The following is a 224,621-nucleotide window of genomic DNA, read 5'->3' as shown; positions in this document are numbered from 1 at the left end:
ACGGCGTCGCGTACGCCGTCGACCGCCTCGGCGACGTCTACCTCGTCGGCCGCCTGCCGCTGGCCGCGGTGACGCCCGAGGAGATCGACCGCATCCTGGGCACGGTCCTGGAACATGCGGACGGCAGCTTCAACACCCTGCTGGAGATGGGCTTCGCGAGCGCGATCCGCAAGGAGTACGCGTGGCGCACGGCGCGCGGGGAGTCGACGAGGAACTTGGACGCGTTTGCGCGTTTGACGCGCGACGAGCCGACGTCTTAGCCGGACCCGCGGTGTCCTCAAGCGCCGGACGGGCTGAAATCAGCCCGTCCGGCGTTGGGGGAGAAGGGGCGGGGTTGGGGCTCCCCTTCCGCTCAGGCCGATGCCGCCTCGGCCTCTGACCGAGCCGCCTCGGGCGCCCCCGCCCCGCCGGACGGCCTCTCCGCAGGGAGGCCCCGCATCAGCAACCAGTACCCGGCAGCAGCCACCGTGCCAACCCCCGCACACCCCGCCCACAACATCGCCGCACCGAACTCGTCGATCACCGAACCACCCACCAGCGGAGCGACCAGCGCCGCCAGCGACCACGACAGCGTGTAAACCCCCTGATAGCGGCCGCGCCCCTGCGCAGGGGAGAGGCGGACCACCAGACCCATCTGCGTCGGCGAGTTGACGATCTCGGCCAGGGTCCAGACACAGATGGTCAGCGCGTACACGCCCAGCGAGCCCGCGAAGGCGGTGAGCCCGAAGCCGTAACCCGCCAGCAGCGCGGAGATCACCAGCAGCCGCTGGGGGTCGCGGTGCTCGATGAAGCGGGTCACCGGGATCTGCAGGGCGACGATGAGGACGCCGTTGACGGCGATGACCATGCCGTAGTCGGTGCTGGAGAAACCCGCCTTGCCCATGGCCACCGGCAGGGCCACCGAGTGCTGCATGAAGATCAGGGCCATCAGGAAGGACAGTCCGACCACGCTCATGAAGCGACGGTCGCGCAGCACGGTCCCCAGCCCGACCGCGGGCTCGCCGGCCGCCCCGTCCGCCCCCGGCGTGGGCGCAGGGCGGGTCTCGGGGAGCTTGAGGAAGACCAGGACGGCGCAGGCGAGCGTCAGTGCGGCCTCGCCGAGGAAGCCGATCAGATAGCTGTACTGGGCGATGACGCCGGCGGCGAGCGAGGAGAACGCGAAGCCCAGGTTGATGGCCCAGTAGTTGAGCGCGAAGGCCCGGACGCGGTCCTCGGGGGCCACGATGTCGGCCATCATCGCCTGCACGGCGGGGCGGGAGGCGTTGCCGGCCATGCCCACCAGGAAGGCGACGGCCGCGATGGCGGCGGGGTGCTGGACGAAGCCCAGCAGAGCCACGGTGACGGCGGTGGACACCTGGGCGATGAGCATCGTGGGGCGGCGCCCGAGCCGGTCGGTCATCACGCCGGCGCCGAGGGAGGAGACCACCTGACCGAGCCCGTGCAGCGCGGCGACGAGACCGGCGTACGAGGCGGAGTAGCCCCGCACGACCGTCAGGTAGAGGGCCAGGAAGGTCGCGACGAAGGCGCCCATCCGGTTGATCAGGGTCGAGGTCCACAGCCACCAGAACGCCCGGGGCAGCCCCGAGACGCTCTGCCTCGCGGCCCGCCTGACACTTGCTGTCGACATTCTGTGTCCCCCGGATGATGTAAGTGGTCCCTCAACCCTCCGCAACTTACTGAAGCTGGTCGTGTCCACGCCATTCAATTGACGAGGACCGTCAAACGTCCCGGGCGCGGGCCGCTCACGGGGTCGATTACGCTCAAGGGCATGGCCGACGCACCGTACAAGCTGATCCTCCTCCGCCACGGCGAGAGCGAGTGGAACGCAAAGAACCTGTTCACCGGCTGGGTGGACGTCAACCTGAACGAGAAGGGCGAGAAGGAGGCAGTCCGGGGCGGTGAGCTGCTCAAGGACGCCGGCCTGCTCCCGGACGTGGTCCACACCTCCCTGCAGAAGCGCGCGATCCGCACCGCGCAGCTCGCCCTGGAGGCCGCCGACCGCCACTGGATCCCCGTCCACCGCTCCTGGCGGCTGAACGAGCGCCACTACGGCGCGCTGCAGGGCAAGGACAAGGCCCAGACCCTGGCCGAGTTCGGCGAGGAGCAGTTCATGCTCTGGCGCCGCTCCTACGACACCCCGCCGCCGGCGCTCGAGGACGGCACCGAGTTCTCGCAGAGCGACGACCCGCGCTACGCCTCGATCCCGAGCGAGCTGCGCCCGCGCACCGAGTGCCTCAAGGACGTCGTCGTCCGCATGCTGCCGTACTGGTACGACGGCATCGTCCCGGACCTGCTCGCCGGCCGCACGGTCCTGGTCGCCGCGCACGGCAACAGCCTCCGCGCCCTGGTCAAGCACCTGGACGGCGTCTCCGACGCCGACATCGCGGGCCTGAACATCCCCACCGGCATCCCGCTCGCCTACGAGCTCGACGCCGACTTCCGCCCCGTCGTTCCGGGCGGCACCTACCTCGACCCGGAGGCCGCCAAGGCCGCCATCGAGGCCGTGAAGAACCAGGGCAAGAAGAAGTAAGCGCATACTGGGGGCAATGACAAAGCCAGCTGCCCCCAAGCGTCACTTGCCCACCAGCCCCTTCAAGGCCCCCGTCGAAGCTGCTCCCAAGCACTTCGCCGTGGGCGACCAGGTCACACACGACATGTACGGCCTCGGCCGTGTGGTCGGTGTCGAGGACGGAATCGCGGCGCTCGTGGATTTCGGCTCGGCGCAAATGCGGATCTCCAGCCCGTACGCCAAGATGGCCAAGCTGTAGAGGGAAACCTCTCAGCCGCACGGGTACATGAAAAGGGCCCCCGCCGGATGATCCGGCGGGGGCCCTTCCCGTGAGTGACGTGAGTGAGCGCTACGACCGAGTCAGCCGCAGCCTCCGCCGCACTGGCAGGAGCCGCCGCTCTGGCAACCGCAGCTGCATCCGGGTCCGCACTGACAGCCGCTCATATGGGTACCTCCTCGGAGGAAGGGTGGTCTGCCTGCACCCAGTCAAGGACCACCGCCCTCGGCCGTCAATGCCCTGACGCACATATGTATGGGCGCACAGGGGGCGTGTGGGAGCGCGTCCCGGCGGCTGCGCTACGGCGTCTCGGCGGACGCGCCCGGCCGGCCCTCCGCCTGGCCCAGCTCGTCGGCGTGCTCGCCGGTCACCAGGTAGACCACGCGCTTGGCGACCGAGACGGCATGGTCGGCGAACCGCTCGTAGTAGCGGCCCAGCAGCGTCACGTCGACGGCCGTCTCGATGCCGTGCTGCCAGCGGTCGTCCATCAGGTGCTGGAAGAGCGCGCGGTGCAGCAGGTCCATCGCGTCGTCGTCGTGCTCCAGCTGAAGCGCCAGGTCGACGTCCTTGGTGATGATCACCTCGGCCGCCTTGGCCATCAGCCGCTGCGCCAGCTGGCCCATCTCCAGCACCGTGGCGTGCAGGTCGCTCGGCACCGCCGACGCCGGGAAGCGCAGCCGGGCCAGCTTGGCGACGTGCTGGGCGAGGTCGCCCGAGCGCTCCAGGTCGGCGCTCATCCGCAGCGAGGTGACCACGATCCGCAGATCGGTGGCGACCGGCTGCTGCCGGGCCAGCAGCGCGATCGCCCGCGCCTCCAGGTCCCGCTGGAGATCGTCGACCTTGGCGTCGGCCGCGATCACGGACTCCGCCAGCTTGAGGTCCGCGTCCAGGATCGCCGTCGTGGCGCGCCCGATCGCGGAGCCGACGAGGCGGGCCATCTCGACCAGGCCTTCACCGATCGAATCCAGCTCCTCGTGATACGCGTCCCGCATTGACTGACCTTCTCTCGCCTTGATTGCTACCGGTGGGGGGCTCTTGAAGGGGCTCTCAAAAGGGTCCTCGGGCCGCCCACGATCCCACGTTCCGGCCGGAACACGACGGCCTGCGGCCTCCGGAGTGAACCACCGCCGACGCCAAGGTGAACTCTCGGCTACGTGTGTTCGAGGTGGCACCCATTTGGCTGTGGATGTGTCCTGGCACCCGCATAACCTGGAGACATGAACGTGGACGCGGCTGTCGCCGCAGCGGCAGCGATCGCCGGAGTCTGTACCGGAGTGATCGCCATGCTGGCGTTCCGCTGGAGCGAGCGCGACCAGGCCCGGCCCACCCGCAGCTCCCTGCACACCGACGCCGTCCTGCCGCCCGGCGTGGACACCGTCCTGTCCGTGCTGCGCTCCTCCGCGGTCGTCCTCGATGAGGGCGACGCCGTGGTCAAGGCCAGTTCCGCCGCGTACGCCCTCGGGCTGGTCCGCGGCGGCAAGCTCGCCGTCGAGCCCATGCTGCAGATGGCCCGCGACACCCGCCGCGACGGCGAGATACGCCAGGTCGAGCTCGACCTGCCGCGCCGCGGCACCGGGCGCGGCGACGCCCTCGCGGTTTCGGCCAGGGTCGCGCCGCTCGGCTCGCGGCTGGTGCTGCTGCTCGTCGAGGACCTCACCGAGGCCCGCCGCATCGAGGCCGTCCGCCGCGACTTCGTCGCCAACGTCAGCCACGAGCTCAAGACGCCCGTGGGCGCCCTCTCCCTGCTCTCCGAGGCCGTCATGGACGCCGCCGACGACCCCGAGGCGGTCACCCGCTTCGCGGGCCGGATGCAGATCGAGGCGACCCGGCTGACCAACCTGGTCCAGGAGCTCATCGACCTCTCCCGGGTGCAGAACGACGACCCGCTGGAGGACGCCGAGCCGGTCCGGGTCGACGAGCTCGTCGCCGAGGCCGTCGACCGCTGCCGCCACCAGGCCGGCACCAAGCAGATCACCATGGCCGTCGGCGGCACCGCCGACCTGCACGTCTGGGGCAACCGGGGCCAGCTCGCGGCCGCCCTCGGCAACCTCGTGGAGAACGCCGTCAACTACAGCGCCGCCCGCACCCGGGTCGGCATCGCCGCCCGGCGCGTCGCCGCCCCCGGCGGCGACCTCATCGAGGTCGCCGTCACCGACCAGGGCATCGGCATCTCCGAGCGGGACCGCGAGCGGGTCTTCGAGCGCTTCTACCGCGTCGACCCCGCCCGCTCCCGCGCCACCGGCGGCACCGGGCTCGGCCTGTCGATCGTCAAGCACGTCGTCGCCTCGCACGGCGGCGAGGTCACCGTCTGGAGCGCCGAAGGCCAGGGCTCCACGTTCACCCTCCGCCTCCCGGAGGCCGGAGCCGTCCGCGACCGCGAGCGGGAGCGCAAGCGCGACCGTGAGCTCGGCCGCCCGCTGCTCGGCCCGGAGGAGAGCGCCGGCGCCGAGCACGCCGCCGACGCCTCCGACGGCCCCCTTTCCACCCGGGAGGTCACCCCGTGACCCTCGTCGTGGCACGCGTCGCGCACGAGAGCGCGCTACGCCCGTCCCGCTACCCCACCGCGCCGTACCACCCAAAGACCCGACCGGAGGTCACCCCGTGACTCGAGTGCTCGTCGTCGAGGACGAAGAATCCTTCAGCGACGCGTTGTCCTACATGCTCCGCAAGGAAGGCTTCGAGGTCGCCATCGCGGCCACCGGGCCCGACGGGCTGGACGAGTTCGAGCGCAACGGCGCCGACCTGGTCCTGCTGGACCTGATGCTGCCGGGCCTGCCCGGCACCGAGGTCTGCCGGCAGCTGCGCGGGCGCTCCAACGTGCCCGTCATCATGGTCACGGCCAAGGACAGCGAGATCGACAAGGTGGTCGGCCTGGAGATAGGAGCCGACGACTACGTCACCAAGCCCTTCTCCTCCCGCGAGCTGGTCGCCCGCATCCGGGCCGTCCTGCGCCGCCGCGGCGAGCCGGAGGAGGTCACCCCGGCCGCGCTGGAGGCGGGCCCGGTGCGGATGGACGTCGACCGGCACGTGGTCACCGTCTCCGGCGCCAAGGTCGACCTTCCGCTCAAGGAGTTCGACCTGCTGGAGATGCTGCTGCGCAACGCGGGCCGGGTGCTCACCCGGATGCAGCTCATCGACCGCGTCTGGGGCGCCGACTACGTGGGCGACACCAAGACGCTGGACGTCCACGTCAAGCGCCTGCGCGCCAAGATCGAGCCCGACCCGGGCGCGCCGCGCTACCTGGTGACGGTGCGCGGGCTCGGCTACAAGTTCGAGCCGTAAACCTGCCCACCACCGCCCATACGGAAGGGGCCCGGAAGCCATTCGGCTTCCGGGCCCCTCCGCGTGGTGTCAGTGACCCGCGTGCTGCTGGCCGGCCTTGGCCGACTCGCTCGCCGCCGGGCGGCTCTGCTGGGCCGAGGGGCTCGCGGAGCCCGCGGGGGCGGCCGGGGCGCTCGGGCTGCCCTGCGGGGCGGCGGGGGAGGAGGCCGGGGCCGCCGGGGAGGCGGGAGCCGAGGGGCCCCACTCCGAGAAGTAGCTCGTCGCGGGGTAGACGAAGGCGGAGATCTTCACCTGGCCCGTGGAGCTGAAGTCGAAGACCAGCGGCTGCGAGTCGCCGTCCTTGAGGCCCTCGCGGCCCTTCGGCAGCACCGCGGAGGCGTTGTCCTTGCCGCCCAGGGTGAGCGAGCTGTGGGCCGGGACGACGATCTGCCCGCCGCCCTTGGCGGCCGAGAGCTTGACCGGGCTGTCCTTGCCGGGCAGCGAGATGCCGCGCAGCGTCTGGTCGGTGTTGCCGTTGTTGAAGAGCCTGCCCGTGATCACCGCCGGCCCGTTGGTCTTCTGGTCGGGCTGCGTGATCACGTTCACGTTCTGCAGCTTGATGTCGCCGACCGAGGTGGCGGCGTTGTCCGGCTTGACCTCCAGCGTCTGCGCACTGTTGCCCGCCGCACAGGCGGAGAGCGAGGCGATCGAGAGCACGAGGACGGAAGCGGCGAGAGCGCCGCGTCGAAGGCTGCTGCTCACGGCGGCGGCATCTCCTTGGACGAGGTACGAGGTACGTACGAGATAAGGGTCTGTGTCCGGCGGGCTTAGGTTACCGAGCCCCTGCACGCCCGCCGCACCCGACCCGCCCCATGGTCCACTCCGGCCCCGCCCCTGTGCGCGGCCGGATTTCGCCCACGGGTCCGTGCAGAAGCGATCGAGAAGCGGCGCGGCGCGTGCTCGGCGGATTATCCGCAATGAATGCGTGGGTGTCAGGGAAGGTGTTCCGGAATTGATCAAGTTCGCGTTGATCAATTCCGGATTACGAGCGGAAGGGGCCGCCGGGCCCCGAACGGAGTACCGGAAGTCCGCCGACCGGACCCCGGCAAAACGGGACGTTCGGCCGCTCGCGGAGCCGCTCGGGCGCGTGTAACGTGCGCGTTTCGCCCTGCCCGGACAACCGCTCCGACCTGCGAATACCCGCTTCCGGAAGCCTCCCGCAGCACGTTCCGGTTGCTGTTGTCAAGCCCCGAGATATGCCCTGACCTGCGGAAACGCCATTCAGAACATGCTGTGCCCGTGTTAGACTGGATAGCCACGGAAGGGGTACCTGTCACATGACGTTCAAGGTTGGCGACACCGTGGTCTATCCCCATCACGGGGCCGCGCTGATCGAGGCCATCGAAACTCGCCAGATCAAAGGCGTGGACAAGACCTACTTGGTGCTGAAGGTCGCCCAGGGTGACCTGACGGTTCGGGTGCCGGCGGACAATGCAGAGTTCGTCGGCGTTCGCGATGTGGTCGGCCAGGACGGGCTTGACCGGGTCTTCGAGGTGCTTCGCGCGCCGTATGCCGAAGAGCCGACGAACTGGTCCCGTCGCTACAAGGCAAATCTCGAGAAGCTCGCGTCGGGTGACGTGATCAAGGTCGCCGAGGTCGTCCGCGACCTGTGGCGCCGGGAGCGTGAGCGCGGCCTCTCCGCAGGTGAGAAGCGCATGCTCGCCAAGGCGCGGCAGATCCTGGTCAGCGAGCTCGCTCTCGCGGAGAACACCAACGAGGACAAGGCCGAGGCCCTGCTCGACGAGGTCCTCGCGTCCTGACGCCATACAGGTGCCGGATGTGGACAACCACGCGTAAAGAAGTGCCGCGGTGCCCGCGCGATGACGACAGTCATCCGCCGGGCGCTGCGGCATCTCTGCTCCGGTGCTGCTACGCCGTGCTCTGTGTGCCGGGCCCGGGCAGCCGGCCCGACCAGTCGTCACGGAAGGGGCTGGTCGGGGGCATCGCGCCCGGCACTTCGAGCTCTGCGAGCTGGGGGGTACCCCCAGGGCCATACCCAATTCGGCCGAGGAAGCAAACCTGAACGCCAACGCAATGTCTGATCGAGCCGCCGCGCCGGCCATTTCCGTCACTGCGGCCCCGGTGCGCTTCGCCGCGGTCATTCCCGCGGCGGGCCGCGGCGTCCGGCTCGGCCCCGGCGCCCCCAAGGCGCTGCGCGCGCTGAACGGCACGCCCATGCTCGTCCACGCGGTCCGGGCGATGGCCGCCTCGCGCGCCGTCTGCCTGGTCGTCGTCGTGGCCCCGCCGGACGGTGCCGCCGAGGTCCGCACCCTGCTCGACGCGCATCCGCTCGCCGACCGGGACAGCACCCGCACCGACGTCCTGGTCGTCCCCGGCGGTGCCACCCGCCAGGAGTCCGTGCACCTCGGCCTCAAGGCCCTGCCGGACGACATCACCGCCGTCCTCGTCCACGACGCGGCCCGCCCGCTCGTGCCCGTCGACACGGTCGACGCGGTGGCCGCCGCGGTCCGTGCGGGCGCCCCCGCCGTCGTGCCGGCGCTGCCGCTCACGGACACCGTCAAGCAGGTCGAGCCCCGTACGGGCGAGCCCGAGCCGGTCGTCGCGACGCCCGAGCGCTCGCTGCTGCGCGCCGTGCAGACCCCGCAGGGCTTCGACCGGGCGACGCTGGTGAAGGCGCACGAGACGGTCGCGCTCGACGGCGAGGGCGCCACCGACGACGCGGGCATGGTCGAGCGCCTCGGCGTCCCCGTCGTCGTGGTGCCCGGCCACGAGGAAGCGTTCAAGGTCACCCGGCCCCTGGACCTGGTCCTGGCCGAGGCCGTACTCGCCCGCAGGAGGGCCAACGATGGCTTCTGAGTCCACGGCACGCCCCGTGCTGCCCCTGGTGGGCGTCGGCACGGACGTGCACGCCTTCGAGGAGGGCCGCGAGCTGTGGTGCGCCGGCCTGCTCTGGGAGGACGCGAGCCACGGACTGGCCGGGCACTCCGACGGTGACGTGGCGGCGCACGCCGCGTGCGACGCCCTGTTCTCCGCGGCGGGCCTCGGCGACCTGGGCGCGCACTTCGGCACGGACCGGCCCGAGTGGTCCGGCGCGGCGGGCGTCACCCTGCTGGCCGAAGCCGCCCGGATCGTGCGCGCCGCCGGTTTCGAGATCGGCAACGTGGCCATTCAGGTGATCGGTGTGCGGCCGAAGATCGGCAAGCGGCGCGAAGAGGCCCAGAAGGCGCTCTCGGCCGCGGTGGGCGCCCCCGTGTCCGTGTCCGGCACCACGACCGACGGTCTGGGTCTGACGGGCCGCGCCGAGGGCCTGGCCGCCATCGCCACGGCGCTGGTGGTCCGTACGTCCGACGCCGGCTGATCCGCCCGACCCGGCCGTCGCGTCACCCCTGAGTGCCTCTCCGGGCCTTCTCGGGCCTGTCCCTGCCCGTGACCTCCCCTCGCGGGAATACGGTGCGCATGACGTCATGTCCGGTTTGCGTCGATCACCCCCTTGTGGTGGGTGGCGGCGCACACCGGGCGTCATCGCAGGGAAGGAACCGGAGCCGTGTCTGCCGAAATGTCGGACGACCTCAAGAAGTACATCGACGACAACCCCGTCTTCGCCACCGTGGCGACGGTCCAGCCCGACGGCAGCCCGCAGCTGTCGGTCACCTGGATCAAGCGCGAGGGCAATCAGCTGCTCGTCTCGACGACCGTCGGGCGCCGCAAGGAGAAGAACCTCCGCCGCGACCCGCGCGTCACGATCATGATCAACCCGCCCAATGCGCCGTACACCTACGCCGAGATCCGGGGCGCGGCCACGCTCTCCGTCGAGGGCGGCCAGGAGCTGATCAACGAGCTGTCGCGGAAGTACACCGGCAAGGACTACGCCGACTTCAATCCGGCGGCCGGGGAGGACGCGGAACGGGTCGTCGTCCGCGTCGCTCCCCGCCGGGTGGTCGGTTCGCTCTAGGGCGTACGGGCCGCCACGGCCCGCCCGGACCGCCGCGTCACGCGCCGTCGGACTGGGCGGCGCCGACGCGGTCGCGGTCGGATCCCGCGGGCTTGTCGTAGCCGCGCGGCTCCTTGAGCAGCGGCAGGCCCTCGCGCAGGCCCGCCGTGAGCGAGTTCTCGGAGGCGCTTCCGGCCCCGGCGCGCGCCGGTGGCACGGAATTGCGGCGCATCTCCTCCATGCCCTTCTTGAGGGCGTCGCGCATCCGTTTGCCGAGTGGTCTCTCGACGTAGCGGTGGAGGAGCCAGGCGGCGAAGAGCATCACGACCATCAGGCCGGCCACCAGCAGCGGCGCCGGGACCCGGGTACGCAGCCCGTGGATGATCGTCATCCCGATGTACTGGTGGAGCAGGTAGAGCGGGTAGGTGAGCGCGCCCGCCTTCGCCAGCCACGGCCACTGAATCCGGTTGAGCTTGCCCGTCGCGATCAGCGCCATGAGCACGAAGGCCAGGAAGACACCCAGGGTGGCGGGCCAGGTGGCGATCGTGCTGTTGGTGTTGTCGGCGACGCGCTTGGGTACGTGGTGCTCGGCCAGGAGCAGGGAGATGCCCACGATGCCCCACAGCAGTGCGGTGGGTTTGAAGCGGTGCATCAGGTAGAAGGCGATGCCCGCGATGAAGTACGGCGAGTACAGGGGCATGGCCCACATGTCGAGCAGCTTGTTGTCCACCTGGCCCGCACTGACGGCGGCGACCGTCCACAGCCCGCAGAAGAGCACGCACTTGCGGTAGGTGACGCCCGTGGCGACGACGATCGCGAAGAGGACGTAGAACTTCAGCTCGATGAAGAGCGTCCAGTAGACGCCGTCGACGTCCCAGACTCCGAGGCCCTGCTGGAGCATCGTGAGGTTGGTGAGGACGACGTCCCAGTTCTTCACGCTGCGGACCTGTGGCCACAGGGTGACGACACCGGCGGTCAGGAAGATCGCGACCCAGTAGGCCGGGTAGATGCGGCAGGCACGGGAGACCACGAAGTCGCCCAGCGAGCGTCCCCAGGTGCTCATGCAGATCACGAAGCCGCTGATCAGGAAGAAGACCTCGACGCCGAGGAATCCGTAGCGGGCGACCAGATGCGCGTTCGGGAAGACATTTGCCGGGTCCTGTCCCCAGCCGCCGCGGAGGGCGACGTAGTGGAAGACCACGACCATGAGGGCCGCCATGAGGCGGAGCCCGTCCAGTACATAGAGCCTGGGTGCCGACCGTTGAACGGCTGTTTGGGCGCCATCGAGATCATCTCGTCTGGCGAAACGCATGTCGTCCTCTCCATTGGGGTCGGTCGGCTCATCCTACGCGGGGCCATTGCGCTGGCATGCTGACACAAAATGCGGCCGAGTGGGCCGTGACGGTTCTCTCGCATGCTTTTCTGTCCCGGTTTTTCTGGCCCTGTCTCCGGCGCACCAGATCGCAGGTTATGCGCGTCTCAACCACACCGGATCTCCGTCACGGCGCGCCGCAGCCCCTGTTTCAGGCGTGCGGCCAGCGGACGTTCCACGCACCGGTGTACGAGCCATGCAGCGAGCAGCATTGCCGCCACCAGTGCCGGAAGCAGGACGTATCGCGGCACCCGGCCGTGCGACTGCTTGATGATCAACCAGCCGAGATGTTCGTGGAGCAGATAGAGCGGGTAGGTGAGCGCGCCCGCCTTTGCCAGCCACCGCCATCGCAGGCGGGACGTCCAGCCCAGCGCGACCGCCGCCACCGCCAGGAAGAAGACCAGCAGCAGTGCGAGCGTCGGCCACTGCGGTACGTGATGGCCCATATGGCCCTCCGCCCGCAGCTGCGCTTCCAGGAGATCGTGCTGGGCGGCCAGCAGGCACCCGCCGGTGATCAGCCAGAGCACCGTATTCGGGCGGAATCGGTACATCAGATAGAAAGCGATGCCCGCGATGAAATACCAGCAGTCGTGCGGCATCAGGATCTGGTCGAGCGTGCTGTTGTCCGCCGCTTTGGCGATCGTCGCGGCAAAGGCCCAGACCACACAGAATCCCACCGCCCGGCGGTAGGTCAGCCCCTTGTGGACGACGAGCGCGAAGAGCAGATAGAAACGCATCTCGATCCAGAGGGTCCAGTAGACCCCGTCCACCGGATCCACCCCCAGGGGGTCCTGGAGCATCGTCAGGTTGACGGCCACGTCCTTCAGCCGGGGCGCTTCGCCCATCGACGGCCACAGCCGGAGCGCGAACGCGACGGCGAGCACGGCGAACCAGTACGCCGGGTAGAGCCGGGTGACGCGCGACGCCGCGAATTCCTCCACGCTCTTGCCCCAGCAGCTCATGCAGATCACGAAGCCGCTGATCAGGAAGAAGAGCTGGACGCCGAGCCAGCCGTAGGAGGCGGGCAGGTAGGCCGTGGGGAAGAGGGAGCGGGAGGGCCGGTCCCAGGCGCCGCTGCCGAAGGCGATGTAGTGGTAGGCCACCACCATCAGTGCCGCGCAGAGCCGCAGGCCGTCCAGGGCGGCGAGTCTTCCGCCCGCGTCCCCGCCGCCGGACGCCCGGCGCGCCGTCGGGCCCGTCTGCTGCTCGGGGTGGTCCTGTACCGGCAGGGTGGAGTGCAACGCCCCTCCTGGGTTCCGCGGCCTGGTGCCGGGGAAACTACCAGAGGTAATGGTGTTTATCGCGCAAAAGGCAAATAGCGGTAAAAACGTGCCGTAACTCCCCGGACCCACACCCTCCGCCCCTGATTGCCCGGGGCACTCCTCCGGGGCCACTACCCTGGTTCCGTGACCATTCGCCTGTACGACACCAGCGCCCGGCAGATCCGTGACTTCTCCCCGCTCACTCCGGGCTGTGTCTCGATCTACCTGTGTGGCGCCACCGTGCAGGCCGCACCGCACATCGGGCACATCCGGTCGGGTCTGAACTTCGACATCATGCGCCGCTGGTTCGCCTACCGCGGCTACGACGTGACGTTCGTCCGCAATGTCACCGACATCGACGACAAGATCATCAAGAAGGCGGCCGACCAGGGCCGCCCCTGGTGGTCGATCGGCTTCGAGAACGAGCGGGCCTTCAACACCGGCTACGACGTCCTCGGCTGCCTGCCGCCCACCTACGAGCCGCGCGCCACCGGGCACGTACCCGAGATGATCGAGATGATGCGCGGTCTGATCGAGCGCGGCCACGCCTACGAGGCCGATGGCAACGTCTACTTCGACGTGCGCTCCTTCCCCGGCTATCTGGAGCTGTCCAACCAGGAGCTGGACAACCTCCTGCAGCCTTCGGGCGAGGGCGAGACCGGCAAGCGCGACCCGCGCGACTTCGCGATGTGGAAGGCCGCCAAGCCCGGCGAGCCGTCCTGGGAGACCCCGTGGGGCCGCGGCCGTCCCGGCTGGCACCTGGAGTGCTCGGCGATGGCCCACAAGTACTTGGGCGCCGCGTTCGACATCCACGGCGGCGGCCTGGACCTGATCTTCCCGCACCACGAGAACGAGATCGCCCAGGCCAAGGCCTTCGGCGACGACTTCGCCGCGTACTGGGTGCACAACGCCTGGGTGACCATGAGCGGCGAGAAGATGTCGAAGTCGCTGGGCAACTCCGTGCTCGTCTCCGAGATGGTCAAGCACTGGCGCCCCATCGTCCTGCGCTACTACCTGGGCACCCCGCACTACCGGTCGATGATCGAGTACAGCGAGGAGGCGCTGCGCGAGGCCGAGTCGGCCTTCGCGCGGATCGAGGGCTTCATCCAGCGCGTCGTGGAGAAGGCCGGGCCCGTCGAGCCGGCCGCCGAGGTGCCGCCGGCGTTCGCCGAGGCGATGGACGACGACCTGGGCGTCCCGCAGGCGCTGGCCGTGGTGCACACCACCGTCCGCCAGGGAAACTCCGCGCTGACCGCCGACGACAAGGAAACCGCCGTCGCCCGGCTGGCCGAGGTGCGCGCCATGCTCGGCGTGCTGGGCCTGGACCCGCTGGACGAGCAGTGGGACCGCGGCGGCAGCGGCCGCGGCGAGGACCTGCACGGTGTGGTGGACTCGCTGGTCAGGCTGGTCCTGGAGCAGCGCGAGGCGGCCCGCGGCCGCAAGGACTACGCCACCGCCGACGCCATCCGCGATCAGCTCCAGCACTCCGGCCTCGCGATCGAGGACACCCCGTCCGGCCCGCGTTGGTCCCTGTCCTGAGGGACACTTTTCGTACGTACGTCTACTGAGCCGCACCCCATGCGGTTCTGAGCAGTAAAAGAGATAGGTGACCCCATGGCCGGCAACAGCCAGCGCAGGAACCGCCGCACGTCCAACAAGAAGGGCGCGACGGTCGGCAGCGGCGGCCAGCGGCGCCGAGGCCTGGAGGGCAAGGGCCCGACCCCGCCCGCGTCCGCCCGCAAGGGACACAAGAAGAACCGCCTCGCCAACGCCCAGGCCAGGCGGACCGACACCCGCCGCCCGGCCCCCCGCCGCGGCGGTCCCAAGGGCACCAACGAGCTGGTCGTCGGCCGCAACTCGGTCGTCGAGGCGCTGCGCGAGGGCGTCCCCGCGAACACGCTCTTCGTCCAGCAGTTCCTGGACAACGACGAGCGCGTCCGCGAGGCGCTGCAGCTCGCCACGGAAAAGGGCCTCAACCTCATGGAGGCCCCCCGTCCCGAGCTCGACCGCATGACCAACGGCCTCAACCACCAGGGCCTGGTCCTGCAGGTTCCGCCGTACGACTACGCGCACCCCGAGGACCTGACCGCCGCCGCGGCCGACCTGGGTGAGGACGCCCTGATCGTCGCCCTCGACGGCATCACCGACCCGCGCAACCTCGGCGCGGTCGTCCGCTCCGTCTCCGCCTTCGGCGGTCACGGCGTGGTCGTGCCCGAGCGCCGCGCGGCCGGGATGACGGCCAGCGCCTGGAAGACCTCCGCCGGCACCGCCGCCCGTACGCCGGTCGCGCGTGCGACGAACATGACGCGGATGCTCGAGTCGTACCAGAAGGAAGGCCTCCTGGTCGTCGGCCTGGCCGCGGACGGCGACGTCGAGCTGCACGAACTGGAGGCCCTGGAGGGCCCGGTCGTCATCGTCGTCGGCAGCGAGGGCAAGGGTCTGTCCCGCCTGGTCGGCGAGACCTGTGACTACCGCGTCCGGATCCCGATGCCCGGTGGCGCCGAGTCGCTCAACGCCGGTGTCGCCGCGGGCGTGGTGCTCTACGAGGCGGCCCGCCGCCGCGCGTGACGGCCCGTCCCGAGGTGTTCGGCGCGGTGGCCGGGGAGATCGACTTCCCCCGGCCACCGCGCCGTTGTAGTTGATCTTGACGGGTCTCGGACACATCCGGGCGGTCCAAGCAGTGTCCTAACCTCCGGTCACTCGGTTAGATGAGTGTGGACACCAGAACACCCCGCACACCTATGGGGGGAAGCTCTTCGGGGTACGACGATCAGCCCGCGCTGAGTACGGTGAAGGTTCCGTCCGACCCGGCGCAGGTCTCCGTCAACCACCTGAGTTTCCGCGTGCAGCTCGCCCGGCCCCCGCGCACCGCCCGGCAGTTCGCCGGCGGCGTGGACACCGAGCGGATGCCCAGCGTCAAGAGTGCGGCCAAGCGCCGTGCCCCCGTGGTGTGGAGCGGGCGGACCGGGCCCGGCGACTCGGCATCCACCCAACTCCTGGAGGCCATCAGGGACTCGGCCACCGGGGCGGGGGACGCCGGAGCCACCCAGGTGCTGCCGCGCATCACGGCCGACGACGCCCCCACCACCGTCATCGGCCCCCGGGGCCCCGCCGACGGCCGGGCCGCCCCCACCGGGCTCCTGCACGGCGTGCGCCCGACCCACGGCGTGTACGACGAAGAGCCCTACGGCCACCCCGAGCACGACGCCCCCGACCCCGACGACGACGGCTTCGAAGACGGCTTCGACGAGGACGACGACCCCAGGCGCGCCCGGCACGGCGACTCCGTCCGCCACGCCTACTACCCCGGCCGCCGGATGAACCTCGGCGTCGTCCTGCTGCCGCTGCGTATCTTCCTCGGCCTGATCTCGGTCTACGCGGGCATGGGCAAGCTCTGCGACCCCGTCTATTTCGACGGCGGCAAGCGCGGCTCCATGGTCACCTGGCTGACCCAGCTCCACCCGTGGGCCGTCGCCTCCCCGCTGCGCCAGCTCGCCCTCAGCCACCCCGTCGGCTCCGGACTCACCGTGGCCTTCCTCCAGGTGGTCGTCGGCGTCCTCACCATCTTCGGGCTCTGGCAGCGGCTCGCCGCCGGCATGGGCGCGCTGCTCTCCGCCATCCTGCTGGTGACCGTCAGCTGGCAGAGCGCGCCCGTCTACGACGCGCCCGAGATCATCTACCTGGCCGCCTGGAGCCCCCTCGTCATCGCCGGAGCCCCCTTCTACTCCGTCGACGGACGGCTGGCGGGCGAGGCCTGGCGGCGGCTCGGCCCCCGCGCCGAGCTGTGGGACCTGCGGCGGCGCGTGCTGCGCCGCGGCACCGCGATGGCCACCGTGATCATCGGCCTGTCGCTGCTGGTGGGCTCGATGCTGGGCGGCGCGGTCCGCTCCTCGCGGGTCGCCCAGACGCCCGGCCCGGCCGCCCCGCCGGCCAACAGCCTGCCCGGCTCCCCGCTGCCGCAGCGGCCCTCCTCGTCCACACCGCGCGGCTCGCACGGTCCGGCCGTCGCGGGCACGCCCAAGCCGAGCGCCACGGCCAAGAAGACCCCGACCCCCGGCGCGACCCCGGCCGCGCCCGGCACCGTGCACTCCTCGGCGGGCAGCGCGGGCCAGCCCGGCACCACCCCCGGCAGCGGCCACTCCGCGGCCCAGACCCCGCACCGGGCCCCGGCCCCCGCCGCCCCGCAGCACAGCTCCTCGGGCGCCACGTCGACCGGCTCCGGCGAGGGCGGCTCCGGGGGCGACGGCTCGTCCGGCGGTTCCTCCGGCGGCTCGCGCGGCGGAGGCGCCCTCGGGGGGCTCCTCGGCTGAGCCGCACGTACGGCGGTGGCCCCGTATCCCTCGATGTGAGGGGTACGGGGCCACTGCTTTGCATCCTTGTTGCTACCGGGCGAGCTCCTTGGCCGCCTCGGTCAGGTCCTTGGCCGTGTCGATGGCCCGCCAGTACGCGCCGTGCGGCAGCGGGAAGCCGGCCAGGCGGCGCTCACGGGCCAGCCGCGGGAAGGTCGTCCGCTCGTGGTCGCCCCGGTCCGGCAGCAGCGCGGTGAAGCCGGGGGAGAAGACGTAGACGCCCGCGTTGATCAGATAGGGCGAGGGCGGCGACTCGATGAAGTCCAGGACGTGACCGAACTCGTCCGTCTCCACCGCGCCCCACGGGATGCGCGGCCGGGCCAGCGCCAGGGTGGCCGTGGCGTCGCGCTCGTGGTGGAAGGCCGCCATCTCGCGCAGCGAGAAGCGGGTCCAGATGTCGCCGTTCGTGGCGTACCAGGGCTCGTCGGGGCGGGGCAGCGAGGCGGCGGCGAACTTGAGGCCGCCGCCCCGGCCGAGCGGCTCCTTCTCCACCACGGTGGTCACCCGCAGCGGCAGATCGGCCGACACGAGCCAGTCCTGCAGGACTTCGGCCAGATGGCCGCACGAGACGACGGCGTCAGTGACGCCTTCGGCGGCGAGCCAGGCAAGCTGATGGCCGATGATCGGGATCCCCGTGCCGGGGATCTCGACCATCGGCTTGGGACGGTCGTCGGTGTACGGCCGCAGCCGCGAGCCCTGGCCGCCGGCCAGGATCACGGCTTGCGCGGGGTACGGGTAGGGGTGCGTGCCGGTCATGCCCCGCACGATATGCCGTGCCGCGAGCGGCGGTGCGGCCGGTGGCGCACCCGGGGCCGTACCCGGAGGTCTGCGTGGCGCCTCAGTGGTCCTGGACGACGCCGGAGGCGAAGGCGGTGTCGCAGACGGGCCGTGCGTAGGCCTGCGCCTGCTTGACCGAGTGGTACTTGGCGACCGCGGCACGGCCGAGCGCGCGGGCGATCTCGGCGCAGTGCTGCGCCAGCGAGGGGCGGCCGTTGGTCGCCACCTGGAGGTCGGTGAGCGCGACCCCGGGGTTCTTCTCCTGGAGCTCGCCGAGCAGGCGGTCGCGCAGCACCTCGTGCGGGGCGCGGGCCTTGGCTTGCGTGGAGGCGGTGTCGGACGACGCCGTGAGCACCTGCGACTCGGCGGTCGGCGCCGCCCAGGGGACGCGGGTGACCGCGAGAGTCCCCGAGAGCACAAGGACGACTGGGAGGACAAGGGCGAGGGTTCTGCCGATGCGGCGGGCGGCCTGGTTCATGCCGCAGATGGTAGCGAGGGGTAATGACGGGGCGACATTTAGTCACTCGGTCGAGGGACCCCACTGTCCAAAGGTGCGGATATGAAGTTGACGCATGAGCGTCGAAATGAGGGAGAGTGCCGGGGTATTTCTTAACCGTGCGGCCCCACGCCCTGTTGACGGGCGCGGGGCCGCACCGGCTTCGCTCCGACTCGCGGAGGCCGTGCGTCAGTCGCTCAGGCGCTCGCCGGAGGACGTCGAGAACACGTGCAGCTCGCCCGGCCGCGGCACGACGTGCAGCACCGAACCCTTGTCCGGGACGTTGCGCCCGCCCACGCGCACGACGAGGTCCTTCTGCTCGCCGCCGACCTCGGCGGTGCCGTAGACGTAGCCGTCGGCGCCGAGCTCCTCGACGACGTTCACGGTGACGGCCAGGCCCGCCGGCGCGTCCTTGGAGAGGGAGGCGGACTGGTCGCCGGTGCGCTCCACGACGTCGAAGTGCTCGGGCCGGACGCCGACGGTGACCGTCCGGTCGCCCTTGTCGGCCGCCGCGCCCAGCGCCTCGCGCGATACGGGCACCACGCTGTTGCCGAACTTCACACCGCCGTCGGTGATCGGCACCTCGACCAGGTTCATGGCCGGGGAGCCGATGAAGCCGGCGACGAAGAGGTTGGCGGGACGGTCGTACATATTGCGCGGCGAGTCGATCTGCTGGAGCAGGCCGTCCTTGAGCACGGCCACCCGGTCGCCCATGGTCATCGCCTCGACCTGGTCGTGGGTGACGTACACGGTGGTGATCCCGAGGCGGCGCTGCAGGCCGGCGATCTGGGTGCGGGTCTGGACGCGCAGCTTGGCGTCGAGGTTCGAGAGCGGTTCGTCCATCAGGAACACCTGGGGCTCGCGCACGATCGCGCGCCCCATCGCGACGCGCTGGCGCTGTCCGCCGGAGAGCGCCTTGGGCTTGCGCCCCAGGTACTCGGTGAGGTCGAGGATGCGGGCCGCGTCCTCGACCTTCTGCCGGATCTCGGCCTTCGGCACGCCCGCGATCTTCAGCGCGAAGCCCATGTTGTCGGCCACGGTCATGTGCGGGTACAGCGCGTAGTTCTGGAACACCATCGCGATGTCCCGGTCCTTGGGCGGCAGGTGCGTCACGTCCCGGTCGCCGATCCGGATCGATCCGCCGTTGACGTCCTCCAGCCCCGCCAGCATCCGCAGCGAGGTGGACTTGCCGCAGCCGGACGGCCCGACGAGGACGAGGAACTCCCCGTCTTCGATGGCGATGTCCAGCTGGTCGACGGCGGGCTTGTCGGCACCCGGGTAGATCCGGGTGGCCTTTTCATAGGTGACCGTGGCCATGGTGATGTGATCCCTTCACCGGCAGGAACGTGCCGGACGATCCGAGTAGAGGGAGTGGTCCAGTCCAATCGGGCTGGGTGAGGGTGACGCTACCGGGGCCCGAAGGCGTTGTCAGCAGGTGGCGGGTCACGAAGTGGGTGTGGGTAGACTGCGTTTCGCACGCCGCCTTAGCTCAGCTGGTAGAGCACCGCTCTTGTAAAGCGAAGGTCGTCGGTTCGAGTCCGACAGGCGGCTCTCCCAGGGCCCAGGTCAGCTATGCGCTGACCTGGGCCTTCTTCTCGTATCGGTGCCGAAGGTGGTGCCTGCCTTCGCGGACGACGTCCACAACGAATGAACCCGTCTCGGGCACCGCGTTGTGTTCGCCGGTGCTCATCGGCCCGTCTCCCTGCCTTGCGGCCGGCGAGTGCGGATGTCGATGCCATGCGCCGTCACCCACAACATGGGCCCGGGTCCGCTGCCGCTGTCGACCGGCCGCTCGTGGAGACGCGGTGGCACCGGCGTCCGGGGAGCCAAAGGCTGTGGCGTCGGCGATTGTGGCGCGCGGGCGGCGCGGCAAGTGTGGTGGGTGCGGCCTGAGGCCAGCGGCAGCTGGCCGACAGGCTGTGCACGCTGTCGGGGCTTTCAACGCTGACGCGCAACGAGGTGTCCCGTTGGGAGCGCGGGGGGCGGCGGCGGTCGGCGTATCGGTTGGGAAAGCGTGTCGAGCCTCGCAGACCGGGCCCACGGGTTGAGGCTCGCTGACGACGTCTTGGCCGGCAGTGACCTGCTCGCCCCGGCCATCCGTGAACTCGGCGCGGCTGTACGGCTTTTCCGCGAGAGCAGCCACTCTGGAGAGGTGGGACGAGCGTTGCTCGCCCAGATCGGCGAGATCGCGCAAATCGCCGGATGGATCGAGAGTGACGCAGGCCAGTACGGACGAGCGGAGCAGGCATACCGGCTCGGCATCTCCGCCGCACGCGAAACCGGGGACTCCACGCTTGTCGGCAACCTCGCGGGGAGCCTCGCTTACCAGTGGAGCAACACCGGACGCGAACGGGAAAGCGTTGCCCTCGCCAACGCTGCCCTTGCCGACGCGAACGAGCCCGAGCAGGCAGCGCAAGAGGCGCGTCGCATCCTGTCCGCCGGAGTGGCCAGCGAGCGTACAGCCGAGCGGTCGCGTGTCGTTTCGCGCCGCCTCAAGCCCTTCTCGGCCGTGCCGGAGGTGGACGGCCTGTTGAGCGATTATGGTCATGTACCAGCCTGCTGAGCCGCCAGGCAGCACACCTTGCCGGGCGCTGGCCGGACGGTGTGGACTGCCCGGATGACCAACCGGACCCTGTACCTGATCGCCGGCGCCGCCCCGCCCGCTCGTCGCGTCGACGTCGCCATCCGCGCCGCGCAGGCCGCCGACTGGGACGTCTGCCTGATCTTCACCCCATCGGCCTACCGGTGGGCCACCGAGGACGCAGACGGGGAGATCGACCGGCTCCGCGAGCTGACCGGTCACCCCATCCGCCACCAGTACAAGTTGCCGTCGCAAGAGGACGTGCTGCCCGCACCGGACGCGATGCTCGTCGCGCCGCTGACGGCCAACACCCTCAACAAGTGGGCGGCCGGAATCAGCGACACCCTTGCCCTGGGACTCATCACCGAGGGCATCGGCCTCGGACTCCCCACCGTCGCCCTGCCGCACTGGAACGATGCTCAGGCTCTGCACCCTGCGGTACCTCGCAGCGTCGAGACCCTGCGCGGCGCGGGCGTCACCGTCCTGCTCGGCGAAGGCGGATTCGCCCCTCACAAGCCGAAGCAGGGCAACCTCGGTGCGTACCCGTGGCAGGCCGCCATCGATGCCCTTCCTGCATAGCCGCGAAGCGACGGAACCGCAGGCCCCCTTCCGGGGCCTGCGGTTCCTTGTCGTTTTGCTCGGGTTCTAGCGGTGTGCGTGAGTGCTGTCCGCCGTCCGCTGCGGGCCGCCCTCGGTGAGGGGGGCGGGGGCCTCCCGCGGGGCGTCCTGGTGGCCCGGCCACCAGGCCTTGTGGCCCAGGAGCGAGGTGATCGTGGGCACCAGCAGCATCGCCATGACGAAGGCGGTGAGCAGGATGCCGAACGCCACCGCGAAGCCCATCTGCTGGAGCATCGAGTTCTCCGCGAGCATCAGCACGCCGAAGGTGCCGGCCAGGATGATCGCGGCGGAGGCGATGGTCGGCGCCGACTGCGAGACGGCCGTGCGGATCGCCTGCCGGGCGGAGACCCCCTTGCGGACCTCTTCGCGGAGCCGGGCGACCATCAGGATGTTGTAGTCGGTGCCGATGGCGACGACGAAGAGATAGACGATGACCGGCAGCATGAAGAGCAGGCCGTGCTTGTGCTGCATGTCCTGGAAGAGCCAGACCGTGGCGCCCAGGGTGGCGCCGAAGCCCAGGGCCACGGAGATCATCAGGTACAGCGGGGCGACCAGGCTGCGCAGGAGCAGGCCGAGGATGATCATGATGGCCAGCCCGGCGACCGGGAAGACGAGCTTGTAGTCGTGGGCGACGGCGTCCTCGATGTCGGCGAGGACGGCGGAGGTGCCGCCGACGACCGCCTCCGTGCCGGAGGGCGCGGCCTTGTGCGCGGCGTCGCGCAGATCGCCGCCCGCCAGCTCGATCGCCTTGTCCTCGGTGGGGCGGTACTTGAGGATGACGCTGTACTGGGCGACGGTGCCGTCGGGGTTGGCGACGGCGGGCGCGGTCTGGCCCACGCCGTCGATCTCCGCGAGCTTGGCGCGGAAGGCGTCGAGCTGCGCCTTGTCCAGACGGGCGCCGTCCTTCGACTTGAGGTAGACCATGGCCGGGTCGGACTGGCCCGCGGCGAAGCCGCGCTGCATGTCCTTCATGGCCTGGACGGACTCCAGCTTCTGCGGCAGCTGGCTGGTGGTGTCGAACTCCGACTTGAAGCCGAACGCGCCGACGGCCAGCACCGCGAGGACGGCCGCGGAGAGCACGCCGACGACGCCGGGGCGGCGCGAGACCAGGCCGCCGACGCCGTTCGCGAAACGATTCCGCGGCTGCTTCTGCCACGCCTTGGAGGGCCAGAACGCCTTGCGGCCGAGCAGCGAGAAGACGGCGGGCACCAGCGTGAGGGCGGCCACCAGGGTGACGGCCACGGAGATCGCGAGCGACGGGCCCATCGCCCGCATCATGCCCATGGTCGACAGCAGCAGGGCGAGGAAGGCGACGATCACGGCCCCGGCGGCCGAGGCGATGGTCTCGCCGATCCGCTCCACGGCGTTGACCAGGGCCTGCTTGGGCTCCTGGCCCTCTCGCAGGTGCTCGCGGTAGCGGAAGAGGAGGAAGAGGATGTAGTCCGTGCCGACGCCGAAGAGGACGACGATGAGGATGGCGCTGATGGAGGAGTCGGCCTTGAGCCCGCCCGCCGAGGCGGCGGTGCCGATCAGGCCGGTGGCGACCGTGAAGACGATGCCGATGATGATCACCGGCAGGATGGCGATCAGCGGGCTGCGGAAGATGATCAGCAACAAGACGATGATCAGCAGGAACGTCGCCGACATGATCATGGCGTCGGTGTTGCCGGAGGATTCCTTGCTGTCGAGGGTGGTGGCCGCCTGCCCCGTGATGCCCATCTTCAAATGGGTCTTCTCCAGCAGCGGCTTGGCGTCCTCGCGGAGCTGCTTGACCGAGTCGGGCAGCTTCTCGTCATAGGAGTTCTTGGTGGTGGCGATGATGTTGGCCAGGGCTATCTCGCCGTTGGGCGCGACAGCGCCGGGGACGACCTTGCCGACCTTGTCCCGGTGCTTGTCCTGCAGCCCGGTGGCGACCGTGGCGACATCGCGCCGGTCCTCGGGGGTGAGCTTGCCGCCGTCGGCGCGCTTGAAGACGGCTATGGCGGCGGGCTGTTCGGTCTTCGGGAAGGACTTTTCCTGGAGGTTTCCGGCCCGTACGGATTCGTAGTGAGAGGGAAGGAACTCCGTTTCGTCCGTGGTGGATTTCAGTCCCGGCGCTAAGAGCGCCAGGGCTACGGCCGCGATGATCCAGGCCGCGATCGTGAGCCAGGGTCGGTGGACGGCGAACCGCCCGACTCGTCGGAACATGGTGCTCCTTCAACAAGTGCGTTCGTCGCACGGGCGTACTGCACGGGCATGAACACGCTAGGGAACGGGTTCCCAGGGCACAACGGATTCAGTGGGGAATCAGGGGGAAATCGACCCTGGGGCAGGGAACGCCTCCTCCGGTGGGAGGAGGCGCTCTCACCCGTGGGGTAGAGACCGCTCTGCCGACCGCCTGCATGCGGATTACGCTGCCACCATGACCGATGTCGAGTTCTATGCCGCGCGCATGGAGCGCGCCGTCAGATCCGCGGTCCAGGAGGGGCTGGCGGGCCTGGTCGTCGCGCCCGGCCCGGACCTGGTGTGGCTGTGCGGATACGAGCCGCACGTCACCGAACGGCTGACGGCGCTGCTCCTGGCCCCCGGCCGCAAACCCCAGCTGATCGTGCCGCAGTTGGAGCGCCCGGATGCCGAAAAGGCGCCCGGTGCCGGCTCTTTGGCGATCACCGGCTGGGCCGACGGCGACGATCCGTACACGGCCGCCGCCAAGCTCCTTGAATTGCAGGGACGTTACGGCATCTCGGACAACACCTGGGCGCTGCACCTGCTGGCCCTCCAGCGGGCCGCGCCGGGCGCGACGTACGGCGCGCTGTCGGAGGTGCTGCCGATGCTGCGGGCGGTGAAGGACGCGTACGAGGTTGAGCGGCTCGCGGCGGCGGGGGCCGCGGCGGACGCCGCGTACGAGGCGGTCGTCGAGCTGCGCTTCGCGGGCCGGCGGGAGGTCGACGTGGCCGCCGACCTGGCCCGGCTGCTGCGCGAGAACGGCCACGAGCAGGTCGACTTCACGATCGTCGGCTCGGGCCCGAACGGCGCCAGCCCGCACCACGACTCGGGCGAGCGCGTCATCGAGGACGGCGACATGGTCGTCATGGACTTCGGCGGCCTGCGCGAGGGCTACGGCTCCGACACCACCCGCACGGTGCACGTCGGGCAGCCGACGGCGGAGGAGCGCAAGGTCCACGACGTGGTGCGCGAGGCCCAGCAGGCGGCTTTCGAAGCGGTCCGCCCGGGCGTCGCCTGCCAGGAGATCGACCGGGCCGCCCGCCAGGTGATCCGGCGGGCGGGCTTCGGCGAGTACTTCATCCACCGCACGGGCCACGGCATCGGCGTCACCACGCACGAGCCCCCGTACATGGTCGAGGGCGAGCACCTGCCCCTGGTGCCGGGCATGTGCTTCTCGATCGAGCCCGGCATCTACCTGCCGGGACGGTTCGGGGTGCGGATCGAGGACATCGTGGTGTGCACGGAGGGCGGGGGGCGGCGGCTGAACAACACGGAGCGGGAGTTGCGCGTGGTGGAGTAGGTTCCCGGGGCTGCGCATGATGCGCAGCCCCGCGGACGAACTCTCGGGCGGCGGAGGCCTTTTGGAGGTGCATAACCCGTAATTCCCGGATTTCTGCTGCACTCCTGTGCGCCCTGGTATGTACCTCGCTTGCACCTGTAAAGACGAATCGTCCCTGCCTACCGTGAGCGGCAAGGAACTACAGGAGACGAGGTCCGGCCATGGACACTGATCTTCGTGCTCTGTCCAGAGCGGCGCTGGCGGCGGAGGGCCGGCTGCGGCGCACGAGACGACTGCCGGTCTTCGACTGCCCGCCGGGCGGTACGGGAGCGCGGTACGCGCTGGCCGCGCCCGGCACCGTGACGCTGTACCTCGCGCGGCGTGGATCGCCCCGCCTCCGGGAGATCGCCGAGTCGCTCGTCCGGCGTACGGGGCGGGACGTGGAGATCGCGCGGGAGATCCGGGAGAGTCTCGAACTCCGCCCCCGGCTCTCCGTCCCGGAAGCCGTCGACCGCATGCTTGCGGAACCGGTTTTCGCGGAGCTTCGCTACGGCAGCAAACCGGTCGTCAACAATCTCTTCGTCCCCGAGGACACCGAGGTCGTGTCCGTCGTGTTCCCCTACAACGGGGGTCGCTTGGCGCGGGACGGATTCACCCTGACCGAGTACGTGATCGACACGTGCCCCACCGGACTGTCCGGGCTCCTCGTCCGCGCGGCGCCGCCGCTCACCCGTGCCGAGGCGGTGGCCCTGCAGTTGCTGCCGCCGAGCCAGCTCGAACTCAATGTGGGTTCCGCCGTGGTGGACGCCGAGAGCGACGACAATCTGGCGCTCACTTTGGTGACGCTGGCCGCTCTGGCCGCAGGTGTCGCGCTGGCCGCGGCGGCCGAGGTGGCGGTACCGGCAGCGGTCGTCGCCGAGGCCGCCGGGGTCGGCATCACCGATGTCGTCACCGCTCTGGGCGTCGAGGGCGCCGCGACGGCGGCGCTGGACGCCGCGGTCGGCGCTGCGGCGGCGAACATGGACGCGGCAACGGTCACGGCCGCGGCGGCCGCGGGCGATGCCGGTGTCGGTGCCGGTGATGCCGGTGTGGGCGCTGTCGGGGCCGGTGACGTGGGTGCCGGTGATGTCGGTGCCGGTGACGTGGGTGCCGGTGATGTCGGTGCGGGTGACGTGGGTGCCGGTGACGTCGGCGCGGGCGATGTGGGTGCTGGTGATGCGGGTGCCGGTGACGCCGGGGCGGGCGATGCAGGTGCTGGTGACGCGATCGCCGGAGATGTGGGTGCTGGTGACGTCGGCGATGCGGCAGTCGGCGACGCGGGCATCGGCGGCGATGTGGGTGCCGGTGACGCCGGGGCCGGCGATGTGGGCGCCGGTGACGCCGGGGCCGGTGATGCGGGTGCCGGTGACGCCGGGGCCGGTGATGCGGGTGCGGGCGATGCCGGTGCGGGCGATGCCGGAGCCGGCGACGCGGGTGACGCCGGTGCCGGAGATGCCGGAGACGCCGGTGGGGCCGGCTGTGAGGGCGAAGCCGGGTTCGCCCAGCGGCTGCTCGCCATCGCCCAGCACGAGGCCGAGCTCTCCGGGCTGATGGTCGAGCAGATCCTCACCCAGCACACCGACGACGTGCCGCGGCTGCGCGAGCTCGTCAACCAGCTCCGGCCCGCCCAGACCGCCGCGCAACTCCTGGCCTCCCGCCGGACCGCGCTGCGCGCCCGGCGCTGACCGGATGGCGGACGCGACATGACACTGCTGTGCCTGGTTGTGCTGACTGTCTGGTTCGGGCTGTCGTTGCTCGGCCAGCTGCCGGGCAACCAGGCCGGCCGGCTGCGCCGGCACGATCCCGCCTCGCTCATCCCCAACTGGAGCTTCTTCGCGCCCCGGCCGGTGACGTTCGACTACCACCTGCTCTACCGCGACGAGCTCTGGGATCTGACGATCACCGACTGGACGGAGATCCCCCTCGTCGAGCCCCGCGCCTGGTGGTGCTTCCTCTGGAACCCGCGGCGCCGCGCCAAGAAGGCCCTCTTCGACAGCTGCTCGATGCTGCTGCGGCTGCGCTCCACCCTGAGCGAGCACGAGGCGGGCGCCCTCGCCCTGCACCGCTCGGTGCCCTATCTGATGCTGCTCAACCACGTGTCCGGCCTCCCGCATCCGCACGCCAGGGGCACCCAGTTCGCGCTGCTGCGCACCTTCGGGCCCGAGTCGGCCCCCGCCCCGGTCGTGGTGTTCAGCTCCCAGTTCCACGCGGTGGAGGAGGCGCACGGTGATCCAGCAGCCGTTCCAGGTCCTGCGGCTGGTTGAGCAGATCGCCGCGGTGGGCGTGGTCGTCTCCGTCGCCGAGCTCCTCGCGGCCCGGGCGCAGCTGGCGCCCGCGGGCCTGCTCAACTACCCCGTCCCGAGGACCCGCAGCCGCCGCCTCGTGGCCGCGCCGTACGCCCCGGTGCTCGCCGCGGTCTTCGACTACCCGGCCGTCCTGTTCCTGCTGGGCATCCGGCTGGCCGCCGCGGCCGCCGTCGCGGTCGGCGCGCCCGCCGACGGGGCCGGGACGGCGCTGGTCGTGCTGCTCGCCGCGACCTCGGCCGCGATGAGCCTGCGCTCACCGTTCGGCAACGACGGCGCCGACCAGATGACCGTGCTCGTCTTCGGCTCCGCCGCCCTCGCCCGGCTCGCGGGGACGCCGCTCGCCGCGCAGGCGGCCCTGTGGTTCCTCGCCGCGCAGACGTGCCTCTCCTATCTGACCGCGGGGATCGCCAAGTCGTCCGCCCGCATGTGGCGCGACGGCACGGCGATCCGCGGGATCTTCCGCACCGTCGTCTACGGACACGCCCGCGCGGGAGCGTACGTCGCCCGCCACCCGGGGCTCGCGACGGCCGCGGGCTGGTCGGTGATCGTCACCGAGTGCGCCTTCGTCGCGGTGTTCGTGACCCCGAGCCCGTACGTCTACGTGATCCTCGCGGGCGGCCTCGGATTCCACCTGGCGTCCGCCGTGCTGATGGGGCTCAACACCTTCACCTGGGCGTTCGGCGCCACCTACCCGGCACTGATCTTCTGCGCGAGCCTCTCCGCGGGCGCCCTCTGGAGCTAGCCGGCGCCTCACGCCGTCCGCATCCGATGAGGGTCGTCATCGGTCCGGTGACCGGCCTGCGCCGCCGTGTGCTCGGGGGCGCGGCCGGTGATCAGTACGCCCGCGACCGCGGCGGCCAGCAGCATGATGCACGAGCCGCAGCCGATCGCCACGTGGTACCCGTGCACGATGCCCGTCTTGGTGACCGAGTCCCGCACCCCCGGTGTCACGCCGCCCGCCAGGGCCGCCGCCTTCAGGTGCGCGGCGATGTACGTGGCGCTGGCCGAGGTGGCGATCGTGTTGAGGAGCGCCGTGCCGATCGAACCGCCCACCTGCTGCGCGGTGTTGACCGTCGCCGAGGTGACGCCCGAGTCGCGCGGCGCCACACCCGCCGTCGCCGTGGCCATGACCGGCATGAAGATCAGGCCCATGCCCAGGCCGACGAGCAGCTCGGCGGGCAGCACATGGGAGGCGTAGGCGGCCTCCACCGGCAGGAAGACCAGCAGGAACAGCCCGGAAGCGGCCAGCAGCGCGCCCGGCACGATCAGCATCCGCGGCGGCAGGTGGTTCATCAGCCGGGCGGACAGCTGGGTGGCGCCGACGACGATGGCCGCCGTCATCGGCAGGAACGCCAGGCCCGTCTTGACCGGCGAATAGCCCAGCACCACCTGCAGGTAGTAGGTCATGAACAGGAACATGCCGAACATCGCGATGACCGCCAGCGCCATCGTCAGCACCGCGCCGCCCCGGTTGCGCTCGCGGATGATGTGCAGCGGCAGCAGCGGGTTCACGGCGCGCGACTGCCACCAGGCGAAGACCGCGAGCAGCGCCGCGCCGCCGCACAGCAGGGCCAGGACGCGGGTGTCGCTCCAGCCGCGCGGCTGGGCCTCGCTGCAGGCGTAGACGATGGCGACGAGCCCGCCGCAGCCCAGCACCGTGCCGGGGATGTCCAGCCGCGGCCGGTCGGCGCGCGAGGGCCGGTGGTCGTGGAGCATGACGGTGGCGCCGCCGAACGCGATGAGCGCGACGGGGATGTTCACATAGAGGCACCAGCGCCAGTTGAGGTACTCGGTGAGCAGCCCGCCGGCGATCAGGCCGATCGCCGAGCCGCCGCCCGCGATGGCGCCGTAGATCCCGAAGGCCTTGCTGCGCTCCTTCCCGTCGGCGAAGGTCGTGGTCAGCAGGGACAGCGCGGACGGGGCGAGGATCGCCGCGAAGACGCCCTGCAGGGCGCGGGCGGCGAAGAGCAGGGTGTCGGTGTGCGCCGCGCCGCCGAGCGCCGAGGCGCCCGCGAAGCCGATGAGCCCGGTCAGGAAGGTGCGCTTGCGCCCGACCAGGTCCGCGACGCGGCCCCCGAGCAGCAGCAGCCCGCCGAACGCGAGCGTATAGGCGGTGATCACCCACTGCCGGTTGGCGTCGGACATGTGCAGGTCGCGCTGGGCCGACGGAAGGGCGATGTTCACGATCGTGGCGTCGAGGACGACCATCAGCTGGGCGAGGGCGATGAACACCAGCCCCCACCAGCGGCGGGGGTCGGGGGGCGGCCCGGGTACGGGGGGTGTGTGGTCCGGGCTCTGGCTCGTCGGGCTCATCGGAACCTGCCTTCGCATCCGGCCGCGTGCGGAAAGCTCGCAACCCAGCGTAGGCCCGCCGGGGGACGGCCGCTTGTCGAGCGCCCGCCTGCCGGAGCACGCTCCGGGGCCGCGCGCTCCCTATGGCACCAGCACGACCTTGCCCATCGTCCGGCGCTCCTCCAGCGCCCGGTGCGCCGCGGCGGCCTGCGCGAGCGGGAAGCAGTGCACCACGGGTACGACCTTGCCCGCGGCGGCCTGTGCCAGGGACTCCTCCTCCAGGTGCCGCAGGCCGCGCAGCCCGCCGCCGAAGCGTTCCAGCATGGCGGGTCCGAGCACGTTGCGCGAGGTGAGGGAACGCTCGGCGAGCTCGGCGGGGGACAGCGCGAGCGGCCCGCCTTCACCGGAGGCCCAGCCGAACACCAGGTGTGTGCCGCCGGGCCCGAGCAGCCCGACCGCCGCCCGCGCGACCGCCCCGCCGACCCCGTCCAGGACGACGGTGGCGGTCCGCGACCACAGGGCGGTACGGGCGTACTCGTCCCACTCGGGCAGGGTGTAGTCGAAGGCGAGGTCGGCGCCCAGTGCGCGGACGTGGGCGGTCTTGGCGGGTCCGCCCGCCAGGCCGACGACGGTGGCCCCCGCGTTCTTGGCGTACTGCACGAGCAGCGAGCCGAGCCCTCCGGCGGCGGCCGTCACGACGACGACGTCGTCGGGGGAGAGCTCGGTGAAGCCGAGGATGCCGAGAGCGGTGCGGCCGGTGCCGATCATGGCGACGGCCCGCTCCTCGGCGAGCCCCTCGGGCAGGGCGTGCAGCCGGTCCGCGTCGGCGACGGCGAGCTCGGCGTAGCCCCCGGGGGCCGGGGCGGTGCCCAGGTGGGCGACGACGCGGCGGCCGAGCCAGGCGGGGTCGGTGCCCTCGCCGAGCGCGTCGACGGTGCCGGCGACCTCGCGGCCGGGAATCGCGGGCAGCTCGGGCAGGGCGTACGGGCCGTCCGCGCTGCCGGAGCGCTGCACGGTGTCGGCGACGTGCACGCCCGCGGCGGCCACGGCGATCCGGACCTGCCCCGGGCCGGGCGCGGGGTCTCCGGCCGGCCCGTGGACGAGGCTTTCCGCGGGGCCGAAGGTGTGCAGGCGTACGGCGTGCATGGCGGTCTCCAGGGATGCGGGGCGCGCCGGCGCGGAAACGGCCGGTGCCCCGCAGTCTTCGGCCTCAACCATGCTTGAGGTCAAGGCGCCGCTCTGGGTTCAGACCCTGGGGAAGCGGCTCTGCAGGTCCCAGACGACGGGGTTGTCGGCGAGGCCCTCGTGCATGTCCGACAGGTCCGCGATCAGGTCGTGCAGGAAGTCGCGGGCCTCGCGGCGCAGCGCGCGGTGGTTGAAGTTGAGCGGGGGTTCGTCCGGCGCCCAGTCGGCGGTGACGTCCACCCAGCCGAAGCGTCGCTCGAAGAGCATGCAGTCCGTGGACTCGGTGAAGTCCAGCTCGGCGAACTGGGTGTTCGCCGAGCGATTGCCGCGCGGGTCGCGGTCGATCTGCTCGATGATGTCGCACAGGGCCCAGGCGAAGTCGAGGACCGGCACCCATCCCCAGGCTGTGGACAGCTCGCGGTCCGACTTGACGTCGGCGAGGTAGACGTCGCCGCAGAAGAGGTCGTGCCGCAGTGTGTGGACGTCCGCGGTGCGGTAGTCCGTCTGCGGAGGGTCGGGGAAGCGGCGGGAGAGCGAGTAGCCGAGGTCGATCACGCCTTCGATGGTGTCATGCCCGGCGGGGGGAAGCGCGAGGCCCGCGCCTGACGGAAGGGGGCGCGGGCCTCGGTGGGGGGTGTTGCGGTTACGTCGTGCGGGTCACTTGACGTTGATCGCGGTCCAGGTGTCGCCGACCGCCTTGTACTCGGCGCTGGAGGAGCCGTAGAGGTCCGCGGTGGCCTTGAGGGTGGCGGCGCGGGCGGCCTTGTAGTTGGTGCTGGAGGTGAAGTACGTGGTCAGGGCCTTGTACCAGATCTTGGTGGCCTTGTCCCGGCCGATGCCCGCGAGCTTGGAGTTGTTGTAGGTCGGGCTGTTGTAGCTCACGCCGCCGATGGTCTTGCTGCCGCTGCCCTCGGAGAGCAGGTAGTAGAAGTGGTTGGCGGGGCCGGACGAGAAGTGCACGTCGACGTTGCCGAGCGAGGAGGACCAGTAGTCCTTGGAGCGGCCGTCCTTGCTGGGCTTGTCCATGTAGCGCAGCGGCGTGCCGTCGCCGTTGATGTCGATCTGCTCGCCGATGAGGTAGTCGCCCGGGTCGGCCGGGTTGTTGGCGTAGAACTCGGCGGCGGTGCCGAAGATGTCGGACGTCGCCTCGTTGAGGCCGCCGGACTCGCCGCTGTAGCGCAGGTTGGCGGTGGCGGCGGTGACGCCGTGGCTCATCTCGTGGGCGGCCACGTCGAGCGAGGTCAGCGGGTGCGAGTCGCCCTCGCCGTCGCCGTACGTCATGCAGAAGCAGTCGTCGTCCCAGAAGGCGTTGACGTAGCCGCTGCCGTAGTGGACGCGGGAGTACGCGGCCTGGCCGTCGCCCCGGATACCGGTGCGGCCGAGCACGTTCTTGTAGAAGTCCCAGGTCACCGCGGCACCGTAGTGCGCGTCGACGGCCGCGGACTGGCGGCCGCCGCCCCACACGTCGCTGTCGTTGGTGAAGAGCGCGCCCTGGCCGTCCGTGCCCTGGTTCAGGTCGTACGTCTTGTGGCCGCCGCGCGCGCCGTCGTTGAGCTCGTAGCCGGAGTCGTTCTGGGTGGTCGTGATGTCGACCTTGCCGCTGTACGTGCTGGTGCCGGTTCCGGACTCGATGGTCTCGTCCTGGAACAGCCTCTTGCCGGTGTTCGCGTCGGTGATGACGTGCAGCTTGCTCGGCGTGCCGTCCTTCTGGACGCCCGTCACCAGGGTGTCGTAGGCCAGGACGGGCTTGCCGTCGGCGGCCCAGATCACCTTGTGGGGGGCCTTGCCGTCGGTCTTGGTGGACTTCGCGTCCGCGGCGACGCCCAGCGCGCTCTTGCGGGCGGCGGACGGCGCGACGGAGGCAGAGGTGCTGGGCACGGCTATCTTGGCGTCGGTCGCCTTGTCGACGCTGCGCGCGCCGCTCTTCTTCTCGTGCACGATCAGGTCGCCGCCGAGGACCGGAAGGCCGTCGTACGTGCGCTCGTAACGGGTGTGCACCGTCCCGTCCGCGTCCTTGATGACGTCACGGACGACCAGCTTCTCCTTGCCGCCCAGGCCGATCTTCGCGGCGGTCGAGGAGGCGCCGCCCTGCGCGTTCTTGATCAGCGAGGCGCGCTGTCCGGCGGAGAGCGCGAGCGCCTGCCCGCCGTGGCCCTTGTCGCCCGAGGCGCTCGCGGAGCCGGTCTGCACGCCGACGACGACCATCGCGGCGGAGGCGACCAGGGCGGCGGCGCGCAGGGAGTTCTTACGGGCGGAGGTGGTGGCGATTCTCAACTCTGTCTCCTATGAGGGGGGTTGAGGCGGCCCTGGTGGGTGGAGCCGCCCGTGGTGCAGGAGTTCTGCAGGGGTTCTGCAGGAGTGAATTGAGGAGAGAGTGCCATCGATCCCCCGTCATTGACAGGGGCGCAACAAGGATTTGATCTGGCGTTTTCCGATGAGCGGTTGATTGGCTCCGCTATGCGGTGAGTTGAGCGGAATCGAAGACGTGTTCAACTGCTCGTGAATGAAGGGTGAACACCGGGCTCCGTAACAAATGGCGCGCACCAACGGGCATGGCCGGTGTAACCACGGGTTTACCAGGGCGCTGATGTGAGCGGCGTAAGCGGAGGTGTGAGGTTCCGGTGATGAAGGTCAGAACGTATGAGACGGAAGGGGAGGTTCCCGCGGAACTGTGCGTCCAGGCAGAGGAGTTGCGCGAACAGGCGTGGCCCGGACTCGCCGGTCCGCACGACCCGGCGCTGCGGCCCGTCCCCATGCTGCTCGTCACGCCGGAGGGCGTGGTGACGGCCGCGCTGGAGATCCTCACCAAGGACATCGTCCACCGGGGCCGTACCTACCGGGCCTCGGGGCTGAGCGCGGTCGCCACCGACGAGGCGCACCGCGGACGGGGGCACGGGCGGCGGCTCGTGGCCGCCGCCCGTACGGAAATCGCCGAACGCGGTGCGGATCTGGGGCTGTTCACCTGCGATCGCGAGCTGCGCGGCTTCTATGAAGGCGCGGGCTGGCAGGTGCTGGAGGGCACGGTCCTGGTCGGCGGCACGCCGCAGGAGCCCTTCCCGAGCGACCGGGAGGGATTCGACAAGGTGACTGTGGCGTCATTCTTCACGGACCGTGCGAAGCGTGACGCGGAGGCGTTCCGAGGATGCCGGATCGAGCTGTATCCGGGGGTAATCGACAGGCTGTGGTGAGGCGGGGCCTCACTGGAATCCCATATGGCGTGGCACGGCAAGGGCGGGCCCCGGTGCGGGACCCGCCCTGCGGCCTTCGGCGTCTACTGCTCGTCCGTGGGAGGGCGGTTGCCGAGCTGCTCGTTCAGCTTCTGCTGGGTGGTGTCGGTCTGGCTCTGGTATTTGTTCCCCGTCCTCGTGTCGAACGCGTCGCCGGCCTTTTCGACGCCTTGCCGGGCCTGGTCCTCGTGCCCCTTGAGCAGGCCCTTGAGCTTGTCGAGCATGGACATGGCTGACCTCCTTGGCGAACGCCTGACGCATTCAGGATCGCCGCATTCGCCGTGTGCCGCATCCCCGGCAAACCGGATATATGCGGGCACCCCGGGGGCGCATCAGGGGCACGTCAGGGGCGGCTCGGGGTGGTTCCCGATGCCCGGCCCGGCGCCCGGCGGACAGGATCTGATCATGATCGAAGAATCTCGGGGAGCCCGCCGCACCGTCGCCCGGACCGCCCTCACCGCCGCGCCGCTGTGCATGCTGGCGTACGGGCTGATCCGCCTCTCGGACCCGGAGCACGGGCCGGGCTTCGCCTGGGTCGCCGGCCACCTCGCGCTGGTGGCGGGCGTGCTCCTCTTCGGCGTGGTCTTCCTCGATCTGCACCGCCGTACGAAGCCGGCCGGGCGAGCGGGCCGGTGGAGCGCGGGTACGGCGACGGTCCTCGGCCTGGCGGGCACGCTGGCCGTCACCGCCCAGGCGGTCATCGACATCGTCGTCGCCCTCCGCTCGGCCGACCGCGCCGGCATGGACCGCCTCTTCGAACAGATCCAGAGCCATCCCGGCGTCACGCCCGCCGTCTACTCCGTCGGTCCTCTGCTCTTCTACGTCGGCCTGCTGTGGCTCGTCGGTCAGCTCTCGGTGCAGCACCGGGCGAGCTTCTGGTGTCCGCTGCTGATCGGGCTCGGCATCGTGACGATGGCGGCGAGCCTGGACTTCATCCCGGTGGGATCCGCGCTGTTCTTCGCCGCGTTCGTGGCGCTGGGGCGCGAGGGTGCGGTGCGGGCCGTGGCCGGCTCCCCGTCCGGGGCCTGAGGGTTACGGACCTTATGGGGTGCGGCTGTTGGCCCGTACTAGCGGGCTTCCGCATCGCCCAGCGACTCCAGCAGTCCCCGCAGCGCGCCCGCGAGCGCGTCCCGTTCGGGCCTCGTGAGTGCGCCGAGCAGGCGCTCCTCCGTCGCGAGGTGATCCGGCAGCGCGCGGTCGATGAGGGCGCGGCCCTCGTCCGTCAGGCCGACGACGACGCTGCGGCCGTCCGACTCGCTCGGCGCGCGCGTCACGAGGCCGCGGCCCTCCAGACGGTCGAGCCGCTGGGTGATGGCCCCGGACGTGACCATGGCCGACCGCATCAGCTCGGCGGGGGTCAGCAGATGCGGCGGATCGCTGCGGCGCAGGGTCGCCAGGACGTCGAAGGACGGCGCGTCCAGACCGTGGGCCGCGAACGTGCGCTTCTGTTCGGTGCTCACCAGCTGCTGCAGGCGCGAGAGGCGCCCGAGGATGGCCATGGGGGAGGCGTCCAGGTCAGGGCGCTGCCGGCCCCACTGTTCGAGTACGCGGTCGACGTGATCTGCCACGGCCTCAGCCTAGCAATGCCTTAGCGGTGAGATAGCTCACCAGGGCCGAGCCTTGCCGGGATAGCTTAGCGCTGAGCTACATTGGCTTAGTGCTAAGCAATCGATTCGGGATCGTGCTGGCGACCGCGCTGGCGCCGGCCATCTGGGGCACCACCTATCTCGTCACCACCGAGCTGCTGCCGCCGGGGCGTCCGCTGCTGGCGGCGGTGGTGCGGGCGTTGCCCGCGGGGCTCGTGCTGGTGGCGATCACGCGGCGGCTGCCGCGAGGCGTGTGGTGGTGGCGGGCCCTCGTGCTCGGGGCGCTCAACATCGGGGCGTTCTTCGCGCTGCTGTTCGTCGCCGCGTACCGGCTGCCGGGCGGCGTGGCGGCGACGATCGGCGCCGTGCAGCCGCTGCTGGCGGCCGGACTCTCCGCCGGGCTGCTCGGCGAGCGCCTCTCCCTCCGTACGGTGATCGCGGGGGCGGCGGGCGTGGCCGGGGTCAGCCTGCTCGTCCTGCGGGCCGGTGCGCGGCTGGACGGGCTCGGGGTCGCTGCGGCCGTGGGCGGCGCGGTGGTCATGGCGACCGGCGTGGTGCTCAGCAAGCGGTGGGCGGCGCCCGCGCCGCTGCTGGCGGTGACCGGCTGGCAACTCGTCGCAGGGGGAGTGCTGTTGCTGCCGGTCGCCCTGCTCGTGGAGGGGCCGCCCCCGGCGTCGCTGACGGGCGAGAACCTGGCCGGTTACGGCTATCTCGCGATCATCGGTTCGGCCTTCGCCTACGCGCTGTGGTTCCGGGGGATACGTGCCCTCTCCGCCACGGACGTCACTTTCCTCGGCCTGCTCAGCCCCCTGGTCGCCACCACCGCGGGCTGGCTCGTGCTCGGCCAGGAACTCACCCTCGCCCAGGCCGCGGGCGGGCTCGTCGTCCTCGCCGCACTGATCGTGGCGCAGACGCGCCGTCCACTCTCACCTGCCACTCGAAGGAGCTGAAATCCCATGCGCATCACCGTATTCGGCGCGACCGGAAACGTCGGAAGCCGCGTCGTCGCCGAGGCGCTGGCCCGGGGTCACGAGGTGACCGCCGTCGTGCGCGACCCGTCCCGTGCGGGTGGGCTGCCCGACGCCGTCCGCATACGCGTCGGCAATGCCGCGGACAGAGAGGACGTGGCCGCGCTGAGCGCCGGGCAGGACGTCGTGATCGGCGCGACGCGCCCCGCGGCGGGTAGCGAAGCCGAACTCGTCGCGGTGGCAGAGGCGTTGCTGGCCGGCGTCCGGGTGGGTGGGGTGCGGCTGCTGCTCGTAGGGGGCGCCGCCACCCTGACCGTCCCGGGCTCGGACGGCCGCCTGGTGATGGACGACCCGGCCTACGTCCCCGCCGCCTTGCGCCCCATCGCCCTGGCCTGCGCCGGACAGCTGGACGCCTGCCGCGCCGCCGATGCCGCCGTGCACTGGACGTACGTGAGCCCGCCCGCCCTCCTGGAGCCCGGCCGTCGTACGGGCGGCTACCGCCTCGGCGCCGACGAGCTGCTCATCGGCGCCGACGGCACGTCGGCGATCTCCATGGAGGACTTTGCTGTGGCCCTCCTGGACGAGGCCGAACGGCCGCGCCACGGACGGAAGCGGTTCACGGTCGGGTACTGAGGCTCGGTCGGCCGTGTCCGTTTGATCGCGCTCGGTCGTTCGCGTCCGCCCGTATGCGCTTGTCCGTACGGGCCCCGGTTCGATCGCGCCCGCCCGGTCGCGCCCGCCCGTACGCGCCCCCTCAGTCGAGTGAAGCGTGCGTGCGTCGCGTGGCCAGGATCAGCCCGCTGGAATAGGTGAGCTCCGCGCAGACCAATAACGGATCGCCGAAGATCCGTTCGCGCATCGCCGAGTTGCGGTCGCGCCAGGCCGGATCGTCGACGTTGTCGGGGGCCATGTCGTCGACGAGGAGCACGCCGCCCGGCCGCAGCGCTGCGACGATCTCGCTCAGGCCCTGGGTCTTTATGCCGGGGGCGTCGAGGAAGAGCAGGTCGAAGGAGCCGAGGCGGCCGAGGGCCTCCCGGGCGTCGCCCTCGACGAGGCGCACCCACCGCGGCCACCGCGCCCTCGCCACCGCCGCCGCCAGCTCGCCGTCCAGCTCGATGCTGACGACCTCCACGTCGTCGCGGGCGCCCACGCCGTGCGTGATCCACGCGAGGCCGACCCCCGCCCCCGTGCCGATCTCCAGTACCCGCCCGTGCGGCGGCACGGCCGCGGCGAGGACGGAGAGCAGGGCGCCGGCCTCCGGCCGCGAGGACTTCTCGAAGCCGAGCAGGCTCTCGCGTTCGTAGGCCGCACCGACGTCCGGGGGCAGTCGGACGGCACCCTTGGCGTCGGTGGACCGCCTCAACTGCTCCACTTCGGCCGCGGTGAGGGCGCGGTCGAAGGTCACGGTCACATAAGAAGTCTTGGAAGATGCATTTCCCGGGATATCCGTCGGGGGCATGGCGTGCCCTCCTCCCAGAGGTCTGTCGCACGACCCTATCCGACCCCGGTTCGCAGCGCACCGGGCGTGAGTTCGCTTAACTTGCCTTTCTCGCAAGGGATTACGGGGGCTGTGCCTCCCGGTATTCGGCTCCATTTTGTGTCGCTTTCACCGGGTCGGCAGGCCGCACCCGCTGTGCCTCTCACACACCATCCGGCGCACGAGCCCCTCCTGGCCCACGGCAACCGGTTGTTGCTCTTGAGCGAGCTGGCTTGTTTTCACACGGGGCCCACGGGCAGCAGCAATCGTGCATTGACCCGCCCGAATCCGGCTCGTACGTTGCCCGCGAGGATGGATTCCTCGCCCCATTCCCACCCGCTCCCCAAGCCCACATCCAGGGGAACATCGGATATCGCCAGAGACGAGGCAGTCATGCCCGATCAAGGAGCTTCGGAAGGCCGGCAGGTCACAAGAGTGACCCTTGAGTTCGACCGCGAGCTGTCGGAAGAGGAAATCAGGCAGTTGCAGGCCCAGCACGACGCCGTCAACGTACTGGTCGAGCCGCCGCTTCCGGACGACCACGACCACGACCACAACATAGAAAGCTAAGCAGCGCGCAGAGGAGTCGATCCCCTTGACCGAGCAGGCGGGCGCCGGCGGAGTATCGGCCTGGGACGTATCGGATTTCGATGCCGTTCTGTCGCAAGGCCGTCCATTCGGAGACAGCGCTTATGTGCGGGAACAGATGCACAGGGCGGTGAAGCGCCGTATGGCAAAGGCCGGTGCCCGCCTGTCCGCCGCCCGGCGGATCCTGGCCGCACTGGAGGGGGCCGACGAGGACACCGCATACCGGGTGCTCGGCGACCCCGTCGTCCGCTGCGCCGTGCAGCACGCCCTGGCGAGGATCACCATGGGCAGCGAACCTCCCCTCCCGATGGCGATCTGCCGTGACGTGCTGGAGGAGACGGCGCACCGGCTCGAAGCCGGGGAGGTCCGCGCCACCGGCCCCCACCTGGGCGACCCCGCCCGCACCCCCTGGGTGTGGGACCCGGGCCGCGCCGACGACGCCTTCGGACGGGCCCTTCGGCAGATCATGGAGCGCGAATTCGGCGGCGGACTGTGCACACCGACGCCCGACGAGATCGCCATGCTCCGCCAGGCGGCCCGCATCCTCGCCGAACTCCTGCCCGGTACCTCGCGCAGCGCCCTCAGCCACACCCACGTCGTCGGGCTCACCCCGGGCACCGGGGTCTGGGAGCGGAAGTCGTCCACGTCCCAGTACCGGACGACCGGAATCATCTTCCTGAACCGGAAACAGCTCACCAACCCCTGGTGGGTCGCGGAACACCTGCTGCACGAATCCCTGCACCAGAAGCTCTACGATTTCCGGCACGCGCATTCCCTGCTGGCCGCGGATCTCGACGGCGACCGTACGCCTGCACTCCGCACCGTGGTGTCGCTGTGGAATCCACCCGGCCGCACCGCGGCCAACCACTGGGACCCGCACCGGGTGTTCGCCGCTTTCCATGTGTACGTACACCTCGCGCTGTTCTCCGCGCTGGCCGAACAACGGGAACCCGGAATCCCTCCCGGCTGTATGACACCCAGCCGCACCGCACGCGAACGCGCGCACTATCTGGGCGAGCAGCTCCGCACCGCGTACGACCCGGAACTAGGGCCTGCAGGGCGGGCGATGGCGAAGTGGCTGAGCGCCGTTCTGACGGCCCTCGATCCCGCGCCGCCTCCACCGGGCGCCATTCTTCATCTGCTGATGCACCGCTATCTCCGGGAAGCGGAAAGGGTGCGGAAATCGCCGGCAGCGGCAGGCGTGGCCGAAGAGCTGGCCGGTCTCGCGGAATCCGAACTCGCCGCGGTGCGTGCCATTCTGGCCGTGATCGGCGACGACCGTACCGGCGACGACCGTCCGGGCATCACCGCCGCGGCCACGTTCGCCGACACCCGCCGGCGCATCGCCGAAGCGCTGCTGCGCCGCGCCCCCGACGGATACAGCCTCGACCCGCTCGCCCCCGGCGCGAAGCCGTCGCCCGACGAGATGGTGCGGGAGATGGTGGAGACGTCCAGCCGGGAGCTCGCCGCCATGGACGGCGTGGTGTGAGGGGCCGCGCTCCGCGCAGGGGCGGCCCCTCCCCCGTGAAAACCGTCAGACGTTGACGCCGAAGTCCTTGGCGATGCCCGCCAGGCCCGAGGCGTAGCCCTGGCCCACCGCGCGGAACTTCCACTCCGCGCCGTTGCGGTACAGCTCGCCGAAGACCATGGCCGTCTCCGTGGCCGCGTCCTCGCTGAGGTCGTAGCGGGCGATCTCGGCGCCGCCGGCCTGGTTGACGATGCGGATGTAGGCGTTGCGGACCTGGCCGAAGTTCTGGGCGCGGGTCGTGGCGTCGTAGATGGAGACCGGGAAGACGATCTTGTCGACGTCGGCCGGGAGGCCGGCGAGGTTGACCTTGATGGACTCGTCGTCGCCGTCGCCCTGACCGGTGGTGTTGTCGCCGGTGTGGACGATGGTCTGGTCCGGGGTGGCGGTGTTGTTGAAGAAGACGAAGTGGGAGTCGGAGTAGACCCGGCCGCCGGCGTTCACCGCGATGGCGCTCGCGTCGAGGTCGAAGTCCGTGCCGGTGGTGGTGCGGACGTCCCAGCCGAGGCCGACCGTGACGGCCGTCAGGCCCGGGGCCTCCTTGGTGAGGGAGACGTTGCCGCCCTTGGACAGGCTTACAGCCATGGGATATGTCCCTTTCTGCTACTACATCGACTCACGGCAGCGTCGCAGCCGCACACCCCTGATAACGCCATGTGGGGGATGCGGGGTTCCATCTCTCTTTACTTTCTTTGCCGGGACGCTGCTCTGCTGGGACAAAACGAGATGACGGTCCGGCGTGCGGCAGGGGAACATAGGACACATGTCCGGTCCATACGTCATCCGCGGCTCCGTCTCCCTCCCGGAGGCCGAGCTCATGTGGCGTTTCTCGCGGTCCTCCGGGCCGGGCGGACAGCACGTCAACACCAGCGACAGCCAGGTCGAGCTGCGCTTCGACCTCGGTGCGACGGATGCGCTGCCACCGGTGTGGAAGGAGCGGGCGCTGGAGCGGCTCGCGAGCAGGCTCGTGGACGGCGTCGTGTCCGTCCGGGCCTCCGAGCACCGCTCGCAGTGGCGCAATCGCGAGACCGCCGCCGTCCGCCTCGCCGCGCTGCTCGCGGAGGGGAGCGCGCCGCCGCCCAAGCAGCGCAGGGCCACGAAGATCCCGCGCGGCATCAACGAACGGCGGCTGCGCGAGAAGAAGGCCCGCGGCGAGACCAAGCGCGGCCGCACGGGGCGGGACTGGGGGTAGGGCGTTTTCGCCCGTCACCCCAACTGCCGGTACCGCCCCCGGAAGTACAGCAGCGGGCCGCCCTCGGCGGTCGGTGTGTGGGCCCGGAGCACCCGCGCGATGACGAGCGTGTGGTCGCCGGCCTGCACGCGCTGCTCCGTGCGGCACTCCAGCGTCGCCAGCGCGCCGCGGATCAGCGGGGCGCCGCTCGCCTCACCACGCTCGTGGGCGAGGTCCTCGAAGAGCAGCCGGTCGCTGATGCGGCCCTTCATGGCGAAACGTCCCGCCACGTGCCGCTGGCTGTCGGTGAGGAGGGAGGCCGCCCACAGGGGCTGGTGCTCCAGCAGGTCGTCCATGCGGGAGCCGTTGCGAACGCTCACCATCACCAGGGGCGGATCGAGGGAGACGGACAGGAAGGCCGTCGCCGTCATGCCGACGTCCTCGCCGCGCGGCCCGTCCTCGGGGTCGTGCGCGGTCACCAGCACCACGCCCGCGGCCAGGCGGGCGAGGGCGGCACGGAACTCGTCGGCGGTCACTCCCTCAGGATGGGCTATGCCGGTCTCGGTGGGCGAAGTCGTCTGCAGCACACCCAGCACGCTAGCCGTCCGCCGCGGCGGCGTGCATCGGGCTTGCGGACCAGGCGGGTCCCGGGGCCGCCCTAGGTCCCGTCCTAGGTCTGCCTTGCGGCCTTCGGATTTGCGTTCACGAAGCATACGTACGGCCTCGAACGCCAGTAGCGGGACACGATCACGCATTGTGACATGAGTCACAGACGGCAGTAATTGTTGACCCTGTGTACCGGGTGTTCAGCTCGCTGTGATTCAGTGGCCGGGGTAATCGGACGAACAAGAAGCCTGGAGTTGCTGTCGAGGTCTCGGGGGAGAGCGAGCTATGGAGACCGAGTCGGAGCCGTATGTCCGCCTGGCCACCTTGCGACAGGTGCACCAGGTGGTCGCGGAGCTGAACACCGCGCGCAGCCTCGCGGACACCCTGCAGACCGTCGCCGACGGCATCGTGGCCGGGCTCGGATACGAGCTGTCGGCCGTCAACCTCGTACGCCCCGACGGTGACCTCGTGGTGGCCGCGGTGGCCGGAAGCGCAAGCGCCGAGGCGCTGATGGCGGGCCGCGTCGGCTCCCGCGTCTCGTGGGAGCGGCGGCTGGCGATGGGCGACCACTGGGGCGATCTGCGCTTCATCCCGTACACCGAGGGATGGGTGCTCGACGACGACGACGTCCCGCAGTGGCACACCGCCGGACCCGCCCCGCGCTTCACCGACGAGTGGCATCCGATGGACCGCCTCTTCGCCCCGATGTACACGACGGGGCCCTCCGGCGGCGAGCTGCTCGGCGTCATCTCGGTGGACAAACCGCGCAATGGGCGCAGGCCCGGTCCGTGGGGCCGCGAGGCCCTCCAGATGTACGCCTCGCAGGCCGCGATTGCGATCAGTAACGCTCGGCTGAGAGCAAACATGCAGCGCGCACTGGTCCGCCTGGAGCGTGAGCAGCAGGCCCTGCGGGCCAGCGAGGAAAGCTTCAGGCAGGCCTTCGAGTACGCGCCGAGCGGCATGGCCATCGCCGAGCTCGGCGGCGACCAGCACGGCCGGCTGCACCGCACCAACGACGCCCTGTGCCGCCTGCTCGGCCGCTCCGCGTCCCAGATGCGCCGCTATTCCTTCTCCGACCTCGTCCACCCGGAGGACGTCACCACCCTGCTGCGCACGTCCGCCGAGGGCGGCCGGGCGGAGCTGCGGCTGGCCCGGCGCGACGGCACGTACGTCTGGGTGTCGCTGCGCAATTCCGTGGTCGCGGACGCGGCCGACGGGCCGCGCTTCCTGCTCACCCACGTCGAGGACATCGAAGAGCGCAAGCGGCACGAGCTGCAGCTCGCCCACCGCGCCAGCCACGACTCGCTGACCGGCCTGCCCAACAGCGCCGAGCTGCGCGCCCGCCTCAGCAGCCGGCTGTGCGGCCGCCCGCCCGGCAGCGAGACGCACGCCGCGGCGGCCGCGGGCCCGTACGGCTGTCTGGACGGCTTCGCCGAGGTCGAGAGCACCGCCTACGCCCACGGCCACGGGTACGGCTCCGACGCCGGGCCCGACTACGCCTCCGACTTCGCCCCGGACGACTTCTGCGCCGGGCACGAGGCCGGCTACGACCATCACCATGTGCACGCCATAGCGCCGGACGAGGGCGACGCCGCGGGCGACGACGGCATCAAGGGCCTGGCCGTCCTCCTCTGCGACCTCGACGGCTTCAAGTCGATCAACGACCGCTTCGGCCACCACACCGGCGACGCGGTCCTGATCGAGGTGGCCCGGCGGCTGAGCAGCGGCGTGCGCGACGGGGACACGGTGGCCAGGCTCGGTGGCGACGAGTTCGTGGTGCTCGCGGACGGGCTGGCCACGGCGGACGCCGAGGACCTGGCCGTACGGCTGCGTAACGCCATCATTCCGCCGATAAGGGTTGACGGGCGGGCGGTGCGGGTAGGGGCGAGTTTCGGCATCGGCTGGGCGGGCTGCGGAATGTCCGCGGACGAGGTGCTGCACTCCGCTGACCAGCGGATGTACGTGGAAAAACGGTCCCGCGCAAAGGCCGGTAGACGGGCCGGATGAGGGCCCGCCCATACTGGCCCTGAGGTCCGGACCACGGCGTGAAACCGCCCTCTCGGGGTAGGCTGCGCCGATGCGGCACCGCCGCCGACCGTGGTGGCCGCCCCGGCCTCGACAGCCGCGGTTTTGGCGCGTACGAGCGTGGGCGCCGATGGGCACACCATGTGGGGAGTGACAGGGGATGACGGCCGGTAATAACGGCACCGGGACGCCGGAGAACGACGACCCGTTCGGCTACCTGTACCGCTCGGAAGGCGGTGACGGGAGCACCTCGGGCGGCCAGCCGGCCACCCACCAGCCGGGCGTCCCCCGTACGTCGTACAACCAGGTCCGACCGGTCGGATCCCGCCAGTACGGCCAGCCCCCGGCGGCCTCCCGCCCCAACCCGCACTACGCGGCGCCGGAGACGCTGGCGGGCGGCGCACCGGGCCAGGGCGGCCCGCAGCAGCCGGGCGCGTACGCCCCGGCCGGCGGCCATGGCAGCCACGGCGGTTCGGAGCGGCCGAAGCGGCGCGGGCTGCTGATAGCGGCCATAGCCGTGGTGGCCGTGGTGGCGACGGGCATCGGCGTGGCCATGGTGACGAACGGCTCGTCGAACGACGGCAGCAAGACCTCTGCCTCGGGCGGCGACAACAAGAAGCCCGATTCCGGCGATTCGAAGAAGAAGGACGACTCGTCCAAGAAGGACTCCAAGGACGAGCCCCAGAACCCTTCGGCCAACGGCCAGCAGAAGCGCGACGCCGCATCCTTGAGGCTGAGCGGAGGCGCCACCACGGAGAAGACCGTGCAGGGCGCCGAGGCCGACGGCGGGACGTACATCACCGGCATGAACGCGCCGGGAGCCTCCGTCGAGTGGACGGTCGACGTGCAGACCGCGGGCCAGTACCGCCTCAACCTGCGCTACGGAGTTCCCGGCAAGGACGCCAACCTCACGGTGTGGGAGAACGGCAACAAGGACGAGCGGGCCATCCGCATGAGCAACTACGGTGCGAAGCCGGGCGACTGGGCAGGCGGCTGGTTCACCAGCTGGTCCAACGTGAAGCTCAACAAGGGCACCAACACGCTCAAGCTGTCCTGCGAGCCGGGCAACGCGTGCGAGGCACACCTCGACCAGGTCTGGCTCAGCGCGGGCTGACCGTCCGCAGGAATCCGGCCACGGTCTCCGACATCGCCTCGCGCGCCGGCGCGAGGTAGGTGCGGGGGTCGACCGTTGAGGGGTGGGCCTCCAGGAAGGCCCGGATCGTGCCGGTGAAGGCCGTGTTGAGGGCCGTGCCTACGTTGATCTTCGTCATTCCGGCGGCGATCGCCCGGCGGATCTCCGCGTCCGGGACGCCCGACGAGCCGTGCAGGACCAGCGGCACCGGCACGGCCTCGCGCAGCGCCGCGATGAGGGTGTGATCGAGGGCGGCCGTGCGTTCGGTCATGGCGTGGGAGCTACCCACGGCCACGGCCAGGGCGTCCACGCCCGTGTCGGCCACGTAGGCGACCGCCTCCGCCGGGTCGGTGCGGACGCCCGGGGTGTGCGCGTCCCCGGCCTTGCCGCCCACGCGGCCCAGTTCCGCTTCGACCCAGATGTCGCGTTCATGGCCCCAACGGGCGGCGTCCGCCGTGGCCTTGACGTTGTCCCCGTACGGCAGCTTCGACGCGTCGAACATCACCGAGCTGAAGTCGTGCGCGGCGGCGGAGTGCAGCAGGTCGACGCTCTCGACGTGGTCGAGGTGGAGCGAGAGCCGCGCGCTCGACGCGCGGGCCACGGCGGCCGCCGCGGCCGCGATGGGGGCCAGTCGGCCCCCATGGAACTTCACGGCGTTCTCGGAGATTTGCAGGACGGCCGGGGCGCCGGCCGCTTCGGCGCCGGCGGCGATGGCTTCGGCGTGCTCGACGGTGATGACGTTGAAGGCGGCTACGGCTCCGCCTGCGGTCATGAGGTCGTGGGTGCGGACGAGCGTCATCGGTGCGTCAACCCTCCGGGTGGGGTAAGGGGGTAGGGGGTGCCCCGTGCGTCTCCGGGCCCCATACCCGCCGCGGCGGCGCCTGGCTCACGCCTCCGTGATCCTCACGCGCGCCAGCGCGTCCTCGTACACGGCCGCGTCGAACTCGCCCGCCGCCGGCGCCCGGACCGTGGCCGCCGACAAGGCGACCGCGCGGGCCAGGCGGTCCGGCCAGGGCAGGCCCGTGGACCAGGCCGAGAGGAGGCCCGCCACCGCCGAGTCGCCCGCGCCCGTGGGGTTGCCGGTGAGGCGGTCCGGCGGGGTGGCGCGCCAGGTGCCGTCCGGGGTGACCGCCAGCATGCCGTCCGGCCCCAGCGAGGCCGCCACCGCGTGGGCACCCCGGCGGCGCGCGTCCAGCGTGGCCCGCAGCGGATCCGTGGAACCCGTCAGCGCGGCCAGCTCGGCGGCGTTCGGCTTCACCACGTCCGGCCGCGCCGCTATCCCGCGCCGCAGCGGCTCGCCGCTCGTATCGAGCAGCACCGGCACGTGCTGCGCCCGCGCCTGGCGCACCAGATGCGCGTACGCACCCACCGGCACCCCGGGCGGCAGGCTGCCGCACAGCGCGACGGCCCGCGCGTCCCGCAGCAGCCGGGTGTAGCGGTCGTCGAACGCCGTCCACTCCTCCGGACTGACGTCCGGGCCCGCCTCGTTGAGCTGCGTCGTGTCGCCCGACGCCTCGTCGACGACCGCGACCGTACGGCGCGTCGTACCGGTGATGGGCACGAGCGCGTCCGTCAACGGCCCGGTGCTCTCCGCGAGAAGACGCCGCAGCGTCTCGCCCGTGGGCCCGCCCACGAAGCCCGTGACGACCGTGTCGTGCCCCAGTGCGGCCAGCACGCGGGCGACGTTGACGCCCTTGCCTCCGGGCCGTTCCACCGCGCGCGCGACGCGGTGCGAGGTGTGCGGCCGCAGCCGCGGGACACGGTAGGTCAGATCGAGTGCGGCGTTGAGTGTGACCGTGAGGATCATCGGCGACTCTCTCCTCGACCGGTGCGCCTGGCGATTGGTGACGACTGCGCGAGCGATCATGCCAAAACAGCGGCGGCAGGCCCAGACCTCCGGACCTGCCGTCGCCGCACAACCACGAGAAGAACTACCGCACTTCGGGCCTAACCAACCATTCGCCCTTGCGCATGACGCCCGCCAGGTCGTACGAACCGTCGAGCACGACGAGGTCCGCGTCCTTGCCCTCCTCCAGCGAACCGACCCGGTCCGCCATGCCCAGCAGCCGCGCCGGGTTCGCCGACAGCGCCCGCACCGCGTCCTGGACCGGCAGCCCGTCGACCGTCACGGCCCGCTTGAAGGCCGTGTCGAGGGTGAGCGTCGAGCCCGCGATCGAACCGGCCGTCGGCCCGTCGGCGATCCGGGCCACCCCGTCCTTGACCTCGACCCGCATCGGGCCGAGCGGGTACATGCCGTCGTTCATGCCCGCCGCGCCCATCGCGTCCGTGATGAACGCGACCCGGTCCGCGCCCGCGCGGGCAAAGGCCAGCTGCAGGACGGACGGGTGCAGGTGCGTGCCGTCGTTGATGAGCTCGACGGTGACCCGCTCGTCCTCCAGCAGCGCCGCGATCGGGCCGGGCGCGCGGTGCAGCAGGGACGGCATCGCGTTGAAGAGGTGGGTGGCCACGGTCGCGCCCGCGTCGATGGCCTCCAGCGTGGCCTCGTACGTCGAGTCGGTGTGCCCGACGGCCGCGATCACGCCGTGCTCGGCGAGCAGCCGGACCGATTCCAGGCCGCCGGGGAGCTCCGGCGCCAGCGTCATCATGCGGGCCGCGCCGTGCGCCGCGTCGACGAGCTTGCGGACGTCCGCCGGGTCCGGGTCGCGCAGCAGCTCCGGCTGGTGCGCGCCGCAGCGGTGGGCGGAGATGAACGGGCCCTCGAAGTGGATGCCCGCCAGATCGCCCTGCTGGGTCAGCTCCGCGAGGACGGCCGCCTGCCGGGCGAGGTCGGCGAGGTCGCCGGTGACGGTGGAGGCCACCATCGTGGTCGTGCCGTGCGCGCGGTGCGTACGGATCGCGGTGAGCGCCTCCTCGGCCGTACCGGCGGAGAAGGACGCCCCGCCGCCGCCGTGCACGTGGACGTCCACGAAGCCGGGGACGATCCAGTGGCCGGTGAGGTCGAGCGTGGGCCTCTCCTGCGGAGCGCTCGCGGCGATGCGTCCGCCCTCGACCGTGACGCGGCCCCCTTCCACGACACCGGTCGGCAGCACCACGCGGGCGCCGGCGAGAACCGTTCGATCGACCATCAGACGGATACCTCCGTGGAGAGCTTGGCTTCGGGGGCGAGCAGGTCCCAGGCGAGCAGGCCGGCGCCCAGGCATCCGGCGGTGTCCCCGAGGGCCGCCGGGACGATGTGGGGGAGCTTCTGGAAGGTGATGCGCTCGGCGACCGCCGCCCGCAGCGGCGCGAAGAGGGTCTCGCCCGCTTCGGCGAGCCCGCCGCCGATGATCAGCGTGTGCGGGTCGAGCAGGGTGAGGCCGATGACGAGGCCGTCGGCGAGGGCGTCCACGGCGTGCTGCCACACGGCCTGCGCGCGTCGGTCGCCGGAGGCCACGGCCTTGGCGCAGTCGGCGGCGTCGGCGGCCGGATCGCCGGCGGCGCGCGCCCAGGCGCGGCCGACGGCCGAGGCGGAGGCGAGCGTCTCCAGGCAGCCGCGGCCGCCGCACCCGCAGTCGGGGGCGTCGGGGCCGCGGCGTACGGCGATGTGGCCGATCTCGCCCGCGTAGCCGTGGGCGCCCTCCTCGATGCGGCCGTTGATGCCGATTGCTCCCGCTATGCCGGTGCCGAGGGGGAGGAAGAGGAAGCGGTCGGCGCCGCGGCCCGCGCCGATGCGGCCTTCGGCGAGGCCGCCGGTGCGCACGTCGTGGCCCAGGGCGGTCGGCCTGCCGCCGAGGCGTTCGCTGATCAGGGTGCGCAGCGGGACGTCCCGCCAGCCGAGGTTGGCGGCGTAGACGGCGGTGCCGGTGGCGGCGTCGACGAGGCCGGGCACGGCGATGCCGGCGGCGGACGGGCTCTCGCCGAACCGGTGCTCGCCCAGGGCGCGCAGCTCGGCGGCCAGCTCGACGATGCCGGCCACGACGGCGTCCGGGCCGCGGTCGCGGCCGGTGGGCCGCCTGGTCTCGTACAGCAGGGTGTTGTCCGCCGCGACCAGGGCGGCCTTGATGGCGGTGCCGCCGACGTCGAGGGCGATGACGTGTTTCACGCCTGTAGTTTCGCGCGCCGGGGCACGAAAGGTCTAGTCCACTCGCCGGGGGCGGGGACTTGCCTGCCCGCGCGATCGCCACCCGCCCACCCGCTACCCGCCCGCCGGGCGACCCGACGGCACGAGCTCGGTGCCGGGCAATCGGGCGGGCGGGTGGGCGAAGCACCTCCGGGCACGCCCGATACGGGGCAACCGGGGCCCACCCCGAGCGCGGAGCGGCCTATCCGGCGAGGATCACGCTCCGGGTGAGGTTCCGCGGACGGTCCGGGTCCAGCCCCCGCGCCTGCGCCACGGCCACCGCCAGCCGCTGGGCGCGGACCAGGTCCGCCATCGGGTCGCGGGACTCCGCGCCCAGGAACGTGCCGCCCGCGTCCGTCACCGACTCGGCCAGACCCGCCGGAAGCGGGCCGAAGGCCCAGGTCACGCGGGACGGGGCGGCTATCGCGACCGGGCCGTGCCGGTACTCCATCGCCGGGTACGCCTCCGTCCACGCCCCCGCCGCCTCCCGCATCTTCAAGGCCGCCTCCTGGGCCAGGCCGTACGCCCAGCCGGTGCCCAGGAACGTCCACTGCTGCGCACCGAGCACCTCGGGGGGCAGCGGCCCGGCCACGGCCTCCTCCGCCTGCGCCGCGGCCTCGGCCACCGTCCGCACCCCCGCGGGCAGCGGCCCGTGGGCCTCCAGGCCCGCGCGCAGGAAGGCCAGTGCCGTCGTCGCGAAGCGCGTCTGCACCACCGACTCCTCGTCCGCCCAGTCCAGCACCGCCAGCCCGTCCGCCGCGTCCTTCACCGGCGTCCCGGGGTCGGCGGTGACGGCGAGCGTCGTGCCCGGCAGCGCGTCCAGCAGCCGCAGCACCTCCGTCGTCGTACCGGACCGGGTGATCGCCACGACGCGGTCGTAGCGCCCGTCCAGGCGGGCCGCCGGGAACTCCGACGACGCGAACGCATCCGTCTCGCCCTGCCCGGCGGCCTCCCGCAGCGCCGCGTACGCCTGGGCCATGAACCACGACGTACCGCAGCCGGTCACGGCCACCCGCTCACCGGGCAGCGGCAGCCCCGCCGCCCGGACGGCGGCCTCGGCGGCGCGCCGCCAGCAGGCCGGCTGGGTCGCCAGTTCGGAAGAGGTGAGAGAGGTGGGAGAGGTGGGAGAAGAGGACTGCTTCATGCGCTGCTGCTCCTAAGAAGAGAAGTGGCGAGAAGTGCCGCCGAGCGGTCGTCCCGTGCATAGCAGCCCCCTGTGACCTGGGGGAAGAGCGCTACGGCGATACCGAAGCGAGATCGCACAGACATAGACCGTAAGGTGGCGCGCGGGAGAGACTCACGGTCTCTCGCCTGGGAGGGACTCTCGGTCCCTTCGGTACGGGGCGACAGCGAACACGAACCACAAGGTGGGTAGCAGTAGTGCAGCGGCGGCGGTTCTTGGGTCTGACGGCGGCGGGTGCCGCCACGGCGGCGATGGCGCCGGCGCTGACGGCGTGCGGTAGCGCGACTCCCGGAGGCGCCAAGAAGCTGAAGCTGATCGCCGCCGACTACGGTGACAGTCCGGCCAACACCTCGAAGAAGTACTGGGACTCGCTCGTCAGCGAATTCGAGTCCAAGCACAGCAAGATCAAGGTCGACGTCGAGGTCTACAGCTGGACCGAGGTCGACAAGAAGGTCGCCGACCTGGTCGCCGCGGGCAAGGCCCCCGACATGGCGCAGATCGGCGCGTACGCCGACTTCGCCGCCGCGGGCAAGCTCTACAGCGCCGACCAGCTGCTCTCCATACCCACCCAGGCCGACTTCATCTCCTCGATCTCCAAGGCGGGCGAGGTGCACCGGGTGCAGTACGGCCTGCCGTTCGTCTCCAGCACCCGACTGCTCTTCTTCAACAAGACGCTCTTCGCCAAGGCCGGCATCCTCAAGGCCCCCGAGAGCTGGGACGAGCTGCAGTCGGCGGCCATCAAGCTCAAGGCCGCGGGCGTGAAGATTCCCTTCGGTCTGCCGCTGGGCCCCGAGGAGGCGCCGGCCGAGACCATGATGTGGATGCTCAGTGCGGGCGGCGGCTACACCGACAAGAACGGCGCGTACACGATCGCCTCGCCCGAGAACGTCAAGGCCTTCAAGTGGCTGCGTGACGAGCTCGTCGCCAAGGGCCTCACCGGCCCCGGCGACCCCGCCCGCACCAACCGGCAGGAAGTCTTCGCCGCGTTCTGCCGCGGCGAGGTCGGCATGCTCAACGGCCACCCGACGCTGATGCAGCAGGCCGAGGCCAAGAGCATCAAGTACGACACCGCGCCGCTGCCCGGCAGCACCGGCAAGTCCAAGGCGACCATGGGCGTCGCCGACTGGATGATGGCCTTCAAGCAGAACGGCAACCGCGACCAGATCGGCACCTTCCTCAACTACCTCTACCAGAAGGACAACGTGCTGGCCTTCACCGGCCAGTACGACCTGCTGCCGGTGACGACCTCCGCGTCGCGGGACATGGCCCAGCTGCGGGCGGACCAGAAGCTCTGGCCCTTCCTCGCCCAGCTGGAGAACGCCGAGTTCTACCCCGCAGACAAGACCTCCTGGGCGAAGGTCAGCAAGACGCTCAAGGAGAAGGTCGGCGGGGCCGTGCAGCCCAACAGCGACCCCGAGGGCATCCTCAGCGAGGTCCAGCGCGAGGCGGACGCCACGGAGATCGCGGACCCGCAGCGCTAGGTTGGGGTACATGGAGGAGGAGCAGGAAGGCCTGTCCGAGCGCGCCCGCGCCGTGCTCGCCCTGGAGCGGCAGTCGTGGTCCGGCCCCGGCGCCAAGGAGCGCGCCGTGCGCGAGCGGCTCGGCATCACGCCGACCCGCTACTACCAGCTCCTCAACGCCCTCCTCGACGACCCGCGCGCCCTCGCGCACGACCCCGTCACGGTCAACCGGCTGCGGCGGGTGCGGGAGGCGCGGCGGGCGCGCCGCTGAGCCGTGCCAACTGCCCACCCCGGCGGCGGGCGCACCGGTAGGGTCGGCCCATGGGCAGCCATCCGCTTCCGGAACCCGTGACATCCGCAGGCCGGGACGGCCTCGCCGCGCTGCTGGCGCGGCCCGCAGGGGCGATCGTCGCGCTCGACTTCGACGGCACCCTCGCCGAGATCGTGCCGGACCCCGAGCAGGCGCGGGCCCACCCCGGCACCGTGCCGGCCCTGGCCCGGCTCGCGCCGCACCTGGGCTCCGTCGCCGTGATCACCGGCCGCCCGGCCGGGGTCGCGGTGCGCTACGGCGGCTTCGCCGGGGTCAAGGGGCTTGAGCACCTCGTCGTCCTCGGCCACTACGGGGCCGAGCGGTGGGACGCGGTCAGCGGCACCGTCACCGCTCCCGCGCCGCATCCGGGCGTCGCCGCCGTCCAGGCGGAGCTTCCCGGCGTCCTGGACGAATCCGGCGCCTGGCAGGGCACATGGGTGGAGGACAAGGGCCGGGCCATCGGCGTGCACACCCGGCGTGCGGCGGATCCGCAGGCCGCGTACGACGCCCTGCGCGTGCCGCTGACGGAGCTCGCCGCGCGGCACGGCCTGATCGTCGAGCCGGGCCGCCTGGTCCTGGAGCTGCGTCCGCCGGGCATGGACAAGGGCGTCGCCCTGGCCGACTACGTCCGCGAGTCGGGCGCCTCCGCGGTCCTCTACGCCGGTGACGACCTCGGTGACCTGGCTGCCTTCGCCGCGGTGGAGAAGCTGCGGGCGGAGGGTGTGCCGGGGGTGCTCGTGTGCAGCGGCAGTCAGGAGGTCGCGGTGCTCGCGGAGCGGGCGGATGTCGTCGTGGACGGGCCGACGGGCGTCGTCGGGCTGCTGGAGGGGCTGGCGGACCGGCTGTCGAGCTGAGCGGCGCGCTTCCGCGCCGGGGCGTGCGCCGTGCGCTCTCCGCTGTGCGGGAAGCGGAACCGCTTCCACCCCGGTGCCTGCCCCGCGGCACCCGCCGGGTAGACATGACGCATGTCAATCGCCCCCCGCTGGAGCATACTTGCGGCGGCCGCCGCCACCGTCATAGCCGTCACCGCCACCGGGTGTTCCTCGGACTCCGGTGCCAAGAAGACCGAGTCCAAGGGCCAGTCCGGCGCCCCGGCCCCCTCGGGCGCCGCCCCTTCGGGGTCCGGTGCCATACCCGCGGGCCCGGGCCCGCAGCCGGCGTACACCGTGCAGAAGCAGCCCGATCCGGGCACCTGCCACTACCGCTACACGGCCGACAAGGAGCCCCTCCCCGACGCCAAGTGCTCGCCGGGGGCGACCAACCCCAAGGTCACCCAGGCCACCTTGAAGACCACCATCTGCCGCAGCGGCTACACCTCGGACATCCGGCCGCCCACGAACATCACCAGCCGGGAGAAGACCGCGAACGCGGCCTCCTACGGTTACAAGGGCGCGATGCGCGAGGCCGAGTACGACCACCTGATCAGCCTCCAGCTGGGCGGCGACCCCAATGACCCGCGCAACCTCTGGGTCGAGCCGCCGTCCCCCGGGCACAAGGCGGGCGCGGGCCCGAACAACCCGAAGGACGTCGTCGAGACGAAGCTCAAGAACGCGATCTGCTCGGGCAAGACGGACCTGGTCAAGGCCCAGCAGGCCATCGCGAAGGACTGGACGACGGCGCTGTCGTCCCTGGGCATCCAGGACTCGAAGGACTCGAAGGACAAGAAGGCCTCGAAGCAGGAACAGAAGGACTCGGACGACGAGTGAGGTCAGGGCCACCGTCTGCCCCACCGGCCCGTCCGTGAGATCACCATGGCTGCCCGGCGGTCAGCGGCCCGCCGGGCAGCGACGGACGGCGTGACGACGACCGGCAGCCCCGGCGGCCGCACGGCGGCGTAGCTGCTGAACCGCCGGGTCCCGCACCCGTCGCACTGGGCCTCGCCCCCGTTCCGCGTCCACCGGTGCGGACAGCCGGTCACCACGCGTTCTCTTTCGGCAGCAGGTGCGCGGTACGGAAGTGACTGCGTACGGCGATGGTGGTGTCCACGAGCATGGCCTGGTCGCCCACGGAGGCCGCCGCCCGGCGGTTGGCTTCGAGGGCGGCACACTCGGCGCACCCGACGGGCGAGGTGGAATCGGAGCCCCGGATCCCCGCGGCCTCCCGCTCCTCCCGCCCGGCCAGCCGCAACACCTCGGGCGGCACGTCCCACTCCCGCCCACCACCGGGCTGTCTCACCTGTACATGGGGCCCCAGGTGGCCCATGACTTGCACGAGCGTGGCGGTACGTGTGTCGATGACGAAGGCGCCGGGCCGGTATGTCATCGGGCCCGGTGGCCCGCTGTCGGCGTCGGGGTTCGGATGCGGCATGGCGGTGTCGTGCACGGTGTTCCCTTCGGGGGTTCTTGGAGCGGGCTGCCCCGGCACGGGCCATCGGCGGCCTACGCTCGGGTGGCATGGCTGAGGCATTCGTCAGAAGCGACGAGCACCCGGCGTGCGGCATTTGCCCCTCGCGCCGTCTTCCTCTCGGAGAGTTCGACGTGCAGGACCGTCCCTCGGACGACTGTCCGTTCGACCCGGCCGACGGCCATCGCTATACGCGGTCCGGGGTGCCCGTCTGTGTGCACCCGCACAAGGTCGGCATTCCTACGGGCCGGTACAAGAGCGACGGGGTGCCTCTGACGGGCGAGCTCGAATTGCCAGGTGATGTCGCGGAGCTTGAGTCGTATCTCCGCGGAGTGCTGCACAGCGCAGCGCCGGGAATGCTCGAATTGTTGATCGAGCAGGCCGCGACCGAGATTCCGCGCGCTTTCCCGGGCGTGGACGTCGTCACGACGCTGCGCCGCGCACTTGGCTAGGCGGCGGCCGTGGCGAAGCCGGGGGCGAACCTGCGCCCGCCTTCGAAGATGCCCAGCTGTCGGTACTTCTCGACAACGGCAGCACGCCGGGCGGCCGTCTCCTGCTTACCGAGCCAGAACCGCTCGTTCACCGGCCCCCACGCGGCCCGGTAGACCTGGTGCGTGTAATCCCCGTGGTCCCAACCACCGATTTCCTCGCGGTCGGTGGCATGCACGAAGAGGATGCCGGTCCGCTCCTGCACCCGGCTCAACACCGTGAACTGGGCGGCCAGCGCATGGATCATCTCGTCCACCGGAACGGGAACGGGGACTTCGGCGGCGTATTCGTCGCCGTCCGTCATCTCGAAGACGGCCGACTTGATGGCCATGGCCCGCAGGGCATCGGGGAAGAGGGGGACGGTGTCCTTCTCGACGTCGAAGCCGTCGACGAGTGCGTAGCCCGTGAAGCTCTGCCAGTCCTTGTCGTACTTGGCGCAGCCGGTGCGCAGACGCTCGAACTCCGGGTCGGCCTCGATGGCCGACAGGATCTCGCGGGCTCGCTCCGCCACCTTCTCGGGGGCGGGGCGGGCAAGGGTTGCGTTCACTGTTGCACTCTCCTCTCGGGTGCGGGTCGGGGCTCTGCCCTCGCTTTAGGTAACCCGACGGCTACGCACGGCGGTACCGTTGGCACGGCGGCAGGATTTAAGAGCTTTAAGAGCCGCGAGCGTGCGAGGAGTTGAGGGCCCATGGGCGCACCGGCACCGAACGTCGGCCTTGATCGGCTGTACCGCGAAACGAAGTGGACGCTGCGCCAGTTCGCCCAGGAGGTGAACCGCATCGGCACCGAGCGCGGAACGCCCCTCCGGTACCGGGAGCCATCCGTTCACCAGTGGCTCAAGGGCCATCTGCCGCGTCCGGAGGTGCAGCCAGTCGTCGTCGAAGCCCTCTCGCGCAGGTTGCAGCGGCCTGTCACCCACCGCGAGGCGGGCTTCTCCTCGCCAACCGACCAGTCGAACGCCAGTCCCGGTACGGTGGAGGGGCTTGTCGACCTCGGGAGGCAGGACATGGACCCGTCCCGGCGCAGTGTCATCGGGGCGAGCCTGTTCTCGGTCGCCTTGGCCGTGCCCAACTGGCCTGACGTGGTCGGGCGGATGGAAGCGGTGCAGACGGGGCGGACTCAGCGCATAGGAATGGCCGAGGTCGACATGGTCATTGCGATGACCGAGCGTGTCTCGGAACTCGACGACCTGTTCGGTGGCCGCCACGCCCGGCCCATGGCCGCGGCATTCCTCGTCAACACCGTGGCCCCGTACCTCAAGGCGGATGCGCCCGAGCCGGTGCGCAAGGCGATGATGTCGGCGGCCTCGGATCTCTGCTACCTGACCGGATATATGGCGGTTGACGAAGGCTTGCAGGGCTTGGCCCAGCAGTACTACCTCAAGGCTTTGCAGCTTGCCGGGGCATCGGAGGACCATCTGACGTACTGCACCACATTGCGGGGGATGAGCGTGCAAGCCGTCGATCTGGGGCACGGGCCCGAGGCGCTGCGCCTGGCTGATGCTGCCGCGGCCGCATCTCCGCAGGCCGGACCACGCATGCGCGCCTTCCTCGCCGGACAGCAGGCACATTCTGCTGCGCAAACAGGCGATCGCAACGTTGCCTTGCTGTACCTCAAGGAGGCAGAGGCTGCCATGGAGAAGGCGGAGTCGCGAGAGAAGGCGTTCGGGTCGTACGACCCTTCGTCCCTGCATTACCACATCAGTCAGGTGCGCCATGAGTTGGGCGACCTGCCGGGGGCAGTCGAAGCGATGAAGGAATCCGACAGGCTTTGCTACGACGTCTACCGCCGGACGCGAGTCAAAGAGCGAGCCATGCTCGGTGAATTCCAGATGCAAGTAGGGCACTTGGAAGCTGCATGTGCCACGTGGAATGAAGCCCTGGATGAGTACCCGTTGGTGCAGAGCGGGCGGGTCGACCAGCGTGTTCAAACCATGTTCGGCCTGCTCCGCCCCCACCTCAAAAACCCCGCCGCCCGCGCCCTCTACGAGCGCGCCCGCCTCGTCACCCCAGCCTCGCTCCTGGCGTAGCCGGAGGCCCCGCGGGGCGGAGAGCCGTCCCGCGGGGCCGTTGGGCGGGGGTGATCCCGGGCCTCAGCCCGTGGCGTCGAGCCGGAACGAGCGGTAAACGTCGACCGGCATGTTCGACAGTGGCTGAACCTGTGCGCCGCTCGGGATCGTGCAGTTGCGGTCCAGGAAGAGGACCGCCAGGTGCGTCGTGTTGTTCTCCGTCGAGTGCGCTGCCTCGTCGACGTGCGTGGTGACGCACGTGTCCGCCGGCGGGTTGTCGACTTCCTCCGCGCCGCGGTAGAACGTCTGGCTGAAACTGCAGAACCTGCTCGCCGGGCAGGCATCCGCGTGGGCGGAGGCGGTCATCGTCATCGTGCCGGTGACGGCCAGGACGGTCGCGGCGCCGATGACGGCGATGCGGGATCGTTTGGAGCGCATGGCCTTTCCTTTCCGTACTGCGGTGCCGGGATGACTGCCTTGGTGAGCGCCGTCACCCCGGGGTCTCGAAGTGTCTCCCCATGCGATGCATTTCAGCCAGATGCATGAAATGGGCGTGCGGGGGCTCGAAAAGGGCGCGCGATAGCGGCAGTACGCCTCGGTCGGGCTTGCGAACTCGTCGCTGAAACGGGGGCATTCAGCTCGCCGCAAGCGTAACGATCCAGCCCACGTGGGCAAATTTCCCGCTATGAAGAGAACCGCACTTTTCGCTCTGCCGGCCCTGATGGCCGCCGCCCTCGCCCTGCCCTCCACCGGGTCCGGTCACGCCGCCGCCCGCGACGTCCCGCCGCGCACCGACAAGTCTTGTGGCAACCCCGTCGGCCTGCCGGTCAGTGAGACCTTCACGCCGCAAAGGACCATCACGATGTACTCCCCGGCCTTCCACTCGCCCGACACCCGGACACTCAACGTCGACCTCGCCGGGGAGCTGGACGACCCCTCCGGCAGCCCCGCCCTCGGCTCCGTCGGCGTGCAGGTCTTCCAGTGCTGCGACGTGCGGGACTCGGAGATCATGCCGCAGGTCATCGGTTCGATCGGCCCGGCCGGCAGCCCTGCGCACAAGTCGGCTTCGACGTCGCTCGCCAACAAGTGCACGATCCCCACCAAGTTCAACAACGAGTACGTCTACTACCTCCGGCTCCGCGTCGCCGACAGCACCGACGCCGTGCGCCTGTCCTACTCGGCCACCTGAGATCATTCCCGGGTGATGCCAAGTACCACCCCCGCCCCACCCGTCACCTCCTTCACCGGGGCATTCGAGGCCCACCTCACCGTCCGCGCTGATGCGGTCCGCCTCGAAGCCCACGCCGCCGCGCACGGGCTGAAGTTCACCCACATCGTGCTGGAGCGCGGGCGCACCCCCAGCCAGCCGATGCTCACCCTGCACCGCCGCGGGCCCCTGCCCGCCGTGCGCGAGGCCGTCGAGGACGCCGCCCGCGCACTGCAAGACGCCGGGTTCGAGGTCGTACGGACGAAGATCGAGGCCGCGCCCTGGGTGGAGGGTGTACCGGACACCGACGAGGAGGCGGCCGTCCTCGGGCCCCGGTACTACTTCGAGCACCACATCAAGCTCCTGATCGCCCCGGGCGCAGCCCTCCCGCGGCTCGCCCCCGCCCACACCGCCCACCTGTCCCGCAACGCCCGCCGCATACGCACCGACGGCCGCACGGAACGGTTCGTCACCCAGCGCTGCCGGCTCGTCGGCCGCCGCACCGCGCAAGCGCGGCTGCTCGCGCTGACCGCGGACCTCGGCGCACACGAAATCATTTCCACGGAGCAGGAGTTCGTCATCCACGACAGCGACGAGTCGCTCGACGCCGGCTGGATCACCGAGGAGAGTGCGCGCGCATGACGACGACACCCTGGGAGCGCTTCGGCAACGGGCCGTGGAGCGAGGACACCATCGTGCCGCAGACCCCGCCCGACACCACGACGTGCGCGGACATGGGCCTGCCGCGGACGCTGCGGCCCGTACCCGGCGACGGCGTCGTGCAGCGGCCGGTGAGCGACCCGGCGGTCAAGCACCACACCCTCGGCATGCGGCTGAGCGAGCCGCAGTTCGCCGACGCCCGCACCGGCGAAGCCTGGTTCGCCGCCCGCCGGCACGCGCTGGACCTCGCCCTCGCCGCCGTCGCCGGCTCCGAGTGGGCCGAGCACCTGGTGCTGCGCGGCAGCATGCTGCTGAAGGCCTGGTTCGGCGAGGCGGCACGCGAACCGGGCGACCTGGACTTCGTCGTCGTGCCGCACACCTGGCAGCTGGACGACGAGCGCACCGACCCCCTGCTCGACGGCATCGCCCGCGCCGCCGAGGCACTCTCGCGCGAGGCCGGCAGCCCGGTCCGGATCGACGCGGCGGGCGCGGTGAGCGATGAGATATGGACGTACGACCGGGTGCCGGGCCGCCGCCTCGTACTGCCCTGGACCGCAGCGTCCGAGGGCGTGCCGCCGGGCACCGTCCAGCTGGACTTCGTCTTCAACGAGCAGCTGGCCGCGCCCGCCGTACGCACCGAAGTGCCCCGGCACGGCACCGGCGAGAGCGCCGTCCTCATGGCGGCGAGCCCCGCGCTCTCCCTCGTGTGGAAGATCCAGTGGCTGGTCTCGGACCACAACCCCGAGGCCAAGGACCTCTACGACGCGGTGCTCCTCGCGGAGAGCACCCCACTGCCCTTCGAACTGCTGCGGGACGTCCTCTACGCCGAGGGCCACGACGCCGACCTCCCGGGCATCCTCGCCGCGGCGGCCGACGCCGACTGGTTCGAATTCCGCAAGGACCGCCCCGGGCTGCCGGGCGAGGTGGAGCACAGCGCCCTGATACGCCTGGCCGTCGCCCTCGCGCCGTCCTACGCCCCGGCCGAGGAGGGGGCGTACGCGCAGCTGGCGGCCGCTTTCGAGGACGTGACGTCGTTCGTGCGGGACGAGCACGAGGCGGGCGGCATGGAAGCGGTCGAGGAGTGGTTCGCCAAGCGCAGCGTGCCCGCGCTGTGCGCGGTGGTCGCCGTACGGGAGCTGCTCGGGCGGGACAGGTGCACGCTGCGCGAGGCCGCCGAGGTGCTGCTGTCCTTCCGGGACCGCCGCTGGGGGCGGGACAAGGCGCAGTACGAGGCCGGCCGGGGCGGCCCGCGCGAGGTGGCGGCGCGGCTGGAGGCGGCGGACGCCGGGCGGTGAGGAACTAGCGCTCCAGCAGGGCCGCCAGCTGGTCGGTGAACCAGCGGGCGGGCGGCAGCGCCGTGGCCGCCGCGGCCAGGCGCTTGGAGCGCTCCGCGCGCTCGCCCGGCTCCATCAGCAGCGCCTCGTGCAGCGCGCGGGCGGTGGCTTCGACGTCGTACGGATTGACGATGATCGCGTCGTCGCCCAGCTCCGCCGCCGCCCCCGCCTCGCGGGAGAGGACCAGCGCGCAGCCGTGGTCGGAGACCACCGGCACCTCCTTGGCCACCAGGTTCATGCCGTCGCGGATGGGGTTGACCAGGGCCACGTCCGCCAGCCGGTACGCGGCGAGGGAGCGCGCGAAGTCGTCTTTGACGTGCAGGGAGACGGGCTGCCAGCCCTCCGTGCCGAACGCGGAGTTGATCTCCCGGGCGACGCGCTCGACCTCCGCCGTGTAGTCGCGGTAGACGGCGAGGTCCTGCCGCGAGGGGTAGGCGAAGGCGATGTGCACCACCTTGCCGCGCCACTGCGGGCGCTCCTCCAGCAGCCGCCGGTAGGCGCGCAGGCCGCGGACGATGTTCTTCGACAGCTCGGTGCGGTCGACGCGGACGATCGTTCTGCGGCCGGGGCCGACCTGCTCGCGCAGCGCCGTCATCCGCTCCTCGACGTCCGGCTGGTGCGCGCGCTCGCGCAGGAAGTCGGCGTCCGCGCCGAGGCCGTGGACGCCCAGCCGCGTGGTGCGCCCCTCGAAACGCACGGCCGTGGCGGTGCCGCCCTCGCGGACGACCTCCGCCCCCGAGAGCACGTTCTCGCAGCAGGCGGCGAACGCCTCCGCCCAGCGCTCGGTCAGGAAGCCCGCCCGGTCGCCGCCGAGGATGCCGCGCAGCACCTGCCCGGCCACGTCGTCCGGCAGCAGCCGGTAGTAGTCCGGCGGGGCCCAGGGGGTGTGTGAGAAGTGCCCGATGCGCAGGTCGGGGCGGAGGGCGCGCAGCAGCCCCGGCACCAGGGTCAGGTGGTAGTCCTGGACGAGCACGGCGGCGCCCGGCGCCGCCTCCTCGGCGATGGCCTCGGCGAAGGCGGTGTTGTACACCCAGTAGGCGGCCCACTGCTCGCGGAAGGCCGCGTCGAAGGAGGGCTCCAGCGGCGTCTGGTAGAGCATGTGGTGGACGAACCACAGCACGGAATTGGCGATGCCGTTGTACGCGGCGGCGAAGGTGGCGGCCGGCACGTCCAGCATCCGCACCTGGTGGCCGCCGGTGTCGCCCGGCTCCAGTCTTCGGCCCGCTGCGCGGGCCGCCGCGCGGTCGCCGTCGCTCAGCGCCGCGCAGACCCACACCGCTCCGGAGTCCCGCCCGATCGAGCTGAGCCCCGAGACGAGCCCGCCGCCGCCCCGCCCGGCCGTGAGCGAGCCGTCCTCGCGCAGCGTGTACGAGACGGGCCCCCGGTTGGACGCCATCACGATGGGGGCGGCGGCGACCGGGGCGGAGTGCACGTGCTCAGCGACCATGTCGCCAGCCTTGCCGCCCGGGGAACCGCTCAAACGTACGCACGGCCCGTCGGGTGGTGCGCGGGAACCCCCCGTACCGTCCCCGCGCACCACACCTGGCCGCCAGAGGAGCTCTGCCGGCCCGGCCGGCGCGTCCTCTCGCGTTCTCAGAGTGCGGGGGCGCCCCGCGTGATGTCGTCCTGTTTCGGCCTCGGCCGAAGCAGGGCCCGTCGGTAGGGTCGGCCACCGAGCGGAGGAGGGCACACCGCAGTGGGCTATCGCATTCACTTCACCGCCGCGGACCTGGCCCGTACGCGGATCGCACCGTCGCCGCAGCCGCTGCTGGAGACGAGCATCGCGGTGCGCGTGCTGCAGGAGACGACCGATTCCGTCGCCTTCGGCGCATGGCGGCAGCAGGTGCGCGCCCGGCTGCACCCCACCGCCCGGATGATCCTGGACCTCGTCCCGCCGCGGGGCTGGTCACCGAACTTCTTCCACCCGTCCTACTCCCCGCTCGGCGCCGAGGAAGCGCTGGAAGTGGTGCGGGCGACGCCCAAGAAGCTGATCGTCCAGGAGCTGGAGTTCATCGCCGGGCGGCAGCGGGTGCCCCGCTGGACGCAGCGCCTGCGCGACGACCCGCAGCTGCTCGGGCAGCTCTTCGACGGCCTCGGTCACGTCTACGCACAGGCCCTCTCGCCCTACTGGCCGCGGATCCGCACCTGTCTGGAGGCCGACCGGGCGCTGCGCGCACGCGAGTTCGCGCGCGGCGGCGTGGAGCGGGTGCTGGCGGGGCTGTCCCCGCGGTGCATCACCTGGCGGCCGCCCGTCCTCGACATCGTCACGGCGAGCGGCTTCGACGAGGACATGTACCTGGACGGCAGCGGGCTGCTCCTGGTCCCCTCCTGGTTCGGCTCCCGGTGTCCGGTGATCGAAGCCGAGGCGCTGCCGCAGCCGCTGGTGACGTACCCGGCCCACCGCGAGCCGGGCACCCTGCCGCTGGTCCCGTCCCCGCGGCCGGACGCGGATGCGGGCAGGGTGCCCGCGCCCCTGGTCGCCCTGCTCGGGCGCACCCGCGCCGCCGTGCTGCACGCCATCGCGGACAGCCCGGGGTGCCACACCACCGAGCTGGCCCGGCGCCTGGGCATCGCCCCGGCGAGCGCCAGCGAGCACGCGACCGTCCTGCGCGCGGCCGGGCTGGTCATCACCGCCCGGCACCGCAACACCGCCCTGCACACGGCCACTGCGGTCGGCGTCGCCCTCCTCAACTCCCCGCTGCCTGCCGGGTGAAGGCGGCTACGCCGCGCGCCGCTGCTCGTACTCGGGGATGCCGGCCATCGGCGGCCGCTCCTCGGTGTCCACCGGGTACGTCCGCGGGACGAACCCCTCCTCGGTGCGCTCGAACTGCGTGAGCGCCGGGCGCACCAGGTGCCCGCGGGCCAGCCGCAGCTGCGCGGTGCGGTAGATGGCGGCGGCCATCCGGCCCAGGGCCCGCCCGTCCTGGTGGCGGTGCTTGCGCTCGCCCACGTCGACCTGGGCCAGCGCGTCCAGGCCCACGGTGTGCAGCGCGTCCACCAGCAGGCCCAGCTCGACGCCGTACCCGACGGGGAACGGCAGCTGCTCCAGCAGCGAGCGCCGCGCCGCGTACTCGCCGCCCAACGGCTGGACGAAACCGGCCAGTTGCGGCCAGTGCAGATTGAGCAGCGGGCGGGCCACCAGCTCGGTGACGCGGCCGCCCTGGCCGGAGACCTCGCCGAGCGGACGGTCGTACATCCCCTTCACGAAGTGGACGTCGGGGTCGGTGAGCAGCGGGCCGACGATGCCGGAGACGAAGTCGGCGGAGAAGTCCCGCAGGTCGGAGTCGATGAAGCAGACCACGTCCCCGCTCGTCACCAGCAGCGACCGCCACAGCACCTCGCCCTTGCCGGGCAGTGCGGGCAGCCGCGGCAGGACGTCGTCGCGGTGGACGACGCGCGCCCCCGCGGCGGCCGCGACCTGCGCCGTGCGGTCGGTGGAGCCGGAGTCCAGCACCACCAGCTCGTCCACCAGCGGCACGGCCTCGGACATCAGCTCCCGGCGGATCGTGGTGACGATGTCCCCGACCGTCGCCTCCTCGTTCAGGGCCGGCAGCACGACGCTGACCGTGGTGCCGGTGCCGCTTTTGGCAGCGAGGAGCTGGTCGAGCGGACGGTCGGCTGCGGACCAGGACCGCCGGGCCAGCCAGCGTTCCACCTCTTCCAGCACGTGTACGACTCCTCGCGTCTCGCGTTGCGGACGGGCCCTCTCGGCGGGCCGTCCCTTCCGTTACAGTCTTGAACAACGCGGACGCCCGTCGTATGTCGGGGTCGTCCTGCGCACAAATGCCTGGGTCCGCCCAGCGCTATACCGCTCATCCAGAGGGGCAGAGGGACACGGCCCGTTGAAGCCCCGGCAACCCTCCAGCCGGTCTTGTTTCGTTCGAAGCGAGGCTCCCGGCGGGGAAGGTGCCAAATCCGTCTCGCGGCGAAGTGCGTCGCGAGGAAGATGAGGAGAAAGGGCCTCGCCTCCATGGCTGTAGAAGCCGTAGAAGCTGTTGAAAGCGCTACCACTTCCGTCTCTCTGGGCCCTGCCGTCGCGCTGTCCTGCCGCGAGTGCGGCGAGCGCTTCGAGCTGGGACCGATCTTCGCCTGCGCCTCCTGCTTCGGCCCGCTCGAAGTGGCGTACGAGCTGCCGGCCGGTGACCCGGAGGCGCTGCGGCGCCGCATCGAGGCCGGTCCGGCGAACATCTGGCGGTACGCGCCGCTGCTGCCCGTCCCCGCCGACGTCGCGGACAAGCCGAACCTCAACCCCGGCTTCACCAAGCTCGTCAAGGCCGACAACCTCGCCCGCGAGCTCGGCGTGACGGGCGGGCTGTACGTCAAGGACGACTCCGGCAACCCCACGCACTCCTTCAAGGACCGGGTCGTCGCCATCGCGGTCGAGGCGGCGCGCGCCTTCGGCTTCACGACCCTGTCCTGCTCCTCGACGGGCAACCTGGCGGGGGCCGTGGGCGCGGCGGCCGCCCGGGCCGGCTTCAAGTCCTGTGTGTTCATCCCGCACGACCTGGAGGCGGGCAAGGTCGTCATGGCCGCGGTCTACGGCGGCGAGCTGATCGGCATCGAGGGTACGTACGACGACGTCAACCGCTTCTGCAGCGAGCTGATCGGCGATCCGCTGGGGGAGGGATGGGGCTTCGTCAACGTCAACCTGCGCCCGTACTACGGCGAGGGCTCGAAGACGCTCGCGTACGAGATCTGTGAACAGCTGGGGTGGCGGCTGCCGGACCAGATCGTCATCCCGATCGCCTCGGGCTCGCAGCTGACGAAGATCGACAAGGGGCTCAAGGAGCTCGTCGCGCTGGGGCTCGTCGAGGACCGGCCGTACCGGATCTTCGGGGCGCAGGCCGAGGGGTGCTCGCCGGTGTCGCGGGCCTTCAAGGACGGGCACGACGTGGTGCGCCCGGTGAAGCCCGACACGATCGCCAAGTCCCTGGCCATCGGCAACCCGGCCGACGGGCCGTACGTGCTGGACATCGCGCGGCGCACGGGCGGGGCGGTGGAGGACGTGACGGACGAGCAGATCGTCGACGCGATCCGGCTGCTCGCCCGGACGGAGGGGATCTTCGCGGAGACGGCGGGCGGGGTGACCGTGGGCGTCACGAAGAAGCTGATCGAGGCCGGCCTCCTCGACCCGGCCCTGACGACGGTCGTCCTGAACACGGGCGACGGCCTCAAGACCCTCGACGCGGTGGCGGCGGGCCCGACGGCCACGATCAAGCCCTCCCTGGACGCCTTCCGCGCCCTGGCCTGACCGGCCGGACTTGCCGCGACCCGGCCCGCACCCGACCACGCACCCCGACCGAAGGTGACCCCCATGAGCGTGACAGTCCGCATCCCCACGATCCTTCGCACCTACACCGACGGCCGGGCCGAAGTCCCCGCTGAGGGGACGACCCTCTCCGAGGTCATCGCCGACCTCGACCGCAACCACGCCGGGATCGGCCCCCGCATCCTCGACGACGGCGGCAAGCTGCGCCGCTTCGTGAACGTCTACGTCAACGATGACGACGTCCGCTTCGAGGGCGGGCTGGACGCCCCCACTCCCGACGGCGCGGGGGTCTCGATCATCCCCGCCGTCGCGGGCGGCTGACCCTTCCGCAGGGTCTCTGCGTAATCGCCCGGAATCACCCCGTCCACAAAGCGGACGGGGTGATTCCGTCTGTTGAAGCGCGATACAGTTGGGGCGTTCCCCCTCCGGTGTCACCACCGAACGCATATGAGAACCCGTCAAGTTGTGCGCGAAACGTGTGCACGAATTGCCGGGTTGGTTGCGTTTTGCCCGGCCCGACTTGCCCGAGAAGCTGGGGAAATCGGTACGAATAGCCGATCGGCCGCGCCCGTAATTCTCGTCCGACTGACCTGTTGCAGACGGCATCCGTGCAGATACATTCAGCCGCGGTCGACGCGTTCCGGCGCACACCCCCAACCTGTCTGGGGGTGAGGTCTGACCCGGGTCCGCGAAGTGCGGTCCTGTGCAAGGGCCAGTAATAGGGGAGTTAGGCATGGCTCAGGGCACCGTCAAGTGGTTCAACGCGGAGAAGGGGTACGGCTTCATCGCGGTCGACGGTGGTGCGGATGTTTTCGTCCACTACAGCGCGATTCAGATGGACGGCTACCGCACCCTCGAGGAGGGGCAGCGAGTCGAGTTCGAGATCTCGCAGGGCCAGAAGGGCCCGCAGGCCGACATGGTGAAGCTGGCGGCCGGCTGACCGCGGCGCATCGACCATCGGCTCTCTCAGCACGCACGAGGGGCCCGCACCAGTACGGTGCGGGCCCCTCGTGCGTGCGCGGGCACCCGAGGTTCGGGTGTGTAGCCCCGTGAGAGCCGGGGCAGGGATGGGTCCGAGGCGCTTGCACTCGTAGGGGTCGAGTGCTAATCATTGGCTTAGCACTCTCCGAGTGAGAGTGACAGATTTGGACCGTCGGTGAGGTCCGCAGGCCAGGCGGGGCAAGGAACCGCAGGGCATGCAGGCCGTCCGTCGCGGGCGCCACACGGTCCGGAGCAGTCTCCACCCCGTCCTGGGAGGACCACTTCACATGGCCAAGATCATCGCGTTCGACGAGGAGGCACGGCGCGGTCTCGAGCGCGGGATGAACCAGCTCGCCGACGCCGTCAAGGTCACCCTCGGCCCCAAGGGCCGGAACGTCGTCCTCGAGAAGAAGTGGGGCGCCCCCACGATCACCAACGATGGTGTCTCCATCGCCAAGGAGATCGAGCTCGAGGACCCGTACGAGAAGATCGGCGCCGAGCTGGTCAAGGAGGTCGCGAAGAAGACGGACGACGTCGCCGGTGACGGCACGACGACCGCGACCGTCCTCGCCCAGGCGCTGGTCCGCGAGGGTCTGCGCAACGTGGCCGCCGGTGCCAACCCGATGGCCCTCAAGCGCGGCATCGAGAAGGCCGTCGAGGCCGTCTCCGCCGCCCTGCTCGAGCAGGCCAAGGACGTGGAGACCAAGGAGCAGATCGCTTCCACCGCCTCCATCTCCGCCGCCGACACCCAGATCGGCGAGCTCATCGCCGAGGCGATGGACAAGGTCGGCAAGGAAGGCGTCATCACGGTCGAGGAGTCCCAGACCTTCGGTCTGGAGCTGGAGCTCACCGAGGGCATGCGCTTCGACAAGGGCTACATCTCGGCGTACTTCGCCACCGACATGGAGCGTATGGAGGCGTCCCTGGACGACCCGTACATCCTGATCGTCAACTCGAAGATCGGCTCGGTCAAGGACCTGCTGCCGCTCCTCGAGAAGGTCATGCAGTCCGGCAAGCCGCTGCTGATCATCGCCGAGGACGTCGAGGGCGAGGCCCTGTCGACCCTGGTGGTCAACAAGATCCGCGGCACCTTCAAGTCCGTCGCCGTCAAGGCCCCGGGCTTCGGCGACCGCCGCAAGGCCATGCTGAACGACATCGCCATCCTCACCGGCGGCACGGTCATCTCCGAGGAGGTCGGCCTCAAGCTGGAGAACGCCGGTCTCGACCTGCTCGGCCGCGCCCGCAAGGTCGTCATCACCAAGGACGAGACGACGATCGTCGACGGTGCCGGTGACAGCGACCAGGTCCAGGGCCGCGTCAACCAGATCCGCGCCGAGATCGAGAACAGCGACTCCGACTACGACCGCGAGAAGCTGCAGGAGCGCCTGGCGAAGCTGGCCGGCGGCGTGGCCGTCATCAAGGCCGGTGCCGCGACCGAGGTCGAGCTCAAGGAGCGCAAGCACCGCATCGAGGACGCCGTTCGCAACGCGAAGGCGGCCGTCGAGGAGGGCATCGTCGCCGGTGGTGGCGTGGCCCTGCTGCAGGCCTCCCAGGTCTTCGAGAAGCTCGAGCTCGAGGGCGACGAGGCCACCGGTGCCAACGCCGTCAAGCTGGCCCTGGAGGCCCCGCTCAAGCAGATCGCCGTCAACGGTGGTCTCGAGGGCGGCGTCGTCGTGGAGAAGGTCCGCAACCTCACCGTGGGCCACGGCCTCAACGCCGCGACCGGCGAGTACGTCGACATGATCGCCGAGGGCATCATCGACCCGGCGAAGGTCACCCGCTCCGCCCTGCAGAACGCCGCCTCCATCGCGGCGCTGTTCCTCACCACCGAGGCCGTCATCGCCGACAAGCCGGAGAAGGCCGCCGCGGCCGCTCCGGGCGGCATGCCCGGCGGTGACATGGACTTCTGATCCATAGGCCCCTCCTCGCCGAAGGCGGGCGAGGAGGGAGGATCACTTGTCCTGAACGCTGTACGCCGAGGGCGGCATCCCCTGCACGGGGGGTGCCGCCCTCGGGCCGTTCAGCTCCGCCCGTTCGCCGCGCCCCAGACCGAAGAAGTAGGTGGCGGCGAACCCGGCCGCGTAACCCACCGTCAGGCCCCCCGCGTAGACGGTGGCCGCGTGGGCCAGGCCGTGGTTGCCCTTCAGCAGCGGGAAGAGGGCCCAGCCCGACGGGCCGATGGCCGTGCAGCCGACCTTCTCGCCGAGCTGGTTCAGCAGGCCCACGAAACCGCCGCCGAACGCGCCGCCGACGCACGCCGTGACGAACGGGCGGCCCAGCGGCAGCGACACCCCGTAGATCAGCGGCTCGCCGATGCCCAGCAGCCCGGCCGGCAGCGCCGAGCGGATCGTCGTGCGGACCGGGCCGTTGCGCCACAGCCGCACGTAGAGCGCCAGCGCCGCGCCCACCTGGCCCGCGCCCGCCATCGCCAGGATGGGCAGCAGGACGGTGTAGCCCTGCTGCTCGATCAGGGTCGTGTGGATCGGGATGAGCGCCTGGTGCAGGCCCAGCATCACCACCGGCAGGAACAGCCCGCCCAGCGCGAAGCCCGCCGCCGCGCCACCGCCCGTCAGCAGCCAGTCGGCGGCTTGGCCGATCGCCGCGGCGGCCCGGCCGGCCGCGAACATCAGCCCGTAGAGCGTCGCCAGCCCTGCCACCAGGACCGTCACCGTCGGGGTGACGAGCACGTCCAGGGCCTCGGGCACCCGGCGGCGGCACCACTTCTCCACCTGCACCGCCAGCAGCGCCGCGGCCAGCGCGCCCAGCACCCCGCCCTCGCCGGGCGCCAGCTTCTCGCCGAAGGCGTGCACCCTCTCGACGCCCCCGTAGACGATGACCGCCGCGACCGCGCCGCCCAGCACGGGCGTGCCGCCGAACTCCTTGGCCGTCTGGTAGCCGACGAACACCGAGATCAGGGACATGAAGCCGGAGGCGATCGCCGTGAGCGCCGGGGCGAGGGCGGGCAGCCAGTGCGCGTTGGCCAGCAGCCCGGCCAGGCCCGCCACGATGCCGCAGCCGATCAGGGCCGGGATCAACGGGACGAAGACGCGGGCGATCCGGCCCAGCAGCAGCTTGCCGGGCGTGGCGTTACGGGCCTTGCGCGCCGCCCGTAGCGCGGCACCGCGCTCGGCCAGGGGCGGCGCGCCCCCCGCTGCCCCCGCCGTCACGAGTCGTTGCAGCTCCGGGGCGACACGGGCGACCGTGCCCGGCCCGAGGACGATCTGGTACGCCCCGCCGTCCTCGACCACGCCCAGCACCGCGGGCAGCGCCCGCAGCGCCTCGTCCCGCACCAGGGCGCGGTCGCGCAGCTCCAGGCGCAGGCGGGTCATGCAGTGGGCGACGGTGAGGACGTTCCCGGCGCCGCCGAGGAGGGGGAGGAGCGCGGCGGCGGTGGCGCCGTGCTTGCTGTCGTGCGTGGACTCGCCGTGTGTGGGCAAGTCGTCTGAGGACATGTCGTCTGAGGACATGTTGTCTGTGGGCATGGGGACGTGCTGCCTTGCTGCCGTGTGCTTGCTTGGGTGTGGGGGCGTCAGCCTTGGGTGTGCGCCGCGTGAAGGGCCGCGCGCAGGTGGCCGTCCGCCTCCTTCAGGAGCCGTCCGGCCGTGGGCCCGTCCACCTCGCCGAGCAGGACGAGGATGGCGTCCTTCACCTCGCCGTCGGTCTCGGCCAGCGCCGCCTCGATGTCGGCGTCGGGGGCCCCGGTCGCCAGCGAGACGATGCGCCGCGAACGGGCGCGCAGCTTCTCGTTGGAGGCGCGGACGTCGACCATCAGGTTTCCGTAGGTCTTGCCCAGCCGGATCATGGTGATGGTCGAGAGCATGTTGAGGACGAGCTTCTGGGCGGTGCCCGCCTTGAGCCGGGTGGAGCCGGTGAGCAGTTCCGGCCCGACGACGACCTCGATCGCGTGTTCGGCGGCCGTGCCCAGCTCCGAACCGGCGTTGCAGGACAGCCCGATGGTCAGCGCCCCGGCGCCGCGCGCGTGCCGGACGGCCCCGATGGCGTAGGGGGTGCGGCCGGAGGCGGAGATGCCGACGACCGTGTCGTCGGGCCCGACGCGCAGCGCGTCGAGGTCGGCGGCGGCCAGCTTCTCGCTGTCCTCGGCGCCCTCGACCGCCGTCACCAGGGCCCGGCTGCCTCCCGCTATCAGGCCGACGACCTGGGTCGGGTCGGTGTTGAAGGTCGGCGGGCACTCGCTGGCGTCCAGCACGCCCAGCCGCCCGGCAGTCCCCGCCCCCGCGTAGACGAGCCGTCCGCCGCGGGCCATCCGGGTGGCGGTCGCGTCGATGGCGGCCGCGATCTCGGGCAGCCGCTCGGCGACGGCGGTGGCGACCGTCGCGTCGCCCGCGTTCATGATCTTCGCGATGTCCTGGGTCGGGAGCTGGTCGATGTCGGCGAGCTCCGGGCGGAACGCCTCGGTGGTCAGCGTCGCCAGCTGGGCGCGGAGGGCGGCGAGGGCGGCGGTCGAGGTCATGGGCTGTGGCTCACTTCTCGGGTCTGTGGCTCACTGCTTGGGGAGGAGGGTCAGCGGTGCGGCGGGCGGGGGTCGTGGCGGTGGGCGAGGGCCTCGTAGGACGCGGACAGGGCGGGCGCCGCCTGGTCGTACGTGCGTTGTGCGACGCCGATGAACAGGCAGTCCACCACGAGGAGCTGGCTGGTGCGGCTCGACATGGCCGCAGGCCGCAGCTCGCTCTCCCGGGCGGAGGACGTGGTGAGGATGTGATCGGCGTACTGGGCGATCTCGCCCTGCGGGCGGCCGGTGACCGCGACGGTGGTCGCGCCGTGCTCGAAGGCGACCCGCAGCGGTTCGATGACGTCGGTGGTCCGGCCGGAGTGGGTGATGGCGATCGCCACGTCGCCGGAGCGCAGTTGGACGGCGTTGGTGACGGCCAGATGGGGGTCGGTGGGGGCGTGCGCGATCAGGCCGATGCGCAGCAGCTTCTGGACCAGGTCCTGGCCGACGAGGTGGGAGGCGCCGATGCCGTAGACGTCGATGCGGCGGGCGGTGGCGAGGGCGGCGACGGCCGACTCCAGCTGGGCGGTGTCGAGCCCGGCGGCGGTGTCCGCGAGGCACTGGGCCTCTTCCTGGGCGAGCTTGGCGACGACGCCGGCCAGCGGGTCGTCGACGGCGATGTCGGCGGTGACGGCGGGGGCGCGCCCGGCGGCCTGTTCGGCGGCGAGGGTGGCGAGTGCGAGCCGCAGATCGCGGTAGCCGGGGTAGCCGAGGACGCGGGCGGTGCGCACGACGGTGGCCTCGCTGGTGCCGGTGCGTTCGGCGAGGCCGGTGACGGTGAGGGCGGCGGAGCCGGCCGGGTCGCCCGCGACGGTTTCGGCGACGCGCTGCATCGAGCGGGTCATGGAGGGGGCCAGCGTGCGGACCTTGGCGGCCAGTGCGGCGGGCGGTGGCGGCTTGGCGGAGCCGGTGGTGCTCGCGGTGCTTGCAGTGCTCGCGGGGCCGAAAGTTTCCTTCGGTTCGCTGCTGTCGCTGCTCACTTTGTGAAAGGTATTTTCGGCCTGGTGTGCCGTCAACCCTCGCCCGGTGTGCCGTCGGCCCTCGGCGAGTCCGACAATGGGGCACATGGAGCTCGAACAGGCACTGCACGCGGCGCGGGCGCTGGTCCTCGCCGATCTGGTCGCGGGGGACGTGGCGGAGGCCGATGTGGTCTCGCTCGTCGAGGACGCGGTCGCCCACCGGCGGTGGTGGGTCGAGCAGTGGCCCGAGGGCGCCGGGTTCCTGCCCGGTCTGATCGCCCAGGACGTGCAGGACGCGCTGCTGGAGCGGCACGGCCGCTGGCCGTTGTGCCCGGTCTGTACGGACTCCGGAGACCCGCACGCACTGGAGGTCGAGCCGGAGCTGGGGCCGGATCCGCACTGGGCGTGCACCAAGCAGGCGGTGCTGGTGGCGCCGGTGGGGTCGTTGGGTTCGGCGCTGGGCGGCTGAGGGCTCTTGGGTGGCTTTGGGGCGGCGCGCCGGTGTGCAGGGGGCGCGCCGCCGGCCGGGTGTCAGCGTACGGAGGACTCGGGCGCCGTCTCGTGCGCCGTGGACGACGCGCCGGCCGAGGCCGCCACGATCCGGGAGGCTTCCGCACCGCGGTGCAGCCGGGAGGCGACGGCGGTGGTGCCCACCGCCAGGGTCGCGAGCCCCGCGGCCAGCCAGGCGACGGCCGGGTAGCCCCAGCCGGCACCGATCACGAGGCCGCCGAGCCACGGGCCCACGGTGTTGCCGATGTTGAAGGCGGCGGTGGTGGTGGCGCCCGCCAGCGTCGGTGCCGCGCCCGCGACGTTGAACATCCGGGCGTTGAGGGCCGGCGAGGTGGCGAAGGCGGCCACGCCCAGCAGCACCGCCATGGCGATGGCCGCGGCCGCGCTGTGCGCGGTCAGTGCGAGCAGGGCCAGCGCGGCGGCCGAGGCGCCGATGCCGCCGTACATCGTGCCGAAGAGGTGCGCGTCCGCGATCCGGCCGCCGATGGCGGTGCCGATCAGCGCGCCCACGCCGAAGAGCGCGAGCACGGTGGGCACCCAGCTCTCCTTGAGGCCCGCGGTCTCGGTGAGCAGCGGGGCGAGGTAGGAGAAGAGGCAGAAGACGGCGGCGGCGTTGAGGGCGGTGGTGGCGAGGGCCAGCCACACCTGCCGGTCGCGGTAGATCGCGAGCTCCTTGCGCAGCCGCGGCGCGTCCTCGCCAGTGGGCGGCTGCGTGGCCGGTACGAGCGCGACGACGCCCGCGAGGCCCACCGCGGACAGCGCGGCCACCGCCCAGAACGCCGAGCGCCAGCCCGCGTGCTGGCCCAGGAGGGCACCGGCGGGCACGCCCGCGATGTTGGCGATCGACAGCCCGCCGAGCATCACGGCCATGGCCTTGGCCCGCGCGGTCACCGGCACCAGCGACACGGCCACGGCCGCGCCCACCGCCCAGAACCCGGCGCACGCCAGCGCGCTCACCACCCGCGAGGCGAACAGCACCCCGTACGAGGGCGCCAGCGCCCCCGCCACCTGCCCGAGCCCGAAGACGGCGAGCAGGGCGATCAGCGTCGTGCGGCGCGGCAGCCGCAGCGTCGCGGCGGCGAGCAGGGGCGCACCGACGACCATCCCGATCGCGAAGGCGGACACCAGCAGTCCGGCCTGGGGGATGGAGACGTCCATGTCGCGGGCCAGGGGCTGGAGCAGCCCGGACAGCATGAACTCCGAGGTTCCGAGGGCGAAGACCGACAGACCGAGTACGTAGACGGCAACGGGCATGCGGGGCGGGCTGGTATGCGGCATACCTCTTGCCAGCATGATCGTCGTCGGGGGTATTCCCCCCTGCTCGGCCCGCGTCTCAGAGTGTGAGCAGGTCCAGCTCGGTGGCGAGGTTGAAGCGGGCGGTGCGCTCCCAGCGCTCGTAGGCGGCCGGGGTGCGGAACAGCCGGGGCTGCGCGAGGAGTTGGCGCAGGACGTCGGCGCGTCCCTCGCGGAAGGCGTCGTGGGGGACGAAGCCGTACTCCTGGCGGACGGCGGCGGCGTAGGCCGCGTACTGCTGGGGCGGGCTGCCCAGGATCGCGAGGTCGGCGTCGCACAGCACCTCGCCGTCGCGGTCGCCGGGGGCGGGCTCGTGGGTGACGGTGAGGCGGACGAGGCGGGCGGTCTCGGCGGTGCGGGCGGGGTCGATGCCCAGCTCGGGCAGGGCGCGCTCGGCGAGATGGGCGGAGCGCTCCTCGTTCTCGGAGCGGTCGGGGCGGTAGACGGCGTCGTGGAACCAGGCGGCGAGGCGGACGGTGTCGATGTCGTCGGCGTGCGCCGCCAGCTCGTCGAGGTGCCCGAGGACGGCGGCGAGGTGATCGACCGTGTGGTACCGGCGCTGTGGCTCCGACCAGCGGGCGAGCAGGTCGTCGGCGTACGGACCGGGATCGGGCTCCCGGACCGTGCGCATCCGCTCGACGGTCTCCCGCCAGGCGGCGCGCAGTGCAGGTCCGGACGGGTGCTCGGGCGTGGCTGCCATGGGTCAATTGTGGGGTACGGCTTTCTCTCCGGGTTTCTCCCCAGGCGGCGGGACTCGGGCGCCGGGTGCCAGGGCGCGGACGAGGAGCGTGCCGGTCTTCCAGACCTCGGGCGGGGTGATCTCGTTCGCCAGGGGGTAGCGGAAGCCGTGCTGCTTCAGTCGGTCGGCCCACATCTCGGGGGTGTAGTCCCAGCGCTTGACGACGAGGGGGTTGGGGTCGTCGGCCTGGTTGATGTAGGACGCCTGGCAGCCGTAGCAGCCTTCGACCGGGGGCCGCTGGGAGAAGGCGAGCACGCCGCCGGGCTTGAGGACCTGGCGGATGGCGGGGAGCATCTGGTTTGGGTCGGTGAACCAGATGGCGCCGAAGACGGAGTACACGGCGTCGAAGCGCTCGGTGGTCTCGCTCATGAAGTCGAGCGCGCCGCGCTGGTGCAGTTCCAGGCCCGGCAGGTCGCCCCAGCGCTCGCGGGCGGCGTTGAGCTGGACGGGGGAGACGTCGACGCCGACGGCGCGGTGCCCGAGGGTGGCGACGTGGGCGAGGTTCCCCCCTGTGCCGCACCCGAGCTCCAGGACAGACGCCTTATCGGCCTCGCCCAGAACCTCGATTCCGGGGCCGTGGTCGGGGTACTGGGTCCAGTTGAACCAGGTGGTCTCGCCCTTGGCGTTCTTCTCCCGCCGGCCGCCGGGCTTCCTGCGGGCGTAGGTGTCCCACGCCGTCGTGTCGGTCACGTGCTCCTCCGTCGTAATTCATGGGCGCGGCCAGCCGCACCACGCGGGTACGGCCGGCCTGGATGCCTGTGCGCTGATCAACCGGTCTTGGCGGCGTTGTGCTTCGGGCTGTTGTGGCAGTTCGCGTGACACTGCGAGCAGTCGGCGATGTCCAGCTCCGGCCAGAACTCCAGGTCGACGGCGTACCCGGCCGCCTGGATGGCGTCCACGGTCCGGGCACGCAGCACCTTGCCACCGCCGTGCGCCTCGCGGTCCAGGTAGCCGGGCTGGTGGTGGACGAACTTCCCGAACGTCTCCTGGCAGAAGTCGGCGTACGCCTTGGTCCGCAGGACGAACGCGTGCCAGAAGTCGTCCACCAGCGGGGACGGGCTCAGAGGCTTCTCACTGGCAGCGCTGGCGGCCACAAATGCCAGCATCTGGCCGACGCCCCGGCGGGCCATGCCCGCCGGGATGTGGTCGTACTTGGCCCGCACGTCGGCGGCGATGGTCTCCCGCAGCTCCGCACTGACCAGGGTTCCCGCGTCGATCGCGGGCCGTGCCTCAACGATGGTCACGTCTTACCTCCTCGGAAGGGTGGTGCTCGAACCTGAGCCCTCTCCAGTCACTCGACCTGGGAATGGCTGAGGACGCCGATCGGAGCGGGGGGGGGGCTAGGCAGGCCGCAGAGAGCGGGCCGATATCGCCCGCGACGCCTGGCACTCGGGCGCACAGCGGGGGCACTCACACGGCGGGTAGCGGACCGGGTTCTCCAGGATGATCACGGGGTCGCCCGCCCGTACCGCCCGTGTCGGTCCGTACGTTCGCCCGTTGTCGCGGCTGACCCGCAGAGTCATCAGCGGGGCTTTGACCGGCGTCGGCTCTCTGCTGCTTGCCATGCCGACAGGCTAGGAAGTCGGGCCGTCCGGCCCCAACAAAGTTCTATGAAGTTCCACGCGAGTTACCCGAGCGCGTCAACGGCGGCGGTGATGAGTGTCCGGGCCTTGGCGCCGTACACCGCCAGCTCTGCCATCTCTCCGAACGCCTTGAGGTACTGCCCCACCTCGGACGGCGCCGTCACGTTCACCTGTGCCGTGAGCAATTCGACTTGCGCCATTTCCGCGTCGTAGATGCTGAATGTCTCGATCATCCACATCCGGCGAGAGACGGAGAACGGGATCACGCCCAGGGAGACCGACGGATACGCCATCACGGACAGCAGGTATCCAAGCTGGCCCGCCATCGTCTCGGCGTCGCCGACGCGATGCCGCAGGACCGACTCCTCCATCAGCAACGCGAAACGGTGGTTACCCTCGCGAACGACGTGTGACCGAGTCAGCCGCGCTTCCACGGCCTCAGCCACGTCATTGGGCGTGCCGTGAAAATCGGTGATAGCGCTCAGCAGGGCTGTGGCATAGGCGTGGGTTTGGAGAACGCCAGGCACGACGTTGGAGCAGTAGACGCGGAAGACCCGGGTGCGCTCGAATAGCGGCACGTAGGATTCTTGGAGTCTGCGCAGGCCAGTGCGCTGAACCCGCCTCCACTCCACGTACATGTTGTCAGCGGAGCGGGAGGCGGCGATCAGGTCGGCAGCGGCGTCATCGACGCCGCATGCAGCGCACCATGCGCGAATGTCGGCGTCGGATGGCGGCGTGACGGCGTTCTCCAGGCGCGAGGCTTTGGAGGGGTACCAACCGGCTCGGCTAGCAACCTCCTTGGCTGTCAGGCCGGCGTCGCGCCGGATCTCCCGGAGGCGGTCACCAACAGCCTTCCGCGCCGCCGCGATGCTGCTTGATGGGGGTGTAGGCATGATCTGGCTGTGCCACTCAGACCCGGTACTCCTCGTGGGGCGTCGCCCGGTTCCACACAGCATCGAACGCCGTGGCGCACAGCTTCGCCACGGCAGGCCGCTCATCCAGTTCAGGTCCGGCCGAGCCGCCATCTCCGGTGAAGTGGTTCCACATGATGATTTCGCTGTCGAACAGCCAGAAGTCATTGCCGGGCAGGGTGAGGTCTGACGCCTTCCGGCGGGGAAGCCAACGGACCAACTCCCCCGCCGCAATGTTCTGATACGTGCAGCCGTGCTCGTACTTGATGTAGTCGCTTACCGGCTCCGAGACGACCCGGGCACGACGGAACACGACTCCGCGCGCGACGGCCTCGCGCACCATGGCGTGAAAGTCGTTCCACCATGTATCGGGCTCCGGAGACGGTCGCCATCCCGAACGCCACGCTTCGAATTCGGCGGCCTCTTCACCGATGCCATACGAATCGCGCATCTCAAGGTGGACCGCCGAGTACCGGGTCTTCGCCAGTAGATCAGCGAACGCCAAGTCGGTCTGCGACATCACAAGCCTCCCTGATGGCGGGCACCATGCGGATGGGCAGCCTCACCACCGCTTCACTGTCCGGAATGGGGCCCGACTGCAGGCACTGGGCCAGCAGCGCTTCCCCCGCCTTCCAGCCCTGGACGACGATCTCCTGTGCCTCGTCATCAACCCAGGCCGTGGGGCACTGAGTCCCGTTGGTGTTCGGGTCCTTCGCGATGAACAGTAGCGCCATGACAGCCTCCGTCGGTCTGCCGGTTCTACAGACGTCTATGAGGCTCGCCGTCTACGCGTGCCGCGTCAAGGGGGCGATGGGCTAAGGAAGTTGAAACGCCAAAGGCCCCAGCGCCTGCCACGGCGGGCAGACGGGGGGCCAGGGGGTGGGGCACCTGAGCCCCGACGGTGCCGAAATGGCGGTGGGACAGCTGGAAGATCACGACCGCGTCGCACTCACCAGCGCGAACAGTCTCCATGAGCGCGTCATAGCCGGGGTAAACGATGTTGGGGTCATAGCCGCTCAGGCCCACGTCCCCGCAGTGCCTGGTGTGCACCCGGCCAGGCCGTGTGCCGTGAACGCCTCGCAGGACTTACGCTGTGTTATTGGACTAGACCTCTTGTCGTCCTCGCGACGCCACGACGGGACGGCTGTAAGAGATTGCACGCACGTTGTTCAGCGTTACGTGTGTAACCAGAGAGGAAAGGTGTCACGTGGGTAACGGTGCGATCTTGGAGGTAATCGCGCTCGATGTCGAGGACGCGGTGGCCGCGCAGGCCGGAGGGGCGGATCGGCTCGAACTGGTCAGCGACATGGGCGCCGACGGGCTCACCCCCGCCCTGGAGACGTTCGCGGCCGTACGGGCCGCCGTCGGGATACCGGTGCGGGTGATGTTGCGTGCCGAGGACGGCTTCGCCGCCGGGGGTGCGGGGGCGCTGGAGGCGCTCTGCGAGACCGCGCGGGCGCTGCGGGCGGAGGGGGCGCGGGAGTTCGTCCTGGGCTTTCTCGGTGACGACGGCCGGGCGGATCTGGCCGCGGTGGCCGCGCTCGCGGACGCGATGGGTCCGCAGGCCCGGTGGACGTTCCACCGGGCCCTGGACCGGGCCGCGGACCGGGATGCGGTGCGCAAGCAGCTGGCGGACCAGCCGGGGCTGGACACGTACCTGACCGCCGGGTCGGCGTCCGGGGTCGACGAGGGGCTGCCGACGTTGCTGGCGGAGGCGGGGCGCGGGGACGAGCCCGGCTACGAGCCGCGGATCCTGGTGGGCGGCGGGCTGCGGCTCAAGCACGTGCCCGTGCTGCGAGGCGCCGGGATCTCCGCCTTTCACGTCGGCGGTGCGGTGCGGCCCGGCGGCTGGGACGCGCCCGTGTCGGCTCAGGCGGTGCGGGTCTGGCGTTCGGCGGTGGACGGGGCGTAGGCCCCTCCCTCGTTAGCCGTGGCGCTGCGGGTCGTGACCGCCGCCAGCCCCACCGTCGCCAGGGCCAGGACCGCCGACGCCCAGGGGAACGCCCGCTCGCCCAGGACCGTGATGAAGAGGCTGCCCGCCCCGCCCGCCGCCGCCATGCCCAGGTACAGCGCGCTGCTGTTGAGGGAGAGCAGCAGCGGCGCGCTCGCCGGGGCCAGGGAGGCCATGCGGTGCGGGAGGGCCACCGCCACGGCCCAGCCCGCGAGCGGGGTCGCCACCGCGTACGCCAGCGCGCCCGGCATCGTCCGGCCCAGCCAGGGCAGCAGCGCGAAGCACACCACCGTCGCCGCGCTCCCGCTGAGCAGGACGGTCCGTACGCCGAAGCGGTCCACGGCGCGCCCGCCGGTCCAGCTGCCCGCGACCGAGGCCAGGCCGGTGACCAGCATGACCATGGAGAGCCGCGACGCGTCGCCGCCCGTCGCGCGGTGCACCGCCGTCGCGAGGTAGATGTAGACGGAGTTGAAGGTCAGGAAGAAGGCGAACGTCGTGGCCGCCGCCCACACCACCCGGCGGTCGCGCAGCGGGGCGAGTCGCTCGCGCAGCCCGGGGGCGCCGCCGGTCGCGGGCGGTTCGCGCAGCAGGGCCGCGAGCCCGGCGAAGGCGACCGTGCCCAGCGCCACGACGAGCCACATGGTCAGCCGCCAGTCGCTGCGCCCGAGGTAGGTGCCGAGCGGCACGCCGAGCGCGGTGGCCACGGTCATGCCGCCGAGCACGGTCGCCAGCGCCCGGCCGCGCTGCTGCGGCGGTACGAGCGAGGTGGCGACGGCGCTGGCGGTCGGCGAGTAGAGCGCGGCGCCCGCCGCGGCCAGCACCCGGGTGGCCAGCAGCAGCGCGAACGTGGGGGCGAGGGCGCTGAGCAGGTTGCCCGCCGTGAAGAGCGCCAGCGCCGTGAGCAGCAGGCGGCGGCGCGGCCAGCGGGCGGTCGCGGTGGCGAGCACGGGCGCCAGGAGCGCGTAAGAGAGCGCGAAGACGGTGACCATCTGCCCGGCCGCCGAGACCGAGACGTCCAGGTCGTGGGCGACGAGGCCCAGGATGCCGGCGGTGACCATCGCGTCGGTGCCGATGGCGAACGTGCCCAGGGCGAGCAGGAGCAGGCGTAGACGCACGGTGGGACCCCCGGATGGCAGTAAAGTTTGATGTACGCCAAACAATATGGATTGTTTGATGGATGTCAAACCATTTGCAAGCCGTCTGGAGGGGGTGTGTCATGACCGCGACCACCGAAGGGGAGCTGCTGCCGCAGCCCGCCGCCGCGGAGATCGAGCTGGTGAAGGTGCTGCACGCCCTCGGCGACCCCGTGCGGCTGCAGCTTTTCCAGGTATACGCGGCCGGCGGCGAGTACGACTGCTCGTCCGAACGGCTGGGCGTCATGCACTTGCACAAGTCGACGGTGTCGCACCACATGAAGGTGATGCGGGAAGCCGGCATCACCTCGACGCGGGCGGCCGGCCGGGTCCGCTACGTGCAACTGCGGCGCGCCGACCTCGACGCCCGCTTCCCCGGGCTCGTGGCGGCGCTGCTCGCCGCTCGCGAGTGACGCCCTAGAGCTGGTTCAACTCCGCCGGAAGCGGCGCCGCGTGCACCACCGTCAGCCCCGACACGGCCCGCGTCAGCGCGACGTACAGCCGCCGCAGCCCCGTGCGCCCGTCCGGCTCGCCCGCCACCACCGCCGCGGGTTCGTCCAGCACCACGTAGTCGTACTCCAGGCCCTTCGCCAGCGTGGCCGGCACCAGCGTCAGCCGGGACTGCGCGCTCGTCTCCGCGCCGGGCGCAAGATGGGCGAGCCCGGCCGCCTCCAGCGCCTCCGCCAGCACCGGGATCCGGTCGTCCGCCGCGATCAGGCCGATCGACCCCTCGCGGCCCAGCGCCTCGCGGCACGCCTCGACCACCGCCGCGTCCAGCGCGTCCGGCGCCACCTCCCGCACCGAGAAGTCGCCCGGCGACTCCCGCATCGACGTCGCCTCCGACAGGCCGGGCGCGATCGACGGCAGCAGCCGCGACGCGTACGCGATCACCGTGCGCGGCACGCGGAAGCCCTGCGTCAGCTCCTCGACCGCCGCCTCCGGCTTGCCCAGATGGGTCAGCGCCTCCGGCCAGCTCGCGGTCGCCCACGGCGTCGTGCCCTGCGCCAGGTCGCCCAGGACCGTCGCCGAACCCGTCGTGCAGCGGCGGCCCACCGCCCGGTACTGCATGGGCGACAGGTCCTGCGCCTCGTCCAGCACCACATGCCCCAGCGACTGCGTACGGGCCACCAGGTCCATGGCCTCGTCGATCAACACCGCGTCCGCCGCGGACCACTTGGCCGCCTTCACGCTGCGGGCGGGCTTCGCCCACAGGATCTCCTGCTGCTCCTCCTCGCTCAGCAGCCCGGCCGCGTGCTCCGCCAGGAACTGCGCGTCCGCCAGCAGCCGCAGCACCAGCTTGGCCGGCTCCACCGCCGGCCAGATCTCCTTGACCGCGGCCTTCACCGCCGCGTTGCGCGCCACCGCGTCCTGCACCCGGTCGTCCGGGGCCTCGCCCGCCTGCTCCATGCGGACGAGCACGGCGTGCGCGATGCGCTGCGGCAGCGCATCGCGGGCGGCGCCGTAGCGGATGTCGCGACCGAGCAGCTCGCGCACGATCTCCTCGACCTCGTACGCCGGGACGCGCCAGCGCCGCGAGCCGCGCACGACCACCACCGGCTCGACGGGCATCCGCACCCCCGCCCGCACCGCCCGCCGCAGCACCTCCGCCATCCGCGCGTCGCCCTTGATGCGGGCCGCGGCCGCGCCGTCCGCACCGCGCACCTCGACATGCGCCACCAGGTCGTCGACCGTGGCCTGCGCCACGTTCAACTCGCCCAGCGCGGGCAGCACTTGCTCGATGTAGTGCAGGAAGGACCGGTTCGGGCCGATCACCAGCGTGCCGGTGCGGGCCAGCCGCTCGCGGTGCGCGTACAGCAGATACGCCACCCGGTGCAGGCCCACCGCCGTCTTCCCCGTGCCCGGCGCACCCTGCACGCACACCGTGCCGCCGATCCCGGCGCGCACGATCTCGTCCTGCTCCGGCTGGATCGTCGCCACGATGTCCCGCATCGGGCCCACGCGCGGGCGCTCGATCTCCGTCTGCAGCAGCCTGCTGGCCTGCGCCTCGGCGGCGGTGTCGGTCAGGTCCTCGTCCTCGTAGGCGGTCAGATCCCCGCCCGTGTAGCCGAAGCGACGGCGCATCCGCACGTCCATCGGCTCCTTCTTCGACGCCCGGTAGAACGGCTGCGAGACGGGCGCCCGCCAGTCGATCACCATCGGGTCGCCCACCGCGTCGTGCACGTGCCGGCGCCCGATGTAGAACTGCTCGCCCTCAGCGCCCTCCGACCGCTCCACGCCCGGCGCGTGCAGATAATCCAGCCGGCCGAAGAAGAGCGGGGCGTGCGCGAGATCGGCGAGAGCGGTGATCCGCTCGTCGATCTGCCGCTGCAGAACGGCGGCGTTGACCCAGTTCGCGGTGACGTCCTTGATGTCGAGCGCCTCGACATCGGCCCGCATGGCCCGCAGCGCGGCGCGCGACGAGGCGAGATGGGTCCGCTCGCGCTCAAGGGGGTCGTTCGCGTTCGTCGCGGGCGCGTTCGTTACGTGCGGGGGCACGGCAAAACCTCCTGGCCTTCGGCGGAATGAGCGAGGAGCCGCCCGGTTTCCGTCCGGACGGCGGCGCTCCCTGGAAAGCGAGGCGGGAGGCGGGGGAAAGGAGAATTCTAGTCAGCGGCACCAGGGCGCGCGAATGATTTTCCGCGCGCCCCGGGCGGACGTCAGGGTTGCCGTCAGTCTCCCGTAGGGGACGCCATGATCCTCGGGTCGTAGGCGTACGCGCCCGCGTTTACACCGGCAGGCCGATGTCCGGACGGAATCCCGCCGCCACCATGGAAGACATGACCACGGCATCCGTCACCCCCGACCAGACCCCCTCCTTCTCCCTGGCGAGCGCCCTCCGCGCCGTCAAGGCTTTCACGGGCGCGGCCGTCAGCGTCGTCCTGCTGGGGCAGTACGCCGACGAGCGTCGGGCCTGATCCCCCCGCAGCGGCTCAGCCCGCCTCGTCCCCCGCCAGCAGCGAGTCCGCGTCCACGATCCGGTACGCGTACCCCTGCTCCGCCAGGAAGCGCTGGCGATGGGCCGCGAAGTCCTGGTCGACCGTGTCGCGGGCCACGACCGAGTAGAAGCGGGCCTCGTGGCCGTCGGCCTTCGGGCGCAGCACCCGGCCCAGGCGCTGGGCCTCCTCCTGGCGCGAGCCGAAGGTGCCCGACACCTGGATGGCGACCGTGGCCTCCGGCAGGTCGATGGAGAAGTTCGCGACCTTCGAGACCACCAGGACGCTCAGCTCGCCCGCCCGGAAGGCGTCGAAGAGCTTCTCGCGCTGGGCGTTGGTCGTCTCGCCCTTGATGACCGGCGCGCCCAGGTGCTCGCCCAGCTCGTCGAGCTGGTCGATGTACTGGCCGATGACGAGCGTCTGCTCGCCGCGGTGCTTGCGCACCAGCGCCTCCGTGACCTTCCGCTTGGTCGCGGTCGTGGCGCAGAAGCGGTACTTCTCCTCCGTCTCGGCGGTCGCGTACGCCAGCCGCTCGCCGTCGGTGAGGTTGACGCGGACCTCGACGCAGTCGGCGGGCGCGATGTAGCCCTGCGCCTCGATCTCCTTCCACGGCGCGTCGAAGCGCTTGGGGCCGATGAGGGAGAAGACGTCCGACTCGCGGCCGTCCTCGCGCACCAGCGTCGCGGTCAGGCCGAGGCGGCGCCGGGCCTGCAGGTCGGCGGTGAACTTGAAGACCGGCGCGGGCAGCAGGTGCACCTCGTCGTAGAGGACCAGGCCCCAGTCCCGGGAGTCGAAGAGCTCCAGGTGCGGGTAGACGCCCTTCCGCTTGGTCGTCAGCACCTGGTAGGTGGCGATGGTGACCGGGCGGATCTCCTTGCGCGTCCCGCTGTACTCGCCGATCTCGTCCTCGGTGAGCGAGGTCCGCTTGACCAGCTCGTGCTTCCACTGCCGGGCCGAGACCGTGTTGGTCACCAGGATCAGCGTCGTCGCCTTGGCCATGGCCATCGCGCCCGCGCCGACGAGCGTCTTGCCCGCGCCGCACGGCAGGACGACCACGCCCGAGCCGCCGTGCCAGAAGCCCTCCACCGCCTGCCGCTGGTAGGGCCGCAGCGCCCAGCCGTCCTCGTCCAGCTCGATGGGGTGCGCCTCGCCGTCGACGTAACCGGCCAGGTCCTCCGCCGGCCAGCCCAGCTTGAGCAGCGTCTGCTTGATCTGGCCGCGCTCGGAGGGGTGGACGGCGACCGTGTCGGGGTCGATCCGCGCCCCCACCAGCGGCTGGACCTTCTTCGAGCGGAGGATCTCCTCCAGCACCGGCCGGTCGCTGCTCTCCAGCACCAGCCCGTGCACGGGGTGCTTGAGCAGCCGCAGCCGCCCGTAGCGCGCCATGGTCTCGGCGATGTCGACGAGCAGCGCGTGCGGCACGGGGTAGCGGGAGTGGGTGACGAGCGCGTCGACCACCTGCTCGGCGTCGTGCCCGGCGGCCCTCGCGTTCCACAGACCGAGCGGCGTCACCCGGTAGGTGTGGATGTGCTCGGGGGCCCGCTCCAGCTCGGCGAAGGACGCGATGGCACGCCGGCACGCATCGGCCTGCTCGTGGTCGACCTCGAGCAGGAGCGTTTTGTCCGACTGGACGATGAGGGGTCCGTTCACGCCCGTCCTTTCGCAGTCCGTGTTCGCCTTGGTCGCGAAATCGCCTTACTCGCGAAATACACGAGTCTACTTCCCCGGGGCACGGACGTGCGGAGAGCGCGGAGTGCCCCTCCCGACGCCGGTCAGGCCGACTCGTCCGCCAGCTCCGCCACGCCCGTGATGCGGTGCAGGGGATAGGTGCGCACTTCGTCGGCCGTGTGGTCGTAGGCCGTCACGAAGCCGCCCTCCACCCGGATCGGGGCGATGACGCGCTGGCTGGCGGCGCCGTCGGCGTTGACGTAGCCGATCCAGACGGCCGCGCCCGTCAGGACGGCCGCCTGGACGGTGGCGAGGGTGTCGGCCGAGGTGGTGCGCGGCAGGCCGCTCGCGCTGGTGGCCGGCTGTTCGGCGGGCGGTTTGCGCTCGGCGGTGGCGGCCAGGTCGCCGGCCCGGATGGCGCGTACGGCCGCGCCCAGCAGCGTCGAGTCCGGGATGGGCGGGCCCTCCGGCACGGGCGCGGGGGCTGTGCGCTGCGGGGTGCGGCGGACGTCGGCGCGGGTGACGAGGACGTCGCCCTCGGCGGATTCGGCGGCCGGCGCGTAGCCCATCGCGCGCAGGGTCTCCAGCAGGATGTCGGGCGCGGCCTGCGCGGCGAGCACCGTGCCCGCGAGGCGGCGCAGCCGCAGCGGCGCCGAGCGGCGGTCGGCGAGGATCTCGGCCAGCACCGCCTCGTCGTCGCAGCGCAGGTACGAGGAGGCGGCGCCCACCCGCAGATGGCCGTGGCGGCGGGCCACGTCGTCGACGAGGTAGGCCAGCGGCTGCGGCACGGGGGTACGGGAGTGCGCGGTGAGGAAGGCGGTCAGATCGGCGGCGGTCTGCCCGGCGTCCAGGGCGCGGCGCACGGACTCGGGGGTGAAGCGGTAGACGGTCGCGCCGCCCTTGGACTCGACGTCGGCGAGGACGGCGAGGGTCTGCGCGAGCGGGCGGTGCAGCGGCCCGGGGGCGACGGCGGTCAGGTCGGCCTGGAGCAGGACGTGGTCCAGCGGCTGGGGCAGCAGGGGCGCGAGCAGGGCCGCGGCTTCGGCGGGGCCGGCGAGCAGCGCGCGGCCGTGTGCGCAGAGGGCGCCGCGGCTGGTGACGCCCAGCTGCTCGGCATCCTCCAGCGCCCACCGTGCGAGGCGGGTGCGCAGGTCGTCGCCGGTGGTGCGGGGCGGGCGCTCCCAGTGCAGGCGGGCGAGGAGGGTGTCGGCGGAGACCGAGGCGCCGGGCGGGAGCTCGGCGAGCAGGTCAAGGACGCGCCGGCGGACCTCGGGGGCGGGCGAACGGTCCAGGCCGGGGCCCAGGGCGGCGAGGGTGCGGCCCTTGGCGTCCCTGTCGCCGACGAGGCCGGGGGTGCGGGTGGTGGCGAGCCAGGCGGTGGCCAGGTGGGTCCAGCGCCGCTCGGCGGGCAGCCGGAGCCACTCGTCGTAGGCGGGGGTGGGGGCGTAACGCTCGTCGACGTCGCCGTCGGAGGCGAGCAGCCCGGCCGCGTAGGCGAGCTCGGTCCAGAAGGCGGCGCCGGCCTCGGTGGTGTCGAGGGCGGCGGCGGTGCGCTTGAGGTCCCGCACGCTCAGGCCGCCCGCGCGCAGGACGAGGGGGCCCGCGGTCTCCCACTCGGCGAGCAGGTCCTCCACGGTCGACAGGGCGATGTGGGCCTGCCCGCCGGCCGTGGCGTCGACCAGGCGGGCGGAGTGCTCGGCGAGGGGCGCGAGTTCGGGGGCGAGGGGCTCGGGCGTGCGGTGTGCGCGCCCGGCACGCAGGTGCAGGGCGGCCTCGCGGGGGAGGACGACGCCGCCGGGGCCGGTGGACAGCAGCAGTCCGCGGTCGAGCAGCCAGCGCAGGTGGGGGGCGGGGTCGGCGGTGACCGTGCCGTAGGGCGGGCCCCACAGCAGCCGGTCGAGGACGCCGACGGCCTCGGACGGTGCGCCTTCGAGCAGCGCCGCCATGCGCGTGCGGTCCTCGAACAGGGCGGTGAGCGAGGCGACGGCCGAGACGGGGTCGTGGGTGCCCGGCAGCCCGGCGGTGGTGATGATCTGCTGGAGCCGGCCGGGCGACATTCCGGTGGTCGCCTCGGCGACGGTGGGGCCCAGTCCGGTGGGGGAGGGGTGGGCCGCGCTCGGCGCCAGGAGCTCGCGGACGGTGCGCACCAGCCGCAGCCGGTCCTCGGCGCCCCACACCAGGGCCTGCCCGCGCAGGGTGGCCACGGCCCGCGGCAGCTGGGCGGCGACAGCGGGGTCGTCCGGCTGGTCGCCGGTCATCAGGGCGGCGAGCGTCCCGTACGGGCACGGGTCGGGGGCGACGGCCAGGGCCTCGGCGGTCTGCAGGGCGAACCGGTCGAGGCGGTCCAGGGCGCGCGCGACGGAGGCCCGGGTCGCGGCCCGGGTGGCGAGCTGGGTGAGGTCGCCGGGCACCGGATTGAGGAGGTCCGGCCGGGCGTGCAGCAGCCCGGCGAGGTCCTCGTCGGGACGCGTGCGCAGCTCTTCGGCGAGCGTGCGGGGGCCTGTACCGGTGCCGCCTGTCTCCCGCGAAGTGGTCATTCTGTTTACGGTACCGGGTCCGCGCGGCGCGCCTCGGGCGTCGCTGCCGCCGCGCACCGGGTCGGGGCGTGCTCACTGTCCGCGGGGCGCGGAACCGGTACGGTCGTGGGGTACGGCGGCTGGTGTGGGCTTGGGGGCATCGGTGGGGATCGAGAGCGATCAGCTTGTTTACGACTATTTGAGCAAGGTCGGCGACCTGGCCCAGAGACAGTCGCTCACCTCCGGCGACCGGATGCGGCTGGTGTCCCGGCTGCGGGCGGAGATCGAGCGGCGCAGGGCGGCCGAGGGGGCGGACACCCCCGCGGCGGTGCAGCGCATCCTGGACGGGCTGGGCACCCCTTCCGAGGCCGTGGCCGACGGCGGGGCTGCGGCCGGCGCCTTCGACGCGGGCCGGGTGCCGGAGCAGCGCCGGGGCGGCGCGGCCGCCGGGCCGCCGGCCGCGGGCGGTGCCTCGCCGCCGCACATGGCGCCGGAGGAGGAGCTGATGCCGGCCGCGGGCGGTGCGCCCGACTGGTGGCGGATGGCGCCGGGGCCGATGGGCGGCGGGGACGCGGTGCACGGCTTCGTCGGGGGCATCGAGATCCCCGACATGCTCAGGCCGCCGCGGGCCTCCGGCGAGGTGGAGAGGACGAGGGTGCTGCCCGGCGAGGTGGTGGAGGCCGCCGCGGACGACGGCGACGCGGAGGACGGGGGCGGCCGGCGCCGCTTCGGCCTGCTGCGGCCGCCCCGCCCGATCGTGGCGGAGGAGCGGCCCGCGGCCATTCCGATGAGCCCGCTGCTGGTGCTGGTCGCCGCGCTGCTGGTGGCCGGTGCGGTGCTCGGCAACTGGATCGTCCTCGCGGGCGGCTGGGCGCTGGCCTACGTCACGCGCCGGCTGACCCAGGCCGAGTCCAAGTGGGCGGTCATGGGGGTGCCGGGGCTCGCGGTGGCCGGCGGGGTGGTGTGGCTGTGGGGGCGCGTCGACGGGCGCTGGGGCGATCCGATACCGCAGGGCGAGCTGGGCGCCGCGATGGCGGGGGCGCTGCCGGTCGTCATACGGGTCGCGGCCGTCGGCTCGGCCCTCTACGTCCTGTGGCGCGCCCGGCGCCCGGGCTGAGACCCGGGCCACAGTCCCGGGAACCACGGCCCCCGGAAGCGGCGCACCGGGAGAATGACCGTATGACCTTCACCGTCGGATTCGACCTCGACCTCACCCTCGTCGACTCCCGGCCGGGGATCCGCGCGGCGTACGAGTGGCTGGCCGCGGCCACCGGCCGCCGCATCGACATCGACCTCGTCGTCAGCCGCCTGGGCCCGCCGCTCGTGCAGGAGTTGCGCAACTGGTTCCCCGAGGACGAGGTCGAGGAGGCGAACTCGCGCTACCTCGCGGCCTACCCGGCGCACGCCATCACGCCCTCGCCCGCCATGCCGGGCGCCCGTGAGGCGGTGGCCGCCGTGCGCGAACAGGGCGGCAGGGCCGTGGTGGTGACGGCCAAGTACGAGCGGAATGCCCAGCTCCATCTGGACCACCTGGGCATCAAGGCCGATGAACTGGTCGGCGGCCTATGGGCCGAGGGCAAGGCGGAGGCGCTGCGGGCGCATGGCGCGGGCGTCTACGTGGGCGACCACCTCGGGGACGTGCGCGGGGCGCGTGCGGCCGGCGCACTCGCCGTGGCGGTGCCCACCGGCCCGTACGGCGCGGAGGAACTGCGCGCGGCGGGCGCGGACGTGGTGCTGCCCGGCGGCCTCACGGACTTCCCGGCCTGGCTGCGGGGCTACAGGGCGGAGGCCGCCGAGTCCGCCCTGGCCTGACGGCGCTGGGCGGCGATCGAGCGGAGCACCCCGGCGGCCGCGATGAGGAACCCCACGCCCATCAGCATGCACACGAAGTACGCGGCCGACGGCAGTGGATCGGCGCCGAGGAACAGCGGGGCGACCGTAGCCAGCGTGGCCACCGCGCCGACGAGGAAGACGACGGCACCGGTCCTTACGAGGAGATCCCCGGCTCGGGGCGTTTCGCTACTCACCCGACCAGGGTAGTTCCCTATCCGGCGGGTCGGCGGCCGGACGGTCGTCACCGAGGCGGGCGGGCAGGGAAGCGCATCGGGTTCGGGACATCAAACGCGCAGAGGTACGGCCTGAGGGCGTCTTGTCACCGGGCCGCGGACCATTAGCCTTGGGGGCTAGCGGGTCTTGCGACCCGCTGTAGTGCTATCCAGAGCTGTTTTCTCTGTTGACTACAGATTCTTCAGTTTCTTTCAGTATTTTCCGACGAGACACGAGGACGAGGACAGACGTGCCTACCGGCAAGGTCAAGTGGTTCAACAGCGAGAAGGGCTTCGGCTTTCTCTCCCGCGACGACGGCGGAGACGTCTTCGTGCACTCCTCGGTGCTCCCGGACGGGGTCGACGCCCTCAAGCCCGGACAGCGGGTGGAGTTCGGCGTCGTGGCAGGCCAGCGCGGTGACCAGGCGCTCACGGTGACGCTGCTCGACCCCACCCCGTCGGTCGCGGCCGCCCAGCGCCGCAAGCCCGACGAGCTCGCCTCCATCGTCCAGGACCTCACCACGCTCCTGGAGAACGTCACGCAGCAGCTCGAGCGCGGCCGTTACCCCGACAAGGCCCACGGCGCCAAGATCGCGGGCATGCTGCGCGCGGTGGCCGACCAGCTCGACGTCTAGCCGAAGGCGAGCGCATCGGGGCCGAGGGGCGGTACGAGCCCCTCGGCCGCGGCGCGTGTCAGCAGGCCGCGCACCGCGGCATAGCCGGCCTCCCCGAGGTCGGCGGTGAATTCATTGACGTACAACCCGATGTGCTGGTTGGTGACCAGCGGGTCCATCTCCTGCGCGTGTTCGAGCACGTACGGGCGCGAGGCCGCCGGGTCGTCCCACGCCATCCGCACGGACGTGCGGGCGGCGTCGGCCAGCTGACGGAGCGTCTCCTCGCCCAGCGAGCGCTTGGCGATGATGGCGCCCAGCGGAATGGGCAGGCCGGTGGTGTGCTCCCAGTGCTCGCCCATGTCGGCGAGGCAGGTCAGGCCGTAGTCCTGGTAGGTGAACCGCGCCTCGTGGATCACCAGCCCCGCGTCCACCTTGCCGTCGCGCACCGCGGGCATGATCTCGTCGAACGGCAGGACGACGACCTCACCGACCCCGCCGGGCACCTCAGTGGCCGCCCACAGCCGGAACAGCAGATACGCGGTCGAGCGCTCGCTCGGCACCGCCACCGTCCTGCCCGTCAGATCCGTGCCGGCCTCCCGCGTGAGCACCAGCGGGCCGCAGCCGCGGCCCAGCGCGCCGCCGCAGGGCAGCAGCGCGTACTCGTCGAGGACCCAGGGCAGCACCGCGTAGGACACCTTCAGCACGTCGAACTCGCCGCGCTCGGCCATGCCGTTGGTGATGTCGATGTCGGCGAAGGTGACGTCGAGGGCGGGCGCGCCCGGCACCCGGCCGTGCGCCCAGGCGTCGAAGACGAAGGTGTCGTTGGGGCAGGGCGAATACGCGATCTTCAGCTTGCGCGACGCACTCATCGAAGCACCTCGGGAGACGGGAGGGTCAGGGCGGGAGGGAGCGCGCGGAAGGCGTCCGTCAGGGCGGCCAGGGCCTCGCCGATCCGCCAGGCGGCCCGGTCGCGCGGCCCGACGGCGTTGGAGACCGCGCGCAGCTCCAGCACCGGCACCCCGTGCGCCACGGCCGCCTCGGCCACCCCGAAGCCCTCCATGGCCTCGGCCAGCGCCCCGGGATGACGGGCCACCAGCTCGACGGCCCGCTCTGCCGAACCGGTGATGGTCGACACGGTCAGCACGACACCGCGCAGCGCCCCGGTCGCCCGGACCACCCGCCGTACGAGCTCCTCGGGCGCCCGGTGCGCCACCGTGCCGAAGCCCAGCTCGGTCACGGGCACGAAGCCGTCCGGCGTCTGCGCGCCCAGGTCGGCGGCGGTGATTTCGTCGGAGACGACCAGGCTGCCCAGCGGCGCGCCGGGGGCGAAGCCGCCCGCGATGCCCGCGGAGACCACCAGGTCGTAGGGTGCGCCGCCGAGCGCGGCCGCGGTGAGCGCGCCGGCCGTGCCCGCCGCGGCGGCGGCCGGACCGACGCCCGCGGCCAGCACGTCGAACACCACGCCGCCGTCCGGGTGCACGCGGTGCAGCTCCGCGCCTCCCGGCAGCGGCAGCTGCACAGGCAGAGGACCGGCGGCTGTCACGGCGTCACGCTCGGCCGGGACGGCGGTGACGACGAGGACGCGCATCGGCGAAGGCGTCAGGAGGTGCGCTCGAGGGTGAAGTTCCACACGCCGAGGGCCTTGCCGGTGCCGGCCTCGACGATGCTGACCTTGGTCTCCTTGGCGGCTGCGCCCTGCCCGCCGGAGAAGAAGGCGCTCGCCGGAATCGACCGGAACGTCTTCTTGTTCGGCTCGGCCTCGACGGCCTGGTCGTTGATGAAGAGGGTCCAGCCCTCGTCGGCGATCTTCGGGTCGACGCCGAAGCGGATCTTGTCCTCCATGGACGCCTTGACGGTCTTCCCGGAGCTCTCCTTGAGGCAGCCGAGCACCTTGTCGGAGGCGATGGCGTCGCCGTCGTTGTAGCAGGCGGCCTCGGAGGTCACCGTCTTCGACCCGACGGTCACGGTGGCCAGCGGCGTCGGCTTGTCGCAGGCGGAGAGGGCGACGAGCCCGAAGGTCACGGCACCGACGGCGGCAGCGGCGCGGCGGCGCTTGCCCCGGAAAATCGCAGCGGTCATGCGGGCAGGCTATCGGGCCCTCCGCATCAGGCCACGCGCGGGTGCGGCGAGCCGCGCCGAGCGGCCGTCAGCAGGCCCCGTACGGCAGTGGCGGCGCCCAGCGTGAGGAAGGCCGAGGCCACCGCCATCCCCACCACGCCGTTGAGCGGCAGCAGGATGCCGATCGCCCCGCCGACCACCCACGACATCTGCAGCAGTGTCTCCGAACGGGCGAATGCGGACGTCCGCACCTCCTCCGGCACGTCGCGCTGGATCAGCGAGTCCAGCGACTGCTTGCCCAGCGCCTGGGAGATCCCGGCGACGGCCGCGATGACGACCACCATCAGCGCGCTGTAGAGGACGGCACTGACGACCGCCGTCCCCAGCGTCACCGTCAGCACCAGCGCGATCGTCTTCTCCGGGCCGCGCGACCGCAGCAGCGCCCCTATGGCGGTGCCCAGCGCATTGCCCACGCCCGCCGCGACCGCCACCAGCCCCAGCGAGAACTCCGGACTCAGCCCGCCCAGCGGATGCACCCGCAACAGGAAGGCGAGGAAGAAGGTGAGGAAGCCCGAGAGCATCCGCAGCGCGCTGTTGGCCTGCAGGCCGTGCAGCACCGAGCGGCCCACCGTGCGCAGCCCCGGCGGCCTGGGGCGCTTGTTGCGGCGGTTGCGGTGGCGCTGCGTCGTCAGATGGTGCCGGTGCGGCCCGTCGGCCGCCAGCTTGGCCCGCGCCTCGCCCTTGGCGGAGTCCACCTTGTGCGGCAGGGACAGCGACAGGAATGTGCCGGACACGAAGACCGCGCACGCCCCGTACAGCGGATAGGCCGGGCCCAGCTGGTGCAGCCCCGCGCCCAGCGGGGCCGCCACCCCGGTGGCCAGCAGCCCGCCGAGCGTCACCCGGGAATTCGCCTTCACCAGCGAGATCCGCGGTGGCAGCAGCCGGGGCACCACGGCGGAACGCACCACTCCGTAGGCCTTCGACGCCACGAGCACGCCCAGCGCCGCCGGATACAGCTCCAGACCGCCGGTGGCCACCGCCCCCGACATCATCAGCGCCAGCAGCGCCCGGCTCAGCATCGCGGCCGCCATCGCCGCCCGGCGGCCGTGCGGCAGCCGGTCCAGCAGCGGCCCGATGACGGGGGCGAGCAGCGTGAAGGGGGCCATCGTGATCGCCAGGTACAGCGCCACCCGGCCGCGCGCCTGGTCGGTGGGGACGGAGAAGAAGACGGTGGAGGCCAGCGCGACCGTGATCAGCATGTCGCCCGCGGAATTCACGGCGTGCAGCTCGATCAGCTTGCCCAGGCCGGACTCGCCCGCGCCGTGCGCGTGCGTGGCCTTCCGGATGCCCCGGGCCGCCCCGGTGACAGGGCTGCGCAGTGCGCGGCCGACGCCCCGGGCCGTACGGCGGAGCGGGCCGCCCTCGGCTGACCGGATGGCTCCCACCACGCCATACTGCCCCAACTGGCACCGCACATGGCACTTTCGGTGCATCCGCGAGGCGGAGCCGTCAGCTCGGGCACGCGCCGGGCGGGGTGCCGTGCGCCGGGCGGGGGACGGCTCGCCGCAGCCCGGGTATCCCCGGGACGCCCGCGCGGGGTAGCGTGCGTAGCGCGCCACCGGCCGTCGCCTTGGCCGCGCCCTGGCTCTCGATCCCGCAGAATGGATGGTGACAGGTGCGCCCGAGGCCGTCGGGCGCGGACGTCGACGCGGTCCGTCGGTCCGCTCCGTCCGCAGCCCCGACCGTTCGGCTGGCGCACTCGTGAGACGGCGTGGAAGAGAGAATCGATTCTTGTGAGTGCTGCGATGCGAAGCCGTACCCCGGACCGCCTGTGCGCCGAGGCGGTCGAACTCGCCCGGGCGGCGGCCGAGGAGGCCGCGCTGCCGGGGCAGGTCGGCGAGCATGTCGAGGTCGCCGCCGACGGGGACCGCGTCGTCACCCACTACTTCCTCTGCCTGGACCCCGGCTACCGGGGCTGGCGCTGGGCCGTCACCGTCGCCCGCGCCTCCCGCGCCAAGCACGTCACCCTCGACGAGGCCGTGCTGCTGCCCGGCCCCGACGCCCTGCTCGCACCCGAATGGGTGCCCTGGAGCGAGCGCCTGCGCCCCGGTGACATGGGCCCCGGCGACCTGCTGCCCACCGAGTCCGACGACCTGCGCCTGGAGCCCGGCTTCACCGGCGAGGAGGAGCCCCCGCCGAACTCGGCCGTCTCCGAGGAGATGACCGAACTGGCCGAGGCGGAGGACGCCGACGTCTCGGCCGGCCCGCCCTCCGCGCAGCCCGTCGCCCCCGCGCGCGGCTCCATCTCCGCCCTCGCGGAGGAGCTGGGCATGCGGCGCGCCCGCGTCCTGTCCCGCTACGGCCTGCACAGCGCCGCCGACCGCTGGGACGAGTCGTACGGCGCCAAGACGCAGATGGCCCAGGCCGCCCCCGCCTCCTGCGTCAGCTGCGGCTTCCTGGCACCCATCGGAGGCTCCCTCGGCCAGGCGTTCGGCGTCTGCGCCAATGAGTTCAGCCCCGCCGACGGCCACGTCGTCTCCCTTTCCTACGGCTGCGGCGGCCACTCCGAAGCGGCCCGCATGCCGAAGCCGCCGCGTCCGGCGCCGCCGGTCATCGACGAGACGCTCGTCGAACCGATGCCGCTGCGCGACGAAGAGGGCGAAGACGAGGATTTGGGGCACGCGTAACCCCGGCCGCAAGGGACGGACAGGCTGATATTCGCCTGTTCGTCCCTTGCGGGCCACGCGCATCGGCGCGGACAGGGGCCCGCGGGCGAGGCCTTCGGGAACGGCAACCAGCACAGGGAGACGAGACAACGTGACCGCAATGGACCCGTTCGGCACCGCGCGGCTGCGTCGCGGCGTCCTGGACTCCTGGGTCGCCTCCCCCGCCCGGTTCCGGGAGGACGCCAACGCCGAAGAGGACCTCGCCCTCGGCGGCTACCGCGACCGCCTCGTCGTCGAACTCGCCCAGAACGCCTCCGACGCCGCCGCCCGCGCCGGCGTCCCCGGCCGCCTGCGCCTCACCCTGCACGCCCCGTACGCCGACGGCCCCGCCGTCCTCGCCGCCGCCAACACCGGTGCGCCCCTGGACGCCACCGGCGTCGAGTCGCTGTCCACCCTGCGCGCCTCCGCCAAGCGCGAGCAGCACGGCACGGTGGAAGCGGAATCCGTCGGCCGCTTCGGCGTCGGCTTCGCCGCCGTCCTCGCCGTCAGCGACGAACCCGCCCTCGTCGGCCGCACCGGCGGCGTGCGCTGGTCCCTCGCCGAGGCCCGCGCCATGGCCGCCGACGCGGCCCAGGGCAGCCCCGGCCTCGGCGGCGAGATCCGCCGCCGCGAAGGCCACGTCCCGCTGCTGCGCCTGCCGCTGCCCGCCGAGGGCGAGGCGCCCGAGGGCTACGACACCGTGGTCGTCCTCCCGCTGCGCGACGGCGCCGCCGAGGACCTGACCGCCCGGCTGCTCGCCGCGATCGACGACGCCCTGCTGCTCACCCTGCCCGGCCTCACCGAGATCGTCGTCGAGACGCCCGACGCCCCCGCCCGCACCCTGACACGTCGCCAGGACGGCCCGTACGTCCTCGTCGAGGACTCCGCCCGCGCCGCCGCCACCCGCTGGCGCGTCGAGCGCGCCTCGGGCGCGCTCGACCCCGCGCTCCTCGCCGACCGCCCCGTGGAGGAGCGGCTGCGCCCCTCCTGGTCCCTGACCTGGGCCGTACCGGTCGGCGACGGCGGTGCGCCGAAGAAGCCGCGCACTGCGCCCGTCCTGCACGCCCCCACGCCCACCGACGAGCCCCTCGGGTTGCCCGCGCTCCTGATCGCGTCCTTCCCCCTGGAGCCCACCCGCCGCCACACGGCCCCCGGCCCCCTCACGGACTTCCTGACCGAGCGCGCCGCCGAGGCCTACACGGCCCTGCTGCGCGACTGGCATCCCGTCTCCCCGGGCACCCTCGACCTCGTCCCGGCCCCCTTCGCCCAGAGCGCCCTGGACGCCGAGCTGCGGCGGCAGGTGCTGGAGCGGCTGCCGCGCGTGCCGTTCCTGCCGAGCGCGGCAGGGGCCGTCGAGGGCGGCGGCCAGGAGGGGGTGCCGGCCGGCGGCGGCATCGAGGGGATCCCCTGGACCGAGGGCCCCGACGCCTCCACCCAGACGCCCGGACCGGCCGCCCCCACGGGCTCCGCCGCCACCGGCGGCTGGGACGACGACCTCTTCGCCCGCGGCGGCACCGGCGGCGAGCCGCTGGCCCTGCGGCCGGTGGAGGCCGAGATCGCCGAGGGAGCGGGCGCGGAGACCGTCGCCGTCCTCAGCGAGCTCTTCCCCAGCCTGCTGCCCGCCGGACTGGAGCGCCGCCCCGAACTGCGCGCGCTCGGCGTCGCCCGCGTCCCCCTCGGCGAGGTCATCGACCGCCTCGCCGGGGTCGAGCGCGACCCCGCCTGGTGGTGGCGGCTCTACGACAGCCTCGCCGGCGTCGACCCCGACCGGCTGACCGGCCTGCCCGTGCCGCTCGCCGGAGGCACCGGGGGAGTGCGTACGGCCGTCGGCCCCCGGCAGGTGCTGCTGCCGCCCGCCGACGCCACCGGCTCCGAGCGGCTCTCCCGCCTCGGCCTGAAGGTCGCCCACCCCGACGCCGCCCACCCGCTGCTGGAGAAGCTCGGCGCCACCCCGGCCTCGCCCCGCGCGATCCTGACCACGCCTCAGATCCGGGCGGCCGTCGCCGCCTCGCTCGACGCCGAGGACGCCTGGTACGAGGACGGCGAGGGCATCGACGGCGACACGCTCGTCGAGGTCGTCCTCACCCTCGTCCGCGACGCGGGCCTCGCCCCCGGCGACGAGCCCTGGCTCGCCGCCCTGGCCCTGCCCGACGAGGACGGCGAGCCGGCCCCGGCCGGTGAGCTCGTCCTGCCCGGCAGCCCCTTCGAGAGCGTCATCCGTCCCGGTGAACTCGCCGCCTGCGACGCCGAACTGGCCGAGCGCTGGGGCGCGCAGCCGCTGACCGCCGTCGGCGTGCTCGCCGACTTCGCCCTCGTCCGCGCCACCGACGTCGTCCTCGACCCGGACGAACTGGAGCCGCGCGAGGGCGACTTCGCCGAGCCGGACGACGCCGGGCTGCTGGACGCGGTCGACGTCTGGTGCGAGGACGTCCTGGACCGGCTGCAATTGAGTCTGCGGCCGCGAAGCGGCCACGATGAGGGGTGGTGGTCGGGCGACGGGCGGGCTCCGGTGCCGCCGGTGGCCACCGAGATCGTGGCCGTCCGCGACCTCGATCTCGTCGACGACGACGCCTGGCCGCAGGCCCTGGCCCTGCTCTCCCGGCCGCCGCTGCGCGACGCGCTGACCGCGCCCGTCCGCGTGCTGCTGCCGGACGGCACGACCGAGTCCGTACGCCCGTACACCGCCTGGTGGCTGCGCGGGCACCCGGTCCTGGACGGCCGCCGCCCCGCGGGGCTGCGCGTCCGCGGCGGCGATCCGCTGCTGGAGGGCCTCTACGACGCGGCCGACGCGTCCGGGCTCGCGGACGAGCAGGTGCTGCGGGCGCTGGGCGTGCGCACTTCGTCGGCCGCCCTCCTCGACGAGCCGGGCGGCGCGGCCGAGCTCCTGGCCCGTCTGGCCGACCCCGACCGCCCGGTGCGGCCCGCGCAACTGCACGCGCTCTACGGGGCGTTGGCGGGCCTCGACCCGGACGAGGTGACGCTCCCCGACGAGCTGCGGGCCGTCGTGGACGGCGAGGTCCGCGTCGTGGACGCGGCCGACGCGCTGGTGGCGGACGCGCCGGACCTGCTGCCCCTGGCGGCAGGGCGCGCCCTGCTCCCGGTGCGCCCGGACCGGGCCGCCGAGCTGGCCGACCTGCTGCAGGTGCGACGCCTGAGCGAGGCCGTGCCGGCCGCCGTGGCGGCCGACGACGGCGAGCTGCGGCAGGTGCCGGACGGCGTCCGCGTCCTGCTGCCGCAGGCCCCGGCCACGTACGTCGAGCACGAGGAGCTGGTGATCGACGGCATCGAGCTGGACTGGCGCCTCGGCCCCGACGGCGTCCTGCACGCGGCGACGCTGGAGGGCGTGGCCGCGGGCCTGGCCTGGGCGGCGGGCGCCTGGCACCGCCGCTTCGAGGCCGCGGCGCTCCTGGAGGACCCCTCCCGCACGGAGGAGCTGGCGCGGGCCCGCTGGTTCGACTAGGCCTACCCTGGGAGTGCAGCGAAATGCTCCTATTTTGATTGGTTTCGGGAGGCTGCCATGACCAGGAAGGTCGCCGACTGCCGCAAGGCTCCGAGCGAATCGCACTGCTCGCTGACGATCGCCGGCGAGGAAGAGGAAGTCCTCAAGGCCGCGACCGAGCACGCGGTGTCCGTGCACAAGCACGAGGACACGCCCGAACTGCGGGAGATGATTCGCGGGCTGCTGGAGGACGAGAAGTCCTGAAATGCGGGCGCCGGACGGGCCGGGATGACGGTCGGCCCGTCCGGGCTCGTGCTGCTCAGGCCGCTTACGCAGGAAACTTCCGTCCCACCCACCGCCAGGCGAACTCCAGCACCACCCCGGCGACGACCGCGATGCCCACCGCCGCCCAAGGCAGCGTCGTCCCCACCAACTTGAGCGCGAAGAACTGCTGCAGCCACGGAATGGCCAGCACCACCAGAAACCCCGCCCCCATCGCCAGCACCAGCACCACCCGCCACCATGTATACGGCCGCGCAATGATCGCCAGCACCCAGATCGAGACGAGGAACAGCGTCAGCGTCGCCGCACTCGTCTGCGCCCCGAGCGCATCGGCCCCCGAGTAGTAGCCGCGGGCCAGGACGTACACGCCGAACGTCGCCAGCCCCGCGATCAACCCCGCCGGGAGGGCGTAGCGCATCACCCGCCGTACGAAGTGCGGCCGCGCCCGCTCCTTGTTCGGCGCCAGCGCCAGGAAGAAGGCCGGCACGCCGATCGTCAGCGTCGACAGCAGCGTCAGGTGCCGCGGCAGGAAGGGGTAGGGCACGCGCGTGCAGACGACGAGGATCGCCAGCAGCACCGAGTAGACCGTCTTCGTCAGGAACAGCGTGGCCACCCGCGTGATGTTGCCGATCACCCGGCGGCCCTCGGCGACCACGGACGGCAGCGAGGCGAAGCTGTTGTCGAGCAGCACAATCTGGGCGACGGCCCGCGTCGCCTCCGAGCCCGAGCCCATCGAGACGCCGATGTCGGCGTCCTTCAGGGCCAGCACGTCGTTGACCCCGTCGCCTGTCATCGCGACCGTGTGCCCGCGCGACTGCAGCGCCCCCACCATGTCCCGCTTCTGCTGCGGCGTGACCCGCCCGAAGACCGCCCCCCGGTCCAGCGCCTCGGCCATCTCCCCCCGCCCGGCGGGCAGCCGTCGCGCGTCCACCGGCGACTCGGCGCCGGTCAGGGCGAGCTTGGCGGCGACGGCGCCCACGGAGACCGCGTTGTCACCGGAGATGACCTTCGCGGAGACGTGCTGCTCGGCGAAGTAGCGCAGCGTGTCCGCCGCGTCGGTGCGCAGCCGCTGCTCCAGGACGACCAGCGCCGTCGGCCGTACGCCTTGGGTGACGCCAGGATCGCCGAGCTCGCGCTCGGTACGGGCCAGCAGCAGCACCCGCAGCCCCTGCGCGTTGAGGTCCTCGACCTCCCCGAGCGCCGTGTGGCCCTCCGGCAGCAGCACGTCGGGCGCGCCCAGCAGCCAGCTGCCGCTCTCCGCGTCGGGGCCGTCGAGCGAGGCGCCGCTGTACTTGCGGGCGGAGGAGAAGGGCAGCGTTTCGGTGCAGTGCCAGCCGCTGCCGTCGGGGTAGGCGTCGATGATGGCCTGCAGGCTGGCGTTGGGCCGGGGATCGGAGGCGCCGAGCGCGCCGAGCACCTGGCGCACGTACCCCTCGTCGGCGCGGGCGGCGGGCAGCAGCCGCAGCTCGGTGACGTCCATGCCGCCCTCGGTGAGGGTGCCGGTCTTGTCGAGACAGACGACGTCGACGCGGGCCAGGCCCTCGATGGCGGGCAGCTCCTGCACCAGGCACTGCTTGCGGCCCAGCCGGACGACGCCGATGGCGAAGGCGACGGACGTCAGCAGCACCAGGCCCTCGGGCACCATCGGCACGATCCCGGCGACCATCCGCCGGACCGCTTCCTTCCAGTCATGCCGCTGGACGACGAGCTGGCTGAGGATCAGGCCGATGGCGACCGGCACCATCATCCAGGTCACGTACTTGAGGATCTGGCTGATGCCCGTGCGCAGTTCGCTGTGGACGAGCGTGAAGCGGGACGCCTCCTCGGCCAGTTGGGCGGCGTACGCCTCGCGGCCCACCTTGGTGGCGGTGTAGGCGCCGCCGCCCGCGACGACGAAGGAGCCGGACATCACCGCGTCCCCCGGCTTCTTGAGCACCGGGTCGGCCTCACCGGTGAGCAGGGACTCGTCGATCTCCAGCCCGTCGGCCTCCCGCACCTCGCCGTCGACGACGCACTTCTCGCCGGGGCCGAGCTCGATGAGGTCGCCGAGGACGATCTCGCCCGTGCGTACGGAGGTGGGCGCGCCGTCGCGGCGGACGGTGGGCTTGGCCTCGCCGATGACGGCGAGGGAGTCGAGGGTCTTCTTGGCACGCAGTTCCTGGACGATGCCGATCGCGGTGTTGGCGACGATGACGAAGCCGAAGAGGCCGTCCTGGATCGGGCCGACGACCAGGATGATCAGGAAGAGGACGCCGATGATGGCGTTGAACCGGGTGAAGACGTTGGCCCGGACGATCTCGGTGATCGAGCGCGAGGACCGTACGGGCACGTCGTTGACCTCGCCGCGGGCCACGCGCGCGGCGACTTCCGTCGCGGTCAGGCCGGGGTGCGACACCGCCGGGACCGCCGGATCGCTCATGGATCCGACGGTACGTGGAGGTTGCCCGCTTCACCTTTCGACCGGGCGGAAGTGGCCGAATGGGGGCGCCGCTGGGGAGCTCCTAGCGGCCGGCGTCGCCGTCTTCGCGCGCCGCGGCCGCCTCGTGCCGCTTGATCGCGGCGTCGCGCTTGCGGACGTACCAGATGCCGATGAGACCGAGGCCCGCGCCGGCCAGGCAGGTCCACAGCCACCACAGGTGTCCGTGGTCCTCGAACCAGCCGTAGAACGGCAGCTGGACCAGGAAGAGGACGAACCACAGGATCGTGCCGCCGGTGATGGTGGCGACGACGGGGCCCTCCAGGGGCTCGGGCGCCTCGTGCTTGGGGGTCCACTTCGTCATGACCGCCAGCCTAGCCGGTGCGCCTGGGGCGGTGGAGCCCTTGTGGGGCTGGGGTCTACGCGCGGAGATAGCAATTCCGGGTTTGTTTATTCATACTGAATCGAACCGGATTTGATTGTCTGCTTTTGTTCGATCATCCAAGTTCGATCAAATGGCATTACATCGTGATCCATTAGCTGAATTCCCCCCGGCCTTCCCAGGCCCGTACGACTGAGGTCCCCGCATGCCCTCCTCGGCCACCGCTGCGGTCGACGCCCAGCAGCCGTCCCCCACGCCGCCGCCCGCCGCGAAGAACGCCCTCGACCGGTACTTCCGGATCACCGAGCGGGGCTCGTCCGTGGCCCGTGAACTGCGCGGCGGCCTGGCCACGTTCTTTGCGATGGCGTACATCATCGTGCTGAACCCGATCATCCTCGGCGCGGGTCAGGACAAGTTCCACCACCAGCTGGACAATGCCCAGCTGGTCACGGCCACCGCACTGATGGCCGGGCTCTCCACCATCCTCATGGGCGCCATCGGCAACGTCCCCATCGCCTGCGCCGCGGGCCTCGGCATTAACGCCGTCGTCTCGCTCCAGCTCGCGCCCAAGATGAGCTGGCCCGACGCGATGGGCATGGTCGTCCTGGCCGGTCTGGTGCTGATGGTGCTCGTCGCCTCCGGCCTGCGGCAGCGCGTGATGGACGCGATACCGGGCGGGCTGCGGCGCGCCATCGCGATCGGCATCGGTCTGTTCATCTCGCTGATCGGCCTCGTCGACTCCGGCTTCGTCAGCCGCAACCCGGACGCCGCGCACACCACCGTCCCCCTGGGCCTCGGCCAGGGCGGGCAGCTGCACGGCTGGCCGGTGCTCGTCTTCATCGTCGGCCTCGCGCTGACGTACGTCCTGGTCGTGCGGAAGACGTCCGGCGCGATCCTGATCGGCATCGTCGCGATGACCCTCGCCGCGATCGTGATCAACTCGCTCGTCAAGATCCCGGACGCCGGCTGGGGTCTGTCCGTCCCGTCCTGGCCGTCCAAGATCGTCGACACCCCCGACTTCGGCCTCATCGGCAAGATCAGCCTCTTCGGCGGCTTCCACGAGGTCGGCATCCTCACCGGCTGCCTGTTCGTCTTCACCGTGCTGCTGTCCGGCTTCTTCGACGCGATGGGCACGATCATCGGCGTCGGCGAGGAGGCCGGGCTGACGGACGAGAAGGGCCAGCTGCCCAACATGGGCAAGATCCTGATGATGGACGGCATCGCGGTGGCGGGCGGCGGCCTCGGCTCGGCATCCGCCAACACCTGCTTCGTCGAGTCCACGGCCGGCGTCGGCGAGGGCGCCCGCACGGGCCTGGCCAACCTGATGACCGGCGGCCTCTTCCTGCTCGCCCTGGTCTTCACCCCGCTGGCCACCGTGGTCCCCTCGCAGGCCGCGACCCCGGCGCTGCTGGTCGTCGGCTTCCTGATCATGGCGGCCAACGTCAAGGAGATCGACTGGAGCGACTTCACGATCGCGATCCCCGCGTTCCTGACGATCATCTCCATGCCGTTCACCTACTCGATCACGAACGGCATCGGCATCGGCATCCTGGCCTTCATCCTGCTGCGCGTGGCGGACAAGCGGGCCCGTGAGATCCCGTGGCTGCTGAACGTGGTCGGGGCGTGCTTCCTCGTCTACTTCATGCTGAACCCGATCGAGCAGTGGCTGGGCGTGAAGTAGCAGCGCGCGGCCCCTGCTTACGGCCCGGCGAGTCGGCGCGATCGCGCGTCGGCCGCCGGGCCGTTTTCGTCGCCTTCACCGGTGCCTCCGGTGTCTCCGGTGCCTCCGGTGCCAGGAGGTGCCGGCCGGCCGGGGGCTTGCGCCGGCTGCGGGAGAGCAGGCGCACGCCCGGCTTCTCCACGTACTCGTGCAGCAGGACTGCACCGATCAGCGAGACCGCGAAGACCAGGCCCATGTGCAGCGTCAGGGGGAGGACGACGTGGTGGGTGGTGAGGAAATGGTTGGCGCTGAAGATGGCTATTTCGTGCACCAGGTAGAAGGCGAAGGAAATCTCGCCGAGATACACGATGTACCGGTTCCTGAACGGTGAGGGCTCACCACCGACATCGGCGCGGGCAGCCGCGGCGACGGTGAGGGTGAACGGGATGACCGTGCAGGCGCTCCAGCGGAAGTTGAAGGGCATGACGTGGGTCAGGCCGAAAACGGTGACGAGGGACAGAGCGAGACTCGCGGTCAGGCCCGGTCCGCGCCAGGAACCGTTCTTCACCAGCAGCGCGAGAGCGATTCCGGCCACGAACTCGATCAGCCGTGCAGGCGGCAGCATGTAGAGCATGCACTTCGCGTCCCACCCGGTCGCCCATCCGACGGGTGCCGTGAACAGCGGGAAGAGGGTGACGCACACATTGGCCACGGTCACCGTTGCCCACAGGCCGCGGGTCGAAAGCCGCCGGACGAGTCTGATCGCGAAGGGGAACGTGAGGTAGAACAGGGCTTCGCAACTCAGCGACCAGGAGACGCCGTTGTAGCCGAACCACCACTTGGTCCGGTTCGGGACCCACGCCTGGGTCAGGCTCGGGTTTCCCAGCGCGATGGCCGGGTTCAGGGCCTTCCCCATCCATACGAGCGTGAGGGCGGCGACAGCGAAGGTCACCACGTGGCTCGGATAGATCCGGGCGAAACGGCGCCGCCAGAATCCGGTCGTCGTGTCACGGTCCCGGGCCGACCAGGCCGCGGTGCTGCCGGGGTTGTCGAGTGGAGGACGCCCGGAGCGATGAACGGAAGCAAGGGGATCTGGGAGCTCAACATCGGCGTAAACTCGAACAGGATTATCCACTTCCTCTTCAAGTGTGTAAAAGGTTAGTCACCGAAGTGAAGTTTTCCATCCAAGACGGATCTCCTCTTGAGGGTGTGCTCACCTGCGACGAGGCCGAGTTGGGCGCTCCCAACCACTTCCCTGGGCGGGTGTTCATCTCGTCGGATCACTCCTTCCAGCCTGGAGTTTCACTTGAGGTTCCTGGAAAGGAGCGGCGGGTTTCTTATGACCCTTCTTCCGGCTGGATCGCCATACGCCTGAAGGATGCCGTCGACGCCGAGTTCGTCCAGATCGCCAGTGGAATTGTCCTGGGCATTGACACTGGTGATCTGGTTTCGATCTGGCTTGATCCTGTTTTTGTGGAATGGCAGACGATGAGGCGGACAGGTAAGCGGTAGAGCCGATAGCGCTACTGAGGCTTGCTGGTTGGGGTGACGCGTAGTAACTTTTGTTGTATTTCTGGTAGATGCGGTATTCCGATGGGGGCGGCCTGACCGCTCGGCAGCGGGCTCGGCGGCAGCGGGTGCGGTTCGAGGCCGCCGAGATGTTTGAGCAGGGTGCGGCTCCGCCTGTGGTGGCCAAGCGGTTACGGGTGTCGCGGAAGTCCGCTTATGCCTGGCACGCCCTCTGGCGGGACGGCGGGGTGCAGGCTCTGCGGTCCAAGGGGCCCAGCGGGCCGCCCTCGCGGATGACGCCGCAGTGGCGGGCGTGACTGGACCAGGCGCTGGAACAGGGGCCCGCCGCGCATGGCTGGGTGGAGGACCAGCGCTGGACGCTGCCGCGGATCGCGTTACTGACCGCGCGGCGCTTCCGCGTGAGGTTCAGCGCGTCGCAGGTCTCCCGGATTCCTGCTGAAGGCGTGTGGGCCCACCTGAAGAAGTCACTGGCCAACCTGGCCGCCTGCACCACCCGACAACTCGCCTCCAAGGCCCGGACCCGGCTGAAGAAGATGCAATACAGGGCCGACCTCCTCGATGGCTTCATCGCTGAGACCGGGCTCATCCTGCCCCGCCCCGAGCGTCACCCCCAGCCAGCAAGTCTCCGTTGTTTGTGCCAGCCGTGAGTTTGCTCCGCCGTCAAGGCGTGATGTCCACGCATGGCGGTGGCAGCTGCGATCCTGTCAAGGCGCTACGCCATTCGGGGGATACCTGGGTCCTCCCTCTATCCCGGGCTCGCCGGTGATGCCTTAATAGCAATAGTGAGTCCGGAGGTCGCCCAACCCTCTCGGGGACTCATGATTTGCCGGTTTGGCCGGTAGCGGTCAGCGGCGTTTCCTGATGGGTGCTCCTTGGACGGCTGGTCAGTTGCCCGCCTATCAGCCACTGGCTGACTGGCAGTCAGCTCTTGGGGGCCCCGAAGTAATCCATGCAGACCTAGATCGCGAGGGCTCAATATGGGCGTGAGTTTTCACCCGAAAAGGCATCAACTGCTTTGAGTCGTGGCAAGTGGAAATCAACTCACGCTGCCGACTCCGCTGAATCCGACCGTCCCGGTATTGGTGAATCCCATCTCAAACCGGGCTCCACGGTCCCCTAGCACGCCCAAGTCACCGACTCGGGCGACAACTCCGCGGGATTCCAGGATCCCCCTGTTCTGCATCAGACCTGGATGCCGGATGCCCTCGGCGTCCGGCGCAGGCGACGATCCGGCATCCGGCGACCTCCGGTGCGGCGTCACCAGGGGCACGCGGTACGAGCGCCGACGCCCGAGTGCCCTCAGGCAGCTGTGGCGAGTGCCCATACCACGCTCGGTCGAAGCCTTCATGTTCATCCCGGCGTGCAGCAGATGGCACAGCTCACCCCATGCCAAGGCGCCGGTCGCAGCGGTGCGAGCGCGCCGCTTTCCCCCAGTTTCAGGGCGGCACCAGGGCTGCCCCGGAACCCATGGAAAGGAAATCCACGATGGCAACACCTGTGCCTCTGGGCACCGCCGCCACCTACGGGGTGCTCGCCAACACGGCGATCACCAACACCGGCCCCACCGTGGTCGCCGGCGACCTCGGAGTGAGCCCCGCCGGTGCGGTGACCGGCTTTCCTCCCGGAACGGTCACCGGAACCATCCACGTGAACGACGCCGCCGCGGCGCAGGCCCAGGCCGACCTGCTGACCGGGTACGCCAACGCACTCTCCCAACCGGTCACGGCCACTGTCGCGACGGAACTCGGGGGGACCACCCTGACCCCCGGCGTGTACAACTCCGCCTCCGGCACGTTCACCCTCAACGGGACACTGACCCTGAACGGTCAGGGCAATCCCAACGCCGTCTTCATCTTCAAGATGGCCACCACGCTCATCACGGGAGCCACCGGCAACGTCAACCTCATCAACCAGGCGCAGTCCGCCAACGTCTTCTGGCAGGTCGGCAGCTCCGCGACCCTCGGCGCCGGCTCCACCATCAGGGGCAGCATCCTCGCCTTCACCTCGATCACCGCCACCACGGGGGCCATCGTGGACGGCCGGCTGCTGGCTCTCGGCGCCGCCGTCACGCTGGACTCGAACGCGGTCACCGTGCCGCCCCTGTCCACTTGCTCGGTGGTGGTCCAGCCGGTGGCCGGGCCGGTGGTGGTCAGGCAGCCGACCCCCGTGTCCGCTCTGGTGACCTGCAACGGTCTGCCGGTCGTCGGTGGGTTGGTGACCTTCACCGGTGGTGCGGTCCCGGTAACCGCCGCCACCAACGCGGCCGGTGTCGCCACCGGACCGCTGACGTTCAACACCGCCGGGCCGGCCACCATCACTGCCATCGTCACCGCGGTCGGCAGCGGGTGCGCGTGCACCGGCGTCGCGTCCGCGCCCCTCACCATCCCCGTCACTCCGGCGACGGGCCCGCTGAGCGTGGCGCCCGCCTGCTGGCACGTCAACCTGCCCTTCCCGATTCCGAACGTGTTCGCGGCGACGTTGACGGCCACCCTCACGCCGGCGCAAGCGGGCGTCACGGTCAACTTCTCCGTCTTCGGCCTGCCGGTGGGATCCGCGGTGACCAACGCCAACGGCATCGCCACCCTCAACGCCAGCCTGTCCCTGCTGCAGATCAGCACCAGCAGCTACACGGCGGTCGCCACCGTCGACGGCGTCCTGGTCCATGCGACCGGCTCCCTGGTGCCCTGCTTCCCGCCGGTGTGACCGGCCTGCGCCCGATCGGCCGGCGCCGCATGACGGGTCCTGCTGCGGTACTCGTGCACCGAGCCGGTCACGCAGTGCAGCCCCTGGCCTGACGGCCTTCCGGTAGGCGGCCAGCCCCTCAAGAGCTGTCCCCCGTCGTGGAAGGACGGGGGACAGCCCGACTCGAACTTACCGGTGAGCCATTCGGCACCAGGCCCGTCGGCAGGACGGAGAAGGGGGCGGACAGCCCCGGGTGCCGGTGGTGCGTGGCCGGCTCACAGGTGAGGACCGGGGCCGACGTTTCCCTCCGGCAACGGCCCCGGGACAGCCGAGCGGCTCTCACAACCCCAAGGCCCCGCATGGAGCCGCCAGGTGGCCGGTCAGACCCATGTTTTAGCGTCATATGGGTGCCCGCCGAGCCCGCCCCGTATTGAGCCCAGCCGGAGAGTGGATGGTTTTCCATGAGCGTTGCCGCGTTCCTACTCGCCCTCGGCGCCACGTGTCGCCTCACCCGTCTCATCACCAAGGACGCACTGGCGGCGGGGTTCAGATCATGGGCCGGCGCTCACTTCGGTGACGACTCCCGAGCCGCTTACCTGGTCAGCTGCGGATGGTGCACAAGCATCTGGGTCGCAACCGCCGCAGCCTTGTCCGCCACCTGCTGGGGAGGCTCTCCATGGTTCCAGGCTCCGGCGACTGCCCTGACACTCTCCTACCTGGCGGGAGTCGCTTCACGGTGGCTGGACTGACCAGCGCCTCCTACCTGTCCGTTGCGCGGCACCTCCCGGGGAGACGCACGCGGACCGCGGAGCCCGGGGCTTCCGGCCCAACCCGGCAGTGAAGAATCGAAACGTGAAAGGACCGCAGCCATGCCATGCAATTGCGGCGGGGGAACCCCTCGGACCGTCATCGGCTACCAATTGAACCTGCCCGACGGCACAAGCCGTCAATATGTCACCTACCAGGAAGCCGAGGCCGCAAACCAACGAGCAGGCGGCACCGGATCGATCACCATCGTCATGCAGTGACGCCTGCCTGGTGGTCAGGGCTCCTCAGCACCGTGCCAGGATCCCCTCATCGAGGAGTTGCCGGCGGTGGCCTATCCGGAGACCTTGTTGCACAGTTCATGACCGGCGAACGCGTCACTGATGTCGAGGAATTTGGCGCGCACCGAAGTGGCGGCGGCTTTGAGTTCGCGGGTCATGCCGCCACGAGGGTCTGCCGGGCCCAGTCCGTGTCCACGTCGTAGAACGGGCAGCCCCGTAGCCGTACCGCGCGAAGCGTGACTCCCCGTACCGGTAGTCGGTGCTCGGCGGCAGCGGTGCCGGGTAGGACTGCATCACCAGACGGTAGTCGCCTGCTCGGTAGCCGGCCCCTGCCATGGCGGACTGGATTCCCTCCAGGGCCTGCCTCACCTTGTCTATACCCCGAGCGGATGACCTGGGCATCCGGCTCGTCGTAGAGGAGAGGCCCTAGCGGGTCGGGCGTGCGGTTGAAATCGCCCATGGCGGCCCAGTGGTCCCCGGCATCCGCCGAGATCTTGCGCACCAGGTTGGGGGCGTCGTTGCGCTGATTAGTCCGGCTCCCCCTGTTCTGGGCGTGGAGGGAGTAGAACCAGGCCCGTCCGTGAGCCTGATGCCGAGCGCGGGCTTGGCGGCGTTGTCCACCGGGTCGCCGAGTTCCACAGGCTGCGGCGGGATGACTTGTACGGCCCTGACCGAATCCGCCGATTGGTTGACGACGATGGCGAGGGATCTGTCCCTGCGCTTGGGCGTCTTCACCCGGTAGATGGCACAGGGGCTTGTTCTCGGTGGGGTGGAATCGGGCGGTCGGTAGTTCACCCAGCTGTAGCGCTGGATGGTGAAGCCGCCCGTCAGCTTCGTCTCCTGCCCCACCCAGGTTCTGTTTGCCGGTTGTGCATCGGGAGGGTCCGCATCGGGCACCTCTTGGAGGGCGAGGATCTCCACCTGTTTGGCCGCCGGAAAAACGCCCTGCATTCAGCGGTCCGGGGCGCCTCGCATATTGAACGTGCCGGCCCTGTGGATATTCACCTGGGCCCGTGCCGCAGTCGGCCACAAAGCCGCCTGGACCAGGCTTGCCACCAGGGTGAGGACCAGCAGCGCCACCGTGGGCGCCCGGCGAAGACCACCGCCATGCGCTCCACTGCCCTCTCCGGGAGCCCCGTGCTCCCACCGCGACCGAACCTAATGCGGCCCTGGTGCACCTGCACCGCGAGCAGAGCCAAAGGGACGCGGAGGGCGCCGTCCGTCGTCCGCGCGCCGACCCGCGGGACGGTCACTAGGCTCGGTGGAGTGAGACTGGGGCCGACGGAGGCCAAGGAGCGGTTCGAGGCGTCGCCGGTCGCAAGACTGGCGACGGCCGACGCGCACGGCGTACCGCACATCGTGCCGGTCACGTTCGCCGTGGATGGCGACGTCGTGTACTTCGCGGTCGACGCGAAGCCGAAGAGCACATGGGAGCTGCGCCGCTTGCGCAACATCGAGGAGAACCCGCGGGTCTCGCTCCTGACGGACCACTACGCGTCCGACTGGCGGCAGTTGTGGTGGGCAAGGGCGGATGGCCGGGCACGGGTCTGGCGCGAGCGCGAGCGGTGCGCCGGACCGGTCGGCCTGCTGCGGGCGAAGTACCCCCAGCACGAGGGGCGTCCACTGGACGGACCGGTGGTGGCGATCGAGGTGGACCGGTGGAGCGGGTGGGCTTGGGGCGGTGCGTGAGCTGTCCTTCGTCACCCAGGAACAGGCCACCGTCGTCAACCCGCAGGCCGTCGGGGGCGGCGACCACACCATGTTCGTCGCCGGCGACCACGCCGACGCCAAGAAGCAGGCCACCGAGCTGCTCAAGGAGTACGGCTGGACCGACATCCTCGACGTCGGCCCCTGGTGTGCGCCCGTGGCATGGAGATGTACGCCCACATGCACTCCGCCATCGGCTTCGGCCAGCAGTTCGGCGGCCACTTCGGCATCAAAGTCGTGCGCTGAGCCCTTTCCCGTTGTGGAAAGACGTAGCCCCTGACCTTGGGGTCACATGCTCGGCAGCATCGAACGCGGCGTGCAAGTCGATGTCGAAGGGGGCCTCGATGGCACTTGAGAAGCTTGCAAGCGACTGCAAGGAGGGGCCGTGCCCCACACTATGGCGCACGGAACACGGGCGCTACATCGTCCAAGGCTTCAAGGTTCTCAGTGCCGAGCGTTTGGCACAGCTCGACTTGCCCGAGAACGAAACCGCGGTTGAAGTGATGGCCGAACTGCTGGAGGGGTACTTCAATTCTCCTCGTGGGTGACGAGTTCAATCGGCTGTTCCAGACACTCGAATCATCGGCCTTCAAAATGGAGACGAAGGACCGCTACAACGTCGACGGTGAGCGGGAAGAGTTCGCCTCTTTCCTGGCTGGTGGCACCATGCCCGAGGCCTGGGAGGACAGCCAGTGGGTGCGTTCCATGGTCGACTTCGGCAAGGAGCTGCGCAGGTTCACATCCTGCGCTCGCCCCTGAGTGACTACCTTCGTTTCGAGCTCGGGTGGGGCTACGTCGGCAACGCCAAGGCCGGTGAGGACATCCGCATCATCGACCTGACCGATCAAACAGTCGAAGGGCTGCCAGATCACGACTTCTGGCTCTTCGACGACGCGGCGGTCTACCGGATGCACTACAACGGGGATGACGAGTTCCTCGGGGCCGAGCCGTTGAGTGAGGACGTGCTCCTGCAATATCGCGCCTACCGCGACACGGCCTGGAAGCATGCGACTCCGTACGCGGACTACTGGCAGCGACACGCTTGAGCGAGAGCCAACAGCGCGACCGCGTCCTCCACCCGTGGGGCCCACCCCGCGGGCGCCAGGCTGGCCTGCGTCTGCCATGCAGCGGCCGTCGGCTGCTGGCGCCCTCCACGGCCTTCGCGAGGAAATTACCTCGCCGTGCCTCCGGTGCAGCGTAGCTTCGATGGCATGGGTAGTGAGCACTTGGGCGATCGCGTACAGCGGTTGCGCAGAATGGCCGACCTCACGCAAGAGGGGCTGGCCGAACGTTCGGGTGTGTCTGTGGACGTCGTGCGGAAGCTGGAGCAGCGGCGTAAGCATTCGGCTCGGCTGCCGACGCTCCATGCGCTTGCCAAGGGGCTGGGCGTGGAGGTCACCACCCTGCTGGGGGATCCACCTGCCGTGCCTTCCACGGGTGAAGCAGAGCCTCCTGCGTTGGTGGCCGTGCGGCGCGCCATCATGCCGCCCTTGTTTGCTCCACCGTCTGAGCCCAGCGGTGCCGAGTCGCTGTCTCTGCCTTTACTGCGGAGCGAGATCGCTGCGGCCTGGACCCTCTACCACGCGGCGGATTTCGGCCGGGTCATGGAAGTGCTGCCCGGCATCATCGCGGACGCCCGGTTCGCCTCGGCCGTGGGCGACGAGGGCCAACGCGGGGCCGGGCAGGGAGCTTTGGCGAAGGCACTGCAATTGGGCGGTCACCTTGCCATCCGGCTGGGGAAGACCGATCTCGCGCTGTCGAGCCTTGAACGTGCGTTCGCCGCAGCCGAAGTCTCGATGGACCCGCTCCTGCCGCCGATGATCTGCAACTCCGTGGCGTGGGCGTACCAGCGTCAGAACCGGCTGGACGACGCGGGCAGTTTGGCGGTTCGCGCGGCCGACGGCGTCGAGCAGCGTCACATTCACAGTGCCGAGGGCGTGCGTGTATGGGGTGGCTTGCTGATGTCCGCTGCCACGAGCAGCGCACGCTCCGGCGACTATGAGACGGCGAACGCCATGATGCGCACGGCAGAGCAGGCCGCCGGTCGCCTTGCCACGATGCCACCGCCTGCGGACGGCAAGCTCCTGAGCATCTTCAGTAAGTCGTCCGTACGCATCGAGCGCGTGCGTCTCGCCGTTCAGCACGCTCGGCCGGAGGAAGCCCTCAGGCTTGCGAGGGGAATGCGGCTGAGCAGGGAAACCCCTCTGTCCTGGCGGACGTGGCTGCTGCTGGACGTGGCTCGCGCGTACGCCGACATCGGCGATGCCGAGGGCGCCACCAAGTCCCTTGCGAAGCTGCACCGCGTCGCACCGTCGTGGATGCGCCACCACACGTTGGCCGTCACCATCGTCCAAGACCTCTGGGCAGCGAAGTCACGTCCGCCCGGTCTGCGCAAGCTGGCCGAGTTCTTGGGCGTCGCGGGCTAGCGTCGCAGAAGTAGGACGTTCCGTCCCTGGGGCGGCGTGGTTGACCAGTCCAGCCTGTGGGTCATGGTGAGCAGTTCGCAGCGGCCTCGGCCGCCGTGTGGCCGTAAACGAGCCCGGTCAGCTGTCGGAGTCCTCGGCTACTGCCGTGCTACGAACGAGCCCATGCCAGGCGTGGTAACGATCAGACCCTCTTTGCGAAGTGCGGCGGTGACCTTGCGCACCGTGACTCGCGCTACGCCGAACTCCTGCTCCAGCCGCGTCTCGGAGATCAGGTGGTTGACCGGGTATTCGCCACTCGCGATGCGCTCCCGAAGCACGTCGGCGATCTGGGTCCACTTGGGACGGGTGGGGTCGTAGTCCATCACTTGCAGAACCGTACGTATTGACACCCAACCGAACATAGACGCTGAGGGTAGTATCCGGCTATAGACAGGTGTAGAGGGGTCACCTTACTGTGGCACTCACCACAAACCCCCGCGGCCGTGCTACCGGCCCGGGGGCATGGCCACCAGCCTCATAGGAGCTGATGACATGAAAGAGCGTATCGCCCGATTCCTCGCGTGGGCGAGAGTGCTTCTCGCAAAATCCGGCAGTCGCGGCAACGTCGCTAACGACACCTTCGCACCCGCCGTACTCTCCCTGCCCCACACCAGCGCCCTAGGCGCGTACGTCACCCCCGTGCTGGAGTGCACCTGTCCGCCGGTGGCCCAACTGCCGCACGTGGCCGGAACCTTTGTCGTCGACATGCAGCTCGACAAGCTGGGCCAGGTCATGGGTCACGTGGGCCCGCGCCTTCAACTTCGTCCACCGGCCGGCGGGCTGGAGTGGGAGGCGGTGCCCGAGGTCGTGCGGGCTGCTACCGGTGCCGAGCAGCTGAGGGCCAAAGTGAAGGTTGTGAACTCGCGGGGCAGGTGGGGTAAATGACCGACCCAGAGGTGGGTGCCGTCGTCGTCGACACCTTCAACAACGCCGTCGGTGCCGTCACCAAATCCGCGAACGGTCTGACCCGGCTCCAGTACCCCAACGGCTGCGCCTGGACCGCCTACACCTCCAACCTGCGGCCGCCCGTGACAGCCGAGCGGCGGCGGTTCGAGGCCGCTCAGCAGACGTGGGGAGGCGCCACGTTGGCCGATCGCGCGAAGGGAATGAAATGCGAACAGTGATCTGCAATGACGACTGCGACCACGACTGGGTCCAGTGGAGCGGCGCGACGCGCTGTCGTAAATGCGGCGCAACAGTGCAGTAGCGTCTTCTGCCCCGGGTGGCAGCCGTCCTCGGCTGCCACCCCCTCACGAGGGGGGACCGTGTCGGCCCGTACCGCATGGCCTGAGCTGCCCGGCGCTGTCCGGGCGGCTGTCGAAGAGCGCACCGGGGCGGTCATTGCCGCGGAGACGCTGCCGGACGGCCTCACCTGTGCGACCGCGCTCAGTCTCACCACCGCCACAGGCAGGACGTTCGTCAAGGGCGGCCCCGTGCATCGGGCTGCACAACAGTGGGAAGTGCTGGTCAATCCGTACGTGCGCGCCATAGGCCCCCGGTTGCTGTGGCAGGTCGTCGCTGACGGTTGGGACCTGCTGGGGTTCGAGTACGTTGACGGGCGGCACGCCGACCTATCGCCCGGGTCGCCCGATCTGCCGCTCGTCGCCGAGGCGTTGCGCACAGCGCACGACCGGCAGCCCCGGCCCACCCCTGCGGTGCCGCCGCTCGTCGAGCGCTGGTCGGCATTGCTCGCCCCTGGCGAAGCGGCCTTGCTCGGTGGCGACAGCCTCTTGCACACAGACACCAACCCGCACAACATCCTCATCGCCGACCGTCGCGCGCACCTCGTCGACTGGGCCATGCCCGCCCTCGGACCGGCCTGGGCCGATGTCGCCTACACGACCGTACGGCTGATGGAAGCCGACTGCCCGACTGGCCGGGCGCTCGCCTGGGCTGCCCGATTCCCCTGCTGGCGGGCGGCCGATGCGCAGGCCCTGCGGGCGTTCGTCGCGGCGAACTGCCGGCACTGGGACTCCCGGGTCGGCCCCGTCGCGGCCCGCCCGAGCAACGCCCGCTTCACGGCGCTGCTCGGCCTCATGCCGTAGGGCACGGAGGGGCCCGTCCCGCACAGACGCGGGCTGGGCGTCTCAACCGCACACGTCAGGCCCGCGAGGTGACCGCTCGGCCGAAGTGCCGGGCGAAGAAGCGGACCGCGCTGTCCGCCTCGAACCTGGGCAGCTCCTTGTGCTTGCCCGAGTTCACGTGCAGGGACTTCTCCTTCGAGGCGAAGGCGTCGAACAGCGCGAGACCCTCCTCGCGGGGGATGTGCTCGTCGTCCCACTGCATGTCGAACTCGATCGGGATGGTGATGTGCTTCGCCTTCTCGGCCAGGACATCGGGCCAGTGCTGGCCGAAGACAGCGGCCGTGATCCTGGGTTCGGCTGCCACGAACGGTATGCCGATCGCGGTGCCCATGTTGATGCCCCAGTAGCCGACTGGTCCGTCGGTGCCGATCTCCGGAAGCTCCTGGAGAGCGTCCAGGGTCGCCAGGTACTCGGGCACGGCCTGCTCTGCCAGGTGGGCGTTGTAGCGGACGACGATCGGGCCTTCCGGCTCGCCGGCCGCCCTCGCGCGGAACAGCTCGGCGATTTCCGCCTCGTCGTGCGCCGTGCGCGGCCGGTCGCCGTGACCGGGCGCGTCGATGACGGCGACGTGGAAGCCGCAGCCGTTCACGAGGAGGGCCGCGCGGCCGGCCATCGCCGGGTGCTTCTTGTGGTTGCCGCCGCCGTGGCCCATCAGGATCAGGGGCGCGCGTTCGGCGCCGGAAGCCGGCGACCAGAGGACTCCGGGGACGTCGCCCACGGTGAAGTCACGCTCGATCATGCCGTTCGACGACGACTCGGCGGTGAACTTAAGAGAATGCGATGAGTTCATGAGGTGTTGCCTTTCGGGAGTGCCTTGTTGTCGAGGCGCTCCCGGCGACACCTACGTCAATCGCCGGCCGTGACGGGCAGGGGGAGCACCCACGTCGATACTGCGTTCACGGGGCTCACCTCCTCGGGCGGTGTCACGGGCGACTGGAAGATATCAGCCCGGTGATCATCCCTTCAAGCCTTTTCCCTGCCACGCGATGCATCACAGCCGCCGGACGCGCAGCACGCCGGTCAGCATCGGGAGAGTGAACTCGCCGCGGGCGGTCTCCGCACTACTCGCGAGGAAAGCGCGGATCCGGCCCAGCGTGGCTTTCTGTTCCTGTTCTGGCATGACCAGCATCCCCGCGCGTGTCGCGATGGTCGCGACGAGAGAGTCGGCAGTGCGGCGCTGCCCGTGTGGGAACTCGGCCTGCTCCGGTGAGCCGAACCGGGCGGCCACGCCGGTCTTTGGAAGGTGCATGTCGGCCGTCTCGGCGCGCCAGCCGGCGGGTGTGTCACGCGGGCCGATGGCCGCGCTCCCGCTGACCCGTGCGAGCCCGGCAACCCACTCGACCCGGTCGTCCATGAGGTTCCACAGGCCGGCCAGGATGCCGCTTGGCGCGAGGACCCTGGCGATCTCGGGTCCCGCGACGGCCATGTCGAACCAATGCATGGCGTTGCCGGCCAGCACGGCATCGACGGAAGCGTCCGGCAGCGGTATCGCCTCGGCACTGCCCGGCAGGGCGCGGACAGCCGGCAGCGAGCGGCGCAGCTCGGTCAGCATCGCCGGGTCGGGCTCGACCGCGATGACGTCGGCACCCAGCGCGACCAGCGTGGCGGTCAGCTTGCCGGTGCCGGCACCGAGGTCGAGCACGCGCGGGCCGGGCGCGGTCTCAAGCGCCCAGCGCACCGCAGCCTGCGCGTAGTCCGGACGGTGCTCGGCGTACGCGACCGCCGCTGCGCCGAACGACGAGGCGTGAAGCAGATGTTCGTCCTCATCCACGCGGTTACCGTATCGGTGCTGTTGGCGGTCAGGTACCCCGCCTCACCACTTCTGCGACCGCCACCGGACACCGCTGGACCCGCCTTCATGCGGCGCTCGGGAGATTGGCGACCGCTCCGATAGCATGTTCGGGCTCACGACGATCGCCCTGGTCACCCGCCCTTCACCGGAAAACATGCTCCAGCGCGAGGGGTGATCTATTTAGCTGACATCCAACAAATTGGCCAAACAATTGATATCTATAGCACGGGTGTTTTCGCGAATAAATAGCAGAATAACGTTCGCCGCGTGGCGCCGACCACGGACGATATTGTGGGCCACAGTGAGTGTGGTGGCCCTCGGATTCCTCATCGCGCTGGAGATCGCCGCGCGTCACTACGGCCTGCCGGGGCCGATCACCAACCAGGCTAAAGAGGTGATATTCGCCCCCAAATCGGGCCCACTGCTCTACGCCAGCATGGGGCTGATGATGGTGGTGCTCACCTGGCGGGAACGGTTCATCGCCGCCGGCATCGCGGTCGGCATCGACGTCGCCTTCTTTCTGGTGCGATGGGCCGTCGGCGCCAAGATGATGTTCGGCAACGGCGCGTTGTGGGTGGTTCTGGGGTATGCGGTCATCGCCGTCACGCGCCGCACCGGCCGGGAACGCATCCTGCTGCTGAAGGGCGTCGGGCTGGGCCTGCTGCTGGTGGCCGGCCGCAAGACCGGCGACACCTGGCTGCTCATCACCTCGAAGACCCGCCCGGCGGTGCTCGACCAGTACGTGGCCACCGCCGATCACGCGCTGGGCAACCCGTCGTGGATCGTAGGCCGGATCGTCAAGGCCACCGGTCCGATCGGCGACCACGTTCTCGACTACGTCTACATCCAGCTCGCGGTGGCCGCGGTCCTCGTCTCGCTGTACCAGCTGCGCAATGTGGCGGCCGAGCGCCGCTTCCCGCGCCATCACCTGGTGCGCACCTTCCTGGTGATCGGCCTCCTCGGGCCGGGCATCTACATGATCTACCCGGTGGTCGGACCGATCTTCGCCTACGGCGCCGACGGCGGGCACTGGGCGGTGGCCGACCTGTGGCCCAACACGCCGACGCCGATCATTGCGCCGCACCACATGCCCTTCGACGCGACCACCCCGCGCAACTGCATGCCCAGCCTGCACACGGCGTGGGCCACCGCGATCTTCATTCACTCCCGAAAGGGCCCGCGAATTCTTCGATTCGGCGGCGCCTTCTGGCTGATTGCCACGCTCGGAGCGACGCTGGGATTCGGCTACCACTACGGCACGGACATCATCTCCGGCGTGGTGTTCACGCTCACGATCGAGGCGGCTTTGCGTTCGATCGAACGCGGCTGGGACCGGTCGGGAATTCAGCTGGTCGCTTACGGTGCAACGGTCTTCACCGCGTTCTTGCTGTCGTATCGCTATCTGCCGATGGAAATGGCCGAACAGCCGTGGGTGTTCGGGCCGCTGCTCATTCTGGCGATGATCTCGGTGATCTACCTCTACGTACGGACCACCAAGCTGTGGGAAGCGAAGGCGCCGAAGGTCGCACCGGCGCGGCAACCGGAACCGGAACCGCAGGCCGAGCTGGTCTGAATCATCCCTCCAGCACGTGCTCCCGACCCCAGACCCCCAGCGGCACCAGCGCGGCGTTGAGCGAGGTGCCCAGGGGCGTCAGGGAGTACTCGACGCGCGGTGGCACCTCCTCGTACACCTCGCGGTGGACGATGCCGTCCTGTTCCAGCTCGCGCAGGTGCGAGGTGAGGACCTTCTCCGTCACCCCCGGCACCAGCCTGCGGAGCTCGCCGAAGCGCGAGGACGGGTAGGCGTCCAGCGCCCAGAGGATCAGCACCTTCCACTTGCCGCCGATCACGTCCATCGCCGCGTCGATCCCGCAGACGTACGACCCCGGCCTCCGTCCAACAGGCATCGCTCCACCCCTCTGACCTGCTCACTCACCTTGAGGTAACCACCCACTTCAAGGTGCGTACTTGATCATCTTTGGTCCGCGAACCAGCCTAAACGGCATGACCGACAACAACACCCGCTCCCTCTCCCTCCTCGGCCTCGGCGCCATGGGCACCGCACTGGCCGCAGCCTGGCAGGACGCCGGGTACGCGCTGACCGTCTGGAACCGCACGCCCGGCCGGGCCACGGCGCTCGCCGACGTCGCCCCGGCGGCGGTCGCCGTGCCCACCGTCGCCGAAGCCGTCGCCGCGAGCCGGCTCGTCGTGGTCTGCCTCCTCGACGACGACTCCGTCGGCGAGGCCCTCGCCGACGCCGACCTGACCGGCAAGGATCTCGTCAACCTCACCACCAGCACCCCCGCACAGGCCCGCGCCCGCGCCGAGTGGGCCTGCGAGCGCGGGGCCCGCTACCTGGACGGCGGGATCATGGCCGTCCCGCCGATGATCGGTGCCGCGGGCTCCGGCGCGTACGTCTTCTACAGCGGCTCGCGCGGCCTCTTCGAGGCCCACCGCGACGCCCTGTCCGCACCGGCCGGGACCAATTACGTCGGTGAGGACGCCGGCTTCGCCGCCCTCCACGACGTCGCGCTGCTCAGCGCCATGTACGGGATGTTCTCCGGGGTCGCCCACGCCTTCGCGCTGATCCGCAAGGAGGAGATCGCACCCACGGACCTCGCCCCGCTCCTCACGTCCTGGCTCACCGCCATGGGGCAGTCCGTCGGCTCGATGGCCGGTCACCTGGAGGACGGCGACTACACGACGGGCGTCGTCTCCAACCTCGCCATGCAGGTCGCCGGGTCCGCGACGCTGCTGCGCACCGCGGAGGAGCAGGGCGTCAGCACCGAACTGCTGACGCCCTACCTGACCTTGATGAAGCAGCGCCTCGCCGCCGGGCACGCTGAAGAGGACACCACCGGGGTCACGGATCTGCTCCTGCGGTGACCCGCGCTTCAACAGGTCACCAGGCGAACGCCTCCGGCGACGGGCCCGGGCCCGGGAAGATCTCGTCCAGCGAGGTCAGCACCTCCTCGCTCAGCTCCAGCTTCACCGCCCGCAGCGCGCTCTCCAACTGCTCGGCCGTGCGCGGGCCGACGATCGGGCCGGTGACGCCGGGCCGGGTCAGCAGCCAGGCCAGCGCCGCCTCGCCGGGTTCGAGGCCGTGCTTGTCGAGCAGGTCCTCGTACGCCTGGACCTGCGCCCGGACCGCCGTGTTGGCCAGCGCATCCGCCGACCGGCCGCTGGCCCTGCGCCCGTCCCGGGCCTCCTTCTTGATGACGCCGCCGAGCAGACCGCCGTGCAGCGGCGACCACGGGATGACACCCAGCCCGTACTCCCGCGCGGCCGGGATCACCTCCATCTCCGCCCGCCGCTCCGCCAGGTTGTACAGGCACTGCTCGCTGACCAGGCCGAACGTCCCGCGGCGCGCGGCCAGCTCGTTCGCCTGCGCGATCTTGTAGCCGGGGAAGTTGGAGGAACCGGCGTAGAGGATCTTGCCCTGCTGTACGAGGACGTCGATGGCCTGCCAGATCTCCTCGAACGGCGTCCGCCGGTCGATGTGGTGGAACTGGTAGAGGTCGATGTGGTCGGTCTGCAGCCGCTTGAGGCTGCCCTCGACCGCGCGCCGGATGCTGAGCGCGGAGAGGCGGTCCTCGTTGGGCCAGGGCTGCTCGCCGTCGGGCTGCATCCCGCCGAAGACCTTGGTGCCGATGACGACCTTCTCGCGCCGCCCGCCGCCCTGGGCGAACCAGCTGCCGATGATCTTCTCGGTGCGGCCCTTGTTCTCGCCCCAGCCGTACACGTTGGCGGTGTCGAAGAAGTTCAGGCCCGCGTCCAGCGCGGCGTCCATGATGGCGTGGCTCGCGGCCTCGTCGGTCTGGGGACCGAAGTTCATGGTGCCGAGGACGAGCCTGCTGACCTTGAGTCCAGTGCGTCCGAGCTGCGTGTACTCCATGCCGCCTTAGCCAACGCCCTGGAGCGGGCTCGAAGCAAGGGTGACTCGCGCGGGGTCGCCGCGGGGTCACTTCACCGCGGCCACCACGGCGACGACGACGAGCAGCACGGCGAGCGCACCGGTCATGATCCGGTTTCTGGTCTTGGGGTCCACCCTACGAGCGTAACCGGAGCGGTCAGGGTGCCCGCCGGGTACCCAGTGGCCAGGCGGCCACCGTTTCGTAGCGGGGGCGCTCCCCGGCGATGCCGGAGGCGGGCAGGAGGCTGCGGACGAGCTCCAGGCGCTCGACCTGCCACCGGCGGCCCCGGAACTCGGCCAGCTCCTCCGCGTAGGGCTTGAGGTTCACGTGCCCGGCGGTGCGGGCGAGGGTGAGGTGGGGGCGGAAGGGCTTGGCGTCGTCCATCGGGACGCCGGCGCGGCGGGCGGCGGCGCGGGCCGAGCGGGCCAGGCCGCCCAGGGTCTCCAGGGAGCCGGTCGCCCCCACCCAAAGGATGCGGTCGCCGAACCGGCCGCCGGACGCGAACCGCAGCTCGTGGGCCGGGTGCCGGTGGGCGGCGCGGGAGAGGCGTTCGTCCAGCTCGGGGAGGAGGGCCTCGTCGGTCTCGCCGAGGAAGGCCAGGGTGAAGTGCCAGTTCGCGGGTTCGGTCCAGCGCAGCCGGCCGCGCCGCTCGGGCAGCGCGGCGCGCAATTGGGCGACCTCGGCCGCGAGTTCGTCGATGGCGGCCGAGGGCGGGATCACAGCCACGAACAGGCGCATACGACTAGTGTCCCGCGCATGGCAGGCAACGGCTTGGAGATCAGGAAGGGCGGGGCGGACGACGTCCCCGCGATACTCGCCATGCTCGACGGGGCGGTGGAGTGGCTGGTGGCGCACGGCCGCACCGGCCAGTGGGGCACCCTGCCGTGGTCGGCGCGGCCGAGGGCGGTGGCGCAGGTGGAGCGGATCGTCTCCGAGGGGACGCCGTGGATCGCGGAGATCGACGGCGTCCCCGCGGGGACGGTCACGCTGACGCCGTACTCCACGCCGCAGGTCGCCCCGGCGGACGAGCCCGAGGTGTACGTGCACCTGCTGGTCTCCGACCGCCGCTTCGCGGGGCGGGGCGTGGGGGCGGCGCTCCTCGCGCACGCGGTGCAGGAGACGCGGCGGCAGGGGATCGGGCTGCTGCGGGTCGACTGCTACGCGGGCAGCGAGGGGCGGCTGGTCGCCTTCTACGAGGGGCAGGGGTTCACCCGGACGGAGACCTTCCGGGCCGGTGAGGGCGGGGAGTGGCCGGGGCAGGTGCTGGCGCGGCGGGTGTGACGCCGCGCCGCGCACCTGGCCCTCAAGCGCTGGACGTGCTGACGCCGGACGTGCCGACTTCGGATGTACTCACGCTGGACGTGCCGACTTCGGCCCGTCCGGCGCCCGGGGCGGCCGTCGGGCGCGGTACGAACGTCACGTGCCGGTGCCCCCGCCTCAGGTCCACCCGGAGCCGCAGGCCCCCCGCGCGCACCAGCACGAGGCCGATGCACGCCGCCGCCAGCGCGGAGACCAGGCCTCCGGCGAGGAAGCCGAGCCTGGGCCCGTAGACGTCCGTCACCCAGCCGACGAGCGGGGCGCCCAGTGGGGTGCCGCCCATGAAGACCATCATGAACAGGCTCATCACCCGGCCGCGCAGGGCCGGGTCGGAGGCCAGCTGGAGGCTGGAGTTGGCGGTCACGTTGATCGTGAGGCCGCACATGCCGATCGGCACCAGCAGCAGCGCGAACACCCAGAACCCGGGCGCGAGCGCGGCCGCGATCTCCAGTACTCCGAACAGGACCGCGGCGCCGACCAGCAGCCTGGTCCGCGAGGTGCCCCGGCGTGCCGCGAGCAGCGCGCCGGCCAGCGAACCGGCGGCCATCAGGGTGTTGAGCAGGCCGTAGGTGCCGGCGTCGGCGTGGAAGACGTCGTTGACGAACGCCGTCAGCCAGATCGGGAAGTTGAAGCCGAAGGTGCCGATGAAGCCGACCAGGACGATCGGCCACAGCAGGTCCGGGCGCCCGGAGACGTAGCGCAGCCCCTCGCGGAGCTGGCCCTTGCCGCGCGGCGCGCGGTCGGCCTTGTGCAGCTCGGAGGTGCGCATCAGCAGCAGCCCGGCGATGGGCGCGGCGAAGGACAGCCCGTTCAGCAGGAACGCCCAGCCGCTGCCCATGGCGGTGATCAGCGCGCCGGCGACGGCGGGGCCGACCAGCCGGGCGGACTGGAAGTTGGCCGAGTTGAGGCTGACGGCGTTGCGCAGGTCGGCGGGGCCGACCATCTCCACGACGAACGCCTGCCGGACGGGGTTGTCGACGACCGTGACGACACCGAGCGCGAGCGCGGTGAGGTAGACGTGCCAGACCTGGACGTGCCCGGAGAGGGTGAGGGCGGCCAGGGCGAGACCGGTGACGCCCATGGCGCTCTGGGTGATCAGCAGTAGCCGCCGCTTGGGGTAGCGGTCGGCGATGACGCCGCCGTAGAGGCCGAGCAGCAGCATGGGCAGGAACTGCAGGGCCGTCGTGATGCCGACCGCCGCGGAGGAGCCGGTCAGGCCGAGGACGAGCCAGTCCTGGGCGATGCGCTGCATCCAGGTGCCGGTGTTGGAGACCACCTGGCCGGTGGCGAAGAGCCGGTAATTGCGGACCCGGAGCGAGCTGAACATGCCTCCCTTGTGCTTCACGTGCGGCAGGGAGGTGATGGGTGCGTCGTCGTGGCGGTTCGGTGCGGGTGCGGAGTCTGCTCCGTGTCCCGAACTCAAGGTGCTTCGCCTCCTTCTCGTATGCGGGGCTCCCGCCGGTGTGGCGGGACCTTTCGGGCGCACATCGATGCGTCATGGACGCGTCATGTTGCGCTTGGATGCGCTCTGTGAGCGCGGGCGCCGGGGGCGCTACAGGTGTGCGAGTTTTTCGAGTACGGGCGCGGCGGCGCGCAGCGTCGCCCACTCGTCCTCGTCCAGATTTCCGGCCAGCTCGGCGAGCCAGGCGTTGCGCTTGCGACGGCTCTCTTCGAGCATGGCCTCGGCCCGCTCGGTCTGCCGGACCACCTTCTGGCGGCGGTCCTCGGGGTGCGGCTCGAGCCGCACCAGTTCCTTGGCCTCCAGCAGCGCCACGATGCGCGTCATCGACGGCGGCTGCACGTGCTCCTTGCGCGCCAGCTCCCCGGGCGTGGCGGAACCGCACCGCGCCAGGGTGCCGAGCACCGACATCTCGGTGGGGCTGAGCGACTCGTCGACCCGCTGGTGCTTGAGCCTGCGGGACAGCCGCATGACACCGGACCGCAGAGCGTTCACGGCCGCGGTGTCGTCGGGGGTGCGGGACAGATCCGGCATGTTCATTAGATTAACTCATTACTTCGTCTAAAGAAAGTCCCGGGGCGGGGGCGCACGGGGGTGCACCTATGTGCACCCCCGTCCGGCAGTCACCTGCAATGGCAGCCGCCCCGTCGAGCGGCATCGTCGATGGCGGACCAGTTGACGATCGACGACCCGACGGGGGACGGCAGGCATGCGCAAGACCGACGGCACGGCGAAGGCGATAGCGGGGCAGGCGGGGCTGTTCCTGCTCGTCGCCTTTCTGGGGGCGGGGGCGCTGGGGGCCCTCCAGCCCTGGACGCGGATCCCCGGCGAGGTGATCGAGCTGACCCAGTTCGGCCCCGCCCTCGGCGTCCTCACCGTCGCTCTGGTGTGGCCCGCGCGGGTGCGGGCGGTGCTCGCGGGAGCCGTGCGGGGGTGCGGCGGACGGTCGGGGGCGTTGCTGCTCGTCACCGCGCCGCTGGTCATCGCGGCGGCCGCCACCGCCTACGGCCTCGCCACCGGCGACGCCCACGTCACCGCTCCGGGCGCACTGCACCACCCCTTCGTGCTGATCGTGGTGGCGCAGCTGATCGGTGCGTGCGGCGAGGAGATCGGCTGGCGCTGCTTCCTGCAGCCGCTGCTGCGCACCCGGTGGGGCCTGGTCCCCGCCTCGGCCGCGGTGGGGCTGGTGTGGGGCGTGTGGCACGTGCAGGTCTTTGCGCTGGCCCCGGCCTACGCGGCCGGCTTCCTGCTGTCGACCGTGTCGATGTCGGTCGTGCTGGGGGTGGCCCTGGAGCGGGTGCGCGGGTCCCGGCTGCTGCTCGCGGGCGGCTTCCACGCCCTGGTCAACCTCGGCATGCTGCTGCTCATGGACGAGGAGTCCGGCGCGGTGCTCCCCATGGTGCTGTTCGGGGCCGCCTGCCTGGCCGCGGCGGTGGTGTGGGTGTGGGCGGGGGTGCGCAGGGCTCCGGCTAGGATCGAGTCGATCTTGGAACACGTTCGGTGAGGCGGCGGGCAGCGATGGCATCGGCCTTCATCCGCGCCTGCGTGGCCGCCTGGCGGTGCCAGCTGGCGAGTCTGCTCGCCCTCGCGGTGACCGCCGTCGGCACGCTCGTGGTGCTTGCCCTGCTGTTGCTGCCCGTAGGCGTCGGCTTCCGGCTGCTGCCGCCCGCCGCCCGGTTGCTGCGCGCGGCGTCCGACCGGGCCCGCGGCCGGGCCGCCCGCTGGACGGACGTACGCATCAGCCCGCCGGAACCGCTGCCCGCGGGCCCGGCCCGGGCGGTCCTCGGCGACGAGGGGTTCTGGCGCGACCTGGGGTGGGCGTGGCTGGAGCCGGTCGTGGGCGGGCTGCTGGTCGCGGTGCCCCTCGTGTTCATCGAGTACGGGGTGTTCGGCGCGCTGGTGCAGCCGTTCGTCTGGCGGCTGCTCGGCGACACCAACTGGTACGCCTTCGTCCTCGTGCACAGCACCCCGACGATGCTCGCCGCACTGGCGCTGGGCCTTGCGTTCACGGCCGCGGGCGTGTGCGCCGCGCCCGCGGTGCTGCGGCTGCACTCCCGGTGGGGGCGGTGGCTGCTGTCCGCGCCGCGCAGCACCGAACTCGCGCGGCGCGTGGACCGGTTGGACCGCACCCGCACCCAGGCGATGGACACCCAGGCCGCCGAGCTGCGGCGCATCGAGCGCGATCTGCACGACGGTGCGCAGGCCCGGCTCGTCGCCCTGGGCATGACGCTGGAGCGCGCCGTCCGGCTGCTGGACAGCGACCCGCCGACCGCCCGTGAGCTGCTGCTGGACGTCCGCAGGACGTCCGCGCAGGCGCTGGAGGACCTGCGCGGCCTGGTCCGCGGCATCCACCCGCCCGTACTCGCCGACCGCGGGCTCGGCGACGCCGTACGGGCCCTGGCGCTCGACTGCTTCCTCGACGTCCATATCGAGGCCCGCCTGCCGGGCAGGCTCCCCTCGCCGGTCGAGTCGGCCGCCTACTTCGCGGTCAGCGAGATGCTGGCCAACGCGGTGAAGCACTCCGGCGCCCGCGAGGTGCACATCGCCCTTGAGTACGAGGGCGCACTGCTGCGGATCACGGTCACCGACAACGGGCGCGGCGGCGCCGACGTCTCGCGGGGGACCGGACTGACGGGCGTCCGGCGCCGGTTGGATACCTTCGACGGGACCCTCGCCCTGCACAGTCCGCCGGGCGGGCCGACCACCGTGACGATGGAGATTCCGTGCGCGTTGTCCTCGCCGAAGACCTCTTCCTGCTGAGGGACGGGCTGATACGCACCCTCGAGGAGCACGGCTGCGAGGTCGTCGCCGCGGTGGACAACGGCCCGGCCCTGCTGCGCGCGCTGCTGGACGAGGAGCCGGACGTGGCGGTCGTCGACGTGCGCCTGCCGCCGACCTTCACCGACGAGGGCCTCCAGGCGGCGCTGGAGGCCCGCCGCAAGCGGCCCGGCCTGCCCGTCCTCGTGCTCTCCCAGTACGTCGAGCAGCTCTACGCCAACGAACTGCTGGCCACCGGCGACGGCGCCGTCGGCTATCTGCTCAAGGACCGGGTCACCGACACCGCCCAGTTCGTCGACGCGGTGCGCCGGGTCGCCGCCGGGGGCACGGTGATGGACCCCCAGGTCATCGCCAGGCTGCTCTCGCGCGGCGAGGCCCGCGGCACCGTCGGCAGCCTGACGGCGCGCGAACGGGACGTGCTGGAGCTGATGGCCGAGGGCAGGTCGAACGCCGCCGTCGCCGCCACCCTGCACTTCAGCGAGAGCGCCGTGGCCAAACACACCGCGAGCATCTTCGCCAAGCTCGGCATCGCCCCGTCCGCGGACGACAACCGCCGGGTGCTGGCCGTCCTCGCCTACCTCAAGCGGTAGATCTACTTCGAGCGCCGCCCGTAGTGCGTGCCCGCGAAGCGCCGCAGGAAGCCGTCCGGGCCCGTGACCGTCACGTCGTAGCGCCCCGACAGCGTCGGCCAGGCGACCTTGTGCGCACCGCGCACGGTCACCTTCTGCCGCTTGCCGCCCGTGCCGTTGGGGGCGAGGGCGAACTCCGCGGCGCCCTTGGACGCGAGGTGCAGGGTCACGTGGTCGTGGCCCGCCTCGGCCGTCACCGCCGCGGCCGCCCCGCCCGCCTTGCCCTTGAAGCGGCGTACGAAGCCGTCCGCCCCGTGGACGGTGAAGTCGTACTCGCCGCCCGTCTTCGACGCCTCCCACACGTACTGCGCGCGGCCGCCCGGCGCGACCGTGAACGGCGTCCCCGCGAAGGGCAGCCGGACGTTCGGGAAGACCGTGAAGTGGAAGGCCGCGCTCCCGGCGTTGTGCATCGTGCACACCACCTTGCCCTTCGCCGCATCCACGGTCACCGTCGCCTCGGGCGCGTACGGCAGCGGGCGGAAGGGGCGGGTGCCCGGCTCCTGGACCGGGGTCGTCTGCTGGCCGGTGGCCGGCAGTTTGACCGCGGGCAGCTTGGCGCTCTGGTCGGCCTTGCGGACCAGTTCCTTGGTGTCGGGCAGGGAGGGCACCGAGTAGTCGGGGCGCGTGAAGTCGAAGCAGGAGGTCAGGTCGCCGCAGACGGCCCGCCGCCAGGCGCTGATGTTGGGCTCGCGCACGCCCGTCACCCGCTCCAGGAAGCGCAGCACCGAGGTGTGGTCGAAGACCTGGGAGTTCGTCCAGCCGCCGCGCGACCAGGGCGAGATCACCCACAGCGGCACCCGGCTGCCCAGCCCGATGGGCTGCCCGCCGACGAACTCGTCCGGCGTCCCGGCGGGCGGGAAGGGCGGCACGACGTGGTCGAAGTAGCCGTCGTTCTCGTCGTACATCACCAGGAAGACGGTGTGCTTCCAGACCTCGGGGTTGGAGAACAGCGACTGCAGCGCGGTGTTGACGTAGTCGGCGCCGTAGTCCGGGCTGGCCGAGGGGTGCTCGGAGAAGAGGTAGGGGGCCACCAGCCAGGAGACGGTGGGCAGGGTGCCGTCCTTGCAGTGCCGGTCGAAGGCCGACAGGTCGAACTTCGTCATCGCGTTGACGTAGCGCGGGTCGTCCTTGGCGAAGGCGTGGAACTGCCGGAAGTAGGACAGCGCGTTGTCGTCGTAGTCGCCGTAGCGGTCGTCCTTGCTGGGGTTGTGGTAGACGCGCCAGCTGATGCCCGCCTTCTCCAGGCGCTCGGCGTAGGTCGTCCAGTCGGCGACCGGGTTGTCGGTCACCACGCTGTTGTCCGTGAACGGGCCGGTCGTGCCGTCCGTGCCGGGGCCGGGCGTGCCCGTCCACAGGTAGAGGCGGTTGGGGTCGGTGGGGCCGGCCATGGAGCAGAAGTAGTGGTCGGCGAGGGTGAAGGCGTCGGCGAGCGCGTACTGGTAGGGGATGTCCTCGCGCGTGAAGTAGCCCATGCAGCGCTCGCCCTTGGCGGATACCCACTGGTTCATCGCGCCGTGGTTGATCGCCTCGTGCCCGGACTTCCAGTCGTGCGGCAGGCCGTCCGCGTTCTGCGCGTTGAAGCGCGTGGTGTCCATGCGGTACGGCAGGAGCCGGCCGCCGTCCTTGCGGGCCGGGTCGGGCTGGCGCAGGACGCTGCTGCCGTCGGGGAAGACCAGGCCCTGCCGGTCGTCGAAGCCGCGGACGCCGCGCAGGGCGCCGAAGTAGTGGTCGAAGCTGCGGTTCTCCTGCATGAGGATCACCACGTGCCGGACGTCGGCGAGCTTGCCGGCCGTGGGGGCGGCGGCCCCGGCGGAAGCGGCTGCCGCCTCGGCCGCGTGGGCCGCCGCCGGGGTGCCGACGGCCGCGGCGGCGGCCGCCGCTGCCGACGTGACTGCGAACGTACGACGCGTGATGGGGGACACCGGGCAACTCCTCGGGTCGGTGAGGCGGAAGTCGCCCGCACGCTAACGACGTGCCCTGAGCAAGGGAATGGACAGAAGGTGGATCCCAATGGACTGTCAGCTGTCCATCGCGCCGCGCCGGCCCCCCTCCAGCACCCCCTCCAGAATCCGCACCCACTCCTCCACCACGCGCCCGCGCCGCGCGCTGTCGTCCGTCAGCAGCGTGGCCAGCCCCAGCCCCCGCGCCATGTCCAGCAGCCCCTGCACCGTCTCCCGCACCCCCGGCACCGACTCGTCCGCGCCCAGCAGCTCCACGGCCATCCGGTGCGTCTCCCGGCCCACCCGCGCCTCCAGGGCCGTCACCCGCGCCCGCAGCTGCGTGCGGTCGTTCGACGCGGCCACCCACAGGTGCAAGGCGGCCCGGAACAGCGGCCCGGTGTAGAGCGCGACCAGCTCGCCGACGACCACGTGCCTGCGGGCCGGGCCCACGACGGGCGGGGCCGCCGCGACCAGCGCCCGCAGCGCCGCCGAGCGCTCCTCCGCCACGTACTCCACGGCCGCCGTGAACAGGTCCTCGCGGGTGGGGAAGTGGTGCTGGGCCGCGCCGCGGGACACCCCGGCCCGCTCGGCGACCAGGGAGACCGTCGAGCCCGCCCAGCCGTACTCGCCGAGGCAGCCGATGGCCGCCTCCAGCAGCCGCTGCCGGGTGGCACGGCTGCGGTCCTGCTTGGGGCCGGTCAGCGTACCCACGAGGGATCCCTCTTCTCCAGGAACGCCGTCATGCTCTCCCGGGCCTCCACCGAGGCGAACAGGCGCGCCGACTGCTCGACCAGCCCCTGCGCATCCCGGTCGAAGACGCGCAACACCTCGGCCGTGACCAGCCGTTTCGACTCGGCGAGCCCTTGCGGCGAGGCCCTGCGCAGCCCATCGAGCACGGGCCGCAGCAGCTCGTCGGGATCGCCTGCGGAGGTGATCAGGCCGATCCTGGCTGCCTCCGCCGCGTCGAACCGCTCGCCGGTCAGGAAGTAACGGGCCGCCGCCCGCTGGTCGATGCGCGGCAGCAGCGCCATGGAGATGACGGCCGGGGCGAGCCCCAGCCGCGCCTCGGTGAAGGCGAAGGACGCCTCGGGCCCGGCCACCGCGATGTCACAGGCCCCGAGCAGCCCCAGCCCGCCGGCCCGGACGTGCCCGTGCACCCGGGCCACCACCGGTTTGGGCAGCTCCAGGACCGTGCGCAGCAGCCGGGCCACCTCCTGCGGCCCGGTCGGTGCCGCCTCCGACAGGTCGGCGCCCGAGCAGAAGGCGTTGCCGGTGTGGGTGAGCACGACGGCGCGGGTCTCGGGGTGCGCCGCGGCCCGGGCGAGCCCCTCGTGCAGCTCGCCGACGAGCCGGGCGGAGAGGGCGTTGCGGTTGTGCGGGGAGTCCAGGGTGAGGGTGGTGACGCAGTTGTCGTACGAGCGGCGGACCGGCATGCCAAGTCTCCTTCGGGCCATGGGTTTCAGTAAGACTTGGGGTCAGTACGACTTGGGCAGGCCCAGCGTCTGGTGCGAGATGTAGTTGAGGATCATCTCCCGGCTGACGGGCGCGACCCGCGTCACCCGGGCCGCGGTGATCAGCGAAGCCAGCCCGTACTCGGTGGTGAGGCCGTTGCCGCCGAGGGTGTGCACGGCGCGGTCGACGGTCTGCACGGCGGCCTCCGCGGCCGCGTACTTGGCCATGTTGGCGGCCTCGCCCGCGGCGGCGTCGTCCCCCGCGTCGTAGAGGTGCGCGGCCTTGTACATCATCAGCCGGGCCAGCTCGGTCTCGATGTGCGACTGGGCGAGCGGGTGGGCGATGGCCTGGTGGGCGCCGATCGGCTCGTCCCACACCTGCCGGGTGCGGGCGTAGGCCACGGCCCGGCCGAGGGCGTGGCGGGCCATGCCGATCGCGAAGGCGGCGGTCATGATGCGCTCGGGGTTGAGCCCGGCGAACAGCTGGAGCAGCCCCGTGTCCTCGTCGCCGACGAGTGCGTCGGCGGGCAGCCGGACGTCGTCCAGCACCAGCTCGAACTGCTTCTCCGGGGAGGCGACTTCCATGGCGATGGGGCGCCGGGTGAAGCCGGGCGCGTCACGGCCGACGATGAACAGGCAGGGCTTGAGGCGGCCCGTCCGGGCGTCCTCGGTGCGGCCGACGACGAGGGTGGCGTCGGCGGTGTCCACGCCGGAGATGAAGACCTTGCGGCCGGTGAGGATCCAGTCGGAGCCGTCGCGGCGGGCGGTGGTGGTCAGCCGGTGGGAGTTCGACCCGGCGTCGGGCTCGGTGATGCCGAAGGCCATGCGGAGCCCGCCGGAGGCCAGGCCCGGCAGCCAGGCCCGCTTCTGGGCGTCGGTGCCGAAGCGGGCGATCACGGTGCCGCAGATGGCGGGCGAGACGACCAGCATCAGCAGCGGGCACCCGGCGGCGCCCAGCTCCTCCAGTACCAGGGCGAGTTCGGTGATGCCGCCGCCTCCGCCGCCGTACTCCTCGGGCAGGTTGACGCCCAGGTAGCCGAGCTTCCCGGCCTCCGCCCACAGCTCCTCGGCGTGCCCGCCCTCGCGCACGGCCGTGCCGAAGTAGTCGCGGCCGTAGCGGGCGGCGAGGGCCGCGACGGCGGTGCGCAGGGCGCGGAGTTCGCCGGATTCCACGAGTGTGCTGCTCATGCGGGTGTCTCCTCGGTCTCGGTGACGACGGCGAGCAGGGCTCCGACCTCGACCTGCCGACCGGGCGCGGCGTGCAGCGCGGTGAGGGTGCCGGAGGCCGGGGCGGTGATGCGGTGCTCCATCTTCATCGCCTCCAGCCACAGCAGCGGCTGCCCGGCCGTCACGGTCCGCCCCACGGCGAGCCCGTCCGCGACCCGTACGACCGTGCCGGGCATGGGTGCGAGAAGCGATCCGGGCTCCGCGCGGGCGGCGGGGTCGGGGAAGCGGGGGAGCGCGGTGAAGGCGTACGAGCCCGCGTGCGGGGTGTCCACGTGGACGCGGTCGCCGTACGCGGCCACGTGGAGGGTGCGCCGGATGCCGCCGTCTTCGAGGACGACACGGGTTCCGGTGGCTTCCAGGAGCCGTACGCCCGGGAAGGCGGGGGCCTCCAGGCCGGTGCGGGTGAGGCGGTAGTGGATCTCGTGCTCCGTGCCGTCGGGCTCGCTGCGGTAGGCCTTGGCCTGCGGCTGGGAGGGCACGTTGCGCCAGCCGCCGAAGGGGGAGCGGCCTTGGGCGTCGGCGAGCGCGGCGGCGAGGGCCGCCAGGGGCTGCTGCGCGGGGGGTGCGGTGAGCTCCGCGAGGTGGCGGCCGTAGAAGCCGGTGTCCATGCGGCCGGCGGTGAACTCCGGGTGGCGCAGGGTGCGTACGAGCAGGTCGCGGTTGGTGACGGGCCCGTGGACGCGGGCGCGCTCCAGCGCGTGGGCCAGCTTGCGGACGGCCTCCCGCCGGGTCGGGGCGTGGGCGATCACCTTGGCGAGGAGGGGGTCGTAGTGGACGGAGACGGTGTCGCCGTCGTCGATCCCGGAGTCGACGCGCAGGGCCGCGCCCGCGGGGCCGGGCTCGCAGACGTCCGGCACCCACAGCCTGTGGACCGTTCCCGGCCGGGGGGCGAAGCCTGCGGCCGGGTCCTCCGCGTACAGCCGGGCCTCCACCGCGTGGCCCGACGGTGCGGGCGGGGACGGGGGCAGGGCCTCGCCCTCCGCCACGCGCAGTTGCAGCGCCACCAGGTCCACCCCGTACACGCACTCCGTCACCGGGTGCTCCACCTGCAGCCGGGTGTTCATCTCCAGGAAGTACGGGCGCCCGTCGGCCGGGACGAGGAACTCGGCCGTCCCCGCGCCCGTGTAGCCCACCGCGCGCGCCGCGTCCGCCGCCCAGCCGTGCAGCCGCTCGCGCAGCGCGTCCGGCAGGCCGGGGGCGGGCGCCTCCTCGATCACCTTCTGGTGCCGGCGCTGCAGCGAGCAGTCGCGCGTGCCCAGTGTCCACACCGTGCCCCGGGTGTCCGCCAGCACCTGGACCTCCACGTGCCGGGCGCCTTCCGCATACGGCTCGACGAAGACCTCGTCGTCGCCGAAGGCCGCGGCCGCCTCGGCCCGCGCCGACGCCAACGCGTCGTCCAGCTGGGAGAGATCGCGCACCACCCGCATGCCGCGCCCGCCGCCCCCGCCCGCTGCCTTGACCAGCACCGGCAGGTCGGCTCCGGTCACCGCCGCCGGTTCCAGCGGTGTCTGCACCGGCACTCCGGCCGCCGACATGATCCGCTTGGCGCCGGTCTTCGAGGCCATGGCCTCGATCGCCTCCGGCGACGGCCCGATCCACACCAGCCCCGCCGCCCGCACCGCCCGCGCGAACTCCGCGTTCTCCGACAGGAACCCGTACCCGGGATGGACCGCGTCCGCCCCCGCCGCCAGCGCGGCGGCCACCACCAGCTCGCCGCGCAGATACGTCTCGGCCGCGGCCGAACCCGGCAGCCGCACCGCCGCGTCGGCCTCCCGCACGTGCCGTGCGCCGGCATCCGCGTCCGCGTACACGGCGACCGTCGCGATGCCCAGCTCCCGGCACGTCCGGAAGACCCGGCAGGCGATCTCGCCCCGGTTGGCGACCAGCACTGACCCGATCATCGGTCCCTCACATCCGGAAGACGCCGAAACCACCCCGCGCGCCCTCGAACGGCGCGCCGTGCACCGCCGACAGGCACAGCCCCAGCACGGTCCGCGTGTCCCGCGGATCGATGACCCCGTCGTCGTACAGCCGCCCCGACAGGAACAGCGGCAGCGACTCCGACTCGATCTGCCGCTCCACCATCGCGCGCAGCCCGGCGTCGGCCTCCTCGTCGTACGGCCGGCCCCTGGCCGCCGCCGAGGCGCGGGCGACGATCGACAGCACCCCGGCCAGCTGCTGTGGCCCCATGACGGCCGACTTCGCGCTCGGCCAGGAGAACAGGAACCGCGGGTCGAAGGCGCGCCCGCACATGCCGTAGTGCCCGGCTCCGTAGGAGGCGCCCATCAGCACCGACAGGTGCGGGACCCGCGAGTTCGACACCGCGTTGATCATCATGGCGCCGTGCTTGACGATGCCGCCCTGCTCGTAGGCGCGGCCGACCATGTAGCCGGTGGTGTTGTGCAGGAAGACCAGCGGAACGTCCCGCTGGTTGGCCAGCTGGATGAAGTGCGCCGCCTTCTGCGACTCCGCGCTGAAGAGCACGCCCTGCGCATTGGCGAGCACGCCCACCAGATAGCCGTGCAGCCGCGCCCAGCCGGTCACCAGGCTCGGCCCGTACAGGGGTTTGAACTCGTCGAAGTCCGAGCCGTCCACGATCCGGGCGACGACCTCGCGCGGGTCGAAGGGCGCCTTGAGGTCGCCGGCGACGATGCCCAGCAGCTCGTCCTCGTCGTACAGCGGCGGCACGGGCGGGGCCTCGGGCCCGCGGCGCGCCGTGCGGCCGCCCAGCCGGGCCACCACCCGCCGCGCCTGCCGCAGCGCGTCCGGCTCGTCCACGGCGAAGTGGTCGGCCAGGCCGGAGGTACGCGCGTGCATCTCGGCACCGCCCAGCGACTCGTCGTCGCTCTCCTCGCCGGTGGCCATCTTCACCAGCGGCGGCCCGCCCAGGAAGACCTTGGCCCGCCCCTTGACCATGATCACGTGGTCGGACATGCCGGGGATGTACGCGCCTCCGGCGGTCGAATTGCCGAAGACCACCGCGATGGTGGGGATGCCGGCCGCGGACAGCCGCGTCAGGTCCCTGAACAGCGCACCGCCGGGGATGAAGATCTCCTTCTGGCTCGGCAGGTCCGCACCCCCGGACTCGACGAGCGAGACGAGCGGCAGCCGGTTGGCGAGGGCTATCTCGTTGGCCCGCAGCGCCTTCTTGAGCGTCCAGGGGTTGCTGGCCCCGCCCCGCACCGTCGGGTCGCTGGCCGTCACCAGGCACTCGGTCCCCTCGATCAGGCCGATGCCGGTGACGAGGGACGCGCCGACCGTGTAGTCGCTGCCCCAGGCCGCCAGCGGCGAGAGCTCCAGGAAGGGCGTGTCGGGGTCCAGCAGCAGTTCGATGCGCTCCCGGGCGAGGAGCTTGCCGCGGGAGCGGTGCCGGGCGGTGTACTTCTCGCCGCCCCCGGCGACGGCCTTCGCGTGCTCGGCCTCCACGGCGGCGAGCTTCTCCAGCATGGCGGCCCGGTTGTCCGCGTAGGCGGCGGAGGACGGGTCGAGACCGGACGCCAGAACCGTCACAGCAGCACCTCCGGTATCTCCAGATGACGGGCCCGCAGCCACTCGCCCACGGCCTTGCCCTGCGGGTCGAAGCGGGCCTGGGAGGAGACTCCCTCGCCCAGCAGCCCGTCGACGACGAAGTTCAGCGCCCGCAGGTTCGGCAGCACGTGCCGCTGCACCGCGAAGCCGCCCGTCTCCGGCAGCAGTTTGCGGAACCGCTCGACGGTCAGCGCGTGCGCGAGCCACCGCCACGCCTCGTCGCTGCGCACCCACACGCCGACGTTGGCGCTGCCGCCCTTGTCGCCGCTGCGGGCCCCGGCGACCAGGCCGAGCGGGACGCGGCGCACGGGCCCGGCGGGCAGCGGCTCGGGCAGCTCCGGCTCGGGCAGCGGCTCCGCCACGGCCCGCAGGGGGCCCGGCAGCACGGGCACGCGGGTGCCGTCGGGCAGCACCGCCGCGTGCCGCACGGCCTCGGCGTCCACGTACGCCGCCTCGAAGACGCCGTACGGCACGCCCTTGCCCGGCGGCGCCGTGACGTGGAAGCCCGGATAGCTGGCCAGGGCCAGCTCGACGGCGGCGGTGACGACGGCCCGGCCGAGCTCCGGGTCGCGGTCGCGCACCACGAGGTGCAGCAGCGCGCTCGCCTCCTCCTGCACGGGCGCGTCGGGCCGGTCCGTACGGGCCAGCGTCCACTGCACCTGGGCCGGGCGGCGGGCCGGGTCGGTGAGGATGTCGTCGAGCTGGGCGCGCACCAGACGGGCCTTGGCGCCGATGTCGAGGCCGGTCAGCACGAAGACGATCTCGTAACGCCAGCCGCCGCCGCGGGTCAGCCCGACCTTGAGCGTGGGCGGCGGCGACTCGCCGCGCACCCCGCTGATCCGCACCCGGTCCGGGCCGTCATCGGTGAGCTGCACGGTGTCCAGCCGGGCCGTCACGTCCGGGCCCGGATAGCGGGCGCCCGCCGTCTCGTACAGCAGTTGCGCGGTGACCGTGGAGACGTTGACGGCGCCGCCCGTCCCCGGGTGCTTGGTGATGACGGCCGAGCCATCGGCGTGGATCTCGGCGAGCGGGAAGCCGGGGTGGCGCACGTCGTGCTCGCCGAAGAAGGCGTAGTTGCCGCCGGTGGCCTGGGTGCCGCACTCCAGGACGTGCCCGGCCACGACCGCGCCCGCCAGCGGGTCCAGGTCCTCGGCCGTCCAGCCGAAGTGCGCGGCGGCCGGGCCGGTGACGAGGGCCGCGTCGGTGACCCGGCCGGTCACCACGACGTCGGCACCCGCCCGCAGGCACTCGGCGATGCCCGCGCCGCCCAGATAGGCGTTGGCGGTCAGCACGCCCTTGCCCCAGTCGTGCTCGCGGCCGAGGTCGTCCCCGGTGACGTAGCCGATCCGTACGGGCACGCCGACGCGGTCCGCCAGCTCCGCGATGCGCGTCGCGAGGCCCGCCGGATTGAGGCCGCCCGCATTGGTGACGAGCTTGACCCCGCGGTCGGCCGCCAGGCCCAGCCCCTCCTCCAACTGGCCCAGAAACGTTCTTGCATAGCCCCCGGCCGGGTCCTTGAGCCGGTCGCGGCCGAGGATCAGCATCGTCAGCTCGGCCAGGTAGTCACCGGTGAGCACGTCCAGGGGGCCGCCCGTGAGCATCTCGCGGAGGGCGTCGAAGCGGTCGCCGTAGAAGCCGGAAGCGTTGCCGATCCTGAGCACGGGGGCGGGTGCGGGCATGGAACGGGAGGGTGACAGCGGTCGCGGAAACAATCAAGCGTGCTTGCATGCTTTTCGGCCGAGGGAATCCGCGAGGATTTCGGCGAGGTGGCGGCCCTGTCTGTCCGATAGGTTACGGATCTGTGTACGGCAGGAAAACCCGTCCGCGATCACCTCGGCATCCGGGGGCGCCTGCCGCAGGGCCGGCAGCAGCTGCTCCTCGGCGCAGGCGACGGAGACGGCGTAATGGCCGCGCTCGAAGCCGAAGTTCCCGGCGAGGCCGCAGCAGCCACCGCTCAACTCGCCGCTGAGACCGGCGCGTTCACGAAGTCGCCGCTCGGCGGCGTCGCCCAGGACGGCGTGCTGATGGCAGTGCGTCTGGCCGACGACGGGCCGGTCGACGCGGGGCGGCCGCCAGTCCGGGGCGAGCTCTTCGAGCGCCTGGGCGAAGGTACGCACGGAGGAGGCGAGTTGGCGAGCGCGAGGATCGTCCGGAAGCAGCTCCGGGAGGTCGGTGCGCAGGGAGGCGGTGCAGCTGGGTTCGAGGCCGATCACCGGGTGGCCCGCGGCCAGTGCGGGGGCGAGGACGTCCAGGGTGCGGCGCATGACCTTGCGGGCGCGGTGGAGCTGACCGGTGGAGACCCAGGTGAGGCCGCAGCAGACCGGCCGGGGCGGTACGAGGAGGCGGATGCCGGCGTCCTCCAGCACGGCGACGGCGGCCCGCCCCACGGACGGCGTCAGGTAGTTGGTGAACGTGTCCGGCCACAGGACGGCCACCCGATCCCCGGAGCTCGTTGCGGCGTCGTTCGCCGGGCGTCCGTCCCACCAGCGGGTGAAGGGCTGCGCCGCCAGTGACGGAAGAGGGCGTTCCGGGGCGATGCCCGCCAGTCGCTTCGCCACCGTGGCCAGTGGAGTGCGGGCCGCCGCATTGAGCGTGCCGGGCACCGCCGCCGCCCACCTCAGCCACAGCGGCAGCCACCCCATCGCATAGTGCGCCGCCGGCCGGACGCGCCCCGCGTAGTGGTGGTGGAGGAACTCGGCCTTGTACGTGGCCATGTCCACCCCCACCGGGCAGTCGCTGCGGCAGCCCTTGCACGCCAGGCACAGATCGAGCGCCCCGTGCACCTCCTCGGACCGCCAGCCGTCCGGCAGGACTTCGCCCGCCAGCATCTCGTGCAGCAGCCGCGCCCGGCCACGCGTGGAGTGCCGCTCCTCGCCGGTGACGCGGAAGGACGGGCACATCACGCCCGTACCCACCGCCGTCTCCCGGCACTTGGCGACGCCCACGCACCGCCGCACCGCCGCCGTGAAGTCGCCGCCGTCGCCCGGATAGCCGAAGGCCACCGGCACCGGGCGCCGCGGGAGCGGGGCGAAGCGCAGGTTCTCGTCCAGGCGGTACGGGCGCACCAGCATCCCCGGGTTCAGCCCGCCCGCCGGATCCCACACCGCCTTGGCCCGCTCGAACAGGCGCACCATCTCCGGCCCGTACATCCGCGGCAGCAGCTCGGCGCGCGCTTGGCCGTCGCCGTGCTCGCCGGAGAGCGAGCCGCCGTGCGCGACCACGAGGTCCGCCATCTCCCCGGAGAAGTCGCGGTAGCGGCGCACGCCCTCGTCCGTCAGAAGGTCCACGTCCAGCCGCACGTGCACACAGCCCTCGCCGAAGTGCCCGAAGGGCGCTCCCCGCAGCCCGTACCGGCCCAACAGGGCCCGGAATTCCCGCAGGTAGGCGCCCAGGCGGGCGGGCGGTACCGCGCAGTCCTCCCAGCCCGGCCAGGCCTCGCTGCCGTCCGGCAGCCGGGTGGCGGTGCCCGCCGCGTCGTCCCGCATCCGCCACAGGGCCCGCTGCCCGGCCGGGTCGGCGACGACGGTGTGGCCGCAGGCGCCGTCAGCGGCGGCGGCCCGGCACAGGTCCCGGGCCCGGGAGGCCGCCTCGGCGGCCGTCGCGCCGCCGGTCTCGGCGAACAGCCAGGCCCCGCCCGCGGGCAGCCCGGACGCCTGCCCCACCAGGTCCGCGGCCATCCCCTCGACCGTCAACGGGCCGCGCGGCAGCAGCAGATGGGCCGCATCGGCCGCCGCGCCCTCGTCCGGGTAGGCCAGGACGGCCAGCGCGCGGGCCGTGGGCACCGCCACCAGGCGGACGACCGCCTGCGTCAGCACGCCGAGGGTGCCCTCGCTCCCGGTGAAGGCCCGCGCCACGTCCGTGCCGCGCTCGGGCAGCAGCGCGTCCAGGGCGTAGCCGGAGATGCGGCGGGGGAGGACGGGGAAGCCGGTGCGCAGCATGGCCAAGTCGCCGTCGACCAGCGCGCGCAGACCGTCGGCGAGCGGGGCGGGGAGCGAGCCGAGACCGCGGCCGAGACGGGCCCGGTCGCCCCCGTAGGTGAGCACGTCCAGCTCGTGGACGTTGTCGGCGGTGGTGCCCCAGGCGACGGAGTGCGCGCCGCAGGCGTTGTTGCCGATCATTCCGCCGAGGGTGCACCGGCCGTGCGTGGAGGGGTCCGGGCCGAAGGTCAGGCCGTGCGGGGCCGCCTGCCGCCGCAGGTCGTCCAGGACGGCCCCGGGCTGGACGACGGCCGTCCGGGCGCCGGGATCGACGGCGAGGACGGCGTTCATGTGCCGGGTGAAGTCCAGCACCACCCCCTCGCCCGTCGCCTGCCCGGCGACCGACGTCCCGCCGCCCCGCGCCACCACCGGCACCTCGAACTCCCGGCAGACGGCGAGCGCGGCCGCGACGTCGTCGGCGTCGAACGGGGCCACGACGCCCAGCGGGACGCGCCGGTAGTTGGAGGCGTCCATGGTGACGAGCGCACGGCTTCCGGCGTCGAACGCCACCTTGCCCCGCACCGCGGCTCGCAGAGCCCTCTCCAGTCCCTCGCGCACGGCCATCAGGACCTAGCCAGGGGAGGCCCCGCTTTAGCGGGGTGGGGAATGGCTTCTCTGGACTGCTCTGACCTCAACTCGGGCCACGGGTCTGCACTGTTCACCTGTGCCGCCTCTCTGCCGCACTAGACCTGTCGCGTGTGTATAGGGATCGTGTGACGGTGGCCAGGAAGGTTCGCCGGTTCTCCGGCGGCGTGTACGACCTCGCGCTCCACGTGGTGTGGTGCCCGAAGTACCGCCGTCCAGTCCTCGATGGCCGGGTCGCCACACGCCTGGACGAGCTGATCCGGCAGAAGGCCGACGAGCGCGGGTGGGAGATCATCGCCCTTGAGGTGATGCCGGACCATGTGCACCTGTCCGTCAGGCACGACCCGAAGTCGTCGGCCTCGTATGTCGCGAACCAGTTCAAGGGCTTCACCTCCCGCGTGCTCCGCTCGGAGTTCCCGCACCTCAAGAGCCGCATGCCTACGCTGTGGTCGTCGTCGTACCTGGCGGTCTCGGCCGGCGCCGTGTCGGCGGCGACGGTGGAGAAGTACATCAACACGCAGTGGGAACGCCCCGGGAAGAAGGAGGAGGGCCGGTCTTGATACGGGCCTACAAGTTCCGCCTTCGCCCGACCGCCCGCCAGGAGCAGGCGCTTGGCGAGATGCTGGCCGATCACTGCTCGCTCTGCAACGGCGCGTTGCAGGAGCGCCGGGACGCCTGCGGCACAGCTCTGAGACCTCGGTCACCTACGGGCAGCAGTCCGCCCAGCTCAAGGAGATCCGCACCTTCGACCCCGAACGGCAAGGGCGCTGGTCGTTCTCCTCCCAGCAGGCGACCCTGCGCCGGTTGAACAAGGCGTTCGCCGCGTTCTTCCGCCGTGTGAAGGCTGGACCACGCCGGCGCACTCAACGTGCTCGGCAGGGCCGGGCTGGTCCTCTGCGACGGCGCTTAGCCACCGACGCAGGAAGCCCGCGACTTCAGTCGTGGGTGGAGTCACGGTGCAAGCAGTCGGCCGTTTCCCGCGCCTCCTGTTTTACGCATCCCGTCGAGTCTCATCGAATGGACCGGCGATCCGTCACCTTTGACGCACCCACTAGGCTGCGACCGTGGCTGATATCCAGATCCCCGCTGACATCAAGCCCGCCGACGGTCGCTTCGGCGCGGGCCCGTCCAAGGTGCGGACCGAGGCGCTCGCCGCCCTGGCCGCAACCGGAACCTCTCTCCTCGGCACGTCACACCGCCAAGCCCCGGTGAAGAACCTGGTCGGCAGCGTGCGCGAGGGCATCCGTGAGCTCTTCTCCCTCCCCGACGGCTACGAAGTGATCCTCGGCAACGGCGGCTCCACCGCCTTCTGGGACATCGCCACGCACGGCCTGATCGAGAAGAAGTCGCAGCACCTGTCCTTCGGCGAGTTCTCGTCGAAGTTCGCCAAGGCGGCGCGGCTCGCGCCCTGGCTGGAGGAGCCGAGCGTCATCTCCTCCGAGCCCGGCACCCACCCCGACCCCAAGGCCGAGGAGGGCGTCGACGTCTACGCCTTCACCCACAACGAGACCTCCACCGGCGTGGCCGCGCCGCTGCGGCGCGTGCCGGGGGCGGACGAGGGCGCCCTGGTGCTGGTCGACGCGACGTCGGGCGCGGGTGGTCTGCCCGTCGACATCGCCGAGACGGACGTCTACTACTTCGCCCCGCAGAAGTCCTTCGCCTCGGACGGCGGTCTGTGGCTCGCGGCCTTCTCCCCGGCGGCCCTGGAGCGCGCGGCCCGCATCCACGCCTCGGGCCGGCACATCCCCGAGTTCTTCTCGCTGCCGACCGCCATCGACAACTCGCTCAAGAACCAGACGTACAACACCCCGGCACTCAGCACGATCTTCCTGCTCGACCAGCAGCTGAAGTGGCTGAACGGCCAGGGCGGCCTGGACTGGGCGGTGCGCCGCACGGCGACGTCGGCGCGCACCCTCTACGGCTGGGCGGAGGCGTCCAAGCACGCCTCGCCGTTCGTCGTGGACCCGGCCAAGCGCTCGCAGGTCATCGGCACCATCGACTTCTCCGACAACGTGGACGCGGCGGCCGTCGCCAAGGCGCTGCGGGCCAACGGCATCGTCGACACCGAGCCGTACCGCAAGCTGGGCCGCAACCAGCTGCGCGTGGCGATGTTCCCGGCGATCGAGCCGTCGGACGTCGAGGCGCTGACGGCCTGCGTGGACTACGTCATCGAGCGGCTCTAGCCGCGTCTGGCCCTCAGCAGGCGGCGCAGGCCGAGGGCCAGGAGCGTGCCGACGGCCAGGGTGCCGGCCCCCAGGGCCAGGTTGCGGTTGCGGTCGGCGTCCGTCGTGCGCTCGTCGTCGGCCGGGCCGCTCCCCTTGGGGGAGCGGCCGCCGCTCTTGTCCTCCGCTGCGCTGTCGGGCAGCAGGTCGCCGCTGAGCGCCACGGGCGTGACGTGGCTGCGGGTGCCCTCGGAGCCGTACATCAGCGTCCGCCCGTCGGGTGTGAACGTCACCGACTCGCCCTGCCGTTGCAGCGGCACGGACGGGCGGCCGATCTCGGTGGGACGGCCGTCCTGCCAGCGGTAGGCGATGGCCTCGAAGTAGCCCCGGACCACGAGCCGGGTGCCGTCGGGGGAGAACGCGCCGTCCGTCGCCCAGACGTTGATGTCGGCGATGCGGCGGAAGGTGTTCACGCCGGACTCGGTGAGCTTCTCCGGTGCTTCGTAGAGGGCGCCCTTGCCCGACTTTTTCTTGCTGACGATGTACATCCGCCCCGTTTTGGGGTGCACCATCAGCGATTCGGCGTCGCGCGGCCCGTCGTCGTAGCGGACGGTGTAGCGCGTCGGGGTGAGCGTGACGTTCTCTTGCAGTTCCTTCGGCTCGGGGAAGCGGTAGATCCACACTTCGGGCCAGCGGCCTCCGAAGTTGTCGCCGATGTCCCCGAGGTAGAGGGAGCCGTCGGGGCCGAGCGAGATGGCCTCGGCGTCGCGGGCATCCACCCCGGCGAGCGTGATGGTGGTGACGGTGCGTCCGGTCCGGCTGTCCACGCCGTAGACGTACGGGCCGTCGCCGCTGTCGTTGTGCGTCCAGTAGAGGCCGGGGTGGGCGCGGCTGGCGGCGAGGCCGCTGGACTCCTTGATCCGCGCGTCCTCGATGGTGAAGTCGGGCGGAGTGCCGTCGCCGCCGCCGTCCGCCACGGCGGGCCAGGCCGCGGCGGGCACGGCCAGCACGGCGACGGCGAGGGCGCGAAGGAACGGGCGCATGGCCCAAGCCTGCCATCCGCCGCCGCGCGGGCGCGGACGGCAGGCCGGGCACGCCCCAGGGCTCAGCGGGTGATGTCCGCGAAGCCGTCGACCTCGCGCGGGTCGCGCGGGCCCGGCCCGATGTAGCGGGCCGAGGGGCGGACGAGGCGGCCGGTGCGCTTCTGCTCCAGGATGTGGGCGCTCCAGCCCGCCGTGCGGGCGCAAGTGAACATCGAGGTGAACATGTGCGCCGGGACCTCCGCGAAGTCCAGCACGATGGCGGCCCAGAACTCGACGTTCGTCGCCAGCACCCGGTCCGGGCGGCGGTTGTGCAGCTCCTCCAGGGCCGCCTTCTCCAGCGCCCGCGCGACCTCGAAGCGCGGCGCGGCCAGCTCCTCGGCCGTACGGCGCAGCACGCGGGCGCGCGGGTCCTCGGCGCGGTAGACGCGGTGGCCGAAGCCCATCAGGCGCTCGCCCTTGTCCAGGGCCTGCTTGACGTAGGCCACGGCGTCACCCGTGCGCTCGATCTCCTCGATCATGCCGAGGACGCGGGAGGGGGCGCCGCCGTGCAGCGGGCCGGACATCGCGCCGACCGCACCGGAGAGCGCGGCCGCGACGTCCGCGCCCGTAGAGGCGATGACGCGCGCGGTGAACGTGGAGGCGTTCATGCCGTGCTCGGCGGCCGAGGTCCAGTAGGCGTCGACGGCCTTGACGTGCTTGGGGTCCGGCTCTCCGCGCCAGCGCTTCATGAAGCGCTCGACGACGGTCTCCGCCTTGTCGATCTCGCGCTGCGGCACCATCGGCAGCCCCTGGCCGCGCGCCGACTGCGCCACGTACGACAGGGCCATCACGGCCGCCCGCGCCAGATCGTCGCGGGCCGTGGCCTCGTCGATGTCGAGGAGCGGTTTGAGGCCCCACACGGGCGCGAGCATCGCCAGCGCCGACTGGACGTCGACGCGGATGTCACCCGAGTGGACGGGGATGGGGAAGGGCTCGGCGGGCGGCAGCCCGGGGTTGAACGAGCCGTCAACCAGCAGGCCCCACACGTTCCCGAAGGACACGTGGCCCACCAAGTCCTCGATGTCGACCCCTCGGTAGCGGAGCGAGCCGCCTTCCTTGTCGGGTTCGGCGATCTCCGTTTCGAACGCGACGACTCCCTCGAGTCCGGGTACGAAGTCGGACATCAGGCGGCTCCTCATGATGTGTTCGACAAGCGACTGCTGACCGGACCGCGCCGGGGTCTCCGGCCGGCGGTCAAGGAGTGGTGTGCTGGGCGTGTGTGCTTCTGGTGGCGGCGCCCGGAGCGGTTACACGGCCGTGTCTGCGGCTCGCGGTCCGATCCGGTCATCCCGGTCATGCCCCGTGCGGCTGTGCTTCACCCGGTGGTTCACCCGCCCTCCACGGGAGGCCGGTTCCGGTAGGCCGGACACGATAGCCGGTGGGTTCCCGGGGCCACAGCCTTCACCTGGTGATTTTGGGGGCTCCAGGGGCCGTTGGGAAAGTGATGTCCGGCACACCGGCCGGGATCCGGGGGTGCGGCCAAGGGTGTGGCGGGTGTGGGCCGTACGGACGCTCCTGCGCGATACGCCCGGCGTCCTGCAAGATGTGCGCGTGTCCCACGCCGACGAACTCGACCCCGCCGCCATGCGCGCCCACTACCGCTCCGAGGGTCTCGCGGAGACGGATCTGGCCGCGAGCCCGTACGAACAGTTCGCGCGCTGGTTCCACCAGGCCGCGGCAACCGGAATGCACGAGCCCAACGCGATGGTCGTCTCCACGGCGGATGCCGCCGGACGGCCCAGTTCGCGGACGGTGCTGATGAAGGGCTTCGACCCGCGCGGCTTCGTCTTCTTCACCAACTACGGCTCCCGCAAGGCCAGGGACATCGCGGAGAACCCGCACGTCTCGCTGCTCTTCCCCTGGTATCCGCTGACCCGTCAGGTCGTCGTCACCGGTACGGCCGAGCGGGTGGACCCGGAGGAGACCGCCGCCTACTTCCGCTCCCGCCCCTACGGTTCGCAGATCGGCGCCTGGGCGAGCGAGCAGTCGACGGTGGTCGGCTCGCGCGCCGAGCTGGACGCGGCGTACGCCCTGATGGCCGCCCGCTATCCGCAGGACAAGCCCGTGCCGGTGCCGGCGCACTGGGGCGGCTTCCGGGTGACGGTGGAGACGGCGGAGTTCTGGCAGGGCCGGGAGAACCGGCTGCACGACCGGCTGCGGTACGTGCGCACCGACGACGGCGGCTGGCGGACCGTGCGGCTCTGCCCGTAGGGCCGCCCGGGACCCGTCAGCAACACGGCGGAGAACGCAGACGATCCGTGGGCCCGCTACCGGCCGCGCCTTGACGGCGCGCCGGTGCCGAGCGGACGACTCGGCGGCCCACGGATCGGGTGACTGCTTGGGATTGGCCGGCTTCCCCATGGCCGAACGGCCTCGGGACCCGGCGTTGCGCTGTAACGCGACGACGGGCGCTAGCCCGCAGTCACCTCACGCGTCCGGAAAGAAATCATGCTCCGAACCACCTCCCTTCTCGTGTGCCTCACAGCCTAGGAACCGGCTCCGGGCCACACAACCGTATTTCCGAGGGCACTGATTTCGCGGAAGACGGTGTGGTGCCCGCCGGGGTCGAGTTGAATGCCGCTCGTGCAGGACATGCAGGGCATGCGTGACACGCAGACGCGTCCAGCAGGGGGTACCCCGTGACCGCTCCACACCAGTCCGGCCCCGCCCGCCACGGGGCGGACCCGGACACAGACGACCACGACCTGCTCGCGGCCCTCCTCGACGGGATGGACGCCGCGCTGTGCGCCTTCGACGCCGACGGCACGGTCACCCACTGGAACCGCGAGGCCGAGCGGATACTCGGCTGGTCGGCGGAGGAGGCCGTGGGGCGGCGGGGCCTGGCCGGATGGGCGCTGCGCAAGGCGGACGCCGAGGAGGCCACCGAGCGGCTGCTGGGTGTGATGAAGGCGCCGGGCCGCCGCCAGGTGGACGAGTTCGCGCTGCTCACCAAGGACGGCGGGCGGATCCTCGTGCGCATGCAGTCCTCCGCCGTGCCCGGGGCGGACGGCGGGCCGTCGGGCGTGTACTGCGCGTTCAGCGAGGTGCACACCCAGATCGACCTGGAACGCTCGGTCGCGCTGAGCGAGGCGCTGTTCGGCGACGCGTCGTGGGGCGTGGTGCTCGTCGACGCGGACCTGCGCCCCGCCCTCGCCAACGCGCACGCCGCCCGCGCCCTGCGCAGCAGCCGTACGGCCGTGCTGGGGCGTCCCCTGGGCGACCTCCTCGAACAGGGTGCGGAGGAGCTGGAGGGCGCCCTGCAGCACGTCCTGGCGTCCGGGGCGCCGCCCGCGCCCACCGAGCTGTGGGTGACGGTGCGCGACCCCGGCGGCGGCCCCACGCCCGTGCCGGAGCGGCGCTGCTGGCGCAGCGGCTTCCTGCGGCTGGCGACGCCGCTGGTGGAGGAGCCGGTGCCGCTGGGGGTGGCGTGGCTGTTCCTGGACGTGACGAAGACGCGGCTGGTGGAGCAGGAGAGCGCACGGCTGCGGTTCAGGGGCAGTCAGCTGCACCGGGCGGGGCGGGCGGTGGCGGAGTGCGAGGACCCGATGGAGGCGGCGGCCCTCTACATGGAGTTCGCGCTCGCGGGGTTCGCCGACCACGCGCTGATCGACCTGCTGTCGAAGCCGGAGGCGGTCCCCGAGAGCCCGATCCGGCTGATCCGCGCCGCGGCGACGCCCGCCGGCGCCCCCGGCCAGGCCCCGGTGGCCCCCGCGGGCGGCCTCCCGGTCCCGTACGCGGACGGCCATCCAGCCCTGCAGGCGGTCGAGCGCTGCGGCTCGGTGCGCGCGGTCTCGGACCGTACGGACGGCTGGGCGGCGGTCCGCAAATGGCCGGAGGGCACCCGCCATGCCTTGGCCACGGCCCTGCGCAGCCGGGGCCGGACGGTGGGGGTGGTGACGTTCCTGCGGGGCCCGTCGCGGCGTCCGTTCGACCGGGCGGACGCGACCTACGCGGAGGACATCGCGACGCGCGTCGCCGCCGCGATCGACCTGGCGGCGGTGACGGGGTGAGGGTGGCTGGGGCGTAGTGCGGGGAGGGGCCGGTACTCAGTGCCGGAAGAAGATCCGGTCCCCGTACTCGTCCAGCACCCGCCCGTTCCACTCGTGCCCGCCGTCCACGTTGCCGGAGCGCAGCATCGGCGGGTCGATGCCCCTGGCGGCCAGCTCGCCGGCCGCCGTCGCGACGACGGCCTGAAGCAAGGCGCTGGTCACCACGGTGGAGGCGGGCCCGAAGGGCGCCGCGATGCCTTCGGCCGACAACTCCGCGTCGCCGACGGCGATCTTGCTGTCGATGACGATGTCGCAGTGGTCCTTCAGGAACGTCCCCGACGCGTGCCGCGACTTCGTCCGCTCCGCGTACGCCAGCGACGTGACACCGATGACCTTGAGGCCGAGGGCGCGTGCGTTCATCGCCATCTCCACGGGCAGGGAGTTCCGCCCGGACAGCGAGACCACGATCAGCGCGTCGCCCGGCTCCGCGGGGCTGGTGTCCAGGACCGCACCCGCGAGCCCGTTCACGCGCTCCAGCGCGCTGCCGAGCGTGGCCGGCATGACGTCGAGGCCCACCACGCCGGGCACGGCGAGCAGGTTGACCAGGGCGAGCCCGCCCGCGCGGTAGACGACGTCCTGCGCGGCCAGCGAGGAGTGCCCGGCGCCGAAGACGAAGAGGCGCCCGCCCTCCTGCACCGTGTCGGCGAGGACCGTTCCGGCGGCGGCGATGTGGCCGGCCTCCTCGTCGCGCACCTGCTGCAGCAGCCCGATGGCGGCGTCGAAGAACTGCCCGGACAGCTTGTTCTCGCTCATCGCTGCGGGCTCCTCGGGTCGGCGCGCGGGGCGCGGCGTCGGTCGGCGGTCCGGATCACGTTGCGGTCCGGACGGGGGCGCTGTCAATACGGCGGGGCGGCCGGTGGCGTACGCGGCACCGTTGTCGGTGCCATGCGTCAGAATTGAGTCCAGGGCCAGCGCACGACTTATCGAGGGGCACGCATGTCCGGACTGATCGACACCACGGAGATGTATCTCCGCACCATCCTTGAGCTGGAAGAGGAAGGTGTGGTCCCCATGCGCGCCCGCATCGCCGAGCGGCTGGACCAGAGCGGCCCGACCGTCAGCCAGACCGTGGCCCGCATGGAGCGCGACGGCCTGGTGTCCGTCGCCGGCGACCGGCACCTGGAGCTCACCGAGGAGGGCCGTCGGCTCGCCACGCGCGTGATGCGCAAGCACCGCCTGGCCGAATGCCTGCTGGTCGACGTGATCGGCCTGGAGTGGGAGCAGGTGCACGCGGAGGCCTGCCGCTGGGAGCATGTGATGAGCGAGGCGGTGGAGCGGCGCGTGCTGGAGCTGCTGCGCCACCCGACCGAGTCGCCCTACGGGAACCCGATTCCGGGCCTGGAGGAGCTGGGCGAGAAGGCCGAGGCCGACCCCTTCCTCAACGCCGGCATGGTCAGCCTGATGGATCTGGAGCCCGGCACCGAGGGCAAGACGGTCGTCGTGCGGCGCATCGGCGAGCCGATCCAGACGGACGCGCAGCTGATGTACACACTCCGCCGGGCCGGCGTCCAGCCCGGAGCTGTGGTGAGTGTGACGGAGTCGCCCGGTGGGGTGATGGTGGGCAGCAGTGGCGAGGCCGCCGAGCTGGCCTCCGACATCGCCTCGCACGTCTTCGTCGCAAAGCGCTGACCGGCGTCGACGCCGGTCCCCGGCCGACGGCGCCGGGTACGTATGCCCCCTTACGTAAACCTGCCGAGCCGCGGCGGAAACGGAGCGGGCGCGCCCCCGGCGTGTCACGCTGGCGCTGAACGCGGCCGACGCATATGCGCGCGGCGGACCGGCGGAGGGGGCTTCGGATGGCTTCAGCGCGCTCGGCGGGCAGCTGCCCGCACCGTGATCCGCGGGCTCGTGACCGTCCGCACGTCAAAGGGCCCCGGCGCCCTTGCGGGCAGCCGGGGCCCTGCCTCCCCGTGTTCCCCCGTGGCGACCCGGAGCCCCGAGCTCCCAGGGTTCGCCTCGCGGACCTTCTTCCCCGAGCGGTCCGCGCCCAGGTCGATTTCTCCCCTTGGCGCAGACGGTCAATCCTTGCGCCTGGTCACTCGAACGAGGGGTGTTGCGCGCGACAACGGTCCATTCGAATGGAAGTTCCATAAGGTGGGGCTGCTCGGGGGAGAAGAGGGGGTGCCAGGACTCATGGTGCGGCGTATCGAGGTGCACGGGAGCGGTGGGGTGCGACTGGCGGCCTGGGAGTTCGCCGAGCCGCCGAAGGCGGTCGGCGGCCGCGCCGAGGGCGAGCCGTCGGGCCGCCGCCCCGGCGGGGTGCTGCTTCTGCACGGCCTGCTGGGCCGCGCCGCGCACTGGGCCGACACCGCCCGCTGGCTCTCCCCGCGCTATCGCACGATCGCCCTCGACCAGCGCGGCCACGGCCGCAGCGACAAGCCCGTCGGCGGCCCGTACGCCCGCGAGGCCTATGTGGCCGATGCGGAGGCCGCCGTCGAGCAGCTCGGCCTCGCCCCCGTCACCCTGATCGGGCACGCCATGGGCGCGCTCACGGCCTGGCAGCTGGCCGCCCGCCGCCCCGACCTCGTCCGCGCCCTGGTCATCTGCGACATGCGGGCCTCCGCCCTGGGCGCGGCCACCCAGCGGGAGTGGAGCGAGTGGCTGCGGTCCTGGCCGGTGCCCTTCGCCACCCTCGCCGACGTCCGCCGGTGGTTCGGAGAGGACGATCCCACCCTGGAGCGGCCCGCCCCGGCCCGCGGGGATTTCTACGCCGAGGTGATGTCCGAGCGCGCCGACGGCTGGCGCCCGCTGTTCTTCCGCCGCCAGATGCTGCTGGCCCGCGAGGCCTACGCGCACGACGCGCACTGGGAGGAGCTGGCCCAGGTGGAGTGCCCCTCCCTCGTCGTCCGCGGCCTGGACGGCGCCCTGGGCCGCGCGGAGGCCCAGGAGATGGTCCGCGTCCTGCCCCGCGGGCGCTACGCCGAAGTGCCCGACGCGGGGCACCTGATCCACTACGACCAGCCGGCCGGCTGGCGCCGGGTCGCCGAGCCCTTTCTGGAGGCCGCAGTTCCGGCTTAGGGCGGCTCCCGGGCGTCACCGGAGATCCTGCCCGCAATTAATTCAACGACCGTTGACATAGTCCGGGCGCCGGGTGTGCACTGGAGGTACGCGGACATGCGTTCACCCACCGGCATTCACCGGGAGCTGTCATGACTCTTCCTACCGAACCCGGCGTCGATGTCCTGGTCGTCGGCGCCGGCCCCACCGGACTGCTGCTCGCCGGGGATCTGGCCGCCGCCGGTGTGCGCGTCGTCGTGCTGGAGCGGCGCGATCAGGAGTCCAACCTCACCCGGGCCTTCGCCGTGCACGCCCGCACCCTGGAGATGCTGGACGCCCGCGGGCTCGCCGAGAAGCTGATCGACACCGGCTCCTTCCTCCCCGGCATCCGCTTCTTCGGCCCCACCAAGGCCGACCTGACCCGGCTGCCCACCCGCTTCGCCGGCGTGCTGATGACACCGCAGTACGAGACCGAGCGGCTGCTGGAGGAGCGGGCCGTCAAGGCGGGCGCGGAGATCCGCCGCGGCGCCTGGGTGACCGGCCTGCGGCAGGACGCGGACGGCGTCGAGGTGGACGTGGAGAGCGCCGGGGCGGACGGCCCGGTCGCCGGCACGCTGCGCGCCCGCTACGCCGTCGGCGCGGACGGCGTCCGCAGCGCCGTGCGCCAGGCGCTCGGGATGCCCTTCCCCGGCAAGTCCGTCCTGCGGTCGGTGATGCTCGCCGACGTCCGGCTCGACGCCCGTCCCGGCGAGCTCCCCGCCTTCCGCGGCGTCGCCGAGGGCTTCGCCTTCATCGCCTCCTTCGGCGACGGCTGGTACCGCGTCATCGCCTGGCAGCGCGGCTGCGAGCTGCCCGCCGATGCCCCCGTCGACATGGACGACCTCAAGGCCGTCACCCGCGCCGCCTTCGGCACCGACTTCGGCATGCGCGACGCCCGTTGGACCTCGCGCTTCCACAGCGACGAGCGCCAAGTGCCGAGCTACCGCGACGGCCGCGTCTTCCTCGCGGGCGACGCCGCCCACGTCCACTCACCCGCCGGCGGCCTCGGCATGAACGCGGGCCTGCAGGACGCCGCCAACCTCGGCTGGAAGCTCGCCGCCGTCGTCAAGGGCCAGGCGGACGACGCCCTCCTCGACAGCTACCACGACGAACGCCACCCGGTCGGCGCGATGGTGCTGCGCGTCAGCGGCGCCCTGGTGCGCGCCGCGCTGGCCGACAGCCCCGTCAAGCGCGGCCTGCGCAACACCCTGGTGGCCGGGGCCTTCCTGGCCCCCTTCGCGCTGCGCCGCGGAGCCCTGTTCGTCTCCGGCATCGGCATCTCCTACCCGGCACCGCGCGGCTCCCACCCGCTCACCGGCCGCCGCGCCCCCGACCTGCCGCTGGCCGAGGACGGCGCCGGGCCCACCCGGCTGTACGAGGCGCTGCGCGCAGGCACGTATGTACGCGTCCTGCCGCGCGGCGCGAGCGCGCCCGGCGAGTTCGGGCGCTTCCCCGTCACCACCGTCACCCGCGCCGACGCCGGCGGCACGAGCCTGCTCGTGCGCCCCGACGGATACGTGGAGCAGGCCTCGGAGACGGTCTCCTTCTGAGCGCTATCCCTTGCTGACCGCGGCGAGGATCTCCGGCAGGAGCCGCGCCGCCCTCGGCGCGGCGATGCGCAACCCGGCCCAGGCCATCAGCAGGCCGTAGGTGGCGCCCAGCGGCAGCAGGCCCCACAACAGCCCACCCGAGTCCGGCCCGTACAGCCAGACCGAAAGGGCGATCAGCGGCGCGGAGAGCAGCGCCGCGGGGAGCACGCCGAGCATGCCGAGCCAGGCGATGCCGGCCTGGCCCGGTGCGACGTTCTTGAAGGCGCCCTCCTGGGGGATCGAGAACGGCATGTGCACCGAGGTGAGCGCGCCCACGGCCGTCAGCGACCCCGCCAGCGCCAGACCGAGGCCCAGCACCATCGGGAACGCCCGCCAGTTGCCCGTCACCGCGGCCGTGACGGTGACGACCAGGGCGAGGTAGGGCACCGAGATCAGGGCCAGGGTCAGGGCACGGCCGCGCAGTTCGGCGTAGGCGTCGCGCGGCGAGGTGATCGTCTGCATCACCATCCAGAAGGCCGAGCCGTCCTGTCCGAACAGGTTGAAGGACTGCATCCCGAGCATGGTGACGGCGAAGAAGGAGAAGTAGATGCTGCCGTTGCCCTGCGCCGCGTTGACCAGCGGCAGGATCAGGCCGAGCAGCAGCGACGACGCCCACCCCATCTTGATCTTCGGGTCGCGGACGGCGTAGCGCAGCGAGCGGTCCATGACGGCGCCGGTGCGCCCGGCGGGCAGCAGCCGTACGAGCCCGGTGCCCTCGCGGCGGGCCTTCTGCGGTTCGGCGGCAGCCACGGTGGAGCCGTCCGGCGAGGTCATCAGCTTGGTGAGGCCCCGCTGCCACCACCACAGCAGCGCGGCGAGCGCGGCGGCGCTCAGGGCGAGTTCGGCCGCGGCCAGGCCGTACGAGCCCTCGCTTGCGGCCCGTACCGCGTCCAGCGCCGAGCCCGGCGGCACCCAGCGCAGCACGTCCGCCACGGGCTCCAGGCGGGCCAGGCCGCCCGCCGAGCTGAGCTGCTGCAGGCCGAAGTTGAGGAACTGCATGCCCACGGCGATGACCAGGCCGCTGAGCACCGCCAGGTCGCGCCCCTTGCGGCTGGTCAGCAGCCGGACGTTGGCGGTGGCCACGGCACGGGCCAGTGCCAGGCAGAGCAGCAGCGACATCGCCACGGCCGGCACCCCGACGAGGGCGGCGGCGAGGCCGTGCGCGGTGGCGATCACCGAGCCGACGAGGATCACCAGCGTGAAGCAGGGCCCGATGCCGATCAGCGAGGCGGCCAGCAGGGCGACCACCAGCGGTCCGGGGCGCAGCGGCAGCATCACCAGCCGGGACGGGTCGAGGGTCTCGTCGCCGCCGGAGAAGAACAGCGGGACGAACGCCCAGCCGAAGGCGAGCAGCGCGGCGATCGCGACGGTCAGCGCGGCGGCGTGGTCGTGGCCGCGCAGGGCGATCAGGCCGAGCAGCTGCAGGGCGGCGAAGAGCGCGGTGAAGACGATGGAGGTGACCCACACGGCCTTGCGGCCGGAGGACTGCCGCAGACCGTTGCGCAGCAGGGAGAGTTTCAGCCGGACGAAGACCGGGGTGAGGGAGACGTTCTCCCGGGGGGCGGCCGTGGTGCTCATCGGGCGCCGCCGCCCAGCCAGTCGAGGTCGCCGCCCGCGGCGAGGTCCCGTACGCCGACGAGGCCGAGGAAGGCGTCCTGCAGGGTGGGCGCGTCGCCGCGGACCTCCGCGATGGGGCCGTGGGCGCGGATGCGGCCGGCGGCCATCACCGCGACCCAGGAGCACAGCGACTCCACCAGCTCCATCACGTGGCTGGAGAAGACCACCGTGGCGCCGGAGGCGGTGTAGCGCTCCAGGACCTTGCGGATCGACTGGGCCGAGACGGGGTCGACGCCTTCGAACGGCTCGTCGAGGAAGAGGACTTCGGGGTTGTGCAGCAGCGCGGCGGCGAGGCCGATCTTCTTGCGCATGCCGGTGGAGTAGTCGATGACGAGCTTGTGCTGGGCGCCCGCGAGGTCGAGCACGTCCAGGAGCTGGGTGGCGCGCTTGTCGACCTCGTCGGCCGGCAGTCCGCGCAGCCGGCCGGTGTAGCCGAGGAGTTCGCGCCCGGACAGGCGCTCGAACATCCTGAGCCCCTCGGGCAGCACGCCGATGCGGGCCTTGACGGCGGCAGGGTCCTGCCAGACGTCGTGCCCGCCGATCTCGACCCGGCCGGAGTCGGGCCGCAGCAGGCCCGTGACCATGGAGAGGGTGGTCGTCTTGCCCGCTCCGTTGGGACCGACGAGTCCGATGAACTGCCCCGCGGGTATCTCCAGATCGATGCCCGCGACGGCCACCTGCTCGCCGAACCGTTTCCACAGTCCCTCGATCCGCACGGCCGCGGCGGAGCTTGCGTCCCGTTCCACTGTCTTCCTCGATCCCCGTGAGTGGTGCGATGGGGACGGAAGCACCCCGCCCCCCGAAGCCACCCTAGAGGGGGCTCGAGGGAGCGGGTACGGGACGGGGCGCGTCAGCGGCCGCGCAGGATCGCGCTCTCCCGGCCGCAGGCGTAGGCGAGGGCGCTGACCAGCTCTTCCGCGTCGGGCAGCCAGCGGTTGGCGGCGGTGGGCTGGCGGGCCCACTGGACCGGGCCGCGGTTGCCGATGCGGGTGGGGGGCGCGACGACGTAGTCGCCCTCGCCGCGCGCGAGGAGGTCGAGGGTGGAGGGCGCCCAGCCCAGCTTGCGGATGTGGTCGGCGACCTTCAGCGCGCCGCCGGGCAGCACGAAGAACAGCATCCGGCGGAAGGGCGTGCAGGTGATCGGCCCCAGCTGGATCTCCATCCGCTCCATCCGGGCCAGCGCGAGGAAGCCGGCGGACTCGGGGACGTCCAGCGCATCGAAAGAACGACCGGTCGGCAGCAGGACGGACGCGCGGGGATGTTTGCCCCACAGCCGGCGCACGGCCACCGCGCTGCCGGTGGCCTGGGTGGCCCAGTCGGGCCGGGCCGGGTGGGCGCCGGGGGCCGGGCACGCGGGCTCGGCGCACGAGCAGCGCTCCCGTCCCTCCTCCGCCTCCAGCCACGTGCCTGCGAATACGTCCCAGTGCCGGTCCTCCGCATAGCGCACCGCGGCGTCGAGCAGCCGCTCGCCGCGTTGTTGGGGGATATGCGGGGCTCCTACTCCGATGGTCTCTTCCACGTTCATCACAACTCCCCTTGTCACCAGGGGTTACGGCTCTGGCGCAGGCTTGTCGCGAGGGGCCGCCACAGCACGCGGGGCGCACGGATGCATGTACGGGGGCGCAGGCGGGGGTTCGCCGCCGCGAAGGGGTAGCCACCTGTGCGGCGGGCGCTGAGCCAGGCCATTGCCGTTATGTGCGCCAATACCGGCAAGTCCTGCATTCTCCGGATTCAGGGGGGCAAAGATCACAGGAGAAGGCGTTCACAGCCGTTTCAGCCACTTGGCACTTCGCGATCCTCATCGCGAACGCATAGCAGTCTCAGGGGGTACAGCATGGCCGCACGGCCACTCGTGGCGCGGCAGCCGAACGAACGGCTGCAGGCGCTCATCCAGGAAGCCGGCTGCTCCAACGCCGGGTTGGCGCGCCGGGTCAACATGTGCGGCGCCGAGCACGGACTGGATCTGCGGTACGACAAGACGTCGGTGGCCCGCTGGCTGCGCGGCCAGCAGCCGCGCGGCCGCGCCCCGGCCGTCATCGCCGAGGCGCTCGGCCGCAAGCTGGGCCGTACGGTCACGATCGACGAGATCGGCATGGCCAACGGCAAGAACCTCGCCTCCGGCGTGGGGCTGCAGTTCTCGCCCACCGTGCTCGGCGCGATCGAGCAGGTGTGTGAGCTGTGGCGCAGCGACGTGGGGCGGCGCGACTTCCTCAGCGGCACGTCGGTGGCGTCCTCCGCGCTGGTCGAGCCGAGCCGCGACTGGCTGATCACCGCGGCCGATGCGCAGGTGGCGCGGAGCACGGGCGCCCGCGTCGGGGCCTCGGACGTGGAGGCGGTGCGGGCGACCACCGAGGCGCTCGTCGAGCTCGACCACAAGTACGGCAGCGGGCAGGTGCGGCCCGTGGTGGTCCACTACCTCAACAGCGTCGTCTCCGGCCTGCTGGCCGGCTCGTACCGGGAGGCCGTCGGGCGCGACCTCTTCGCGGCCGTCGCCCGGCTGACGGAGCTCGCGGGTTACATGGCCGTCGACACCGGGCAGCCCGGGCTCGCCCAGCGCTACTACATCCAGGCGCTGCGGCTCGCCCAGGCCGCGGGCGACCGGGGCTACGGCGGCTACGTACTGGCCGCCAGCATGAGCCACCTGGCCGCCTCCCTGGGCAACCCCCGGGAGATCGCCCAGCTGGCGAAGGCCGCGCAGGAAGGGGCGCGGGGGCACGTCACGCCACGGGCCGAGGCGATGTTCTACGCCGCCGAGGCGCGCGGGCACGCGCTGCTCGGGGACGCGCGGGCCTGCCAGGCCGTGGCGGCCAAGGCCGTCTCGCGGCTGGACGCCGCCGACAACGAGCCGGATTCGGGTGACGACCCGGTCTGGATCGGCCATTTCGACCGCGCGTACCTGTCCGACGAACTGGCGCACTGCCACCGCGACCTCGGCCAGGCCGAGCCCGCGCGACGGCACGCGGAGGACGCGCTCGCCTGCCACCCGGCGGGGCGGGTGCGGCGCCGCGCGATCGACATGCTGCTGCTGGCCACCGCCCATGTGCAGCAGCGCGAGGTGGAGGAGGCCTGCGCCACGGGCACCCGTGCCATGGAACTGCTGGGCACGCTGCGCTCGAACCGGGGCGCGGAGTACCTGGACGACTTCCGGCAGCGCCTGGAGCCGTACCGCGACGAGCCGGCGGTGCGGGAGTTCGGGACGAGGCTGGAGATGCAGGCCGCTTAGGGACGCACCCTAAGGGGCTCCGAGAGGTCCCGGGCCCGGGTGGACGCTGGTCGTCCGGGCCCGGTGACGGGGCGGACGGGTGGTACTTGGCCGATCACCCGTGCGACCCGGTAGCGTGAGCCGCCGGTCGCACAAGTCCCGTTACAGCCTGAGGAGTCCCGGTGACGCAGAGCGGACAGCGAAACGAGCCGCAGCCGCCCGGCCCCGGCTGGGGCCCCGCCACGAACAGCGTCCCGCTGCCCCCGGAGACCCCGCCCGGCCAGACGCCCGGGGCTCCGGTGCCGCCGCCGTCGTACGCGCCGACGGGCGGCGGGGGAGACATATCCATGGCGTCCATACCTGGCATACGTGACGTCGGGGATATTCCCGAAATGCCGGGACGTATGCCGGAATCCTCCTCTGAGGCCACGCAGTTGCTGCCGTCGCAGCCGGGCGGGGCGGGCGCGCCCGGCGTGGGTGCCGGCTCCGTGGTGCCCTATGCGCCGCCGACGCGTGGCGGCGCGGGCTCGGATGCGGAAGCCACCGCCTTCATGCCGCCGATGGGCGGCGCGGGCGGGACGTCGGGCGGCGCGTGGCCGCTGCCCGCAGGCGGCAGCTCCGGGGGAGCGGCCGGAAGCGACGCGGCCACGGCCTTCATGCCGCGTGGCGGTGCGGCGGGTTCGGATTCGGAAGCCACGGTGTTTGTGCAGCGTGGTGGGGCCGGTCCCGATGCGGAGGCCACGGCTTTCATGCCGCGTGGCGGTGCGGGCCCCGATGCCGAGGCCACGGCCTTCATGCCGCCCGTGAGCGGTAACGCCGGTGGGCCGGCGGCCGGTCGAGGTGCCGACTCCGAGGCGACGGCGTTTCTGCCGCACATGGGTGCAAACCAGGGCGTTGGAGCCGATGCCCAAGCGACCGCGTTCCTGCCTCCCATGAGCGGCGGTCCGGGCGCCGGTGCCGACTCCGAGGCCACCGCCTTTCTGCCGCACATGGGCGGCAGCGCAGGCCGTGACGCCGAAGCGACCGCCTTCATACCGCCCATGAGCGGCGGCACCGCCGAAGCCGCCACCGCCTTCATGTCGCCCGTCGGCGGAGGCGGCCTGCCCGCCGATGCGCCCGCACCGCCCGTCGGCCTCGGAACCGCCCCCTCCGGGGAGCGCCCGCCGCCCGCCGAGTTCGACACGCTGTTCCGGGCCGCCGAGCCCACCCAGCAGCTGCCGCCCGTGCCCGCGGGCCAGTCCGCCGTGCCCGGACCGCCGCCGGGCCGGCGCGGTCCGCAGCCGCCCGCGCCCGGATCCGTACCGCCGCCCTCCTCCGGGTTCGGGGCGCAGCCGCCCGCGCCCGGCGGCCACGGCGGCCCCGCGCGCCGCAAGAAGTCGCCCGCCGTGCTGATCGCGGCCGTGGTCGCGGGCTGCGCCGTCGCCGGCCTCGGCGCGGGCGCGCTGCTCAGCGGCGGGGGAGACGACACGAGCAGCCAGCAGCCCGCCGCGACGGGGAGCACCGCACCCAACGCCCCCAAGGGTGACGACGGGCAGCAGCCGGAGACGGCCAAGCCGGCCGACCCCGCCGAGGCGCAGGCCAAGGCCCTCGACGCGCTGCTCAAGGACAGCAACAACAGCCGCGACGCCGTCATCAAGGCGGTGGATGCCACCAGAAGCTGCAAGGACCTGGGCAAATCCGCCTCCGACCTGCGCGACGCCGCGGGCCAGCGCAACGGCCTGGTGTCCCGCCTCGACCAGACGGCCATCGACAAGCTCCCCGGCCACGACGACCTCAAGGCCCAGCTGACGAAAGCGTGGCAGTCGTCCGCTTCGGCGGACTCGCACTACGCGTCATGGGCGGACCAGGTCGGCGGCAAGCACGGCTGCATCAAGGGCCACGCCCGCCCCAGCCGCGACAGCGTGGCGGGCGACCAGGCCAGTGGCCAGGCCACCGATGCCAAGAAGAAGGCCGCGGACCTGTGGAGCCCGATCGCGAAGAAGTACGGGCTGACGGCGCACGACTGGACGCAGCTGTAACCCGCCGCGGCCGAGCGGACGGGCCCCGGGAGTCCCCCCGGATCCTGTGGGGCCCGTCCATGATCCACAGCCTGGCGCCCGGTGCGTAACCGGCCGGGAACACCCGGTGGACGCCTCCACAACACCCGGTGTCGCAGAGGTGAACCACGGGGGCCCGGCACGCCCCGCCGCACGGGAACGTACGATCGATTGCTGTGCAAGGTTCGGAGAAGTCTTCCCGTCGCGGCCGCCGCTCGACCACCATGGACGGCATGCCGCTCAATGACATGCCGTGGTGGCGCTGGCGTGCGAACGTGCGCTCCGCGCTGCACATGCTCTCGGACCCGGTCTTTCAGCGGGAGTGCTGGCTCGCGGGCCACGCCGGGTACGGAGATGTGACCGACGCCGTCTACCGGCTGGTCGAGGACACCTGGCTGGACAACTGGTCGGCCGAGAAATACGTCGGCACCGTCTTCCGCGACTCGGGCGAGGCCGCGCTCGTGGACGTCGCCGTGCTGCGCGTGCTGCGCATCATGCACCAGGTCGGGGCGGACGCGCCGGTCTCGGCGTATCTGGAGCACCACGGCTGGCCGGAGGCGGTGCGCGCCGCCCGCGAGGCGCACCTACGGATGGCCGTGAGCGACGGCGACGACCCGGACGCGCCGCCCCGCTCCCTCGACGTGCTGGCCGTGGCCACCCGCGTCTGAGCTGCGGGTTGAGGGGACAGGGCGGGCAAGGGCCCGCGGATGTGCGACGCTATTGGGCTATGAACGCCGCGCAGTCCCCGGCGACCGGGGCCACCGAACAGCCAGAGCAGTACGTCCTCACCCTCTCGTGCCCGGACAAGCAGGGCATCGTGCACGCGGTGTCCAGCTATCTCTTCATGACCGGCTGCAACATCGAGGACAGCCGGCAGTTCGGTGACCGCGACACGGGTCTGTTCTTCATGCGGGTGCACTTCAGTGCCGAGCCGCCGGTCACCGTCGAGAAGCTGCGGGCCAGCTTCGCGGCGATCGGGGACTCCTTCCACATGGACTGGCAGCTCCACCGGGCCGAAGAGAAGATGCGCATCGTGCTGATGGTGTCCAAGTTCGGGCACTGCCTCAACGACCTGCTGTTCCGCTCGCGGATCGGCGCGCTGCCGGTGGAGATCGCGGCGGTCGTCTCCAACCACACCGACTTCGCCGAGCTCGTCGGCTCGTACGGCGTCCCCTTCCACCACATTCCGGTGACCAAGGAGAACAAGGCGGAGTCCGAGGCCCGCCTGCTGGAGCTGGTGCAGGCCGAGAAGGTCGAGCTGGTCGTCCTCGCCCGCTACATGCAGGTGCTCTCCGACGACCTGTGCAAGGCGCTGTCCGGGCGGATCATCAACATCCACCACTCCTTCCTGCCGAGCTTCAAGGGCGCGAAGCCCTACCACCAGGCGCACGCCCGTGGTGTGAAGCTCATCGGTGCCACCGCGCACTATGTGACGGCCGACCTGGACGAGGGCCCGATCATCGAGCAGGAGGTCGAGCGGGTGGGCCACGAGGTCACCCCGGAGCAGCTGGTGGCCATCGGCCGCGACGTGGAGTGCCAGGCGCTGGCCCGCGCGGTGAAGTGGCACAGTGAGCACCGCGTCCTGCTGAACGGCACCCGCACGGTCGTCTTCGCGTAACACCCGCGGAGGTTCCCGGCCGGGCGGCGCGCAGCCGCCGCGGCCGGGAATCGTGCTTACTTTGCCGGGTTTCCGTACGGCTTCGTCAGGAACTCGACGGCCACCGTGCCGCCCGGGTCCATGACGTAGACGCCGCGGCCGCCGTCGTAGTGGTTGATGCCCAAGGTGGTCCGGCCCGGGTCCGCCCAGTGGGTCAGGGACCGCTCGGTGATGCGGGCGTACGTCGCGTCGAATTCGTCCTCCGTGATGAGGAAGGCGATGTGCGCGAGGTTGAGGGCGTCGGCGCCGATGATGTGGTCCGCGAAGTCGATGCCCACGCTGTTGGACGTGGAGAGCTGCGTGAAGGGGCCGAATTCGACGGGGGGTTCGGTGCCGAGGAGGTCGGCGACGAACCGCCCGGTCTCACGGCGGTCCTTGCAGTGGATGATGACGTGGTTCAGCTCGCTTGCCATGACTGTGCATCCTTCCGGTCGGTACGGCGGAGGTTGAGCGGTGCGGCACATGCGGTGCGGACAGAGGTCGGAGGGTCAGGACGTGGCGCGGCGGGTGGCCGGCAGGGCCAGGCCGCCCAGTGCGGCGAGGGCGGCGCAGACCGCGGCGAGCAGCAGCCCGCGCCCGTAACCGGCGGCCAGCGCGCCCGGCACGTCCTGGGCGTGCGCGGCCAGGCGGGCCGCCGTGGTGTGGGAGGCGACGGTGCCCAGGACGGCGAGGCCGAGCGCACCGCCCACCTGGCGTGAGGTGTTGACGAGGCCGGAGGCGAGCCCCGCCTCGTGCGGGGCGGTGCCGCTGGTCGCGGTCATCGTCGCGGGCATGGTGGCCAGGCCCGTGCCCAGGGTGGCCAGGACGAAGGGCGCCGCCACGTCGGTGGCGAAGCTGCCGCTCCCGCTGATCCGCGACAGCCACAGGAAGCCGACGGTGCTGAGCGCCATGCCGGTGACGAGCAGCGGGCGGGCGCCGGTGCGGCCGATGAGGCGGGTGGCGAGGCGGGCGCCCGCGATGATCGAGAGGGAGCCGGGCAGGAAGCACAGCCCGGCCTCGATGGCGCTGTAGCCGAGGGCCTGCTGGAAGTAGAGCGACAGCAGGAACCACATCGAGAACATCGCGGCGCCGATCGCCATCACGACCAGGTTGGCGGTCGCGAGCGTGCGGCGGCGCAGGATGCCCAGTGGTACGAGCGGGTGGGCCGACCGCGACTCGATGCGCGCGGTGGCCGCCAGCAGCACCACGGCCGCCGCGACGGGCACCCACACCGCGGGCGAGGTCCAGCCGTGCGTCTCGCCGGCGATGATCCCGTAGACGAGCGCGGTCAGCCCGGCGGTGACGGAGACGGCACCCGGCAGGTCCAGGCGGCGCAGCCCGCCCGGGCTGCCCGCGGCGGCTGGTACGTACACCAGCGCGGCGGCCAGCAGGACGGCGCCCAGGGGCACGTTGACGAACAGAACCCAGCGCCATCCGGCGTACTGCGTGAGCACGCCGCCGATGACGGCGCCTGCCGCGCCGCCTGCGGCCATGACCGCGCTCCAGGCGCCCATGGCCCGGGTGCGGGCGGCGGGTTCGGTGAACGTCCTCATGATCAGCGTGAGGGTGGCGGGGGCCAGGACCGCGCCGCCCACGCCCTGCACCGCGCGGGCGGCGATCAGCAGGGTGCCGCCGGTGGCGAGGCCGCCCGCGAGCGAGGCGAGGGTGAAGGCGGCGAGGCCGGTGAGGAAGGCCCGCTTGGTGCCGACGAGGTCGGCCAACCGGCCGCCGAGCAGCAGGAGTCCGGCGAAGCCGAGTGTGTAGGCATTGACGATCCACTGCTGGCCCACGCCGGAGAGGTGCAGCTCCTCGCGCATGGCCGGGAGGGCCACGTTCACGATCGACACATCGAGGATGACCATGAACTGCGCGGCGCACGCCAGGGCCAGGATCGCGGCGGTGGACCGGGGGCGGCGGGGGCCGGTGGTGGCCGCCCGTGCGCTCCCGGACCGCTGGGGTGATGCGGTGGCGTGCATGCGTGCGTCCCTCCCGGCCAAGGCGAAATTAGAAGTGCTCTAAAAATATAGCATCTCTAATTCTGTGTGGGGTGCCCGCTATCCTTGGGCGCATGACGCACCCTCCGGCCGAGACCGCCCCCGCTTCCCCGCCCGCCGTGTCCGGCCTGCGCGGACGCAAGCGCGAGCGCACCCGCCGCGCCATCTCCGACGCGGCTTTCCGGCTCTTCGCCGAGCAGGGCTTCGAGGCGGTCACGCTGAACCGGATCGCCGCGGCGGCCGATGTGGCACCGGCGACGGTCTTCACTCATTTCGCCTCGAAAGAGGACATCTTCTTCACTCGCCGCGAGGAGTTCAGCGCGGGTCTGCCGGGGGCCGTCGAGGGGAGGGCGACGGGCGCCGAGGTGATCGAAGGGGTGCGCAGGTTCTTCGCGGACGCCTGTGAGCTGGTCCTGGCCGAGGACACCATCGAGAACGGGCGGATCTTCTCCCGCGTCCTGCTGGCGAGCCCCGCCCTCATCCGCAGCTATCTGCCGCTGGCCCGGGAGCGCCGGCGCATGCTCGTCGAACTGCTCGTGGAGCAGGGCCGGGCGCATGCCGACCGCGCGGAGCTGGAGTTGTTCGCGACGCTGGCCATGGCCGCCGGGGACCACGCCTACGACGCGATGCACGCGACCCTGGCCCGCGACGAGCCGGTCGCGCAGGTGCGGGCCGCGGTCGCCGAGGCCCTCGACCGCGGCTTCACCCGGCTCGAACGCGCCTACGCCGGCTCGGACGTCCTGGACGCCGAGCCGGCGAAGGGCTCCTGATTCCTCCTGCGGGCCTACCGGATTCCCGCGGTGCTCACCGGACCTTCCAAGCCAGCTCGCCCGTCAGCTTCTTGGCCAGCTCCGGGTCGCGGACCGCGGACGTGCGGTCGGCGGCCTTGACCGTCACCGTGTGGGCGCGGCCGTCGGCCCGGACGCCCAGGGAGCGCGGGGTCAGCGACGTCTTGCCGCGCGCCGCGGTGACCTCGTGCCCGTCGACGTACCAGCGCACCGTCGTGCTCGCCGAGGCCGGCAGGACGGTGAGGCGCTCGCCGCGCCCGACCTTGGTGCCCGCGCTGCGCGTGCTGGACAGCACCTTCGCGTGCCGGTAGAAGCCCGCGATCATCGCCTCGCGGCCGGGTGAGTTGAACTCGCGGCCGAGCGACCGCATGATCGAGTTGTCGGTGGGACGGAAGAGCCCCTTGGGGTAGTAGCCACCGCCCTCGTACGTCCCCACCGTGCCGCCGTCGGGCGAGGTCTGCCCCAGCCAGCGGTACCACTTGGTGCGTCGGTCCGCCATCTGCGCGGCGCCCAGGGTGCTGATGTTGGAGGTCGCGGGCTCGGTGCCGGTGTACGTGCCGTACTCGGCGTACTCGTACTCGTCGGCCAGCTTGCCCAGCGAGTGGCCGGTCTCGTGGACGGCGATCTGGTCGGACTTCTCGTTGTCGGCGGAGGCGGTGGCGATGCCGTCGTAACCGACCTTCGACACCACGTCGTTGTAGCCGGCGCCGCCGTACTTGGTGGAGTTGGACAGCACCACGACCAGGTCGGCGGCGGGCGCCTTGGCCGCGTACGACTCGACCTTGGCGGTGTCCAGACACAGCAGCCGCTCGACGCCGTCGCAGAAGAAGCCCGAGCCGAGGGCGGTGTCCCTCTTCACGCTCTGGTCCGGGTCGCCGGACACGCCCGAGTCGTGGGAGACCGCGTCGACGGCCCAGACGTTGAAGAGGTTGCGGTACGAGGCGTAGGGCTCGACGGCCGTCATCTTCTTCCACTTGGCGCGCACGGCGGCGTGGAAGGCGTTCTGCTGGGAGGCGGTGTAGCCGTCGCCGACGAAGACGACGTCGAGCTTGTCGCCGACGCGGCCGTTGTTGACGACGGAGGTCACCTTGCCGTCGCCCTTGACCCAGGGGAGCAAGGGGTGCGCCGGTGTGTGCGGCGCCGGGACGGTGGTGTGGTGAGGGTGTCCGCCCGGCTCGGTGAAGTACTCCACCTGCTGGCCGGGTTGGGGGTGCGGTGCGGGGGCGGGGGCCGCCGTGGCGGCCGTGGTGCCGGCGGTCGCGGCGAGGGCGGCCAGCAGGGCCACGCCCGCCACGGCGGGTATTCGCGCGGCACGTATGCGTCTGTGCATGGGGGGTTCCTCCCGAAACCGAAACCCGCCACGCAAGCGGCGGGTTAAGTCGAGTTAAGGTGCGGCTCAACGTAGAGGTGCGGGAGGTGTCTGGCAATGCCCATGGCAACCGATGTGACGCGAGAGGACGTTCGGGGCCGCTGCCCAGGGGTGTGCACCCCAAGCTCGAAATGCGGCTCGAACTACGGGAATTCCCTTCGCACACGCGCCGGAGTCCCGTGCGCCACGGCCCCGTCGTGGGCATAAATGACACGGTCGGCACGGTGACATCCTCAGCTAATCACCCGACTCACGGCTGGAAACACGGCGTTACGTACCGAGGGGCGAAAGTGGCCGAGAACAGCACCCACGGCATACGGGCGGACGAGCCCGCGGACATCGGACGCCGCGTGCTGCGGCTGCGCACCGAACGGGGCCTCACCCAGAAACAGCTGGCCGAGCCCGCCTACACGGCCGCCTATGTCTCCACCCTCGAAGCGGGCCGGGTACGCCCCTCCGAGACCGCCCTGCGACATCTGGCCGGGCGCCTGGGCACCACCGTCGAGGAGCTCGCCACCGGCCGCCCCCCGCACCTGGCCACCGAGCTGCGGATGCGGCTGACCGACGCCCGGCGCACCCTGGCCACCGGCGAAGCCGAGGACGCGGCCGGGCTGTTCCGCGCCCTGCGCACGGAGGCCGCGGCTCTCGCCCTCCCCGGCGAGGAGGCCGCCGCCCTGCTCGGGCTGGGCGACTGCGCGCTGGAGACCGGCGACCTCACCGAGGCCCGCGACCGCTTCGCCGAGGCCGAGGCGCTCCTGTCCCACCAGCCGCTGCCGCGCCGCGTCCCCGCCCTGCGCGGCCGCGCCACCGCCCACCTGCTCGCGGGCGAACTGCGCTACTCCTGCTACCTGCTGGAGACCGCGCTCGACGAGCTGAACGCCTCCGGCATGCACGACCCCGACGCCCTCCTGCTGCTCTACACGGCCTCCATCGCGCCGTACATGGACATGGGCGCGCATGCGCGCGCCGCGCACGCCGCCGAACTCGCGCTGGCGCTCGCGCCCCAGGTCGACGACCCCGCGCTCGTCGCGAGCATGCACCGCGGCGTCGCGCGCACGCTGATCGCCGAGGGCCGGATCGCCGAGGCCGACGCCTCCCTGGCCAAGGCCCAGGAGCTCTACCAGCAGCTGCACATCCGCACCGAACTCGCCCACTGCCACTGGATGCGCGGCTACGTCCACGCCCAGGACGGCAATCTCAAAAAGGCCGAGAGCGAGCTGCGCACCGCCCGCGACATGCTCGCCTCCAAGCGCGCCGCCCTGTTCACCGTGCAGGTCGAGGTGGAGCTGGCCGATGTGCTGCGCCGCCGGGGCAAGGCCGCGGAGGCGGAGGAGCTGCTCCGGCCGCTGCTGGCGCCCACCGCGCTGGGCGCCGAGCGGGGCGCGGTGCACGCGGGCGGCGCGCACCGGCTGCTGGGGCTGATCGCCGAGGAGCGCGGCGACACCGACGCCGCCGAGGAGCACTACTGCGCCGCGCTGTCCCTGCTGGAGCGCACCGGCGCCGCCGGGGACCTCGCCGACCTGTGCCGGCTGCTGGGCGACCTGCTGCGGCGCACCGGACGCACGGAGGCGGCCCTGGACGCGTACCGCACGGGCCTGGGCCACCGCGCCGCGCCGGGGACGACGACGCTGGGGCCCGCGCCCACCGCGCCGCCGCTGTGGCCGCGCCCCTGAGCGGAGCCGCCCGTGGGCCGGTCCGGGGGACGCCGCCCGCCGACCGGCCCTCCCCTCGCCAGGGGCCGGTCAGCGGCTGTGCCGCGGGCCGGCACTCCTTCGGCTTGTACTCCTCGGGTGCCGGGCCGTACAGATACGGCGGCCCGCGCCGCGGGCGGAGACGGACAGGCCGCCGCCTGTGGGGGATGCGGCGGCCTGTCTCCTCGTACAGCCGCACCACGCCGCGTGGGCGGCGCGGAATCCGGGGGATGGACCCGCTCGGTGCAGCATGGACAGCACTTTGCCGGTCGGGGGGCGCGTGCGGTATCCACCCTGGGTCCCGGTCCGCCCCCGCCGGTCGGAGGGGAGGGCCCCCGCCTTCCGGTGGAGCACCGAGCTCCGCTTTTCTGCCTCCGGTGCGGCAGGCTGGGGGTGCCAGGGGGCCGTCCAGTGGCCCCCGGCGGAACGAGAAGAGGTAACCGGCGGTGATCCGTGTTGCGGTGGTGGACGACGAACAGCTCGTCCGGTCCGGGCTGCGGATGATCCTGGGCACGGCCCCGGACATCGAAGTGGTCGCGGACTGCGGTGGCGGGGAGGCCCTGGACACCGTGGGGCGGGCCGCGCCGGACGTCGTCCTCCTCGACATCCGCATGCCGGACACCGACGGGCTGACCGTCCTGCGCCACCTGCGCACCGCCGCGGATCCGCCCGCCGTCGCCATGCTCACCACCTTCGCCGTGGACGAGTACCTGGCCGCCGCGCTGCGCGCGGGCGCGGCGGGCTTCCTGCTCAAGGACACCGACCCGGAGCAGCTCGTACGGGCCGTGCGCACCCTCGCCGAGGGCGGCAGCGTCCTCGACCCGGGCGTCACCCGCGCGGTGATCGGCGGCTACCTCGCCGCCGAGGCCGAGACCACGGCGGCCGAGGCGGTACGGGCGCTCACCCCGCGCGAGCGCGAGGTGCTGGCCCTCCTCGGCGAGGGCCTGGCCAATCCGCAGATCGCCGAGCGGATGGGTCTGGCCCCCAGCACGGTCAAGGACCACGTCCGCGCCGTCCTGGGCAAGCTGGGCGGGCTCAACCGGGTGCAGGCCGCGATCCTCGCCGACCGTGCCGGGCTCGTGGCCGCGCGCCGCCCGGAGGGCGAGCAGTGAGCTTCTGGCGCGCCAGCCTGCCCGCCTGGGTGCCCGGCTGGGCGCCCGTCGTCGTACCCGCCCTGCTCGCGGTCGCGGACGCCCTGCTCGTCAACGGGCTCAAGCCCGGGCTCGCCCTGTGGGTGTCGCTGCTGGCCGCGGTGGTGCTGCTGTGGCGCAGGCGCTATCCGGCGGCGGTCTTCCTGGCCACCCTGCCCGGCATCTACATCGGCTACATCTGGCTCGCGCCCATGATCGCGCTGTACACGATTGCGGTCCGGCCGGTGAGCCGCGTCCGGCTGGCCATCGCCGGGCTGCTGCTGGCCACCGCGCACTTTCTGCCGTACCCCGTCTCGGACCTGGACCTGGACAGCCGGCGCCAGACGGCCCTCTACCTGGTCGACGCCCTCGTCACCGCGGCCACCCCCATCGCCCTGGGCCTGCTCACCCGCACCCGCCGCGAACTCGCCGAGCGGCTCGACGAGCTGACCCGCAGCCGCGCCCGCGAGGACCGGCTGCTGGCCGACCGGGTGCTCGCCACCGAACGCGCCCGGCTCGCCCGGGAGATGCACGACGTCGTCGCCCACCAGGTCAGCCTCATCAGCCTGCAGGCCGGTGCTGTGCAGATCAGTACGGAGGACCCCCGGGCGCGCAGCGGTGCCCGTACGATCCGCGAGCTGTCCGTGCGCACCCTGGACGAGCTGCGGCACATGGTCGGCATCCTGCGCGCGGCGGGCGCCGACACCGAGGAACTCACCCCGCAGCCGCGGCTGGCGGACCTGCCCCGGCTGATCGAACTGAACGCCCTCGACGTGACGTACGAGGACTCCTCGGACCCGGCGGCCGAGCGTTCCGAGGCCGTGGAGCGGGCCGCCTTCCGCACCGTGCAGGAGGCGCTGACCAACGTCCGCAAGCACGCGCCGGGCGCGAAGGTGCGGGTGACCGTCCGGGAGGAGGCCTCCGGGCTGCTCGTCGAGATCCGCAACGGGCCGGCGGACTCGGCCGTGCCGGCACCGGAGCTGCCCGGCGGCGGCCACGGTCTGGTCGGGCTGCGCGAACGTGCGCAGAGCCTCGGCGGGATACTCGAAGCGCATCCGGCGGAGGACGGCGGCTTCGTCGTACGGGCCGTCTTCCCGCGGGAGGAGAGACAGGGCGGCGGCTGAGGCCGGGCGCGCCTTCAGGCCGAGAGCGGCTTGGCGGGGTTCTCCCCGGTGGCGCTGGCCAGGTCGGGGTAGACCTCGAAGAGACGGCGCACGCCCAGCGCCGCCAGCACCCTGTTGACGTGCGAGCCCTCGACGGCGCCCTGCGCGGGGAGGATCAGCCGCAGCCGCCCCTGGCAGGAGCGCATCAGCCGGCGCGCGGCGATCAGCACCCCCACCCCGCTGGAGTCGCAGAACTGCACGTCCCCGAGGTCGAGGACCAGACTCCGCCTGCCGTCGGCGACAGCGTCGTGCACATGCTGCCGGACGGCCGGTGAGGTCACCAGATCCATCTCGCCGCAGACCTGGAGCACGGCCCAGTCCCCCTGCTCGCGCTCCAACACCTTCAACGTCACGCGCTCGAGCCCCTTCGCTCGGTCTTCACGTTCACTGGAATGGACCCTTCCGCGGTGTGGCTGCCTGGCGCTTCCCCCGTGGGACGCCTTACGAAACACCACTGGTCACGAGCACTTCACGGGCGTGAATCACCGCCTGGCATACGCCGACCGCTGTTGACCCTATGCCCAGCCCGAAGCCCCAATCCCCATAGATCCGGTCACACCCGCATAACACATAGGCACATTCGGGCAGGTGTGATCGGCGCCGATCGCGCCCCTCGACCGGATATCCACCCAAAGTGACCGGCGCAATACCATCCGCAGCGGTTGCGGCGCGGGTTGATCCCCGTTTCGCTACAAAGCGGGGGTGCGGTGTCGGACCCTGCGGTTACATTCGGCACCTGGCGTACAGCGGTTCATGGGCGTGGGCACTCAGTGGGGCACTCAAGGGGGCGGACCGGGATGACCAACGACGCACTGCGGTGGGACCTCAAGATGCAGCAGCGGCTCGCCCACGGCGAGGCCGCCGCCCTCGGCGAGCTCTACGACCGTTTCGCCTCCCTCGTGCACGGCCTCGCCCACCGCGTCCTCGGCGACGAGAGCGGTGCCGACCGCGTCACGCGCGAGGTCTTCGCCCATGTGTGGGAGCATCCAGGGGACTTCGACCCCAGGAACGGCTCGCTGCGCTCCCAGATCGCCTCCCTCGCCCACCGGCACGCCGTCAGCCGCCTGCGGCTCGCCGAGGACGACGGCGAGCGCTCCGCCGAGGAGGTCGAGGCCAAGGTCCGCGCGGCCAGCGCCGCGGCCCGCGCGGACTACATCGTCACCTCCATGCCCGCCCCGCTGCGCGCCGCCCTGGACCTCGCCTACTTCCGCCGTCTCGACTACCGGCAGGCCGCCGATCGCCTCGGCGTCACCGAGGACGAGGCCCGGCGGCGCCTGCGGCTCGGCTTACAACTGCTCTCCACGGCACATGACGGGCCGCGCGCGGTCTCCCCGCCGCAGCGGTACGGGGCGGTGCGATGAGCACGGCGTCCGCGATCACGTCCCATCCCGTCCTCAAGTCCCTGCTCGGCGCCTGGGCGCTGGCCGCGTGCTCCGCCGAGGAGACCGCCGCCGTCGAAGCGCACCTGACCGACTGCGCCGCGTGCGCCGAGGAGGCCGTCCGGCTGCGGGACGCGGTGGCGCTCCTGCACCCCGAGGACAGCCTCGACCTCGACCCCACCCTGCGCTCCCGCGTCCTCGCCGGCGCCCTGGGCCGCCGCCCCGCCCGGATTCCGGTGCCCGGCTGGGCCGCGCCCTACGAAGCCGAGGCCGCCCGCCTGGACGCCCTGCTGCGCGACATCGGCGAGACGGAGTGGCAGGCCCCGGTCCGCCTGGCCTGGTTCGACGGCCGCGACGCGGTCTCCCGCGAGGCCACGGTGGCCGGGGTGATCAGCCATCTGGCCGCGGTGGACGGCATCGTGGCCGATGCCCTGGGCCTGACGGGCGACGCCGGCACCGCCACCCCCGAGGAGCGCACGGAGACGGCCTGGGCGGCACAGTCCGGCGTTCGCGCGCCGGTGGTGCGGGCCGCCTGGCGCGACCAAGGGCACACGCTGATACGGACAGCGTCCTTCGAGGGCGGCCGGGCCGCCGATCTGGCCGTCGAGTACGGTCCGTTCAGCCTGCCGCTGCGCGATGCCTTCCTCGACCGGGCCTTCGAATGCTGGGTGCACGCCGAGGACATCGCCGAGGCCGTCGACTACCCCTACGAACCACCGTCCTCCAGCCATCTTCACCGCATGATCGACCTGGCGGCACGCATGCTGCCGCACACGATCGCGGCCCGCCGCCGCGCGGGCCTGGCCCCTCCCGCCCGAGGCCTGGTCCGGGCCGGCACCCCGGGCCGCGCCCTCCACCTGGAAATCGAGGGCCGCGGCGCGGGCCACTGGTACATCCCGCTGGACTCTCCGGGGGCGGTGGGCACCCCGGAGGAGGAAGTGGCGCATGTGGCCCTGGACGGCCTGGAGTTCTGCCGCCTGGCCGCGGGCCACATCCCGCCGGACGAAGCGGCAGCAGGCCAACTGGGCGACCGCGAGGCGGTCCAGGACGTCCTCTTCGCCACGGCATCGCTGTCGCGGCTGTGAGGGGGAGAGGGGCAGGGGGTGACGGCGGCCGGTGCGGCCGTGATCACGACGGTGAGCGCCATGCGCTCCGGCGGGCACCCCTACGGGAGGCCAGGGCCACATTCAGAGCCGCGGAACGGTCCGCGGCGCGCGGGTCCCGGTCGGCCGTGGCGACGGCCTGCGGCAGCCCCGGCGGCCGCAGCGCGCCGTACTGGGTGAAGCGCCGCGTCCCGCAGCAGTTGCAGTGGGATTCGCCCGTGGCGTGTGTCCAGCCGGACCGGTGCGCACACCGGGCTGCCGACCCCACGGCTGCGTAGACGGCATCTGCCGGGCCGCTGGTCACCACGACCTCCCGGAAAGCAGATGGGCATCGCGGAAGTGACTGCGCACGGCGATCGTGGCGTCCACCACGGCTTCCTCTTCGCCGGAGGCCACGGCCTCCCTCCGGGCTGCTTCCAGGTCGACGCACTCCGTGCATCCGGCGAGCGAGCCGGGCACGCTTGCCCCGGCCCCTTCCCGCTCCGTCCGGGACGCCAGCCGAAGCGAAGGGAAAGGCACTTCCCACTCCAGCCCGCCCCCTGACTGTCGCACCTGCACGCGGCTTCCCCTGTTGCCGATGACCTGGGCGATCCGGTTCTCCCGCGTGTCCACCACGTAAGCGCCGATTCTGTACGCCACTTGCTCCTCACCTTCCCCTGGGAGGTATCAGCCAGGGAAGGCCGTACCGCTTTTCATGAAAGGCGGCAAGATTTGGGGTTCAAGGGTGGGGCGCGTGCTGGTCGCATACCGTGTGAGGCGGTAGAGGGGGATCGTCGGCCGTGGGAGGATCTCGTGAGCGACAGTCAGTGGGTCAGCAGCTCCATGCCGTATCTGACGCCCAAGAGCGCCGGTGCCGCCGATGCCTGGAGCGCGGAGACGGCCGCGCTGGGGCGGCGGGGCACCCAGCGCATCGTCCACGCCGGTGAGGTGCCCGCACCGCCGGTCGTTGCCGGACTGCTCGGGGTGCCCGAGGGTGAGACGGTCGTCGTGCGCCGACGGCTGATGCTGCTCGACGGCCTGCCCAACGAGCTGACGGACACCTACTATCCTGCCGGGATCGCCTGCGGCACCCCCCTTGCCGGCACGGCCAAGATCCCCGGAGGGGCGATCACCCTGCTCGCCGAACTCGGATATGCGGGGGCGGCGGTTCGCGAGGACGTGACTGCTCGTATGCCGGACGAGGAGGAGAAGGAAGTGCTGTGCACCGCTCCGGACGAGCCGGTGCTGCAGCTGACGCGGCTCACGCTCGACCGGCGGGGGCGGCCGGTTCAGGTGGACGTGATGACCATGCCTGCGCACCGCCAACGGCTGCATTATGAAATGACGATCGGATGACTGTGCCCAGATTCGAAGCCGACGCCGTCGACCGGCGCTCGCTGCACGAGCGGATTGCCGCGGACCTGCGCGACGACATCATGAGCGGCAGTTTGGCGCCGGGCGCCAAGCTGCCATCCACCGTGCAGCTCAAGGCCCGGTTCGACGCCTCCAACGCGACGGTGCAGAAGGCGCTGCAACTGCTCAAGGACGAGCGTCTGGTCATCGGGCGCCCGGGAGCGTCCGTCACGGTGCGCGAGCGGCGTCGGCGGACCGTGCGACCTGCCGCCTCCTTGGCGCCGGCAGCGGCCGGTGAGCCGTACCGCTGGCTGTCCGAGTTGGGGGAACACGGCGGTGAGGCGCGCAGTGATCTGCTGGAGGTGTCCGAAGTGGTTCCCCCTGCGGACGTCGCCGCGGCCCTGAACCTCGCGGAGGACGGCACTGCCCTGCTCCGTTCACAGGTGCTCGCCCTGGACGGTGAGCCCGTGGAACTGGTCAAGTCGTACTACCCGTTGGAGATCGCCCGCGATACCGCGATGGCGGAGCCCCGCAAAATCGAGGGTGGCACCCCGAGGCTCCTCGCCGATCTGGGGTTCCCGCCTCGGCTGAGCGTCGACAAGATCTCCGCACAGGTTCCCACGCAGGAGCAGTACAGCGCCCTTCGGCTGCCCGGCAGTCTCCCGGTCCTCCGGACCCTGCGCGTCGTCTACAGCGACGACGAGCGGCCGGTCGAGGTCACCGTCATGGTCAAGGCGGGGCACCTGTACGAGCTTCAGTACGAGTTCGTCCCCGAATAGCGACCCGCCATCGGTCAGCGCACCAACTCCCGTTCCAGTGGCGTGCGGAAGCGTGGTGTGACGCGGACGTCGCCCAGCCAGGCCGACAGGCGTGCGGCCTCCGTTTCGATTGCTGCGGACGCTTCGCGGCCGGTGTCCTCCAGGAGGCGCCAGCCGATCTCGCCGTTCGCGTGCTGGGCCCAGCCGCCCACGATGCGGCCGTTCCACCAGACGGTCGGGCCGACGTTGCCCGCCCGGTCGAAGAGGAACGGGACGTGCTCGGGCGAGAGGTACCAGTCGCGGTCGCGCCAGCCCATGGCCGTCGGGTCCAGGCCGGGCAGCAGCGCCGCCCAGTCGCCTACGGGCGCGGGCCGGGCGTCGGCGTCCTCGTCGAGGGCGAAGCCCTCGCCGTGGGACAGGACGACCTTCCGCACGCCCACGTCCGCCAGCGCTGCACGCGTGTCGCGCAGCGTCCAGCCCGTCCACCACTTCAGGTCCGCCTCCGTCGCCGGGCCGTACGAGGCGAGCCAGCGGCGGGCCAGCTCCGCCTTGGCCTCCCGCACCGGGACCTCCGGCAGCGGGGGGACGAGCGCCCACGGGTAGAGGCTGCTCGTCCACGAGCCGCGCGGGCGGCTGCGGCGTACGTGCCCGTCGGAGGCGAGCAGCCGCAGCACCCGGCTGCCGACGCTCTGCCGGCCCTCGTACGGCTTGCCCGGCGACGCCACGATCTGCTCCTTGAGCGCCGGCACGTCCTTGGCCAGCTCGGCCGTGGTCGCCTCCCCGCGCACGGCGAGCGTCTCCAGCACCGCGCGCTCGGTCTCGGCGAGCCGCCGGGCGTCCCAGGGCCTGGCGGCGTCGACGCAGCCGAGCAGGCTCTTCAGCAGCGTCTTGCGCTCCCGCTCGGCGATCGCGCGGGCGGCCGCGGCATCCACATACGGGGCGAGGCCGGTGCTCACCGCGAAGATCGTGCGCCGCATCGAGAGCAGCTTCACCAGGGTCACGTCCTCGTACAGCCCCCGCTCCACCTCGGCCGGGGACGGCTCGGACAGCCGGGCGCAGGCCGACAGGTACACGGTCGCCGCGTCGCTGGCGTGCAGCCCGACGACGGCGTCGGCCACCTCCTCGACGGTGCCGGCGCGGCGACCGGGGGCCAGGAGGTGGCGGTGGCCGAGGCGCGCGCGGCGTTCGTCGTCGGTGATGCGGGGGAGGGGGATGAGGGCGCTCATGGAGCGAAAGCTACGGCGGGAGTAGGTCGGATTCTGTCCTAAGGGGACGTCCCGGAGGTGCAGTGCACACGAAAAGCGGGAGCCGGACGAAATTCGTCCGGCTCCCGCTGATGCTGTGCGCTCGGCAGGATTCGAACCTGCAACCTCTTGATCCGTAGTCAAGTGCTCTATCCGTTAAGCTACGAGCGCTCGGCCCCCCGGTGGTCTTCACTCACCGGTCGGCGTTGCTGGAGCAATGTTACACGACCTGTTCGAGTGTCTTTCGCACCCGGCCCACCGCGCTGGGATCGCGCCGCCGTCCCGCCGTGATCCGCCCGAGATGCGCAGGTCCCCGCCCCGTCGCACGCTGGATACGTGCTGCCCGGCCTCGACGGCCGACACCGGCCGTCGCCCCCGCCGGGCAGGGATCGTCGGCAGCGAATCGAGGAAATGCCATGACGCAGACAAATGAGTCTGGCCACTCCCCTGGGGCGGCAGTCGGAGTGACGATCTTCGCGGCCGTGATGCTGGTGGTCGCCGGAGTTCTCGACGTGCTGCAGGGCATCATGGCCATCGCCAAGAACAAGATATTCGTCGTCACCCCCAACTACGCCTTCCACTTCAGCGTGGCGGGCTGGGGATGGGTCCACCTCATCCTGGGGCTGCTGGCCGTCGTGGTGGGCCTCGGGCTGTTCACGGCGGCGACGTGGGCTCGTGTCAGCGGCATGGTGCTGGCGGGGCTGCTGATCATCGCGAGCTTCCTGTCCCTGCCGTACTACCCGTTCTGGTCGATCATCCTGATCGCTCTGTACACCTTCATCATCTGGGGACTGTGCCACGTCCGACGGGACTTCACCTGACGGGTGGCCACCAGGGCCGCCGCGGAGGCAGGAGGGACACGGGGGTGAAGCGTCCTGCACGACCTCCGCAGCGGCCGTGGCCGTGCGGCAAGATGGCTTCATGGGGACCTTCGCTGCACACGGCGGTCTGATCGCCGGCCGGTACCGGCTCGGACGGCGGATCGGGCGCGGCGGGATGGGCACCGTGTGGCGTGCCACCGACGAGCTGCTGGCGCGCGAGGTGGCCGTCAAGGAACTGCACGCGGGCGACCAGCAGTCGGCCCAGGAAGCACAGGCCCAGCACGACCGGATGCTGCGCGAGGCCCGCGCGGTGGCGCTGATCAAGCATCCCAACGTGATCACGCTGCACGACATCGTGGAGCAGGACGGCCGCCCCTGGATCGTGATGGAGCTGGTGGACGGGCGCTCGCTGTCCGACCTGCTGGCGGCGGACGGCCCGGTCCCCGTGCGGGAGGCGGCCCGGATCGGCCTGGCCATGCTGGGGGCGCTCGGGGCGGCCCACGCCTGCGGGGTGCTGCACCGGGACATCAAACCGCCGAACGTCCTGCTGGAGGCGGGCAGCGGGCGGGTGGTGCTGACGGACTTCGGGATCGCGCAGGTCTCCGGGGCCACCACGATCACGGAGGCGGGCGCGTTCGTCGGCTCGCCGGAGTACACCGCTCCGGAACGGATGTCGGGCGGGCCCGCGGGCCCGGAGTCCGATCTGTGGTCGCTGGGCGTGCTGTTGTGCACCTCGCTCAGTGGTGCGTCGCCCTTTCACCGCGACTCGCTCGGCGGCATCCTGCACGCCGTTGTTTACGACGAGATCCGGCCGCCGACCGCGGCCGGGCCGCTGCTGCCGGTCGTACGGGGCCTGCTGGAGCGGGACCCGGAGCGGCGGATGAGCGCGCAGGAGGCGGAGCGGCTGCTGCGCGGCTACCTGGAGTCGGGGCGGATGCCGGCGCCCGCCCCGTACACGCCCACCGCACCGAGCGTCCCGACGCCGGCCGCGCCCTCCGACGGCTCAGCCCGGCCGGCCGCCGCGCCCGCGCCGCCCGGCCGGGGCCGGATGGCCGTGATGGCCGCCCTCGCCGTCGTCACGCTCGCCGGGATGGGCGGTGCGGTCGCCGCCCTGATGCTCGACCGGGACACCACCGCCCCCGCCGACGACAAGCCCCCGCACTCCGCCACGGCCGGCCCGTCCCGCCCCTCCGAGCCGCCGACCAGCGCCTCCGTGACCGCGCCCGACGGCTACCACGCCGTGCAGGACCCGGCGGGCTTCGCCCTCGCCGTGCCCGACGGCTTCACCCGCTCCTTCGAACCGCCGCGCGTCTTCTACTACTCGCCCGGCAAGGAGTTCCGCATCGGCGTGCTCATCCAGGACCCCCAAGAGGGCGGTCCGATCGGCTCGATGCGCAGCTCCGCCGCCCTCGCCCCCGACCGCTACCCCGGCTACCGCCAGGGCAAGGTCGAGCGCACCGACCACCTCGGACACCGCGCGGCTTCCTGGGAGTTCGTCTGGGACGGCTTCAACGACGGTGACAACATGGGGCCGAGCGGCGCGCGGCACACGTACGACATCGCCTGGGACGAGGGGGACAAGATGTACGACGTGTGGGTGTCCGCCCCGGTCGGCAAAACCACCGAGGGCAAACGGCACTTCGACACCGCGCTGTCCACGTTCGTACGGACGAAGCCGGTCTCGTCGCCCTGAGGTGGGTCGAAGACGGATCGGAGATGGCCCACCTGTGACAGGAACAGGCCACATCGTGTTACCGACGGGTACCAAAAGCGGCCCGACCCGCATACGCTCACCCGCATGACCGACGCGCAGGACATCGCACCAGTCGCCCCAGTCCCCGACGGCAATCCGGTCGCCTCCACGGGCACCCGCACCGCTGCCGATGTGGTCACCCCGGCCCTCGTCGCCCGGCTGACCCGGGGCGTCACCGGCTCCGGCCGCACGGCGAGCCACGCCCCCTTCACGGGAGAGCTCCTTGCCGAGCTGCCCGAGGCCGCGCCCGAGGAGGTCGCCGCCGCCTTCGACCGGGCCCGCGAGGCGCAGCGCGCCTGGGCCGCCGTGCCCGTACGCACCCGCGCCGCGGTGCTGCTGCGCTTCCACGACCTCGTGCTGCGCCGCCAGTCCGAGGTGCTGGACCTGATCCAGCTGGAGACGGGCAAGACGCGGCTGCACGCGCACGAGGAGGTGCAGGCGGTCGCGGTCGCGGCCCGGCACTACGGCAGGGCGGCCGCGGCCTATCTGCGGCCCAAGAACCACCTCGGCGTGCTTCCGGTGCTCACCAAGGTCACCGAGATACGGCACCCGCGGGGCGTCGTCGGCCAGATCGCGCCCTGGAACTACCCACTTGAGCTGAGCGTCGGCGATGCGCTGCCGGCCTTCGCGGCGGGCAACGCGGTCGTGATGAAGCCCGACACGCAGACCGCGCTGACCGCGCTGTGGGCGCGCGCCCTGCTGATCGAGGCGGGGCTGCCGGCGGACGTGTGGCAAGTGGTGCTCGGCGAGGGGCCGGTGGTCGGTCCCGAGGTCGTGGCGCACGCCGATTACGTCTCCTTCACCGGCTCCACACGCACCGGCCGCGAGGTCGCCCGGGGCGCGGCGGATCGCCTGGTCGGCTGCTCGCTGGAGCTCGGCGGCAAGAACGCCATGCTCGTGCTCCGCGACGCCGACGTGGAGAAGGCGGCGGCCGGCGCCGTCCGCGGCTGCTTCTCCTCGGCGGGCCAGCTGTGCATCTCCATCGAGCGGCTCTACGTCCACTCGTCGGTGGCCGACGCCTTCGTGCGGAGCTTCGCCGCACGCACCAAGGCGCTGCGGCTCGGCACGGCCCTGGCCTACGGCGCCGACATGGGCTCGCTCGTCTCGCAGCGGCAGCTGGAGACCGTCACCCGGCATGTGGAGGAGGCCGTCGGCAAGGGCGCCAAGCTCGTGGCGGGCGGGCGCGCCCGGCCGGACGTCGGGCCGCTGTTCTACGAGCCGACGATCCTCGACGGCGTGCAGCCGCCCATGGCCGTCTGCACGGAGGAAACGTTTGGCCCGGTGGTGTCGCTCTACCGCTTCGACGACGAGGACGAGGTGGTCCGCGAGGCCAACGCCACCCCCTACGGCCTCAACGCCAGCGTGTGGACGACGGACACCCGGCGCGGCCGCGCCATCGCCGCCAGACTGCAAGCCGGCACGGTCAACGTCAACGAGGCCTATGCGGCCGCCTACGGCAGCGCGCGCTCGCCCATGGGCGGCATGGGCGACTCGGGGCTGGGCCGCCGCCACGGCTCCGAGGGCATCCTCAAGTACACCGAGGCCCAGACGGTGGCCGAGCAGCGGATCATGCCGATGGGCCCTGCGTTCGGGCTGGACGACGAGCGGTACGCGCAGCTGCTGACGAACGGGCTGCGGGCGCTGCGGGCGCTGCGCCTGCGCTGACGGGGACCTTTCGACGGAGGTCGACGGAGCTCGACGGAGGTACGTACAGGTGGCGAAGGACCGCACGTCCCCCGAGCCCGGGGAATCCCAGCAGTCCGGGGAATCCCCCGAGCCCCATGAGCCCGACGGATCCGGGGAGTTCGACTACGACGTCGTCGTGGTCGGCTCCGGATTCGGCGGCTCGGTCTCCGCGCTCCGGCTGGCCGAGAAGGGCTACCGCGTCGGCGTGCTGGAGGCGGGCCGCCGCTTCACCCCGGAGACCCTGCCGAAGAACTCCTGGGACCTGCGCAACTACCTCTGGGCGCCCGCCCTCGGTCTCTACGGCATTCAGCGCATCCACCTGCTCGGCCATGTGATGGTGCTCGCGGGCGCCGGGGTGGGCGGCGGCTCGCTCAACTACGCCAACACCCTCTACGTACCGCCGAAGGCGTTCTTCGACGACCCGCAGTGGGCCGGCATCACCGACTGGGAGGCGGAGCTGCGGCCGTACTACGACCAGGCGCGCCGCATGCTCGGCGTGCGGCTCAACCCCACGATGACCCCCTCCGACGTGCACCTGAAGGCGGCGGCCGAGCGGATGGGCGTCGGGGACACCTTCCGTCTCGCGCCCGTCGGCGTGTTCTTCGGGGACGGGCAGGACGGCGACGGGACGGTGCGGGCGCGGCCGGGCGGCGCGGCCGCCGACCCCTACTTCGGGGGCGCGGGGCCCGAGCGCAGGGCGTGCACCGAGTGCGGCGAGTGCATGACCGGCTGCCGGCACGGCGCGAAGAACACCCTCAACGAGAACTATCTGCACCTCGCCCAGCGGGCCGGTGCCGTCGTGCACCCGATGACCACGGTCGTCGCCGTCACCGAGCACCGCGACGGCGGCCACCGCATCGTCACCGTGCCCACCGACCGGCGGCGCGCGGCGAAGCCCCGGGTGCTGCGCGCGGAGCACGTGGTGATCGCCGCCGGCACGTACGGCACCCAGACGCTGCTGCACACCATGAAGGACAAGGGCCTGCTGCCCCGGATCTCCGACCGGCTCGGGGTGCTCACCCGCACGAACTCCGAGGCGCTGGTCGGCGCCCAGACCACCGACCGCCGCTACCGCAAGGCGCACGGCGAACGGCCCGACTTCACCAAGGGCGTGGCGATCACCTCGTCCGTCCACCCGGACGCCAACACGCATGTGGAGCCGGTGCGTTACGGCAAGGGCTCCAACGCGATGGGCGGCCTGTCGATCCTGCAGGTGCCGGTGGGCTCTCGCGCACCGCGGGTGGTGGCCTTCGCGGCCCGCTGCGCGCGGCACCCGGTGCTGCTGCTGCGCTCGCTGTCCAACCACCGGTGGTCCGAGCGCACGATCATCGGGCTGGTCATGCAGTCGCTGGACAACTCGCTGACGACGTACCGGCGTACGCGGGCACCGGGCAAGGGCCTGCTCACCGCCCGGCAGGGGCACGGCGCGCCCAACCCGGCGCAGATCCCGGCGGCGGCCGAGGCGGCCTCGCTCGTCGCGGAGGAGATCAACGGGTTTCCGGGCAGCAACGTCGGCGAGTTGATGGGCACCCCGCTCACCGCGCACTTCATCGGCGGCTGCCCGATCGGCGCGGATCCGTCGTCCGGCGTGATCGACCCGTACCACCGGCTGTACGGGCACCCGGGCATCTCGGTGGTCGACGGGGCGGCCGTCTCCGCCAACCTGGGCGTCAACCCGTCGCTGACGATCACGGCCCAGGCAGAGCGGGCGATGGCGCTGTGGCCCAACAAGGGCGCGGCCGACCCGCGCCCGGCGCAAGGGGGTGCGTACGAGCGCACGGCCCCGGTCGAGCCCCTGGCGCCCGTGGTGCCGGGGGGCGCCTTCGGGGCGCTGCGGCTGCCGTTGCTGCCGGTGCCGGTGGTGCCGCCGAGGGTGGAGGGGCCCGGGGCGTAAGGCGGCGCCCTTGCCTGTGCCGACGGACGGCGAAGGGCCCCGGGCCGACGCCGCGGGGGCGTGCGGGCGGCCACGGGGCCCTTGACTGCCGGCACCGAGGTCAGGGCAGGGTCGGTGCCGCGGAGCGGCGCCGGGGGGAGCGCCGCGGGCTGGGGGAGAGCTGAAGGTTCAACCAGTGGAGGTTCAACCAATGGCGGTGCGGTTCAAGGGACTTGGTGTTCCCTTTGCATCGTGCGGGATGAGCCGTGCCGGGCGCAACCGTTTCGAGCGGATACGGTCGGTTCCAGGCGTCCCCGGAACCGACCGCCCCGTCGGGGGCCGGGCTGCTGTCCCCTGCTGACCGGCCGCCTCACCACCGGAGTGAGGTCCCACGACGCGCGCGCTCGCGCGTCACACACTCCGGCGGATCCGTCCTGTCACTGCCGGGCGCCCAGGTGGACAGGGACGGAAATCCTCGCGGATCGCTGCGGGCCGCTCCTGGCTGGCGCGGACACCGACTCCAACGAAGCCGATCGGGAGCCGGTCACGCGCCGTACGGGTGACGGCCGGGGCCCGGTTTCCCGAACTCCGGTGCGGGGTTCAGACGCGGCCGCGGCACAGTTCCAGCAGGGTCATGGCCAGGGCCGTGCCGGGCTTGCCGAGCTGCTCGCTGTAGTGGCCGATGATCTCCATCTCGCGGGAGAGGTTCACCCGGCGCCCGCCGGAGGCGATGCGCTCGCGCTGGATCACGGCCGAGACGGCCATCCGTTCCTGGACGAGGCCGATGATCCTGCCGTCGAGATCGTCGATCCGCCCGCGGGCATCGGTGATCACGCCGGCCGCCTCGGGGGTACGGGCGCCGGTCTCCGCGACGGTCTGGGTGCTCATGTGTGTTTCTCCAAAGGGGACGCGGCCCCCGGGAGCGGCACGGCCCGGGAAAAACGACAGACGCCCCGGGCCTTGTCGGCCCGGGGCGCCTGGGAAGTCGCTTGTCAGTGGCTCAAGCAGCACGACCATGGCGCCGGACGGGCCCGGTGCCATAGGTAAAGACGAAGGTCAGGTGCTTGTGCATGGCGGACAGTATGGCCCCTCGGCGGGCCCGGGGCCAAGATGGATTCGGATGGTGAGACAAAAGCAAGCACCCACGCCCCGGTAGAATCGACAAATAGAGACCCCCCTCCCCCTCACCGCCGGAAGGCCGCTCCCGTGCCAGCAGCACCCCCCGCCGCCCCCGACGTCGTGCTCGTCGTCGACTTCGGTGCGCAATACGCTCAGCTCATCGCCCGCCGCGTCCGTGAGGCCCGGGTCTACAGCGAGATCGTGCCCAGCACGATGCCCGTCGCCGAGATGCTCGCCAAGAAGCCCAAGGCGATCATCCTCTCCGGCGGTCCGTCCTCGGTGTACGAGGAAGGCGCCCCGCGCCTGGACGACGCCCTCGGCCTCTTCCAGTCCGGCGTCCCCGTCTTCGGCATGTGCTACGGCTTCCAGCTGATGGCCACGACGCTCGGCGGCACCGTCGACAACTCGGGCGCCCGTGAGTACGGCCGTACGCCCCTGCACGTCTCCAAGTCCGGCTCCACGCTCTTCGAGGGCACGCCGGCCGAGCAGTCGGTGTGGATGTCGCACGGCGACGCCTGCTCGGCCGCGCCCGAGGGCTTCACCGTCACCGCCTCCACGGACGTGGTGCCGGTCGCCGCCTTCGAGAACGACGAGAAGAAGCTCTACGGCGTGCAGTACCACCCCGAGGTGCTGCACTCCACGCACGGCCAGCTGGTGATGGAGCACTTCCTCTACCGCGGCGCGGGCATCGAGCCGACCTGGACCACGGGCAACGTGATCGAGGAGCAGGTCGAGGCCATCCGCGAGCAGGTCGGCACCAAGCGCGCCATCTGCGGCCTGTCCGGCGGCGTGGACTCCGCCGTGGCCGCGGCGCTCGTGCAGAAGGCCATCGGCTCCCAGCTGACCTGCGTGTACGTCGACCACGGTCTGATGCGCAAGGGCGAGACCGAGCAGGTCGAGAAGGACTTCGTGGCCGCCACGGGCGTCCAGCTCAAGGTCGTGGACGCGCAGCAGCGCTTCCTGGACGCGCTCGCCGGGGTGTCCGACCCCGAGGAGAAGCGGAAGATCATCGGCCGGGAGTTCATCCGGGTCTTCGAGCAGGCGCAGGCCGAGATCGTCGCCGAGGGCGACGCGAGCGGCGAGCCCGTCGAGTTCCTCGTCCAGGGCACGCTCTACCCGGACATCGTCGAGTCCGGCGGCGGCACCGGCACCGCCAACATCAAGTCCCACCACAACGTGGGCGGCCTCCCCGAGGACCTGGAGTTCCGGCTCGTCGAGCCGCTGCGCCAGCTGTTCAAGGACGAGGTCCGCATGGTCGGCCAGGAGCTGGGCCTGCCGGAGGAGATCGTCCAGCGCCAGCCCTTCCCGGGCCCGGGCCTCGGCATCCGCATCGTCGGCGAGGTCACCAAGGAGCGCCTGGACCTGCTCCGTGAGGCCGACGCCATCGCCCGCGAGGAGCTGACCGCCGCCGGCCTCGACCGGGAGATCTGGCAGTGCCCGGTCGTCCTGCTGGCCGACGTCCGCAGCGTGGGCGTCCAGGGCGACGGCCGTACGTACGGCCACCCGATCGTCCTGCGCCCGGTCTCGTCCGAGGACGCGATGACGGCCGACTGGACGCGCATGCCGTACGACGTGCTGGCGCGCATCTCGACCCGCATCACGAACGAGGTGCGGGACGTCAACCGCGTCGTCCTGGACGTGACGAGCAAGCCGCCGGGGACGATCGAGTGGGAGTAATGCTCCTGTAAGCCCAGAAGGTCAACGCCACCGCCGTCGCTCATTCGTTTGAGCGGCGGCGGTGGCGTTTCTGCTTGCCGCAAGGGGCGTAGCCCTGGCCCCGTCCGGTACCCGGCGGTAGCTTCCGTCCGTAGCCACGGAGTAGCCACGGACGGATCATCCGGAGGAGCCCGCCATGCCGCAGCCCGAACCGCAGGCCACCGCCCCCCAGCCCATACCCGCCGATCAGCTTCACTTCGCCATGCCGCCCAAGTACGACTCCGTTGCGGACGAGCGGCGGCACCGTAAGGAGCGGCTCGCGGCCGCTCTGCGGCTCTTCGGGCGGTTCGGCTTCGAGGAAGGCGTCGCGGGGCACATCACCGCGCGTGACCCGGAGTTCACGGATCACTTCTGGGTCAATCCCTTCGGGATGTCGTTCAAGCACATCGCCGTCTCCGATCTGATCCTGGTCAACCACCAGGGCCAGGTCGCCGAAGGCCGCCACCACGTCAACCAGGCCGCCTTCGCGATCCACTCGCAGATCCACAAGGCCCGCCCCGACGTCGTGGCCGCCGCCCACAGCCACTCCACCTACGGGCGGGCTCTGTCCGCGCTCGGGGAGCTGCTGGAGCCGATCACGCAGGACGTCTGTGCCTTCTACGAGGACCACGCGCTCTTCGACGACTACACGGGCGTCGTCGTGGACGAGGAGGAGGGGCGGCGCATCGCGACCGCCCTCGGGCCGCACAAGGCGGTGATCCTGCGCAATCACGGGCTGCTGACCGTGGGGGACACGGTGGACGCGGCCGCGTGGTGGTTCATCACGATGGAGCGCTCCTGCCAGGTGCAGCTGACGGCGAAGGCCGCCGGCAAGCCCGTGCTCATCGACCCGGCCCATGCGGCGCACACCCGCGATCAGCTGGGCAACGACCTTGCGGCGTGGATCAACTACCAGCCGCTCTACCAGCAGATCGTCCGCAGCGAGCCGGAGCTGCTGGACTGAGGCGCTCGCGCGGGGCCGCCCCCACCGGTCGGCGGGGGTGGCTCGTTCTTCCGGGTGCCATAAGCGGATATATGCGCTGCCTAGGGTGGTGAGGAGCCGGGGCATGACCGCCCCGGCTCCGTCATGTCCCCCCGGTACCACCCCTCGGCAGGAGAACCATGCGCCGCACTTCCCGCAGCCTCGGGCTGTCCGCCGCCCTGGCCCTCGCCGGCCTGGCCGTCGCAGGATGCGGCGGGGGCGCCGAGGCCGAGGAACGGCCCGCGAAGTCCTCCCCCCGGCAGTCCGGCGCCGCTTCCGCCCGCCCCGCCCCCGTCACGGAGAAGGCCGCGCCGCCCGCCGAGACGCTGGACGGCGCGGCCCGGGTCGTACGCCCCGAGATCGCCCCGGAAGGCGGCGAGAGCGTCGGTGTGGGGCAGCCCATCGCCGAGTCCTTCGGCAAGGAGAACGTCAGCCACGGCTGCATCGGCATGTCCACGAGCGACGCCAAGTGGCTGTACGGACTGAGCCGCAAGGGCGACGTCGTGCAGGTCACCGGCGGTCCCGGGACCAAGCCCATGGACCGCTTCGGCAACGGCTACGGCGACTGGAACCTCAGCTGGGCCGAGTGGCTCGAGGGCAGCGCGCTGGGCGTCCGCACCGGCTGAGCCCCCGTCGGCTCCCGACGCCACGGACCGGAACCGAAGTTATCCACAGGCTTGAACGTCGATCGCCCGCCGCACGTATGGTCGGATGACGACGGCGAGCGAGAGGCGGCGGAGTCATGGCATTCACAGGTCGTGGACAACCGGTGGCGGCGGGCGGCGGCGGTCCGGACCGCGAGGCCGCCCTCACCAGGTACGCGCTGCTGCCGCTGCGGGTCTTCCTCGGAGTCACCTTCATCTACGCCGGGCTCGACAAGCTCACCGACTCCGCCTTCATGGCGGCCTCGGGGCCCGGGTCCCTGGGCGAGCTGATGCACTCGGTGCGCGACTCCGCCGCTATCCCGGGCCTGGTCGACCTGGCGCTCAAAAGCCCCACCGGCTTCGGCTACGCCCTGGCGGCAGGCGAGTTGGCGGTCGGCATCGGCACCCTCTTCGGCATCTTCGCCCGCCTCGCCGCGGCGGGCGGTGCGCTGATCTCGCTCAGCCTGTGGCTGACGGTGAGCTGGACCGCCACTCCGTACTACTACGGCAACGACCTGGCGTATCTGATGGCGTGGCTGCCGCTGATAGTCGCGGGCGCGCCCGTGTACTCGGTGGATGCGCTGTGGCCGGGCGGCCGCCGGCGCAGGCGCGGCCGGCGGGGCGCGCTGTTCACCTAGCGGCGCGCCCAGCCGTTCACCTAAAGGGCGCGCCCGCCCTCGCCCCGATCCGCCCGGCGGCGGCGCACGACGAGCGTGAGGGAGGAGGCCACACCGGCCACGCACAGGCCCCCGGCGAGGACGGGCAGCAGCAGATAGGCGGGGAAGTGCCACCAGCCGCGGGCGGCGGCCAGATAGGCCAGGCAGCCCCCCAGCAGCACCAGTCCGAGCACGAGCCTGCCGGGATCGAAGTCATGCCGCCGCACGGTCCACCTCCACCTGTCCGATGCCCACCTTGAGCCGGAGTTCCAGCGTGCCGCGCGAGGGATGGCTCGCGGGCGGCCGCAGCGTCACATGCCGCTGCCGGCCGGGCCTGACGCCGAAGTCGTCGCGCTCCTGACCGGGCAGCCGGATGTCACCGACGCCGACCTCGATGGTCAGTTCCGCCGTGACGTCCTCGGGCAGGACGACCTTGAGCTGCCCCGCGCCCACCTCCGCGGCGGCGGACACCGGCTGCGGGCCATGCTCGGGAGCCGGCTGCCCGGGGGCGGACTTGGGCCAGGGCAGGCCCGTCAGGTCGAGTTCGCCCACGCCGCTGCCCAGCTCGTATGTTCCGTGGCCTTCGGCCTCGGCCGCGCTCGCCGGGTGCCAGGTGATGCGGTGCCAGTCGGTGGTCACCGACTTGGGGAGCGCGGCGGCGCCGGTGAGCAGCGCGCCGGTGAGCACCGCGGCCATGACGGTGCCGCCGCCCGTACGGCCGTAGAGGGAGCTGATGGTGACGCCCAGTCCGAAGACGCCCAGCGCGCAGGCGAGACCGATCTCCAAGGAGGTGCCGAGTGGATGGTGATGCCACGTCAGGCCGGTGCCGGCGGCGAGGGCCGCCATGGCCAGCAGGAAGGTCCAGCCGCCCAGCGCCCTGCTCGCGCGGACGGGGCGGGCGCGCTCCATCGCCGCGGCCTTCTTGTCGTAGGGGCCGTAGTCCGGGCCCCACAGATAGCCGGTGGTGCCCGGGGTGGCGGAAGCGGCGGTCGTGGCCGTGTCGCGGAGCGGGTCGCGCCACCAGGAGGGCGTGCCCGGCGCGGGGGGCGCCTGGGTCTCCGGCGGGGCTTCCATGGTCTTCTGCGCCTTCTGGGGCTTGTGTGGCTTGTCCGCCGTGGGAGGTTCCTCCTCTTCCTCGGCCACGTGGCGCTGCTGCGACCAATAGGCGGCGCCGCTGAGCGCGATGGTCAGCATGAGGGCGAACGACATCACGCCGCTGTTGTTGAGCATGGACAGGAAGAGCCCGCAGCCCACGAGGGCGCACAGCACCGCGGTCAGCGCCGGGCCCTCGACCCGGCCCGACAGCAGCCGTCGGCCCTCGTTCTCCTCCTCGCCCTCCAGCGGGATCAGCAGCCAGGCGAAGCCGTACACGATCAGGCCCAGGCCGCCGGTGACGCCGAGGACGCCCAGCGACACGCGGAAGACGACGGGGTCGAGGTCGAAGCAGCGCCCGAGTCCGCCGCACACGCCGGCGATCATTTTGTGGTCGCGGCTGCGCCGTAGCGGCGGCCGTTTCGTGTGGTCGGCGGCGGGAGGTGCGTCGGTCATGCGGACATGGTGTCAACCGGAAGGCCGGAACGGCATCCGTGGTGACCCTGGCCGTTCCCTGAGATAACCCCTGAGACCCGGCCGGTTAGGGTGTCGCATCGAACAGACACGGGGTAACCGGAGGGGCGCGGTGGTTGAGGCAGAGCCGGAGGCGGGGCGGCTGGTCGCCGGACGGTACCGCCTGGCCGAGCGCATAGGCCGCGGTGGCATGGGCACGGTCTGGCGTGCCGAGGACGAGTTGCTGGCCCGTCAGGTGGCGGTCAAACGGCTGCACGTCCCCCTCGGCGCGCAGGAGGACGAGCTCGCCACCCTCTACGAGCGCACCCGCCGCGAGGCCCGCAGCGCGGCCCGGATCAATCACCCCAACGTCGTGGTCGTCCACGATGTGGTCGAGGATGGCGGCCTGCCGTGCATCGTGATGGAGTACGTGCCGTCGACGACGCTGGGCGACCTGCTCAAGCGCGGTCCCGTCACGCCCGCCGAGGCCGCCCGCATCGGCCGGGGGATGATTTCCGCGCTGCGCGCCGCGCATGCCGCAGGCGTGCTGCACCGTGACGTCAAGCCGGGCAACGTGCTGTTGGGCCACGGCGGGCGGGTCGTGCTCACGGACTTCGGCATCGCCCAGTCCACCGGCACCTCGACGCTGACCAAGACGGGCGAGATGGTCGGCTCCATCGACTACATCGCCCCCGAGCGGGTCAAGGGCGGCAAGCCCGGCCCGGCCTCCGATCTGTGGGCGCTGGGCGCCACGCTCTACCAGGCGGTGGAGGGCCGGCCGCCGTTCCGCCGGGACACGGCGGTCGAGACGGCGTACGCGATCGCCGTGGATCCGCTGGAACCACCAGCGCGCGCCGGCGAGCTGGCCCGCCTCATCGAGACCCTGCTGGCCAAGGACCCGGCCCTGCGGCCCCCGGCCGAGCTGGCCGAGCAGATCCTGCGCGAACCGGCCGCCGAGGCGGAAACCGCCTCTTACCGGCAGACGCCCCGTCAGCCGGCCCCTGAGCCCCGTCCGGAGCCCCGCCCGCACCCCGAGCCCCGCCCCGAAGCGCGGCCCGCCCCCCGCCCGGAAGCGCGGCCCGCCCCGCGGCCGGACGCGGTGACCGCCCCCGGCCCCGTCGCCCCGGAACGGGAGGCGCGCCCCCGGCAGTCCGCCGCTCCCGACGGCCGCCGCCGGACCCGGACGGTCTGGTGGGGCGCGGCGGCGGCCGTCGCCGCCGCAGGCCTCGCCGCGGGCGCGTACATCCTGTGGGGCGCGGACGGTGACGAGGAGCAGCAGGCCGCACCCGCCCCCCGGCAGGACGCCTCCCCCCACCCCACACCCACCCCCGACCACAGCGAGACCCCGGCGCAGCCCGCACCGGTGCCCAAGGGCTACCACCTGGTCAAGGAGGAGAAGCTCGGCGTCTCCTTCCCCGTGCCCGACGGCTGGACCCGCAAGCAGGACACCTCCGAGACCGAGGCCAACTACCTCGACCCCAGCGGCCTCGTGGGCATCCGGATCAACGTCCTGGACTTCGCCGGCCCCGACCATGTGCAGCACTGGAAGGACGTCGAGGAGCAGCTCAAGTCGGACCCGGACATGAAGGGCTACAAGCGGGGCCGGCTCCAGGGCACGACCTTCCGGGGCGAGCCCGCCGCGGTCTGGGAGTTCACCTGGAACGGCCGCGCCCGCGACTTCCGCGCCATCGACCTGGGCTTCGGCCGCGAGGGCGGCAACGAGTACGCCATCTACGTCTCGGGGCCCAAGGACGGCTGGGACCGCCACCGCAATGTCTTCGACGCCGTCCGCGACGGCTTCCGGCCCTCCGGCCATTGAACCCCTGTCAGGCGGAAACCCCGATCCCCGGGTCGGCTCAGGGACGACCCTGATGCCGCGCCGGCCGCCGCCGTGTGACGATCGGTTCATGACCACCGCTCCGCATCCCGACAGCCCGCCCCTGCGCAAGCTCTATCGCAGTGCCGACGGGCGGATGCTCGGCGGCGTGGCGCGCGGGCTCGCCGGGCACCTGGGGGTGCCCGTGTCCTGGGTGCGGCTGGTGTTCCTGGCGCTGCTGATGGCGCAGGGCATGGGCGCGCTGCTGTATGCGGTGTTCTGGTTCGTGGTGCCGCTGGGGGTCGGCGGTGTGGAGGCGCCGCGCGCCACCGCCGAGTTCACCGCCGACGGCCGCAGAAAGGTCTTCGCCCGCAAGCCCGACCGCGGGCAGGTCTTCGCGCTCGTGGCGCTCATCGTCAGCGCCGCCGTCTTCCTCGACCGCCTCCATCTCGGCCGTGCCAACGCCTACATCTGGCCGCTGCTGCTGATAGGCGCGGGCGTCGCCCTGGTCTGGCGGCAGGCCGACAACGCCCGCCGTGCGCACTGGATGGAGGTCAGCCGCCGCAAGCGCGTGCTGCCGCTCGCCCGTGGCGCCGCGGGCGTGCTCCTCGTCGGCGTCGGGGCGACCGGCATCGTCGTCCTGCAGGGGTCGGCCGAGCATCTCGGCACCGTCCTGCAGGCGTCGCTGGCGGTGCTGGTGGGCATCGCGCTGCTCGCCGGACCCACGGTCGTGCGGATGACGCAGGACCTCTCCGCGGAACGGACGATGCGCATCCGCGCCCAGGAGCGTGCCGAGGTCGCGGCGCACGTCCATGACTCCGTCCTGCACACGCTCACCCTCATCCAGCGCAACGCCGAGGACTCCCGCGAGGTCGCCCGCCTGGCTCGCGCTCAGGAGCGCGAGCTGCGCGCCTGGCTCTACAACCCCGAAGGCCGGGGCAAGGAGGAGGCCGAGGAGCCGGCCACGCTGGCCGAGGCGGTCAAGGCCGCCGCCGCGGAGGTCGAGGACTACCACGGGGTGCCCATCGAGGTCGTCGTGGTCGGCGACTGCCCGCTGGACGAACGGCTGAGCGCCCAGATGCAGGCCGCCCGTGAGGCCATGGTCAACGCGGCCAAGTACGGTGGCCAGGGCGGGGCTGTGCAGGTGTACGCCGAGGTCGAGGGGCGTACGGTCTTCGTCTCGGTCAGGGACCGGGGGCCCGGCTTCGACGTGGACGCGGTGCCGGAGGACCGGATGGGCGTCCGCGAGTCGATCATCGGCAGGATGCAGCGCAACGGCGGCTCGGCCCGGCTGCGTTCCGCACCGGACGGGGGGACCGAAGTGGAGCTGGAGATGGAGAGGGCGGAGAAGGCGTGATGACGAACGGCACGGACGGGACGAGCGGGATCGGCGGGACGGGCGGGGGAGAGGCCGGGTGCCATGTGCGGGTGGTGCTGGTGGACGACCACCGGATGTTCCGCACGGGCGTGCAGGCGGAGATCGGGGCCACCGACCGCACGGGCGTCGAGGTCGTCGGCGAGGCCGCCGACGTCGACCAGGCGATCACGGTCATCACCGCGACCCGCCCCGAGGTCGTCCTCCTGGACGTCCACCTGCCCGGCGGCGGCGGGGTCGAGGTGCTGCGCCGCAGCGCCGCCATGATGGCCGCCCAGGACGCCCCGGTCCGCTTCCTCGCGCTGTCGGTCTCCGACGCGGCCGAGGACGTCATCGGCGTCATCCGCGGCGGCGCCCGCGGCTACGTCACCAAGACGATCACCGGCACCGACCTGATCGACGCGATCTTCCGGGTCAAGGACGGTGACGCGGTCTTCTCGCCGCGGCTCGCGGGCTTCGTGCTGGACGCCTTCGCCTCGACCGACGCCCCGCCCGTCGACGAGGACCTCGACCGCCTCACCCAGCGTGAGCGCGAGGTGCTGCGGTTGATCGCGCGCGGCTACGCGTACAAGGAGATCGCCAAGCAGCTGTTCATCTCGGTCAAGACGGTCGAATCGCACGTCTCTGCGGTGCTTCGCAAGCTCCAGCTCTCCAACCGCCACGAGCTGACGAGGTGGGCGACCGCGCGCCGGCTGGTCTGACGGGCGGAACGGGACGGTCCGATGGGCAAAGTGCGGCACGAGCTCCCCCTGTGAACGCGCTGCGAAGTGCGGTGATTACACAGTGTAACCATGGAACCCGGCCGCGCGCCAGCCCCTCTAGACGGGCGTGAGTCTGACGGGAACGCCCTTCTTCCTGACCACCATCGTCCTGGTCGTGGTGGCCCTCGCCCTGCCGCTGACGCTGTGGGGCAGAGTCGGGGGCCCCAAGCTCGTACGGCACGTGGTGCGGTTCCTCATGCTGCTGTTCGCGCAGGTCACGGCGATAACGATGGTGTTCGTCATCGTGAACAACACCAACGGCCTCTTCGACACCTGGGGCGACCTGCTCGGCACCGGCAACCACGTCCGAGCGGCCGCCGACCTGGGGCCGGACGGCACCGGGGGCAAGGGCGTGGACGACGAGCCCAAGGTCGTCCAGAAGTTCAAGCCCGCCTCCGACAAGCGGATGGGGGCCGGCGTGCAGGAGACCGAGCTCAAGGGCCGAATATCCGGCGTGGAGGGCGAGGTCTACGTCTGGCTGCCGCCGCAGTACGACGACCCGGCGTACAAGGACAAGAAGTTCCCGGTGGCCGAGGTGCTGCCGGGCTTCCCCGGCTCGGCCAAGGCCTGGTTCGGCACCCTCGACGTGGCCGGCCAGCTCAAGCCGATGATGGAGAAGGGCGAGGTCGCGCCGTTCATCATCGTGGCCCCGCGCACCACGCTGCTGGGCGATGTCGACAGCGGCTGCGCCAACGTCCCCGGCAAGGTCAACGCCGACACCTGGCTCAGCGTCGACGTCCGCAAGATGGTCACCGACACCTTCCGGGCGGCCGACGGGCCGGACGGCTGGGCCGTGGCGGGCTACTCGGCCGGCGCCCACTGCGCCGCCAAGCTGGCCATCGCCCACCCCGACCGCTACCGGGCCGGGGTCAGCCTCTCCGGCTACAACGACCCGGTCGGCGAGCCGGCCTCCCTGACCGCCAAGACGCCCGAGCTGCGCGACGAGAACAACCCCTGGAAGATGCTCCAGCGCGCCAAGACCCCGCCGCGCGTCGCGCTCTTCCTCTCGGGCGCGGAGGCCGACGGCTACCAGGCCGGCATGGCGATCAAGCAGTCGGCCAAGCCGCCGACGACCGTGCAGGTGACCCTGGTCCCGGCCGGTGCCGGCGGCCACGGCACGGCGGTGTGGAAGCGGCAGGTGCCCGACGTCTTCCGCTGGCTGACCAAGCAGGTCAAGTACTGACTCCCGGCGGCCTCGCCGGAAGGCCGGAAGGCCGGAAGGCCGGAAGGTCAGACGGGCCGGGTCGCGCCCGCGAAGGGCATCTCGTCGATCGGCGCGATGCGCACCGGGGCCCCGGGGTGCGGGGCGTGGATCATCTGGCCGCCGCCGATGTAGAGGCCGACGTGGCTGATCCCCGAGTAGAAGAACACCAGGTCGCCGGGGGCGAGCTGGGAGCGGGCGATGCGGTGCCCGGCGTTGATCTGGGTGTAGGTGGTGCGCGGCAGCGAGACGCCCGCCGCCTGCCAGGCCGCCTGCGTCAGCCCCGAGCAGTCGAAGGCGGACGGGCCCGTCGCCCCCCACACGTACGGCTTGCCGATCGCGGAGTAGGCGAAGGCCACGGCCTGTGAGGCCCGGGCCGAGGGGGCGTCGGCCCCGGCGGGCGCGGCCTCGTCCGGGTGAACGGCGGAGAGCGCGGTCTTGGCCGCGCCGGTGACCCCGCCCGAGCCCGGGCTCCCGCCGGTGTCGTCGCCCGACTCGACCGCGGCCCGCTCCTCCTTGGGCAGTTGGTTCAGCAGGTCCTTGGCCTTGCCGAGCTTGGCCTCGATGTCGTGCTTGTGCTTGGCGAGCAGGTCCTGCTCGCTCTTGAGCTCGCCGAGCCGGGCGTCGGCAGTGGTCCGCACCTGCTGGACCCCGCGCAGCTCCTGGCGCACCCGGTCCAGCGCGGCCGCCTGCCGTGCGCCCACCCGGTCGGCCAGCGAGGCCCGTTCGAGGAAGCGGTCGGGGGAGGAGGAGAGCAGCAGCCGGACCTCGGTGGGGATGCCGCCGGTGCGGTACTGGGCGGTGGCGAAGGAGCCCAGGGCGTTGCGGGCGGCGTTGAGCCGCTCGGTCTTGCGGGCGGCCTCGTCCTGCAGACCGGTGAGCGCGGCGCGGGCCTGGTCGACCTTCTCCTTGACGCCGTCGTACTGCTCGGTGGCCACCTCCGCCTGCTGGTAGTAGCGCGCGACCTGGGCCCTGGCCTGGGTCGGGGTGAGGTCCGCGGCGGCGTGACCGGTGCCCTCCAGGGCGGTGGCGGTGGCCGCTCCGGCCAGCGCGAGGGTGGCCGCGGTCCGGACGGTGTTCCCGGCGAGCGTATGGGGCTTGGGCTTGCGGTGCGACGCCACGGTGGCCGTCACTTCCTTCCGGTCCGGCAAAACGGTGCCTGGCGGCGGCCCGCACGAAGGGGGGGAGAGCGCGGGCCGCCGCCGTCTGCAGGAGGACGCTAGGGGTCGGGAACACCCGGAAACGGCCATGACCGCTATTGCCCCGAATCTGCCGTTTGGCGACCGTCGGTGGCCGCCTGACCCGGGTGCGTAGTCAGGGATATGGGCATCCCCTGACCAAACCCGTGATCTTGTCCTACCGTGCGGCCGGGCGGTGCTAAAGGCCCGGCTATCGTCGGTGTCCATGGACGTACTGATTCACGCCGTGGTCGGCCTGCACATCCTCGGCATCGCCGCCCTGCTCGGCGGCTTCCTCACCCAGCTGAAAGTCATGGGCAAGGGCGAGGCGCGCATGGTCCCGGCCATGCTCCACGGCGCGCTGACCATGCTGGTCACCGGTGTCGCGCTGGTCGGCCTCAACCAGGCCGACGACCACACGGTCAACACCTTCAAGATCGGCGTGAAGCTGGCCCTGCTGATCGTCATCCTGGGCCTGGTCTATGTGAAGCGCGACGAGGAGAAGGTCGAAGCGGCCGCCCTCGGCACGGTGGGCGCGCTCACCGCGGCGAACGTTTTCATCGCCGTCCTGTGGGTCTGACCACTGTCCGGCCGAAGGGGGGACCGGCTGTCGGTGGGGCGGCCTAGACTCGGGAGGCGATGAGCAGCCTCTTTGACGACAGCTTCCTGGCGGATCTGGCCCCCTCCGACGAGGAGCACCCGCCCCCGCCCCCGGAGGACGTGACCCCGGAGCCCCTGCCGGACGACCTGTTCGGGGGCGCCTTCGACGCACCCGTCCCCAGGGATGCGTACTACCGCGACGGCGCGGTGCGTCCGGTCGTCGACATGTCGGCGCTGCTGGAGGGGATGAACGACCAGCAGCGCGCCGCCGTGGAGCACAACGGCTCGCCGCTGCTGATCGTCGCGGGCGCCGGCTCCGGCAAGACGCGCGTGCTCACCCACCGCATCGCCTATCTGCTGGGCGCCCGTCAGGTGCACCCGGGGCAGATCCTGGCGATCACCTTCACCAACAAGGCCGCGGGCGAGATGAAGGAGCGCGTCGAGCAGCTCGTCGGCCCGCGCGCCCACGCGATGTGGGTGATGACGTTCCACAGCGCGTGCGTGCGGATCCTGCGCCGCGAGAGCAAGAAGCTGGGCTTCACGTCCTCCTTCTCGATCTACGACGCGGCCGACTCCAAGCGCCTGATGGCCCTCGTCTGCCGGGATCTCGACCTCGACCCGAAGAAGTTCCCGCCGAAGTCCTTCAGCGCCAAGATCTCCAACCTCAAGAACGAGTTGATCGACGAGGAGGCGTTCGCCGCGCAGGCTGCGGACGGCTTCGAGAAGACGCTCGCCGAGGCGTACGTCATGTACCAGGCGCGGCTGCGCGAGGCCAACGCCCTGGACTTCGACGACATCATCATGACCACGGTCCACCTGCTGCAGGCCTTCCCGGACGTGGCCGAGCACTACCGCCGCCGCTTCCGGCACGTCCTGGTCGACGAGTACCAGGACACCAACCACGCGCAGTACACGCTGGTGCGCGAGCTGGTGGGCGCCGGCGAGGAGCAGGCCGAGCTGTGCGTCGTCGGTGACGCGGACCAGAGCATCTACGCCTTCCGCGGCGCCACCATCCGCAACATCCTCCAGTTCGAGGAGGACTACTCGGACGCGAAGACGATCCTGCTGGAGCAGAACTACCGCTCCACGCAGACGATCCTCAACGCCGCGAACGCGGTGATCGAGCGCAATCAGAACCGCCGCCCCAAGAACCTGTGGACCCAGGCCGGGGCCGGCGCCTCCATCACCGGCTACGTGGCCGACACCGAGCACGACGAGGCGCAGTTCGTCGCCGACGAGATCGACCGGCTGACGGACGCCGGGGACGCCAAGGCGGGCGACGTCGCCGTCTTCTACCGGACCAACGCCCAGTCCCGTGTCTTCGAAGAGATCTTCATCCGGGTCGGGCTGCCCTACAAGGTCGTCGGCGGCGTGCGCTTCTACGAGCGCAAGGAGGTCCGCGACGTCCTGGCCTACCTGCGGGTGCTGGCCAACCCCGAGGACACCGTCCCGCTGCGGCGCATCCTCAACGTGCCCAAGCGCGGCATCGGCGAGCGTGCCGAAGCCATGATCGACGCGCTCTCGCTGCGCGAGAAGATCAGCTTCTCGCAGGCGCTCAAGCGCGTGGACGAGGCGTACGGCATGGCGGCCCGCTCCGCCAACGCGGTCAAGCGCTTCAACGTCCTGCTGGAGGAGCTGCGCACCGTCGTCGAGTCGGGCGCCGGTCCCGCCACGATCCTGGAGGCGGTGCTGGAGCGCACCGGCTATCTGGCCGAGCTCCAGGCGTCCACCGACCCCCAGGACGAGACCCGCATCGAGAACCTCCAGGAGCTGGCGGCCGTCGCCCTGGAATTCGAGCAGGAGCGCACCGAGGAGGAGCCGGGCACGCTGGCCGACTTCCTGGAGAAGGTCGCGCTGGTCGCCGACTCGGACCAGATCCCCGACGAGGACACCGAGGGCAGCGGCGTGATCACGCTGATGACGCTGCACACGGCGAAGGGCCTGGAGTTCCCGGTCGTCTTCCTCACGGGCATGGAGGACGGCGTCTTCCCGCACATGCGCGCCCTCGGCCAGGCGAAGGAGCTGGAGGAGGAGCGGCGGCTCGCCTACGTGGGTATCACCCGCGCCCGCGAGCGGCTGTACCTGACCCGCGCGAGCATGCGCAGCGCATGGGGCCAGCCCTCCTACAACCCGGCGTCGCGCTTCCTGGAGGAGATCCCCGAGCAGTACGTGGCGTGGCGCCGCACCGGGCCCGCCACTCCGTCGGCGTCCTCGCTGGGCGCGGGGTCGGGCATCACGTCGGGCTTCTCGTCCTCGCGCGGTGGCGGCGGTGCCAAGGCGGGACCGAGCGGCTTTGCGACCCGGCGCGCCAAGGACCGGCCCGTGGTGGCGCTGACCGTCGGGGACAGGGTCACGCACGACTCGTTCGGGCTCGGCACGGTCGTCGCCGTCAAGGGCAGCGGTGACAATGCCGAGGCCACGGTCGACTTCGGCGAGGAGAAGCCGAAGCGGCTGCTGCTGCGGTACGCGCCGGTGGAGAAGCTGTAGCCGTACGCCGGCGGGGTTACGTCGGGTCGAGGTCGTGGCCGCGCAGCCACGGCAGCGGGTCGACGGCCGAGCCGTTGGGCCGTACCTCGAAGTGCAGGTGCGGCCCGGTGGAGTTGCCGGAGTTGCCGGAGTAGGCGATGACGTCCCCGGCCTTGACCGACCCGGACCGGATCTTGGTGCTGCTCAGGTGGCAGTACCAGGTCTCGGTGCCGTCGGGCGCCGTCACTATGGCCATGTTTCCGTAGGCCACGTTGTACTGCGTGCGGACGGTGCCGTCGGTGGCGGCCATGACGGGCGTGCCGTAGCTGACGGGGAAGTCGATGCCGGTGTGCACCGACATCCAGTTCACGCCCGCCTGCCCGAAGTAGGCGCTCAGCCCGTGCTGGGTGACGGGCAGGACGAACTTGGGCCGCTCGGCTTCCTTGCGCGCCGCCTCCTCCGCCTTGCGCTTGCGCTCTTCGTCCTGGCGGGCCTTGAGGTCGATGCGCTCCTGGGTGCGGCTGGCGCGGGTGGCGAAGTCGTCGGCGCCCCGGCTGAGCCCGGCGAGCTGGGTGTCCAGCTGGCTGTTGGCCGCCGAGAGCTTGACGGCCGTGTCGGGCGCGGCGGCTGCCGTGGTGTGCGGGGTGTCCTTCTGGCCGCCGGTGCCCACGGACGCGGCGGCGATACCGGCGACGCCCATCACGGCGACCGAGGGGATGGCGACGGTGAGCAGCGCCTTGCGGCGCGGGCGGTAACCGGTGCGGGCGGGCGCGCTCTTGCGACGGCTGCCGTGCCCGGCGGATCCGTGGTGGGCGGCGGGCTCTTCGCGGCCGGGGGAGCCGGAAGAACCGGGGGATTCAGCCTCCGGCATCTCGGGCACCGACATCATCTGGGTCTCGGCGTCGGCCACGGACGAACGCGGACCCGGAACGGCCGCGGAGAAGTCGACCATCACGGTGGGGGTGCGCTGGGCCTCGGCCTGCGGCTGCTGCTGCGGTTCCGCGGCGAACGCGGAGGCGTCCCAGGTCTGCGTCTGCTGGTTGTTGAAGTCGAACTGGCCGGAGGAGTCCCAGCCCGGGTACTGGACGGAGGTGTCCCACTGGCCCGAGTGGCCCGTGTCGTACGAGCCCGCCGTGGCCGCGCCCCAGGCCTCGCCCTGGGTGTGCCCCCAGCCGGAGGTGCCCCACTGGCCGGAATGCGGGTCGGCGCCGTATTGCTCGGTGCTGTATTGACCCGTGCCGTGTTGGCCCGTGTCGTATTGACCGGTGTCGTGGGCACCGATCCCATAGGTGCTGAAATCCCACGTTTGCGTATGGCCGGTGACGCCACCCCATTGGCCGGTGGTGTCCCCCTGCCAAACTCCGCTGGGGTGGTTGCCCCAGTCCGAGGTGGTCTGGGCGCCGGAAGCGTCGAATGCGGTGAAGGTGGCGGAAGTGTCCCAGCCGGAGCCATAGCCATGGCCGTAGCCGTCGCGCCCGGTCGTATGGGTCTGCGGGAAGCCCTGCTGCTCATACGACGGGTAGTGCCCATAAGCGGCATCGGCAGCGGGAACGGCGGCCGGGCCTGGACCCGCCGGCTGGTGACGGTCGTTCACCACCACGTCCATTTCACCTTGGGAGCAGGAGAATTAGCGGCGACTGTACCCGGCGGTATGCGGAACGACAATCTTCGTCACGTTTCACTGGGCCAAGCGCCGGGCATTTAGCCGCCTTTTGGTGGACTGAACCATCGTGGGTCGACTTGACGTTCGATATACGTTCGACTTGAAATCGGTCAGGCGACCGATGCCGCCCCCGGAGCGCCGGCCTCCGGCACCCGTGCGGTCAGGGCCTGCCGGATGCCCGCCGCCACCGCCCCGTGCACGGGCAGGGCGAGGTGGCCCACCCCGCTGACCCGCACGCTGCGCGCCACCAGGTCCGGGTGGTCGATCCGGGCCGTCTCCACGGGGCTCATCAGCAGATCCAGCTCGCTCCAGAAGCTGATGAAGTGCGTCGCGCAATCGGGGGCCGGTTCGGCCAGCTCCGCGATGACGTCGGAATCGGGGTGCATCTGCCGGGCCAGCGGATGCACGGTGGCCAGCACGGCGGTGAGGGTGCCGCCGTGCGGGGTGCCGAGGGTGACCAGGGTGCGCACGCGCGCATCGCCGCCCATGCGCTGGATGTAATAGCGCGCGACCAGCCCGCCCAGGCTGTGCCCGACCACATCCACCTGGGGCTGCCCCGTGCGCTCGCAGACCTCTTCCACATGCCGGCCGAGCGCGGCCGCCGCGATGCGGACGTCGCGGGTCAGCAGGGGGTAGTTGAGGCAGACCACCTGCCGCCAGCCGTTGCGCCGCAGCGACCGGCGCAGCAGGAAGAAGACCGAGCGGTTGTCGATGAAGCCGTGCAGGAGCAGGACGGGCGGCGGCCCGGCGGGGACGGGCACGGCCTCCGCCGCGGGCAGGGGCGGCGCCTGGCGCTCCCGGGCCAGGCCGGCGGGGTAGAGGAGCACGTGCGTGGCGAGGATCGCCAACTCCAGGACCGTGGCCCGCACGAGGGCGGCCGACGGGCGCACAAGCGAACAAGGGCGCAGGAGTTTACCGAGACAGGGCAGTGCCCCCATGGCCGACCGACCTCCCGAACGGCACCCGGAAGGCAGCTGCTCCCCCGTGTGCCCATGCGGGCAGCTGTGCGGTGCCTGGCGCACCGCTGCGGCTCCCCTTCACGGCCGCCCCGTGGCCCGAGAGACGGGGATACGGGAGCGGTGCGTAGCGAACGTGGTGTCCCACGTGTGATTTCCCCCTCGCTCTCCACCGCGAAACGGCCGGTTGCGGGATGCTGGAGATAACGTTCGTTCACTTTCCCGGCCCTGTGGGCCCGCGTACATGGAGGCAGTGATGGGAGTGACCGGTCCGATCCGCGTGGTGGTGGCCAAGCCGGGGCTCGACGGCCACGACCGCGGTGCCAAGGTCATCGCGCGGGCGCTGCGCGACGCCGGTATGGAGGTCATCTACACGGGCCTGCACCAGACGCCCGAGCAGATCGTGGACACCGCCATCCAGGAGGACGCCGACGCGATCGGGCTGTCCATCCTCTCCGGCGCGCACAACACGCTCTTCGCCAAGGTGATCGAGCTGCTGCAGGAGCGGGATGCGGCGGACATCAAGGTCTTCGGCGGCGGGATCATCCCGGAGGCGGACATCCCTCCGCTCAAGGAGCTCGGGGTCGCCGAGATCTTCACGCCGGGCGCGACGACGACGTCGATCGTGGAGTGGGTGAACGCGAACGTCCGCGAGGCGGCGGAAGCGTAGGGCAACGCTCCCGGTGAGCCGGGCGGATGCCCGCCCGGCTCACCCGGCCAGCTCCGCATGCATCGTGGCGCGCAGCCGCAGCGTGCCGACGAGGCGCTCGAAGGCCTCCGCCCAGTAGCCGGACGCATCCTCCGGCACTGCCAGCCGGTCCGCCTCGGACGGGTCGAGGCAGCGCTCCGCCAGGCCCATCACGCCGCTGAAGCTCCACGGATACCCGCCCGCGTCCCGCGCGGTGTCGAGCGCGTCGACCACGGCCCTGCCCAGTGGCTCCGCCCACGGCACCGCACACGTGCCCAGCAGCCGGAACGCCTCCGGCAGCCCGTGCACGGCGATGAACTCGGCTACCCACCCGGCCCGTTCGCCCGGCGGCAGGGCGGACAGCAGCTTCGCGGGGTCCTTCCAGGAGGCCACGTCCGGGGCGGGCGGCGAGGCCGCGGGGCCGAGCAGGGCCCGTGCCCACTCGGCGTCCCCCTGGCGGACGGCGGCCCGGCACCACGCGGCGTGCAGATCCGGCTGCCAGCCGTCGGCGACCGGCAGGGCCACCACCTCGGCCGCGCCCGCCACCCCGAACCGCGCCGGCCACCCGGCCAGCGGTGCCGCCTCGACGAGCTGGCCCAGCCACCACGAACGCTCGCCGCGCCCGGACGGCGGCTTGGCCACGATGCCGTCACGCTGCATGCCGCTGTCGCACTCGTGCGGCGCCTCGACGGTGATCCGCGGTCCGTCGCCGCTGGTGCGGTCGGGGGCCACACAGGCCCGGGCCCGCGCGGTCATCCTGGACGCCAGCGCGGAACCGGGCAGGCCCGTCAGCAGCCCGGCCGCGGCGGCCCGCACATTGCGGCTGCGGTCGGACAGCACCTGCTCCAGGAACGGCTCGTCGGAGAGCGAGAGCCGCTCGCCCAGCACGTCGAGGAACATCAGTCTGTCCTCCGCGCGCTCCTTCGCCCAGGTGCCGGCGAGCAGCTCCCGGGCCGCGTCCGGATCTCGCTGCCGCAGCGACACCAGCAACGCCGAGCGTTCGGCCAACAGCCCCTCCTGCCACACCCGGTCGTCTGCCCCGGGCTCGCCGCCGCTCGCGGACGGGGACGCGCGCAGCGCGTACTTCCACTGGGGGTTGAGCCGGGCCAGCCACAGCGCGCGGGGCCCCGCCAGGGCGAGGGCCGCGGGCCGTACGTCGCTGCGGGCCCGGGCCGCCTCCAGGAGCTCGGGCAGCAGCGCCGCCGGGGCGCGGTAGCCGCGGGCATTGGCGGCGGCCAGCCACTGGGGCAGCAGCTCGGTGAGATCGGGGGCGGAGCCGCGCCGCCCGCCGCCGGGCGCGGCCCGGTCCGCGAGCAGCAGTGCCAGCCGCCGCCTGGCCGCCTCGGGCAGGGCCGGCCGCCCGTCCTCGGGCGCGGCCGCGGGCCGGGCCCGCGCGGCCACCGGCAGCAGGGCCGCCCGCCGCTGCACGGTGTGCACCGCGGCCGCGTCCAGCAGCGCCCCCGCCGCATCCTGCCCCTCCCGCGGCCGGGTGGGCGGCGTGCGGCGCTCGGTGCCGAGCAGGGCGGCCCCGACGAGATCGTCCCAGGTGGTGGTCATGCTCTGCCCCTTCGTCGAGTGGTGCCCGGCCGTGCCGGGCGGGCGGGTGCGGCTCACAGCGCCACCGGCTGCGGACCCCAGGCCGTCAGTGGCGTGAACCCCCGGTGGCCGCACTCGCCGAAGACCGGCACCGGGCGGCCCCCGGACACCGCGGCGAGCCGCCACAGCCCCGCTCCGTCACCGCACCGCGGGTCGACTGCCAGCGCCGACTCGCCCTCCGCGTCGGCGACTTGCCACCCGGCACCGCCGCCCTCCTCGCCCGGCACCGGCACCGCGGCCGACAGCACCACCGGCCAGGCCTCCAGCCAGGGATCGTCGCGCAGTGCCTCGCCATAGGTGCGCAGGGCGGCTTCCGCCCCGCCGCCCGGCGGGGGAGCGGGGCTCGGCACCGGAGCCGCGTGCCGGGCGCCCAGCGCCGCCCGGAGCGGCCGCGCGGACGGGTGGAAGACCAGGTCGGCGTCTATCGACAGGCCTACTGGCAGCGAGAGTTCGGGTGCCCGGCCGACCGCGCCGTAAGAGAGGAGCAGGGCCATCCGGCCCGTCTCCCGGCCGTGGAGCCAGATGCGGCGGGTGACGAGCCGCCCGTCGTCCCCGTCGCGCTGGGCCAGGATCAGCCAGTGATCGCGCACCGGCGGGACGGAGGCGACGAGCGCCGCCGTGTCCGTTGTGACACCGACGCGGGCCCGCACCGTCGCCGCCAGCGGCTCGGGCAGCCGGTCGACGCGCAGGCAACCCTGGTTGAGGGTGTGCAGCAAGGCGCACTCCTCCAGCATCCGCGAGGCCCAGCCCGCCCCCGCGCCGGCCGTGGCCGCCAGCTCCCTGACCCGCGAGGCCAGCCCCGGAGCCTGGGCGTCGACCATGCGGGCCGCCGTCTCCTCCCACTGCCCGTACCCCGCACCCTCGGCGGAGGCGAGGCCGCCCCGCAGCAGGTCGGCGAGGCGCTGCTCCAACTCCGTGGCACCGGAGGCGATCCGCTGCGCCCGGCGCTCCGCCCGGCGGCGCGCCGCCTCCGCATCCCCGGCCGCGGCACCGGCCTCGCGGGCGGCGGGGCGCTCCTCGCGCTGCCGCCGCCGCTCCAGCCACTGCCCCGCCCACTCCGGCGGCGGCTCCTGCGAGCCGGGCACCGCCTCCTCGCCCTCGGTCCACAACAGCAGCAGCCCCAGCGCGTGTTTGCACGGGAATTTGCGGCTCGGGCACGAGCAGTGGAAGCCCGGCCCGCCCTGGCCGCCCAGGTCCACGACCGTCCGGTACGGCTTGCTGCCGCTGCCCTTGCACTCCCCCCAGACCGCGCCCGCGCCCCCGTCCGCACACGCCCCCGCGCCCGACCACGGGCCCGGCCCCGCGAGCTTGGCCCCCGCCTTGCGTGATGCGGCGTCAGGCGCCAGTGCCAGCACCTGTTCGGCCGTCCAGCGTTCCCCCTGGCAATTCATGTCCCCGACGGTAGGGCCGGCCACTGACAATCGCCCTGACCAGTGACTTTGTCCGTGCCGAGGTCGATTGTCAGTGGGGTGGTGCAGGGTTTTTCCCGTACCCGGAACCGCACGACGAGGGGGACTTGTGACCGTGCCCGGAATCTCTGCCGATGCCCTGCGACCGCATGCGGAGGACGCCTTCGCCGACGAGCTCAAAGCGCTCGCGGCGGCCGACGACCGCCCAAGGCCCGAGCGTTGGCGGCTCTCGCCGTGGGCCGTCGCCACCTACCTGCTCGGCGGCACACTGCCCGACGGCACGGTGATCACGCCCAAGTACGTCGGCCCGCGCCGGGTCGTCGAGGTCGCCGTCACCACGCTCGCCACCGACCGGGCCCTGCTCCTGCTCGGCGTGCCCGGCACCGCCAAGACCTGGGTGTCCGAGCACCTGGCCGCCGCCGTCAGCGGCGACTCCACCCTGCTCGTGCAGGGCACCGCGGGCACCGCCGAGGAGGCCATCCGCTACGGCTGGGACTACGCCCGGCTCCTCGCCCACGGCCCGAGCCGTGAAGCGCTCGTGCCCAGCCCCGTCATGCGGGCCATGGCCCAGGGCATGACGGCCCGCGTCGAGGAGCTCACCCGCATCCCTGCCGACGTCCAGGACACCCTGATCACCGTCCTGTCCGAGAAGACCCTGCCCATCCCCGAGCTGGGGGAGGAGGTCCAGGCCGTCCGCGGATTCAACCTGATCGCCACCGCCAACGACCGGGACCGCGGCGTCAACGAACTCTCCAGCGCCCTGCGCCGCCGCTTCAACACCGTCGTCCTGCCGCTGCCCGCAACGCCCGAGGACGAGGTGGACATCGTCGCCCGCCGCGTCGACCAGCTCGGCCGCTCCCTGGACCTGCCGGGCGTGCCCGACGGCACCGACGAGATCCGGCGCGTGGTCACCGTCTTCCGCGAGCTGCGCGACGGCGTCACCGCCGACGGCCGCACCAAGCTCAAGTCCCCCTCGGGGACGCTCTCGACGGCCGAGGCCATCTCCGTCGTCACCGGCGGCCTGGCGCTCGCCGCCCACTTCGGCGACGGCGTGCTGCGCGCGGGCGACGTGGCCGCCGGGATCCTCGGTGCGGTCGTCCGCGACCCGGTGGCCGACCGGCTCGTCTGGCAGGAGTACCTGGAGACGGTCGTCCGCGAGCGCGACGGCTGGAAGGACTTCTACCGCGCCTGCCGTGAGGTGTCCGTATGAGCAGGCCGGCCCTGCTGGGCGTGCGCCACCACGGGCCGGGCTCGGCACGGGCCGTGGTGTCCGCCCTCGGGCAGTGCGCCCCGAGCGCGGTCCTCATCGAGGGGCCGCCCGAGGCGGACGCGATCGTGCACCTCGCGGCCGACGAGGGCATGCGCCCGCCCGTCGCCCTCCTCGCCCATGCCGCCGACGACCCGGGCCGCGCCGCGTTCTGGCCCCTCGCCGCCTTCTCGCCGGAATGGGCCGCCATCCGCTGGGCCCTGGCGCACGACGTTCCGGTGCGCTTCATCGACCTGCCCGCGGCGCACTCGCTCGCCGCCGCCGGCGGACCGGGCGCGGAGACCGATGCGCCGGGGGGCGGCGCCTCGCACCCCGCCCCCCGGCTCGACCCGCTGGCCGCGCTCGCCGCGGCCGCCGGATACGACGACCCCGAGCGCTGGTGGGAGGACGCCGTCGAACACCGCCGCGGCGGCCCGGCCGACGGGGACGCGCTCGCGCCGTTCGCGGCCGTCGCCGACGCCATGGGCGAACTGCGCACCGGCTTCGCGGAGGTCGGCACCGACGGCCCGCTCGCCGACCGCGACGGAATCCGCGAAGCGTACATGCGGCTCAAACTCCGCGAGGCGCAGAAGGAGTTCGGCGATGCGGTCGCCGTCGTCTGCGGGGCCTGGCACGTGCCGGCCCTCGCCGCCAAGCGGACCGTCGCCGCCGACCGTCAGGTGCTCAAGGGCCTGCCCAAGGTCAAGGCCGAGATCAGCTGGGTGCCCTGGACCCACCGCAGGCTCTCCCGGCACAGCGGTTACGGCGCCGGGATCACCTCGCCCGGCTGGTACGGGCATCTCTTCCACGCCCCCGACCGGCCCGTCGAGCGCTGGCTGACCGACGTCGCCCGCCTGCTGCGCGAGGAGGACTTCCCCGTCTCCTCCGCCCACGTCATCGAGGCCGTCCGCCTCGCCGAGACCCTGGCCGCCATGCGCGGCCGCCCGCTGGCCGGGCTCGCCGAGACCGTCGACGCCGTCCGCGCCGTGATGTGCGACGGCTCCGACGTGCCGCTCGCCCTCGTACGGGACCGGCTCGTCGTCGGCGATGTCCTCGGCGAGGTCCCCGCATCCGCCCCGGCCACGCCGCTGCAGCGCGACCTCGCCCGGCTTCAGCGCACCCTGCGCCTCAAGCCCGAAGCCGCCTTCCGTGACTGCGAGTTCGACCTGCGCAAGGACACCGACGCCGCCCGCAGCAGGCTGCTGCACCGGCTGCGGCTGCTCGGCGTCGACTGGGGCGAGCCGATGCGCTCGCGCGGGGGGCTCGGCACCTTCCGGGAGAGCTGGCGGCTGTGCTGGGAGCCCGAGCTGGCGGTGCGGATCGCCGAAGCGGGTGCGTGGGGCACCACCGTGGAGGGCGCCGCCACCGCCAGGGCCGAGGCGCTGGCCCGCGAAGCCGATGCGCTCGCCGACATCACCGCCCTGGCCGAGCGCTGCCTGCTCGCCGGGCTCGACGGCGCCCTGCCCGCCGTCATGCGCGCCCTCGCCGACCGCGCCGCCCTGGACACCGATGTCGGCCACCTGGCCCGGGCCCTGCCCGCCCTGGTGCGCTCCGTGCGCTACGGCGACGTCCGCCGCACCGGCACCACTGCCCTCGCCGAGGTGGCGGCGGGCATCGCCGAGCGCATCTTCGTCGGCCTCCCGGCCGCCTGCGCGGGCCTCGACACCGACGCCGCCGCGGAGATGCGCGGCCACACGGACGCCGTGCATCAGGCCGTCAGCCTCCTGGCCGAAACCGAAACCGGCGACAGAGCCGGCGATGAAGCCGAAGCCAACACCACCCCCGGCATCCGGCAGCGCTGGTCCGCCGTCCTCCGCATCCTCGCCGGGCGGGACGGCCTCCCCGGTGGCATCCGTGGGCGCGCCGCACGGCTCCTGCTCGACGACGGGCGGCTGACCGACGACCGCGCCGCCCGGCTCATGGGCCTCGCCCTCTCGGCCGGCACTGCACCGGCCGATGCGGCCGCCTGGATCGAGGGGTTCGTCGGCAGCGGCGGCTCCGGCGGCATGCTGCTCGTCCACGACGAACGCCTGCTCACCCTCGTCGACACCTGGCTCACCGGCGTCCCGCCCGACGCCTTCACGGACGTACTGCCCCTGCTGCGCCGCACCTTCTCGGCCTTCGAGCCCGGCGTCCGCCGCACGCTGGGCGAGCTGGTCCGCCGCGGCGGGGCGAGCGCCACCGGCGCCGCGGCCCCGGGCGAGGCGCCCCTCGACGAGGAGCGCGCGGCGGCGGTGCTCCCGACGATGCGCCTGCTGCTGGGCATGGCGGAGACGGCGGAGACACACGGACACGCACAGGGGGCAGCATGACCACCTCGAACACCACCGCACCGACCACCCACGCCGAACCCGCCGCGGAGCGGTTGCGGCGCTGGCGGCTCGTCCTCGGCGGCGGGTCCGACGGCGGCGACGGCACCGGCTGTGCGCTCGGCGGCACCGACGCCGCCATGGACCGCACCCTGGAAGCGCTCTACGGCTCCGCGGCCGCCCACGGCGAGGCCCGCCCCCGCGGGGCCGGGCTCGGCGGGTCCGCGCCGCGGGTCGCCCGCTGGCTGGGCGACATCCGCACGTACTTCCCGGCATCCGTCGTTCAGGTGATGCAGCGCGACGCCATCGACCGGCTCGGCCTGGCCGCCATGCTCCTGGAGCCGGAGATGCTCGAAGCCGTCGAGGCCGACGTCCACCTCGTGGGCACCCTGATCTCCCTCAACCGGACGATGCCCGAGGCGTCCAAGGAGGCCGCCCGCACGGTCGTCCGCAAGGTCGTCCGGGACCTGGAGAAGCGCCTGACGAGCCGCACCCGCGCCACCCTCTCCGGCGCCCTCGACCGCTCCGCCCGCACCAGCCGCCCCCGCCACCACGACATCGACTGGAACCGCACCATTCGGGCCAACCTCAAGAACTACCTGCCCGAATACCGCACTGTCGTGCCCGAGCGGCTCGTCGGCTACGGGCGCGCCGCCCAGTCCGTGAAGAAGGAGGTCGTCCTCTGCATCGACCAGTCCGGCTCCATGGCCGCCTCCGTCGTCTACGCCTCCGTCTTCGGCGCCGTGCTCGCCTCGATGCGCGCCCTGGACACCCGCCTCGTGGTCTTCGACACCTCCGTCGTCGACCTCACCGACCAGCTGTCCGACCCCGTCGACGTGCTCTTCGGCACCCAGCTCGGCGGCGGCACGGACATCAACCGCGCCCTGGCCTACTGCCAGTCCCGCATCACCCGCCCGGCCGAGACCGTTGTGGTCCTCATCAGTGATCTCTACGAGGGCGGGATACGCAACGAGATGCTCAAGCGGGTCGCCGCCATGAAGGCCTCCGGCGTGCAGTTCGTCACGCTCCTGGCCTTGTCCGACGAGGGCGCCCCCGCCTACGACCGCGACCACGCGGCGGCCCTGGCCGCCCTGGGCGCGCCCGCCTTCGCCTGCACCCCCGACCTCTTCCCGGAGGTGATGGCCGCGGCGCTGGAGAAGTGCCCGCTGCCGATACCCGGGGCAACGGCCTGACCTGACGGACGAGGAAGCGCTGTGCTGCGCCCGCGGCCGGGCCCCTGTATACCCGTATGCGTACGGGCGCCGTAGCGATCTGTGAGGGTTATCACGGCCAGAGTGTGACCTGTGATTTAGGGAGCTCCGTCCCTCGGGGATAACCTGCGGGACGGACATGCCGCGTCAACGGTGAACGTGTGCCGCCCTCGTAAAAGATCGCGTCGTCACGCTGGCCTGCGGCACGCCCGCGCAGACACTGAACCGCGATATCCATGGAAAAGGGACGGACGCGCGTGGACCTGTTCGAGTACCAGGCGAGGGACCTCTTCGCCAAGCACGGTGTACCGGTGCTGGCCGGTGAAGTCATCGACACGCCTGAGGCGGCGCGCGAGGCCACTGAGCGGCTGGGCGGCAAGTCGGTCGTCAAGGCTCAGGTGAAGGTCGGCGGCCGCGGCAAGGCCGGCGGCGTGAAGCTGGCCGCCACCCCGGACGAGGCCGTCGCTCGCGCGACGGACATCCTCGGCATGGACATCAAGGGCCACACGGTCCACAAGGTCATGATCGCCGAGACCGCTCCGGAGATCGCCGAGGAGTACTACGTCTCGTACCTCCTCGACCGCACCAACCGCACCTTCCTTGCCATGGCGTCTGTCGCCGGCGGCATGGACATCGAGGAGGTCGCGGCCACGACCCCCGAGAAGCTCGCGAAGGTTCCGGTCGACGCCAACGACGGCGTCAGCATCGAGAAGGCCCGCGAGATCGTCGCCCAGGCGAAGTTCCCGGCCGAGGTCGCCGAGCAGGTCGCCGAGGTCATGGTGACCCTGTGGAAGACCTTCATCGCCGAGGACGCGCTCCTCGTCGAGGTCAACCCGCTCGCGAAGGTCGCCGACGGCCGCGTCATCGCGCTCGACGGCAAGGTCTCGCTCGACGCGAACGCCGACTTCCGCCAGCCGGAGCACGAGGCGCTCGAGGACAAGGACTCGGCCAACCCGCTCGAGGCGGCGGCCAAGGCCAAGGGCCTCAACTACGTCAAGCTCGACGGCCAGGTCGGCATCATCGGCAACGGCGCGGGTCTCGTCATGAGCACCCTGGACGTCGTCGCGTACGCCGGTGAGAAGCACGACGGCGTCAAGCCCGCCAACTTCCTCGACATCGGTGGCGGCGCCTCCGCCGAGGTGATGGCGGACGGCCTCGAGATCATCCTCGGCGACCCGGACGTCAAGTCCGTCTTCGTCAACGTCTTCGGCGGCATCACCGCGTGCGACGAGGTCGCCAAGGGCATCGTCCAGGCCCTGGAGCTGCTGAAGTCCAAGGGTGAGGACGTCAACAAGCCGCTGGTCGTGCGCCTCGACGGCAACAACGCGGAGCTGGGTCGCAAGATCCTTTCCGACGCCAACCACCCGCTCGTGCAGCGCGTGGACACCATGGACGGCGCGGCCGACAAGGCCGCCGAGCTGGCTGCGGCTAAGTAAGGGACGAGGACTCCACAACCATGGCTATCTTCCTCACCAAGGACAGCAAGGTCATCGTCCAGGGGATGACCGGCGCCACGGGCATGAAGCACACCAAGCTCATGCTGGCCGACGGCACCAACATCGTCGGCGGCGTGAACCCGCGCAAGGCCGGCACGAGCGTCGACTTCGACGGCACCGAGGTGCCCGTCTTCGGCTCCGTCGCCGAGGCGATGGAGAAGACCGGTGCCGACGTCACCGTCGTCTTCGTGCCGCCGGCCTTCGCCAAGGCCGCCGTCGTCGAGGCGATCGACGCCGAGATCGGCCTGGCTGTCGTGATCACCGAGGGTATCGCCGTCCACGACTCCGCCGCCTTCTGGGCGTACGCGGGCTCGAAGGGCAACAAGACCCGGATCATCGGCCCGAACTGCCCCGGTCTCATCACCCCGGGCCAGTCCAACGCCGGCATCATCCCGGGCGACATCACCAAGCCCGGCCGCATCGGTCTGGTGTCCAAGTCGGGCACGCTGACCTACCAGATGATGTACGAGCTCCGTGACATCGGCTTCTCCTCGGCCGTCGGCATCGGTGGCGACCCGGTCATCGGCACCACCCACATCGACGCGCTCGCCGCGTTCGAGGCCGACCCCGAGACCGACCTGATCGTCATGATCGGCGAGATCGGCGGCGACGCCGAGGAGCGGGCCGCGGACTTCATCAAGGCCAACGTCACCAAGCCGGTCGTCGGCTACGTGGCCGGTTTCACCGCGCCCGAGGGCAAGACGATGGGCCACGCCGGTGCGATCGTGTCCGGTTCGTCCGGCACCGCGCAGGCGAAGAAGGAGGCCCTGGAGGCCGCGGGCGTGAAGGTCGGCAAGACCCCGTCCGAGACCGCCCGCCTGGCGCGCGCCGCGCTGGCCGGCTGACGCCTTCCGCGCTGACGGGCGTGGGCCCGCACCCCTGCACGGGGTGCGGGCCCACGCCCATTTCCTGGCACATACGACACGACCGGCACATGCGACACGACGGGCATATGCCTGCTACCCGCCCTAAAGGCGTGTTATTGGCAGCATGGCCCCGTGACCCACTACGCCGACCACGGCTCGGTGTCGCCCTCGTCGTCGCCACTGCCGTCGCCCTCGCCCCAGCCGCCACTGTCGCCCCACCCGCCGTTCGACGATGCCGGGGGCCCGTCCGCCGCGGGCGCGGTCTTCGTCGGCGGGGTGGCGGCCGCGGGCGTGGGGCTCGGCGCGTTCGCACTGGGCGCGCTGGCGCTGTGGATCACCTCGCCCTACCCCGACAACGGCCCCGGCGGCGCACTGCGCATCGCCGCCGACATGTGGCTGCTGGCGCACGGCGTGCACCTGGTGCGCACCGAGACGCTGACCGGCACGTCCGCGCCCGTCGGCCTGACGCCGCTGCTCTTCGCCGTCGTCCCCTGCACGCTGCTCTACCGTGCCGCCCGGCACGCCCTGGAGCCGCCGGAGGGTGAGCCTCCGGACGCGCCCGGCCTGCCGCCGCTCAGGGCGTTCGCCACCATGGTGGGCGGCTATCTGTTCGTCGCCGTCGCTGCCGTGCTCTACGCCCTCGCGGGCCCGCTGCAGGCCTCGCCCCTGAGCGCCCTGCTGCATCTGCCGCTGGCCGCGGGGGCGCTCGTCGCGGCCGGGATGTGGACCGCCGCGGGCTGTCCCGGCTGGACGGCGGCGCCACCGGGCGTGCGCAGGGTGCTGTCCGTGGTGCCCAGGGGCGTACGGGCCTGGTTCACGCGCCGTCGCATGGTGGCGGCCGTCCGCACCGCAGCCTCCGGCATCGCCGTGCTGCTCGGCGGCGGGATGCTGCTGGTGGCCGTCTCGCTGGGGATGCACGCGGGGGCCGCGCAGGAGGCGTTCACGCAGCTCGCATCCGGCTGGTCGGGGCGGGTGGCGGTGGCCGTGCTGAGTGCGGCGCTGCTGCCCAACGCGGTGATCTGGGCCGCTTCCTACGGGCTGGGTGCTGGCTTCACGGTCGGCGCGGGGAGCGTGGCCGCGCCGGTCGCAGTGGCCGCTGCGGGCGGGTATCCGCTGCTGCCGCGCTTCCCGCTGCTCGCGGCGCTGCCCGCGCCGGGGGAGGCGGGGCCGCTCGCACTGGCCGGGGCGGCGGCGGTGTCGGTCGCGGCCGGAGTGGCGGTGGCCCGGGCCGCGGTGCCGCGGGACGCTGCCAGGGCGGGGCGGCGCGAGGTTGCCGCGACGGCGGCGCTTGCCGCGGTGCTGTGCGCGGTGGTGACGACGGTGCTCGCCTACGCGGCGTCCGGCCCGCTCGGCGACGGTGCCCTCGCCGACTTCGGCCCGCGCTGCCTGCGGGCGGGCGAGGCGGCCGGTGCGTGGACATTCGCCCTCGGGGTGCCGGGGGCGCTGCTGCTGCGGTGGCGGCGGATCGTGGTGGCGCGGCGGGTCGGCGTAGAGGAAGAGGGGGCCGCTGCGGCGGTCGAGCCGCGGGGTGCGTGGACCCGGTTGGGGACGGCGCTGGGGCTGCGGGTGGGGGAGGAGGTGCCGGATGCGGATGCGGATGCGGCGGTGGCCGCGGCTGTGGAGTTCGTCCCGGTCCCCGCTCCGGCCGCGGAGCCCGATGTGCCGCTGCCTCCCGCGCGGTTCGCGCCCTTCCGCGGGCTGGCCGTGTGGCTCGGCTTCGTCGCCCCCGTGGAGTGGGCGGTAGAGGAGCCGCCGGTGTGGCCGGTGCCGGAGTCCCTGCCGGTGCTGCCGGTGCCGAACTGGCACGACGCCGACGCGCGGCGGGTGCGGTGGGCCGCGCTCAAGGACGCTGGCGGAGGCCTGATGACGGACTTCGAGCCCCGGGACCTGCCGGTGCCGGCCGAGGACGGCTAGGGCGTGTCCGGTGGGTCGGTGCGGGTCCCGCGGCGTCTGGTGCTGGGGGCACCTCCCAGCGGTAGCTGGGGGAGCATCGCGAGGCGGAGCATGGCCCGAGTACTGGGCGTACTCGGGTTATGCGACAACGCAGCGAGGTGCCGTGCTGGGGGCACCTCCCAGCGGTAGCTGGGGGAGTCGCGGGGCCTGTGCCGACCCATCGGACACGCCCTAGGGTGCGCCCGGGTCCCGCCCGCACCGCTCATAGGGCCCAGCCCTCAGTCCTGCACCCCCAGCAGCGGCCGCAGCTGCTTCGGGAGGTGTTGCTCGCACGCCTGCTGCGACGTCTGCGTCAGCGCGTCGTCGACGCACGTGTAGTAGTCGCGGTAGACCACGTGGAACGAGAACGTCGCCGCCACGATCGCCAGCGCCAGACCGCCCGTCACCAAACCGCTGACCGCTGCCGTCGTCTGCGGGCGGAAGCCGCCGGGCGGCGGGGTGGGGGCGGGGGTGTCCACGTCCCGCGGCCGGGGCTTGGCGCGCAGGGAGCTTCCGCCCCAGTAGAGGGAGAGCGCGCCGAGCAGCAGTGCGATCTGCCAGATGCTGAAGAGGGCGAAGAAGAAGCCCCACATGCCCGCCAGCAGCGCGTAACGGGCGCGCCGCTGCGCCGGGTCGGTCGGGTCCCAGCGCAGGCCCCCGGGGCCGCCGCCCTGCCCGCCGTCCGACGGCTGCTTCGGGCCGCCGCCGAAGCCGCCGCCCTGTCGTCCCGGCTGCCGGCTGCTCCACTGGCTGCCCCATGCCGGAGGCTGTTCGCCCTGGTCCGCGCCGTCCTCGCCGCCGTCCCGGGGCGTCGGCCACCGCGGCTGCCAGGGCCGGTCGGGCTGCCCCTCGGGCGGCGCCGCGAAGGGGTTGTCCTGCGCCTCCTCCGGGGAGGCGGGCTGCGGGAGGCGGTGAGCCGCGTCGTGGCGTCGGTCCGGCATGTGGAGTGTGTCTTCCCCTTGTGTCGTCGTTGCCCTTCGAGCCTACGGTGACGCGCGTGTTTTCCGCGGCCGGTCGCCCGTGCCCGTCCCGACGCTACCCTCCGCGCCCGCCCCCGTCCCGTGGGGGCCGTTCGGTGTGCCGGTATCGTTGCTGGCGGTCGGCGGCTTCGTAGAGTCCCCCGTATTCGGCGACCCCTCCGTCTCGTACGACCATACAAACCGCACCATCCGCGAGAAAGGGCCACCGCTGTGGCTGCCTCTGCTGCACGCCCTGCCCGCATCGTCGTGCTCGTCTCCGGTTCCGGTACGAACCTGCAGGCCCTGCTGGACGCCATCGCCGCGGACCCGGAGGGCTACGGCGCCGCGATCGTGGCCGTCGGCGCCGACCGCGAGGGCATCGCCGGCCTCGAGCGCGCCGAGCGCGCCGGTCTGCCCACGTTCGTCTGCCGGGTGAAGGACCACCCCACGCGGGACGCCTGGGACGAGGCGCTGACCGAGGCGACGGCCGCGTACGAGCCGGACCTGGTGGTCTCCGCGGGCTTTATGAAGATCGTGGGGAAGGGATTCCTCGCCCGCTTCGGCGGCCGCATCGTCAACACCCACCCCGCCCTGCTGCCCAGCTTCCCCGGCGCCCACGGCGTCCGCGACGCGCTCGCGTACGGCGCCAAGGTGACCGGCTGCACCGTCCACTTCGTCGACGAGGGCGTCGACACCGGCCCGGTCATCGCCCAGGGCGTGGTCGAGATCCGGGACGAGGACGACGAATCCGCGCTGCACGAGCGGATCAAGGAAGTCGAGCGCACGCTGCTCGTCGATGTCGTGGGGCGCCTGGCCCGCAACGGCTACCGCATAGAGGGACGAAAGGTAAGGATCCTGTGACCGCCGAAGGTATGAAGCGGCCCATCCGCCGCGCGCTGGTCAGCGTCTACGACAAGACCGGGCTGGAAGAGCTGGCGCGCGGTCTGCACACGGCGGGGGTCGAGCTCGTCTCGACCGGCTCGACGGCCGCGAAGATCGCTGCCGCCGGGGTGCCCGTCACCAAGGTCGAGGAGCTCACCGGCTTCCCCGAGTGCCTGGACGGCCGGGTCAAGACCCTGCACCCGCGCGTCCACGCGGGGATCCTCGCCGACCAGCGCCTCGACTCCCACCGCAAGCAGCTCGACGAGCTGGGCGTCCGCCCCTTCGAGCTGGTGATCGTCAACCTCTACCCGTTCCGCGAGACCGTCGCCTCCGGCGCCTCGCCCGACGAGTGCGTCGAGCAGATCGACATCGGCGGCCCCTCGATGGTCCGCGCGGCCGCCAAGAACCACCCCTCGGTCGCCGTGGTCGTCAACCCCGAGCGCTACGACGAGCTGCTGGCGGCCGTCGAGGACGGCGGCTTCGACCTCGCCGCCCGCAAGCGGCTGGCCGCCGAGGCGTTCCAGCACACGGCCGCCTACGACATGGCCGTGGCGAACTGGTTCGCGGAGGGCTACGGCGCGGACGAGGGCCCGTGGCCCGACTTCATCGGGATCTCCTACGCCCGCAAGCAGGTGCTGCGCTACGGCGAGAACCCGCACCAGCCCGCCGCGCTCTACCTCGACCCCACCGGCACGGGGCTCGCGAACGCGGAGCAGCTGCACGGCAAGGAGATGTCGTACAACAACTTCGTCGACACCGACGCCGCGCGCCGCGCCGCCTACGACCACGCCGACCCCTGCGTCGCGATCATCAAGCACGCCAACCCGTGCGGCATCGCCGTCGGCGCCGACGTGGCCGAGGCGCACCGCAAGGCCCACGCCTGCGACCCGCTGTCCGCCTTCGGCGGCGTGATCGCCGTCAACCAGCCGGTGTCGGTGGCCATGGCCGAGCAGGTCGCGGAGATCTTCACCGAGGTCATCGTCGCGCCGGACTACGAGGACGGCGCCGTCGAGGTGCTGGCCCGCAAGAAGAACATCCGGGTGCTGCGCTGCGCCGACGCGCCCGCGGCGCACGGCGAGTCCCGGCCCATCGAGGGCGGTCTGCTGGTCCAGGCCAAGGACCGGCTCCAAGCCGAGGGCGACGACCCGGCGAACTGGACGCTCGCCACGGGCGAGGCGCTCTCCGCCGACGAGCTGGCCGAGCTGGCCTTCGCGTGGAAGGCCTGCCGCGCGGTGAAGTCCAACGCCATCCTGCTGGCCAAGGACGGCGCGACCGTCGGCGTCGGCATGGGCCAGGTCAACCGCGTGGACTCCGCCAAGCTGGCCGTCCAGCGGGCGGGCGAGGAGCGGACGCGCGGTTCGTACGCCGCGTCAGACGCGTTCTTCCCCTTCCCGGACGGGCTGGAGGTGCTGACCTCGGCCGGCATCAAGGCCGTGGCCCAGCCGGGCGGTTCGGTCCGCGACGAGCAGGTCGTGGAGGCCGCCGAGGCGGCGGGCGTGACCATGTACTTCACCGGTACGCGCCACTTCTTCCACTGAGGCGGCCCGGGCGGTACGACACGGGCGGGGGCCGTGCGGCGGCCCCCGCCGCTCGGCCGTCCGGCCCCCGACCCCATGACCACCGCGCGGCGTCGCAGGCGGCGGGGCGCGGCCCCGCCCGGACCTGAGTGGAACCGACGCCGCCAGATCCGCGAGGATGTGCACATGACCGCCCAGATTCTCGATGGCAAGGCCACCGCCGCCGCCATCAAGTCCGAACTCACCAGCCGCGTGGAGGCGCTGAAGGCCAAGGGCGTCGTGCCGGGCCTCGGCACCCTCCTGGTCGGCGAAGACCCCGGCAGCAAGTGGTACGTGGCCGGAAAGCACCGCGACTGCGCGCAGGTCGGCATCGGCTCGATCCAGCGCGAGCTGCCCGACACCGCCACGCAGGAGGAGATCGAGGCGGTCGTCCGCGAGCTCAACGAGAACCCCGAGTGCACGGGCTACATCGTCCAACTCCCGCTGCCCAAGGGCATCGACACCAACCGGGTCCTGGAGCTCATCGACCCGGCCAAGGACGCCGACGGCCTGCACCCGACCAACCTGGGCCGCCTCGTGCTCAACGAGTCGGCACCGCTGCCCTGCACCCCCAACGGCATCGTCCAGTTGCTGCGCCGGCACGGCGTGGAGATCAACGGCGCGCACGTCGTGGTCGTCGGCCGCGGCGTCACCGTGGGCCGGTCGATCGGGCTGCTGCTCACCCGCAAGTCCGAGAACGCCACCGTCACCCTCTGCCACACCGGCACCCGTGACCTCTCCGCGCAGCTGCGCCAGGCCGACATCATCGTGGCGGCGGCGGGCGTGCCGCACCTGATCAAGCCGGAGGACGTCAAGCCGGGCGCCGCCGTGCTGGACGTCGGCGTCAGCCGGGACTCCGAGGGCAAGATCGTCGGCGATGTGCACCCGGGCGTCGCCGAGGTCGCCGACTGGATCGCCCCGAACCCCGGCGGTGTGGGCCCCATGACGCGGGCGCTGCTGCTGGTGAACGTTGTAGAGGCAGCCGAGCGTGCGGCGGAGCGTGCAGCCGGAGTCGCGGATGCAGGCTGAGCCCGGCGGGTCCGAACCGGACCGCGACGGCAAGGCCCGCCCCGGCCCGGACGCCGGCTCCGGGCCGGAGGGCGAGCCCGGGCGGGGCGCGTCCTCGCGCCGCCCGCCGCGGGTCACGCGGGACACCGCGCGGCCCGAGGGCGGCGGGCGCGCCGCGCCCGGACGCGCTCCGGCGCCCGCCCGGCAGTGGCCGCTGCTGGCGGTGCTGGGGATGACGGGCCTGGGGCTGCTGGTCGTCGCGTTCGACGCGTTCCGGATCGGGACGATCATCATCGGGCTGGCGATGATCGGGGGCGCCGTGCTGCGCTGGTCGCTGCCCTCCGTGGGCATGCTGGCCGTGCGCTCGCGCTTCACCGACATCTTCACGTACGGCGGGCTGGGGCTGGCGATCTTGCTGCTCGCCCTGATGGCCCAACCGCACCCCTGGTTGAAGATCCCCTTCCTGGACGACGTGCTGCACTTCACCGTGCAGTAGCGCAAGGTGTTCCTGGGGCCGTCCGTCGCGTCGGCCCCGGAAGTGTCCTCATGCCGAGGTTCCTGCGCGAGAGGGGTGTGTCCGGCTCATGACCAAGATCAAGGTGGCGAACCCCGTCGTCGAGCTCGACGGCGACGAGATGGCCCGCATCATCTGGGGGTTCGTCAGGGACAGGCTGGTCCTGCCCCACCTCGATCTGGAGCTGGACTACTTCGACCTGGGCATCGAGCACCGCGACGCCACCAACGACCAGGTGACCGTCGACGCCGCCCACGCCGTCCGCCGGCACGGCGCCGGCGTCAAGTGCGCCACCATCACGCCGGACGAGGCGCGGGTCGAGGAGTTCGGCCTCAAGGCGATGTACCGCTCGCCCAACGGCACCATCCGCAACGTCCTGGGCGGCGTGATCTTCCGCGAGCCGGTCATGGTGGGCAATGTGCCGAGGCCGGTCCCCGGGTGGACCAGGCCGATCGTCGTGGGCCGCCACGCCTTCGGCGACCAGTACTGCGCGACGGACCTGAAGGTGCCGGGCGAGGGCACCCTCACCATGACCTTCACCCCGAAGGACGGCTCGGAGCCGGTCGAGCTGGAGGTCTTCGACTTCCCGGGCCCCGGCGTCGCGCTGTCGATGTACAACCTGGACGAGTCGATCCGTGACTTCGCGCGCGCTTCCCTCCGCTACGGGCTGGACCGTGGCTTCCCGGTCTACCTGTCCACCAAGAACACGGTCCTCAAGAAGTACGACGGCCGGTTCAAGGAGCTCTTCCAGGAGGTCTTCGACGCCGAGTTCCGGTCCGCCTTCGAGGGGGCGGGCCTGGTCTACGAGCACCGGCTGATCGACGACATGGTCGGCGCCGCGCTGAAAGGGGAGGGCGGCTACGTCTGGGCGTGCAAGAACTACGACGGTGACGTCCAGTCCGGCCTGGTCGCGCAGGGTTTCGGCTCGCGGGGCCTGATGACCTCGGTGCTGATGTCCCCCGACGGCCGTACGGCGCTGGCCGAGGCCGCGCACGGCACGGTCACCCGCCACTACCGCCGCCACCAGCAGGGACAGCCGACCTCGACCAACCCGGTCGCCTCCGTCTGTGCCTGGGCCCGGGGCCTGGCACACCGCGGGAAGCTGGACGGCACGCCGGAGGTCACCGGCTTCGCCCGGACGCTGGAGCAGGTCTGCGTGGAGACCGTGGAGAGCGGCAAGATGACCAAGGACCTGGCGCTCCTGGTCTCGAAGGACACGCCGTGGCTGACCACGGAGCAGTTCCTGGACGCCCTGGAGGAGGGCCTGCGCAGGAAGACGGCCGAGTAGGCCCGTCCTCTCCCCCGTGGGAGGACGGGCCGTGGGCTGCGTCAGAAATCGCGCAGCGCCGCCCAGGTCGCCGGGGTGACCACCCCGTCGCAGGGTGTCGTCCCGGTGGACCTCTGGTAGTCGACGACCTTGGCGTGCGTGTCGGCGCCGAAGACGCCGTCCACCTTCACGCGGTATCCGTGGAGCTTGAGCAGGCACTGCACCTCGGCGACCCGCTCGCCCGTGCCGCCCCGCACCGTGAGCGCGCTGCCCGTGTACCAGATCGTGCCGCAGTCGTAGGTGGTGGCGGCCGTGGCGGCCGCGGGAGCGACGGGCTTGGGTACGTTCACGATGGCCGGCTTCCTCCCGTTGGGGTGACGGGCGGCGCGGGGTGGACCGCGCCGCCCGGCTTGCACCGATGACTGTGATGCGCCACATCCCCAACTGCCAGACGGTCGCCGGGAATCGGGTCACCCTGGGACGTCCCACACCGTGACCTGCGGGGACGTACGGTCCCACGACGCCGTGGCGGGACGGCGGGGACCGGTCGCGCTGGCCGGAAGTCGCGGGCGCCGTGGACAGCCGGAGGTAACGGTGCCCGCGCGTGGCCATGATGTGCGGCAGAGGAGGCTCGTCGCCTCGGGGGAACATGACGCGTATGGGGTGGAACATGTCGCGTTGGAAGGAATTACCCGCCTCGTTGGACGACCGGGTGCGTCAGCTGGTCGTCCAGCTCAGGAAGCTCAAGGACCGCAGCGGGCTCAGCCTCGCCGCGTTGGCGGCCAAGACCTCCTACAGCCGCTCGTCGTGGGAGCGCTGTCTCAACGGCAAGCAGCTGCCGCCGCGCGACGCCGTCGAGCGGCTGGCGCAGGTGTGCGGGGGAGACGTCACCCGCCTGCTGGTGCTGCACGAGGTGGCGGCCGAGGCCTGGCCGGCGGAGGAGCCGGACGGGGCCCCGGAGCCGGAAGGGGGCCGTGGCCTGCGGCGCGGCTCCCGGCGGACCAGGCTGGTCGTCGGGGCGGTGTTCGTCCTGGTGGTGGCGCTGGCCGTGGGGCTGCTGGTCGCACGGCCGTGGCAGCACGACGACGGGGCGAAGGCCGGCGCGCCGCAGGGGAACACTCCGGCCCCCTTCGTCTTCGTGCTGGGCCGCTCGCGCCCGTGCGACGTGGCGCGCAAGGGCGGCGAACTGCGCGCCGGCTACAGCGCGACCCGCACCGTGCTGATGGACCTCAAGAGCACGGGCTGGGAGGTGCTGGAGGCCCAGTGCCTGCTGCGGTACCACGGTTTCGACCCCGGCATCACCGACGGCTCGTACGGCGAGAAGAGCAAGGACGCCGCCAAGCGCTTCCAGAAGGACCGCGGTCTGGTCGTCGACGGCATCGTCGGCCCGGACACCTGGCAGGAGCTGCGCCGGTGAGCGGTGAACACCCTGTTCCGCCCGAGTGCGTCCGGCTGGCCGCCGCCCTGCGCGAGGTACGCGACCGTACAGGGCTGAGCCTGGCCGCGCTCGGCGGGCGCACCCCGTTCAGCAAGTCGTCGTGGGAGCGCTATCTCAACGGCAAGAAGCTGGCGCCAAGGCAGGCCGTCGAGGCGCTGTGCGCCCTGGCGGACGAGCCGCCGGGGCGGCTGCTGGCGCTGTGGGAGCTGGCCGAACAGGCGTGGAGCCGCCGGGCCGCACCCGCCGAAGCGCCGGTCGGCCCGCCTGTCGGGGAGCCGCCCGGCCCGTGGCGGCCGTGGGTTCGCTCCCGGAGGGCGTGGCTGGTCTCCGGCGCCGTGCTGGCCGTGGCCGTGGCGGCCGCATTGTTGCTCCTCACCGGGGGCCGGCACGCCTCCGGCGGCAGCCGGCCCGGCGCCCTCGCGGCCTCCTCCCCGTACCCGCAGTCGTTCGAGCCCGGCTGCAAGGGCGAGGAGTGCGAGGGCGCGGACCCCGCGCAGATGGGGTGCGGCGCGGAGGGGATGGTCGTCACGCTGCTGAAGCGCAAGGCATCCGGCGGCCAGCGGGTGGAGATCCGCTACGGGGCCAAGTGCGGGGCCGTGTGGGTGCGCACGATGGGCCTGCACGTGGGCGACCGGGTCGAGCTGTCGCTCCCGGGCGCGGACACCAAGGAAGTGCGGGCGGCCGGCCAGCGGGACACGGAGGTCTATCTGTCGACGGCGATGACGGTGACCAAGGACCCCGCCAAGGCCCGGGTGTGCGTGCGGCCGGCGTCGGGCGCCGGGGTGGAGTGCTTCACTGCGCCGGCGCACGGGGAGAGCGTGTGACGGGAGGGCGTGTGACGAACGACTTTTGTGGGGCGCGGCGCATGGGTAGGAACCGGGTGGAGGAGAGCCGGCGGCCAGTCCTCCACCCCCGTGGGAGGACCGGCCGCCGCTCACCATCGATGATCATGACCGCGACAATCCGGATCAAGGTCGGCCGGGGCTCTGTGGCCCGGAAGTGACCATTCCGGTACTCGGTCCCCTTTCCGTACCAGTTGCCCGGATCGCGTCACCGAGCGGTGACGGACGGGAGCGCGGACGGTGGCCGGCCACGCCCGAGGGGCGTGCGCCCCAAGGGCTTGATCAACCCCGAATGCCACCATGCGCCGTCCCTCCGGGAACTGGCATGCCGGGTTGTGGCATCCCCTTGGGTAGCCGGAACCGAGGCTGTGGAAGGGCGGCGCAGCAGCACGGGGGAGACCACCGTACGCACCGGGGGACAGGGGGAGGGCAATGCCTCGTTGGAGGGCGCTACCGGAAGAACTCGACCCGCAGGTGCGCGAGTTCGCCGAACAGTTGCGCAGACTCGTCGAGCGCAGCGGGCTGGGCATCGCCGCCGTCGCGGACCGCACCGGATACAGCAAGACGTCGTGGGAGCGGTATCTGAACGGCCGTCTGCTGCCGCCGCGCGGCGCGGTGGAGGCGCTGGCGGAGGCGATCGGCACCGATGTGGGGCACCTGGTCACGCTGTGGGAGCTGGCCGAGCGGGCCTGGAGCCGCTCGGAGCTGCGGCACGACGTGACGATGGAGGCCGTGCGCGTCGCCGAGGCGAAGGCGGCGCTGGGGGAGTACGGCCCGCCGCCCGCGACGGCGGAGCGGGCGGAGCCCCCGGCGGCCGTCGCCGCCGCCGTCACCGCTGTGCGCGGCGAGGACGCCGGCCGCCCGGCCACCCCTGCGGGCGGGAGCGGCTCGGCCGACGTCCGGGCCAAGGCCATCCCGGTGCGGGGGCCCCGCAGCAGGCGCCCGGGCGGCCCCCGCCGCACCCGGCTGCTGTTCGTCGTCGGCGCGGTGGGCGCCCTCTTCGTCATCGCCGCGGCCGTGCTGCTGCTCGGCTCGGGTGACGACGGCAAGGTCGCCACCCCTGCCCCCGCATCCGTTTCGCCGAGCGCGGGCAGCCCGTCCGCGGCGCCCGCCGGGGTGAAGTGCGCAGGCAGCGCCTGCGCGGGCCAGGACCCCGAAACCATGGGGTGCGGGGGCAGCCATGCGACGACGGCCGGTTCCGCGACCGTGGGCACCTCCTACCTGGAGGTCCGCTACAGCAAGGTCTGCGGTGCCGCCTGGGCCCGGATCACCCAGGCGGCGGCCGGGGACACGCTGCGCATAAGTGCCGGGGGAGCCGGCGCCGCCGCGCAGAGCGGCCGGGTCGGGCAGGGTGCGGACGGGCACACGCGCATGATCGCCGTCGGCGCCCCGGAACAGGCCTCGGCGTGCGCCACGCTGACGTCCGGCCGCAAGGGCTGCACGGTGCCGCGCACGGCCTCGCCGGGGGAGGCTGCGACGGCGGGCTGAGCGGGGCGGGGCAAGTGGTGAGGCGTCCCACACCGGGTCGGCACTTCCCCGGGTGCGGGGTCGGATAGCCTGACGCCGGATCTCTTGACACCAAGAGAGGTCTTACACATGGGCAGGGACACCCACCTCAGTTCGCAGCAGGAGATCGCCATGACCCGCACTCCCGTCAATGTCACCGTTACCGGCGCGGCCGGTCAGATCGGCTACGCGCTGCTCTTCCGCATCGCCTCCGGTCACCTCCTCGGCGCGGACGTGCCGGTCAAGCTGCGGCTGCTGGAGATCCCGCAGGGCCTCAAGGCCGCCGAGGGCACCGCCATGGAGCTCGACGACTGCGCGTTCCCGCTGCTGCGCGGCATCGAGATCACCGACGACCCGAACGTGGCCTTCGACGGCGCCAACGTCGCGCTGCTGGTCGGCGCCCGCCCCCGCACCAAGGGCATGGAGCGCGGCGACCTGCTGGAGGCCAACGGCGGCATCTTCAAGCCGCAGGGCGCTGCCATCAACGCCCACGCCGCGGACGACATCAAGGTCCTGGTCGTGGGCAACCCGGCCAACACCAACGCCCTGATCGCCCAGGCCGCCGCCCCGGACGTGCCGGCCGAGCGCTTCACCGCGATGACCCGCCTGGACCACAACCGCGCGATCTCCCAGCTGGCGAAGAAGACCGGCACCCCGGTCTCCGAGATCCGCCGCCTGACGATCTGGGGCAACCACTCCGCCACCCAGTACCCGGATGTCTTCCACGCCGAGGTCGCCGGCAAGAACGCCGCCGAGGTCGTGAACGACGAGCAGTGGCTCGCCGACACCTTCATCCCGACCGTCGCCAAGCGCGGTGCGGCGATCATCGAGGCCCGCGGCGCCTCCTCGGCCGCCTCGGCCGCCAACGCCGCGATCGACCACGTGCACACCTGGGTCAACGGCACCGCCGAGGGCGACTGGACCTCGATGGGCATCCCCTCGGACGGCTCCTACGGCGTCCCGCAGGGCCTCATCTCGTCCTTCCCCGTCACCGTCAAGGACGGCAAGTACGAGATCGTCCAGGGCCTGGAGATCAACGACTTCTCCCGCACCCGCATCGACGCCTCCGTCAAGGAACTGGAGGAGGAGCGCGACGCGGTGCGCGCCCTCGGCCTGATCTGACGGATTTCTTTTCGAAGGCCTGCCATTCGACTCCGAACGGGGTCGGTGGTGGGCCTTCTGGCTTATTCTGAGGTCTTCCGAAAATACGTCAACTCATGTAATCAGCACGTGAGTTCGACGATCGGGGGACTGACGTGCATCGCACCACCCATCAGGACTCGCGCACCGAGGCCACACGGTTACTGTGCGCGGGGGCCTACCTCGACATAGAGTTCCGCCGCCGCGTCATCGAAGAGCTGGTGGAACACGAAGAAAGACCCATCGCGCCCTCGCTCGGCGTCGACGTCGTGCCGGTGCTCGCCCACGCGCTGCGCGCTCGCGGTCAGGACACGTTGACCGCGCTGATGCTGCTCGGCCTGTGGGCCTGCTTCATCGCCGTCGACGTCACCTCCTTGCCGGAGGGGGCGCCGCCGCTGCCCATCTGGTCGATCGGCTACGCGGTGGTGTCCTTGGCCCACTGGGGCGCCCAGGCCGCCGCGGGCCGCGGGTCGGCCGTCTACGTCGTCGACAAGCGCACCCTGCGGCAGGCCCTCGTGGGGCGCGGTTCGCTGCGTGCGCTGCTGCCCGTCGCGCCGCCGCTGCTGACGGTCGTCTACTGGGGCTTCGTCATCTACGCCCTCGTCGAGGGCGTGAAGGTCGGGGCCGCCATCATCTTCCCGCTGCTGCTGGCCCTCCCCGTGTGGAACCACCGGGCGCGCGTGGCCGCCGTGATGCGCGCCGAACTGGGCCGCAAGGCCTTCACCGAAGGCGACCGGGCGGTGCCGGAGACCCCGTACCACCGCCGGATCGCCGACTCCATCGACCGCGAGCAGTACGCGGGCCTGACGATCTACGACCCGTTCCGGCCGTTCATCGGCATGGGCCGCCCCTACGAGCCGTGGTCGTTCGCCCTGGAACTCAAGAAGTCCAAGGCGGCGCCGGCGGCGGGCAGCGAGGCGCCCTTCACCGGCCGGACGGTCGTGGAGCTCATCCGGCCCCGGCTGCAGGCGCTGCGCGAGGCCGCGGCCGCCACCAGCCGGGACCGGCTCAAGGACCTGGAGATCGACGAGTTCGTCTACCTGCCGCCCGGCCCGCGACGGCCCGACGTTGACTACGCCCAGTCCGTCGTCCTGCGCCACCTCGCCGAGTCCGTCGACGAAGGCGGCGAAGCGCGCCGCCACTTCCTGCGGATCAGGATCGGCGCATGGGACGAGCAGGTCGTCGTCACCGTGCTGGTCAGGGTGCACACCCAGGGCGGCATGCTGGTCCTGGAGGTCGTGCCGCACGTCCTGACGCCGATCCGGCCGGAGTACCGGGCGGTCGACGTGATCGCCTCGCGCGGCGAGGACGACCTGCTGCGCGACGGCATACGGGCGCTGCTGACCGGCCCCGCCGCCGGGTACGCGGCGGCCGTCTCCACCGTCCGCTCGGCGCTGTGCGGCTTCCGCACCTGGCTGGGCGACCCGCAGCACGCGGCGCCGGACGGCCCGGCCGCCTCGGTGCGCGAGCTCGCCGGAGCGCCGCACATCTCGCTGTTCCAGGAGATGGACATCAGCCGCTACGTGAAGACGGTCCAGGACCGGATCGCCAGCGGCGTGCGGGAGGCGCTGCACTCCCAGGGCTACGAGACCGACCAGTTCGAGCAGCAGATCGTGCAGATCAGCGAGGGCGGCGTCTACATCGGCTCGATGAGCGGCGGCGCCGTCGCCTCGGGCGCGGGCGCCGAGGCCAAGAGCAGCACCACAGGAGGCGGGGGACGATGACCGACGGACGGGAAAGACAGCGCGAGGGCGGCGGTGGCATCGTCATCGGCCGCATGACCGGCGGCGCGGCCGCCAGCGGCGAGGGCGCCAGGGCCGAGGACCGCTCGGAGCGCGTGTCCGGCCCCGCGCCCGCGCGCGCGGACGGCCCGGCGCGGGTGCCGGCCGGCGCGGCGCCGGGCGAGGGCGGGATCGCCATCGCGGAGATGGAGGGCGGCGCGGCCGCCGCGGGCCGGGACGCCGAAGCGGTGGACTCCTCGCGGCAGTTGATCGCCGCCACCCCCGAACTCCTCGCCGCCGTGCGGTCGCTGAGGCAGGAGACGGCCGTCGCGGTCCGGGCCCCGGGCGACGGCATCGCCGAGGTCGACGCGGAGCTCGGCGAGCTGGAGGAGGAGGCCTGGCAGTCCGGCAGCGTCCGGCGCGGGCGGCTGGCGAGGCTGCGCTCGCTGCTGACCGGCGGGGCCGCGGCGGCGGGCGCGCTGGCGTCGGCGGCGGAGGCCGCCGAGACGATCAGCCGGTTACTGGCGTGAGGCGGCGAGGCAGATGAGCCACTGGGACGCCGATCGCCAGCAATGGACGGTCGATCCGCAGCAGGACCCCCAGAGGGGCGGCGCGGAGCTCGCCGGTCCCTCGCGCACCACGGTCCTCACCGGGGCACTCGTCGGGATCGTGCTGGTGGGCGGCATCGGCCTCGGCATCTGGTCCCTGCTGCGCGACGACGGCAGCGGGAGTGACGACCACCACATGCCGCCCCCGGGCTACAGCGCACCGCCGTACTCGACGGGGACCGCCTATCCGACCTATGGATATCCAACCTATGGATATCCGACGTACGGGTATCCGACCTACGGCTACCCCACGTATCCCGCGTACCCCACGTACCCGGACAGCCTCACCGGAGGCTTCACCTACCCCATGCCGGCGCCCAGCGGAGGCTGACGGCAGGGGCCACGCCGAGTGACTCCCGTCACTCTTCGTGAAAAAAGAGGCATACGTTTCCGCCTTCCGGTTAGGGGCGCCCCGTTGCCGGTCCAGACAGGGCCGGCGCGGCACAGTTCGTAACCGGAAGGCAGTCAAGACATGTCGGCAGTCGAGACC

The 224,621-nt window shown here is 72.1% G+C and carries 212 protein-coding genes, 2 tRNA genes, 3 pseudogenes and 1 riboswitch (2 of these 218 running past the window's edge); of the genes and pseudogenes, 125 read left to right on the top strand and 92 right to left on the bottom strand.

All coding sequences use genetic code 11. The annotated features are described in order from the left end of the window. On the top strand, window positions 1-260 hold the 3' portion of the coding sequence (locus tag FHS39_RS04880; protein ID WP_184346469.1) for a type III secretion system chaperone family protein. Its footprint begins 235 nt before the window's first position; 260 of the gene's 495 nt are visible here — the last part of the coding sequence; its start codon lies off the left edge, out of view; it ends in the stop codon at window positions 258-260. Between the two features lie 92 nt (window positions 261-352). Here the strand turns inward: FHS39_RS04880 and FHS39_RS04875 are convergent, their stop codons facing one another. Next, window positions 353-1,627 carry an MDR family MFS transporter gene (locus FHS39_RS04875; RefSeq protein ID WP_184346468.1) on the bottom strand — a complete coding sequence of 425 codons (1,275 nt, stop codon included), beginning with the start codon at window positions 1,625-1,627 and terminating at the stop codon, window positions 353-355. 141 nt (window positions 1,628-1,768) lie between these two features. Here FHS39_RS04875 and FHS39_RS04870 point away from each other — a divergent pair, with 141 nt between their 5' ends. Both FHS39_RS04870 and FHS39_RS04865 read left to right on the top strand, forming a co-directional pair. Then, on the top strand, window positions 1,769-2,530 hold the full coding sequence (locus FHS39_RS04870; protein ID WP_184346467.1) for a phosphoglyceromutase: 762 nt from the start codon (window positions 1,769-1,771) through the stop codon (window positions 2,528-2,530). Window positions 2,531-2,546: 16 nt separating this feature from the next. After that, the gene (locus FHS39_RS04865; RefSeq protein ID WP_184346466.1) at window positions 2,547-2,768 is read left to right on the top strand and encodes a hypothetical protein; all 222 of its coding nucleotides are present in this window, start codon (window positions 2,547-2,549) and stop codon (window positions 2,766-2,768) included. 317 nt (window positions 2,769-3,085) lie between these two features. On the opposite strand, the gene phoU is transcribed toward FHS39_RS04865, so the two are convergent. Continuing rightward, entirely contained in the window at window positions 3,086-3,778 is a 693-nt protein-coding gene (gene phoU / locus FHS39_RS04860; RefSeq protein WP_184346465.1) for a phosphate signaling complex protein PhoU, read from the bottom strand. Between the two features lie 225 nt (window positions 3,779-4,003). Between phoU and phoR the strand changes: the two genes are divergently transcribed. Beyond that, complete coding sequence (gene phoR, locus FHS39_RS04855; RefSeq protein ID WP_246469815.1) at window positions 4,004-5,290, top strand: two-component system sensor histidine kinase PhoR; 1,287 nt, start codon at window positions 4,004-4,006, stop codon at window positions 5,288-5,290. A gap of 106 nt (window positions 5,291-5,396) precedes the next feature. Further along, on the top strand, window positions 5,397-6,068 hold the full coding sequence (phoP, locus tag FHS39_RS04850; RefSeq protein ID WP_466731699.1) for a two-component system response regulator PhoP: 672 nt from the start codon (window positions 5,397-5,399) through the stop codon (window positions 6,066-6,068). 69 nt (window positions 6,069-6,137) lie between these two features. On the opposite strand, the gene FHS39_RS04845 is transcribed toward phoP, so the two are convergent. Next, window positions 6,138-6,809 carry a copper chaperone PCu(A)C domain-containing protein gene (locus FHS39_RS04845; RefSeq protein WP_184346464.1) on the bottom strand — a complete coding sequence of 224 codons (672 nt, stop codon included), beginning with the start codon at window positions 6,807-6,809 and terminating at the stop codon, window positions 6,138-6,140. Between the two features lie 575 nt (window positions 6,810-7,384). On the opposite strand from FHS39_RS04845, the gene FHS39_RS04840 reads away from it, so the two are divergent. The 4 genes from FHS39_RS04840 to FHS39_RS04825 all read left to right on the top strand — a co-directional run bounded on the left by FHS39_RS04840 (window position 7,385) and on the right by FHS39_RS04825 (window position 10,020). Continuing rightward, window positions 7,385-7,867, top strand: coding sequence for a CarD family transcriptional regulator (locus tag FHS39_RS04840; protein WP_003953493.1), 483 nt, complete (start codon window positions 7,385-7,387; stop codon window positions 7,865-7,867). A 274-nt stretch (window positions 7,868-8,141) separates the two neighbouring features. After that, window positions 8,142-8,924 (top strand): 2-C-methyl-D-erythritol 4-phosphate cytidylyltransferase, encoded by a 783-nt coding sequence (gene ispD, locus FHS39_RS04835; RefSeq protein WP_184346463.1) that lies wholly within the window; start codon window positions 8,142-8,144, stop codon window positions 8,922-8,924. After that, complete coding sequence (gene ispF, locus FHS39_RS04830; RefSeq protein WP_184346462.1) at window positions 8,914-9,426, top strand: 2-C-methyl-D-erythritol 2,4-cyclodiphosphate synthase; 513 nt, start codon at window positions 8,914-8,916, stop codon at window positions 9,424-9,426. The genes ispD and ispF overlap by 11 nt, the downstream gene beginning before the upstream one ends. A gap of 186 nt (window positions 9,427-9,612) precedes the next feature. After that, the gene (locus tag FHS39_RS04825) at window positions 9,613-10,020 is read left to right on the top strand and encodes a TIGR03618 family F420-dependent PPOX class oxidoreductase (RefSeq protein WP_184346461.1); all 408 of its coding nucleotides are present in this window, start codon (window positions 9,613-9,615) and stop codon (window positions 10,018-10,020) included. A gap of 37 nt (window positions 10,021-10,057) precedes the next feature. Here FHS39_RS04825 and FHS39_RS04820 read toward each other — a convergent pair whose 3' ends face one another. Beyond that, window positions 10,058-11,311, bottom strand: coding sequence for an acyltransferase family protein (locus FHS39_RS04820; RefSeq protein ID WP_184346460.1), 1,254 nt, complete (start codon window positions 11,309-11,311; stop codon window positions 10,058-10,060). Between the two features lie 167 nt (window positions 11,312-11,478). Further along, entirely contained in the window at window positions 11,479-12,612 is a 1,134-nt protein-coding gene (locus tag FHS39_RS04815; protein ID WP_184346459.1) for an acyltransferase family protein, read from the bottom strand. 165 nt (window positions 12,613-12,777) lie between these two features. Between FHS39_RS04815 and cysS the strand changes: the two genes are divergently transcribed. The 3 genes from cysS to FHS39_RS04800 all read left to right on the top strand — a co-directional run bounded on the left by cysS (window position 12,778) and on the right by FHS39_RS04800 (window position 16,943). After that, window positions 12,778-14,172: a cysteine--tRNA ligase gene (gene cysS / locus FHS39_RS04810; protein WP_184346458.1), complete on the top strand. Its 1,395-nt coding sequence runs from the start codon at window positions 12,778-12,780 to the stop codon at window positions 14,170-14,172. 75 nt (window positions 14,173-14,247) lie between these two features. Then, window positions 14,248-15,201: a 23S rRNA (guanosine(2251)-2'-O)-methyltransferase RlmB gene (gene rlmB / locus FHS39_RS04805; RefSeq protein WP_184346457.1), complete on the top strand. Its 954-nt coding sequence runs from the start codon at window positions 14,248-14,250 to the stop codon at window positions 15,199-15,201. 140 nt (window positions 15,202-15,341) lie between these two features. Continuing rightward, a complete protein-coding gene (locus FHS39_RS04800) occupies window positions 15,342-16,943 on the top strand; it encodes a DoxX family protein (RefSeq protein ID WP_184346456.1) in 1,602 nt (533 codons plus the stop codon). A 72-nt stretch (window positions 16,944-17,015) separates the two neighbouring features. On the opposite strand, the gene FHS39_RS04795 is transcribed toward FHS39_RS04800, so the two are convergent. From FHS39_RS04795 to FHS39_RS04785, 3 genes are all read right to left on the bottom strand, one after another. Continuing rightward, window positions 17,016-17,738 (bottom strand): nucleotidyltransferase family protein, encoded by a 723-nt coding sequence (locus FHS39_RS04795; RefSeq protein WP_184346455.1) that lies wholly within the window; start codon window positions 17,736-17,738, stop codon window positions 17,016-17,018. A gap of 82 nt (window positions 17,739-17,820) precedes the next feature. Further along, window positions 17,821-18,237: a hypothetical protein gene (locus FHS39_RS04790; protein WP_184346454.1), complete on the bottom strand. Its 417-nt coding sequence runs from the start codon at window positions 18,235-18,237 to the stop codon at window positions 17,821-17,823. Between the two features lie 207 nt (window positions 18,238-18,444). Continuing rightward, window positions 18,445-19,572 (bottom strand): ABC transporter ATP-binding protein, encoded by a 1,128-nt coding sequence (locus tag FHS39_RS04785; RefSeq protein ID WP_184346453.1) that lies wholly within the window; start codon window positions 19,570-19,572, stop codon window positions 18,445-18,447. A 161-nt stretch (window positions 19,573-19,733) separates the two neighbouring features. On the opposite strand from FHS39_RS04785, the gene FHS39_RS04780 reads away from it, so the two are divergent. From FHS39_RS04780 to FHS39_RS04770, 3 genes are all read left to right on the top strand, one after another. Further along, a tRNA-Thr gene (locus tag FHS39_RS04780) sits at window positions 19,734-19,806 on the top strand. A gap of 463 nt (window positions 19,807-20,269) precedes the next feature. Then, complete coding sequence (locus FHS39_RS04775; RefSeq protein WP_184346452.1) at window positions 20,270-20,818, top strand: hypothetical protein; 549 nt, start codon at window positions 20,270-20,272, stop codon at window positions 20,816-20,818. 54 nt (window positions 20,819-20,872) lie between these two features. After that, window positions 20,873-21,415: a flavoprotein gene (locus tag FHS39_RS04770; RefSeq protein ID WP_184346451.1), complete on the top strand. Its 543-nt coding sequence runs from the start codon at window positions 20,873-20,875 to the stop codon at window positions 21,413-21,415. Window positions 21,416-21,481: 66 nt separating this feature from the next. Here the strand turns inward: FHS39_RS04770 and FHS39_RS04765 are convergent, their stop codons facing one another. Further along, window positions 21,482-23,641 (bottom strand): MMPL family transporter, encoded by a 2,160-nt coding sequence (locus FHS39_RS04765; protein ID WP_184346450.1) that lies wholly within the window; start codon window positions 23,639-23,641, stop codon window positions 21,482-21,484. Window positions 23,642-23,855: 214 nt separating this feature from the next. Between FHS39_RS04765 and FHS39_RS04760 the strand changes: the two genes are divergently transcribed. The 4 genes from FHS39_RS04760 (at window position 23,856) to FHS39_RS04745 (ending at window position 28,025) form a co-directional block, all read left to right on the top strand. Further along, window positions 23,856-24,959 carry an aminopeptidase P family protein gene (locus tag FHS39_RS04760; protein WP_184346449.1) on the top strand — a complete coding sequence of 368 codons (1,104 nt, stop codon included), beginning with the start codon at window positions 23,856-23,858 and terminating at the stop codon, window positions 24,957-24,959. 200 nt (window positions 24,960-25,159) lie between these two features. Next, entirely contained in the window at window positions 25,160-26,662 is a 1,503-nt protein-coding gene (locus FHS39_RS04755; RefSeq protein WP_184346448.1) for a hypothetical protein, read from the top strand. Between the two features lie 18 nt (window positions 26,663-26,680). Next, window positions 26,681-27,241 (top strand): hypothetical protein, encoded by a 561-nt coding sequence (locus tag FHS39_RS04750; RefSeq protein ID WP_184346447.1) that lies wholly within the window; start codon window positions 26,681-26,683, stop codon window positions 27,239-27,241. After that, window positions 27,204-28,025, top strand: a complete 822-nt coding sequence (locus tag FHS39_RS04745) for a hypothetical protein (RefSeq protein ID WP_184346446.1) — start codon at window positions 27,204-27,206, stop codon at window positions 28,023-28,025. The genes FHS39_RS04750 and FHS39_RS04745 overlap by 38 nt, the downstream gene beginning before the upstream one ends. 8 nt (window positions 28,026-28,033) lie before the next feature. Here FHS39_RS04745 and FHS39_RS04740 read toward each other — a convergent pair whose 3' ends face one another. The 4 genes from FHS39_RS04740 to FHS39_RS04725 all read right to left on the bottom strand — a co-directional run bounded on the left by FHS39_RS04740 (window position 28,034) and on the right by FHS39_RS04725 (window position 32,965). Then, window positions 28,034-29,596, bottom strand: a complete 1,563-nt coding sequence (locus FHS39_RS04740) for an MFS transporter (RefSeq protein WP_184346445.1) — start codon at window positions 29,594-29,596, stop codon at window positions 28,034-28,036. Between the two features lie 120 nt (window positions 29,597-29,716). Continuing rightward, a complete protein-coding gene (locus FHS39_RS04735; RefSeq protein ID WP_184346444.1) occupies window positions 29,717-30,721 on the bottom strand; it encodes a zinc-binding dehydrogenase in 1,005 nt (334 codons plus the stop codon). A gap of 99 nt (window positions 30,722-30,820) precedes the next feature. Next, complete coding sequence (locus FHS39_RS04730) at window positions 30,821-31,315, bottom strand: hypothetical protein (RefSeq protein ID WP_184346443.1); 495 nt, start codon at window positions 31,313-31,315, stop codon at window positions 30,821-30,823. Between the two features lie 102 nt (window positions 31,316-31,417). Further along, a complete protein-coding gene (locus tag FHS39_RS04725) occupies window positions 31,418-32,965 on the bottom strand; it encodes a M4 family metallopeptidase (RefSeq protein ID WP_425507737.1) in 1,548 nt (515 codons plus the stop codon). A gap of 419 nt (window positions 32,966-33,384) precedes the next feature. On the opposite strand from FHS39_RS04725, the gene FHS39_RS04720 reads away from it, so the two are divergent. Further along, window positions 33,385-33,948, top strand: a complete 564-nt coding sequence (locus FHS39_RS04720) for a GNAT family N-acetyltransferase (RefSeq protein ID WP_184346441.1) — start codon at window positions 33,385-33,387, stop codon at window positions 33,946-33,948. 83 nt (window positions 33,949-34,031) lie between these two features. Here the strand turns inward: FHS39_RS04720 and FHS39_RS04715 are convergent, their stop codons facing one another. Further along, on the bottom strand, window positions 34,032-34,217 hold the full coding sequence (locus FHS39_RS04715) for an antitoxin (RefSeq protein WP_184346440.1): 186 nt from the start codon (window positions 34,215-34,217) through the stop codon (window positions 34,032-34,034). A 175-nt stretch (window positions 34,218-34,392) separates the two neighbouring features. On the opposite strand from FHS39_RS04715, the gene FHS39_RS04710 reads away from it, so the two are divergent. Then, a complete protein-coding gene (locus FHS39_RS04710) occupies window positions 34,393-35,016 on the top strand; it encodes a hypothetical protein (RefSeq protein ID WP_184346439.1) in 624 nt (207 codons plus the stop codon). 38 nt (window positions 35,017-35,054) lie between these two features. Here FHS39_RS04710 and FHS39_RS04705 read toward each other — a convergent pair whose 3' ends face one another. Continuing rightward, window positions 35,055-35,555: a MarR family transcriptional regulator gene (locus FHS39_RS04705; protein ID WP_184346438.1), complete on the bottom strand. Its 501-nt coding sequence runs from the start codon at window positions 35,553-35,555 to the stop codon at window positions 35,055-35,057. Window positions 35,556-35,644: 89 nt separating this feature from the next. Here FHS39_RS04705 and FHS39_RS04700 point away from each other — a divergent pair, with 89 nt between their 5' ends. Both FHS39_RS04700 and FHS39_RS04695 read left to right on the top strand, forming a co-directional pair. Next, window positions 35,645-36,523, top strand: coding sequence for an EamA family transporter (locus FHS39_RS04700; RefSeq protein WP_184346437.1), 879 nt, complete (start codon window positions 35,645-35,647; stop codon window positions 36,521-36,523). Between the two features lie 6 nt (window positions 36,524-36,529). Then, entirely contained in the window at window positions 36,530-37,174 is a 645-nt protein-coding gene (locus FHS39_RS04695) for an NAD(P)-dependent oxidoreductase (RefSeq protein ID WP_184346436.1), read from the top strand. Between the two features lie 121 nt (window positions 37,175-37,295). Here the strand turns inward: FHS39_RS04695 and FHS39_RS04690 are convergent, their stop codons facing one another. Then, entirely contained in the window at window positions 37,296-37,952 is a 657-nt protein-coding gene (locus tag FHS39_RS04690; RefSeq protein WP_184346435.1) for a class I SAM-dependent methyltransferase, read from the bottom strand. 501 nt (window positions 37,953-38,453) lie between these two features. Between FHS39_RS04690 and FHS39_RS25660 the strand changes: the two genes are divergently transcribed. After that, the gene (locus tag FHS39_RS25660) at window positions 38,454-38,588 is read left to right on the top strand and encodes a hypothetical protein (RefSeq protein WP_281396768.1); all 135 of its coding nucleotides are present in this window, start codon (window positions 38,454-38,456) and stop codon (window positions 38,586-38,588) included. 160 nt (window positions 38,589-38,748) lie between these two features. Further along, the gene (locus FHS39_RS04685) at window positions 38,749-40,095 is read left to right on the top strand and encodes an aKG-HExxH-type peptide beta-hydroxylase (protein ID WP_184346434.1); all 1,347 of its coding nucleotides are present in this window, start codon (window positions 38,749-38,751) and stop codon (window positions 40,093-40,095) included. 45 nt (window positions 40,096-40,140) lie between these two features. Here FHS39_RS04685 and FHS39_RS04680 read toward each other — a convergent pair whose 3' ends face one another. Then, window positions 40,141-40,716: a TerD family protein gene (locus FHS39_RS04680; protein ID WP_184346433.1), complete on the bottom strand. Its 576-nt coding sequence runs from the start codon at window positions 40,714-40,716 to the stop codon at window positions 40,141-40,143. Between the two features lie 178 nt (window positions 40,717-40,894). Between FHS39_RS04680 and arfB the strand changes: the two genes are divergently transcribed. Next, window positions 40,895-41,323 (top strand): alternative ribosome rescue aminoacyl-tRNA hydrolase ArfB, encoded by a 429-nt coding sequence (gene arfB, locus FHS39_RS04675; protein ID WP_184346432.1) that lies wholly within the window; start codon window positions 40,895-40,897, stop codon window positions 41,321-41,323. 14 nt (window positions 41,324-41,337) lie between these two features. Here the strand turns inward: arfB and FHS39_RS04670 are convergent, their stop codons facing one another. Next, window positions 41,338-41,889 (bottom strand): flavin reductase family protein, encoded by a 552-nt coding sequence (locus FHS39_RS04670; protein ID WP_343069352.1) that lies wholly within the window; start codon window positions 41,887-41,889, stop codon window positions 41,338-41,340. 304 nt (window positions 41,890-42,193) lie between these two features. Between FHS39_RS04670 and cdgB the strand changes: the two genes are divergently transcribed. Both cdgB and FHS39_RS04660 read left to right on the top strand, forming a co-directional pair. Then, window positions 42,194-43,915 (top strand): diguanylate cyclase CdgB, encoded by a 1,722-nt coding sequence (cdgB, locus tag FHS39_RS04665; protein ID WP_184346430.1) that lies wholly within the window; start codon window positions 42,194-42,196, stop codon window positions 43,913-43,915. Between the two features lie 178 nt (window positions 43,916-44,093). After that, the gene (locus tag FHS39_RS04660; protein ID WP_184346429.1) at window positions 44,094-45,047 is read left to right on the top strand and encodes a carbohydrate-binding protein; all 954 of its coding nucleotides are present in this window, start codon (window positions 44,094-44,096) and stop codon (window positions 45,045-45,047) included. Here FHS39_RS04660 and FHS39_RS04655 read toward each other — a convergent pair. From FHS39_RS04655 to FHS39_RS04635, 5 genes are all read right to left on the bottom strand, one after another. Further along, on the bottom strand, window positions 45,034-45,864 hold the full coding sequence (locus FHS39_RS04655) for a class II fructose-bisphosphate aldolase (RefSeq protein ID WP_184346428.1): 831 nt from the start codon (window positions 45,862-45,864) through the stop codon (window positions 45,034-45,036). The two genes, FHS39_RS04660 and FHS39_RS04655, sit on opposite strands and share 14 nt — an antisense overlap. A gap of 87 nt (window positions 45,865-45,951) precedes the next feature. Beyond that, window positions 45,952-46,872, bottom strand: coding sequence for a 1-phosphofructokinase family hexose kinase (locus FHS39_RS04650; protein ID WP_184346427.1), 921 nt, complete (start codon window positions 46,870-46,872; stop codon window positions 45,952-45,954). 124 nt (window positions 46,873-46,996) lie between these two features. Further along, a complete protein-coding gene (nagA, locus tag FHS39_RS04645) occupies window positions 46,997-48,151 on the bottom strand; it encodes an N-acetylglucosamine-6-phosphate deacetylase (RefSeq protein WP_184346426.1) in 1,155 nt (384 codons plus the stop codon). Continuing rightward, window positions 48,151-49,107: an ROK family protein gene (locus FHS39_RS04640; RefSeq protein ID WP_184346425.1), complete on the bottom strand. Its 957-nt coding sequence runs from the start codon at window positions 49,105-49,107 to the stop codon at window positions 48,151-48,153. The genes nagA and FHS39_RS04640 overlap by 1 nt, the downstream gene beginning before the upstream one ends. Window positions 49,108-49,327: 220 nt before the next feature. Next, entirely contained in the window at window positions 49,328-50,269 is a 942-nt protein-coding gene (locus FHS39_RS04635) for an SIS domain-containing protein (RefSeq protein WP_184346424.1), read from the bottom strand. Between the two features lie 236 nt (window positions 50,270-50,505). Between FHS39_RS04635 and FHS39_RS04630 the strand changes: the two genes are divergently transcribed. The 4 genes from FHS39_RS04630 to FHS39_RS04615 all read left to right on the top strand — a co-directional run bounded on the left by FHS39_RS04630 (window position 50,506) and on the right by FHS39_RS04615 (window position 53,784). Then, the gene (locus tag FHS39_RS04630; RefSeq protein ID WP_343069351.1) at window positions 50,506-51,789 is read left to right on the top strand and encodes an extracellular solute-binding protein; all 1,284 of its coding nucleotides are present in this window, start codon (window positions 50,506-50,508) and stop codon (window positions 51,787-51,789) included. A gap of 10 nt (window positions 51,790-51,799) precedes the next feature. Continuing rightward, a complete protein-coding gene (locus tag FHS39_RS04625) occupies window positions 51,800-52,039 on the top strand; it encodes a DUF3263 domain-containing protein (protein ID WP_184346423.1) in 240 nt (79 codons plus the stop codon). A 50-nt stretch (window positions 52,040-52,089) separates the two neighbouring features. Next, entirely contained in the window at window positions 52,090-52,932 is an 843-nt protein-coding gene (gene otsB, locus FHS39_RS04620) for a trehalose-phosphatase (protein ID WP_184346422.1), read from the top strand. A gap of 111 nt (window positions 52,933-53,043) precedes the next feature. Next, window positions 53,044-53,784, top strand: a complete 741-nt coding sequence (locus FHS39_RS04615) for an RAD23 family protein (RefSeq protein WP_184346421.1) — start codon at window positions 53,044-53,046, stop codon at window positions 53,782-53,784. Between the two features lie 2 nt (window positions 53,785-53,786). Here FHS39_RS04615 and FHS39_RS25965 read toward each other — a convergent pair whose 3' ends face one another. Beyond that, window positions 53,787-53,996, bottom strand: coding sequence for a DUF6255 family natural product biosynthesis protein (locus FHS39_RS25965; protein WP_221462293.1), 210 nt, complete (start codon window positions 53,994-53,996; stop codon window positions 53,787-53,789). Beyond that, on the bottom strand, window positions 53,993-54,400 hold the full coding sequence (locus tag FHS39_RS04610; protein ID WP_184346420.1) for a hypothetical protein: 408 nt from the start codon (window positions 54,398-54,400) through the stop codon (window positions 53,993-53,995). The genes FHS39_RS25965 and FHS39_RS04610 overlap by 4 nt, the downstream gene beginning before the upstream one ends. A 71-nt stretch (window positions 54,401-54,471) precedes the next feature. On the opposite strand from FHS39_RS04610, the gene FHS39_RS04605 reads away from it, so the two are divergent. Next, the gene (locus tag FHS39_RS04605; protein WP_184346419.1) at window positions 54,472-54,873 is read left to right on the top strand and encodes a hypothetical protein; all 402 of its coding nucleotides are present in this window, start codon (window positions 54,472-54,474) and stop codon (window positions 54,871-54,873) included. Here the strand turns inward: FHS39_RS04605 and FHS39_RS04600 are convergent. After that, a complete protein-coding gene (locus FHS39_RS04600) occupies window positions 54,870-55,457 on the bottom strand; it encodes a hypothetical protein (RefSeq protein WP_184346418.1) in 588 nt (195 codons plus the stop codon). The genes FHS39_RS04605 and FHS39_RS04600 overlap by 4 nt on opposite strands. A gap of 141 nt (window positions 55,458-55,598) precedes the next feature. Between FHS39_RS04600 and FHS39_RS04595 the strand changes: the two genes are divergently transcribed. Then, window positions 55,599-56,939 carry an NsdA family TPR-like regulatory protein gene (locus FHS39_RS04595; protein ID WP_184346417.1) on the top strand — a complete coding sequence of 447 codons (1,341 nt, stop codon included), beginning with the start codon at window positions 55,599-55,601 and terminating at the stop codon, window positions 56,937-56,939. A gap of 63 nt (window positions 56,940-57,002) precedes the next feature. On the opposite strand, the gene FHS39_RS04590 is transcribed toward FHS39_RS04595, so the two are convergent. Further along, window positions 57,003-57,356, bottom strand: a complete 354-nt coding sequence (locus FHS39_RS04590) for a peptidase inhibitor family I36 protein (protein ID WP_184346416.1) — start codon at window positions 57,354-57,356, stop codon at window positions 57,003-57,005. 247 nt (window positions 57,357-57,603) lie between these two features. Between FHS39_RS04590 and FHS39_RS04585 the strand changes: the two genes are divergently transcribed. From FHS39_RS04585 to FHS39_RS04575, 3 genes are read left to right on the top strand one after another with little or no spacing between them, the layout of a single operon-like run. After that, window positions 57,604-58,107: a hypothetical protein gene (locus FHS39_RS04585; protein ID WP_184346415.1), complete on the top strand. Its 504-nt coding sequence runs from the start codon at window positions 57,604-57,606 to the stop codon at window positions 58,105-58,107. Between the two features lie 15 nt (window positions 58,108-58,122). Next, window positions 58,123-58,767, top strand: coding sequence for a hypothetical protein (locus FHS39_RS04580; RefSeq protein WP_184346766.1), 645 nt, complete (start codon window positions 58,123-58,125; stop codon window positions 58,765-58,767). Continuing rightward, a complete protein-coding gene (locus FHS39_RS04575; protein WP_184346414.1) occupies window positions 58,764-60,080 on the top strand; it encodes a nucleotidyl transferase AbiEii/AbiGii toxin family protein in 1,317 nt (438 codons plus the stop codon). The genes FHS39_RS04580 and FHS39_RS04575 overlap by 4 nt, the downstream gene beginning before the upstream one ends. A gap of 4 nt (window positions 60,081-60,084) precedes the next feature. Here the strand turns inward: FHS39_RS04575 and FHS39_RS04570 are convergent, their stop codons facing one another. After that, window positions 60,085-61,566, bottom strand: a complete 1,482-nt coding sequence (locus FHS39_RS04570) for an alpha,alpha-trehalose-phosphate synthase (UDP-forming) (protein ID WP_184346413.1) — start codon at window positions 61,564-61,566, stop codon at window positions 60,085-60,087. 249 nt (window positions 61,567-61,815) lie between these two features. Here FHS39_RS04570 and FHS39_RS04565 point away from each other — a divergent pair, with 249 nt between their 5' ends. Beyond that, window positions 61,816-62,832 (top strand): MarR family transcriptional regulator, encoded by a 1,017-nt coding sequence (locus tag FHS39_RS04565; protein ID WP_184346412.1) that lies wholly within the window; start codon window positions 61,816-61,818, stop codon window positions 62,830-62,832. A 6-nt stretch (window positions 62,833-62,838) separates the two neighbouring features. On the opposite strand, the gene FHS39_RS04560 is transcribed toward FHS39_RS04565, so the two are convergent. Next, the gene (locus tag FHS39_RS04560) at window positions 62,839-63,786 is read right to left on the bottom strand and encodes a glucosyl-3-phosphoglycerate synthase (protein WP_184346411.1); all 948 of its coding nucleotides are present in this window, start codon (window positions 63,784-63,786) and stop codon (window positions 62,839-62,841) included. Between the two features lie 142 nt (window positions 63,787-63,928). Next, a riboswitch (SAM riboswitch) is annotated at window positions 63,929-64,072 on the top strand. A gap of 17 nt (window positions 64,073-64,089) precedes the next feature. Between FHS39_RS04560 and thrC the strand changes: the two genes are divergently transcribed. From thrC to groL, 4 genes are all read left to right on the top strand, one after another. After that, a complete protein-coding gene (gene thrC / locus FHS39_RS04555) occupies window positions 64,090-65,370 on the top strand; it encodes a threonine synthase (RefSeq protein ID WP_184346410.1) in 1,281 nt (426 codons plus the stop codon). A 63-nt stretch (window positions 65,371-65,433) separates the two neighbouring features. After that, complete coding sequence (locus tag FHS39_RS04550; protein WP_184346409.1) at window positions 65,434-65,709, top strand: MoaD/ThiS family protein; 276 nt, start codon at window positions 65,434-65,436, stop codon at window positions 65,707-65,709. 412 nt (window positions 65,710-66,121) lie between these two features. Beyond that, a complete protein-coding gene (locus FHS39_RS04545) occupies window positions 66,122-66,328 on the top strand; it encodes a cold-shock protein (RefSeq protein ID WP_008743607.1) in 207 nt (68 codons plus the stop codon). Between the two features lie 328 nt (window positions 66,329-66,656). Next, the gene (gene groL, locus FHS39_RS04540; protein WP_184346408.1) at window positions 66,657-68,279 is read left to right on the top strand and encodes a chaperonin GroEL; all 1,623 of its coding nucleotides are present in this window, start codon (window positions 66,657-66,659) and stop codon (window positions 68,277-68,279) included. A gap of 42 nt (window positions 68,280-68,321) precedes the next feature. Here the strand turns inward: groL and FHS39_RS04535 are convergent, their stop codons facing one another. From FHS39_RS04535 to FHS39_RS04525, 3 genes are all read right to left on the bottom strand, one after another. Continuing rightward, window positions 68,322-69,821, bottom strand: coding sequence for a PTS transporter subunit EIIC (locus FHS39_RS04535; protein ID WP_184346407.1), 1,500 nt, complete (start codon window positions 69,819-69,821; stop codon window positions 68,322-68,324). A 77-nt stretch (window positions 69,822-69,898) separates the two neighbouring features. After that, the gene (gene murQ / locus FHS39_RS04530) at window positions 69,899-70,840 is read right to left on the bottom strand and encodes an N-acetylmuramic acid 6-phosphate etherase (protein WP_184346406.1); all 942 of its coding nucleotides are present in this window, start codon (window positions 70,838-70,840) and stop codon (window positions 69,899-69,901) included. A 50-nt stretch (window positions 70,841-70,890) separates the two neighbouring features. Continuing rightward, window positions 70,891-71,859, bottom strand: a complete 969-nt coding sequence (locus tag FHS39_RS04525; RefSeq protein ID WP_425507731.1) for a MurR/RpiR family transcriptional regulator — start codon at window positions 71,857-71,859, stop codon at window positions 70,891-70,893. 85 nt (window positions 71,860-71,944) lie between these two features. Between FHS39_RS04525 and FHS39_RS04520 the strand changes: the two genes are divergently transcribed. Then, window positions 71,945-72,307: a hypothetical protein gene (locus FHS39_RS04520; protein WP_184346404.1), complete on the top strand. Its 363-nt coding sequence runs from the start codon at window positions 71,945-71,947 to the stop codon at window positions 72,305-72,307. A gap of 62 nt (window positions 72,308-72,369) precedes the next feature. Here the strand turns inward: FHS39_RS04520 and FHS39_RS04515 are convergent, their stop codons facing one another. From FHS39_RS04515 to FHS39_RS04485, 7 genes are all read right to left on the bottom strand, one after another. Then, the gene (locus tag FHS39_RS04515; RefSeq protein WP_184346403.1) at window positions 72,370-73,602 is read right to left on the bottom strand and encodes a Cmx/CmrA family chloramphenicol efflux MFS transporter; all 1,233 of its coding nucleotides are present in this window, start codon (window positions 73,600-73,602) and stop codon (window positions 72,370-72,372) included. Window positions 73,603-73,681: 79 nt separating this feature from the next. Then, window positions 73,682-74,341, bottom strand: coding sequence for an HD domain-containing protein (locus tag FHS39_RS04510; protein WP_184346402.1), 660 nt, complete (start codon window positions 74,339-74,341; stop codon window positions 73,682-73,684). 3 nt (window positions 74,342-74,344) lie between these two features. Continuing rightward, window positions 74,345-75,070: a methyltransferase domain-containing protein gene (locus FHS39_RS04505; RefSeq protein WP_184346401.1), complete on the bottom strand. Its 726-nt coding sequence runs from the start codon at window positions 75,068-75,070 to the stop codon at window positions 74,345-74,347. 77 nt (window positions 75,071-75,147) lie between these two features. Beyond that, window positions 75,148-75,624, bottom strand: coding sequence for a glycine-rich domain-containing protein (locus FHS39_RS04500; protein ID WP_184346400.1), 477 nt, complete (start codon window positions 75,622-75,624; stop codon window positions 75,148-75,150). Window positions 75,625-76,007: 383 nt separating this feature from the next. Beyond that, entirely contained in the window at window positions 76,008-76,856 is an 849-nt protein-coding gene (locus FHS39_RS04495; RefSeq protein WP_184346399.1) for a helix-turn-helix domain-containing protein, read from the bottom strand. A 16-nt stretch (window positions 76,857-76,872) separates the two neighbouring features. After that, the gene (locus FHS39_RS04490) at window positions 76,873-77,394 is read right to left on the bottom strand and encodes a DUF6879 family protein (RefSeq protein ID WP_184346398.1); all 522 of its coding nucleotides are present in this window, start codon (window positions 77,392-77,394) and stop codon (window positions 76,873-76,875) included. Beyond that, window positions 77,366-77,608: a hypothetical protein gene (locus FHS39_RS04485; RefSeq protein ID WP_184346397.1), complete on the bottom strand. Its 243-nt coding sequence runs from the start codon at window positions 77,606-77,608 to the stop codon at window positions 77,366-77,368. The genes FHS39_RS04490 and FHS39_RS04485 overlap by 29 nt, the downstream gene beginning before the upstream one ends. Before the next feature lie 473 nt (window positions 77,609-78,081). Between FHS39_RS04485 and FHS39_RS04480 the strand changes: the two genes are divergently transcribed. Beyond that, a complete protein-coding gene (locus tag FHS39_RS04480) occupies window positions 78,082-78,786 on the top strand; it encodes a copper homeostasis protein CutC (RefSeq protein WP_184346396.1) in 705 nt (234 codons plus the stop codon). On the opposite strand, the gene FHS39_RS25655 is transcribed toward FHS39_RS04480, so the two are convergent. Continuing rightward, complete coding sequence (locus tag FHS39_RS25655) at window positions 78,744-79,940, bottom strand: MFS transporter (protein WP_184346395.1); 1,197 nt, start codon at window positions 79,938-79,940, stop codon at window positions 78,744-78,746. The two genes, FHS39_RS04480 and FHS39_RS25655, sit on opposite strands and share 43 nt — an antisense overlap. 101 nt (window positions 79,941-80,041) lie before the next feature. On the opposite strand from FHS39_RS25655, the gene FHS39_RS04470 reads away from it, so the two are divergent. Next, a complete protein-coding gene (locus FHS39_RS04470) occupies window positions 80,042-80,371 on the top strand; it encodes an ArsR/SmtB family transcription factor (RefSeq protein WP_184346394.1) in 330 nt (109 codons plus the stop codon). A 4-nt stretch (window positions 80,372-80,375) separates the two neighbouring features. Here the strand turns inward: FHS39_RS04470 and FHS39_RS04465 are convergent, their stop codons facing one another. Continuing rightward, on the bottom strand, window positions 80,376-82,454 hold the full coding sequence (locus tag FHS39_RS04465; RefSeq protein WP_343069350.1) for a HelD family protein: 2,079 nt from the start codon (window positions 82,452-82,454) through the stop codon (window positions 80,376-80,378). Between the two features lie 281 nt (window positions 82,455-82,735). Here FHS39_RS04465 and FHS39_RS04460 point away from each other — a divergent pair, with 281 nt between their 5' ends. Beyond that, complete coding sequence (locus tag FHS39_RS04460; protein ID WP_184346393.1) at window positions 82,736-82,873, top strand: hypothetical protein; 138 nt, start codon at window positions 82,736-82,738, stop codon at window positions 82,871-82,873. Window positions 82,874-82,888: 15 nt separating this feature from the next. On the opposite strand, the gene FHS39_RS04455 is transcribed toward FHS39_RS04460, so the two are convergent. Continuing rightward, entirely contained in the window at window positions 82,889-84,541 is a 1,653-nt protein-coding gene (locus tag FHS39_RS04455) for a DNA repair helicase XPB (RefSeq protein WP_184346392.1), read from the bottom strand. Window positions 84,542-84,663: 122 nt separating this feature from the next. Further along, entirely contained in the window at window positions 84,664-87,096 is a 2,433-nt protein-coding gene (locus tag FHS39_RS04450) for a helicase-associated domain-containing protein (protein WP_184346391.1), read from the bottom strand. A 142-nt stretch (window positions 87,097-87,238) separates the two neighbouring features. Between FHS39_RS04450 and FHS39_RS04445 the strand changes: the two genes are divergently transcribed. Further along, window positions 87,239-88,192, top strand: a complete 954-nt coding sequence (locus FHS39_RS04445; protein ID WP_184346390.1) for a hypothetical protein — start codon at window positions 87,239-87,241, stop codon at window positions 88,190-88,192. Between the two features lie 62 nt (window positions 88,193-88,254). Then, entirely contained in the window at window positions 88,255-88,887 is a 633-nt protein-coding gene (locus FHS39_RS04440; protein WP_184346389.1) for an HAD family hydrolase, read from the top strand. Here the strand turns inward: FHS39_RS04440 and FHS39_RS04435 are convergent. After that, window positions 88,851-89,102: a hypothetical protein gene (locus FHS39_RS04435; protein WP_184346388.1), complete on the bottom strand. Its 252-nt coding sequence runs from the start codon at window positions 89,100-89,102 to the stop codon at window positions 88,851-88,853. The genes FHS39_RS04440 and FHS39_RS04435 overlap by 37 nt on opposite strands. A 269-nt stretch (window positions 89,103-89,371) precedes the next feature. Here FHS39_RS04435 and FHS39_RS25650 point away from each other — a divergent pair, with 269 nt between their 5' ends. Beyond that, the gene (locus tag FHS39_RS25650) at window positions 89,372-89,755 is read left to right on the top strand and encodes a cold shock domain-containing protein (RefSeq protein ID WP_184346387.1); all 384 of its coding nucleotides are present in this window, start codon (window positions 89,372-89,374) and stop codon (window positions 89,753-89,755) included. Here the strand turns inward: FHS39_RS25650 and FHS39_RS04425 are convergent. The 4 genes from FHS39_RS04425 to FHS39_RS04410 are packed head-to-tail and all read right to left on the bottom strand — an operon-like array spanning window position 89,752 to window position 93,237. Further along, on the bottom strand, window positions 89,752-90,603 hold the full coding sequence (locus FHS39_RS04425) for a 1,4-dihydroxy-6-naphtoate synthase (RefSeq protein ID WP_184346386.1): 852 nt from the start codon (window positions 90,601-90,603) through the stop codon (window positions 89,752-89,754). The genes FHS39_RS25650 and FHS39_RS04425 overlap by 4 nt on opposite strands. Further along, window positions 90,600-91,322 carry a futalosine hydrolase gene (locus tag FHS39_RS04420; protein WP_184346385.1) on the bottom strand — a complete coding sequence of 241 codons (723 nt, stop codon included), beginning with the start codon at window positions 91,320-91,322 and terminating at the stop codon, window positions 90,600-90,602. Before FHS39_RS04420 ends, FHS39_RS04425 begins: the two co-directional genes overlap by 4 nt. Before the next feature lie 11 nt (window positions 91,323-91,333). Beyond that, complete coding sequence (locus FHS39_RS04415; protein ID WP_184346384.1) at window positions 91,334-91,813, bottom strand: DUF2771 domain-containing protein; 480 nt, start codon at window positions 91,811-91,813, stop codon at window positions 91,334-91,336. A 26-nt stretch (window positions 91,814-91,839) separates the two neighbouring features. Further along, on the bottom strand, window positions 91,840-93,237 hold the full coding sequence (locus tag FHS39_RS04410; RefSeq protein WP_184346383.1) for an MFS transporter: 1,398 nt from the start codon (window positions 93,235-93,237) through the stop codon (window positions 91,840-91,842). A 360-nt stretch (window positions 93,238-93,597) separates the two neighbouring features. Here FHS39_RS04410 and FHS39_RS04405 point away from each other — a divergent pair, with 360 nt between their 5' ends. The 3 genes from FHS39_RS04405 (at window position 93,598) to FHS39_RS04395 (ending at window position 98,200) form a co-directional block, all read left to right on the top strand. Next, complete coding sequence (locus tag FHS39_RS04405; RefSeq protein WP_184346382.1) at window positions 93,598-94,479, top strand: DUF3027 domain-containing protein; 882 nt, start codon at window positions 93,598-93,600, stop codon at window positions 94,477-94,479. Between the two features lie 139 nt (window positions 94,480-94,618). Next, window positions 94,619-97,957, top strand: a complete 3,339-nt coding sequence (locus FHS39_RS04400) for a sacsin N-terminal ATP-binding-like domain-containing protein (RefSeq protein ID WP_184346762.1) — start codon at window positions 94,619-94,621, stop codon at window positions 97,955-97,957. A 57-nt stretch (window positions 97,958-98,014) separates the two neighbouring features. Continuing rightward, window positions 98,015-98,200 (top strand): DUF1059 domain-containing protein, encoded by a 186-nt coding sequence (locus FHS39_RS04395; protein ID WP_184346381.1) that lies wholly within the window; start codon window positions 98,015-98,017, stop codon window positions 98,198-98,200. 64 nt (window positions 98,201-98,264) lie between these two features. On the opposite strand, the gene FHS39_RS04390 is transcribed toward FHS39_RS04395, so the two are convergent. Further along, window positions 98,265-100,637, bottom strand: coding sequence for an HAD-IC family P-type ATPase (locus tag FHS39_RS04390; RefSeq protein ID WP_184346380.1), 2,373 nt, complete (start codon window positions 100,635-100,637; stop codon window positions 98,265-98,267). Window positions 100,638-100,719: 82 nt separating this feature from the next. Beyond that, complete coding sequence (locus FHS39_RS04385) at window positions 100,720-100,998, bottom strand: DUF2530 domain-containing protein (protein ID WP_184346379.1); 279 nt, start codon at window positions 100,996-100,998, stop codon at window positions 100,720-100,722. Window positions 100,999-101,221: 223 nt separating this feature from the next. Here FHS39_RS04385 and FHS39_RS04380 point away from each other — a divergent pair, with 223 nt between their 5' ends. Continuing rightward, window positions 101,222-102,697, top strand: a complete 1,476-nt coding sequence (locus tag FHS39_RS04380) for an NCS2 family permease (protein ID WP_184346378.1) — start codon at window positions 101,222-101,224, stop codon at window positions 102,695-102,697. On the opposite strand, the gene FHS39_RS04375 is transcribed toward FHS39_RS04380, so the two are convergent. Further along, window positions 102,657-103,811, bottom strand: a complete 1,155-nt coding sequence (locus FHS39_RS04375) for an acyltransferase family protein (RefSeq protein WP_184346377.1) — start codon at window positions 103,809-103,811, stop codon at window positions 102,657-102,659. The genes FHS39_RS04380 and FHS39_RS04375 overlap by 41 nt on opposite strands. Window positions 103,812-103,846: 35 nt before the next feature. On the opposite strand from FHS39_RS04375, the gene FHS39_RS04370 reads away from it, so the two are divergent. The 9 genes and pseudogenes from FHS39_RS04370 (at window position 103,847) to FHS39_RS04330 (ending at window position 112,067) form a co-directional block, all read left to right on the top strand. Next, entirely contained in the window at window positions 103,847-104,188 is a 342-nt protein-coding gene (locus FHS39_RS04370) for a hypothetical protein (protein WP_184346376.1), read from the top strand. A 68-nt stretch (window positions 104,189-104,256) separates the two neighbouring features. Beyond that, window positions 104,257-104,637: pseudogene (locus tag FHS39_RS25960) on the top strand (helix-turn-helix domain-containing protein); the annotation flags it as partial. Window positions 104,638-105,691: 1,054 nt separating this feature from the next. Beyond that, complete coding sequence (locus FHS39_RS04355; protein ID WP_221462289.1) at window positions 105,692-106,909, top strand: ice-binding family protein; 1,218 nt, start codon at window positions 105,692-105,694, stop codon at window positions 106,907-106,909. Window positions 106,910-107,757: 848 nt separating this feature from the next. Then, on the top strand, window positions 107,758-107,916 hold the full coding sequence (locus tag FHS39_RS25955; protein ID WP_425507730.1) for a DUF7196 family protein: 159 nt from the start codon (window positions 107,758-107,760) through the stop codon (window positions 107,914-107,916). Window positions 107,917-109,200: 1,284 nt separating this feature from the next. Continuing rightward, window positions 109,201-109,623, top strand: coding sequence for a TIGR03668 family PPOX class F420-dependent oxidoreductase (locus FHS39_RS04350; RefSeq protein WP_184346372.1), 423 nt, complete (start codon window positions 109,201-109,203; stop codon window positions 109,621-109,623). After that, the gene (locus FHS39_RS04345; RefSeq protein WP_246469804.1) at window positions 109,616-109,921 is read left to right on the top strand and encodes an NAD(P)-binding domain-containing protein; all 306 of its coding nucleotides are present in this window, start codon (window positions 109,616-109,618) and stop codon (window positions 109,919-109,921) included. Before FHS39_RS04350 ends, FHS39_RS04345 begins: the two co-directional genes overlap by 8 nt. Before the next feature lie 64 nt (window positions 109,922-109,985). Continuing rightward, complete coding sequence (locus FHS39_RS04340) at window positions 109,986-110,189, top strand: hypothetical protein (protein ID WP_184346371.1); 204 nt, start codon at window positions 109,986-109,988, stop codon at window positions 110,187-110,189. Window positions 110,190-110,235: 46 nt separating this feature from the next. Next, window positions 110,236-110,687: pseudogene (locus tag FHS39_RS04335) on the top strand (DUF6879 family protein). A 165-nt stretch (window positions 110,688-110,852) separates the two neighbouring features. Then, the gene (locus tag FHS39_RS04330; protein WP_184346370.1) at window positions 110,853-112,067 is read left to right on the top strand and encodes a helix-turn-helix domain-containing protein; all 1,215 of its coding nucleotides are present in this window, start codon (window positions 110,853-110,855) and stop codon (window positions 112,065-112,067) included. A gap of 137 nt (window positions 112,068-112,204) precedes the next feature. Here FHS39_RS04330 and FHS39_RS04325 read toward each other — a convergent pair whose 3' ends face one another. Then, window positions 112,205-112,429 carry a GntR family transcriptional regulator gene (locus FHS39_RS04325; protein WP_221462430.1) on the bottom strand — a complete coding sequence of 75 codons (225 nt, stop codon included), beginning with the start codon at window positions 112,427-112,429 and terminating at the stop codon, window positions 112,205-112,207. Window positions 112,430-112,598: 169 nt separating this feature from the next. Between FHS39_RS04325 and FHS39_RS25805 the strand changes: the two genes are divergently transcribed. From FHS39_RS25805 to FHS39_RS04310, 3 genes are all read left to right on the top strand, one after another. Beyond that, window positions 112,599-112,991 carry a hypothetical protein gene (locus tag FHS39_RS25805; protein ID WP_343069349.1) on the top strand — a complete coding sequence of 131 codons (393 nt, stop codon included), beginning with the start codon at window positions 112,599-112,601 and terminating at the stop codon, window positions 112,989-112,991. Continuing rightward, window positions 112,988-113,230: a hypothetical protein gene (locus FHS39_RS04315; protein WP_184346368.1), complete on the top strand. Its 243-nt coding sequence runs from the start codon at window positions 112,988-112,990 to the stop codon at window positions 113,228-113,230. The genes FHS39_RS25805 and FHS39_RS04315 overlap by 4 nt, the downstream gene beginning before the upstream one ends. 141 nt (window positions 113,231-113,371) lie before the next feature. Beyond that, window positions 113,372-114,151 (top strand): phosphotransferase, encoded by a 780-nt coding sequence (locus tag FHS39_RS04310; protein ID WP_184346367.1) that lies wholly within the window; start codon window positions 113,372-113,374, stop codon window positions 114,149-114,151. Between the two features lie 55 nt (window positions 114,152-114,206). On the opposite strand, the gene FHS39_RS04305 is transcribed toward FHS39_RS04310, so the two are convergent. Both FHS39_RS04305 and FHS39_RS04300 read right to left on the bottom strand, forming a co-directional pair. Beyond that, window positions 114,207-114,980 (bottom strand): alpha/beta hydrolase family protein, encoded by a 774-nt coding sequence (locus tag FHS39_RS04305; RefSeq protein ID WP_184346366.1) that lies wholly within the window; start codon window positions 114,978-114,980, stop codon window positions 114,207-114,209. A 201-nt stretch (window positions 114,981-115,181) separates the two neighbouring features. Beyond that, complete coding sequence (locus FHS39_RS04300; protein ID WP_184346365.1) at window positions 115,182-115,961, bottom strand: methyltransferase domain-containing protein; 780 nt, start codon at window positions 115,959-115,961, stop codon at window positions 115,182-115,184. A gap of 307 nt (window positions 115,962-116,268) precedes the next feature. On the opposite strand from FHS39_RS04300, the gene FHS39_RS04295 reads away from it, so the two are divergent. Continuing rightward, window positions 116,269-117,555, top strand: a complete 1,287-nt coding sequence (locus tag FHS39_RS04295; RefSeq protein WP_343069374.1) for a phosphatase PAP2 family protein — start codon at window positions 116,269-116,271, stop codon at window positions 117,553-117,555. Window position 117,556: 1 nt separating this feature from the next. On the opposite strand, the gene FHS39_RS04290 is transcribed toward FHS39_RS04295, so the two are convergent. After that, window positions 117,557-117,889 (bottom strand): winged helix-turn-helix transcriptional regulator, encoded by a 333-nt coding sequence (locus FHS39_RS04290; RefSeq protein ID WP_184346363.1) that lies wholly within the window; start codon window positions 117,887-117,889, stop codon window positions 117,557-117,559. A gap of 97 nt (window positions 117,890-117,986) precedes the next feature. Here FHS39_RS04290 and FHS39_RS04285 point away from each other — a divergent pair, with 97 nt between their 5' ends. Then, window positions 117,987-118,868: an NAD(P)-dependent oxidoreductase gene (locus tag FHS39_RS04285; RefSeq protein ID WP_184346362.1), complete on the top strand. Its 882-nt coding sequence runs from the start codon at window positions 117,987-117,989 to the stop codon at window positions 118,866-118,868. Between the two features lie 16 nt (window positions 118,869-118,884). Here FHS39_RS04285 and FHS39_RS04280 read toward each other — a convergent pair whose 3' ends face one another. Together FHS39_RS04280 and thpR are read right to left on the bottom strand one after the other, a co-directional pair. After that, complete coding sequence (locus FHS39_RS04280; RefSeq protein WP_184346361.1) at window positions 118,885-119,877, bottom strand: aldo/keto reductase; 993 nt, start codon at window positions 119,875-119,877, stop codon at window positions 118,885-118,887. Between the two features lie 175 nt (window positions 119,878-120,052). After that, window positions 120,053-120,634, bottom strand: a complete 582-nt coding sequence (thpR, locus tag FHS39_RS04275) for an RNA 2',3'-cyclic phosphodiesterase (protein WP_184346360.1) — start codon at window positions 120,632-120,634, stop codon at window positions 120,053-120,055. Between the two features lie 18 nt (window positions 120,635-120,652). Between thpR and FHS39_RS04270 the strand changes: the two genes are divergently transcribed. Continuing rightward, window positions 120,653-121,177: a GNAT family N-acetyltransferase gene (locus tag FHS39_RS04270; RefSeq protein ID WP_184346359.1), complete on the top strand. Its 525-nt coding sequence runs from the start codon at window positions 120,653-120,655 to the stop codon at window positions 121,175-121,177. A gap of 22 nt (window positions 121,178-121,199) precedes the next feature. Here FHS39_RS04270 and FHS39_RS04265 read toward each other — a convergent pair whose 3' ends face one another. Both FHS39_RS04265 and FHS39_RS04260 read right to left on the bottom strand, forming a co-directional pair. After that, window positions 121,200-122,636, bottom strand: coding sequence for an MFS transporter (locus FHS39_RS04265; RefSeq protein ID WP_184346358.1), 1,437 nt, complete (start codon window positions 122,634-122,636; stop codon window positions 121,200-121,202). Window positions 122,637-122,765: 129 nt separating this feature from the next. Continuing rightward, on the bottom strand, window positions 122,766-123,206 hold the full coding sequence (locus FHS39_RS04260; protein WP_045932870.1) for a MarR family winged helix-turn-helix transcriptional regulator: 441 nt from the start codon (window positions 123,204-123,206) through the stop codon (window positions 122,766-122,768). 175 nt (window positions 123,207-123,381) lie between these two features. Here FHS39_RS04260 and FHS39_RS04255 point away from each other — a divergent pair, with 175 nt between their 5' ends. From FHS39_RS04255 to FHS39_RS04245, 3 genes are read left to right on the top strand one after another with little or no spacing between them, the layout of a single operon-like run. Continuing rightward, window positions 123,382-124,176 carry a CPBP family intramembrane glutamic endopeptidase gene (locus FHS39_RS04255; protein ID WP_184346357.1) on the top strand — a complete coding sequence of 265 codons (795 nt, stop codon included), beginning with the start codon at window positions 123,382-123,384 and terminating at the stop codon, window positions 124,174-124,176. A gap of 14 nt (window positions 124,177-124,190) precedes the next feature. Then, complete coding sequence (locus FHS39_RS04250; protein ID WP_184346356.1) at window positions 124,191-125,432, top strand: sensor histidine kinase; 1,242 nt, start codon at window positions 124,191-124,193, stop codon at window positions 125,430-125,432. Then, window positions 125,396-126,040: a response regulator transcription factor gene (locus FHS39_RS04245; RefSeq protein ID WP_045932853.1), complete on the top strand. Its 645-nt coding sequence runs from the start codon at window positions 125,396-125,398 to the stop codon at window positions 126,038-126,040. The genes FHS39_RS04250 and FHS39_RS04245 overlap by 37 nt, the downstream gene beginning before the upstream one ends. A gap of 2 nt (window positions 126,041-126,042) precedes the next feature. Here the strand turns inward: FHS39_RS04245 and FHS39_RS04240 are convergent, their stop codons facing one another. From FHS39_RS04240 to FHS39_RS04205, 8 genes are all read right to left on the bottom strand, one after another. Continuing rightward, entirely contained in the window at window positions 126,043-128,001 is a 1,959-nt protein-coding gene (locus tag FHS39_RS04240; protein WP_184346355.1) for a phosphocholine-specific phospholipase C, read from the bottom strand. Window positions 128,002-128,097: 96 nt separating this feature from the next. Beyond that, window positions 128,098-128,730 carry a TetR family transcriptional regulator gene (locus tag FHS39_RS04235; RefSeq protein ID WP_184346354.1) on the bottom strand — a complete coding sequence of 211 codons (633 nt, stop codon included), beginning with the start codon at window positions 128,728-128,730 and terminating at the stop codon, window positions 128,098-128,100. Further along, window positions 128,718-129,452: an enoyl-CoA hydratase family protein gene (locus tag FHS39_RS04230; RefSeq protein WP_184346353.1), complete on the bottom strand. Its 735-nt coding sequence runs from the start codon at window positions 129,450-129,452 to the stop codon at window positions 128,718-128,720. The genes FHS39_RS04235 and FHS39_RS04230 overlap by 13 nt, the downstream gene beginning before the upstream one ends. A 42-nt stretch (window positions 129,453-129,494) precedes the next feature. Next, window positions 129,495-130,658, bottom strand: coding sequence for an acyl-CoA dehydrogenase family protein (locus FHS39_RS04225; RefSeq protein ID WP_184346352.1), 1,164 nt, complete (start codon window positions 130,656-130,658; stop codon window positions 129,495-129,497). Then, window positions 130,655-132,598, bottom strand: a complete 1,944-nt coding sequence (locus FHS39_RS04220) for an acetyl/propionyl/methylcrotonyl-CoA carboxylase subunit alpha (protein ID WP_184346351.1) — start codon at window positions 132,596-132,598, stop codon at window positions 130,655-130,657. Before FHS39_RS04220 ends, FHS39_RS04225 begins: the two co-directional genes overlap by 4 nt. 7 nt (window positions 132,599-132,605) lie before the next feature. Next, complete coding sequence (locus tag FHS39_RS04215) at window positions 132,606-134,207, bottom strand: carboxyl transferase domain-containing protein (protein ID WP_184346350.1); 1,602 nt, start codon at window positions 134,205-134,207, stop codon at window positions 132,606-132,608. Then, window positions 134,204-135,904, bottom strand: coding sequence for an acyclic terpene utilization AtuA family protein (locus FHS39_RS04210; protein WP_184346349.1), 1,701 nt, complete (start codon window positions 135,902-135,904; stop codon window positions 134,204-134,206). Before FHS39_RS04210 ends, FHS39_RS04215 begins: the two co-directional genes overlap by 4 nt. A 33-nt stretch (window positions 135,905-135,937) precedes the next feature. Further along, complete coding sequence (locus FHS39_RS04205) at window positions 135,938-138,766, bottom strand: FAD-binding and (Fe-S)-binding domain-containing protein (protein WP_184346348.1); 2,829 nt, start codon at window positions 138,764-138,766, stop codon at window positions 135,938-135,940. A gap of 155 nt (window positions 138,767-138,921) precedes the next feature. Here FHS39_RS04205 and tnpA point away from each other — a divergent pair, with 155 nt between their 5' ends. From tnpA to serC, 3 genes and pseudogenes are all read left to right on the top strand, one after another. After that, window positions 138,922-139,347, top strand: coding sequence for an IS200/IS605 family transposase (gene tnpA, locus FHS39_RS04200; RefSeq protein WP_184346347.1), 426 nt, complete (start codon window positions 138,922-138,924; stop codon window positions 139,345-139,347). Further along, window positions 139,344-139,636 (top strand): annotated as a pseudogene (locus FHS39_RS25280) (helix-turn-helix domain-containing protein); the annotation flags it as partial. The gene tnpA and the pseudogene FHS39_RS25280, both read left to right, overlap by 4 nt. Window positions 139,637-139,851: 215 nt before the next feature. Next, window positions 139,852-140,970, top strand: a complete 1,119-nt coding sequence (serC, locus tag FHS39_RS04195) for a phosphoserine transaminase (RefSeq protein WP_184346346.1) — start codon at window positions 139,852-139,854, stop codon at window positions 140,968-140,970. Here the strand turns inward: serC and FHS39_RS04190 are convergent. After that, window positions 140,967-141,992, bottom strand: a complete 1,026-nt coding sequence (locus tag FHS39_RS04190) for a hypothetical protein (RefSeq protein ID WP_184346345.1) — start codon at window positions 141,990-141,992, stop codon at window positions 140,967-140,969. The genes serC and FHS39_RS04190 overlap by 4 nt on opposite strands. Before the next feature lie 62 nt (window positions 141,993-142,054). After that, on the bottom strand, window positions 142,055-143,155 hold the full coding sequence (locus FHS39_RS04185; protein ID WP_045932864.1) for a citrate synthase 2: 1,101 nt from the start codon (window positions 143,153-143,155) through the stop codon (window positions 142,055-142,057). Between the two features lie 460 nt (window positions 143,156-143,615). On the opposite strand from FHS39_RS04185, the gene pdxH reads away from it, so the two are divergent. Next, on the top strand, window positions 143,616-144,242 hold the full coding sequence (gene pdxH / locus FHS39_RS04180; RefSeq protein WP_184346758.1) for a pyridoxamine 5'-phosphate oxidase: 627 nt from the start codon (window positions 143,616-143,618) through the stop codon (window positions 144,240-144,242). Window positions 144,243-144,670: 428 nt separating this feature from the next. Continuing rightward, window positions 144,671-146,041 (top strand): PAS domain-containing protein, encoded by a 1,371-nt coding sequence (locus FHS39_RS04175; protein ID WP_184346344.1) that lies wholly within the window; start codon window positions 144,671-144,673, stop codon window positions 146,039-146,041. Window positions 146,042-146,077: 36 nt separating this feature from the next. On the opposite strand, the gene FHS39_RS04170 is transcribed toward FHS39_RS04175, so the two are convergent. Further along, window positions 146,078-146,833 (bottom strand): SIS domain-containing protein, encoded by a 756-nt coding sequence (locus tag FHS39_RS04170; RefSeq protein ID WP_184346343.1) that lies wholly within the window; start codon window positions 146,831-146,833, stop codon window positions 146,078-146,080. Between the two features lie 183 nt (window positions 146,834-147,016). Between FHS39_RS04170 and FHS39_RS04165 the strand changes: the two genes are divergently transcribed. The 3 genes from FHS39_RS04165 (at window position 147,017) to FHS39_RS04155 (ending at window position 150,666) form a co-directional block, all read left to right on the top strand. After that, window positions 147,017-147,709, top strand: coding sequence for an iron-dependent transcriptional repressor DtxR (locus tag FHS39_RS04165; RefSeq protein WP_184346342.1), 693 nt, complete (start codon window positions 147,017-147,019; stop codon window positions 147,707-147,709). Window positions 147,710-148,213: 504 nt separating this feature from the next. Next, complete coding sequence (locus FHS39_RS04160; RefSeq protein WP_184346341.1) at window positions 148,214-149,098, top strand: alpha/beta fold hydrolase; 885 nt, start codon at window positions 148,214-148,216, stop codon at window positions 149,096-149,098. Between the two features lie 131 nt (window positions 149,099-149,229). Next, the gene (locus tag FHS39_RS04155) at window positions 149,230-150,666 is read left to right on the top strand and encodes an FAD-dependent monooxygenase (protein WP_184346340.1); all 1,437 of its coding nucleotides are present in this window, start codon (window positions 149,230-149,232) and stop codon (window positions 150,664-150,666) included. A gap of 3 nt (window positions 150,667-150,669) precedes the next feature. On the opposite strand, the gene FHS39_RS04150 is transcribed toward FHS39_RS04155, so the two are convergent. From FHS39_RS04150 to FHS39_RS04140, 3 genes are all read right to left on the bottom strand, one after another. Next, the gene (locus FHS39_RS04150; protein WP_184346339.1) at window positions 150,670-152,283 is read right to left on the bottom strand and encodes a transporter; all 1,614 of its coding nucleotides are present in this window, start codon (window positions 152,281-152,283) and stop codon (window positions 150,670-150,672) included. Then, window positions 152,280-153,068 (bottom strand): ATP-binding cassette domain-containing protein, encoded by a 789-nt coding sequence (locus FHS39_RS04145; RefSeq protein WP_184346338.1) that lies wholly within the window; start codon window positions 153,066-153,068, stop codon window positions 152,280-152,282. The genes FHS39_RS04150 and FHS39_RS04145 overlap by 4 nt, the downstream gene beginning before the upstream one ends. 104 nt (window positions 153,069-153,172) lie before the next feature. Further along, entirely contained in the window at window positions 153,173-153,847 is a 675-nt protein-coding gene (locus FHS39_RS04140) for a bifunctional DNA primase/polymerase (RefSeq protein WP_184346337.1), read from the bottom strand. A gap of 309 nt (window positions 153,848-154,156) precedes the next feature. Between FHS39_RS04140 and FHS39_RS04135 the strand changes: the two genes are divergently transcribed. Further along, entirely contained in the window at window positions 154,157-155,545 is a 1,389-nt protein-coding gene (locus tag FHS39_RS04135; RefSeq protein WP_184346336.1) for an NsdA family TPR-like regulatory protein, read from the top strand. A gap of 475 nt (window positions 155,546-156,020) precedes the next feature. On the opposite strand, the gene FHS39_RS04130 is transcribed toward FHS39_RS04135, so the two are convergent. Next, window positions 156,021-156,221 (bottom strand): hypothetical protein, encoded by a 201-nt coding sequence (locus tag FHS39_RS04130; RefSeq protein WP_184346335.1) that lies wholly within the window; start codon window positions 156,219-156,221, stop codon window positions 156,021-156,023. Between the two features lie 235 nt (window positions 156,222-156,456). Here FHS39_RS04130 and FHS39_RS04125 point away from each other — a divergent pair, with 235 nt between their 5' ends. The 3 genes from FHS39_RS04125 to purU all read left to right on the top strand — a co-directional run bounded on the left by FHS39_RS04125 (window position 156,457) and on the right by purU (window position 159,178). Further along, a complete protein-coding gene (locus tag FHS39_RS04125) occupies window positions 156,457-157,542 on the top strand; it encodes a hypothetical protein (RefSeq protein ID WP_184346334.1) in 1,086 nt (361 codons plus the stop codon). Window positions 157,543-157,784: 242 nt separating this feature from the next. Then, the gene (locus FHS39_RS04120; protein WP_221462420.1) at window positions 157,785-158,228 is read left to right on the top strand and encodes an SCO4402 family protein; all 444 of its coding nucleotides are present in this window, start codon (window positions 157,785-157,787) and stop codon (window positions 158,226-158,228) included. Between the two features lie 59 nt (window positions 158,229-158,287). Beyond that, on the top strand, window positions 158,288-159,178 hold the full coding sequence (purU, locus tag FHS39_RS04115; protein ID WP_184346332.1) for a formyltetrahydrofolate deformylase: 891 nt from the start codon (window positions 158,288-158,290) through the stop codon (window positions 159,176-159,178). Between the two features lie 56 nt (window positions 159,179-159,234). On the opposite strand, the gene FHS39_RS04110 is transcribed toward purU, so the two are convergent. Beyond that, a complete protein-coding gene (locus tag FHS39_RS04110; RefSeq protein ID WP_184346331.1) occupies window positions 159,235-159,630 on the bottom strand; it encodes a VOC family protein in 396 nt (131 codons plus the stop codon). A 75-nt stretch (window positions 159,631-159,705) separates the two neighbouring features. Further along, complete coding sequence (locus FHS39_RS04105) at window positions 159,706-161,172, bottom strand: MFS transporter (protein WP_184346330.1); 1,467 nt, start codon at window positions 161,170-161,172, stop codon at window positions 159,706-159,708. A 92-nt stretch (window positions 161,173-161,264) separates the two neighbouring features. Here FHS39_RS04105 and FHS39_RS25275 point away from each other — a divergent pair, with 92 nt between their 5' ends. Further along, complete coding sequence (locus FHS39_RS25275) at window positions 161,265-161,960, top strand: TetR/AcrR family transcriptional regulator (protein ID WP_246469796.1); 696 nt, start codon at window positions 161,265-161,267, stop codon at window positions 161,958-161,960. A 34-nt stretch (window positions 161,961-161,994) separates the two neighbouring features. On the opposite strand, the gene FHS39_RS04095 is transcribed toward FHS39_RS25275, so the two are convergent. Beyond that, a complete protein-coding gene (locus tag FHS39_RS04095; RefSeq protein WP_184346329.1) occupies window positions 161,995-163,308 on the bottom strand; it encodes a M64 family metallopeptidase in 1,314 nt (437 codons plus the stop codon). A 329-nt stretch (window positions 163,309-163,637) separates the two neighbouring features. Here FHS39_RS04095 and FHS39_RS04090 point away from each other — a divergent pair, with 329 nt between their 5' ends. From FHS39_RS04090 to FHS39_RS04080, 3 genes are all read left to right on the top strand, one after another. After that, window positions 163,638-165,020 (top strand): tetratricopeptide repeat protein, encoded by a 1,383-nt coding sequence (locus FHS39_RS04090; RefSeq protein ID WP_184346328.1) that lies wholly within the window; start codon window positions 163,638-163,640, stop codon window positions 165,018-165,020. A 464-nt stretch (window positions 165,021-165,484) separates the two neighbouring features. Beyond that, window positions 165,485-166,150, top strand: coding sequence for a response regulator (locus FHS39_RS04085; protein ID WP_184346327.1), 666 nt, complete (start codon window positions 165,485-165,487; stop codon window positions 166,148-166,150). Next, window positions 166,147-167,292 (top strand): sensor histidine kinase, encoded by a 1,146-nt coding sequence (locus tag FHS39_RS04080; RefSeq protein ID WP_343069345.1) that lies wholly within the window; start codon window positions 166,147-166,149, stop codon window positions 167,290-167,292. Before FHS39_RS04085 ends, FHS39_RS04080 begins: the two co-directional genes overlap by 4 nt. Before the next feature lie 14 nt (window positions 167,293-167,306). Here FHS39_RS04080 and FHS39_RS04075 read toward each other — a convergent pair whose 3' ends face one another. Further along, the gene (locus FHS39_RS04075; RefSeq protein WP_184346326.1) at window positions 167,307-167,684 is read right to left on the bottom strand and encodes an anti-sigma factor antagonist; all 378 of its coding nucleotides are present in this window, start codon (window positions 167,682-167,684) and stop codon (window positions 167,307-167,309) included. Between the two features lie 444 nt (window positions 167,685-168,128). Between FHS39_RS04075 and FHS39_RS04070 the strand changes: the two genes are divergently transcribed. Together FHS39_RS04070 and FHS39_RS04065 are read left to right on the top strand one after the other, a co-directional pair. Continuing rightward, a complete protein-coding gene (locus FHS39_RS04070) occupies window positions 168,129-168,692 on the top strand; it encodes a sigma-70 family RNA polymerase sigma factor (RefSeq protein ID WP_246469795.1) in 564 nt (187 codons plus the stop codon). After that, window positions 168,689-169,795 (top strand): zf-HC2 domain-containing protein, encoded by a 1,107-nt coding sequence (locus tag FHS39_RS04065; RefSeq protein ID WP_184346325.1) that lies wholly within the window; start codon window positions 168,689-168,691, stop codon window positions 169,793-169,795. The genes FHS39_RS04070 and FHS39_RS04065 overlap by 4 nt, the downstream gene beginning before the upstream one ends. Before the next feature lie 43 nt (window positions 169,796-169,838). Here FHS39_RS04065 and FHS39_RS25950 read toward each other — a convergent pair whose 3' ends face one another. Then, window positions 169,839-170,081 carry a DUF6255 family natural product biosynthesis protein gene (locus FHS39_RS25950; protein WP_425507736.1) on the bottom strand — a complete coding sequence of 81 codons (243 nt, stop codon included), beginning with the start codon at window positions 170,079-170,081 and terminating at the stop codon, window positions 169,839-169,841. A 32-nt stretch (window positions 170,082-170,113) separates the two neighbouring features. Then, the gene (locus FHS39_RS04060) at window positions 170,114-170,452 is read right to left on the bottom strand and encodes a hypothetical protein (RefSeq protein ID WP_184346324.1); all 339 of its coding nucleotides are present in this window, start codon (window positions 170,450-170,452) and stop codon (window positions 170,114-170,116) included. Between the two features lie 153 nt (window positions 170,453-170,605). Between FHS39_RS04060 and FHS39_RS04055 the strand changes: the two genes are divergently transcribed. Next, window positions 170,606-171,148: a UTRA domain-containing protein gene (locus FHS39_RS04055; protein ID WP_184346323.1), complete on the top strand. Its 543-nt coding sequence runs from the start codon at window positions 170,606-170,608 to the stop codon at window positions 171,146-171,148. Further along, on the top strand, window positions 171,145-171,924 hold the full coding sequence (locus FHS39_RS04050) for a GntR family transcriptional regulator (protein ID WP_184346322.1): 780 nt from the start codon (window positions 171,145-171,147) through the stop codon (window positions 171,922-171,924). The genes FHS39_RS04055 and FHS39_RS04050 overlap by 4 nt, the downstream gene beginning before the upstream one ends. A 14-nt stretch (window positions 171,925-171,938) precedes the next feature. On the opposite strand, the gene FHS39_RS04045 is transcribed toward FHS39_RS04050, so the two are convergent. Together FHS39_RS04045 and FHS39_RS04040 are read right to left on the bottom strand one after the other, a co-directional pair. Next, on the bottom strand, window positions 171,939-173,129 hold the full coding sequence (locus tag FHS39_RS04045; protein ID WP_184346321.1) for a winged helix DNA-binding domain-containing protein: 1,191 nt from the start codon (window positions 173,127-173,129) through the stop codon (window positions 171,939-171,941). A gap of 116 nt (window positions 173,130-173,245) precedes the next feature. Continuing rightward, window positions 173,246-173,318 (bottom strand) — tRNA-Arg (locus tag FHS39_RS04040). Between the two features lie 245 nt (window positions 173,319-173,563). Here FHS39_RS04040 and FHS39_RS04035 point away from each other — a divergent pair. The 4 genes from FHS39_RS04035 (at window position 173,564) to FHS39_RS04020 (ending at window position 179,301) form a co-directional block, all read left to right on the top strand. Then, window positions 173,564-173,968: a DUF7144 family membrane protein gene (locus tag FHS39_RS04035; RefSeq protein ID WP_184346320.1), complete on the top strand. Its 405-nt coding sequence runs from the start codon at window positions 173,564-173,566 to the stop codon at window positions 173,966-173,968. 100 nt (window positions 173,969-174,068) lie between these two features. Beyond that, window positions 174,069-175,661 carry a serine/threonine-protein kinase gene (locus FHS39_RS04030; protein WP_184346319.1) on the top strand — a complete coding sequence of 531 codons (1,593 nt, stop codon included), beginning with the start codon at window positions 174,069-174,071 and terminating at the stop codon, window positions 175,659-175,661. 105 nt (window positions 175,662-175,766) lie between these two features. Next, window positions 175,767-177,386, top strand: a complete 1,620-nt coding sequence (locus FHS39_RS04025) for a succinic semialdehyde dehydrogenase (RefSeq protein ID WP_184346318.1) — start codon at window positions 175,767-175,769, stop codon at window positions 177,384-177,386. A 157-nt stretch (window positions 177,387-177,543) separates the two neighbouring features. After that, window positions 177,544-179,301, top strand: a complete 1,758-nt coding sequence (locus FHS39_RS04020) for a GMC family oxidoreductase N-terminal domain-containing protein (protein WP_343069373.1) — start codon at window positions 177,544-177,546, stop codon at window positions 179,299-179,301. A 579-nt stretch (window positions 179,302-179,880) separates the two neighbouring features. Here FHS39_RS04020 and FHS39_RS04015 read toward each other — a convergent pair. Continuing rightward, the gene (locus tag FHS39_RS04015) at window positions 179,881-180,168 is read right to left on the bottom strand and encodes a chorismate mutase (protein ID WP_184346316.1); all 288 of its coding nucleotides are present in this window, start codon (window positions 180,166-180,168) and stop codon (window positions 179,881-179,883) included. A gap of 318 nt (window positions 180,169-180,486) precedes the next feature. On the opposite strand from FHS39_RS04015, the gene guaA reads away from it, so the two are divergent. From guaA to FHS39_RS03995, 4 genes are all read left to right on the top strand, one after another. Further along, window positions 180,487-182,076, top strand: coding sequence for a glutamine-hydrolyzing GMP synthase (guaA, locus tag FHS39_RS04010; RefSeq protein WP_184346315.1), 1,590 nt, complete (start codon window positions 180,487-180,489; stop codon window positions 182,074-182,076). A 175-nt stretch (window positions 182,077-182,251) separates the two neighbouring features. Further along, window positions 182,252-183,058, top strand: a complete 807-nt coding sequence (locus tag FHS39_RS04005; RefSeq protein ID WP_184346314.1) for a class II aldolase/adducin family protein — start codon at window positions 182,252-182,254, stop codon at window positions 183,056-183,058. Between the two features lie 158 nt (window positions 183,059-183,216). After that, window positions 183,217-183,702: a L,D-transpeptidase family protein gene (locus FHS39_RS25800; RefSeq protein WP_184346313.1), complete on the top strand. Its 486-nt coding sequence runs from the start codon at window positions 183,217-183,219 to the stop codon at window positions 183,700-183,702. 116 nt (window positions 183,703-183,818) lie between these two features. Then, window positions 183,819-184,358 (top strand): DoxX family protein, encoded by a 540-nt coding sequence (locus tag FHS39_RS03995; RefSeq protein ID WP_184346312.1) that lies wholly within the window; start codon window positions 183,819-183,821, stop codon window positions 184,356-184,358. Window positions 184,359-184,378: 20 nt separating this feature from the next. On the opposite strand, the gene FHS39_RS03990 is transcribed toward FHS39_RS03995, so the two are convergent. Together FHS39_RS03990 and FHS39_RS03985 are read right to left on the bottom strand one after the other, a co-directional pair. After that, a complete protein-coding gene (locus tag FHS39_RS03990; RefSeq protein WP_184346311.1) occupies window positions 184,379-184,603 on the bottom strand; it encodes a hypothetical protein in 225 nt (74 codons plus the stop codon). Then, window positions 184,590-185,924 (bottom strand): PspC domain-containing protein, encoded by a 1,335-nt coding sequence (locus FHS39_RS03985; RefSeq protein WP_184346310.1) that lies wholly within the window; start codon window positions 185,922-185,924, stop codon window positions 184,590-184,592. The genes FHS39_RS03990 and FHS39_RS03985 overlap by 14 nt, the downstream gene beginning before the upstream one ends. Window positions 185,925-186,132: 208 nt before the next feature. Between FHS39_RS03985 and FHS39_RS03980 the strand changes: the two genes are divergently transcribed. From FHS39_RS03980 to FHS39_RS03965, 4 genes are all read left to right on the top strand, one after another. Beyond that, window positions 186,133-187,740: a serine/threonine-protein kinase gene (locus FHS39_RS03980; RefSeq protein WP_184346752.1), complete on the top strand. Its 1,608-nt coding sequence runs from the start codon at window positions 186,133-186,135 to the stop codon at window positions 187,738-187,740. Between the two features lie 88 nt (window positions 187,741-187,828). Then, window positions 187,829-189,094 carry an ATP-binding protein gene (locus FHS39_RS03975; protein WP_184346309.1) on the top strand — a complete coding sequence of 422 codons (1,266 nt, stop codon included), beginning with the start codon at window positions 187,829-187,831 and terminating at the stop codon, window positions 189,092-189,094. Next, window positions 189,094-189,813 carry a LuxR C-terminal-related transcriptional regulator gene (locus tag FHS39_RS03970; protein WP_184346308.1) on the top strand — a complete coding sequence of 240 codons (720 nt, stop codon included), beginning with the start codon at window positions 189,094-189,096 and terminating at the stop codon, window positions 189,811-189,813. Before FHS39_RS03975 ends, FHS39_RS03970 begins: the two co-directional genes overlap by 1 nt. 127 nt (window positions 189,814-189,940) lie before the next feature. Further along, window positions 189,941-191,056 (top strand): alpha/beta hydrolase-fold protein, encoded by a 1,116-nt coding sequence (locus FHS39_RS03965; protein ID WP_184346307.1) that lies wholly within the window; start codon window positions 189,941-189,943, stop codon window positions 191,054-191,056. Between the two features lie 47 nt (window positions 191,057-191,103). Here the strand turns inward: FHS39_RS03965 and FHS39_RS03960 are convergent, their stop codons facing one another. After that, the gene (locus FHS39_RS03960) at window positions 191,104-192,207 is read right to left on the bottom strand and encodes a C40 family peptidase (RefSeq protein WP_343069343.1); all 1,104 of its coding nucleotides are present in this window, start codon (window positions 192,205-192,207) and stop codon (window positions 191,104-191,106) included. Between the two features lie 271 nt (window positions 192,208-192,478). Between FHS39_RS03960 and FHS39_RS03955 the strand changes: the two genes are divergently transcribed. Both FHS39_RS03955 and pcrA read left to right on the top strand, forming a co-directional pair. Further along, window positions 192,479-192,832 carry a hypothetical protein gene (locus tag FHS39_RS03955; RefSeq protein WP_045933487.1) on the top strand — a complete coding sequence of 118 codons (354 nt, stop codon included), beginning with the start codon at window positions 192,479-192,481 and terminating at the stop codon, window positions 192,830-192,832. A 59-nt stretch (window positions 192,833-192,891) separates the two neighbouring features. Further along, window positions 192,892-195,339, top strand: a complete 2,448-nt coding sequence (gene pcrA / locus FHS39_RS03950; RefSeq protein WP_045933488.1) for a DNA helicase PcrA — start codon at window positions 192,892-192,894, stop codon at window positions 195,337-195,339. Window positions 195,340-195,355: 16 nt separating this feature from the next. On the opposite strand, the gene FHS39_RS03945 is transcribed toward pcrA, so the two are convergent. Together FHS39_RS03945 and FHS39_RS03940 are read right to left on the bottom strand one after the other, a co-directional pair. Next, window positions 195,356-196,924: a M23 family metallopeptidase gene (locus FHS39_RS03945; RefSeq protein ID WP_184346306.1), complete on the bottom strand. Its 1,569-nt coding sequence runs from the start codon at window positions 196,922-196,924 to the stop codon at window positions 195,356-195,358. A 167-nt stretch (window positions 196,925-197,091) separates the two neighbouring features. After that, entirely contained in the window at window positions 197,092-197,919 is an 828-nt protein-coding gene (locus FHS39_RS03940; RefSeq protein ID WP_184346305.1) for an esterase/lipase family protein, read from the bottom strand. Between the two features lie 274 nt (window positions 197,920-198,193). Between FHS39_RS03940 and icmB the strand changes: the two genes are divergently transcribed. Continuing rightward, complete coding sequence (icmB, locus tag FHS39_RS03935; protein WP_045933491.1) at window positions 198,194-198,607, top strand: coenzyme B12-dependent isobutyryl CoA mutase small subunit; 414 nt, start codon at window positions 198,194-198,196, stop codon at window positions 198,605-198,607. 39 nt (window positions 198,608-198,646) lie between these two features. Here icmB and FHS39_RS03930 read toward each other — a convergent pair whose 3' ends face one another. Then, complete coding sequence (locus tag FHS39_RS03930; protein ID WP_184346304.1) at window positions 198,647-200,182, bottom strand: DUF5691 domain-containing protein; 1,536 nt, start codon at window positions 200,180-200,182, stop codon at window positions 198,647-198,649. A gap of 53 nt (window positions 200,183-200,235) precedes the next feature. Next, complete coding sequence (locus FHS39_RS03925; protein ID WP_184346303.1) at window positions 200,236-201,612, bottom strand: SWIM zinc finger family protein; 1,377 nt, start codon at window positions 201,610-201,612, stop codon at window positions 200,236-200,238. Window positions 201,613-201,745: 133 nt separating this feature from the next. On the opposite strand from FHS39_RS03925, the gene FHS39_RS03920 reads away from it, so the two are divergent. The 6 genes from FHS39_RS03920 (at window position 201,746) to FHS39_RS03895 (ending at window position 210,672) form a co-directional block, all read left to right on the top strand. Then, window positions 201,746-202,840 carry an ATP-binding protein gene (locus tag FHS39_RS03920; protein ID WP_425507729.1) on the top strand — a complete coding sequence of 365 codons (1,095 nt, stop codon included), beginning with the start codon at window positions 201,746-201,748 and terminating at the stop codon, window positions 202,838-202,840. Continuing rightward, a complete protein-coding gene (locus FHS39_RS03915; RefSeq protein WP_184346301.1) occupies window positions 202,837-205,188 on the top strand; it encodes a DUF5682 family protein in 2,352 nt (783 codons plus the stop codon). Before FHS39_RS03920 ends, FHS39_RS03915 begins: the two co-directional genes overlap by 4 nt. Beyond that, window positions 205,185-206,378, top strand: coding sequence for a VWA domain-containing protein (locus tag FHS39_RS03910; RefSeq protein ID WP_184346300.1), 1,194 nt, complete (start codon window positions 205,185-205,187; stop codon window positions 206,376-206,378). Before FHS39_RS03915 ends, FHS39_RS03910 begins: the two co-directional genes overlap by 4 nt. Window positions 206,379-206,653: 275 nt before the next feature. Further along, a complete protein-coding gene (gene sucC / locus FHS39_RS03905; RefSeq protein WP_184346299.1) occupies window positions 206,654-207,832 on the top strand; it encodes an ADP-forming succinate--CoA ligase subunit beta in 1,179 nt (392 codons plus the stop codon). A gap of 20 nt (window positions 207,833-207,852) precedes the next feature. Beyond that, window positions 207,853-208,737 carry a succinate--CoA ligase subunit alpha gene (gene sucD / locus FHS39_RS03900; protein ID WP_184346298.1) on the top strand — a complete coding sequence of 295 codons (885 nt, stop codon included), beginning with the start codon at window positions 207,853-207,855 and terminating at the stop codon, window positions 208,735-208,737. A gap of 153 nt (window positions 208,738-208,890) precedes the next feature. After that, a complete protein-coding gene (locus FHS39_RS03895) occupies window positions 208,891-210,672 on the top strand; it encodes a cell division protein PerM (RefSeq protein ID WP_184346297.1) in 1,782 nt (593 codons plus the stop codon). 257 nt (window positions 210,673-210,929) lie between these two features. Here the strand turns inward: FHS39_RS03895 and FHS39_RS03890 are convergent, their stop codons facing one another. Then, window positions 210,930-211,631, bottom strand: a complete 702-nt coding sequence (locus tag FHS39_RS03890; RefSeq protein WP_184346296.1) for a hypothetical protein — start codon at window positions 211,629-211,631, stop codon at window positions 210,930-210,932. Between the two features lie 249 nt (window positions 211,632-211,880). Here FHS39_RS03890 and purN point away from each other — a divergent pair, with 249 nt between their 5' ends. The 5 genes from purN to FHS39_RS03865 all read left to right on the top strand — a co-directional run bounded on the left by purN (window position 211,881) and on the right by FHS39_RS03865 (window position 216,897). Then, window positions 211,881-212,510 carry a phosphoribosylglycinamide formyltransferase gene (purN, locus tag FHS39_RS03885; RefSeq protein ID WP_184346295.1) on the top strand — a complete coding sequence of 210 codons (630 nt, stop codon included), beginning with the start codon at window positions 211,881-211,883 and terminating at the stop codon, window positions 212,508-212,510. Between the two features lie 11 nt (window positions 212,511-212,521). Next, window positions 212,522-214,069, top strand: coding sequence for a bifunctional phosphoribosylaminoimidazolecarboxamide formyltransferase/IMP cyclohydrolase (gene purH, locus FHS39_RS03880; protein WP_184346747.1), 1,548 nt, complete (start codon window positions 212,522-212,524; stop codon window positions 214,067-214,069). Between the two features lie 165 nt (window positions 214,070-214,234). Then, a complete protein-coding gene (locus FHS39_RS03875; protein ID WP_184346294.1) occupies window positions 214,235-215,116 on the top strand; it encodes a bifunctional methylenetetrahydrofolate dehydrogenase/methenyltetrahydrofolate cyclohydrolase in 882 nt (293 codons plus the stop codon). Continuing rightward, the gene (locus tag FHS39_RS03870; protein WP_184346293.1) at window positions 215,106-215,591 is read left to right on the top strand and encodes a DUF3017 domain-containing protein; all 486 of its coding nucleotides are present in this window, start codon (window positions 215,106-215,108) and stop codon (window positions 215,589-215,591) included. The genes FHS39_RS03875 and FHS39_RS03870 overlap by 11 nt, the downstream gene beginning before the upstream one ends. 88 nt (window positions 215,592-215,679) lie before the next feature. After that, window positions 215,680-216,897, top strand: coding sequence for an NADP-dependent isocitrate dehydrogenase (locus FHS39_RS03865; protein ID WP_184346292.1), 1,218 nt, complete (start codon window positions 215,680-215,682; stop codon window positions 216,895-216,897). 41 nt (window positions 216,898-216,938) lie between these two features. Here FHS39_RS03865 and FHS39_RS25795 read toward each other — a convergent pair whose 3' ends face one another. Further along, window positions 216,939-217,226, bottom strand: coding sequence for a peptidoglycan-binding protein (locus FHS39_RS25795; RefSeq protein WP_184346291.1), 288 nt, complete (start codon window positions 217,224-217,226; stop codon window positions 216,939-216,941). A 320-nt stretch (window positions 217,227-217,546) separates the two neighbouring features. Between FHS39_RS25795 and FHS39_RS03855 the strand changes: the two genes are divergently transcribed. The 8 genes from FHS39_RS03855 to FHS39_RS03820 form a co-directional block, all read left to right on the top strand. Then, the gene (locus tag FHS39_RS03855) at window positions 217,547-218,293 is read left to right on the top strand and encodes a helix-turn-helix domain-containing protein (protein WP_184346290.1); all 747 of its coding nucleotides are present in this window, start codon (window positions 217,547-217,549) and stop codon (window positions 218,291-218,293) included. Beyond that, window positions 218,290-219,138, top strand: a complete 849-nt coding sequence (locus tag FHS39_RS03850; RefSeq protein ID WP_184346289.1) for a helix-turn-helix domain-containing protein — start codon at window positions 218,290-218,292, stop codon at window positions 219,136-219,138. The genes FHS39_RS03855 and FHS39_RS03850 overlap by 4 nt, the downstream gene beginning before the upstream one ends. A 450-nt stretch (window positions 219,139-219,588) precedes the next feature. Then, window positions 219,589-220,644, top strand: a complete 1,056-nt coding sequence (locus FHS39_RS03845; protein ID WP_184346288.1) for a helix-turn-helix domain-containing protein — start codon at window positions 219,589-219,591, stop codon at window positions 220,642-220,644. Window positions 220,645-220,794: 150 nt separating this feature from the next. Further along, window positions 220,795-221,784: a malate dehydrogenase gene (locus tag FHS39_RS03840; RefSeq protein ID WP_184346287.1), complete on the top strand. Its 990-nt coding sequence runs from the start codon at window positions 220,795-220,797 to the stop codon at window positions 221,782-221,784. Between the two features lie 134 nt (window positions 221,785-221,918). Further along, window positions 221,919-223,526: a hypothetical protein gene (locus FHS39_RS03835; RefSeq protein WP_246469792.1), complete on the top strand. Its 1,608-nt coding sequence runs from the start codon at window positions 221,919-221,921 to the stop codon at window positions 223,524-223,526. Beyond that, complete coding sequence (locus FHS39_RS03830) at window positions 223,523-224,053, top strand: hypothetical protein (protein WP_184346286.1); 531 nt, start codon at window positions 223,523-223,525, stop codon at window positions 224,051-224,053. Before FHS39_RS03835 ends, FHS39_RS03830 begins: the two co-directional genes overlap by 4 nt. 13 nt (window positions 224,054-224,066) lie before the next feature. Beyond that, window positions 224,067-224,462 (top strand): hypothetical protein, encoded by a 396-nt coding sequence (locus FHS39_RS03825; protein WP_184346285.1) that lies wholly within the window; start codon window positions 224,067-224,069, stop codon window positions 224,460-224,462. Between the two features lie 141 nt (window positions 224,463-224,603). After that, a protein-coding gene (locus tag FHS39_RS03820; protein WP_184346284.1) for an aldehyde dehydrogenase family protein crosses the window boundary here: on the top strand, window positions 224,604-224,621 show its 5' end (the start). It continues 1,491 nt past the right edge of the window; only the first 18 of its 1,509 coding nucleotides appear in the window; its start codon is at window positions 224,604-224,606; the stop codon falls past the right edge of the window.

It is taken from the genome of Streptomyces olivoverticillatus (assembly GCF_014203555.1).
Classification (GTDB): domain Bacteria; phylum Actinomycetota; class Actinomycetes; order Streptomycetales; family Streptomycetaceae; genus Streptomyces; species Streptomyces olivoverticillatus.
This window is presented reverse-complemented; position numbering and strand designations above follow the sequence as displayed.

Bases quoted from the DNA above. Each gene is read 5' to 3' on its own strand.
- FHS39_RS04875 (WP_184346468.1), bottom strand. From the start codon at position 1,627: ATGTCGACAGCAAGTGTCAGGCGGGCCGCGAGGCAGAGCGTCTCGGGG.
- FHS39_RS04870 (WP_184346467.1), top strand. From the start codon at position 1,769: ATGGCCGACGCACCGTACAAGCTGATCCTCCTCCGCCACGGCGAGAGC.
- FHS39_RS04865 (WP_184346466.1), top strand. From the start codon at position 2,547: ATGACAAAGCCAGCTGCCCCCAAGCGTCACTTGCCCACCAGCCCCTTC.
- phoU (WP_184346465.1), bottom strand. From the start codon at position 3,778: ATGCGGGACGCGTATCACGAGGAGCTGGATTCGATCGGTGAAGGCCTG.
- phoR (WP_246469815.1), top strand. From the start codon at position 4,004: ATGAACGTGGACGCGGCTGTCGCCGCAGCGGCAGCGATCGCCGGAGTC.
- FHS39_RS04840 (WP_003953493.1), top strand. From the start codon at position 7,385: ATGACGTTCAAGGTTGGCGACACCGTGGTCTATCCCCATCACGGGGCC.
- ispD (WP_184346463.1), top strand. From the start codon at position 8,142: ATGTCTGATCGAGCCGCCGCGCCGGCCATTTCCGTCACTGCGGCCCCG.
- ispF (WP_184346462.1), top strand. From the start codon at position 8,914: ATGGCTTCTGAGTCCACGGCACGCCCCGTGCTGCCCCTGGTGGGCGTC.
- FHS39_RS04820 (WP_184346460.1), bottom strand. From the start codon at position 11,311: ATGCGTTTCGCCAGACGAGATGATCTCGATGGCGCCCAAACAGCCGTT.
- rlmB (WP_184346457.1), top strand. From the start codon at position 14,248: ATGGCCGGCAACAGCCAGCGCAGGAACCGCCGCACGTCCAACAAGAAG.
- FHS39_RS04800 (WP_184346456.1), top strand. From the start codon at position 15,342: ATGAGTGTGGACACCAGAACACCCCGCACACCTATGGGGGGAAGCTCT.
- FHS39_RS04795 (WP_184346455.1), bottom strand. From the start codon at position 17,738: ATGACCGGCACGCACCCCTACCCGTACCCCGCGCAAGCCGTGATCCTG.
- FHS39_RS04790 (WP_184346454.1), bottom strand. From the start codon at position 18,237: ATGAACCAGGCCGCCCGCCGCATCGGCAGAACCCTCGCCCTTGTCCTC.
- FHS39_RS04785 (WP_184346453.1), bottom strand. From the start codon at position 19,572: ATGGCCACGGTCACCTATGAAAAGGCCACCCGGATCTACCCGGGTGCC.
- FHS39_RS04770 (WP_184346451.1), top strand. From the start codon at position 20,873: ATGACCAACCGGACCCTGTACCTGATCGCCGGCGCCGCCCCGCCCGCT.
- FHS39_RS04765 (WP_184346450.1), bottom strand. From the start codon at position 23,641: ATGTTCCGACGAGTCGGGCGGTTCGCCGTCCACCGACCCTGGCTCACG.
- FHS39_RS04760 (WP_184346449.1), top strand. From the start codon at position 23,856: ATGACCGATGTCGAGTTCTATGCCGCGCGCATGGAGCGCGCCGTCAGA.
- FHS39_RS04755 (WP_184346448.1), top strand. From the start codon at position 25,160: ATGGACACTGATCTTCGTGCTCTGTCCAGAGCGGCGCTGGCGGCGGAG.
- FHS39_RS04750 (WP_184346447.1), top strand. From the start codon at position 26,681: ATGACACTGCTGTGCCTGGTTGTGCTGACTGTCTGGTTCGGGCTGTCG.
- FHS39_RS04740 (WP_184346445.1), bottom strand. From the start codon at position 29,596: ATGAGCCCGACGAGCCAGAGCCCGGACCACACACCCCCCGTACCCGGG.
- FHS39_RS04735 (WP_184346444.1), bottom strand. From the start codon at position 30,721: ATGCACGCCGTACGCCTGCACACCTTCGGCCCCGCGGAAAGCCTCGTC.
- FHS39_RS04725 (WP_425507737.1), bottom strand. From the start codon at position 32,965: ATGGTCGTCGTCGGCGTGCAGACCGGCTCCGCGAGCGCCTCGGGCGAC.
- FHS39_RS04720 (WP_184346441.1), top strand. From the start codon at position 33,385: ATGAAGGTCAGAACGTATGAGACGGAAGGGGAGGTTCCCGCGGAACTG.
- FHS39_RS04715 (WP_184346440.1), bottom strand. From the start codon at position 34,217: ATGTCCATGCTCGACAAGCTCAAGGGCCTGCTCAAGGGGCACGAGGAC.
- FHS39_RS04710 (WP_184346439.1), top strand. From the start codon at position 34,393: ATGATCGAAGAATCTCGGGGAGCCCGCCGCACCGTCGCCCGGACCGCC.
- FHS39_RS04695 (WP_184346436.1), top strand. From the start codon at position 36,530: ATGCGCATCACCGTATTCGGCGCGACCGGAAACGTCGGAAGCCGCGTC.
- FHS39_RS04685 (WP_184346434.1), top strand. From the start codon at position 38,749: ATGGCAAAGGCCGGTGCCCGCCTGTCCGCCGCCCGGCGGATCCTGGCC.
- FHS39_RS04680 (WP_184346433.1), bottom strand. From the start codon at position 40,716: ATGGCTGTAAGCCTGTCCAAGGGCGGCAACGTCTCCCTCACCAAGGAG.
- arfB (WP_184346432.1), top strand. From the start codon at position 40,895: ATGTCCGGTCCATACGTCATCCGCGGCTCCGTCTCCCTCCCGGAGGCC.
- cdgB (WP_184346430.1), top strand. From the start codon at position 42,194: ATGGAGACCGAGTCGGAGCCGTATGTCCGCCTGGCCACCTTGCGACAG.
- FHS39_RS04660 (WP_184346429.1), top strand. From the start codon at position 44,094: ATGACGGCCGGTAATAACGGCACCGGGACGCCGGAGAACGACGACCCG.
- FHS39_RS04655 (WP_184346428.1), bottom strand. From the start codon at position 45,864: ATGACGCTCGTCCGCACCCACGACCTCATGACCGCAGGCGGAGCCGTA.
- FHS39_RS04650 (WP_184346427.1), bottom strand. From the start codon at position 46,872: ATGATCCTCACGGTCACACTCAACGCCGCACTCGATCTGACCTACCGT.
- nagA (WP_184346426.1), bottom strand. From the start codon at position 48,151: ATGGTCGATCGAACGGTTCTCGCCGGCGCCCGCGTGGTGCTGCCGACC.
- FHS39_RS04635 (WP_184346424.1), bottom strand. From the start codon at position 50,269: ATGAAGCAGTCCTCTTCTCCCACCTCTCCCACCTCTCTCACCTCTTCC.
- FHS39_RS04625 (WP_184346423.1), top strand. From the start codon at position 51,800: ATGGAGGAGGAGCAGGAAGGCCTGTCCGAGCGCGCCCGCGCCGTGCTC.
- otsB (WP_184346422.1), top strand. From the start codon at position 52,090: ATGGGCAGCCATCCGCTTCCGGAACCCGTGACATCCGCAGGCCGGGAC.
- FHS39_RS04615 (WP_184346421.1), top strand. From the start codon at position 53,044: ATGTCAATCGCCCCCCGCTGGAGCATACTTGCGGCGGCCGCCGCCACC.
- FHS39_RS04605 (WP_184346419.1), top strand. From the start codon at position 54,472: ATGGCTGAGGCATTCGTCAGAAGCGACGAGCACCCGGCGTGCGGCATT.
- FHS39_RS04595 (WP_184346417.1), top strand. From the start codon at position 55,599: ATGGGCGCACCGGCACCGAACGTCGGCCTTGATCGGCTGTACCGCGAA.
- FHS39_RS04590 (WP_184346416.1), bottom strand. From the start codon at position 57,356: ATGCGCTCCAAACGATCCCGCATCGCCGTCATCGGCGCCGCGACCGTC.
- FHS39_RS04585 (WP_184346415.1), top strand. From the start codon at position 57,604: ATGAAGAGAACCGCACTTTTCGCTCTGCCGGCCCTGATGGCCGCCGCC.
- FHS39_RS04580 (WP_184346766.1), top strand. From the start codon at position 58,123: ATGCCAAGTACCACCCCCGCCCCACCCGTCACCTCCTTCACCGGGGCA.
- FHS39_RS04575 (WP_184346414.1), top strand. From the start codon at position 58,764: ATGACGACGACACCCTGGGAGCGCTTCGGCAACGGGCCGTGGAGCGAG.
- FHS39_RS04570 (WP_184346413.1), bottom strand. From the start codon at position 61,566: ATGGTCGCTGAGCACGTGCACTCCGCCCCGGTCGCCGCCGCCCCCATC.
- thrC (WP_184346410.1), top strand. From the start codon at position 64,090: ATGGCTGTAGAAGCCGTAGAAGCTGTTGAAAGCGCTACCACTTCCGTC.
- FHS39_RS04550 (WP_184346409.1), top strand. From the start codon at position 65,434: ATGAGCGTGACAGTCCGCATCCCCACGATCCTTCGCACCTACACCGAC.
- FHS39_RS04545 (WP_008743607.1), top strand. From the start codon at position 66,122: ATGGCTCAGGGCACCGTCAAGTGGTTCAACGCGGAGAAGGGGTACGGC.
- groL (WP_184346408.1), top strand. From the start codon at position 66,657: ATGGCCAAGATCATCGCGTTCGACGAGGAGGCACGGCGCGGTCTCGAG.
- FHS39_RS04535 (WP_184346407.1), bottom strand. From the start codon at position 69,821: ATGTCCTCAGACGACTTGCCCACACACGGCGAGTCCACGCACGACAGC.
- murQ (WP_184346406.1), bottom strand. From the start codon at position 70,840: ATGACCTCGACCGCCGCCCTCGCCGCCCTCCGCGCCCAGCTGGCGACG.
- FHS39_RS04520 (WP_184346404.1), top strand. From the start codon at position 71,945: ATGGAGCTCGAACAGGCACTGCACGCGGCGCGGGCGCTGGTCCTCGCC.
- FHS39_RS04515 (WP_184346403.1), bottom strand. From the start codon at position 73,602: ATGCCCGTTGCCGTCTACGTACTCGGTCTGTCGGTCTTCGCCCTCGGA.
- FHS39_RS04510 (WP_184346402.1), bottom strand. From the start codon at position 74,341: ATGGCAGCCACGCCCGAGCACCCGTCCGGACCTGCACTGCGCGCCGCC.
- FHS39_RS04495 (WP_184346399.1), bottom strand. From the start codon at position 76,856: ATGCCTACACCCCCATCAAGCAGCATCGCGGCGGCGCGGAAGGCTGTT.
- FHS39_RS04490 (WP_184346398.1), bottom strand. From the start codon at position 77,394: ATGTCGCAGACCGACTTGGCGTTCGCTGATCTACTGGCGAAGACCCGG.
- FHS39_RS04485 (WP_184346397.1), bottom strand. From the start codon at position 77,608: ATGGCGCTACTGTTCATCGCGAAGGACCCGAACACCAACGGGACTCAG.
- FHS39_RS04470 (WP_184346394.1), top strand. From the start codon at position 80,042: ATGACCGCGACCACCGAAGGGGAGCTGCTGCCGCAGCCCGCCGCCGCG.
- FHS39_RS04460 (WP_184346393.1), top strand. From the start codon at position 82,736: ATGACCACGGCATCCGTCACCCCCGACCAGACCCCCTCCTTCTCCCTG.
- FHS39_RS04450 (WP_184346391.1), bottom strand. From the start codon at position 87,096: ATGACCACTTCGCGGGAGACAGGCGGCACCGGTACAGGCCCCCGCACG.
- FHS39_RS04440 (WP_184346389.1), top strand. From the start codon at position 88,255: ATGACCTTCACCGTCGGATTCGACCTCGACCTCACCCTCGTCGACTCC.
- FHS39_RS04425 (WP_184346386.1), bottom strand. From the start codon at position 90,603: ATGAGTGCGTCGCGCAAGCTGAAGATCGCGTATTCGCCCTGCCCCAAC.
- FHS39_RS04420 (WP_184346385.1), bottom strand. From the start codon at position 91,322: ATGCGCGTCCTCGTCGTCACCGCCGTCCCGGCCGAGCGTGACGCCGTG.
- FHS39_RS04415 (WP_184346384.1), bottom strand. From the start codon at position 91,813: ATGACCGCTGCGATTTTCCGGGGCAAGCGCCGCCGCGCCGCTGCCGCC.
- FHS39_RS04405 (WP_184346382.1), top strand. From the start codon at position 93,598: ATGCGAAGCCGTACCCCGGACCGCCTGTGCGCCGAGGCGGTCGAACTC.
- FHS39_RS04400 (WP_184346762.1), top strand. From the start codon at position 94,619: ATGGACCCGTTCGGCACCGCGCGGCTGCGTCGCGGCGTCCTGGACTCC.
- FHS39_RS04395 (WP_184346381.1), top strand. From the start codon at position 98,015: ATGACCAGGAAGGTCGCCGACTGCCGCAAGGCTCCGAGCGAATCGCAC.
- FHS39_RS04390 (WP_184346380.1), bottom strand. From the start codon at position 100,637: ATGAGCGATCCGGCGGTCCCGGCGGTGTCGCACCCCGGCCTGACCGCG.
- FHS39_RS04385 (WP_184346379.1), bottom strand. From the start codon at position 100,998: ATGACGAAGTGGACCCCCAAGCACGAGGCGCCCGAGCCCCTGGAGGGC.
- FHS39_RS04380 (WP_184346378.1), top strand. From the start codon at position 101,222: ATGCCCTCCTCGGCCACCGCTGCGGTCGACGCCCAGCAGCCGTCCCCC.
- FHS39_RS04355 (WP_221462289.1), top strand. From the start codon at position 105,692: ATGGCAACACCTGTGCCTCTGGGCACCGCCGCCACCTACGGGGTGCTC.
- FHS39_RS25955 (WP_425507730.1), top strand. From the start codon at position 107,758: ATGCCATGCAATTGCGGCGGGGGAACCCCTCGGACCGTCATCGGCTAC.
- FHS39_RS04340 (WP_184346371.1), top strand. From the start codon at position 109,986: ATGGCACTTGAGAAGCTTGCAAGCGACTGCAAGGAGGGGCCGTGCCCC.
- FHS39_RS04330 (WP_184346370.1), top strand. From the start codon at position 110,853: ATGGGTAGTGAGCACTTGGGCGATCGCGTACAGCGGTTGCGCAGAATG.
- FHS39_RS04325 (WP_221462430.1), bottom strand. From the start codon at position 112,429: ATGGACTACGACCCCACCCGTCCCAAGTGGACCCAGATCGCCGACGTG.
- FHS39_RS25805 (WP_343069349.1), top strand. From the start codon at position 112,599: ATGAAAGAGCGTATCGCCCGATTCCTCGCGTGGGCGAGAGTGCTTCTC.
- FHS39_RS04315 (WP_184346368.1), top strand. From the start codon at position 112,988: ATGACCGACCCAGAGGTGGGTGCCGTCGTCGTCGACACCTTCAACAAC.
- FHS39_RS04305 (WP_184346366.1), bottom strand. From the start codon at position 114,980: ATGAACTCATCGCATTCTCTTAAGTTCACCGCCGAGTCGTCGTCGAAC.
- FHS39_RS04290 (WP_184346363.1), bottom strand. From the start codon at position 117,889: ATGCCTGTTGGACGGAGGCCGGGGTCGTACGTCTGCGGGATCGACGCG.
- FHS39_RS04285 (WP_184346362.1), top strand. From the start codon at position 117,987: ATGACCGACAACAACACCCGCTCCCTCTCCCTCCTCGGCCTCGGCGCC.
- FHS39_RS04280 (WP_184346361.1), bottom strand. From the start codon at position 119,877: ATGGAGTACACGCAGCTCGGACGCACTGGACTCAAGGTCAGCAGGCTC.
- thpR (WP_184346360.1), bottom strand. From the start codon at position 120,634: ATGCGCCTGTTCGTGGCTGTGATCCCGCCCTCGGCCGCCATCGACGAA.
- FHS39_RS04270 (WP_184346359.1), top strand. From the start codon at position 120,653: ATGGCAGGCAACGGCTTGGAGATCAGGAAGGGCGGGGCGGACGACGTC.
- FHS39_RS04260 (WP_045932870.1), bottom strand. From the start codon at position 123,206: ATGCCGGATCTGTCCCGCACCCCCGACGACACCGCGGCCGTGAACGCT.
- FHS39_RS04255 (WP_184346357.1), top strand. From the start codon at position 123,382: ATGCGCAAGACCGACGGCACGGCGAAGGCGATAGCGGGGCAGGCGGGG.
- FHS39_RS04250 (WP_184346356.1), top strand. From the start codon at position 124,191: ATGGCATCGGCCTTCATCCGCGCCTGCGTGGCCGCCTGGCGGTGCCAG.
- FHS39_RS04230 (WP_184346353.1), bottom strand. From the start codon at position 129,452: ATGCCGGTCCGCCGCTCGTACGACAACTGCGTCACCACCCTCACCCTG.
- FHS39_RS04225 (WP_184346352.1), bottom strand. From the start codon at position 130,658: ATGAGCAGCACACTCGTGGAATCCGGCGAACTCCGCGCCCTGCGCACC.
- FHS39_RS04220 (WP_184346351.1), bottom strand. From the start codon at position 132,598: ATGATCGGGTCAGTGCTGGTCGCCAACCGGGGCGAGATCGCCTGCCGG.
- FHS39_RS04210 (WP_184346349.1), bottom strand. From the start codon at position 135,904: ATGCCCGCACCCGCCCCCGTGCTCAGGATCGGCAACGCTTCCGGCTTC.
- FHS39_RS04205 (WP_184346348.1), bottom strand. From the start codon at position 138,766: ATGGCCGTGCGCGAGGGACTGGAGAGGGCTCTGCGAGCCGCGGTGCGG.
- FHS39_RS04190 (WP_184346345.1), bottom strand. From the start codon at position 141,992: ATGCGCCCGTTCCTTCGCGCCCTCGCCGTCGCCGTGCTGGCCGTGCCC.
- FHS39_RS04185 (WP_045932864.1), bottom strand. From the start codon at position 143,155: ATGTCCGACTTCGTACCCGGACTCGAGGGAGTCGTCGCGTTCGAAACG.
- pdxH (WP_184346758.1), top strand. From the start codon at position 143,616: ATGCGCGCCCACTACCGCTCCGAGGGTCTCGCGGAGACGGATCTGGCC.
- FHS39_RS04170 (WP_184346343.1), bottom strand. From the start codon at position 146,833: ATGAGCGAGAACAAGCTGTCCGGGCAGTTCTTCGACGCCGCCATCGGG.
- FHS39_RS04165 (WP_184346342.1), top strand. From the start codon at position 147,017: ATGTCCGGACTGATCGACACCACGGAGATGTATCTCCGCACCATCCTT.
- FHS39_RS04160 (WP_184346341.1), top strand. From the start codon at position 148,214: ATGGTGCGGCGTATCGAGGTGCACGGGAGCGGTGGGGTGCGACTGGCG.
- FHS39_RS04155 (WP_184346340.1), top strand. From the start codon at position 149,230: ATGACTCTTCCTACCGAACCCGGCGTCGATGTCCTGGTCGTCGGCGCC.
- FHS39_RS04150 (WP_184346339.1), bottom strand. From the start codon at position 152,283: ATGAGCACCACGGCCGCCCCCCGGGAGAACGTCTCCCTCACCCCGGTC.
- FHS39_RS04140 (WP_184346337.1), bottom strand. From the start codon at position 153,847: ATGAACGTGGAAGAGACCATCGGAGTAGGAGCCCCGCATATCCCCCAA.
- FHS39_RS04135 (WP_184346336.1), top strand. From the start codon at position 154,157: ATGGCCGCACGGCCACTCGTGGCGCGGCAGCCGAACGAACGGCTGCAG.
- FHS39_RS04125 (WP_184346334.1), top strand. From the start codon at position 156,457: ATGAGCGGCGGTCCGGGCGCCGGTGCCGACTCCGAGGCCACCGCCTTT.
- FHS39_RS04120 (WP_221462420.1), top strand. From the start codon at position 157,785: ATGGACGGCATGCCGCTCAATGACATGCCGTGGTGGCGCTGGCGTGCG.
- purU (WP_184346332.1), top strand. From the start codon at position 158,288: ATGAACGCCGCGCAGTCCCCGGCGACCGGGGCCACCGAACAGCCAGAG.
- FHS39_RS04110 (WP_184346331.1), bottom strand. From the start codon at position 159,630: ATGGCAAGCGAGCTGAACCACGTCATCATCCACTGCAAGGACCGCCGT.
- FHS39_RS04105 (WP_184346330.1), bottom strand. From the start codon at position 161,172: ATGCACGCCACCGCATCACCCCAGCGGTCCGGGAGCGCACGGGCGGCC.
- FHS39_RS25275 (WP_246469796.1), top strand. From the start codon at position 161,265: ATGACGCACCCTCCGGCCGAGACCGCCCCCGCTTCCCCGCCCGCCGTG.
- FHS39_RS04095 (WP_184346329.1), bottom strand. From the start codon at position 163,308: ATGCACAGACGCATACGTGCCGCGCGAATACCCGCCGTGGCGGGCGTG.
- FHS39_RS04070 (WP_246469795.1), top strand. From the start codon at position 168,129: ATGACCAACGACGCACTGCGGTGGGACCTCAAGATGCAGCAGCGGCTC.
- FHS39_RS04065 (WP_184346325.1), top strand. From the start codon at position 168,689: ATGAGCACGGCGTCCGCGATCACGTCCCATCCCGTCCTCAAGTCCCTG.
- FHS39_RS04050 (WP_184346322.1), top strand. From the start codon at position 171,145: ATGACTGTGCCCAGATTCGAAGCCGACGCCGTCGACCGGCGCTCGCTG.
- FHS39_RS04045 (WP_184346321.1), bottom strand. From the start codon at position 173,129: ATGAGCGCCCTCATCCCCCTCCCCCGCATCACCGACGACGAACGCCGC.
- FHS39_RS04035 (WP_184346320.1), top strand. From the start codon at position 173,564: ATGACGCAGACAAATGAGTCTGGCCACTCCCCTGGGGCGGCAGTCGGA.
- FHS39_RS04030 (WP_184346319.1), top strand. From the start codon at position 174,069: ATGGGGACCTTCGCTGCACACGGCGGTCTGATCGCCGGCCGGTACCGG.
- FHS39_RS04025 (WP_184346318.1), top strand. From the start codon at position 175,767: ATGACCGACGCGCAGGACATCGCACCAGTCGCCCCAGTCCCCGACGGC.
- FHS39_RS04015 (WP_184346316.1), bottom strand. From the start codon at position 180,168: ATGAGCACCCAGACCGTCGCGGAGACCGGCGCCCGTACCCCCGAGGCG.
- FHS39_RS04005 (WP_184346314.1), top strand. From the start codon at position 182,252: ATGCCGCAGCCCGAACCGCAGGCCACCGCCCCCCAGCCCATACCCGCC.
- FHS39_RS25800 (WP_184346313.1), top strand. From the start codon at position 183,217: ATGCGCCGCACTTCCCGCAGCCTCGGGCTGTCCGCCGCCCTGGCCCTC.
- FHS39_RS03995 (WP_184346312.1), top strand. From the start codon at position 183,819: ATGGCATTCACAGGTCGTGGACAACCGGTGGCGGCGGGCGGCGGCGGT.
- FHS39_RS03985 (WP_184346310.1), bottom strand. From the start codon at position 185,924: ATGACCGACGCACCTCCCGCCGCCGACCACACGAAACGGCCGCCGCTA.
- FHS39_RS03980 (WP_184346752.1), top strand. From the start codon at position 186,133: ATGGGCACGGTCTGGCGTGCCGAGGACGAGTTGCTGGCCCGTCAGGTG.
- FHS39_RS03975 (WP_184346309.1), top strand. From the start codon at position 187,829: ATGACCACCGCTCCGCATCCCGACAGCCCGCCCCTGCGCAAGCTCTAT.
- FHS39_RS03970 (WP_184346308.1), top strand. From the start codon at position 189,094: ATGACGAACGGCACGGACGGGACGAGCGGGATCGGCGGGACGGGCGGG.
- FHS39_RS03955 (WP_045933487.1), top strand. From the start codon at position 192,479: ATGGACGTACTGATTCACGCCGTGGTCGGCCTGCACATCCTCGGCATC.
- pcrA (WP_045933488.1), top strand. From the start codon at position 192,892: ATGAGCAGCCTCTTTGACGACAGCTTCCTGGCGGATCTGGCCCCCTCC.
- FHS39_RS03945 (WP_184346306.1), bottom strand. From the start codon at position 196,924: ATGGACGTGGTGGTGAACGACCGTCACCAGCCGGCGGGTCCAGGCCCG.
- FHS39_RS03940 (WP_184346305.1), bottom strand. From the start codon at position 197,919: ATGGGGGCACTGCCCTGTCTCGGTAAACTCCTGCGCCCTTGTTCGCTT.
- icmB (WP_045933491.1), top strand. From the start codon at position 198,194: ATGGGAGTGACCGGTCCGATCCGCGTGGTGGTGGCCAAGCCGGGGCTC.
- FHS39_RS03930 (WP_184346304.1), bottom strand. From the start codon at position 200,182: ATGACCACCACCTGGGACGATCTCGTCGGGGCCGCCCTGCTCGGCACC.
- FHS39_RS03925 (WP_184346303.1), bottom strand. From the start codon at position 201,612: ATGAATTGCCAGGGGGAACGCTGGACGGCCGAACAGGTGCTGGCACTG.
- FHS39_RS03915 (WP_184346301.1), top strand. From the start codon at position 202,837: ATGAGCAGGCCGGCCCTGCTGGGCGTGCGCCACCACGGGCCGGGCTCG.
- FHS39_RS03910 (WP_184346300.1), top strand. From the start codon at position 205,185: ATGACCACCTCGAACACCACCGCACCGACCACCCACGCCGAACCCGCC.
- sucD (WP_184346298.1), top strand. From the start codon at position 207,853: ATGGCTATCTTCCTCACCAAGGACAGCAAGGTCATCGTCCAGGGGATG.
- FHS39_RS03890 (WP_184346296.1), bottom strand. From the start codon at position 211,631: ATGCCGGACCGACGCCACGACGCGGCTCACCGCCTCCCGCAGCCCGCC.
- purH (WP_184346747.1), top strand. From the start codon at position 212,522: ATGAAGCGGCCCATCCGCCGCGCGCTGGTCAGCGTCTACGACAAGACC.
- FHS39_RS03875 (WP_184346294.1), top strand. From the start codon at position 214,235: ATGACCGCCCAGATTCTCGATGGCAAGGCCACCGCCGCCGCCATCAAG.
- FHS39_RS03870 (WP_184346293.1), top strand. From the start codon at position 215,106: ATGCAGGCTGAGCCCGGCGGGTCCGAACCGGACCGCGACGGCAAGGCC.
- FHS39_RS03865 (WP_184346292.1), top strand. From the start codon at position 215,680: ATGACCAAGATCAAGGTGGCGAACCCCGTCGTCGAGCTCGACGGCGAC.
- FHS39_RS03855 (WP_184346290.1), top strand. From the start codon at position 217,547: ATGTCGCGTTGGAAGGAATTACCCGCCTCGTTGGACGACCGGGTGCGT.
- FHS39_RS03845 (WP_184346288.1), top strand. From the start codon at position 219,589: ATGCCTCGTTGGAGGGCGCTACCGGAAGAACTCGACCCGCAGGTGCGC.
- FHS39_RS03840 (WP_184346287.1), top strand. From the start codon at position 220,795: ATGACCCGCACTCCCGTCAATGTCACCGTTACCGGCGCGGCCGGTCAG.
- FHS39_RS03830 (WP_184346286.1), top strand. From the start codon at position 223,523: ATGACCGACGGACGGGAAAGACAGCGCGAGGGCGGCGGTGGCATCGTC.
- FHS39_RS03825 (WP_184346285.1), top strand. From the start codon at position 224,067: ATGAGCCACTGGGACGCCGATCGCCAGCAATGGACGGTCGATCCGCAG.